Consider the following 163,380-nt stretch of genomic DNA (forward strand, 5'->3'; position numbering starts at 1 on the left):
TGGGCCGGAGAGGTCTAGGCGGGCCGGGGCACGGAAGCGGAGGGGCACGGACCGGCATGGCAGAGCACATGAATACTGACCGCACGGGCACTGTGCGGATCGGGACGTCAGGCTGGAGCTATGACCATTGGGAGGGGGTCCTCTACCCGCCGGGCCTGCCGGCCCGGGACAGGCTGGCGCACTACGCGGCCCGCTTCGACACCGTGGAACTGAACGCCAGCTTCTACCGCTGGCCCAGGGAGGACGCGTTCGCCGGCTGGCGGCGCCGCCTGCCCGATGGCTTCGCCATGTCCGTCAAGGCTCCGCGCGGCCTGACCCACGGCAAGAAGCTCTACGCCCCGGAGGCGTGGGTGGAGCGCATCACCCGGTGCTGGCACGAGCTCGGCGACAAGCGGGCCGTCCTGCTCGTCCAGCTGCCGCCGGACTTCGGGCGGGACGACGCCCGGCTGGACTATTTTCTCGCCGCGCTGCCCGAGTGGATCCGCGTCAGCGTGGAGTTCCGCCACCCAAGCTGGGACGACCCCGGCGTGTATGCCCTGCTGGAGCGGCACGGCGCGGCGTACTGCATCATGAGCGGTGCCGGGCTCCCGTGCGTCCTGCGCGCGACGGCCCCGTTCGTCTACATCCGGCTGCACGGCCCGGACCGCGACGCGCTCTACGCCGGTTCATACCCGGACGAGGACCTGCAGTGGTGGGCAGCGCGCATTGGCGAATGGCGGGCGGACGGCAAGGACGTCTTCGCCTATTTCAACAACGACGGTGGCGGCAACGCCGTGCGCAACGCCGCCGCACTGCGCCGGCTGCTGGGCGAATCGCTTCCCTGGTAGGCCGCGCGTCGCGGGGCGTCCGGCTCCCGGACCGCCGTCGCGGCACTACGGCCTCGGGCTAGTCACACGCACGGCGGGAGTCCGGCGCTGTGGGAGAGTGGGGGCATGGAATTGGCGTCACAACCAGCGCATCAGCAGCCCGTGTCCGGCACCAGGGCCTTTCGGCTCGCCCACTGGGTGTCGGACACCGTCAATGGGCTGCGCCTCAAGACGGCCCGACGCTGGAAGTTCATCCCGCAGACCGTCGCCTATCAGGGCTACGGCTCGACCGAGTGGGTCCGGGTCCTGGGCCGGGTGGTCCTCACCAGCAAGCCCGTGCCAGGCAGCAAGGCAGAGCGACTTGTCCAGAACGGCAACCAGAACTTCCGCGGCTGGCGCGCCTTCACAAGCGTCCCCGTCCAGTTCACCGAGGTGGAGATCCGGCTCGGCGGCGTCACCACCCGCGTCCATGCGGACCGCGGCGGCCTGGTCGACACCGTGGTTCCCGTGGCGTTGACCCCGGGCTGGCATACGGCCACGCTGCGGGCCGAGGGAACGGAACCGGTCGAGGCCAGGATTTTCGTGATCTCAGCCGACACCAGGCTGGGCATTGTCTCGGACATTGACGACACGATCATGGTCACGGCGCTCCCGCGGCCCTTCCTGGCGCTGTGGAATACCTTCGTCCTGAACGAACGCGCCCGGATGGCGACGCCAGGCATGGCTGTTCTGATGGACCGGCTCAAGGTCGAGCACCCCGAGGCCCCGGTGCTGTACCTGTCCACCGGGCCGTGGAACGCGGCGCCCACCCTGGCCCGCTTCATCGCCCGGAACCTCTATCCCTCGGGCGCCCTGCTGCTCACGGACTGGGGCTTGACCCACGACCGCTGGTTCCGCAGCGGCCAGGAACACAAGCGGCGGAACCTTGAACTCCTGGCCCAGGAGTTCCCGAACATGCGCTGGCTGCTGTTCGGCGACAACGGCCAGCACGATGAAGAAATCTACTCCGGCTTCGCCCAGGAGCACCCGGACCGGGTGGCCGCGATCGGGATCCGGCAGCTTTCGGCCAGCGAGGCCGTCTTTGCCGGCGGCCACTCCGATTCCGGCGACCACTCGGGATCCTCCGTTCCTTGGATCTACTCTCCCGATGGCGCCGGACTCGCCAAGGGCCTGCAGGACCTGGACCTGCTCTGAGCTAGGTCTGCGCTGACGTTGATCCGGGTAAGGGCCTCAGCCCGCCGGGTGCGGCGGTTCGGCGTCGGCGTCTGGCTCCTGCTGTCCGACGGCGGCGGCCCCGGGCACGTGCGCCGCGGACGCCGCGCGGCGGGCCGCGATCACCTCCTGCAGCCAATAGTACGAGGCCTTCGGCGTGCGGACCTGGGTGTCGAAGTCGACGTGGACCAGGCCGAATGGCTGCCGGTAGCCGGCGGACCACTCGAAGTTGTCCATGAGGGACCAGACATAGTAGCCGCGAAGGTCCACGGACTCGGCGGCGCCGCCGGGGCGCGTGGCTTCCAGAGCCGTGCCGATGTGGTCGGCCAGATACCTTAAGCGGCGCTCATCCGGAATGATCCGCCGGTCCGCCGCGGCGTCCCGGACCACGACGTCCTCGAAGCTGGCCCCTCCCTCGGTGATGTAGACCGGCGGCAGGTCCGGGTAGCGCTCGGCCATCTCGGCCAGGGCGACGGCCATGTAGTCGGGCTTGACCGGCCAGCCGTAGGCCGTGTGCTCCGTGTCCGGGAACGACGCTATGTGGAACGGCGCCCCGGGCGTCCCGCTGAGGTCGTCCCCCATCGCCTCCGCCATGCCCGGCGGCACGGCCCCTTCTCCCGGGCCCGAGCCGACGCGGGTGGGCATGTAGTAGTTCAGGCCGTAGAAATCCAGGGGCTGGGAGATCAGGTCCATGTCCTCGCTGGAGGGGCTGAAGGAGGAGGAGAAGAACGTGGCTGCGCGGATGACGTCGGGGTACTTGCCAAGCAGCACGGGATCCGCGTAGAGCCGGTTCTGTGCCACGTCCATGAGTCCGGCGCTGAGCTTGTCCAGCGGGTTGGCGCTGGCCGGGACCATCGGCGAGTAGACGTTGGTCATGCCGATTTCGCCCCGTACGTTGGCGGCACGCAGCGCCTGGAGCGCCAGGCCGTGGCCCAGCAGCTGGTGATGCACGCTGGGCAACGCCTTCAGCATGAGAGCTTCGCCGGGCGCGTGCATGCCCAGGGCGTAGCCGTTGGTGGTGACGGTCGCGGGCTCGTTGACCGTCACCCAGCGGTCCACGCGGTCCCCGAAGGCAGCCGCGGCGATGGCGGCGAACTCGCCCAGCCGGTACGCCGTGTCCCGGTTCATCCAGCCGCCGGCCTCCTCCAGCGGCAGCGGGGTGTCCCAATGGTAGACGGTGGCCATGGGGGAAATCCCGTTCTCAAGCAACAGGTCGATCAGCCGGTCATAGAAGCCCAGCCCGGCCGGGTTCACCGGTCCGCTGCCGCCGGGCTGGATCCGCGGCCAGGACAGCGAGAACCGGTAGGAATCGATCCCGAGGTCCTTCATGAGGGCCACGTCCTCGGGCATCCGGTGGTAGTGGTCGCAGGAGACCGCGGGGCTCTGGTCCTCCACGATCGCTCCGGGCTTCGCGGCGAAGACGTCCCACCCGGACGGGCCGCGGCCGTCCTCATCGAGCGCGCCCTCGATCTGGAAGGCGGACGTCGCCACGCCCAAGGTAAAGCCGGGCGGAAGAAGGGCGGCCAACTCCTTGGCGGAAGCGTTCATCGACAGGACCCCTATGTAGTTTCGGTGGTGGTTGACTGATCTTAGGCCTCACCCCGGAGCGGGCGCCACGGCCTCGCCGGTTTGACGGACGCCGGGGCATTGGCCAGTGTTGATCCGTGCACGTGAAAATTGAACACGCCGTCGACCGCCGGCCGTCGGCACGGCCCGGGCCGCGCCGGCAGGGAGCTGTTCTCGTCGCTTTTCTCGCGGTTTCCCACACGGTGGCCTACCTGGCCTCGCAGGTCATCAGCAACGCCGGCGGCTGGTATGCGGCGGCGGACAAGGCTCCGTGGACTCCGCCGGGCTGGGCCTTCGGATCGGTCTGGATGATGCTTTACACGACCATGGCCGTGGCTGCATGGCTGGTGTGGCGGCAGCGCTCCGGAAGGGGCGCCGGGGTGAAATCCGCGCCGGACGCCGGGCAGCACAACGGCGCCATGACGGTCTACGGCATCCTCCTGCTCCTGAACGTGGCCTGGGCGCCGCTGTTCTTCGGCATGTATCCGATGATCGGCACACCAGCCCTCTGGCTTGCTCTTCTGGTCATCGTGGCGCACGCCGTGGCCGCTTCGGCAACCACCGTCCTGTTCGGCGTCGCCAGCCGGGCGGCGGGCCTGCTCATGCTGCCCTATGTCTCGTGGATCGTGTTCTCCTGCAGCCTCAACGTCTACGCGGCCGCCAACAACTGAGCCCGGCCCCCTGGCGGCTCAGAAAACCGACGTCTCCGGCCCGAAGAGGAAGTCCTTGGCGTGAGCCACCGCCTTACGGAAAGCGTCGTTCCGCAGTCCCACGAGCTGCTCAGCCTCGTCCGCCGAAGGTTCCAGGTACTCGGTGAAACCGGGCCTCAGCACCCAGATATCACCCGCGGGCGGCAGGTAGAACACGCCAAAGGAACGGTGCTGGTTGTCCTCGGCGGTCCAAACCGGAACCACCGCCAGCGCCGCGCCGGTATCGACGTTGATCCATTGGGCCCGGGGCAGCGGGGCCTCGTGCGCCTCCGGATCCAGGAACGGTGCCGTGCCTTGGCCCCAGCGCTTCTCGAAGCGTTCGTGGAACACCGGCATCAGGTGTGAATCGTAACGGCGCCAGGCGCTCATGGACGTTCTCCTCCTCCGTGGGAGTGGCTGGTGATTGGGGTCGGCCGCCAGGGCCAATAACCCCTGCTCAGTGACTTCTGCGTGGGGGCTGCTCCCGGCGGTGCTCTGGTTCCCAGCGGACGGGGAACACCCGCAGAAGCGGTTCCCGGCGCCGGATGATGCGCACCGGGATGTCACGGCCGCCGTGTTCGGCCCCGCTCGTCGACGTGCCGGCCGGGCCGGCCGCCCGGCGCCCGCCGGCGTCGTAGTCCGCCCGCATCCTCGGGTCCCGCAACACGGCGAAGGCGTCCAGGATCGCGCTCACCTCGCCGGCACCGGAATCGCCGGTACCGCGACCGGCCCCGGAGCTTCCGGCGTCGGGATGGTGCAGGCGCATCAGCGCCCGAAAGGCGCGGCCGATCTCCTCCCGGCTCGCGTCCGGAGACACGTGCAGGAGTGCGTAGTAGCCGCGGGGGTCGGGGTTGTTCGAGGGCATTATCGGGCTCCGCCGTGTGAAGCCGGAGCCTGCGCCGGGCCTGGTGCCCGGCGCAGGCTCCCGGGACTACTTGCCGATCTCCTGCAGGTTGTCCTGCGAATGGGTGATTTCAATCTTCCGCGGCTTGGCCTGTTCCTTCACGGGGACGCGGAGGGTCAGGACACCGTCGGCGTAATGGGCCTTGACGTTCTCGGTGTCCAGGGTCTCGCCCAGGATCAGCTGGCGGCTGAAAACACCGCGGGGGCGCTCGGAGACCGTCAGTTCCACATTGGGCTGCACGGGGTCCCGCCGTTCCGCCCGGACCGTCAGGACGTTGCGTTCAATATCGAGCCCGATCGAGTCGACGTTGACGCCCGGGAGGTCAAAGGCGACGACGAATTCGCCGTCCTCCTGCCACGCGTCCATGGGCATGGCGGCGGGGCGCGCCGTCGTTCCGAAGACCTGCTGGGCGAACCGGTCAAAGTCACGGAACGGGTCCGTCCGAATTAACATCATTTCCCACTCCTTCAGCGCGAATTGGCTCCATTTTCTCCATCACCCGTCACCGTTTTTCTATGGTGAGGGGTATAGATTTTTTATAGCACCGGTGACACACTGCTGCAAGGGGGAAATCGCAGCAACGGGAGGAAAACCATGGCGGAGAGCGGGTCGGAGGCAGGTCTTTACGCCATCTCGGTGGTGGCACACCTGGTGGGCACGGGACAGCAGAACATCCGGCTCTACGAGCGGCGGGGACTGCTCACCCCGGACCGCACCGCAGGCGGCACACGGCAGTACAGCGATGCTGACCTCGCGGTGCTGCGGCGGATCGGCGAACTCCTGGAAGAGGGCCTGAACCTGGCCGGGGTGGCCAAGGTGATGGAACTCGAGGCCGCCAATGCGCGGCTGCGCGCCGAACTCAAACGGGCGCGCAGCCGCTGACGGGGCGTAGTCCGTGCCCGGGCTTAGTCGGTGCCGGCGTCGGCAGTGGACAGCGTTCCGGTGATCCGCTCCCCCGGAATCCGGGCCGTCCGCCAGGTATCCAGCGCAATGACCCCGCCCAGCACCACGAGCGAGATCGAGAAGGCGCCCAGGGCATCGGTCATCCAGTGGTAGCCGAGGTAGAGGCGGCTGACTGCCGCGAAGAAGATCCCGATCCCCGCCACGATGAAGGCGATGATGGCCGACCGCGGGTTCTTCCGGCGCGAAAAGACCAGGTACGTGGTCACCAGCAGAAAATCGCACGCGCCCAGGACATGGCCGGACGGAAAGGAAAAGGTGGTGTCGGCGCCGAAGAGCATCAGGTCCACGGGAGGGCGGTGGCGCTCCACGATCCGGCCAATGACCTGCGCCAGGATCACGCCAGTCAGCATAGCGCCGGCCAGGAGCATGGGCCGCCATGCATGCTTGGCGGCCAATCCCCAGGCCACGGTGACGATCAGGACGATGATCGGCAGGCCGATGGGGCCGAACACGATCGCCAGGATGATCATGATGGTGGTGGCGGGTTCGCCGCGCAGGGTCACGAGCCAGGACCGCACGGGCTCGTCGGCCGCCGAGATGCCGCCGTGCTGCAGGACACCTGTCAGGATCACGACGAACAGGACGACGCCGAGGATCATCAGCCCGACGGCCGTGCGGTAGAGATTCCGGCGCGCCGACACGCTCATGAACCGTTCCTCGACGACGAACTTCTCGTGGAAGGTCCGCCACCGGCCCTGCGACTTATCCGATTGTGCTTCTGCCATGGTGCCGTGCCGCCTTTGCGCCGTTTGTGGACATTCTCTGCAGAAGATTATCCCGGTTGTCCGGCATTCGATACGCAGAGTACGCGGGCGGGGCCCTGACGGCCGTCCCCTCGGGGGCCCGGGCAGGCGCCCCGGCAGCCATCTGGCCCGTTCGCCTCGCGCGGAATCTGTCCAGTGCCGAAGGTCCCGGGTTGAAAAGGATCCGCAGGTCCACGCCGCGACACTTGCCCGGACCGCATTTTGAGGACCGGAAGTGGCCGTCCGGCGACTTGACGCCCCTATAAATATGACGTTATTGTCCATTCAATTGGGGCCAAGAAAAGAACTCCAAGAAAGACTGTGCTATGACCCAAGTTACCCCGACCATTGAGATCCAGGTCGACAGCCGCAAAGTCCTCGATGACCGCCTCAACGACGCCGTCCTCGGCCTTCAGCGGCTCGCGATGACCGCCGGAACCCACGGCATCCTGCTGACGCGGCACAGGCCGGGCCACTACACGGCGGCTCTGTCCGACCAGGTGCCCTTCGGCATGACCCGCGAGCTCGTTCACTGAGCCGGATTTCACCGGAACACCACAACGCGGGGTCATTTCCCGCCTGTCCACTGCTGGACGGGCGGGAAGTGACCCCGCGTTTGTTCTTTAGCGACCGCCCTCGAGCTTCCGGCTGCGCTGCTCCTGGGCCATCGGCCCGTACGGATAGACGCCGACGCGCGGCCGGCTGACATCGGTCAGCCGCTCAGTTTCCCCCGCGGTGAGCCGGAGCTCCGCCGCCGCCAGGTTGTCCGCGAGCTGCTCGACGGTCCGGGCGCCCAGGATCACCGAGGTGACGGCCGGCCGGTCCGCCAGCCAGGCCAGTGCCACCTGGGACGGGCTCACGCCATGCCGGCCGGCGGTTTCCTCGACTTCGGCAATCACGTCCCAGGTGCGCGGGTCGGCGTTGCGGGCCTCCCACGCTTCCATCCCCCGTTTCGGATTTTCGCCGAGGCGGGTGGCCCCGGCGGGCGGCTGGTCGCGCTTGTATTTGCCGGACAGCCAGCCGCCGCCCAAAGGCGACCACGGCAGCAGCCCGATCCCGGCGTCGAGCGAGGCCGGAACGATTTCCGATTCGATCTCGCGGACCAGCAGGCTGTACTGCGGCTGCAGCGTCACGGGGGCACTCCAGCCCTGGGCTTTCGCTACGTGGACCGCCTTGGTCAGCTGCCAGCCCAGGAAATTGGAGAAGCCGTAGTACGCGATCTTGCCGCTGGTGACGGCGTCGTGCAGGAACCGGAGTGTCTCTTCCAGGGGAGTGATCGGGTCCCACGCATGCAGCTGATAGAGGTCGATCTGCTCCACGCCCAGCCGGCGCAGCGAGTCATCCAGCGCCCGGACCAGGTGGCGGCGGGAGGTCCCGACGTCGTTGGGGGCCTGGCCCATCGGGAAGCGGCCTTTCGTCGCCACGACGGCCCTGTCCCGGGCGTCTGCCCGGTCGGCCAGCCAGCGGCCGATGATTTCCTCCGACACCCCCGAGCTATAAACGTCCGCGGTGTCGATGAAGTTGCCGCCCGCCGCGAAGTAGTCATCCAGGATGGCGCGGGACTGCTCCTCGGTGGCTTCGGCGCCAAAGGTCATGGTGCCCAGCGCATAGGTGGAGACAACGGCGCCGCTGTTGCCCAGGGTGCGGTAGTGCATGGAACTCCTCAGTGGTGGGTGGATTGGTCCCGGTTTCGTCAGCCGCGGGTGTTTCAGTCTTCGGTCGGGGTGGTCCGGTTCGAGTGGTAGGTCCGCCAGGTGTGCTCGGGCGCGTAGCCGAGGAGGCGTTTGGCTTTGTCGATCGAGAGCATGGTTTCGTGCTCGCCAAGCTCCTTGACCACTTTGACGTCGGGGAAGACCTCGGCGGCCAGGCTGGCGCTGGAACGGCTCATCACGGTGTCTTCGTTGGCGATGATGAAGGCCTCGAAGCCGGGCTTGCCGTGGGCCAGGGCGCGGGCCACGGCCTGGGCGCCGTCGCGGCCGTCGATGTAGCCCCAGAGGTTCCATTTGCGCAGGGTTGCGTCGTGGTCAAAGGAGGGGAACTCCTCGTAGTCCTCCGGGTCCATCACATTGGAGAACCGCAGGCCCGTGATGCTCAGTTCCGGGTCCCAGCGGGTCAGCTGGATGGCCATCTGCTCCTCGAGGTGCTTGACCAGGGAGTAGGTGCTTTCCGGCCGGGCCGGGTAGTCCTCGTCCACCGGGATGTAAGGAGGGTCGACGTCGAACGGCAGCCCCAGGACCGTCTCGCTGGAGGCGTAGACAATTTTCTTGATCCCGGCACGGCGGGCGGCCTGGAACACGTTGTAGGTGGACTGCATGTTGTTCTCGAACGTGGCGGCATCGGGGGCATGCCCCGGGGCGGGAATCGCGGCCAGATGCACCACGGCGTCAAAGCCGTTGTGGCGGTCCTCCAGGCCCAGGAACACGTCCACCACCTGGCCGTAGTTGCGCAGGTCCACCTCCGTGAACCCGGGGCTGCGCGTGCCCGTCCGGTCCAGGTTGGTCACATCGTGGCCGTCCTCACTCAGCCGCCGGACGACGCTCCGTCCCAGCTTTCCGCTTCCTCCGGTAACAGCAACTCTCATCAGGAACTCCTCGGGTGGCAGGATCTGCAGACCGTCTTGGTCCGGCACGGGCTCCGGCCCCAGGTCCGGCGCCGGCAGTCACCGTTCCACCCTAAGGGGAGCCAGGTGCTCTGCCCAGCCCCGCGTGACTTTCGGCCCTAGGCAGTCCCGGAGGCAGGGGGCAGGCTGGGGGCCATGAACGGTGATCAGCGCATTGTCGTGGGCGTGGACGGATCCGAGTTTTCGACGACGGCGCTCCGCCTCGCCGGGCGCATGTCCACGAGTCTGAACGTCCCGTTGGAGGTCATCACGTGCCTGGGCACCTCCGACTTCTTTCTGGCGTCCCACCTGCCGGAGGAGAGCACGCCCACCACCGAGCAGCTGGAAGAGACCGCCAAACGCCTCGTGGACCAGGCGCTGGAACGGGCCTTCGGGGACTCCCGCCCGGAAGGACTCACGCGCTCGGTCAAGTTCGGGGCGCCGGCCAAGGCCCTCATCGACGAGAGCAAGAACGCCCAGCTGCTCGTGGTGGGCAGGCGCGGGAAGGGCGGCTTCCTCCATCAGGTCATGGGCTCGGTGAGCGGGGCCTGCGTGGCCCATGCCCATTGCCCGGTGCTGGTGGTCGGCCAGAGCGCGGACGACCTGAGGGACCGGACCACGGGATGAACCGCGCCGGCCCCGCACCGGCACCCCGCAGGACCGCCCGTGCTGCCGCAGCGCCGGCTGAGGTCCCTCGCCTAAGCGGCCCGCACCTTCCGGCCCGGATCCGCGGACCGCTCGCGGCGCTTGCGGCGGCGGCGGCGGGTGCCGCGTACGTCCTGGCCGTCCGGCCGAGGCTCCTCCGCTGGGGAGCCACCACCCAGGAGGCCGCCGGGCCGCTGCCCGGGGACGAGATTGTGCCCGCGCCGCGCATGCAAAGCACCCGGGCCGTCACCATCGCGGCCCCGGTATCAGACGTCTGGCCGTGGCTTGTCCAGTTGGGCGCCGGCCGCGGCGGCATGTACTCCTACGACTGGCTCGAGAACGCCGCGGGCCTGGGCATCCACAGCGCGGACAGGATTCTGCCGGAACTGCAGCATCTGGAGGTCGGTGACATCGTTCCGCTTTCCCGCGACGGCGGCCTGCCGGTCAGGCTTCTCCAGTCCCGGGCAGTGCTGGGCCTTGGCGGAACCATCGATCTGCGGACCGGGCGGGTGTCACCGGCCGGTCCGCCTCCCGACGGGCCCTGGCTGGAGGCGGGGTGGACGTTCGTGCTGCGTCCTGCGGGCCCCCATGCCAGCCGGCTCGTGTCCCGCACCCGGTACGACTATTCGCCCCTGGCCGCGGGACTGGTGCTCCGCCCGTTGCTGGAGCCGGTGCAGTTCGTCATGGAGCGGCGGATGCTCCTCGGCATCCGTGCCAGGGCCGAAAGCCGGGCCAAGGGCCAGGCAAAGGCCCGCGGCGGGGATCACGGCAAGGCGCGCGGCGCCTGATTCTCCAAGCGGCTGTGTTCTTGCAGCGCCTGTGTTAATCAAGCGCCCGTGTTCTTCAAGCATCTGTGTTCATCAAACGCCCGTGTTCATCAAACGCCCGCGGCGCCGTCACGCGGTCCGGTACCGTCCGGGGCCAGCAAGTAGTCGACAAACCAGTCTCGGGCCAGGATGGCCGCCGCGGCCAGCGTGCCCGGTTCTTCAAACAAGTGCGTCGCTCCCTGCACGACGGCGAGCTGGTTGGGGCACCGCATCATGGCCTTGGCCTTGCGGTTGAGCTCCAGGACCTCATGGTCCAGGCTCCCCACAATCAGGAGCGTCGGCGCGGTCACGGCGGAGAGCCGCGGGCCGGCGAGGTCGGGCCGGCCGCCGCGCGACACAACAGCCGCGATCCGTGCCGAGGGCTCCGACGCCGCCCACAGCGCGGCCCCGGCGCCCGTGCTGGCACCGAAGTAACCCACGGCGCAGGAGGCCGTGTCCGCCCGGGTGGCAAGCCAGTCGGTTGCCGAGGAGAGCCGGCGGGCCAGGAGTTCGATGTCAAAGACGTTGGCGCGGTTGCGCTCTTCCGCGGGCGTCAGCAGGTCCAGCAGCAGTGTCCCGAGCCCGGCCTGCTGCAGGACCCCGGCCACGTAACGGTTCCGGGGGCTGTGGCGGCTGCTGCCGCTGCCATGGGCGAACAGCACCACGGCCCGGGCCGGCACCGGAAGGTGGAGCTGGGCCTGAAGCCGCACCCCGCGGGACGGAATCTCCACTTCCTCTTCGACGTCGGCGGCGCTGCCCGCGTGGGTGAAGTACGGAGCACGGGACGGCGGCGGCGCGGATTCCAGGCGTTTGGCCGCAAGATCGAGCAGGCGCACCACCTCGTCGTCGTCGGTGGGAGAGAAGTCCCGGTAGTGGTAGCCGACCGCGGTGAACTGGCGCGGCGTTGCCAGGCAGACCACTTCATCCGGCTCGGTGAGGCTGGCGAGGGTATCCGCCGGGGCAACCGGAACGGCAAGGATCACCCGTGCTGCCCCCTGTTTGCGGGCGATCCGGCAGGCCACACGGGCGGTGGAGCCGGTGGCGATCCCGTCGTCGACGATCACCGCGATGCGTCCGGTCAGGTCCTGCCGGGTCCGGCCCTTCCGGAACAGGACCACCCGGTTTTCCAGCACGGCGCGCTCGCGGTCTTCAACTGCCTGGAGTTCGTGGGCGCTGACCCGCGCATGGGCCAGGACCTGCTCGTCCAGGACCTTGGCTCCGCCTTCACCGATCGCGCCCATGGCGAGCTCCGGCTGGTATGGAAGTCCGAGCTTTCGCACCACGATCACGTCCAGGGGGGCGTCCAATGCGGCGGCAACCTCGAAGGCGACGGGGACGCCGCCGCGGGGTAGTCCCAGGACCACAATGTCCTGGCCACGCAGTTCCGCCAGACGCCGGCCGAGCTGCCTCCCGGCGTCGACCCTGTCTTGAAAAATGCTCATGGGTTATGGCTTTCCAGTCGAAATGTCGGCCATCGGCCCCATCAGTCCTGGACCGCTGAAACTGGTGTCCCTGCGGGCCCGGCGAGCCGGAAATGGGCCAGGTGGCCGCTCCCTCCAACTATCCGCCCGGGGCTGTCACCCGGTGAGGGCCTTTGTGCCCGATTTTGCGCCGGCGGCGCCAGCCCGGGCCACGGTTGACGAGCAGCGGGCGGGCCGCCGGGATGCTGAAGCGTGCGGCCCGGCGGGCGATGCGGTGGGTCCGGCCGCGGAGCCGGACGGGACGGGGCGGGAGAGGCTGCTGCGCGGCCCGGGCATAGAACCAGACTTTGGCCAGTTCAACCAGCACCAGGTACACCGCACCCATCCCGAGCAAGGCGAGGAAGAACGGCGTCGGCAGCGGATCGAAGCCCAGCACCCCGGCCAACGGCGAGAACGGCAGGTACACCCCGAGGGCCACCACGCCCAGGGACGCGCTCACCAGGCCCACCGACGGCCGGCTCCGGAAGAAGGGTACGCGCCGGGTCCGGATGACGAAGATGATCAGCGTCTGCGTGACGATGGATTCGATGAACCATCCGGCGCGGAATTCGCCGGGAACCGCGTCGAAGACGAAGAGCATCAGCGCGAACGTCGCGAAGTCGAAGATGGAGCTGATGGGGCCGAACAAGAACATGAAGCGCCGGATGAAGCCGATGTCCCAGTGCGATGGGGCCAGCAGCTGTTCCTTGTCCACCCGGTCGCCCGGGATGGCCAGCTGGCCGGCGTCGTAGAGCAGGTTGTTCAGCAGGATCTGGCCCGGCAGCATGGGCAGGAAGCTCAGAAGCACCGAGGCCGTGGCCGCGCTGAACATGTTGCCGAAGTTGCTGGAGGTGCCCATCAGGACGTACTTGATGGTGTTGGCGAAGATCCGCCGGCCTTCCATGACGCCTTCGGCCAGGACCCCCAGGTCCTTGTCGAGCAGCACGACGTCGGCGGCGTCCTTGGCCACGTCCGTGGCGCTGTCGACGGAAATACCGATGTCCGCGGCGTGCAGCGCCAGGGCGTCGTTGACGCCGTCGCCCATGAACCCCACGGCGCCGCCGCTCTTGCGCAGCAGCCGGATGATACGGGCCTTCTGCTCGGGCGAAACCCGGGCGAAGATGCTCGCCTCGCGCGCGGCGGCGGCCAGCTCGTCGTCGGTCATGGCCTCCACCGCGGGACCGCTGAGCGTTCCCCCCGAGAGGACGCCGAGTTCATCGCAGACCTTTTCGGCGACCCTGGCGTTGTCACCGGTGGCGATCTTGACCGAGATGCCCAGCGCCTCGAGCTGGTCGAGGGAAGCCCGGGCGTTGGCTTTGGGCCGGTCCAGGAAGATGAGGAACCCGGCCAGGACCAGGTCCTTCTCATCGGCCGGGGTCAGGTCCTCCAGCCCGTCCGCGGGGCGGCTCGCGACGGCCACCACCCGGGATCCGGCGTCGAACTGCTCATTCAGCAACGCCTGTACGTCCGCCGGGATGTCCGCGCACAATGCGAGGACGTCCTCCGGCGAGCCCTTGGTGATGAGGCGGGCGGGGCCGCCGTCGTCGCTGACCAGCACGCTGGTCCGGCGCCTCAGGTGGTCGAAGTCAATCACGTCCAGGCGCTTGTAGCGGGCCGGCTGGAACGCCGCGGCCTCCGGTGACGCCCACAGGGCGGCGTCCAGCGAGTTCAGGCCCACCGGGGAGGTCTGGGATTCTGCGTAGTCGGCTTCGGTCGCCAGCAGCCCCAGCGTGAGCAGGTCAGCGGGGGCGATGTCCGGGCGGGCGGGCAGCGCGGCCGTGAAGCTGATCCGGCCCTCTGTCAGGGTCCCGGTCTTATCCGTGACCAGGATGTCCATGTCCCCGAGGTCCTCGATGCAGACCAGCCGCTTCACCAGCACCTTCCGCCGGGCCAGTTGCCGGGTACCCGTGGCCAGGCTGGTGCTGACCACGGCCGGCAGCAGCTGCGGGGTGATGCCGACCGCGATCGCCAGCGAGAACAGCAGCGATTCGATCACCGGGCGGTGCAGGAGCAGGTTCGCGACAAAGATCAGCGAGGTCAGCCCGATGGCCACCTGCAGCAGCAGGAAGGAGAAGCGTTTGAGGCCGAGCTGGAACTCGGTCTGGGGCTGCCGTTCGCCCAGTCCCAGTGCGATCCGGCCGAATTCTGCCCGTCCCCCGGTGGCGACCACCACCCCGGTGCAGGAGCCGGACTGGATCACGGTCCCCATGAACAGGCACGACGTCAGGTCACCCAGCGCCACTGCGCCGGTGACCGGGGCGGGGTCCTTGCCGACCGGCAGCGATTCGCCGGTCAGGATGCTTTCATCGCACAGCAGGTCTTTCGCGGTCAGCACCCGCATGTCAGCCGGAATGATCGCGCCGATCCCCAGATGGACGACGTCGCCGGGCACCAAGGCGGTGACCTCGACCTCGCGGGCGGTCCCGTCGCGGACGACGACGGCGCGGTGCGTGACGCGCGAATGCAAGGCCTCCGCAGCGCGTTCGGCCCGGAATTCGTTACTAAATCCGAGGCCGACGCTAACCAGCAGGATCACGCCGATCACGATCGCGTTCGTGGCGTCCCCGAGGAACAGCGAAAGCCCCGCGGTGATGAGCAGCAGGATCAGGATGGGGCTGGCCAGCTGCCGGCCCAGCACCGACCACCCGCTGGCCATGTGGGTCCGCACCGCGTTGGGCCCCAGTTCCGCGAGGCGCCTGTCCGCCTCCGCGCCGGTCAGCCCGGTCTCATCCGAGCCCAGCTCTCCCAGCACGGCAGCCACGGGCTGGCCCGCGGCACGGGAAATCGCCAGCGGAAGGGAGTGCGACTCCTTGACGTCGAGCTCTGGCATGCGGCATCCGTTCACGACAATTCACTTAAGGCAAGCCTACGTGCCGCAGCGAAACGGTTCAGCAGTCTGTGACCCCGCGGGCGCCGTCTGGAGCCCCGCGTATCCGGATGTATATAATCTCCCGGTACGGTTTTGCAGCAAGCCGTTGGATTGTTCTTCGATCCGGCCGGCCGCTGCCGTATCCGCCACTTGCCGCGGTGGGAAGCACCGCCGGGTCGTCTTGACCTGAGGGAAACGGCACAACAGAGAAGTGGTCAGCGAGTCAACCGCAAATTCAATAAACCAGCACCTGCATGAACTGGTGCTCAGCAGTTCGGACGTGGAGGAGTTTCTCAGCGAACTCGCCCGTGTGTCCGCGCGCAGCCTCTCAGAGCCCGGGGACGAGATCCTCTGCGGCATCACGCTCCTGCGGCACCGGAAGGCGGCAACCGTCGCCAGCAGCAGCCCCGCCGCGCAGGCCATGGACGAAATCCAGTACGCCTACGGCGACGGTCCCTGCATGACGGCGTCCCGGGAGCAGGAAACCGTCCACATTGCAGACCTTGAACGGGACGGCCGCTGGCCCCATTACGCCGCGACGGTCCACGGGCACGGCTTCCGGTCCATCCTGGCGCTGCCGTTTCTGCTGGAAGGCGAGACCCGCGCCGCCTTGAACCTGTATTCGCACCGGCCGGGCCGGTTCGATCACCGCGCCACGGAACTGGCCCGCGACTTCGTCCACCAGACGTCCATGGCACTGCGCCTCGCGGTGCGGTTCGCTCACAGCAGCGATACCGCGGCCAACCTCAAGGCCACCCTGGAGACGCGGACCGGGATCGACGTCGCGGTCGGCATCATCATGGCGCAGAACCGCTGCAGCCAGGACGAAGCGTTCGAGCTCCTGAAGTCGGCATCCAGCGCCCGGAACATCAAGCTCCACGCCCTCGCGGCCGGCGTCGTCGAGTCACTGGGCCAGGGACCCACCCGGACGCACTTCGAGGTCTAACCGCCGGCGCGGATTTCCAGGGCCGTTCACGCCGGGCCCGGCAGCGTCTCACCTGCCGCCGCGCGCATGCCCGTGAAAGCCAGAATCGCGTCCCGCACCTCGACGGCCCGGTTGTGCTGCACCACGTGCCCCGTGCCCTGGACTTCCAGCAGTTGCCCGAGGCGTGCGAGTCCGGCCAGCCGGCGGCTCCAGTCCGCGTCCGCCACGGGGTCGTTGGCTCCGCGCACCACGAGGACCGGCGCGGTGACACCGGTGATTTTCTGAGCCATGGGGTACTCCATCATGACCCGCAGTGTCTTGAAGTACCAGGAGGGCCCGCACCGCAGGTAATCGGTGAACACGAGGGCGTTGGAGGAGGGGCTTTCGTGGAACAGGCAGTCCCGGCCCAGCGCCAGGGCCTGCTGCGCGACGGTGCGGCGCTCGGGATCCACCACCGGCCCCATCAGCACCAGGTGCGAGACCCGCCCGGGCTCCTGGAGCGCTGCTTCGGTGGCGAACTGTGTTCCCATCGAGTGCCCAACCAGCACAAACTCGGTCACGCCCAGCTGTTCCATGGCGCCCAGGACGTAGCGGGCGTGCTCGGCAATGGAGAGCGTACGTTCCGGTCTGGGCGTGGCGCCGAACCCCGGCAGGTCAATGGAATAGGTGTCCATGGAGCCGGCAAGAAGCCGATGCAGGCGGCGCAGGTAGCGGTGTGAGGCGCCGATCCCGTGGAGGAGCACGACGGCGGGCGCGGCCGCGCCGCCCCGTCTCCGCGACGCGGCTTCCCGCGTCGCGAAAACGTGGCCGGTATGGCCCGCCGCGTGGACTTCCACGCGGACCGGGTCGGTCATGCGGTGCGTGACCGCAGGACGGTGACGGACCGGTCGCGGACGATCAGCGTGCTCACGGGCGATTCGACCTGCTGCTCCGGATCGGTGGACAGCACGAGTTCCCATTCCTGTGCGGGAGCGGCCGGGACGGTGAATTCGACGCCGTTTTCGGCAGCGTTGAGCAGCACGGCGAAGGAATCGGCGCCGTCGTGCTCAAGCACGAAGGCGATGGCGCGGTGATCCGCTGTCCAGTCCTCAGCAGTGAATCCCTCGGCGTCGGCGCGGAGGACCCGGACGGTGTCGGCGCTGCCTGCCTCGGGCGCGTGCCGGAACCAGGCCGGGCGGAGCGCCGGGTTCTCGCGGCGGAGGGCAATCAGCTCCGTGGTGAACCGCAGCAGCCCGTCGTCGACCTTGTTCCAGTCGAACCAGGAGATCTCGTCGTCCTGGCAGTAGGCGTTGTTGTTGCCGCCCTGGCTCCGGCCCATCTCGTCGCCGCCGAGAATCATCGGCACGCCGGTGGACAGGAGCAGCGTCGCGAGGAAGTTCCGGCGTTGCCGGTCACGCAGTTCGTTGACCCCGGCGTCGTCGGTGGGTCCTTCGACGCCGTGGTTGGCCGAACGGTTATCGCTCTCGCCGTCGCTATTGTCTTCTCCGTTGGCTTCGTTGTGTTTCTCGTCGTAGGCCGTCAGGTCCGCCAGGGTGAATCCGTCGTGGGCGGTGATGAAGTTGACGCTGGACACCGGGGCCCGGCGGCTGCCCTCGTAAACGTCGGGGCTGCCGAGGAAGCGCTGGGCGAAGTCGCCCAGGACGTTGTCGCCGCCATGCCAGAATTCACGGGCATCATCGCGGAACTTGCCGTTCCATTCAGACCAGTCGGCAGGGAAACCGCCCACCTGGTAGCCGGCGGTGTCCCACGGTTCGGCGATCATTTTCACCGGGGCGAGTACCGGATCCTGTTGGATCAGGGTGAGGAAGGCGCTGTGGAGTTCGGCGCTGCCGTCCTGGCGGGTCAGCGTGGTGGCGAGGTCGAAGCGGAACCCGTCCACGTGCATCTCCGTCACCCAATAGCGCAGCGAATCCATGATGAGGCCCAGTGCCGCCGGGTGCCCCACATTGAGGCTGTTGCCGGTGCCCGTCGTGTCGAAGTAGGCGGATTCCTCGCCCTCGACCAGCCGGTAATAGGCCTCGTTGTCGATGCCCTTGAAGGACAGCATCGGGCCCATGTGGTTGCCCTCGGCGGTGTGGTTGTAGACCACGTCCAGAATCACCTCGAGGCCGGCGGCGTGGAGGGCCTTGACCATCGCCTTGAACTCGGCGACCTGCCCTCCGCCGTCGCCGGCGGCGCTGTAGTCCCCGTGCGGGGCGAAGAAGCCGATGCTGTTGTAGCCCCAGTAGTTCCGCAGGCCCTTTTCTTCCAGATGGCTGTCCTGGACAAACTGGTGCACCGGCAGCAGTTCGACGGCGGTGACGCCGAGGTCGGTGAGGTGCTTGATGGCGGCCGGGTGCGCCAGGCCGGCATAAGTGCCGCGGATTTCTTCCGGGACCTCGGGGTGCTGCCGGGTGAAGCCCTTGACATGGACTTCATAGACCACCGTGTCGGCCAGCGGAATCCGCGGCGCGACATCGGGGGTGCCCTCGTCCCAGTCGAAAGACGGGTCTGTCACCACGCAGCGCGGAACAGCAGGGGCGGAGTCTGTGGAGTCGAACTCGGCCGGGTTGTTCAGGTCATGGGCGAAAACCGCTTGGCCCCAGTCATAGCCGCCTTCAATTGCGGTGGCGTGCGGATCCAGCAGCAGTTTGTTGACGTTGTGGCGCAGGCCGGCGTCGGGGTTCCAAGCGCCGTCGACCCGCAGGCCGTAGCGGGTACCCACGGTGACGCCGGGGACGACGCCGTGGAAGACGTGCCCCGTCCGCTCCGCAAGCGTTGTCCGGGTCTCGTGGCCGTCGGCGTCGAAGGTGCAGAATTCCACGGAGTCCGCAGTCCGGGAATAGACGGCGACGTTGGCGCCGTCTTGGCGCTGGGTGACCCCAAGGGGGTAAGGGAAGGAACGCGGGGCGGCTGCCGGTGTCATGGGTGCTCGTTTCTCTGCAGAATGGTTACTCCAGTGTAGTAAGCATGCTGACTAGATTGCGGACGCCATGCGAAAGGCCGGACCTGCCGCGGCCGGTTCCGGCTCTTCAGGTCTCCCGCTTGTCCCGCTCTTCGAACTCCTCATCGAGGTCATAATGACGGAATTCAGTCTCCGGATTCGGCTCTCCCTCCGCCACGTACTCGTAGTCGAGCTGGCGCTGGACCTGGCTGTCGAGGACCTGGAGATCCTTGTCCTCGACTTTGCTGAGGTCCTCGGGGAATTCATCGTCCGGGCTGAGGTGCAGCTTCTCGGTCATGGCATGCCTCTCCTGGCCAGGAGGATGGACTCGAATCTGCACTGTCCTGGCCGACTTCAGGATAGCTCTAACTGACGGCCGGGCCGAGGGGCCTTGCGCCGTGAATCGGCACCGTCTTTTGGGGCTGCGCGTTCCCTGGGCCCCGGCGCGGGGCGCCGGTCGGGCTCAGGCGACCTCGGGACCGACGTTCACCAGCCAGTCCACCCCGAATTTGTCCTTGCACATGCCGAAGATGTCACCCCAGGGCGCCCTCTCCAGCGGCATGGCGATGGTGCCGCCGTCGGCCAGCTTCTCGAAGTAGCCGCGGAGCTCGGCTTCGTCGGATCCGCTCAGCGACACGGAGAAGTTGTTGCCCGGGGTGTAGTCCATGCTGTTGGGGGTGTCTGCCCCCATGAGCACCAGGCCGCCGTCGGTCCGGAGCTGGCCGTGCATGATTTTGTCCTGCTCCGCCGGGTCCTCGCTGGCGTGGTACTCGGCGAAGGTACTCATCGTCAGCTCCCCGCCGAACACCGACTGGTAGAACGTCATGGCGTCCTTGGCGTTGTCGCGGAAGCCGAGGTAGGGATTGAGCGTGGTCATGCGGGACTCCTTGCTGCTGGGGCGCAGGCCGGGACGGCCAAATCGGCGGTGCACGTTACACGGCATATCCTGCCTCAAAACCGGCGGGCTGGGTAGGCTCCCGGCAGACAACAAAAGAACAGCGGCCGACGGCGGTGCTCACCGCCGTCGGCCGCTATGGCGGGCCGGAATATGGCCCAGTTCTAGCCGTTGTCCACTAGGCCGTCTGGCCGGCGTGCTCGCCCTCGGCGATTTCTTCCAGCAGTTTGGCGTTGAAGGCCGGGAGGTCGTGCGGGTTGCGGCTCGTCACGAGACCCTGGTCCACCACGACTTCCTGATCGCTCCAGTTCGCTCCGGCGTTCTTCAGGTCCGTCTGCAGCGTGTGGTACGAGGTCACGTTCCTGCCGCTGACCACGCCGGCATCGATCAGCAGCCACGGGCCGTGGCAGATGGAGGCCACCGGCTTGTGCTGTTCGAAGAACGCCCGGGTGAACGCCTGGGCGTCCTTGTCGACGCGGAGGTGATCCGCGTTGACCACGCCGCCGGGGATCACGAGGGCGTCGAAGTCGGCGGCATCGGCCTGCCTGGCGGAGAGGTCCACGGCAAACGTCTGGCCCTTCTCGGTGCCGTCATAGCCCTGCAGCTTTCCGGTCTTGGGCGAGACCAGGGTGGGCACTCCGCCGGCTTCTTTCACGGCATTCCACGGGCTGGTCAGCTCCACCTGCTCCACCCCGTCCGTCAGCAGGAACGCGACCTTCTTGCCCGCAATGTTGTGCTCTGACATGTGTCCTCCTCATACCGGGGCGCGCATCCGGGCGGCCTTGGGCCGCGACCGGCGCCCGCGCAGGAATCATTGGGCTTGCGGTTTCAACTCTAGGAACCGGCAAAGTAATAAGCAAGCTGATCATGCAATGCGGGGGAACCGTCCGGCGGGCGGCGGCAAGCTGACAGAATGGGCCAATGGAAGTCGCTTACGGGCTGCTGGCCCTGGTCGCCATTGTCTGCGCCGGCAGCGCGCTGGGACGCAAGATCAACGTCTCCGTCCCGCTGCTGCTGGTGCTGGCCGGCGTCGTGTGCTCCTTCCTCCCGTTCGTCCCCACGATCGAGCTGAATCCGGAGCTCGTGCTGGTCGGGCTGCTGCCGCCGCTGCTCTATGCGGCAGCCCTGCAGACCTCGCTGTTCGACTTCGGGTCCAACCGCCGCGCCATCGGCCTGCTCTCGGTGGGCTACGTCATCTTCGGCACCGTCTGCATCGGTTTTGTGGTCTTCTGGCTGTTTCCCGAGATCCCGCTGGCGGCGGCGATGGCCCTGGGCGCCGTCGTCGCACCGCCGGACGCCGTGGCAGCGACGGCCATTGCCCGCAAGGTGGGCATGCCCCGCAGGATTGTGACCATCCTGGAGGGCGAATCCCTGGTCAACGACGCCACGGCGCTGGTCTGCCTGCGCGCCGCCATCGCCGCCATCGCGGGAACGGTCTCGGCCGCGGCCATCGCCGGGGGCTTCCTCCTTGCAGCCGGCGGGGGCCTGGTGGTGGGCATTGCCGCGGCCTTCGTGCTCACCGCGCTCCGCAAACGGATCCGCAACGTGGCCATCAACACCTCCACGTCCCTGGTCGCGCCGCTTGTGGCCTATCTTCCGGCCGAAGCGATCCACGCCTCCGGCGTCCTGGCCGTCGTCGTCACGGGGCTGATCATGGGGACGAAGGCCCCGTCCATGCCGAACGGGGCAGCCCGCCTGAGCCAGCGCAGCAACTGGCACACAGTGCAGTTCCTGCTGGAGAATTCCGTGTTCCTCCTGATCGGGCTGCAGGTCCGGACCATCATCGAGGGGGTCCAGGATGACTCGCTGGGGCCGAACCGGATCTGGTTCGGCTGCGCCGTGGTGCTGCTGGCCGTACTGGTCCTGCGCCCGATCTGGGTTTTTCCCGCAACGTACCTGCCCCGGCTCATTCCTGCCGTCCGGCGCAATGATCCCGCGCCGCCCTGGCAATTTGCCGCGATCGTCTCCTGGGCCGGCATGCGCGGCGTGGTGACGCTGGCCGCGGTTCTGGTCCTGCCGGCCGGGCTGGAGCACCGGTCCGTCCTGATCCTGATGGCCCTCGTGGTGGTGGGCGGCACCCTCACCCTGCAAGGCTTCACGCTCCCGGCCCTGGTTCGGGTCCTGCGAGTGAAGGGGCCGGATCCGCGCGAAGACGCGCTCAACCAGGCCTCGCTCATGCAGCTGGCCACGGCGGCGGGCGTGCAGCGGCTGCAGGAACTGCGCTCGGACTCCGATCCCCCGGAAGTCGTGGCGATGCTGAAACGGCGCACGCAGGAGCGCGGGCTGGCCGCGTGGGAGCGGCTGGGCCGTCCGTCCGCGGAATCCGCCACCCCCAGCCAGCGCTACGCCCAGCTGCGGCTTGCGATGCTGGATGCCGAGCGCGCCAAGGTCCTGGAACTGCGGCGCGGGGGCGCCTACGCCCACGAGGTCCTGGCCGACGTCCTGGACCGACTGGACGTCGAAGAGTCCATGCTGGACGCCACCCTCGAGGAGCCGGACAGCACCGGAGGAGGCGGCGGCGAAGGGATCGCGCAGCCCGGCGGAGTATGCCCGCATCTGGAATCCGCCCCGGATCCGGTGGTCCCGCCGGATCCCTTCTGCGCCGCGTGCGAGCGGGACGGCACCACGCCGGTGCACCTGCGGATGTGCGTGCACTGCGGCAACGTGGCCTGCTGCGATTCCTCCCCGGGAACCCATGCGTACAAGCACTTCCAGGCCACCGGCCACCCCGTGATGCGCAGCATTGAGCCGGACGAGGACTGGCGTTGGTGCTACTCCGACGAACTCCTCGGCTAAGCCACCGGCTTGGCGCGCGCACCGGACGCAGGTGCGCGGTGCCGGCCCTGGTGCCGGCGCCGGCGGGAGCCTCTGTTCACGGCCGCTCCGCCTCCGTAGGCTGGAAAGGGATCTGGCCAGGGACCGCGGAGGTCCCGGGGCCCGCCGCCGTCGGACGAGAAGAGGACACTGTGGACAACCAAGACATCCTGGAACGGATCAAGGCACTGGTGGAGGAAGAACACAGCCTCCGCGAAGACGCAGCACCGCCCGGGGCTCCGGACGTCCTCCGGCTGCAGCAGCTGGAGGAACAGCTTGACCAGTGCTGGGACCTGCTGCGCCAGCGGCGGGCAAAAAAGGACTACGGCGAGAACCCGGACGAGGCGGAGGTGCGGCCGGCCAGCGAGGTCGAGGGCTACCAAAGCTAGCCTTCGGGGCATGAGCTGACGGGCCGGATAGCCATGCAGATCGCGCTGCTGGGAGACGTCATGCTGGGCCGGCTGGTCAACCGCCACCTGGCCACGGCCAATCCTGCCTATCCCTGGGGTGACACGCTGGAGCTCCTCCGGGAGGCCGACGTCCGCGTCGCCAACCTCGAATGCGTCCTGGCGTCCGGCGGCGAGCCGGAGCCCGGGAAAATCTTCCACTTCCGCTCCGACCTGAAAAACGTGGACAGCCTGCGCGCCGCCGGGATCGACGTCGTCTCCCTCGCCAACAACCACGTCTTGGATTTCGGCGCGGACGCGTTCCGGGAAATGCTCCCGGCGCTTGACGGCGCCGGAATCCTGCACGCCGGGGCCGGCCCGGACCTGGACGCAGCCCGGCGCCCGGCCGTGCGGCGGGTGGGCGGCACCGCCGTCGGCTTCATCGCCTTCACGGACAACCAGCCCGATTGGGAGGCGGGTCCCTCGGTTCCCGGGGTCTACTACGTTCCCGTGGACGACGCCGGCGAGCGCGGAGCCGCGCTCCTGGACCTGGTCCAGCGGACCAAGGCCCGCGTCCAGCTCCTCATCGTGTCGGCCCACTGGGGAGGCAATTGGGGCTCGGACGCCCCGGCGCGGCATCAGGACCTCGCGCGCGACCTCATAGATGCCGGCGCCGACGTCGTGTTCGGCCACTCTCCGCATGTCTTCCGGGGCGTGGGGATCCACCGGAACCGTCCGATCATCTTCAGCGCCGGGGATTTCGTTGACGACTACGCCGTGGACCCCGTCGAGCGCAATGATCAGTCGTTCCTCTTCGTACTCGGCACCGAAGGCAGCGACCCGCACATGCTGCGGCTTTATCCCACTGTCATCGCCGGATTTCAGGCCCGCCGGGCACGCGGGTCTGCGGCCGGTATTGCCGCCCGGATGCAGCGGCTGAGCCAGCATCTGGGCACGCGAAGCACCTGGAACGCGTCCGCCCGCTGCCTTGAAATCCCGCTGGATCAGCACTGACACAGCGCCGCCGCATAGTCGGCAGACGACGGCAGACGACGGCGGGGTCCCTCCGCCGTCTGCCGCCCGTCAGGCCAGCGTTTCGCCGGGTCGGCTGCCCGCCAGGCCGGCGGAGACCTCCCGGTTGACGGCTGGCATGATCTCCGTGGCGAGCAGTTCAATGGACCGGGCCGTCTCGGCGAACGGGAGGCCGCCCAGCCCGATCTGGGCCAGGTACCGGGTGTTTCCCAGCGTCTGGTGGATCTCCAGAAGCTTCTCGGTGACCTGTTGCGGACTCCCCACCAGGAGTCCGCCGCCCGGCTCGGTCCACGCATCGAAAGTCGAGCGGGGGAAATGGTCTACGGGGCGTGGCATGTTTTGTTCGAAGTAGGCCCGGTAATAGGGGTAGAACGTGTCGCGCGCCTGCTGTGACGTCGGAGCCGTATAGAAGTGGCCGCCGGCCCCCACCGGCAGGGCGCCGGCGTCGTGCCCGGCGGCGGCAGCACTCTCGCGGTACAGCTCAACAAGGTGGCGGAAGCGGGCCGGCCCGGACAGCAGCGCGATGAACAAGGGCAGCCCCAGGCGTCCCGCCCGGGAAAAGCTCGCCGGGGTGCCGCCGACGCCTACCCAGACAGGCAGCTTCTGCTGCATCGGGCGCGGGGCGATGTCCATACCCGGGATGCTCTGCGTCAGTGTTCCGGACCACTGCACTGTGGTGTTGTCCCGGGCGTTGTCCCGCAGTTCCAGCAGCAGGCGCAGCTTCTCGTCGAACAGGGCGTCGTAGTCCTCGAGCTTGTGGCCGAAGAGCGGATAGGACTCTACGAACGCGCCACGGCCTGCAATGATCTCGGCCCGGCCGTCCGAGATCAGGTCCAGGGTGGCGAACTGTTCAAAGAGCCGCACCGGGTCTTGGGTCGAGAGCACGGTGACGGCCGTGCCCAGCCGGAGATGCGATGTTTCCCGGGCAATCGCGGCCAGCACGATTTCCGGGGCCGAAAGGGCGAAGTCGCGTCGGTGGTGCTCCCCCAGCCCCAGGAAGGCGAGGCCCGCCTGATCGGCCAGCTTGGCGAGTTCGATGATCTCCTTCAGCCGCTGCTGCGGGGACAGCGCGGTGCCGGTGCGGGTGTTTCGGGAAAGCTCGCCAAAAGTGAAGATACCAAAGTCCATATTCATTGAACGTTCAATCAATTCATTTCATTCCGGCTCCCCCGCTGCCCTGCAGCGTTGCCGGCGCCGCCCGGCAACCACGCCGGCACAGGCGCCGTCGAACTCTTCAGGTACGCCCCCTTATGCTCTGGCTGAAGGTCCTCATCCGGCGTATTCTGGGCAAAAATCTTGAGCCTGATAGCTGGACCAGAATGGCGCCGAAGAACCGATTACTCGTCCGTTTGGCCTCAACCATGGGCTGGCTCGCCGGCTTCCTGGCGGTGAGCGCACTCTGCGGAGTCCTGGCTGCCGGCCTGGTGATTCCCGGCGTTGCCGCAGCAGGAGCCTCCGTCAGCGGTTCGATCTCGTTCTTCAACAGCCTCCCTTCCGACTTCGCGGTTGAAACGCCGTCGCTCTCCACCAAGGTGCTGACCTCGGACGGGCGCCCCATCGCCACGTTCTACACGGAGAACCGGGTGAAGGTCCCACTCGATCAAATGTCCCCGTTCATCAGGGACGCCATCGTCTCCATCGAGGACAACCGCTTCTACGAGCACTCCGGGGTGGACCTCCGCGGGATCATGCGGGCGCTGGCACACAACCTGACCAGCAACGACGGCCGGCAGGGTGCGTCCACCCTGACCCAGCAGTATGTCTCCAACGTGCTCAATGAAGCGAAGTTGTCCCAGGACAACGGCGATGCGATGTTCCTGAGCGCACAGAAGGACCTGGGCGACAAGCTGCGGGAAATGAAGCTCGCCGTGGAGCTGGAGAAGAGATACACCAAGGACCAGATCCTGGAGGGCTATCTCAACATCGTCTTCTTCAACCGGGACGCCTACGGCATTGAAGCGGCGGCACGGCACTTTTACAGCACCTCGGCCAAGGACCTGACGCTGCCGCAGGCCGCGCTGCTCGCGGGGCTGGTCAACAGCCCCAGCTACTACGATCCCGTTGCGCATCCGGAGGCCTCCCTCGGGCGGCGCAACCAGGTGCTCGACAGCATGCTGCGCCTGGGAAAGATCACCCCCGCGGAGCACGACGCCGCCGCCGCCACCGGCGTGGGACTGTCCGTCACCCCCGGGAAGCAGGGCTGTGCGGCCGCGGACATGGCCCCATACTTCTGCGACTATATTTCGCATCTGATCCTCAACAATCCGGCCTACGGCGTGGACGCCGCCAGCCGGCAGGCCAAGCTCTACCGGGGCGGCCTGACCATCACGACTACACTGGACAGCCGGCTGCAGGCGGCCGCACAGACGCAAGTGGACGCGACCGCCGGGGCCAATCCGGACAAATGGGGCGCTTCGCTGGTCTCCATCCAGCCCGGCACCGGCAAGATCCTGGCCATGGCCCAAAATACGGTGTTCCTTCCCGAGGACGGGAAGTTCGATACCCAGTTGAACTTCAACGTCGATGCAAGGGACGCCAACGGCAACGACCTCAACGGCGCCGGCGGTTTCCAGCCGGGTTCCACGATGAAGCCGTTCACCTTCGCCGAGTGGCTCAATGAGGGCAAGTCCCCCACCGCGGTCGTGGACGCGTCCCGGAGGTCATACCCGGTGGGTTTCCGATGGAGGGACAGCTGCGGCAGGGTTCTCGGCGGCTACAGCACGCCGCAGAGGATCGCCGGGCTCGGCGCGGATGACGACCTCCAGAACAACGATCCCGGCTACTACCGCCCCATGCCCATCAACTACGGGCTATACAACTCCATCAACACAGCGACCTTCGCCGCCGCCGCCCAGTTGGACTTCTGCGGAATCCAGAAGATGGTCAACGCGGCGGGACTTCACAGCGGCCTGGACAACGCTCCGATCAACATGCACCAACTGGGCAACCTGCTCGGCGCCATCGGCGTTTCACCCCTCAACCTGATCACCGGATTCGCCACGTTCGCCAACGACGGCAGATACTGCGCGCCGATCGCCATCCTGGAGGTGAGGGATGCCGCCGGAAAGACGCTCCCGGCCCAGACGAGCGACTGCCGGAACACCATCAAGCCCGAGGTCGCCCGGGGTGTCAACGCCGTGCTGCAGGACGTGCTGAAACGCGGCTCCGGCGTATACATCAATCCCAAGGTCCAGAGCCGGTTCCCCGTGGCGGCCAAAACCGGCACGTCCAACACCAACGGCTCAACCTGGGTTGTCGGCTACACCACCGGACTCGCCACCGCGTCCTACTTCGGCGACACGCTGGAAGGCCAGAAGCGGCCGGGCCGGAACATCACCATCAACGGCAAGTTCTACAAGGCAATCGACGGCTACATGCTGGCCGGTCCGCAGTGGGCGAACTACATGATGGACGCGGCCGGGCTCTACCCGGCTGCCGTTTTCCCTGCCCCGCCTGACTCCAAGCCCAAGCCGCCCAGCGCGTCTCCCAGGCCCTCCCGCTGAGGTCCGGCGCCGCCAAAAATCCGCCGCGGACGGCATCTCACAGCCCGCAGCCACAGGATGTCCCCACAGCCCCGCCGTTCCGCCCCGCCGGCGCCGGCGGAACAGACAGCAGCGACCGGGGCAAGAGGCCGCGTTTACATTCCTGAAACATGGCGGTCACGCGATCTTCACGCCACCGCCATTCCTGTAACCTGCCCGCAACTTTTCGCCCGATTGCCCGAAACATGCCTCCGCGAGGATTAAATCCGGATCGGGGGGCCGGCGGCAACGTGTCCCGGTACGACAGACTTACGAGGAGGGACCCGCCGGTGGAACTCACTGCTGGAAGCGTCTGGATGATTGTGTCGGCAGCGCTCGTTCTGCTGATGACCCCGGCATTGGGCCTCTTCTACGGCGGCATGACCCGGGCCAAGGCCTCGCTCAACATGATGATGATGAGCTTCATTTCCATCGGGATCGTCGGCGTCGTCTGGGTCCTCTGGGGTTACTCGATGAGCACCGGTAAAGGCGTCCTCGGTGTGTTCGGCAACCCGTTCGCCAACTTCGGCCTGAGCAACATCATCGGTTCGCCGGACTTGATCAAGGCCGGATACAGCGCCACCTTCGCCATCATCACCGTGGCCCTCATCAGCGGCGCCATCGCGGACCGCACCAAGTTCACCTCCTGGGCGCTCTTCGTTCCCATCTGGATCACCCTCGTCTACTGCCCGCTGGCCTTCATGGTCTGGGGCGGCGGCCTCATGAGTGCCGGCGGTGCCGTCAGCGCCGTCTTCGGCCAGGTCATCGACTTCGCCGGCGGCACTGTGGTGGAAATCGCGTCCGGAACCGCGGCACTGGTGCTGGTCCTAATCCTGGGCAACCGGCACGGCTTCGGCAAGGACCCCGGCCACCGCCCCCATAACATCCCCTTCATCATGCTGGGCGCTGGCATCCTCTGGTTCGGCTGGTTCGGCTTCAACGCCGGCGCTGCCACCACCGTGCAGCAGGCCGGGCTGATCTGGGTGAACACCCTGGCGGCCCCCGCCGCGGCCATGATCAGCTGGCTGGTCACGGAAAAGATCCGGCATGGCCACCCCACTTCCCTGGGCTCCGCATCCGGCGCCGTCGCCGGCCTGGTGGCCATCACGCCGTCGTGCGCCAACATCAGCCCGCTCGCCGCGCTCGGCCTGGGCTTCGTCGCCGGTGCAGCCTGCGCGGTGTTCGTGGACCTGAAGGTCAAGTTCGGCTTCGATGACTCGCTCGACGTCGTCGGCGTGCACCTCGGCGGCGGCCTCATCGGCACCCTCGCGCTGGGCTTCATCGCCCTCCCTGTGAACGGCGCGGGCGGCGGCCTGTTCTACGGCGGCGGCCTGCACCAGGTGATCGCTCAGATCGTGGCGGTCCTCATCACAGTGGCGGTGTCCGGACTCGGGACCGCGGTAATCGGCCTCGCCATCCACAAAACGCTTGGATTCCGGGTCAGCCACGAGGACGAACTCGCCGGAGTCGACCGGTCCGAGCACGCCGAGACCGCCTACGCCTTTGCCGAACTCGGTTTCAGCCGGTTCAACCCGTTCGGCCACCATGTCCGTGCCGCCCACGCTGTGCACGCCGCGACGGCCGCCCACGCCACCGCCCGCACGACGGAAGATCGGCTGGCCCCTGTGAAGGAAGACAGCCTCGTCTGAGGCGGCCGCTGCTAGTGCGCCGGACGGCGGCACAAGTTTTTCCAAAGGTCCCTGTGTCTCGCAGGGTCCGAGGCCTAAGATGTTGGGCGGGGGGCACTCGAATTAGCGAACTCGCTTAATGGGAGGCCACGATGTTCAGCCAAGCCGGCCGCAAGGCACCAAAATCGAAGCTAACATCGGTGGCGCGCGTCCCGCGCAAACACCGGCGGGGTCCCCTTCCCAGACCGGACACACTCAGGTTCCGGCGCGCCCTCGCCGCTATTGCCGCCTTTGCGCTGGTCACCGCCGGCGGTCTGGCGGCGGCAGTCCCGGCCGCAGCCGAGACCGGGCAAAACTACATTGTGGTGCTCAAGGACGGCGTCGTGGACGCCGGAGCCGCGGCGACCGCCCAGCAAAGCGCCTACGGATTTACGGCGTCAAAGGTCTATCGCAGCGCCGTGAACGGCTACTCGGCCACCATGACGGCGTCCCAGGCGCAACGGGTTCAGGCTGATCCAAGCGTCGACTTCGTCACGATGGGCCGAACGTTCCACAAGCCGAGCGATCCGGCGTCCGCGGGCACCCAGCAGACCCCGTTTTGGCGGCAGCGGATCGCCGGGACGGACTCCGATGTCCGGAAGGCCCTCGACAAAGGGCCGGACCGGATCAATGTCAACGTCGCCGTGATCGACAGCGGCATCGATGCCACCCACCCGGACCTGAACGTCAAAGGCGGCGTTGACTGCCAGTCCGGCTCGCCCATGGACGTGACCCCCGTTGACGTTTTGGGTCACGGGACGTTTGTCGCAGGTGTGATCGGCGCCCGGAACAACCGCTTCGGCGTCGTGGGAACCGCGCCGGGCACCCCGCTGTGGTCCGTCCGGGTGGTTGACGACGCCGGCCTGATCTCCGAGGAAAGCCTGATTTGCGCGATTGACTGGGTGACCTCGACGCACAAGGACGACGACCCGAGCAATGACATCGCCGTGGCCAACATCAGCATCGCCGGCGGCGGCGCCGACACGCCCAACTGCGGGAAGGGCACGGACCCGATGCATTACGCCATCTGCCGCTCGGTCCGGGCCGGCGTCACCTACGCTGTCGCGGCCGGGAACGCCGGGGAGGACTTCGCCAACACCGTGCCGGCCACCTATGACCAGGTGCTGACCGCCACGGCCATGGGCGACTTCGACGGAAAGGCCGGCGGCTTGGCCGCTCCTGACTGCGGCGCAGTGGACTTTGCCAAGTACGGGCAAAAAGATGACCAGCCGGCGTTCTTCTCCAACTTCGCCACCACGAGCGATGACAAGGCCCACACCGTCGCCGCCCCCGGAGTGTGCATCCTCTCCACTGCCCCGGGGGGTTACGCCGTGAACCATGGCACCAGCTTCGCCAGCCCGGCTGTGGCCGGGTCCGTGGCCCTGTGCATCAGCCAGAAGGAGTGCACCGGCTCAGGCAAAGACGTCATGGAGCAGTATCTGCACCTCACGGCGTCGTACACGAAGCGCCACCACGACTACGGCTTCGGCGGCGATCCCGTCCACCCGATCAGCGGGAAGTACTTCGGCTACCTGACCGAGACGGTGAGCTTCTGACAATCCGGCTGTGAGACTGGGCCGAGGCCGGCTGCCGCGGGGCGGCCGGCCTCAGCCCGGAAACCGGCGCCCGCAGACGACGCCTGCACGCCGGTGCGCGTAATATGGCGGCCATGACCAAGGAAGCGGTTGAGGTCACAGCCCCCGCCGGCACGGTGCCGTACTCGCGGCTGGACACCATGTTCTTCGTGGTCGGCGGCGTCTCGGCCGTCTGGCTGACTTCCCTGCTGGTGCAACTGAGCTTCCAATGGGGCTGGGCGCAGGTCTGGTTCCTCTTCATCTTCTGGGGCCTGCTCGCCTATCTGGTGCTCCCCCGGCTCCACCGCATCCTGACCCGCTTGTATGTTCCCGATTACTTCATCGGCCGGGCGCGCACCAGCGACGGGCTGCTGGGCGACCCCGTGAATGTGGCTTTGCTGGGATCGGAACCGCAGGTGCATCGGGTGATGCAGACCGCAGGCTGGACCCTGGCCGACGACGTGACGCTGGCCAGCAGCCGTCGCATCGTCACCTCCACGCTCCTGCGCCGCAGCTACCTCGAAGCCCCGGTGAGTCCCCTGTTCCTGTTCGGCCGCCAGCAGGATTTTGCCTATCAGCAGGAAGTCGACGGCACCCCGGGCAAGCGCCACCACGTCCGCTTCTGGCGGTGTCCACCCGGCTGGCTGCTCCCCGGCGGGCTGGCCGTCGACTGGCTGGCCGCCGGAACGTATGACCGCAGCGTCGGGCTCTCCCTGTTTACCCTGCAGATCACCCACAAGATCGACGAGCACACCGACGTCGAACGCGACCACGTTATCGCAGCGATCACCGGGGCCGACCCGGGGGCCGAGGTCCGCGTGATCCGCGACTTTTCGACCGGGTACCATGCCCGCAACGGCGGAGGCGACACCATCATTACCGACGGCGATCTCCCGATCGTTGATCTGCGGAACACTGCCGGGGCGCCGGCCGAATCCGGCGGATCCGCCACCGACAGCCGGAACAAGCGCCCGGCGCCCACGATCGTCGGTGCTGTCTTGGTCGGGGCCCGCGCAGCCGCAGCCGTCCTGCTGGCCCTCTCCCTGGTGCTCTTCCGGGACGCGCACGTGAGTTCGCTGCTGCAGCCCGGAGCCGGGCCGGGGGTCACGGAGGCCCAGGCCGAGGTGGCCGTCACCATCGCGACGGTGATGGTCCTGCTCTTTGCCTTGGTCGAGGTCCTGCTGGCCTGGTTCGTGTTCCTCGGACAGAACTGGGCCCGGACCGTGGCCATGGCCCTTAGCACGGCGGCCATTGGCCTGCAGGCGTTCGACGTTTTCCACGGCGGTCCGGACATCACCCTGCAGTCCAATCTTCCCGGCCTGGCCCTGGACATTCTGCTGCTCCTGGCGCTGTCCAGCAGGCGGTCCCGGGACTATGCCCTGCGCCCGCGCAAGGAACCAAAAAGGTATTCCAGTCGTGCCGGCGGCCGGACAGGGAACTGAACGGGCCGTCGTCGAACATTGCCGAACATGCCGGCCGGGATGGATCTTGACATCCCGGAAAGCCCGGGCGCTAGATAAAAGTAGCCGGCAGCGGGCCGTTCACCACAGGATTCGCAGCAGAGGAGCGGACATGACCAAGGATGCACAAGCGACGGAGCGCGTCCACAGCGAGAGCCCCGCCGAGGGTGACGCAACAGCCGCACCCTTTGTCGACCGTGCCCATTCCCAGGACGCGGCAGAAGGGCCGGACATCGACGAGGAACCGGGCGCCTAGCCGGTATCCGGCGAAATATCTTCGCCCGCGTTGGTGTTGGGCCGGACATGACAACTATCGGAATCATCGGTGCAGGACACATTGGCAGCCAGCTCGCCCGCAAAGCAGTTGAGCTCGGCTACGACGTCGTGATCAGCAACTCGCGCGGGCCCGAAATCCTCGCGGACCTTGCGGCGGAACTGGGACCGAAGGCCCGGGCCGCAACCCCGGCCGAGGCGGCAGCGGCCGGCGACTTCGCGATCGTCACCGTGCCGCTAAAGGCGATCCCGGACGTGCCCGTGGAACCGCTGGCGGGCAAGATAGTCCTCGACACCAATAACTACTACTGGGAACGCGACGGTCACTTCCCCGCCCTGGATGCCGGCGAGGCCACCACCTCCAGCCTGCTGCAGGAGCATCTGCCGCACTCCAAGGTCGCTAAGGCCTTCAACCACATCCTGTTCTCCCAGATCACCACGGACGGCACCCCGGCCGGCACGCCCGACCGCCGGGCGCTGGCCACGGCAAGCGACTACCCGGACGCTGCCGAACTCGTGGCCAGGCTCTATGACGAGTTCGGCTTCGACACCGTCAACATCGGCCCGCTCGCCGAAAGCTGGCGCGTGGAACGGGACCGCCCGGCCTACGTGGCCCGGCAGAACGCCGCCGAGCTCACCGATAACCTGGCCAGGGCGCCGCGCACCATCTGACCTCCCCGGCGCGGCGCGCGAATTCGCCGGAAACCTGCGAGTTCGCCGGAACTTTCCGGCGAACGGGCAGCTTTCCGGCGAATTCGGCCGGGCACGGCGGGGAGAGAGCGGCTGGGCGGGCTCTAGGGGGCAGCCGCCAGGGCTGCCGCGGCGAGCGTGGCGAGCCCGACCGGTGCGGGGCGCGCGACCGTGCTGCCGATCCGGACCGGTGCACCCGTGTGCGCGGACGCCAGGACGGACTCCATCACCTCCAGAGCGTGGAAAGCCAAGGCACCTCCCGCCCGGGGCTCCTGGCCGGGCGGGGTGCGGATGAGGTCTGCGATGCCGAAGCCCCGCCCCGAGTCCATGTAGCCGGCGGAGACGGGCAGGGTCTCCCAGTGGTCCGCACCGAGGGCGAAGAGCTGCACGTCGCCGTCGAAGTGGTTGGGATCCGGAACCACCAGGGAACCGCGCTCGCCGTGGACCTCAATGTTGGGGCTCTTGGTCTTCACGGCGTCGAAGCTCATCACCAGTGTGGACAGGGCCCCCGAGGCGTGGACCAGGACGCCGGTGACGTGGGTGTCGATCGCTACCGGCACCGTCTGGCCTTCGCGCGGGCCCGAGCCGATGGTCCGCTCGTCGCGGGTGTGGCTGGCTGCGCCGATCACCGAGACCACCGGCCCCAGCAAAGTCACGAGGGCTGAGACGTAGTACGGTCCCATGTCCAGGAGCGGTCCCCCGCCGGGCTGGTAGTAGAAGTCCGGGTTCGGGTGCCAGCGCTCGTGACCGGGGGTGACCATGGTGGCCGTCGCGGAGATGGGCTTGCCGATGAGCCCGTCGTCGATCGCCTTCCGGGCGGTCTGGATCCCGGTGCCGAGCACGGTGTCAGGGGCGCAGCCGACCACGACGCCGGCTGTCCGCGCGGCGTCCAGCACTTGCCGGGCCTCCGCCGTCGTTGCCGCGAGCGGCTTCTCACCGTAGACGGACTTGTCGGCGGCAATCGCGCGCAGGGCGACCTCGGCGTGGGCGGCGGGGATGGTCAGGTTCAGGACAAGTTCGACGTCGTCGTCCGCCAGGAGCGCATCAACGCTGAGCGCCCGGACGCCGTCGTACGAGTCGGCCACGGCCTGCGCCCGCGCGGGGTCCAGGTCCGCGACGGCGACGAGATTGATGTCCTCAAGTCGGCGGAAGTTCGCCAGATACTGGGCGATGATGGCTCCGCAGCCGATGATTCCAACGTTTATTGGCTGGTCTGTGTCAATTGGCTGGTCTGTGTCAATTGGCTGGTTTGGGTCTAACGGCTTGCCCACAGCAGGCCCCTTTCGATGATGGTGCGGACGTTGCTGTCCTGGAGGATTTCGACGCGGTGTCCCGGGGTGCAGACGAAGATCCTGCCCTGTCCCCATTGCCGCGTCCAGATGGCCGGCGACGTGACTTCCCGGTGCCACGGGTCCCATTCCCGGACTTTCTGGGTGGTGGTGGCCAGGACGTCGATGTAGTCATCGGCGAGGACCCAGTACTGTTCGGTGACGAGGTCGAAGTCGCCGACGCCTGCCGTGATCGGATGGTCCGCGGCCGCCGGGAGCATATTGACCGTATACGGGACGTAGTTGTCGGGCTGCCCGCCGGTCCGCTCATCCGGGTGCTTGCCCGGGTGGCAGGCAAACTGGCCGCCGATCAGGTGCAGGTAGTCCGAGGTGTCACGATAGGAATCCGCGATGCCGCCGTGCCAGCCGGCCAGACCCGTGCCGTTTTCGACAGCGGCACGCAGGCCCTCGAACTCGTCCTTCTCGATGGTGGACATGGTCACGCACTGCAGGATGAGGTCGACGCCGGCCATGTAGTCGGCGTCGGCATAGATCTTGGGCGATTCCTCCACCCGGACCTCGTAGCCGTTGGCTTTCAGGTACGGGATGAATTCCTCCGTCGCGGCAACGGGCTGGTGCCCGTCCCAGCCGCCGCGCACCACGAGGGCGGTTTTGTGGTCGTTTGTCATGGGGTTCCTCTGTTGTTGGTGTGTCGTGGCCGGCTCAGCGGGCGGCGAAGGCCGCATCGAACGCGGCCGCGGGCGGTGTGATCGTGGCGAGGTCCTTGACCAGTTCGAGGGCCTGCGGCGCGCCGACCAGGCGGTCCATGCCGGCGTCCTCCCACTCGATGCTGGTGGGACCCTGATAGCCGATGGCGTTCAGTGTCCGGAATATCGGCTCCCAATTGACGTCGCCATGACCGGCGGTGACGAAATCCCATCCGCGGCGCGGGTCGGCCCACGGAAGATGGGAACCGAGCCGGCCGTTGCGGCCGTTGAGCTGTCGGACAGATTCCTTCACGTGAACGTGGAAGATCTTCTCGGCGAAGTCCTGAAGGAACATCACCGGGTCCAGGTCCTGCCCTAGGAAGTGCGAGGGGTCGAAATTCAGGCCGAAGTTCTCCCGGTGCCCGATGGCCTCGAGGGTGCGCCTGGCGGTCCAGTAGTCGTAGGCGATTTCGGACGGGTGGACCTCAAGGGCGAAGCGGACCCCTTCCTCGTCGAAGACGTCGAGGATTGGATTCCAGCGGTCGGCGAAGTCCTGGTACCCGCGTTCAATCATGGCCGCCGACGCCGGCGGGAACATGGCGACGCATTTCCAGATCGAGGACCCGGTGAAGCCGGTGACGGTCTTCACGCCAAGCCTGGCGGCCGCTCGAGCCGTGGTCTTCATGGCCTCGGCGGCGCGGGTGCGGACCCCTTCGGGGTCGCCGTCGCCCCACACCGGGGCGGGAAGAATGCCCTCGTGGCGTTCATCGATCGGGTCGTCGCAGACGGCCTGACCGGTGAGGTGGTTGGCGATCGCATGGACTGTGAGGCGGTGCTTGTCCAGGATGTCGAGCCGGTTCTGGAGGTAGGCGTCGTCCTCGACGATGAGCTGCGGGTCCAGGTGGTCGCCCCAGCAGGCGATCTCCAGGCCGTCGAAGCCCCACTCGCCGGCGAGCCGCGCCACTTCTTCGAAGGGCAGGTCGGCCCACTGGCCGGTGAAGAGCGTGATGGGTCGTGTCATGGCGTTTCCTCTCAGACGTTGTGCCAGTGGCTGTTGGCGCCGGCGCTGGCTTCGACGGCGGCGAGGACTTTTTGGACTTGGAGGGCGTCAGCGAAGGACGGTGCGGGGTGCCGGTTGCCGGCGATGGCGTGGATGAGGTCGACCACCTGGTGGGTGAAGAGGTGCTCGTAGCCCAGGCCGTGGCCGGTGGGCCACCAGTTCCCGGTGTAGGGGTGTTCGGGTTCGGTGACGAGGATCTTACGGAAGCCCGCGTCCGGGCCGTCGGCCGCGTCGTAGAAGGTCAGGGCGTTCATGTCCTCGAAGTCGAAGGCCAGCGAGCCCAGGGTGCCGTTGAGTTCGATGCGCATCGCGTTTTTCCGGCCGAGGGCGAAGCGGGTGGCTTCGAACACGCCGATCGGCCCGGTTCCGGTTCCGTTGTTGGAGGCGGTGCCGTCGCCGTCGCCGGCGAAGCGGGCGGTGAAGATGGCGGCGTCGTCGACGGTCACGGGCCCGCGGACGGTGTCGGCACCGGTGGCGCCGTGCCCGCCCAGGCCCACGAGGTCCCCGGCGATGGGGCGTTCGGTGACAAAGGTCTGCAGCAGGGCCGAGACCCCGGTGATGCTTTGTCCGGTGATCCACTGGGCGGTGTCGATGCTGTGGGCTCCGATGTCCCCGAGGGAGCCGGAGCCGGACTTGGCCTTGTCCAGCCGCCAGGTCAGGGGAGCATCGGCGTCGGAGAGCCAGTCCTGCAGGTACTGCGCCCGGACGTGCCGGATCCGGCCCAGCCGGCCCTCCTGCACCATCCGCCGGGCCAGGGCCAGGGCCGGGGTGCGGCGGTAGCTGAAGCCGCACATCGAGTACACGCCCCGGGCGGCCGCGACGTCGGCCGCCTTGGCCATCCGTTCGGCTTCCGCGACGGAGTTCGCCAGCGGCTTCTCGCACAGGACATGCTTGCCGGCTTCGAGCGCGGCGATCGCGATCTCGGCATGGGTGTTGCCCGGGGTGCAGATGTCGATCAGGTCGATGTCGTCCCGTTCGATCAGCGCCCGCCAGTCCGTCTCGGCGGACGCCCAGCCCATCTTGTCCGCGGCGGCACGCACCCCGGAGGGGTTCCGGCCCGCGATCGCGGTCAGTTCGGGGCGCAGGGGCAGGTCGAAGAACCGCGGCGCGCTCCGCCAGGCCTGGGAATGCGCGGCCCCCATGAACGCGTAGCCCACCATCCCCACACGCAGGGGTTTCAGTTCAGTCACAACAAGTCCTCTCTATTTGCTGAAGCCTGCGGTGAGGCCGCTGAGCAGCTGGCGCCGGGCCATGACGTAGACCACCAGCAGCGGCAGCGTGGCGAGGACGACGGCGGCCAGCACGGCCGGGATGTTGACGCTGAACTCGCCCTGGAACGTCCACAGCGACAGCGGCAGCACCCGGGTGTCCGGGCTCTGCGTCAGGATCAGCGGGAACAGGAAGCCGTTCCACACCCCGAGCGCGTTGTAGATGCCGACCGTCACCACGGCGGGCCGGGTCATCGGCAGCGCCAGGCGCCACATCATGGCCCAGTCCGAGCAGCCGTCCAGCCGCATGGATTCGAAGAGCTCGTTGGGGACGTCCCGCATGAAGTTGGACAGGATCAGCACTGAGATCGGGATGGCGAAGGCGACCGAAGGCAGGATCAGGGCCAGCAGGGTGTCGTACAGATGGGCACGGGTGATCATCCAGTAGATGGGGATGATCGTGGCGTGCAGCGGGATGGCCAGGCCCAGCAGGAAGAGGTTGTTTGTCCAGCCCAGGAACCTGCTTTTGCCGCGGACGATCGCGTAAGCAGCCATGAACGAGACCAGGAGGGCCGGCACGACGCTGCCCACTGTGACGATGAGGCTGTTGGCAAAGTATCTGGCGAAGTCGTTCTCCAGGACCAGCTTGTAGTTGTCCATGGTGGGTTCGGCGGGCGGCATCATCGGGTTGGATGTGAAGAAGCCTGCCTGGTTCTTCAGGCTCGTCACCACCACGTAGTAGACGGGGACGATGATGATGGCCAGCCAGAGCCAGCCGCCGAGGCCGCCAAGGACGTTCGGGCCGAACCGTCCGGATGCCTTGGTCCGCGGACGGGGGCGGGCGGCGGGGCGGACGGGTGTTGGGGACGGGACGGGAATCTGAGTCAGGGAAGCCATCAGGCACCTTCCAATTGGCTTGCATTGCGGTTCTTTCCGCCCAGTCTCTGCAGCAGCAGGGCGAGTGCCACGCCGATCACCACGAGGATGACCCCGAGGGCACTGGCAGCGCCCATGTCATTGGCTTTGAACCCGGTGAGGTACATGTGCAGCGGGAGCAGCCGTGTGGCGTAGCCGGGGCCGCCGCCGGTGAGGACGAAGACGAGGTCAAAGTACGCGAGCGAGCCGACGACCATGAGCGTGGAGGACGTGATGATGGTGTACTTCAACTGGGGCAGGGTGATGTTGAAGAACTGCTGGATCCGTCCGGCACCGTCGATTTGCGCCGCCTCGTACAGTGACCCGGGGATCTGGCGCACGCCGCCCTGGTAGATGAGCGTGTGGAACGGGACAAACTGCCAGGCGATCACGAAGACCACGACGAACAGCACCAGGTCCGAATCGCCGAGCCAGTCCTGGGCCAGGAACGGCAGGCCGAGCCCGGCGCCCAGCCCGAAGTTGGGGTCCAGGAGGGCTTTGAACGCGATGGCCACCGCGGCCGAGGACAGCAGCAGCGGCACGAAGTAGAGGACGGCCAGGGCGGCGCGGTATTTCTGGCCCCCGGCGGTGAAGACGCCCAGCAGAAGACTGATTGGCGCCTGGACGATGAACGAGAAGAACATGATCTTCGCCGTCACCAGCAGTGCGTTCCCGGTGACGGGGTCGGTCAGGACGGTGGTCCAGCTGGACAGACCGTCCAGCTTGATCTCGCCCAGGCCGTCCCAAGAGGTGAAGCTCAGGAACAGGACGCCGATCAGCGGAATGATGGCGAACAGCAGGAAGAAGGCAAGGGCCGGTGCGGCCAGCCACCCCGACGGGCCCTGCTGGAGGGCCCGCCGGGAGGAACCGGATGTGGTGGACACTGGATTACTTTCCGATCGTCGCGTTCATCGTGGCGGCGAACTGCTCCGGGGTGATCTTCTTAAGGAAGATCTGGTCGAGGTTGGCCAGCATGGCGTCCCCCTGGGCCGGGCTGAGTGCCTGGTCCCAGGAGAGGGTGAAATTCGGAGCGTTCTTGGCCATGCCATACACGTAGGTCAGGAAGTCCTTGTCCGGGGACGCGGCGAGCTTGCTTTCGATGCCCTTGACCACCGGCACGGCTCCGGAGTCGATGAGGCCCTGAATGTTGCTGTCCGAGAACATCCCGCTCTTCACGTACTCAAGGGCGGCTTTCTTCTGGCCGTCGGTGGCCTTCGAGGAGACGGACCAGAAGTTCGAGGGGTTGCCCACGACATTGGCCGGATCTCCCTTGCCGCCGGAGACCGCCGGGAAAGTGGTGTAGCCGAGCTTGCCGCTCTTGACGAAGTCGGCGGCGTCCTTCTTCATGCTCTGGTAGATCCAGCCGCCTTGCAGGATCATGGCCGACTTGCCGGTGTAGAGCAGTGCTTGGTCGGCGTTGCTGTCCGCCGCGATGGATGAGAACCCGTTGACGAAGCCGCCGGCGTCGACGAGCTGCTGGATTTTGGTCAGTGCCTCGGTGACCGCGGGGTCGGACCACGCGTTGGGCTTGTTGGCAGCGATGTTGGCGAAGACCTCCGGGCCGCCGATGCGTTCCACGAGGTATTCGAGCCACATCAGGTCCGGCCACCGGGACTGGCCGCCGAGCGAAAACGGGGCAATGCCCGCGGCCTTGAACTTCGGCACCAGCGCCATGAGCTCGTCCCAGGTCTTGGGAGCCTCGGCACCCACCTTGGCGAAGACGTCCTTGTTGAAGTACAGCACCACAGGCTGCACGTTGTTGTTCGGCAGGGCGTAGGTTTTGCCGTCGATGACGCCGTTCTTGAGAACCGCCGGAAGGTAGCGGTCCTGAACGTCGGGGTTGTCCTTGAGGAACCCGGAGAGATCATCCACCTGCCCGGCATCCACGTAGGATTTCAGCACGCCGCCGCCCCAGCCGTAGATGAAGGTCGGGCCCTGGCCGGCGCCGACGGCGGTGCGCACCTTTGTCTTGTAGGCGTCGTTCGCGAAGAAATCCAGTTTGATGGACGAATCCGGGTGGGCGGAGTTCCAGTCCGTGACGGACTTCTGCAGCACTGGCTGGTTGCCGCCTGTCAGCCCCCACATGGTGGCCGAGTCCGCTCCGGCGGCAGTGCCTGCCGGGCCGCTGGAGCCGCAGGCGGCCAGACTGATCGAGATTGCGGCGGCGGAGACGGCCATCGCGGCACTGCGAAACGTACGATTTTTCATCTGGGATTCCATTCGTCTTCCGGGGTCTGCGCTGATGGCCCGGGTGTGAGTGGCGGCAGCCCAACCCTCCGCGAAGAAGGCTGCACTGCCGCTGCTGATCGGGTAAAGCAAAATTTCGAAAAGTTTCGTAAAAGTCTGCGACTTGTGAAACTAAACTAATGGTGACTGCAATCACAGTCAAGGGCGGATTCGGAAACTTCAGGTATTTCAAGCCGCGACGACTTGACGCAATGGACAAACCGGGCGAAACTTCTTCGTATCGAAATATTTCGAAAGTACAGGAGCCATCGTGTCAATAGTCCAGGGTCCCGGCAGGCCAACCCTTGCCGCCGTCGCCCGGGAGGCCGGCGTCTCCTCACCCACGGTCTCCAAGGTCATCAACGGGCGGGAGGACGTTGCCGAGAGTACCCGCACCAGGGTCCTGGCGGCGCTTGAACAGCTGGGCTACCAGTCCACGCACCAGCGCAAACATGCCGAGGGCCAGACCGGGATCGTGGAAGTGGTTTTCGACTCGCTGTACTCCGCCTACTCCGTCGAGGTCCTGAACGGAGTGCTGGAGCAGGCCGCGTCCATTGACATCCAGGTCCTGATCGACGTGACCGGGCACCCGGCGGCCATGACGCTCAGTCCGGAGCGGCGGGCCCAGCGCATCCTGGATGAAGGCCGGCTCGGTCTGATTGTGGTGACGTCCGGCTTCAGTACGGCCCAGCTGAGCGCCTTCCGCCGGCGGCACATCCCGGTGGTGGTGATCGATCCGCTCAACCCGCCGCCGTCGGAGGTTGTCAGCGTGGGGGCCACCAACTGGGCGGGCGGAAAGGAAGCCACGGAGCACCTGCTCGGCCTCGGCCACCGGCGGATCGCCTACGTTGGCGGACCGGAATCGGCCGAATGCAACCAGGCCCGCCTCCATGGCTACATGGCGGCACTCATGGCCGCAGGAGTGCAGGTCCGGCCCGACTACGTCATGCTGGACAAATTCCGCCCCGAACACGGAATCCGCTCGCTCAAGGCGCTCATGGCCCTCCCAGAGCCCCCGACCGCCATCTTCGCGGGGAGCGACAGCATTGGCCTCGGCGTCCTGGCCGAAGCCCGGCGGCACGGGCTGCGGATCCCCGAAGACCTGAGCGTGGTGGGCTTCGACGGTACGTACCAGGCGGAACAGTCCATCCCCGCCCTGACCACCGTGACGCAGCCGCTGCAGGAGATGGGCCGCGCCGCACTGCGCGCCGTCCTCCGGCTGGCCAACAACGAGGAGCTCGACTCGCGGCGGGTCGAACTCGCAACCCACCTTGTGGTCCGGGAATCGACAGCCCCTCCCGCCGCCGGGATCCCGACGCCGGACGCGCCGCGGCCGTAGCCGCCGCGGCGGCTCAGTCGCCGGGGTCAATGTGGCGGCTCGCCCTCAGGTAGTTCTGCTGGATTTCCGGGTGGAAGTCCGGGGCCGGAGCAGCGTCCACCGCAACGGGCCATGCCGGGCGGTTGCCGCAGTGCGTCCAGGCTGCCTGCACGGCCGCCCCCCGGGCCACGTACTCCCCCGGGCTCGGGACCACGACCGGCAGGTCGAAGACCTGGGCCGCGATGGCCTGCACCGCGGGGTTTTGCACGGCACCGCCGATCAGGAGCAGGCGGGTTGCCGGGCTGCCCTGGGCGCGGAGGGAATCCAGGCCGCCGGACAGCCCGCAGAGCATGCCTTCGATGGCGGCCCGGGCAAGGTTGCTCCGGGTGCTGGAGGCAATGCTGAGCCCATGGAAGCTGGCCTTGGCGTGCGGCAGGTTGGGCGTGCGCTCGCCTTCGAAGTACGGCACCAGCACCACGCCGCCAGCGCCGGGCTCGGCCTCAAGGGCAAGGCGCGACAATTCATCGAAGTCCACACCCAGGATGCCAGCCACGGAGCTGAGCACCCGCGCGGCATTCAGTGTGACGGCGATGGGCAGGTATTCGCCGCTGGCGTCCGCGAAGCCTGCCACCGTGCCGCTGGGGTCGGCAACGGCCTGCGACGCCACGGAGAACACCGTGCCGCTGGTGCCCACGGACACCACCACGTCCCCGACTTTGGCACCCAGGCCCAGTGCGGCGGCCGCGTTGTCCCCGGCACCGGCACCCAACAGGATCCGGGGCCCTGACGCTAATGTGCCGGATCCAGCAGCGCCGGGCAGCTCAGCCGGGGATCCGAAGCAAACGGGGTGGATCTCCCCGGCAGCCTCGCCGGGACTCAGAACGCGGGGCAGAATCACGGTCCCGGAGTCCCCCGGCCCGGCATTCCCGGTAGCTTCCCGGGCATCCCGGCCGAAGGCCAGCTTGAACAGCTCGAGATCGTAGTCGCCGGAAGAGGGGCTCCAATAGCCCGTTCCGCTGGCATCCGAGCGGTCCGTCGTGAGCTGGTCCAGGTCCGGGCCCAGCGGGCTGGATGCTGCCGGGCCGTAGCCGCGGAGCCGCCAGGTCAGCCAGTCATGAGGCAGCGCAACGGCCGCCACCCGATCCGCCAGGTCCGGTTCGTGGTCCCGGACCCAGCGGATCTTCGTGATGGTGAAGGAGGCCACCGGGACCAGGCCGGTCCTGCGGGCAAAGTCGTCCGCCCCCACTTCGTCGGTGAGTGCGGCCGCGGCGGCGGCGGAACGGGTGTCATTCCACAGCAACGCCGGCCGCACCACATTGCCGGCGTGATCCAGCAGCACCATGCCGTGCTGCTGGCCCCCCACCGACAGCGCGCTGACGTCCGCCAGCCCGCCGGCGTCGTCGAACGCTTCGGACAAAGCCTGCCACCAGTGGTCCGGGTGGACTTCCGTTCCGTCCGGGTGGCCGGCCCGGCCCCCGCGGACCAGCTTTCCGGTTTCCGCGTCCAGGACCACCACCTTGCAGCTTTGGGTGGAGGAGTCGACGCCGGCAACAAGGGTCATGGGAGCAGCCGTCACGGTATTAGCGGGCGCCGAGCAGGTGCTCGATGAAGAGCTGCTGCAGCTTGACGAAGCCGAAGCCCTTGCCGCCGAAGTAGGCGTCGGCGTCGAAGTCCTCGTAGGAAGCGCGGTCCGCGCGGAGCTGCTCGTAGCCTTCGCCCGGGTTGAGCGTGGGTTCGTTGATCTCGGCAACGCGGGAGGCCTGCAGTGCGGCCTGGACCTCGGGGTCGGCGCGGAAGGCCTTGGCGCGTTCCTTGAGCAGCAGGTAAGTCTGCATGTTGGCGGCGGCGGAGTCCCACACGCCGTCGATGTCCTCGGTGCGGCTGGGCTTGTAGTCGAAGTGGCGCGGGCCGTCGTAGGCGGGGCCGCCGTCGGGGCCGCCGTTTTCGAGCAGGTCCACCAGGGAGAACGCGTTCTGCAGGTCGCCGTGGCCGAACACCAGGTCCTGGTCGAACTTGATGCTGCGCTGGCCGTTGAGGTCGATGTGGAAGAGCTTGCCCTGGTAGAGCGCCTGGGCGATGCCGTGGGTGAAGTTCAGGCCGGCCATCTGCTCGTGCCCGGTTTCGGGGTTGATGCCCACGAGTTCGGGGCGCTCGAGCGTTTCGATAAAGGCCAGGGCGTGGCCCAGCGTGGGCAGGAGGATGTCGCCGCGGGGTTCATTCGGCTTGGGTTCGATGGCGAAGCGGATGTTGTAGCCCTTGTCCGTGACGTAGTCGCCGAGCAGGTTCACGGCTTCGCGGTAGCGTTCCAGTGCGCCGCGGATGTCCTTGGCGGCGTCGTATTCACTGCCTTCGCGGCCGCCCCACATGACGAAGGTTTCGGCACCGAGCTCAGCAGCGAGGTCAATGTTGTCCAGGACCTTGCGCAGGGCGAAGCGCCGGACGCCGCGGTCGTTGCTCGTGAACCCGCCGTCCTTGAAGACGGGGTGGCTAAAGAGGTTGGTGGTGACCATCGGGACGATCATCCCGGTGGCCTTCAGCGCGCCGGTCAGCCGGTCGATTTCGCGCTGGCGGTCAGCGGCCGAGCAGCCGAAGGGAAAGAGGTCGTTGTCGTGGAAGGTGATGCCGTAGGCGCCGAGGTCGCTGAGCCTGTTGACGGCTTCGACCGTGTCCAGCGGCGGGCGGGTGGCGGAGCCGAACTGGTCCTGGGCCTCCCAGCCGACCGTCCAGAGGCCGAAGGAAAACTTGTCTTCACGGGTGGGCTGAATCGCCATTGAATGCTCCAGAGGTGTGTGCGGTTACTGAGAAGGGGTGGTTCAAACGAAATTGTTCTAGAGACAAACATATTATGGATTTTAGTGATGTCAACCACTTGACCGAAGCATGGCCGCCGTACTTGTGCCGCACTCTGGCGGATTACCCGTAGGGCTGTTATGTTGTGAAAAACAGCAAATAAGTGCCAGGCGAGACAGGAACCAGGGCAGCGAGGCCCCCGAGTGAAGGATTCAACCGTGATTGATCAGATGGTGACCGAACGCAACTGGGCGGGGAACTACGGCTACCAGGCACCGCGGATCGCCCGTCCGGCGAGCATGGCGGAACTGCAGGATCTGGTGGCCGGCACCGGGAAGGTCCGCGCGCTGGGGTCCCGCCATTCCTTCAACGACATTGCGGACACGGCCGGGACACTGGTGGTGCTGGACCGGCTCGACGCCGGCATCAGCGTCGATCCGCAGAACATGACCGTCACCGTCAGCGGCGGCACGCGCTACGGGACGCTCGCGGCGGAGCTCCATCGCCAGGGCTTTGCCCTTCACAACCTCGCCTCGCTGCCGCACATATCGGTGGCGGGCGCCGTCGCCACCGCCACGCATGGCTCCGGGGACGGCAACGGCAATCTCGCCACCGCCGTTGCGGAGCTTGAGCTGGTCACCGCCGACGGCACAGTCGTCACGGCCCGGCGCGGCGACCCGGACTTTGACGGCATGGTGGTGGGCCTGGGGGCACTGGGCGTCGTCAGCCGCCTGACCCTGGATATCGAACCGAGCTTCGAGATTGCCCAGAGTGTCTTTGAGGGCCTTGACTGGGAACAAGTCCTGGGCAGCTTCGACGACGTGACGTCAGCGGCCTACAGCGTGAGCCTGTTCACCGACTGGAGCGGGCCCACGGTGGGCCAGGCCTGGCTCAAGAACCGCACGGACCACACGGCGTTGCCCGCCGGACTGCAGGAATTCTTCGCCGGCACGCCGGCCACGCAGGCCCGGCACCCGCTGCCCGGCGTGTCCGGCAGCAACTGCACGCAGCAACTCGGCGTTCCCGGGCCATGGTCGGACAGGCTCGCGCACTTCCGGATGGAATTCACTCCGAGCAAGGGTGACGAGCTCCAAAGCGAGTACCTGATCCCGCGGGAGCACGCCGTCGACGCCCTCCGCACGATGCGGAGCCTCTCGGACATCGTCACTCCCCTGCTCCTGGTCGGGGAAATCCGCACGATCGCGGCCGACCAGCTGTGGCTCAGCCCCAACTACGGCCGAGACGGGATCGGCCTGCACTTCACCTGGCGCCAGGACGAGCCCGCGGTCACGGCAATCCTGCCCCTTCTTGAAGCGGAGCTGGCCCCGTTCGGCGCCCGCCCCCACTGGGGCAAACTGTTCCATGGCGACGCCGCCGCCATCGCCCCGCTGTATCCCCGCTTTGCCGACTTCACCGCGCTGGCCGGCCGGCTGGATCCGGCCGGAAAATTCCGCAACGCCTTCCTGGACCGCACGGTGTTCGGCCGCTGATAGTGTCACGATGATGCCTCCACGTACCCATCCCTCGGCCCCGGCGGGCGAGTCGGATCCGTCGCGCCGAAACAATTTGTCGTTGCTGACCTCCCTCGTCCATCACCACGGCGTCCTCAGCCGCGCCCAGCTGACCCGGCACACGGGGCTGAACCGCTCCACGGTCGGGACACTGATCGGACAGCTCACCTCGCTGGGGCTGGTCTATGAAACGGCGCCCGCCGGCGAGGGGCAGGTGGGCCGGCCGAGTCCCGAGGTCCACCCCAGCCCGTCGATTGCGGCGCTGGCCGTCAATCCGGAAGTCGACGCAGTGACCATCGGCTTGGTCAGCCTCGGAGGGAAGGTCCAGAAGAAGATCCGCTTCGAAACGGAACGGATTCCGAGCGCCCGGGAGGCGGTGAATATCGCAGCGGCCGTCATCGCCGGGATGCGGTCCGAGCTCGATGCCTCCTACCGGATTACCGGCATTGGCATGGCCGTGCCGGGCCTGGTTAATCGCGACGACGGCGTCGTGCGGCACGCGCCGCACCTGGGCTGGCGCAATGAGCCGGTCGCCCGGATGCTGAGCGAGGCCACCGGCTACCGTTGCCAGGCCGCCAACGACGCTTCCCTGGGCGCCGAAGCCGAGCTGATTTTCGGCGCCGGCGCCGGTGTTGGTACCGGTGTTGGTGCCGGTGTTGGTGCCCGGCCGGGCAATCTGATTTACCTCAACGGTGGTGCCAGCGGCATCGGCGGCGGGATCATCGCGGACGGGCAACTGCTCCGGGGGGCCTCCGGCTATGCCGGGGAACTCGGCCACACCTTTGTCCGCTCGGGCGGCACCACCTGCCACTGCGGTGCCGCGGGCTGCCTGGAAACCGAGGTCTCCCAAGGCCGCCTCCTCGAACTGGCCGGCTTGAGCAGCGGCGACACCGCCGACCTCGAAAAAGCCCTCGGGAACAGCAACAGCGCCGGGCTCAGCGACGAAGTCGCACGCCAGCTGACCTATCTGGGCATAGCCCTGCGCAACGCTGTGAACATTTTCAACCCCGACGCAATCGTCCTTGACGGCTTCCTGGGAACCCTGCACGCGCTCGCCCCGGGGTCGCTGCAGGCAATGCTGCTGTCCCAGGCAATGGACGGCCCCGCCGGACAGGCAAAAATCTACCGCGCAGCCCTCGGCTCTGATCTGATGATGATCGGAGCCGCGGAACTGGCCTTCACCCCATTCCTGGCAGATCCCGCCGGCCTCGGCACAACCGCCGGCACCGTGCCCTCACCCACGTCACAGACAGGCTGACCGTGCAGAATCAGGCAGTGCAGAACCAGCCGGGGCCGCACCAGACACGTTCACCGATGGGCGCGCACTTCGAGCTGCAGGCCACGCTGGGAGGCCGCAGCCAAAAAGCCGTCGTGACGGAAATCGCCGCCAGCCTGCGTGCCCTGGAAATCGACGGCGTCGCCCTTGTGCAGGACTATCCCGCCCAGTCCGCTCCGCCGTCGTGCGCCGGCTGGGTCCTGGTGCCGTGGCCCAACCGGGTGGCCGACGGCAAGTGGACCTACGACGGCGTCCCGCAGCAACTGGAGATCACGGAACCGGGCAACGGCAACGCCCTGCACGGCCTGCTGTCCGGCGCCGCGTACAGGGTCGCGCACCGGACGCCGGACAGCATCACGCTTACCGCCGACGTCGCGGCCGAACAGGGCTACCCCTTTGAACTCTCGACGGCGGTCTGCTACCGCCTCACCGACAACGGACTCCTTGTCACCCACAGCCTGGCCAATACCGGCAGCCGGGCCGCCCCGGTCGCCGTCGGGGCACATCCCTTCCTCCGGCTGGGTGCCGTGCCGACCGAGGACCTGACGCTCGTCATCAATGCCGACACCCACATCGAAGTCGACCACCGGCTAAATCCGACCGGCGCCACCACGGCTGTCCACGGAACCCGCCACGACTTCCGGGCGGGGCAATTAGTGGGCGCCGTCGCCCTCGACGATGCGTGGGGCAACGTCCGCAGAGAACCCGACGGCAGCTCGCTGCACTATCTGGAGGCCCCCGACGGCAGCCAGGTGCAATTGTTCATGGATGCGTCCTTCGGCTACATCCAGGCATTCACCACCCGCGTCTTCCCCGGCGCAGACGGCCCGGTCACTGCGGTGGCGGTGGAACCGATGACGGCTCCGGCCGACGCCTTCAACAGCGGTGAGGGGTTGCGCTGGCTGGCCCCCGGCGAGACCTGGGACCTCAGCTGGGGTATCCGCTACCGGCAGCCCTGATCCAGGGAGCCGATGTCCGCTACGCTCCCGGCTCCGATGCGCGAATTCGCCGGAAGCCTGCGGGTTCGCCGGAACTTTCCGGCGAACGGGCAGCTTTCCGGCGACTTCGGCCGTGAGTGGCCCGTTACCCGCGTCACATGTCCAGCGACGGCGCATCGTTGCCAAACCACGCGCTGAGCAGCAACCACACGGTCCACACCAGGATCAGGACAATGCCTGCCAGCGTGGGAATGGTGTTCGCCGGGGAGAAGCCTTCGGCCCCGATGATCCAGCCCTGGGCGAGGTACGCGAGGCCGGAGAGCGCCATGAGGTAGCCGATCAGCCGGGAGACGCGGCGTGCTCTGACAACCATGGCGCCGGTCAGCAGGAGTGCCGCGCCCAGCATGAAGCTCTGGTAGCTGCGCATGCCCCACTCCAGCCACCGGATACCCTCGGCGGTCGCGAACCGGGCAGCTTTCTCCGGTTCGGCCGCGGCAGCCCACGCGTCGACGGCATGCTTGAGGGCAACCCCGTCGACGGCTTGGAGCGAGGCATACAGTGCCAGTGCCGCGACAGCCGCCACCGCGCCGAACCGGGCCGTCCAGGCCATGGCCCCGTCCGGCGCTTTCAGGACCACCAGCAGGACCAGCAGCCCCGAGATGAGAAGCGCCATGCCGACGAACTGGCCGAGATGGACGGCCGTCCAGATGCCGCTGCGGGCGTACTCAGCGAACGTCGCAGGGTGGTCGTTCGCGCTCGCCGAATCGGCGTGGAACAGCCCGGCAACCACGGATACCACGAAACCGGCAAACGCCAAGGTGGCGGCGAGGCGCAACGAACCAGGGTGCGGTGACAGGCGCCCCGGTTCGGCCGGAGCCGCCGGAGGGCTGTGGCTGTCTTCTGTTCCGAACTTCTTCATGGGCACCGCCCGCTTCGTGCCGACGCGCAGGTGCGCGCTGTATTCGCCTAAGCGCAGGCTACGCCGGTCGCGCCCGCGATGCCACGGCTCGTTGCTTCCGCGCACTTTGCCAGCGCACAGGCCCGGAACTTCTCACCGTCGTTACTCTGGCACTCGCAAACTCGATAAGCCCGGCCTGTTAACGGCTTAGTGTGTCCTTCAACGGGATTTCCTGGATCACCCAGCGGTTGCCGTCGGGATCACTGAAATACGCGAAGGCAAACCCGCCCATGTCTTGGGCCTCACTGACGGGCGCGCCTCGTTGGAGCAGCTCGCTCCGCGTGGCAGCCATGTCCGTCACGACCAGTTGGAGACCTTCCAAGCTACCGGGAACCATGCTGGTCATCCCGGTTCCGATGACAATGGAGGCTGCCGAGCCGGGCGGGGTGAGCTGGACGACGCGCATTCCGGGTATGTGTTCGACGTCGTGATCCAGCACGAAGCCGAGCTTGTCAGTGTAAAAGGCCTTGGCCCGGTCCACGTCTGAGACGGGTACCTGGACGACCTCGAGGCGGAGTTCCATGACCGTTACCCTACGGCACAACGGGGCACCGGTGTCCAGGGCTCTTCATCGATCTTGCGGTCCCCGTTGCAGGAGTCGAAGGCTCCCACGTCCATTCCGTGCGGATCGAATCCGACGACGGCGGGGCGGCCCGCCGCCGTCCTCCGCGGGGCGCGGCTAGCCAACGTTCTGCGCGGCAAGCCGTGCTTTGATCCGCTCCGAGGCATCGAGAAGCGATGCCTCGTTGATGGAAGCGGCCGCGCCGGCGTCGTTGCCTCGCGCAGCAGTGATCAAGCCCTGCTGATACCGCCACAGGGAGTCATCCCCGGCAGTATCCAGGGAGCCCTGGGCACCGACGACCTACGCCCTTGATGACTACTCCCGCACCAAGCACGTCATGCACAACCGCGGGCGCTGACTTCAGGAAGCGACGCCTCACGGGACAGCCCAAGTCGTTGAAGACCTCCCCGGTTTCCTGCCGGGCAGGTCTTCAATGGAAAATTTCTTCCCAAAAGAATGGTTAGGCGGAAAATTCCTGCTATGATGATGAGTAGCACCACACCGACCTCACGCTCGGCGGTCAGGAAGTCTCAGGGCTGAAGGCGTCAGGATGATGCGGCCCGGGCAAAGCCTACCCGCTGGAACACCATGGAAGGGAACGACGACATGACTCGCGAAGAAGCCTTCGCACATTGCCCCTCTGACTCCTATGTGGAGTTCTACGGGAACCAATGGCTCATCATTCCGTTTGCGCGCGTCGTACAGCCGGCCTTCTTCGACTGCACCCCAGGACTTCGACTCACCCGCGCCTGAGATGCTCCCGGGAATGAAGCAAACTACTGCGTGACCTACTGCCCCTACGGCCCGATGCTCGGCACAGACGGAACAAACCCGGTGGAATTCGAGAGGCGGGCAACGGCAGGGCCTATCTGGATGCCGTCCCGTCGTGATTGAGTGAAGCATGGCCGCACCGATAGAAGATTATGCGCTGCTATCCGATCTTCACACCGGACCTCTTGTTTCCCTGCAAGGCAGCGTGGATTGGCTGTGTTTCCCTCGCTTCGACTCGCCGTCGGTGTTTGCCGCCCTACTCGGGAGCGAGGAACACGGCCGATGGCTGTTGGCGCCGAGCCCGCCAGAGGCCGTCGTGATTGATCGTCACTATGTGGACTCGACGTTCGTACTCCAGACAACGTGGCAGACCGACACCGGACGGGTGTTGGTGACGGAATTCATGCCCGTTGGTGACCGACGTTCGCGTCTTGTCCGTCGCGTGACCGGACTGAGCGGGACCGTCCTCATGCGCCAGGAGATCAGAATCCGGCCCCAATACGCCACCGTGTTGCCCTGGGTAAGCCGGGTCCTTGATAGCGCGGCGGTTCGGGGTGCGGAGATACTGCTGGCCATGTCGGGTCCGGACGCGCTCGCCTTACGGGGAGATTACCTTCCCATGGCCGAAGGTCACCGGCATGCCGGGGAGTTTACGGTTGCACAGGGGCAGACCGTGGACTTTGAACTGACATGGTTCCCCTCACACGAGGATGTGCCGCCGGCTATCGACGTCGATGCTGCCCTTGAAGTCGCGGTGGACTATTGGACCACCTGGGCCGGCAATTGCCGCGATGACGGCAAATACGGCGGGGCAGTGAAGCGATCACTGCTGGTGCTGCGTGCGCTCACGCACTATGAGACCGGCGGCATTGTCGCCGCGCCCACCACGTCCCTGCCGGAGGATTTTGGGGGTACGCGCAATTGGGACTACCGCTACTGTTGGCTGCGCGACGCGTCCTTGACGTTGGAGGCCATGTTGACGCATGGCTATGAGACAGAGGCCCTGAAGTGGCGTAACTGGCTTTTGCGGGCCCTCGCCGGCGATCCCGAGGACCTGCAAATAATGTACGGCGTGGGGGGTGAACGGGACCTGACGGAAAAGGAGCTGCCCCACCTTCCCGGATACCGGAATGCCAGGCCGGTGCGAATCGGTAACGCTGCCGTGTCCCAGTACCAGGCCGATGTGGTCGGCGAAGTGATGGTGGCTCTTGAAAGACTTCGTCTCGCCGGGGGCAAAGAGGATCATTTCTCATGGGCACTTCAGCGGGCGCTGCTCGGATCCGTGGAAAATCACCTTGAGGACAAAGACTTCGGCCTGTGGGAAGTGCGTGGGGATGCCCAATATTTCACCCACTCCAGAGTCATGATGTGGGCTGCCTTTGACAGCGGGGTGAGAGCCGTTCGCGATCACGGCTTGCCGGGTCCTGTGGAGCAATGGGAGAGACTCCGTGAGAACTTGGCCGCGGAAGTCGTCGATCTCGGATTCAACCGGGACCTCAACTCGTTCACGCAAACCTACGGCGGCCAGCAGACCGACGCCGCCCTGCTGGCCTTGCCGCAGGTTGGCTTCCTGGCCTATGACGATGAGCGCATGCTCAGCACCGTCGCCCAGCTGGAAAGGGAGCTGCTCACCGCGGGGGGACTGCTGCTGCGCTACCGCACTGAGACGGGAGTTGACGGATTGGAACCGGGTGAGCATCCATTCCTCGCGTGTTCCTTCTGGCTGGTGGAACAGTACGCTCGCTCGGGCCGCCGGACCGACGCCGGGAACCTGATGGACATGCTGGTGGGACTCTCCAACGACCTCGGCCTGCTCAGCGAAGAATACTCAATGAAGGACAATCGGATGGCGGGAAACTTTCCCCAAGCCTTCTCCCACCTGACCCTGGTGCGGGCCGCAGACGCCATGCACGGCGTCGACCGTCTAAGCCTCCAACCGAAGCATTGAACCAATGGGCAGCCCGACGCAATGCGGGGTCGTTACTGCAGGTACCTGAAGACGCCGTAACTATAGGAGACGACAGGACAGGCCCACCCGTGAGGCTTCGCGCCGAAGAATGCCCGGCTCCCGTGCCTGGAGGTGTCTCGAAAGAAGGCGCGAGAGCCGCAGCCAAGGCATAGGAGGTGGCTTCTGTGGCGCGTCCTCCAGGCCTTAGGTTTGGCCGCGAAATCCTGGGCGTCCCATTCCTTCCCGTCCAGCAAACACAATGCCCGCTTCACGGTCTTGCCTGCACGCGATTAGTTGGTGAAATGGCCCTCTTGGAACAAAGATCATGCGGCCCGCAAGTCACGACAGGAGCGGGCGTGGAGAGGGCCGGCGCTGTGCCAAGGGTTCCCTCTCCACGCCTCTGTACCTGTCGCCCTCCACAGTTGCGTTGGGCGTTCACTGCGGCTTAGAAGATCGCGCGCCGGGTGCCGCCATCAACGGACACAGCGGCACCCACAGTCGCCGAGGCCTGGGGTGAGCTGAGATAAACGACCAAGTTGGCGACTTCGTCTGTCGTGGCCGCGCGTCGCAGCAACGATGTCGGCCTGTGTTCCCGTACGAAATCATCTGTCTGTTCCTGGGCGGAGAGCTGGGAATCTCCCCCCATCTTCACGACAAATTCGGACACGCCTTCTGAGAATGTCGGTCCGGGCAGGACAGAGTTGACGGTGACGCCGGTCCCGGCAGTCAGTTCCGCCAGACCACGGGAAATGCCCAGCTGCATCGTTTTTGTTGCGCCGTAGTGCATCATCTCGGGCGGAATCTGCAACGCTGATTCGCTCGAGATGAATACAACGCGGCCCCAGCCGTCCTTCATCATTCCGGGGAGATACTGGCGGGCCGTCCGAATTCCGGTGAGGACGTTGACTTCGAAATACCGGATCCATTCGTCGTCATCGATGTCGAAGAACGACTTGGGCTCAAAGATGCCCAGATTGTTGATCAGGATGTCCACGGCAGGGAGCGCACTGAAAAGTTTGGCAGTTCCCTCCTCTGTGCAGAGGTCAACCGCAAGCGGTGTGAGTTGTCCCGGCAGGTTGAGGTTGTTTACGGTCTGGGCCGCCTTCTCCACCCGCTCCTGATTGCGACCCGTGATTGTCACGGTGGCTCCCGCTGCAGCGAGACCTTTGGCGATGGCGAGGCCTATCCCCTGGCTGGACCCTGTTACCAGAGCTTTCTTGCCCGCAAGATTGATGTTCATGTGATTCGCTTTCTCGTTGATGTGGTGGTTTCTTGGGCTTTCATGCCCGGCTTAGGTGGCCTCGCCGCGCAGGAGCCGGGTGGCGGCGACGGCGGCGATGAGGGCAGTACCGGTGAACAATGGTTCAATCCAGAACGGCGCGCCAATGAGGGCCAGTCCCGTGGTGCCCACCTGGAGAGTGATAACAGCAACAATGGTCCCCCAGACATTAAACGTTCCGGGGAGGAATGCGGTGGCGCCGAGGAAGACTGCGGCATAGGCCGGCAGCAACATCGGTGGCCCCACTGTAGGGCTGCCGCTCCCGAGGATTCCTGCCTGGATGACGCCGGCGATGCCGGCCAGGGCGCCTGCGCCGGCGAATGCGCCGATTGTGAGCCGGGGTACCGCGATCCCCGAGAGCCGTGCGGCGTCCCGTGACCCCCCAATGGCGTAAAGAAACCGCCCTGCAGGTGTCTGCGACAGTATGTACCAGAGGATCAGTCCAATGGCTGCCGCGGCGAGCACGGGAAACGGAATGCCAAGAAGGTTGCCTTGTCCCAGCGCTGTGAGCTCCTTGGGGATGTTCTCGTAAAAGACGTTGCCGAGCGTGTAGGCGCCAATCAGCCCCGTGAGGATTGTACTCATGCCGATGGTGACGATGAATGAATTGATCCCGGCCTTGCTGACCAGCAGTCCATTGATGAGGCCGACGGCGGTGCAGGCCGCAACGGCGATGATGATGGCAGGGACCGCCGGTACGCCCTGCTGGGATGTCAGGCCGGTTACGAGAATCAGTCCAAGGCCGAGGTTGGCAGCGACGGAGAGATCAAGTTCACCGACGATGAGCGGCAGGAGGAGTCCAATTGCCAGAATCGTCAGAACCGCCTGAAGATTCAGCACCGTCTTAAGATTGTCGACAGTCGCAAATGTCTCGGGGGCCGCAACGGAGAAAACGAGAATCAACAGCACCAGGAGCAGCGGCAGTGCTATCCGCGCAAAGAACAACGACAGAGGTTCGTTGGGCCGTCTGTTCATCAAACGTTTCCCGGTTTTCCGGGGGTCGCTGGTCGGTGGTGTTGCGGACGTCGGGTCTAGGGTCGAAGTCATTGTGTTGTTTCCTTAGTTCTTTCACCGTCGAAGTACATCGACTGTGTGACCTTGCCGGCGGTCAGGCCTGTGGTTGATTCGTCGGCGACGATCCGTCCGTGCCGGAGAGTGAGGATCCGATGGCTGAGGGCAATCATCTGCTCGATCTCGGAGGAGATCAACAGGACCGCGGCCCCCCGTTCCGCCGCACTGCTAATGAGGTCGAATATTTCCGCCCGCGCACCAATGTCCACTCCTTGGACAGGTTCGTCAAAGATGACAATGTCGGGATTGGTCTCTAACCATTTGGCGATGACGACTTTTTGCTGGTTTCCCCCGGAGAGCACCCGGAACAGCCTGCCGGACGAAGCCGGCCTGACGTCGTAGTCGCGGATCTGTTGCGATATCCATTGCCGTTCCGCGGCTTTGGACAGCCTGACGCCGTGCCAGAACCGGCCGATTGATGGCATTGTGAGGTTCTCTCCGACGCTCATGTCGAGCACCCCGCCGTCCCGACGCCGGTTCTCCGGGATTAGGGCAATTTTCCGCGCCACCGCATCCCGGGGCGTCCTGAACCGACACTCTTTGCCCTGGACACTGATAGTGCCGCTCACGGGTTCCTGCGCACCAAAGAGAATCCGGGCCAGTTCGCTCCGGCCTGATCCCAGCATTCCTGCGATCCCGATGATTTCTCCCGCCCCGACTTTGAACGAGACGTCCCGGAGCCGTTTTCCGGATATGCCGCGGACGTCCATGAGCTCTCGTCCGGTGGACTGTGGCCCATGTGCGCGGGTGACGGCCTCCACCTCTCGTCCAACGATCAGCCGAACGAGGCTGTCCCGGTCGGTATCGGCTATGTCGACCGTTTCCACGTTCCGGCCATCGCGCAGGATGGTCGCCCTGTCGGCAAATGCGGACAACTCTTCGAGTTTGTGGGTGACGTAGAGGACGGCCACGCCCCTGTCCACGACTCGTCGGACTGCTTTGAAGAGCAACGCGGCTTCCGAGTCGGGCAGAGCAGCCGTAGGTTCGTCGAGGACGAGGATCTTGGCCCCTTCACCGGCCGAGCTCAGCGCGCGCGCTATGGCGACAATGGTCTGTTGGGCGATCGGGAGACGGCCGACCGGCCTGTCGGGGTCAAGATCCGGGTGCCCGAGAAGCGCCAGCTCTGCGGTGGTGTTTTCTCTCATCCGGGACCACGGAATCCTTGAGAAGAGCCCAGTCCCGTATCGTCTTGAGGCTTCGAAATTCTCGGTGATGGAAAGATTCGGAATAAGGCCCAGGTCCTGGTGAACGAACACCAAACCCATGGCCGCGGCCTGGGCGGGTTCGAACGGAAGGGTGACAGGCACACCGTCCAGAGTCATTTCGGCGCCTTCGTCCGGGTGATGGAAACCGGCAAGGCACTTGATGAGCGTGGACTTTCCGCAGCCGTTCTGGCCGAGGAGTGCGTGTACTTCACCCGAGCGCAGCTCGAGGTTCACGCCGTCGAGGGCCTTTTGCCCAACGAACGTCTTGGACAGCCCCCGCACCGTGAGCACAGTGCGGGGCGAATCGGCAGTCGTCATGTCAGCTGACCTTCCACAGTCCCTTGTAAAGGCCCACCGCGTTGAAGTCTCCATCCCAGCCGCCGGAGGCCGGGGCATTCTCGGCGGTGACGAGTTTGCCAGTGACGCCCTGGTCCTGGGGCTTCTGGCCGCTGAAGATCCTGTTCAGATTGTCCACCTGGCCATAGCCGGCACGGCCGAAGGCAAATCCGATGGAGGCCGCCTGGAACCCGCCTTTGCGGATCATCTCTGTGTTGGCGACGTCCGCGTCCACGGAAATCCCGAACGCCTTCTTGGAGTCAGCCAGTCCGGCCTGCTGCAGACCCTGGGAGAAGAACAGCATGGCCGCATCGAATCCTGCAAACAGCACGTTGTATCGGGGGTTGCTGCGCGCCAACTGGGCCACCCGTCCGGGGGCCACGGTGCTGATTTCACCGGCCAGGAAAGAACTTTCCGCGACCTGCTCGCAGCCCGCTCCGGCGGCCCTGCAGTCATCGATGAACTGCTTAAGCCCGCTCACCCGGGCCTTGACGGTGTCGAATTCCGGATCCGTCAGGACGATGAATTTGGGGGCCGAGTTGAAGCGCTTACGGGCTTCGAGGAAAGCGAACTCACCGAGCAGATAGCCCGCCTTGTTGTTAGCGTCCAGGGCGGGAATCAACGACTCGTACAAATCATCCTTGTTACCGCACATGTTGCAGGTGACTGCGATGCCTGCGTCTCGCGCGGACTTGATATCTCCTTGGACTGCAGCGGCGTCGATGGACGTCAGCGCGATGGCATCGACTTTCCGCGAAACTGCACGCTGGATAGCGGCGGAGATCTTGGTGCTGTCGCTTGCGGGGTCGTCAATGGTCGCATCCCAGCCAAGGAGCCGTGAGGCTTCCTGCGTTGAACGGGCAGGTCGGGCGCACCCTTCCACGGCCATGGAACAGGGGATGATCACGATCTTCTTGGCCCCGGCGGAGAGCGATGCGCTGGCCGGGACGGGGTTGGTCGTAGGGGTCTGCGGCGCGGTTGCTGCCGCGACATCAGCGGTGACCTTGGTTGTAAACGCTGCCGAAGCGGCGGAATTCGTCTGTGATGTCTGACTGGATTGCGCGGACCCGCAGGCGGTGGTCAGCAGCATGAGACAGGCAAGCAAGGCCACGGCCGCGCTCCCCCGTTTGTGGTTTCTCCGTTGAAACATGTTGGGCCTCTCTGAATGCCATTGCAGTGGCTGGCGGCAGTATTTCGGTGGCCGGGACCAGTTGGGGACGCAATGGGTCTTGCCCTCATTGGCAATAGCATCAAGGTAGCAGGAATTTCCCACCATAACTAGATATTTGGTAGGAATTTCTACACCTTGGCCATGCGTGTCATTCCACAGTGACGGACTTCGCGAGATTTCGGGGCTGATCAATGTCCAGCCCCTTGGCGCCGGCCAGGCTGGCTGCAAAGAGCTGCAGCGGGATGGCGGTCAGCAGGGGCGCCAGCAGGGGGCTGGACGCCGGCACGGTCAGCAACGCATCCGCCGTTGTCGCGGCATCACCCTCTTCTGCTATGGCGATGACTCGCCCCCCGCGAGCCTTGATTTCTTGGATTGTGGACATCATCTTCGCGTGCAAGACCGGGCTCGCGGCCGGCGAAGGCACGATGACCATGACAGCCTGGCCCGGCTCGATGAGGGCAATCGGGCCATGCTTGAGCTCGCCGGCGGCGAAGCCTTCGGCGTGGATGTAGGCCAGCTCCTTGAGCTTCAGAGCCCCTTCCATGGCAACCGGGTGCCCGACATGCCTACCGATGAAGAGTACTGCTGTCACGTCGGCCATTGATGCGGCGAGAGCCTCGATTTGGCCTGCGCCTTCCAGCACACTCTGGACCTTCCCCGGCATGCCGGCCAGTTCCCGTGCCGCGGCTGAGATTTCCGTCGGGTCGCCGGAGCCCCGCATCTGGGCGAGATATAAGGCGAGCAGCAGTGTAGCTGTCACTTGGGTCAGGAACGCCTTTGTCGAGGCTACAGCCACCTCGGGTCCTGCGTGCGTGTAGAGCACCCCGTCGGCTTCACGGGGAATAGTGGCGCCGACGGTGTTGCAGATCGCGAGGACCGTCGCACCCTGTTCCCGCGCGTATCGAACGGCCATCAGGGTGTCCATCGTTTCGCCTGATTGCGAGATGGCAATCACGAGCGTGCGGTCGTCAACCAGTGGGCTCCGGTAGCGGAACTCGTGCGCCAGATCGACTTCAACGGGTATGCGGCACCAGCGTTCGATCGCGTATTTGGCAATTTGGCCCCCGTAGGAGGCGGTGCCGCAGGCCACGATGACGATCTTTTGAATCCCCGCCAGTGCTTTGTCGCTGATTCCAAGCTCCCCCAGCGAAACTGCTCCGTCCGAGCCAAGCCTGCCACTGAGGGTGCGGCGGACGGCCTCGGGTTGCTCGTGGATCTCCTTGGCCATGAACGAAGAGTGGCCATCTTTGGTGGCTGCGGCGGCCTCCCATTCGACGGTGAATTCGGTCCCCGCAGCGGGTCGGCCGCTGAAGTCGGTGATGGCTACCGCATCCGCCGTGAGGCTGACAACCTGGTCCTGCCCGAGTTCGACGGCGCGGCGCGTGAAATCGATGAATCCAGAGACGTCCGATCCCAGGAAATTCTCACCGTCACCAAGGCCTACCACGAGAGGGGAATCCCGGCGGGCAGCCACGATGAGGCCCGGGTGGTCGGCATGCACCGCAAGGATAGTGAAGGACCCCTCCAGCTCCTGGCATGTCCGGCGCATCGCAGCGGCAAGAGTGTCGCCGCCGGCCCGATCCCCATCCAGGCTGCGGTAGTTATCCGCCAGAAGGGCCGCCGCAACCTCGGAATCGGTCTCCGAACGGAACACGAGGCCCCGGGCTACCAGCCGGCTCCGCAAAAGTGAATCGTTCTCGATGATCCCGTTATGTATGACGGCGAGCCGGCCATCGTCAGCCAGATGCGGGTGGGCGTTTACATCGGTCGGGGCCCCGTGCGTCGCCCAACGGGTGTGCCCGATGCCTACCGTTGCTGCCGGCAGGGGCTCCGTTTCCACGAGTGCCGCGAGGTTCGCCAGCTTTCCGGCCTTCTTGCGCACATGAACGCTCCCCCCGGCCAGGACCGCGACTCCTGCGGAGTCGTACCCCCTGTATTCCAGGCGTCGAAGGCCCTCGAGGACCACACTTACCGCCAAGCTCGTCACCCCGGCCTCAGCCGATCCCACCCTGCCTGCATATCCCACAATTCCACACATGAGAACGACCCTACGCGAGGTTGGAACTTTCTGCCAAAAACTATTGCGCGGTTGAAAATTACTGCTAATGTAGTGACCAACAGCACCCCGAAGTTCAGAGCGGCGACGCTCGTGGACGCGAGAAAGGCTCTTGAAGAATGTTGACCCGTACACAAAGGCGTGCATCGAAGATCAAAACCGCGACGGCCATCTTGATCGCGGCCGGACTCGCCATCGGAGCTTCAGGATGTTCCGGAGCCTCAGGCAGTTCCAAACCGCTCGTCGGGCTCATCACCAAAACCGACGACAACCCGTACTACGTCAAGATGCGCGAAGGCGCCCAGCAGAAGGCAGCGGAACTCGGCTTCGAGCTGCAGGCGCTGTCCGGCCAGGGCCAGAGTGACAATGACTCCCAGGTCAAAGCGGTTGAAAATCTGATCGCCCGGGGAGCGAAGGGCATCATGATCGCCCCCTCCGACTCTGAAGCCATCCTTCCCGCCATCAAGAAGGCACGCGACGCCGGCGTCTTTGTCGCCGTGCTGGATTCCCCCACCAATCCGGCCTCGGCGGCCGACGCAACCTACGCCACGGACAATTTCCAGGCCGGAGTACTCATCGGGAAGTGGGCCGCCACCCAGTTCAGCGGCAAACAGGCCCGCATCGCCATGCTGGACCTGAGCCCCGCCCAGGTCGCCGTCGACGTCCAAAGAGACCAGGGATTCCTCCAGGGGTTCGGCATCGACGTCGCCGACAAGTCCAAAATCGGCGACGAGTCAGACTCCCGCATCGTCGGCCACGAAGTCACCAACGCCAACGAAGCTGGCGGCCGGACCGCCATGGAGAAGCTCCTCCAGCGCGACCGGAGCATCAACCTCGTCTACACCATCAACGAGCCGGCCGCGGCTGGCGCGTTCGAATCCATCAAGGCCGCCGGCCTCGAGAACAAAGTGACAGTGGTCTCCATCGACGGCGGCTGTCCCGGAGTCAAGGATGTCAAAGCCGGAGCCATCGGAGCCACGTCAATGCAGTTTCCCCTGAAGATGGCCGGTGACGCACTTCAGGCCATCAGCGCCTACATCAAGGACGGCACCAGGCCTGCAACCAGCCAGGGCCTGGACTTCACCAACACGGGCGTGACGCTCATCAGCGACAAGCCCGCCGCCGGAGTCGACTCCAAGGACACAGCCTGGGGTCTGGCGAACTGCTGGGGATGAGCCCCGCTCCCCCGGGACACCACCTCTTTGAACAGCGAAGGTACACACAATGAAGTCCGTATCATCACCGCCAACCGCGCCGGCACCCCCGCGCCGGGTCGGGGAACGCCTCGTCGACCAGCCGCAAGTCCCGCTCCTGGGCCGCATCCAGCGGGCCATGCACGCCCACCCACTGCTCGGGCCGACTGCCGTGCTGATCCTCGCCTGCATCTTCTTCACCATCGCGGTCGGACCCCGCTTCATCGAACCCCTGAACATCTCCCTGATCCTGCAACAGGTCCAGATCATCGGCATGGTCGGCATCGCACAGACCCTGATCATCCTGACCGGAGGCATTGACCTGTCCGTGGCAGCAGCCATGGTCTTCAGCACCGTGATCGCCGGCAAGCTGGCCGCCGAAGCGGGCACTCCCCCGCTGCTGGCGCTGCTCGTTGCCCTGCTGACCGGTGCAGTGTGCGGATCCCTCAACGGCGCCCTGGTCACCCGGTTCCGGGTACCGCCCTTCATCGCGACCCTCGGCACCCTCAGCATCTTTACCGCCCTTAACCTCTATGTCTCCGGCAGCCAGACGATCAAGGCAAATGCACTGCCTGACCTGCTCCTGTGGCCCGGCCAGACGTTTCGTGTTCTGGGGGCACCGGTAACGTTTGGCTCGATCCTCGTCCTGGCAGCCTTCATCGTCGTCAGCTACATCCTCCGGCGCACCGCCTGGGGCGAACACATCTACGCCGTCGGAGACAACGCCGAAGGGGCGCGCCTGAGCGGTATCCGCACCAGCAGGGTGCTCATGAGCGTCTACATCGTCGCCGGCGTCATCTGCGCCATTGCCGGATGGCTTCTCATCGGGCGCGTCGGCTCCGTCAGCCCGTTCTCCGGAGAAGGCGTAAACCTTGCCAGCATCACAGCCGTCGTCATCGGAGGCACCAGTCTCTTCGGCGGCCGCGGACACGTGCTCGGCACACTGCTAGGCGCCCTGATCATCGGGGTGTTCAGCAACGGTCTGACACTCACAGGCGTGGACGTGCTCTGGCAGGTCTTCACCACAGGCGTCCTGGTCATCGTGGCCGTCGGCCTGGACCAGTGGACACGAAAGGTCGCAGGATGACAACGACAAGCAACCCGGCCCGGACCCGGCAGATCACGCCAATCCTCTCCGCCCGGAACCTGGTCAAACGCTACGGGCACGTCACCGCACTTGCCGGAGCGGACCTGACCCTGTACCCCGGAGAAGTCCTCGCCGTGATCGGAGACAACGGCGCCGGGAAATCATCCCTCATCAAATGCCTGTCCGGCGCAGTGGTGCCCGACGAAGGAGAAATCAGGGTCAAAGGAAAACCCGAACGGTTCCGCACCCCGCTTGATGCCAGGTCAGCAGGAATCGAAACCGTCTACCAGCACCTTGCTTTGGCCCCAGCCCGGGACATAGCGGCCAATGTCTTCCTGGGCCGGGAGCTCCGCAAGCCGGGACCCCTTGGATGGGGACTGCGGATGCTGGACCGCAAGGCCATGCGCCAGGAAACGGCGAAGATCCTCGGCGACCTCGGTCTGTTGACGATCCAGAACATCGGCCAGGCCGTGGAAACACTATCGGGCGGTCAACGCCAGGGCGTCGCCGTCGCTCGCGCAGCAGCGTTCGGAAGCCGCGTCATCATCATGGATGAACCCACAGCCGCGCTGGGCGTGAAGGAATCAGCCAAAGTCCTCAACCTCATAGCCGAGATCAGAGACCGGGGAATTCCAGTCATCCTCATCAGCCACGACATGCCGCACGTCTTCGAAGTAGCCGACAGAATCCACATCCAGAGGCTCGGCCGGCGGATCGCTTGCGTGCAGAAGACCGAGATCACGATGAACGACGCCGTCTCCCTCATGACCGGAGCCCAGACACCCCCGGAAGACCATGATCCCGAAACCATCCCCGAGCGGCTGGTGAGGCAATGAATTCCCAGCCCATCATTCGCACCCTGGCAGACGGACCCGGTCTGGGCTACCTCACCAAGGCAGCCACACCATCCGAGGACATCAAATTCTGGTGGCTGGGCCAGGCGGGATTTGCACTCGAACATGTCGGACGCAGGGTACTTCTGGACCCCTACCTCTCGGACAGCCTCGCCACCAAGTACGCCGGCACCATATTCCCCCACACCCGTCTCCACCCAGTGCCCGTGGACCCCTCAGAAATCCAAGGGGTCAGCGCAGTACTTCACAGCCACGCCCACACGGACCACCTGGACCCGGCTACCGTGCAGGCGCTCCAGACGCGGAACAGCCCCCGGTTCATTGCCCCGAGGGCGCGTGCCCAGATCGCCCTGGACCGCCACGTCCCGGCCAGCTCATTCACACCGGTCACGGCCGGTGACCGGGTCGAACTGGCCCCGGACATCACGGTCACCGCAGTTCCCGCCGCACACGAAACACTCGAAACCGACGAGCACGGGGACTCGGTGTTCCTGGGCTACGTCATCGACATCGCCGGATTCCGGATCTACCACTCAGGCGACTGCGTCCCCTACGAAGGCCAGTCCCAACTGCTCCGTCAGCACGGCGTGGATCTGGCATTGCTGCCCATCAACGGCCGCGACAGCCACCGGCTGACAAACGGCGTACCCGGAAACTTCACGGTTGAAGAAGCCATCGGGCTGTGTTCGGCAGCGCGCATACCCGCCATGGTGGGGCACCACTTCGGACTCTTCGACTTCAACACCATCAACCCCGACGATGCCGCCGCCGAATTTGCCCGCACTGCGGGAGATCTTCAGTGGACGGTCCCGACCGTCGGACGACCCTACAGCGTCACCGTACCCAGGACAGACGCTGTCCTGCAGGAAGAGAGCATCAGTCATGAACGCTGAGGATCTGGAAGATACGCTTCGCCGGCTCGCCATTGTCCCCGTCATTGAGATCGAATATGCCGACGACGCTATCCCGCTCGGCCGGACGCTGGTCGAAGCCGGTCTTCCCATCGCGGAAGTCACCTTCAGAACGGATGCGGCCGCCGAAGCAATTGCCCGCATGGTCGAGAACGTCCCCGGGCTTCTGGTGGGAGCCGGCACCGTACTGTCCGAAGAGGACGTGGACGCCGCCGCAGACGCCGGCGCGCACTTCATCGTCTCTCCCGGCCTCAACGCCGCCGTCGTCCGGCGCGCCCGGGAACGTTTCGTGCCGATCATTCCCGGCGTCACATCGCCGACGGAAATTGAGGCAGCCAGGTCCCTTGGGCTGCGACTGCTGAAACTCTTCCCGGCCGAGGCCATAGGAGGCATCCGGCTGGTCCGGGCGCTCAGCGCACCATACCCGGACGTGTCCTTCATGCCGACCGGAGGAATCACGCCCGAGACGGTCACAGCCTGGCTGGGACAGCCTTCCGTCGTCGCGTGTGGCGGCTCCTGGATCGCGACCCGCGACGCCGTCGCAGGCCGTCGCTGGGAAGAAATACGCACCAACGCCGCGCAGGCTGCCGAACTCGCCGCCGACGCGATCCGATCCCACGCGGCATCATCGTAACGGCCGCCGCGTCCCGCCGGGTCACGGCCCTACCCCAACACTTTTCTGCAAGTTCCATCATCCAAGAGGAGAAAACAAAATGAGCGAAACATACGTCCCCCAGCCCGGAGTTGCCTTGGCCGGCAAAGTCGCCGTCATCAGCGGAGCAGCGTCCGGAATCGGCGAGGCCGTTGCCCGGATCTTCGCCGCCAACGAAAGCAAAGTCCTGCTCGTGGACATCGACGAAGAACGACTGGAAAAGGTTACCGCCAGCATCCGCGGCTACGGCCGGGGAGAAGTGCACTCCATCCTCGCCGACGTCACCGACGAGCAGTCCGTCATCGACCTCTTTGCCTGGGCCAAGAACACGTGGGGCAGCGTTGACCTCATCGTCAACAGCGCCGGACGCGACTCCCTGGCCCCACCGGTAGTGGACGTCACCCTTGACGAGTGGAACAAGACGATGACCCCGAACCTGACGGCCGTGTTCCTGATGTGCCGGGAGGCCTTCAGGATCATGGAAAAGCAGGAAAACGGCGGACGCATCATCAACATGGGTTCGTCGTCTGCGCGCGTCGCGTCGGGACCCGGGCACAGCCCGTACCGCGCCTCCAAGCACGGCCTGATGGGCTTCAGCAAGAACATCTTGCTCGAAGGCAAGGACAAGAAGATCGGCGTCACCGTCATCAACCCGTCCCACGTCAAGACCCCGATGACCGAAATCATCGACAAGGGCCTCTACGACGGCGACGTCCCCGCCTACATCGACGGCTGGCTTGACGAGAAGGAACTCAATGAAGGCATCCACGCCAGCTGCATCGAGGTGGACAACGTCGCCGAAATCACCCTGTTCGTGGCAACGCGGACCCCCGACGTCACCATCCCGCAGATCGCGCTCTACCCGACGCATAAGGCCCACCGCTACGGCATGGAGGTCTAAGACACCATGAAAGCTGCCATCCTTAACGGACTCAACGATCTGGAATACGCGGACATCCCGGATCCAGACCCGGTCGGGGACAACCCCGTGCTGGTGCGTGTCGGCGCCGTCGGAGTCTGCGGATCCGATGTGCTCCGTTACGGGCACGGCAAGGCGTATCGCTACCCCCTGGTGCTCGGACATGAGTTTTCGGCCATCGTCGAGGAAGCCCCGCACAGCCCCGGCCTTACGCCGGGGGACCGCGCGGCGGTCTTTCCGCTGCTGCACAGGCACGATGACCCGATGTCCGAGATCGGCGAATATGCGCTGGGCACCGGATACGACTACTTCGGCTCCCGCAGGCACGGTGCCATGTCCGAGAGGATGTGGGTGCCAGAGCGCAGCATCTTCCGCGTTCCAAACGACATGCCCCTCACCCACGCGGCCATGGTGGAACCTGCCGGAGTTGCCCTGCACGCCATGCTGAAGGTGCAGATCCCCACCCATGCCACGGCCCTGGTGATTGGAGCCGGCCCCATCGGCGCCCTCGCCGCGCAGTGGCTGCGGATTCTGGGCTGTTCCCGTGTCCTGGTGGCCGATATCGACGACCGTAAGCTGGAGATCATGACCGGCCTCGGCTTCGAGACTCTCGATGCCAAAGCGGGTGACACGGCCGAACTTGCCAAGACAGCCACCGGCGGGTGGGGTCCGCAGATCGCCGTCGAGGCGACTGGAAATCCGAACGCGCTGGTCCAGGCGATCGACGCAGCGTCAGTCCAGGGGCAGGTGGTCCTTCTCGGGGACCTGAGCGGGGACCTGCATCTGGCCAAGGCCGCCGTCTCCTCGCTCCTGCGGCGGGAATTGCGGCTCTACGGGACGTGGAACGCCAAAGTTGCGCCCAAGGGCCGCAGCGAATGGGACATGGTCATCGCCCATCTGGGCCGCGATCTCCACGTGGACGAACTGATCAGCCATGTCCTGCCCCTCGAGGCGGCGCCCGCAACATTCAGGAAGCTCACCGATCGGGCGATCTGGTACAACAAAGTGCTCTTCGCTGTTTCGGACGAGGCGCAGGCGGAGGTGCGGACCCAGTGAAAGCAGCACGCCTCCATTCCCCGGGCAACATCACAGTCGACGAAATCCCGACGCCAATTGCGGGAGCCGGCGACATCGTCATCAAAGTCCGGGCTGCGTCAATTTGCGGAACTGACCGGCGGATCGCCGCCAACGGGCACTTCAAACTGCAGGACGGCACCCCACGCGTGCTCGGCCACGAATTTGCCGGGGAAATCATCGAGGCAGGCAGTGAAGTGGTGGGCTACGCCGTGGGTGACCGGGTCAGCGTCACGCCGAACGTCGGCTGCGGGCGATGCGCGAACTGCCTCGTGGGCTTGAACAACATGTGTCCCTCCTACGAAGCCTTCGGCATCACCATGGACGGCGGCTTCCAGGAATACGTGCGCATACCCGGCTTCGCCATCAACCGGGGCAACGTGTTCCACTTGCCCGGGAGCGTGACGTACGCAGAAGCGGCCCTGGTGGAACCACTTTCGTGCTGCTACAACGCTGTCAGCAAGCTGGGCGTGGGGCCGAGCACCACGGTGTTGATCATGGGCGCCGGACCCATCGGCGCCTGCCACGTCATGCTGAGCAAACTCTACGGTGCCCGGAAAATCATCGTCTCAAACAACAGGCAGCCGCGTCTGGACTTCGCTGCATCCGTCGGGGCCGATGTGCTGGTCAACCTCACCGAACGCGACCTTGCCACCGTGGTGGATGAAGAGACCGGAGGCCGTGGCATAGACGTTGCCCTGACGTGCGTGTCCAAAGCCGAAGTGCAGGCCCAGGCGGTCCAGCTGCTGGCCACCCACGGACGCGTGAACTTCTTTGCCGGACTCGGTAAGGCACAGGCCGTGCCGCTGGACACCAACAGGGTCCACTACCAGGGCCTGACACTCACGGGGACGACAGGGTCAAGCAACTCCGACTATGCCGAATCCCTTCGGCTGGTCGGAGAACGCCGCCTGGACCTCTCGCCACTGGTCAGCCAGACATTCACACTGGATGACATCGAGAAGGCCATGGCCTACGCAGGATCGGGCCAAGGGATGAAAGCCATGATCCTTTTCGAATCGAATTAACGCGTTGCACCAACCCGCAACGCGCACAGAAATGGATCGGCGATGACGACGAAGTACATCATGGCGCTGGATGCCGGGACGACCGGCATCCGGGCAATAATTTACAACTCAGACGTGGAGATCGTAGGCGAAGCCAGCCAGGAATTCACCCAGATATACCCTAAGCCGGGGTGGGTGGAACACGACCCCATGGAAATCTGGAACACGCAACTCGCCGTGGCCCGCCGCGCGCTGCTGGGGGCCAACATCGACCCGCACGACATCGGTGCCATCGGCGTGACCAACCAACGCGAAACAACAGTCATCTGGGACCGCGGCACCGGCAAACCCATCATGAACGCCATCGTCTGGCAGGACCGGCGAACAGCAGGCGCGTGTGACGGCCTAAAGGAGAAGGGCTTGGAGGACCATGTCCGCTCCACAACGGGCCTGGTCATAGACGCCTACTTCTCCGGCACCAAGATTGCGTGGATGCTGGACAATGTGCCTGGTGCACGTGTCCGGGCAGAGGCCGGCGAACTGTGCTTCGGCACCATCGATAGCTGGCTCATCTGGAACCTGACCGCCGGGGCAGCGCACGTCACGGACTACTCCAATGCTGCCCGGACGATGCTGTTCAACATCAACACGCTGGACTGGGACGACAAACTGCTCACCGAGATCGGCGTACCCCGGCTCATCCTTCCCGAAGTGCGTCCCAGCAGCGAGATCTACGGATACACCTGCGACGGAATCTTCGCCGGCGCCCACATCCCGGTCGCCGCGGCCATCGGCGACCAACAGGCAGCGTTGTTCGGCCAGGCGTGTTTCGACCGCGGAATGGTCAAGGCCACCTACGGCACGGGCGCCAGCCTGGTCATGAATACCGGAGACAAGCCCGTCAGCTCGGCAAACGGCATGCTGACCACGATTGCCTGGGGTATCGGCGGCAAGGTCGAGTATGCGCTCGAAGGACTGATCTTCGTGGCGGCGGCGTCAATCCAATGGCTGCGGGATGAGCTGCGGGTCATCTACGACGCGGCCGACAGCGAATACGCTGCGATGCGGGTCGAGGATTCCGGCGGGGTGTACGTTGTACCCGCGTTCACCGGCCTGGCTGCACCCTACTGGGATCCGTATGCCCGCGGGGCGATCCTCGGACTGACGAGGGGATCGAGCCGGAACCACATTATCCGGGCCACCCTGGAATCCATCGCGTTCCAGATCAAGGACGTGATTAATTGCATGGAAGCCGACGCCGGTCTCCCCGTCTCGGAAATCCGGGTCGACGGTGGGGCTGTGCGCAACAACTTCCTCATGCAGTTCCAGGCCGACATGGTGAACGTCCCGGTCCTTCGTCCACGCCAGGTGGAATCGACCGCGCGGGGTGCTGCGCTTCTCGCGGGCCTGGCCTGCGGATTCTGGAACAGCCAGGACGAACTGCGGGACACGTTTGCGCTCGACCGGGCCTTTGTTCCGGACATGTCAGAAGAAAAGCGCTCCTCCCTGTACGCCGGCTGGCAGAAGGCCGTCGCCCGCGCCTGCGACTGGGAAGAACACGAATCCACCACCCCACCGACCACCAAACTCTAGGAGCGCCCTGTGACGCTACTGCCCGCCGTCGAACCGACGATGTACTTCATCGGTGTCACGACGAACAAATCCTCCATCATGAAAGTCTTCCCGGCCTGGGCCAAAGAGCTCGGCCTGAATGCGACCCTCAAAGGCATTGATCTGCCGTTGGGCGCGCCACGGGAGGCCTACCGGGACGTCGTCGGTTTCCTGAAATCCGACCCGATGTCGCTCGGGGCACTGGTAACGACCCACAAATTGGACATTGTCAGCGCTGCCCGCGATCTCTTCGACGACTTTGGCCCCGATGCGCAACTCTTGCACGAGATCAGCAGCATCAGCAAACGGTCCCCGCGCCTCTGGGGCAACGCCATGGACGCCGTCACCAGCGGCCTGTCTCTGGAAGCCATCCTTCCCGAAAACTACTGGGAAGACTCGCCGGCAGACTTGGTATTGCTCGGCGCCGGCGGGTCCTCCCTGGCACTCACCCTGTACCTGCACCAGCGCGCCGCCGCTGGCCTCCCCGGTCCCAAGAAAATCATTGTCACCAACCGCCGGAGTCTGCGGCTCGAGGAAATGCGGGAAATGCACGTCAGGATCAGCAGCACGCTGCCGATCACGTACGTCCAGGCAACGGACGAATCGACCAACGACGACGTCGTTGCCAACGCGTCTCCCGGATCCCTGATCATCAACGCCACCGGACTGGGCAAAGACCGTCCTGGTTCGCCGCTGACCGACAGTGTCACCTTCCCCCAGGGAGCCATCGCCTGGGATTTCAACTACCGCGGCGATCTGGTCTTCCTGGACCAGGCCCGGTCGCAACAGGCGGAGCAACAGGTCCGGGTGGAGGACGGCTGGGTGTACTTCATCCACGGCTGGACCCGCGTGATCGCCGACGTATTCAACATCGATATTCCCACCCGGGGAGCGGACTTTGACCGCCTTTCCGACATTGCCCACACCGTATCCCAGAAGGAGAACCTCTCATGAACACCACCCCCGCAACGACTGTCGAAGCAGTCGTCACCGACTTCAACGTCGTCACCGGACTGTCAAAAAGCAAAGCCCCCCTGCAGCGCCGCCTCTCTGCCATGGCCGAGATGTACGCCGACCAGGAGGCCGCCACTGCTCAGCTCGCCAAGGAGGACGTGCTGGTGTACGAGTTCTTCGACATGGGGGTCCCCTCCACCAGCGGCGACGTGGCATACGGAACAAGCATCACGTATCCGGGAAAGGTGGGCAATGAGTACCACATGACCAAAGGACACTTTCATGAGGTCCTGGACACGGCGGAAATCTACTACTGCCTGAGCGGACGCGGTTACATGCTCATGGAGAACCCCGAAGGTGACTGGCAGGCGGCCGAATTCACTCCGGGACAGGCGGTATACGTTCCGCGCCGCTACGCCCACCGCAGCATCAATGTCTCCGATACCGAGCCGCTAGTGACGTTCTTCGCGTTTCCCGGGCACGCCGGCCATGACTACGGGACCATCGAGACCAAGGGATTCCGCAAGCTGTGCGTCGAAAGCGACGGCAAGCCGGAGTTCATTGACAATCCCCGTTGGCAGGCCTGAGCTCCATGCCGCCAACTGGAACATCAGCCACCGGCCGGAAGGGCCGCATTGCAGTGACCCCCCGCTCGCTTTCGGGCGGGGGGCACCCGGCCCTCAGGCTGCTGGAAGACGCCGGATACGAACTCATCTATCCGGCTCCGGGAGCCGTGCCCAGTGAGGAACAGATCCGGTCCTCCCTGAGTGGCTGTGTCGGTTATCTGGCCGGGACCGAAGTCCTTTCCGGCGCGTTGCTGGAAGAACTTCCGAACCTTCGGGCCATCTCCCGCAACGGCGTGGGCGTTGACTCCATCGACCAGGGGGCAGCTGCTCGTCTTGGCATAAGTGTCGTCACGGCACCGGGAGCAAATTCCCAGGGAGTCGCGGAACTGACGATCGCACTCATGCTGGCCAGCTGTCGCAGTATCCCTTGGCATGACGCACAACTGAAATCAGGGGATTGGAATCGCCGACCAGGCCGCGAAATCGCCGGCCAGGTCCTGGGTGTCATCGGGTGCGGCCAAATCGGCCGCCGCGTGGCCTCCCTGGCTTTGGGACTGGGGATGAAAGTGCTGGCGTTCGATGAATACCCCCTGGCATCCTTCAATCCGTCTCCCGATTTCTCCTGGGCGCCATTGGAGACTGTCCTGTCAGCAAGCCAGATCGTATCGCTTCACATGCCGCCGGCAGGCCTCCCGGTCCTTGGCGCCGAGGCGATAGGACTGCTCCGGGACGGCGCCATCGTTATCAATACGGCCAGGGCGTCGCTCATAGACGACGCAGCAATGCTTCAGGCTCTGGACTCCGGACGGGTGGACACCCTCGCCACCGACGTCTTTAGCTCGGAACCGCCTGCACCGAGCAAATTGATTTCGCATCCGAGGGTCATCACCACCCCGCACATCGGTGGATACACTAAGGAAAGCGTGGATCGAGCTACCGAAGCCGCGGTGGAAAACCTGCTGAACGCGCTGGCCACATAGCCCTAGACCGGAGATTGCACAATGACGGAGACCTCTACAGGAGGCGGACTGCTGCACCGAATATCGGGGCGGTTGCCGTACCTGCCACCCTCGCTTCGTCTGGTAGCCGAGGCAGTGCTGAAGTCCCCCGAGCAGGCCCAGGCCATGACCATCACCGAACTCGCCCTCGCTGCCGGCGTCGGAGAATCGACTGTGTCCAGGTTCGTGAAAGAACTGGGCATCGATGGTTACAAATCCATGATGCTCGGTCTGGCCGAAGCTACCTTCATCTCCAAAGCTGCAAGCGGCGCACAGTCAACGAATTCGGAGGTCGTTTACGAAGGCGTCAACCGCGGAGACTCGACAGAAGATATCGCCGGGAAGGTCGAACGAAGCAGCATTCAGTCCCTCAGACGGACCGCGAACCGACAAGATATTAAGTCCATCGAGCGCGCGGTCGACATCATCGACGCCTCCAACACCGTGATCTTCTGCTGCATGGGATCATCCAGCATCGCGGCTGAGGAAGCTGTCATGCGCTTCACCCGGGCCGGTAAGAAGTGCATGTTGTACCGGGACACGACGATCCAGGTCATGCTGGCGGCCATCATCGAGCCGGGAGATTTGCTGATCGGAATCAGCGACTCCGGCCAAAGTACCCCCATCATCGACGCGATGCACTTGGCCCAAAAACGCGGGGCGGCGACGATTGCCATCACCGGCACCGAGGGTTCCCCGCTGCACGAATACGCGGATGTTCTCTTGTACACCGCCACTGTTCCCAGCGGCGGGGAACTCTACGGAGAATCCGTGACGAGCAAATGGGGCCAGCTGCTGGTAATCGATATTCTGTACGCCGCCTACGCGAGCCGGCACTACGATGCCACCGTCGAACACCTCAGGCAGACGTACCAAGGCGCAATTCGCCAATCACGAAGCAGCCCCCCGATATCTCCCCATTAGTTCCTTTGAACGCCTCGGACGACGGAAATGGATCGCAGATGGGAATCTGCACTCATGCATTGTCGGCGTCTCGCAACTCGGGTGCGATGCCGGCACCAGGCCGGATCCTGAAGATCCGGCAGGACCTTCTCTCAGGCCCAGCCCTCCACCCAGTTCAGAAGGTCGGATGCTTCCAAGGAGTCGCGCGTCAGGTCAGCCATTGGTTTCTGGTCCGGCGAAGCGGGTATTGCGATGACTTTCATTCCCGCGGAGCGCGCGGCGGAGGCCCCGGCCTCGGAGTCTTCGAAAGCCAAGCAATCCTCCGGATACAAATTCAGGGCGTCCACGGCGGCAAGATACACGTCCGGTTCCGGTTTCGGATTGGCGACTTCGTCTGCGGAAATCGTGACGCTGAACCCCCCGTCGAACGCGCCACGAAGCAGCGTCTGATCCAAGATGCGCCGGGCGGAATTACTGGCCACTGCCACCGGGACTCGCGAGGAGACTGCCGCGACGAAGGATCGCGCGCCCGGCATCGGCACGGCAGATTCAGCCACCATGGCCATATTGACCTGGAGTAATTGTTCAACAAGTAACTGGGGGTCCTCTCCCGCACGAGAGGCAATCAACGGCCCTATGCGGCTGGCGGGGAGGCCAACGAGGCGGTGCTGCAAGTCGGCGTCGAAGAGGACGCCATGGCTTTCGCTGACAAGACGCTGGGTTTGAATCCACAGGGATTCGGTATCCATCAGTAGCCCATCGCAGTCGAAAACCACGGCGCGGGGCTGCCAGTCGCCAAAAGTCCGTGGAAAATCTGAACGACCTGCCCGGCCGTACAGTGCGCGACGCGCGGCACTGACCGCCCCGTCGGGACGACGGCCGAACGCATCATCTAGCACCTAGCGATACTAACAAAATGCACCGCCATGGGCCCATGACGGCTTCACAATTGCTCTACTTGCTCCGGCGTTTCGCCTCGCCGGAATGTCTCTTACCGTTGTTTCATCCGTGCCTGAACCCTGCGAATAGTGTCCGGGTCGGATTTCGAACGCCGACCATATATTGCATGGCCCATATTGCGTATGCCCGGGCCACATCTAACGACGGCATCGTTCTCTGGGAGGTCAGCGTACGGACGGGTACCCGCCTGAGACAGTTACTCTTGAGCCCCCGCGGGACCGGGGCTTTGATTGCGGCCAGATCGTGCAACGCTAGGTGCATGGACCTCGAGGTGTCGCCTGCGCTCACGATTCCCTCGGCGGAACTCGGCTGGCGGTTCTCGCGGTCGTCCGGGCCGGGCGGTCAACACGTCAATACCTCGGACAGCCGCGTCGAACTCTCATGGAACCTCGCCGCCTCGGCGGCACTGTCGGAGGGCCAACGGCTGCGGCTGGTCACGCGTCTCGGACCGCGGCTCATCGCCGGGGTGATCACCGTGACCGCCTCCGAACGGCGCTCCCAGCTGCGCAATCGCGAGATTGCATTGGCTAAGCTCGCAGCCCTCGTGGCAGAGGGCCTTGCCCCCGATGCTGCCCGACGCCGGGCGACCAAACCCACGCGGGGCTCGAACCGTCGGCGCCTGGCCGCCAAGGAACAGCGGGCCGCGACGAAACAGCAGCGAAGGCGGCCGTCCGCCGAATAACGCCCGCAACGCCCGACGGCGTCCGGCTCCCGCTTGGAGGGCTCGCCGAATGGAGGCCCCTCGCCGGGCAACCTATCCAGCAAGAATGTCAGTCACGGCGCCCCGATGCCGAGCTTTCGCCGGGGAACACGATTCCGAGCTGGTTCCTGATGGCGTCGGCGACGGCCATGGTCCGGATGGATTCGGCGAGCGGCCGTTGCGGAACCTCGAGTTGCCCTGCCGCGATGGCACGCGCGACGGCGGCGGCCTCGTAGTGCAGGCCTTCAAAGTGCGCTCCGGCCGGCTCCTCGTAGGCCAGCCGGGTGCCGTCGGGGAAGCGGACGGCGAAGCCGCCGGGCATGTTGAAGGGCCCGTCGATGGTCAGGGAGGCCTCCGTGCCCACGATGGTGGCAGAGGTCGGCGTGAAATTGTGCAATTGGGTGTTCATCATGGCCTGGCGTCCGCCGGCGAAGGACATGACGGCGGAAAGCTGGGCGTTGACTCCGGATTCGTGCGGTTCGCCGAGTGCCAGGAGATGGTCCGGTTCGCCCAGGACGGACGTGATGAGCGAGAGCGGATAGGTCCCGAGGTCCAGCAGCGGCCCGCCTGCCAGGGCCGGGTCGAAGATCCGGTGGCTGCGGTCAAAGTGCTCACCGTATTCGGCGAAGACCGTCGTAAGGTCCCCGAGCATTCCGGAGTCGAGCACCTGACGGATGACGTCGAACTTGGGCAGGAAGAATGTCCACATGGCTTCGGCGGCAAACAGTCCGGCCTCGGCGGCCCGGTCGGCGATGCCGGCCGCCTGTTCGCGGTTGATGCCGATCGGCTTCTCGATCAGGACGTGCTTGCCGGCGTCGAGCGCCAGCAGGGCGGCCTTGTAGTGGAAGTTGTGCGGCGTGGCCACGTAGATGATGTCGACGTCGGAGGCCGCCAGCTCTTTATAGCTGCCGAAGGCCGCTGGGATGCCGTGGCGTGCGGCAAACAGTTCGGAGCGGTCCAGCGAGCGGGACCCGATGGCGGCAATCACCTGTGAGGTGTGTGCCTGGACGGATTCCGTGAAGCGTTCCGCAATCCAGCCCGGCCCCATGATCGCCCAGCGCAGCGGGGGTGCGTCGCGGGAGTCCGGGACCCGGGACACGGGGAGCGAGCGGTTCCCGGTCATGAACGGACCGCCGTGGTGCGGGCGCCGTTGCCATACCCGGAGGCAGTCGTCGCCGTGTATTCGATCCGCTCCGAGCGGCCAGTGTGCAGGGAGCGCGTGGCGGCCTCCGCGATGGCCTGGGCCTTCAGCCCGTCATCGAGCGAGGGCGTCAGGGGCGTCCCGCTCTCCACCGCGGCAACGAAGTGGGCCAGGGCGGCGGCATAGGTGGGCTGGACGCGTTCGAACCACCCGGGGTGCAGCCCGTCGTCCACCACCTGGCCGGCGCGGTACCGCGACACGGCTCCGGTGCGGCGGCGTCCGGCCTCGACCAAACCGGCGGAGCCCATGACCTCGATCCGCTCGTCGTAGCCGTAGCCCGTCCGCCGGACGCTGTCGATCTGCACCAGCGCACCGGTGGGCAGCCGGAGGGTGACCGCGGAGGTGTCGACGTCGTCGTACTCGGCCAGGCGGGGATCTGACAGGGCGGAGCCGGCGGCGAAAACTTCCACCGGGTCCAGCCCGGTGAGCCAGCGGGCGAGGTCGAAAAAGTGCACGGTCTGGTCCCGCATCTGGCCGCCCGAGGTGGCGATGTAGGACAGCGGCGGGAGGGCCGGGCCCCGGGTGGTGAGCTGGAGGAGTTCGACGTCGCCGATCTCACCGGCGTCGATGGTCCGCTTGAGTTCCGCGTAGTCGCGGTCGAAGCGGCGGTTGAAGTCGATCATGACCGGGACGGCGCGCCCCGCCGCGTGGGCGGCGGCTTCCCGGGCCCGGTCAAGGTCCAGGTCGATCGGCTTTTCGCACAGTACGGCCAGGCCGGCGTCGGCGGCGCGGACCAGATGCCGGGCGTGGGTGTCGGTGGAGGAAGCGATGAAAACGGCGTCAATGTTTTCCGGATCGAACACCTCGTCCAAGTCCGCGGCGGCGCTGGCCCCGTGTGTCTCGGCCAGGGCCTGTGCCCGGCTCCGGTCGATGTCATAGATGCGGGAAAATTCGACGCCGGGGTGGGCGGCGAGGTTGGCGGCGTGAACGGAGCCGATGAAACCGGCGCCTAAGAGAGCAAAGCGCAGCACGTCAGTGTCCTGTCTCGTGGCGGGCGGGCTTTGGCGACTGTGGTGCACTCATAACAATTCCTCACTGCTGGGCAAACCCCATTGACGAACTACTTGGACAAATACTTGGACCGGTCCATAATGGACTTTGTCGGGATCACCCGTCAACCCCTTATGCTGGGACGGCATCCAGAGGAGGAGCGCCATGAACCAGCCGCCGGCTCCCGGCCATCCGCCCCGCCGGCCCACCATCCGCGACGTCGCCGAGCGCGCCGGGGTGTCCAAATCCCTCGTGTCGCTGGTGCTGGGCGGATCGTCCAACGTGGGTGCAGACCGCCGTCGGGCCGTCCTGGACGCTATGGCCGAACTCGGCTACAGGCCCAACCAGTTGGCCCGCGGGCTCTCCAGCGCGCACAGCGGCACTATCGGCGTCCTGCTCAACGATCTCCGGAATCCCTGGTTTGTCGAACTCCTCGAGGGCCTGAGCGCGACGCTGCACGCAGCCGGGGTCTCCCCCGTGCTGGTTGATTCCTACACCGACAACAGGGTGGGCCGACGGTCCGTGGAGACTCTGCTGGAGCAGCGAATCGACGGTCTTGTGGTGGTCGGCACCACCTCAGAGGAGGCCGCCCTGGAGGCCGCCATCGCGACCGTGCCGGTGGTCCTCGCCGGCACCCGGGAGCCGGCGCTGCCCGGGGCGGACATCGTGGTCGACGACGATGAATCCGGGGCCCGTCAGGCGGCCGAGCACCTCATTGCCCTGGGCCACCGGCGGATCGCCCACCTGCAGGGCCCCGGCGAGATCGGCCGGCTGAGGCGGGCAGGCTACGAGGCCGCGATGCGGGATTCCGGGCTTGATCCTTGGGTGGTGGCTGGCGGCATGAGCGAGGAAAGCGGGTACGAGGCCGCGCGCCGCCTGCTGGCCGGACTGCAGCGGCCCACCGCGATTTTTGCGTTCAACGACCTCGCCTGCATTGGCGCGCTCTCGGCCGCCGCGGACCAGGGCCTCACGGTGCCGGGCGACCTCTCGCTGGTCGGCTACGACAACACGTACCTCGCCCGCATCCGTCACCTGTCCCTGACCTCGGTGGACAACGGCAACTTCGCCGTGGGCCTGCAGGCAGGCCGGTACATCCTTGAACGGCGGGAAACCCGGGATCTTCCGCAGCGGCTGCATCTCGTTCCGACGCAGCTGGTGGTGCGGGGTTCCACCGGGCATCCCCCGGGCAGCGCCTAGGCAGCGCCTAAGCGGAGCCGTTCCAGAGCCGCCGCCACCAGGACTGGGCCGGTTCCGGCTCGGGCGGAGCAGCGGCTGCCGCGGCAGCCCGGCGCCCCCGCCAGCGGTCCAGTTCGACGTCGACGTCGCGCGTCTTGGTGATCACCGGCGGGCCGCCCTGAAGCTGCCGCCGGGCATCGATGACCCGGGCGTTGAAGTCCTCCACCATCTCGCGCACCTGCTTCTCGCCGAACTGGGCATCGAGCCGGGCATCGAGTTCGGCGTCCTCGGTGCGGAGCAGGATCGCCTTCGGGCCCAGGCCGGAGATATTCTCCCGCTGGATCAGGCCCTTGACCCACCAGTCGGGGTCGTACACCTCCCCCAGGCCCGGGATGGGCTTGCCGGCGTACTTGAGGTTGTCGAACTTGCCCTGCGCCATGGCATCGCGGATCAGGTACTCGGCCTTGGCGGCGTCGTCAATCTTGGCCCGCTTCTGCCGGAGTTCCTCCTCCGCCGCGTTGAGCGCATCATTTTCCTGGGCGGTGCTGCCGGAGGCCCGCACGCCACGAAGTTCCGCCGCGCGCTCCACCCGGCGCCGGAACGCACTGCTGGAACCGCTCACCCCGCTGCTCATCAGCCACCACCGTCCTCGCCTGCCCGGATCGCGGATCTGCCTTTCCAGTATGAGGAACGGCCTGGCCCCGGCGAAAGGTTTGGCAGGCGATTGGATTGCCGAACTCCCTGCGCCCCGGGCCCGCCCGCAGTCCACAGCCGAGACGGGACCCTAACGCCCCCGTAACCCGGTGTTAACCCAACCGTGCAAGGCTGGGGACTTCGGAAACTAAGCATCCTTCCCATCTTTCCTGCAGAACAGATCCCGAGGAGTTGCAGCCGTGAACAGCCAAGAGCGCCGTCCGTCCGGAAGCCCCCAGCCCGCCAGCAGTGAGGAAGGAACCCGGGATCTGAGCAGCACGCACGTCACGCATGTCCGGGAAGATGTGGCCCTGGCAGGACGGTGCGCCAATGTCCACTTGCCCACCGGGCGCACCTGCACGCTGCCCGTGCGCCATCCGGGCTCGTGCAATTTCGTCGGGCCCGGGGACGCGGACAACGTCGCAGTGCACTAAGCCAGTGCACTAAGTCGGTGCACCAAACCGCAGCGCACTGGGCGCCTGCGCAGCGGGTTCCGGCGCATTAACATGCGGTGACGGCTCCTGGCGCCTCCCAAACAGCACTCCGGGCGCAGTTTTGTGCAAGTATTACGCCGGCCCCGGCGACAGGGGGTACTCCGCGGCTACGATGATCGGACTTGAGCACCGGATCTAGCTGAGGGAGATCACGTGTCTCGTGAGGATCTACGGCAGCGCGCCGAAAGCGCATCGGCTGGGGGACTGTCGGCCGACAAGACTTCTGCGGCGCCGCGGCCCGCACAACTTGATGCCACGGCGCTGACCCGCGCGGGCATTGCCGGCTGGGCTGCCCGTCTGGGACCTCCCGGGCCGGAGGCGCCCCGGTCCCGGCGGCTCGCCCATCTTGGCGGCCTTGCGGCCATCGCGGCCTTGGTCCTGTACCTGACGTGGCGTGTGCTGTTCACGATGCCGTCCGGTCAATGGAACCTGACCATCGCCTGGATCCTGGTGACCTTCGAGGCCCTGCCGCTGGCCGGCCTCATCCTGAAGGCGTGGTCCGTGTGGAACATCGACAGCCATCCGCCGGCGCCGGTGACCGAGGCACCCAACGGCATGCGGGTCGCAGTCCTGATCCCCACGTACAACGAGCCCATCGAGGTGCTGACGCCCACGGTGGCCGCGGCCTGCGAACTCGCCCCGGACCATGAGACCTGGGTCCTCGACGACGGCGACCGGCCCTGGGTTGAGGAAATGTGCGCCGCCTACGGCGCCCGCTACGTCCGCCGGGACGTCCACGACCACGCCAAGGCCGGCAACATGAACCACGCGCTGGGCCTGATGGCCGCGGAAAAGGCCGTAGGCGGCCCGGGCATCGACATCATCGCCGTGCTGGACTGCGACCACGTGCCGTTGCCCACCTTCCTCACCGCCACATTGGGCTGGTTCGAGGACCCGGAGATCGCGCTGATCCAGGGTCCGCAGTCCTTCTACAACGGCGGCGCGTTCGACGACGACGGCATCACCGGCGAGCAGGGCACCTTCTTCAACGTCCTCATGGCCTCCCGCAACGTTCCCGGCGCCGGGCCCTTCTGGTGCGGGTCGACGTCGTTGTTGCGGATGAGCGCCCTGGAAGAGGTGGGCGGCGTGGCCACCGAAACCATCACCGAGGACATGCACACCACGCTCAAGCTCATCCGGCGCGGCTGGCGGACCGTGTACCACCACCAGACCCTCGCTGTCGGGCTGGCGCCGGCGACGCCGGACCAGTACCTGCTGCAGCGGCGGCGCTGGGGCATGGGCGCGATGCAGATCCTGGTCCACGAGAAACTGTGGGCGGCCAAGGGCTGGATGTCGTGGCGGAACTACCACGAGTACCTCAACGGCACGCTGTGGTGGCTGGAGGGCATCGCCACACTGGTGGCCTTCCTGATTCCGGTGCTGATCATGCTGTCCGGGGCCCAGACCTCCACCGCCGGTCCACTGCTGTTCACCGGGGTCTTCCTGGTCATGTTCACCGTACGGCTGTGGGGTTCGAAACAGCTCATGCGCAACGAAATCCACTGGCCCACGGCCTTCGCCCTGCGGATCTTCCGCGTCCCGGTGGGCCTGGCGTGCCTCTGGTGGCTCATCTCCCGCAACGTCCTGGAGTTCCAGGTCACGCCCAAGGGCGCCGCCGATTCGCGGCTCCGCGGCCGGACGCCGCGGATTCTGATCGTGATGGTGGTCCTCATCACCGCGGTCATTCTGTACGCGGCGGCCGGGCTGGCCGGGCTGGTTCCCTGGCGGACGACGGCCGGTTCCACGGTGGCCTCGGGCGCCTGGCTCGTGCTTGCCGGCGTGGTCCTGGTCCTGGGCACCCGGCGGATCCGGGCCGCCGAATTCGCCACGTCACGCCGCAACGCGCACCGGATTGAAGTGAAGGCGCCCGTGGAGGCCGAGGGTGTCCGCGGCGAGCTGCTGGACATCTCCGTCGGCGGCGCGGCCGTACGGTTCCCGCATGGAACGCTGCCGGCCTCGGGCCTGGTCACACTCCGGCTCCCGGAGGCCGCGCCGGTCCAGTTGCAGGTCATCCGGACCACCGAACAGCCGGACGGATCCCAGACCGCGTCCCTGCGGGCGGCCGACGACGACTGGGCCGTCTACCGTGCCCTCTCGTTGTGGATCTTCCACACTCCCGCAGGGGCGCTGCCCGAATTCCCGCCGGGTGTTCCGGCCGCGGCGTCGCTGCGGGGCCGCTGAGGATCGCGGCTTCTCGGCGGGGCGGCTGCCGCCTCAGTCCCCCTCGACGGAGAGGATGAAACGGGGAGACACGTGCCGGCCGGGGCGTCCGCCGGCCTGGTCAATGGCCCGGCGGATCTCCCGGAGGTGGTCCACCGTCATCTGCAGCGGCGGTTCGTCCGGCTGGTAGGTGGTGAAGATGGGGTAGTCGACGCCGGGCTCCCGCGACATTTCGATGTGGCAGCCCAGGATGTGGGTGACGGGGCGCGTGCGGCAGAATACGATCAGCCGGTCAATGGTGCGGACAAACGCGGGCCAGTCCTGGATATACAGCCGGCCGGGATAGACCGTGTCTCCGGTGAGCAGGAAGCCGGTGTACGAATCGTAGAACGTGACGGCCGCGTTGTGGTGCCCCGGGCTCGGCCAGCATTCCAGGACGCGTCCGCCCAGATCCACCTGCGCCGGCTCCACGGAGCCGCCGCCGCCAACGGTACCGCCGTCGTCGTCCGAGTGGCCCTCAGCCTCCGAGTCGTCGGCGGCGACGCCGTCGTCGTCAGGGTTGTCAGTGAACCCGAAGAATTCCCACGCGCTGTCCCGGGCCGCGTCCACCAGAACGGTGTCGGGGCGCCCTGCGAACTGGGCATCTCCGGCAACATGATCGCCGTGCGGATGGGTGTGGAGGACCAGTAGCCGGTAACCGACGCGGGGATGCGCGGCAAGCCAGGCGTCCATGAGCCCGTCGATAACGCGGCGCAGGGGGAAGAAGTCCGCGGACGCGGTGGCGCCGGTATCGATGAGCACGGCGCGGGCGTTGCCGAACAGCAGGAACATGAACGGCGCCTCGTAATTGACCGCCATGTTCTGACGCAGGATGAACGTGTGGTCGTCGTAGGCGTGGACCTGGATGTCCGGGTCCGTGTTGTGCTTCGCGGACTCGGATCCGTGGATCCAGGCCACCTCCAGATCGCCGGGGCGCGGGACGCCTGCGGTGAAGTCGATTTCAGTGTGCATTCGGCTTCCTCACAGCTCCGGCAGAACTTGCTCGCGCACCTGCTTGCGGAGGATCTTCCCCAGCATCGAACGGGGCATGTCGCCGATCGCCACGATCCGTTTGGGGACCTTGTAACCGGCGAGGTGCTCGCGGCAGTACGCGCGCAGGGCCTCCTCGTCGAGGTCGGCACCCGGGGCGAGTTCGACGGCGGCGACCACCATCTCACCGCCGCGCTCCAGCGGCTTGCCAATCACGGCGGCGTCGGCGACGTCCGGGTGCAGCCGCAGCGCGGCCTCCACTTCGGTGGGCGAGACGTTGAAGCCGCCGGTGATGATGAGTTCCTTTGCCCGGTCCACGATCTTGGTGAAGCCGTCCGCGTCCACGGTGACGACGTCGCCGGTGCGCAGCCAGCCGTCGGGCGTGAGGGCTTTCGCGGTTTCCTCCGGGTTGTTCCAGTAGCCCTGGAAGACCTGCGGGCCCTTGATCAGCAACTCCCCCGGCTGGCCCTGCGGCACCTCAACGGCCGGGTCGTCGATGTCCACCACCTTCATGAGCGTGGACGGGAACGGCACGCCGATGGTTCCGGTGCGCCGGGTGGGGAAGAACGGGTTGCCCATGGCCACCGGCGAGGACTCGGTCATCCCGTAGCCCTCCACGAGCAACCCGCCGGACACCGATTCCCATAGCTCCACGACGTGGTCGGGCAGGTTCATGGCGCCGGAAATGCAGTATTTGCAGGACCGCAGCGAGATGCCCTTTTCCTTCGCGGCCATCGCCGTGCGCTCGTAGATCGGCGGGACGGCGCAGTAGACGGTGGCGGGCGACTTCTTCATGGCGGCAAGGATCAGATCCGGGTCAAACTTCGGGAAGAGGACCAGCAGGCCCTGCTTGCGGATGCCGTAGGTGAGGTAGAGCGTCATGCCGAACGCGTGGAACATCGGCAGGATCGCGTAGAACACCTCTTTGCGGTACTCCGCGCCATGCATCCAGGCCTCGCCCTGCAGCGCGTTGGAGTACAGGTTGAAATGGGTCAGCATGGCACCCTTGGGCCGGCCGGTGGTGCCCGAGGTGTACTGGATCGCCGCGAGGTCGCCCACTGAGGGCCGCGGGTGCGCGGGGTCAATCCGGCCGTGGGCGAGGAGCTCCTTCCACGGCGTGGTGCCGGGCGCCGGCGCGGTCAGCGAGGCACGCGTTTCGCGCAGTTTCTTCACCGGCAGGTGCAAGGCGAGGCGCTTGACGGCGGGGAACGCCTCCAGCAGGTTGACGGAGACGATGTGGTCGATTTCGACGTCGTCCGGGAGGTCCCGGACCGCCGCCGCGGCCTTGTCCCATGCGATCACGATCCGCGCCTGGTGGTCCTCAAACTGGTGGCGCAGTTCCCCGGGGGTGTACAGGGGGTTGTGTTCGACGACGACCGCGCCCAGGCGAAGCACCGCGTAGAACGCGACGACGTGCTGCGGGCAGTTCGGCAGGATCAGGGCCACCCGGTCACCAGAGCGGACGCCGAGGCGGCGCAGGCCCTCGGCGGCCCGGTCCACCTGTTCGCCGAGATCGGAGTAGCTGGTGCGGCGGCCGAAGAACTCCAGCGCCGGCGCGCTCCCCGCCTCGGCCACGGACCGCTCCAGCATGTCCACGAGCGACTCCGTGGGCAGTTCGATCTCCGCCGGGACGCCCGGCTGGTAATTCTTCACCCAGGGCTGCTGGTCTGTTTTCGCCATGGCCCCATCATTTCCTGAAGTTCCGGCCGGGGCGAATTCGGGCGCGGGGGCCGACGGCAGGTGCCGGGCGGCTGATGCTCACGCCGGTACGCTATGGACGGCCTCCGGGTCCGGTACGGCGGCCTTCGCCGTCCGGGTCAGCGCGATGGCTGCAAGTGCCACGACGGCGAGCGCGGCGCAGGCCGCGAAGACTCCCTGGTATCCGAGCGCGGTCATGGATCCGAGGGCGATGATCGGGCCGGAGACGATCGCGCCGACGCGCCTGGTGTTCATGTAGAGGCCCGAGGCCAGCCCCGGACGCGGAATGATCTGCTGAAACAGGGTCAGGCCCACTCCGGCCACAATCGCAAAGAACCAGGCATTGAGGATCTGGAGCGCGATGAGGCCCACGGGGTCCGCGATGAAGGCCATCGCGGCGTAGTAGGCAATCCCGGCGAGGCAGCCTGAGGTGATGAGGGCACGGCTGGAGAACCGCGCGCTCAGCCGCCCGATGACAAGCAGCGCGGGGATCTCAAGCGCGGCGGAAACGCCCAGCGCGATACCCGCCCAGAGGACGTCCAGGCCAAGCCGGCCGGTCACGAAGAGCCCCATGATGGACACCGCGGCACTGTTGGTGGCCTGCAAAGCGATGAACGCGAGGACGACGGCGGCGAGGCCTGCCCTGGACAGCCGCGGCCCGTCGTCGTCCGGGGTTGACGGGCCTGTCGGGTGGCTGACCGTCTGCGGTTTCCGGCGGATCATGGCCGCGGTGGTGGCAATGTTGAGCACGGCCACCGCTGCGAGGGCCAGCAGGATGGCCCGGTTGCCCAGCGTACCCATGATCAGCGTTGCCAGCGGAGGCCCGGCCACCCAGGCGACGGAGACGACGGCCCGGGTCTTCATGACGTCCGCCCGCGGCGCCCCCGAATGCTTGAGGTGCGCGAAGAGTAGCGAGACGCCGACTCCGGCCGGGCCGCCGAGGGCGATCAGGCCGACGACGGCGACCGGGAGCGAGGTAGTGCCGGCCAGCACGCCTGCGAGCACAAGGGTCAGGCCGGCGCAGACCAGGAGGGGCCGCAGATAGTTGTTCATGCGGTCGGCATAGGCGGGCACCAGCAGGGCAGCGACAAACCCGCCGGCGTTGTAGACGGCAAGGACCCACCCCACGTCGGCGCGGGTGGCGTCATACAGCGCGACCAGCAGGAGCGCCAGCGCGGGGTTCAGGAAGGCGAACTGCAACCCCCAGAGCAGTGCCGCCGAGGACACCAGCAGGCGCGGGGGCGGCGGTGAGGCCCGTGTCGTTTCCTCGAGTCTGGGGCCGCCGCTCTGACGCATGCGCATGTCGGTTGTCTCCTGTCAGGTCGCGGGTGCCGCAGGCCCCGGGCGTTTTCGCCCGCCGTCGCTCGGCCGGGCGTGGGTTGCTCCGCCGAACGACGGCCGCACCCACGTCCCCAAGGCTAAGCGCGTCAGTTATGGCCCGGGAGTCACTGCCAGTACCCCCATCGGCTGGGCCGCAGAAGGGCCAACCCCCGTCGATTGCTCCGTAGACGCCCTTTTGAGGAGTCATAACGGCAGTTCTGGAGCAATGGATGGAGTTGCCAGGAGACGCGCAACAGCCGGGCGCCGCTCCCCTTGGTCCGCGGACCTAAAACGGACCGCGTAACTTAGGATATTTTCCATATTTTCGGGGATAACCGCTCGATAGCATGAGGTGTCCGGACAGAGCCGTCCGGGAGGGTGCCAATGTCAGAAGGAAGCCCATGGCCGCAGCTACAGTGGACGACATCCTCGCGGATCTCCCGCTGGGCTCCGCGACCCTGATGCTTCGGCCCGCCCGCACGGATGCGACGATCGAGCGCTTTCTGATCGTGGACGCCGACGACGAAAGCTCCGACGGCGGGGCCGCGTTTGTCCTGTTGGTCGGCGTTCGCGGACGCTCCGCGTTGCCGGCAGTTCGGCGCCTGCTGAAGAACCCTCCCCTGGTCCTGGCCGTCAAGGGCAGCCCGGAGGAACTGGCGGAAGCCGAAGAACTGCTGCGCGCCGCCGGAACCGGCCTGCTGCTGGTGGACCCGTCCGCGGACTGGGACCGCCTCCTGTCCATCGCCAAGGACCGGATCCAGCCGCCCAGCTACCAGCGCGAAGTGCTGACCCTGCTTGAAGAGGACCTCTTCGCCATCGCCCAGACGACTGCCCGGCTGACCTCCAGCCACGTCGTGATCGAGGACGCCGCCAACAAGGTCCTGGCATATTCCACCGTCACCAACGCCATTGACGAGCTCCGCAAGGCCTCCATCCTGGCCCGGCGCGGCCCGCGCAAATACGAACTCCTGCTCAAAGACCTTGGCGCCTACCGCGAGCTGCACCGGACCCGCCTCCCGGTCCGGGTACCCGCCCGGCCCCAGGACGGCCTGCGGGAACGCGTCGCCATCACCTTGTTCGCCGGCAACCGCATCATGGGCTACATCTGGCTCCAGGAAACCGGCGCCGGCTTCGGCGACGACGTTGATTACGTGCTCACCGGCTCTGCCGCGCGTGCCTCCGCCGAGCTCATCCGGTACCGCAACCAGCAGTCCGTGCACATGCGCGAGGACCGGATCGCGCGCCTCCTTTCGGGTCCGGCGGAGGCTGCGGCGAGCGCGCACAGTGAAAAGATCCCGGCGGACCGCCCCTCGGCGCTGATCCTGCTTGGCCTCTCAGCGTCTGAAGCCCGGGAGGACGACGCGGCGCTCAAGCACGGGGAGCTGGCCAATCTCGCGTCGATCCACGCGGCCGCCTACAAATCGTCAGCCATCGTGGGACAGTTTCACGGCGACACCGCCGTCGTCATTCCCGGTCTCCAGTCCGCCAACGCCGACGCCGGACTGCGGAGCCTGGCCGAGGCAATCGTCAAGGACGCCGCCAAGCACCTCGGCATCAGCCCCTTTGCCGCCGTCGGACCCGTCGTCCCCGATCTGCTCTCGATTCATTCCGCGATCGGAATAGCCGAAGCCCTGCTCGGCTGCATGCGACGGTCCGGCGAAGTTCCGGTAGCCACCGTGGACGACTTCGAGGCGGAAATCCTCTTCCACGACGCCGTCGAAAACTTCACGACGGCGGCCTTCCGGCACCGCAGCCTCTGGGCCCTCCTCCGACACGACGCGGAACTGGCCGAAACCCTGCGTGCATTCTTCGACGCCTCCCTGGACGTGGCCGAGTGCGCCAAGCGGATGCAGCTGCATAAGAACACCGTCTACTACCGGATCAACAAAGTCAGCCGGGTCACCGGGCTGAACTTCGGCAATCCCCGCGATTCATTGGTCGCCCTGCTTCATGTTCAGGAGTGGGCCGGCACACAGAAGGAGCACCTGGGCAAGAAATGATGACAGCACTTGATTCGCCGCCGCTTGGCCCGGTCCTGGAGGACCTTGTCCGCAGCCACCGGCCCCGGACGGAAGCGGGGTCAGTCCCAGCCAATATTCCCCACCTGCAGGTCCCGCCGTTCGACCGGTTCGGCATCGCGGTTGCCACGACGTCCGGAGAAGTCTTCAGTTCCGGCGACGCCGATCTTCCGTTCTCGATCCAGAGCATTTCCAAGGTCTTCACCCTGGCGATGGCGCTCAGCGCCGACGACTCCGGCTCGTTGTGGTCCAGGGTCCTTCGCGAGCCGTCAGGGACGTCCTTCAACTCGCTGGTCCAGCTTGAAGTCGAGCACGGGATCCCGCGGAACCCCTTCATCAATTCGGGCGCACTGGTGGTCACCGACCACCTGATGGAAAGATCACCCGACGCCGCCGCTCAGGTCCTGCGCTTCCTCACCGACCAGGTGGGTCACCAGAATGGAAGACAGGGTCCCTTCATCGATGAGGTGGCCGCAAGGAGTGAGCTGTCCAGCAGTAGCCGCAACCTGGCCCTCGCCCACTTCTTGAAGGAATTCGGCAACCTGCGGCGGCCCGCACAGGCCGTGGTGGAGAACTACGTCAGGCAGTGCTCAATAATGATGACCTGCGTGGAGGTGGCCAAGGCGGGCCTGTTCCTCGCGCAGGATGGCCGCGGGGCGCAAGGCGCGGTGGTCTCCCGGAGCGAGGCAAAGCGCATCGGCTCCATCATGCTGACCTGCGGCATGTATGACGCCGCCGGCGAGTTCGCCTACCGCGTGGGACTTCCGGGGAAAAGCGGTGTGGGCGGCGGCATTCTGGCGATCGTCCCCGGCGAGTGCGCCATCTGCGTCTGGAGCCCGCGGCTGGATTCCAAAGGAAATTCCCTGGCAGGCTCGGCGGCTCTCGCCGACCTGTCCGACCGGACCGGGTGGTCGATCTTCTGATCTGACGCCTCGCTGTCCCCACAATCTCTCTCCAAACCCCATTTAGATCTCCGACAGATCGAAAGGAACACCCATGCCCAACAACCCCAATGACGAGGTTGGCTTGTACGAGGCCGATGGTGGCCACGCCCATGCTTCGGATGCCCTGATCCATGCGGAGGACTCTGGCTACCACAAGAGCCTGAAGCCCCGGCAGATCCAGATGATCGCGATCGGCGGCGCCATCGGAACCGGCCTGTTCCTGGGCGCCGGCGGCCGGCTCAACGCCGCCGGCCCGTCACTGGTCATCGCCTACGCCGTCTGCGGCTTCTTCGCGTTCCTGATCCTGCGCGCCCTGGGAGAACTGGTCCTGCACCGGCCCTCTTCAGGATCGTTCGTGTCCTACGCCCGCGAATTCTACGGAGAGAAGGCCGCATTCATCTCCGGCTGGTTCTATTGGATCAACTGGGCCACCACCACCATCGTGGACATCACCGCCGCGGCCCTCTACATGAACTTCTTCGGCAAATACGTCCCCTGGATGGGGACCGTTCCACAGTGGGCGTGGGCGCTGATCGCCCTCATCGTGGTCCTCTGCCTGAACCTTGCCTCCGTCAAGGTCTTCGGCGAACTCGAGTTCTGGTTCGCCCTGATCAAGGTCGCCGCCCTCGTCGCGTTCCTGCTGATCGGCAGCTACTTCGTCATGTTCGGCACCCCCTTGGAAGGCCAGGAAGTCGGCTTCAGCCTCATCACCGACAACGGCGGCATCTTCCCCAACGGCCTGCTGCCCATGATCATCCTCATGCAGGGCGTGCTGTTCGCCTACGCCTCGATCGAACTGATCGGCACGGCCGCCGGCGAAACCGAAAACCCCGAAAAGATCATGCCCAAGGCCATCAACTCCGTGGTCTTCCGCATCGCCGTGTTCTACGTCGGCTCGGTCATCCTGCTAGCCCTGCTGCTGCCCTACACCTCCTACCAAAAAGGCGTCAGCCCGTTCGTGACGTTCTTCGGATCCATCGGCATCCAGGGCGTGGACGTCATCATGAACCTCGTGGTCCTGACGGCCGCCCTGTCCTCGCTGAACGCCGGCCTTTACTCCACCGGCCGCATCCTGCGCTCCATGTCAGTAGCCGGATCGGCCCCGAAGTTCGCCCAGCGGATGAACAAAGCCGGCGTCCCCTACGGCGGCATCGCCATCACCGCAGGCGTCTCCCTCCTCGGTGTCCCGCTGAACTACCTGGTCCCCGGTCAGGCCTTCGAGATCGTCCTGAACGTCGCCTCGGTAGGCATCGTCGTCACCTGGGCCACCATCGTGCTCTGCCAGATCCAGCTCAAACGGTGGGCAGACAAGGGCTGGCTCGAACGCCCCTCGTTCCGGATGTTCGGCGCCCCCTACACCGGATACCTCTCCCTCGTCTTCCTGCTCGGCGTGCTCGTCATGGTCTTCATCGATTCCCCGCTCACGCTGCTGGTGACCCTGGTGGCCTGCGCGCTGATGGTCGGCGGCTGGTACGCCTGCCGGAAGCAGATCCACGACATCGCCGAAACCCGCGACGGCTTCACGGGCGCCGCGCCCGTGCTGGCCAACCGGACTCCGATCCACTAATCGAACCTGGCTAATCGAACATTCGTCTGCTGACCGGTCCCACCATCCGACCTACAACCTGAAAGCCTCCATGAAGCCACGAAACCCGCTGAATCCCGGCCGCACCAGCACCCTGCAGGAGCGCCACCCGCCAGCCGTGCGCACCAGCAACCCGCCGGCGTCGAACGACAGCTGCGAGGACGGCTGCTTCTTCTGCACCGGACCGGAAACCGACTAGGCGCCACCATCCGTTCCGCTGGATTCAGTGGACATGCCTTGCCCGCCAAACCAACCCAAGAAGACAACCAAGTGATGAAAACGGAGTCTGCATCCACCATGACCGCAACCGACACGTACCCAGTCGACGGCGACACCCTCCCACCCCTCCAGACGGTCCCGGCGGCTATCCCGGACAGCTTCAACGGCAGCGGCACCCTGAAATCCGCCGGCCACGTCATCGTCGATTCCCTCGTGGCGCACGGGGTTGAACGCACCTTTGTTGTGCCGGGCGAAAGCTTTCTGGACGTCCTCGACGGGCTGCACGGCTCGGACATCGAGACCGTGGTCTGCCGGCACGAGGGCGGCGCCGCGTACATGGCCGAGGCCGACGGCAAGATGAACCAGCGTCCCGGCGTCGCAATGGTCACCCGCGGGCCCGGGGCGGCGAACGCCCACGTCGGCCTGCACACCGCGTGGCAGGACTCCACCCCGATGCTGCTCTTTGTCGGTCTCATTCCGTTCGCGCACCGGGACCGCGAGGCGTTTCAGGAGTTCGACATCAAGGCGTGGTTCGACACCGGTGCCAAACGCGTGATGGTCCTGGACCACCCCGAACGGGCCTCCGAGATTGTCGCCGAGGCCATGTTCGCGGCCATGAGCGGCCGCCCCGGCCCCGTGGTGGTAGGCCTGCCGGAGGACATCATCCGCGTGCAGATCGATCCGGCCCTGCACCCGGCCATCCCGGTGGCCGCGGGCGGTATGAGCAGCACGGATGCCGGCGTCCTTGCCGAGGCCCTGGCACAGGCCAAGAAGCCGCTCTTTGTCACCGGCGGGAACGACTGGACCCAGGACGCGGCCACGGAGCTCACCGAATGGCTCGAAAAGCATCACATCCCGGCCGCGGCGGAATGGCGCACGCAGGGAACCGTCTCCTTTGACTCCCCCAGCTATGTGGGACCGATCGGCTATGGCCGACCCCGCCCCACCTACGACCTCCTGGAGGAAACCGACTTGCTCGTGTTCGTCGGGACGGTCCCGGGCGACGTGATCACGGACGGCTTCGTCTGCAGGCAGGACTGGAACAAGAAGAACTTCCTGGTCACCATCGATCCCTCGCTGCGCGGCCGCTCCGGCCCCGTCTCCCGCCAGATCCTGGCCAAGCCGGAGGCCTTCGTCCGGGACCTCGTTAACATCGACCTCCCGGTCAAGGAGGAGTGGAAGGCGTGGACGGCCCGGATGCGTGCCGAGCAGCAGTCCTTCGCCAGCCTGCCGCCGTCCACCCCGGACGAGGGGCCTGCCAAGATGGACACCCTCATGGCCAACCTCGTGCCGCTGCTGCCCGAGGACGCGATGGTCACGTTCGGGGCCGGCGAGCACACCAACTGGGCGCACCGGTACTTCCCCACCCGGCGCTACGCCTCCATGATCAGCGCCCGGAACGGCTCCATGGGGTACTCGATTCCATCGGCCATCGCGGCCTCGCTGGCCAGCCCGGAGCGGCGCGTGGTCACCATCGCCGGCGACGGGGAATTCCTGATGAACGGCCAGGAGCTCGCCACGGCCGCCCAGTACGGAGCCACGCCGCTCATCATCGTGATGGACAACCAGGAGTACGGCACCATCCGCACCCACCAGGAACGCCACTACCCGTCCCGGGTATCGGGCACGCAGCTGAAGAATCCCGACTTCGGCATGATGGCCCGGGCCTTCGGCGGTTTCGGCGTCACGGTCACCGAGGACCAGGACATCCCGGCCGCCCTCGAGGCCGCGCTGGCCGCCATCGACCGCGACGGCGTGTTCGCCCTGGTCCACCTCGTCGTCGAACAGCGGGTCAAGGCCTACTAGATTGCGGTCCGGACAGTAAACAGACGGACGACGACGGCGGGAGCCTCCCGCCGTCGTCGTGTCCTCCTGGTTGCGCTATCAGGTCTGGTTGTCATTCGGCGCCGATAGCCGCCATATCTGAAAGTGCAACGGGTGGTGGGGTGTCCCCTTGACCGGTGGTCTCTTGTCCGGTGATCTCTTGTACGGGCGGGCGCCCCGGACCACACTGGTTGCTGGAGGCAACGTCATGGAACCAGTCACCATCAGCGATCTGCCGATGACGCAGGAGGAATTGGTCGCCGTAGCCGAGGGCGCGCCGGTGGCACTCGGCGAGCCCGCCAGGGCACGGATCGCGGCGAGCCGGGCCCTGTTGGAGGAGGCCATGTCCGGCGGCGACCCGATCTACGGGCTCAGCACCCGGGTCGGCCACGGCAAGGACACCAGGGTGCCGCGCGAAGAACTCGAACGGCAGCAGCAATTCCTCGTGGCAAGCCATGGCGGCGCGTTCGGACCCCTGCTGGATCGGAGAGTGGTCCGGGCCGCGATGGCTGTTCGCCTCAACGGCATGGCCCGGGGCGGCTCCGGCGCCAGCCCGGCCGCGGCAGACACCCTGCTGGCCATGTTGAACGCCGGCGTCCACCCGGTCCTGCACAGCACGGGCTCGGTCGGAGCGGCCGATATCAGTCCGATGGCCGGCATCGCCCAGGTGGCTGTCGGCACCGGCATAGCGGAATTCAGGGGCGAGACCCTCCCCGGAGCCGAAGCCCTGCGCCGTGCGGGCATCGCGCCGCTCCGGCTCGAGGGCCGCGACGGACTGGCCATAATCTCGGCCAACGGCGTCTCGATCGGCCACGGGGCCCTGGTGCTGGCCCGCGCGGCGCGGACGGCCGGCGCCGCGGACCAGGCCGCAGTCCTGTCCATCGAAGCCACCCGGGGCAACCCTTCGGTCTTTTCGGCCTCCGCGGCCGCGGCCAAGCCGTATCCGGGGCAAGTAGCGGCAGCGGCCCATCTGCGCGAACTGCTGGAAGGCAGCCTGCTCCTGATCCCGGGCGGGCCGCGGTCGGTGCAGGATGCCCTTTCCTTCCGGGTGATCCCGCAGGTCCACGGCGCGTTCCGTGAGTTCCTCGCCACGGCCGTGGGTGCCGTGGACACGGAGCTGAACTCCGCGAGCGATAACCCGCTGGTCGACGTCGCAACCGGCTCGGTGCTGAGCAACGGCAACTTCCATCCGATGGTGCTGGCGATCGCCTTCGACGCCCTGCGCGTGGCTCTGGTCCACGTGGGTCAGCTCAGCGAACGCCGCATGAGCCACTTGTGGACTGCCGTCATGGCGGCGATGAAGTCGGGGCCCCCGCCCGGGAACCGCGGGCCCGCCGCGGCGCCGGGCGTGCAGCTCCGCTACGCCGGCTCCGCCTGCTACACCGAGCTCCGGCTCCTGGCAGCTCCCGCCACCCTGGACTCGACCATCCTGGATGTCGGCGTCGAAGACCATGCCACGGGAGCCATGCTGAGCGTCCGCAAGACTGAGGAAGCGCTGAGACTTCTTGAGGACCTGCTGGCGATCGAGGTTCTGCTGGCCGCCGACCTGCTGCGCATCTCGCCGCAGGGAACGCTCGGCGTTGGGGCCGCGGCCGTTCTCGGGCTCACCGAAGAGGCGGCGGCTGGCGCAGGATCGGCCGCCGACGTCCACCGCAATCTGCGGGAACGCTTCCCCGGAGCCTAGCCCTCCCCCTGGATGCGCTATCAGTCCTGGTCGTCATTCGGCTCGGATAACCGCCAAGACTGATAGCGCAACGGGTCGGTGGGCACGGGTGGTTGGGCCCGGGGTGGACGGACCCTCAGACCGCCGACCAGCCGCCGTCGGACGCGAGGACCGCACCGTTGACGTTCGTGCCGTCGTCGCTGAGCAGGAAGGTGATCGAGGCTGCCAGCTGCGCCGCGGTGGCGGGGGCCGGGATGTTCGCGCCCATGAGCGGCTGGAGGCGCGCGGCACCGAGCTCAGATCCCCACGGGGCCTCGATGTTCGTGATGGTGGCACCTGGGGCCACTGCGTTGAACCGCAGGCCCTTCGGCCCGTACATCACGGCGGAGTTCTTGGTCAGGCCGATGACGGCGTGCTTGGACGCCGTGTAGGTGGCGCCGGCGGCGGACCCGCGCAGCCCGGCTTCGGAGGCGATGTTGACTACGGAACCGGTGCCGGCCTTGAGCATGAGCGGCACGACGGCGCGGGTCAGGCGCATGAGGGCCGTGACGTTGATCCGGAAAACCCGCTCCCAGGTTTCGTCGTCCACCTCGTGGATCGGCGTGAAGTTGTCCATGATCCCGGCGACGTTCGCCAGCGCATCAACGCGCCCGCCCGCCGCGGCCACGACGGCGGCAACGGTTTCCTCGGTGGAGATGTCGCCGGGCACGGGAACCAGGTCCATGCCGGCGTTGTCCTGCACGAGGGCGTCCAGGCGTTCCTTGCTGATGTCGGCCGCGATCACCCGGCCGCCCTCCCGCGCGACGCGGAGGGCCGTGGCCTGTCCAATGCCCGATCCCGCACCCGTGACGATGACGGTCTTGCCCGCAAAGCGGCCCGCGGTGACGGTTTCCTGCCATGAAGCTTCGTTGCCCATGATGTCCTTCCAGACGTTGAGGATGCTGACAGGCTCACCTTATGACACTCTGTGTCATTATGTAAGGGTGAATACCGGCCAGCCCTCCGAGGACCACCAGCCCGCCGCCGCGCGCGCCACCGGGCGGCCGGCGACGATCGACCCCGACGCCGTCGCCCGCATCGCCCTGCGCCTGTTCGCCGAGCGCGGCTACGAACAGACGTCCATGGAGGACATCGCGGGCGCGGCCGGGATCGGGCGCAAAAGCCTTTACCGCTACTTCGCCAGCAAGGCCGACCTCGTCTGGGGCGGCATCGAGCCGGTCACGGAGGCCGCCGGCCGGGCACTGGACCGGGCTCTGGGAAGAGAACTGGACAGCGCGGACGACGGCGGCGGCCCCGTTAGCAAGTCCGACGGCGGGCTCCGGCCAGGGACGGGTGCGGCGCAGATCCGGGCGGGACTGAGCGCGGCGGCCGTCGCCGGGGCAGCCGCGCTTCCGGACCTCGCCCTTACCCGCGGGCGCCTGCGGCTCATCGCCGAACACCCGGAACTGGCCAGCCGGAGCTACGCCGCCCTCGCTCCCCAGCGCGAGCGGGGCCGCCGGTATTTGATTACGCTCGGCGTCCGCGAGGACATGGCCGGCTACCTCTGCGCGGCCTATCTCGGGGCAACGTTCGAGGCCTGGATGCAGTGGGCCGCCGGCAGCGATCCCGATCCCGCGCCATACCTGCTGGCCGCCATGACCGTGCTGCAGATGCCCGACGCGTAGGAGTCTTCGAAAGACGCGCAGGTCTCCCTGAAGACGCCGGCGGCGGGCGAGTGGCGCCGTCGGACTCCCCGCCGGAAACGCCCGGGGAACGCCTTGGCCGCCGCGGCTACTCCCCGGTCTGCCCGTCCACCGCTTCGCGGAGAAGGTCGGCGTGGCCGTTGTGCCGGGCATACTCCTCGATCATGTGGCACAGGATCCAGCGTAGGCTCGGCGCCGAGCCATCCGGCCACGAGCGCCGGGCCAGTTGGTCCAGGCCGCCGCTGGCCAGGGCCTCCGCGAGGCGTTCCCGGGAGCGGTCGACGGCGCCCTGCCACAGGTTGCGCAACTGGTCCGGGGTGTCCTCGGCGGCGGAATGCCAGTCCCAGTCCGGGTCGGCCTTCCAGTCCACGGTGCCGAACGGAGCCTCCCGGTCCCGCCCGCGCAGGGAACGGGAGAACCATTCGCCCTCCACGTAGGCCATGTGCTTCAGCAGTCCGCCCAGGGTCATCGATGAGGCAGCGGTCGTCGCCCCGAGGCCGGCAGCGTCCAGTCCGGCACACTTCCACGCCAGCGTGGCCCGCTGAAAGTTCAGGAAACCCAGGAGGGTCGCGGTTTCATCGGCGGCAAGGGGAGGCTCCGAGCGCCCCTGATCGTCCACAATCGTCATGCGCGTGAGTCTAGCGGCCTGCCATCCGGCGTCCGTGGGGCGCGCCGCCGACGCCTCGCCAGCCTCGAACTCGCCGGAAACTCTCCGAGTCGCCGGGAAATTAAGGCGAACCGGCACGCTTCCGGCTACCTCGACGACGGCGGGCGCCTCACGCCGTCGTCCGCCTCGCCGGTTCAAGACGTGTGACTTTCCGCCCGGAAGGCCGCGGCACCCTCGTGGCCCGTTGCGCGCGGCGGCGGATGACGAACTCGGCCACCGCAACATTGATCACCCAGGCCGATCCCAGCAGCGCCGCCCGGGTCGGCTCGTCGGGCGGCCCGACCAGCAGTATCCACGGCAGGCTCACCAGCGCCTGCGTTCCCGCGGCGACACCGATCGCGTAGCCGCGGGTCATCCATGCTCCATGCCGCACAAAGTCCCGGCGCACAATGGCTACGACTCCCAGGACAATGCTCGCCGCCATGGCCGAGCCGAAGACGAGCCGCAGGACGAAGAGCGCCGGGCCGTCGCCGGCCGGCAGCGGATAGAAGGCGGCCATCCACAAACCGGACAGGGCGGCCAGCAGGCCCGCCGGCGCCAGGATGCGGCCGGCGATCCGGTGCCAGCCGCGGCGGCCCCGCAGCGAGGGCAGGAACTGGAATGACCCGAGCAGGCTGTAGGTCGTGACGCAAACAATGTGCGTCACCACGGGAACGGGAGAGGCGAAGAACCGGGCGTTCTGCGGCGTGATGGCCGCACCTCCGGTCAATTCCGTCAGCCGTGTTGCCCCCGCAATGACCGGGATGAGGCTGAGCAGGATCAATCCGGCGGCCACCGGCCACTGGGGGCGACGGCGGACGCGGGGCACGGGAGCGCTGCTGGCTTGAATTGTCATGGCTTGGTCCTTCGCTGAGCGGCCCACGGCCTGTTTCACACGGCTCGTGGTGTACGGCGTACACCTGATGCGCACAACGCTAGGTGTACGCCGTACACTTGTCAAGAGGAGACCGCTAGGGAAAGGTGGCCGGATGACCCAGCAAGCGGAGCGCACGCGCCGGATCCCCCTGAGCCGGGACCGGGTACTTACGGCCGCCGTCGTACTGGCCGACGAGGTGGGGATCGAGGCGCTGAGCATGCGCCGGCTGGCCCAGGAACTCGGCTTCGTGCCGATGGCGCTGTACAAGCACGTGGCCAACAAGGAGGAACTCCTCGACGGCATGGTGGACACGCTCGTCAGCGAGATCGATCCTCCCGCCCGCGATGCCGGCTGGAAGGATGCCGTGCGACTGAGGGTGCTCTCGGCCCGGCGGGCGCTCCTGCGTCACCCGTGGGCCCGGCAGGTCCTGGAGTCGCGCACCAACAAGACGCCGGCGGTCCTTGGGTACATGGATTCGTTCATCGGGATGTTCCTGGCCGGCGGCTTCTCAGTCGATCTGACCCACCACGTCATGCATGCCCTGGGCAGCCGCATGTGGGGGTTCACCCAGGAGCTGTTCCCTGACTCCGCCGTCGGGACGGCGGAGGGGACGGCGGATCTGCCGCCGGGGGCCCAGGCCGCCATGTTCCGCGAGATGGCCGAGCGGTATCCGAACATCCTGAAGGTCGCCACCTCGTCCGCGCACGAGGACTCCGTGGTGGGGCAGGGCTGCGACGACCAGTTTGAGTTTGAGTTCGCGCTGGATCTGCTCCTGGAGGGCTTTGAACGCCTGCACCGGCAGCACTGGACTTCCATGCCGAAAAAGACCTCGACCCCGACAAAGCCCTGACCGCGCCCTACTCCTCCAGGAACCGCAGCAGGTAGGGGACGATGGTCCGCATGGCCGTCAGGTCGCCGCCGCTCGCAGACTGTTCGCCGAGGTAATCGCCATGGCCACCCGGCACGATCATCAGGCGCGCCCCGGGAATGACACGGGACATCCGCACGGTGTGTTCCGGGCTCATGACATCGCGGTCGCCGCCCAGGACCAGGGTGCGGGCCGTGATGCGGCGCAGGTCATCGTCCGGCCAGCCGGCGAAGGTCAGGATGCGCTGACGGTCCAGCTCGAACAGCCGCTCGAGGTGTCCGGGCTCCGGATTCAGCCGGCGGTCCGCATCCTTAAGCGCCTCCGGCATTTCGGCAAGGGTGCCCTTCGCCATGCCGTCCCAGAACTCGTCGCTGACCGCGTCCCGGCTGACGAAGGTGGAGGCGGCAATCAGGCACCGCACGGAGGCCGGATACCGCATCGCCAGTGCCAGCGCGGTATGGCCGCCGGCGCTGAAACCGAGCACGTCCACGGAGTCCACCCTGAGCTCGTCGAGCACGGCTTTGATGTCGTCGGCGGAGTTTTCAGCGGTGAGCGGGCGGCCGGTCGCCGCGGTCCGGCCGTGCCCTTCTTCATCGACGGCGATTACCTGGAGACTCTCGGCCAGCAGCGCCGGGATGAGGCCGGCGAAGTTCGTCTCGATGGTCGACCCTCCGCCGGGGATGAGCAGCAGCGGGGGCTTGTCGGCCCGCGGGTGACCGTGGACCTCGTAGTACATGCGGAGATCGCCATTGGCCGCGTAACCGTGGGTGAAAGTCACAAGGCATCCTAACGCCGCACGCGGCGGGCTGAATAGGGCCAAAGCGGACGACGGCGGGAGGGTTCCCGCCGTCGTCCGCTGTCGTTGCAGCTCAGGCGTTGACGGATTCGGCGAGGATCGCGTCCACCTGGCCCAGGGCCTGGTTCATGCCCTCCTCCATGCCCATGGCGACGATCTGCTCCATCTGTTCCTCGGCCTCGAAGGTGGACAGGACGGTCATCCGGGTGCGGCTGCCGATCGGTTCCAGAGTCACGACCCCGTGGATGCTGCCCATGTCGGCCACGGGGTCGCCGTTGTCGTCCGAGAAGCCGTCATCGAACTCCAGACGGTTCGGGGCGTCGATGGCGACGAACCGCCACCAGCCACGGGCCTTCTCCCCCTCGGGGCCCGTCATGAAATAGGTGGCCTCGCCGCCGGGGACGAAGTCGTGCTTCTCGAACGTGGCCGGCCACGTGGGCGGGCCCCACCAGCGCTCGAGCTGGCGCGGGTCTTCCCAGATCTGCCAGACGCGCTCCACGCCGGCGTCGAATTCGGCGACCACGGTGAGGCTCAGCGCCTCGAGATTCTTGACTGAACTGACAACGGTCATGACAAACCCTTCCCATCCTTCAGCGTTGCTGCGTGTTCCCTGCGTTTTTCTTGCCTGCTTCGGTCCTGTCTGATTTTGACCTGGCTGGTTCCGTCTGGCCTGGTTGCGGGTCGGCTGTTTCGGCGAGCAGGTCAGCAATCCGGTCGGTCCGCTGCCGCCAGATGACCTCGTACTCATCGAGCAGGCGGCGGGCCTTCTGTAGCCCGTCATGGTTGGCCCGCACAATCTGTTCCCTTCCCCGCTTGTCCTTCGAGACCAGCGAAGCCCGTTCGAGCACCGCCACGTGCTTCTGGACGGCCGCGAAACTCATGGCGTAGAGGGCAGCCAGTCCGGAGACCGAGTACTCCCCCACCGTCACCCGGCGCACAATGTCCCGTCGGGTCGTATCGGCGAATGCCTGGAACAGACGGTCAAGTTCTTCGTCGCTGAGCGGTTCGGCGAGCTGATTCCTGCGCTGATCTACAACCATTTGGTTGTAGGATAGTCCGGCCCTGCGACAGGAGTCAATGGGGCGGCGGGTGGCCCGGGACGCCGAGTTCGCCGGAGGCCTGCCAATTCGCCGGAAGCTTGCGGCGACCTCACACGGGTCCGGCGAATTCGCGTGCCTGTTGCCGGAGACGTCTGTGCCGGATGGACCCGGTGTGCCGGCCGCGCGCCGGGCGTAGAGTGAGCCCATGAAGCGTGTGGTGATCGACCGCTTCGGCGGCCCCGAGGTCTTGAATGTGGTGGAGGTCGCGGATCCCCGGCCGGGCCCGGGCGAAGTCCGTGTCACGGTCCTCGCCTCCGGCGTTTCGTTCACCGACGCACAACTGCGGGCCGGTACCTATCTCGGCGGGCCGAAGCCGCCGTTCACGCCCGGCTACGAGCTCGTCGGCGTCGTCGATGAACTCGGACCCGGCTGCTCGCGGATACGCGTGGGAGACCGCATCGGCGCGCTGACAGTGTGGGGCGCCAACGCCGAGAAGGTCTGCGTGCCGGAAGTGTATGCGGTGGAGGTGCCCGAGGACCTCGACCCGGCCGAGGTCGTGAGCCTCGTCTTCCCCTACATGACCGCCTACCAGTTGCTGCACCGCACGGCCAAGGCGAAGCCCGGGGAGAGCGTTCTGGTGCACGGCGCGGCTGGCCGGGTAGGCACAGCGATCCTCGAGCTCGGAGCGCTGGCCGGCCTCCGCCTCTACGGGACTGCTGCCGGCCGGGACCGTGCTGCCGTGGAGCGGCTCGGCGCGGTGGCAATCGACTACAAGAACGAGGACTTCCTGGCCCGGCTCCGCGGGCTCACCGGCGACGGCGTGGACATAGCCCTCGACGGGATCGGCGGCGCGTTGTCGCTACGTTCCTTCCGCGCACTCCGGCCCGGCGGACGGCTCGTGGTGTTCGGCCGCTATGCCACCATCGCTAAGGGGCGCAAGAACTGGCCCGGGGTGGTCGCCTGGTACGCGGCAACCGGGAGCGTCGCCCTCTGGGGCTGGCTTTCACCCCGCCGAAAGGTGCTGTCCTACCGAATCCAGAAGTTGCGCATCCATCACCAGGACTGGTTCCAGGCGGATTTCCTGGTGCTCCTCGGGATGCTCCGCCGTGGCGAGATCCACCCTGTGGTGGCCGAGCGGCTGCCGCTTTCGGAGGCCCGGCGCGCCCACGAACTACTGGGAAGCACGGCGGCAACAGGGAAGATCGTGCTCGTTCCCTAATCCGGCACGGTCACCGCCGGGTCACCGCGCGAACTCCGGCCGCGCCTAGCCCAGGAACGTGCGGTGGATGTCGCTCCCGTAGCGACGGATGATGTCCCGTTTGGCGGCCTGGAAGGCCTTAAGGTCGCCCGCATGCCCGTGCTGTTCCACGCGGCGCCTGGCCAGCTCGTCCGAGATCACGTCCAGGAAGAGCTCGGCCAGTAACAGCCGGGCGGAATCCCGGAAACGGCCGCGGCCGTCGACATACAGCTGGACCGTCGGGGCGCCGGTGTTGATGATGACCTTGCGCTCCGCGGGGCTGTAGACGGCACGGTCCGCGCTGTTGTGCAGGGTGCGGAAGTCGTAGCCGGTGAAGAGGTCGACGCCGTGGTCCCGGCTCGGGCGGTGGACCTCGCGGTGCGCCGCCTGTTGCGCCGAGGCGTCGGTGGCGATGGCGTGGTGCGGCGGCTGGTCGGTGCTGCGGCGGGAGGCGTGTTCAGCGATAACGATCTCGCACAATGCCCAGTAGTCGCCAGCCCGGACAGTGATCTCGCCGTGTTCCCCCGCTCGGTCCCCCGCCATGGTCCACTCGATCCTCCGCGTGTCCCTGAGCGCGCTGACCGGGACCGGGGCGGGTGTGGGGTCAATCCGCAGTGAACCGGGCAACGCGAGCTCAAAGGTGAGCGTCCCGGCATCGGGCAGCTGGCCCGGATCCAGCAGCAGCGCGACATGGAACGGATGCCCCGGCGGGCGGTAGTAGAAGGGCGTTGTGAACCGCAGGGCCGCGGGCGGCGCCCCGGCCGACGGCGAGCCGTCCCCGTTCCGGAGCGGCGGCGCCGTCTCCAGCCCCAAATCGATGACGGCTGCCTCGCTCATGTGCTGCAGCAGGTGCTCGATCATCTCCGCGGTCCGCCCCGACGTCGTGGCGCGTTCCAGGTGGGTGAGCTTTTCTTTCTCAGCCTGCACGGGGCCGGCGATCATCCGGCTGACGGCGCGGGAGAAGGCTGCAACGAAGGGGTCCTTGAGATTCAGCCCCTCCCGCTCGTCGCTGATGATCGCCTTGCCCCGGCCCAGCATCTCGGTCAGTGCCGGGCAGCGCACGGTGCCGAAGAGGTATTCCGTGCCCACCTGGTTCTCGTACTCGAACAGTTGGCAGTCGAGCACGGCCATGCCGGATTCGACCACCAGGCCGGCAGTGCGTTCGTCGCCCTTGAGCGTCAGTTCCACGTCCCGTGCCCGCTTGAGCGTGACGGTGAACGGGAACTCCTCACCATCAAGGCTGAAGCTTCCCGGCTGGTCGGGGCCGAGGAGCACGGTGGCCGGCGGTTCGTGGAAACGGATGTTCTCGCTGCCGTAGTCCTCGGCGCCGGGGCGTCCGTGCACCAGCTCCACCTCGCGCCGGTCCAGGACGTCCCGCAGGTAGATGTTGTCCGAGAGCGACTGAAGCAAGGTGGCGTGCTGGGTGATGGTGACGTGCGGATTGTCGACGACGATGGTCACGCGGGTTCCGTTGCCGGCGGGGATGTCCGTACCGTCGGCGCCGGCGTCGATGTCCCCGGCGGGGATGCCCAGCCGGGCGTAGTCTGCGGGGAAGGCGCGGCGGTCTGCGCCGTCGTCGTCGTAGAGGTAGCCGCCGTTCTCGCCGCGGAAGACGTCGATGCGGGTGAACCGGCCGTTCTGGATGGTCTCGATCCAGCCGTGGCCCAGGCCGAAGATGGCCTGCTTGAGCCCGCGGCCGAAGTACCCGCGGCCGGCGCCTTCGCCGCGGGCGAGCGGGCTGTGTGCACCGCCGTAGCTGAGGATGCGTCCGGCCTGCTCGAAGGACATGCCCTCCGCCTGGTCGCTGACCATCAGCACGGCCCCGGCGTGGTGGCGCTCGTAGCCGACGTGGATCCGGCCGGTCACGGACGCCCCGGCCTTCTCCAGCCGGGCGTAGCTGTCGTCGCTGTTGGTGATCAGTTCCACCAGGGCCTTCTCCACCGAGGCGAAGCGCCGGGAGTCGATCCCGATCACCCGCTGGTCCACTTGGATTTCGGCAACCGTCATGCTTTTTACCTCGCTCACAACTTCGCTGTTGCTGCGCCGTCGGCACCGGACCGGGCCGATACGTGGAGCGTAGCAGTTTGGGCGCCAACACCGTTCCCCACGGCCGAGTTCGCCGGAAAGCTGCCGATTCGCGGGAAGCTTCCGGCGAGCACGCAGGTTTCCGGCGAATCCGGCGCGCAGCTTCGGCGTGGGGCCGCCGAGCCGTTGCATGGTGCCGAGTCTGTGCGACGGAGGATAGTTTGGTGGCATGACGGCAAGCTACAGGTACGACGTCGAGATCCTCCATCTTCTCGTCTCTCCGGCGCACGCCTACTTCGGACGCGCACGGGACGGCGCGGCGGAGGTCCCCACCACGGACGCGGACCGGGTCGAGGTGGCGGCCGGCAAGGGCATCGTCGGCGACCGGTTCTTCGGCAAGGCCGCGCACATGGACGCCGCCGTCACCCTCCTCGCGGTCGAAGCCCTCGAGGCGATGGCCGCGGAGCTGGGGGCCGGGCCCTTTGACCCGCTCCTGACCCGGCGCAATGTGGTCCTCCGGGGCGCCCACTTGGCTCCCCTGCTGGGTCAAGACTTCGCGCTCGAATCGCAAGGGGATGTGGTCCGGTTCCGGGCCGGACGGCCCGCCCACCCCTGCGCGTGGATGGACCGGATGCTCGCGCCCGGAGCCCACGCCGCCATGCGGGGTCGGGGTGGCGTGCGTTGCCAGCCGCTCTCGGACGGCTTCCTGAGCCGCGGGCCGGCCGTGCTGGTCAGCCCTGTCCCGCTCGAGCCCGAGAAAGCCGGCCAGGCTGTGGTGCTCCGGCCGACACGCCTGCCGTAGCAGTCACCGGCTTGCGCGGGGTCCGGTGCTCGCAGCCCGCCGTCGTCGTTCTCCTCCTGCTGCGTACGGCGGCGCTACGGCTGGGCTGCGACGACGGGCGCGGCCGTACGGCCAATAACAATGCCCCGTTTGACGCATGTTGCGCATCAAACGGGGCATTGGCCGAGCGATCATTCCTCAGCGGAGTTCCCGGAGACAGCTAGGGAATGGCGGCGACGACGTCGATCTCGACCAGGAAGTCGCCCAGGAACGATCCCACGGTGGTTCGGGCCGGGTAGGGGGCTTCGACGAACTCTGCGTAGGCTGCGTTGAACCCGGCAAAGTCGCGGCCCGGGTGGTGCAGATGGACGGTTGCCTTGACCACGTGGGAGAAGTTCAGGCCGTGCGCGCCGAGGACGGCGGCCAGGTTCTTCATCGTCTGCGCGGTCTGCTCTTCAATGGTGGTGCCGATTGTGTCGCCGGTGGCCGGGTCGTGCGGTGTCTGACCGGCGGTGTAGAGGAAGCCGTTGGCGGCGATGGCTTGGGAATAGGGACCCGCCGGGCTGGGCGCGAGATCGGTGCTGATCTGCTGTCGAGGCATGGAACTGTGTCCTTTCATTCGGCCGGCCGGATGGCGGCCGGGGCTGCTGCGGTTCTGGCTGTTGATGTTTAGAGGACCTTTGACAGAAAGGCCTGTGTGCGTTCGTGTTGCGGGTTGCCCAGTACATCGGCCGGGGCTCCGCTTTCGACGACGACTCCCTGATCCATGAAGACCACCTGGTCGCTGACCTGGCGGGCGAAGCCGAGCTCGTGCGTCACTACGACCATGGTCATCCCAGCCTCGGCCAAGGACTTCATGACGTCTAGCACTTCGCCGACGAGTTCCGGATCGAGCGCCGATGTTGGTTCGTCGAAGAGCATGAGCTTGGGCTTCATGGCCAGTGCACGCGCAATAGCAATCCGCTGTTGCTGCCCGCCGGAGAGCTCCTGGGGGTATGACTGTCCCCTATTGCCGAGCCCAACACGGTCCAGCAGGGTCTGCGCCTCGGCGGTGACTTCGGGCCGGGGACGGCCAAGAACATGAACGGGCGCTTCCACGATATTCTCCAGCACGGTCATGTGCGGGAACAGATTGAAGCGCTGGAAGACCATTCCTGCGGTCAGTCGTGAGCGTGCTGTCTGCCGCTCTTTCATTTCGTACAGCCGTCCGTTGCGCTCGGTGTAGCCGACCATCTGTTCGTCCACGTACAGGCGTCCGGCGTCGACCTTTTCCAGGTGGTTGATGCACCGCAGGAAGGTCGTCTTTCCGGAACCGGACGGGCCGATCAGGCAGGTCACCGAGCCGCGTTCGACTCGCAAATCAATGCCCTTGAGGATTTCTGTTGAGCCGAAACTCTTGCGGACCCCCTGGGCTTCCACCATGGCGGTGTTCATCGTATTGTCCTTGTCTTTGCAGGGCTCTTCGCACGGCGTGCCCGTCGCGGGGATACATCGAAGCCGCGTCCATAGCGCCGTTCAAGTTTGGCTTGGAAGAAGCTCAGGATGGTTGTCATCAGTAGGTACCAAAGGCTGGCGACAATTAGCAGCGGAATCGTTTGGTAGTTGTTGGAGTAGATAATCTGCGCCGAGTACAGCAGGTCCGAAATCGCCAGCACGCTGACCAGGGCCGTGCCCTTGAGCATGGAAATGACCTGGTTGCCGGTCGGCGGAAGGACCACGCGCATCGCCTGGGGAAGGATGACCCGGCGCATGAGCTGGCTGCCGTTCATCCCCAGGGCCCGGGCGGCGTCGTACTGTCCCTTGTCCACAGATCCGATGCCGCCGCGGATGATCTCGGCCATGTAGGCGGCCTCATTCAGCGACAGCCCCAGCAACGCGGCGCCCAGGGGCGTGATGAGCACATTGGCCGATCCCAGGACCAGGGAGGGGCCGCCGAGAGGAAGACCGAAAGCGATCACCGGATACAGGGCGGCAATGTTGTACCAAAAGATCAGCTGCACGAGCAGCGGTGTGCCCCGGAAAAACCAGATGTAGCCCCGACTGATGGTGCTCACGATCGGGTTGGCCGAGAGCCGCATGACCGCCAGAACCGTGCCCAGCGCGATGCCGACGCTCATGGAGACCACGGTCAGGAGGATGGTCAGCCCGGCCCCGGCGATGATCTGCGGGGAGAAGAGATAGGAGACGACGACGTCCCAGTGGTAGCGCTTGTTCACCGCCACGTCCCAGGTGGCGCTGAGTGCGATCAGGATGAGAACGACGGCGGTTGCCAGCCTGAGCGGGTGTTTGAGCGGCACCACCGGGATGGATTCGCCCTGTTCCGCCGGCGTGTTCTGACGGGTGTCCGGGAAGGACTGTTGTTGCTGCACGGTTGCCACCTCCTATTGGGCGAAATTGACGCGGGCGTCGGTGATGGCGCTGGACTCAAGCCCGTACTTCCCGAGCACCTTGAGGTAGGAGTCACTCTTGATGACGCCGGAGAGCGCAGCGGAGACGGCTTTGATCAGGCCGGAGTCCTTGGGCATGCCCACACCGACCGGAGTGAAGTCATATTTTGCGGCGATCTCGATCTGGGGGTTCTGCGTGGCAGCGAAGTTCAGAATCGGTGAATCCGCTAGCACTGCGTCCAGCCGTCCGCTGCTCAGGGCGGAGATTGCCTGCCGCGTGTCCTGGAACTCGCTTCTCTGGATGGTGTCCTTGCCGGCCGCTGTGCAGGCCTTGTCGTACTCGGGAACGTTGACCGTGAGCTGGTAGGACCCTGTCAGGAGGCCCACCTTTCGACCGCACAGGACGTGTTGATCGGTGATCCCCTGCGGGTTGCCCTTGGCCACCGCGATGGAATTGCCCATTTGCATATAGTCAACGAAATCCAGGACCTCCATACGCTTCTCCGTGGGGGTCATCGAGGAGACAGTCATGTCGTACCTGCCCGCGGCGATGCCGGGGATGATGGAGTCGAAGTTGGCCACTTGGATCTCCACCTTCACGCCCAGGGCCTCCCCAAGGAGGCGCGCGATGTCCGGGTTGGTCCCCGTCATCTCCTGGGTTCCTTCACGGTAGAACTGCGTCGGCGGCTCGTTGGTGGGGATGGCAACGCGCAGGACCTTCGTTGATTTGATCGATTCCGGGAGCAACTGTGCGGCGGCATCGTTGACCGCGAGGGCAGGGACCCCGGTGCCGGACCCGCCGGAATCTCCCGACGGCGTCGACGGTGTCGATTGTGAAGTGGCGGTGCCTGGCGCGCAGGCGGTGGCCGCGAGCAGGAGCGCGGCCGTGGCGATGACGGCAGGGATGCCGCGTTGAATGCGCTTCACGGGAGAGTGTGCCGTGGGGGTTTTCATCAGGGGGTCCTCAGATCGGAGTAGGCCAACTCGGCAGCGGGAAATTTGGCAGAGGGGAATTCGGTGGGAAGGGTGCGGGTGAAGGCGTCGCTGCGGTGCCGGATCAGCTCACGGCCCTCGTCGCGCAGCTCCTGGATCGTCGACACTCCGAGCAGCATCATGGTGCGCGTCATTTCCGCTGCCAGCAGCTTCAGGACGTGGGCAACTCCTGTCTGGCCGGCGGCGGCTAGTCCGTAGAGGTAGGGGCGGCCGATGGAGCAGGCGTCGGCGCCCAGGGCCAGGGCCTTGACGACGTCCGAGCCGCGGCGGATTCCGCCGTCGACGATGATTTCAACCCGGCCTGCCGTCGTCTCGACGATTTCGGGCAGTACGTCCAGGGCCGAGGCCATGTGGTCCAACTGCCTGCCGCCGTGGTTGCTGACCTGGATGGCGTCGATGCCGATATCGGCTGCTATGACGGCGTCCCTGGGGTTGACGACGCCTTTGAGAATGATGGGACCGTTCCACCGCGCCCTGAGGTCCCGGATGTCGTCCCAGTCCGTCGGTTCGTACTGCCCCGCCAGCAGCGTCCGCCACATGTCGGGGGTGCTGGAGAGCGGGCCTTCAGGAATTTCGGCGTCCAGGTTCGGGAAGGCAATCGCATCGTTGGCCAGGAAACCAAGAGCCCACCGGGGATGCAGTGCCCCTTCGATGACGGTCTTGGGCTTGATGGACGGCGGCGCGGTGAATCCGTTGCGGTAGTCGCGTTCCCTGTGACCAATGGCCCGGCAGTCGACGTTGACCACAAGCGCTTCGTAGCCTGCGTTCGAGACCCGGTCCAGGGCAGCCTGAAGAAGGCCTTTGTCCGCCGTGGGCTCGAGGTTGAACCATCGCCGCAGCCCAGGGGTGGCGGCACTGACGTGCTCCATGGTTGTCGTGCTCAGGTGTGCCAGCCCGTAGGGAACGCCGGCTTCAAGTGCCGCGCGGGCTACGGCGGTCTCGCCGTCAGGGTGGAACAACCTGGTGCCGCCGGTTGGGGACAGGGTCAGTGGCATCGCAACCCGGCCGCCCAGAAGGGTGGAGCTGAGGTCCAGGTGCTCGACCGACCCCCACTTCGGGAGGAAGGCCCAGTCGTCAAATGACGACTGGTTGCGCCGCAAGGAGACCTCGTCCTCGCCGCCGCCCTCGATGTAGTCAAACACGCTCCCGGGGAGGCGCTTGGCGGCCATTTTCCTCATGTCCTCAACGCTGTAGCAACACCGCGACAGCCGCTCCGCCACTGACCGGGCAGGCCCTTGCACCGCGGCCAGCGACTTGATGTCTTTGATTCTCATTACGTGGGTCCTCTATTTCCTGGGTGGAACCTCGATCAACTTCGTCCCTCAATGGTGACGAAGATCTCACCCCGTCCATATGTAGATTCCTCCAAAAGAATGGATTTTCACATGTGATATCGTCCACGTATGGATATCGGGAAACAGCCTGTTGCTGAGCTCGACCAGAACGTCACGGTGGTGCGGCTGTCGGACTGCATCCAACTCATGCAGGCCGATCTCGTGCACGCCAATCCCGCTCCGGACAACCTCGGGCATCCCGTCTCTGACGTCCTCATGTATGACCCGATGGACGCATGGACGAGCATCGAGGACCGGATCATCCTGGCCGTCGGGCTGAGCTGCGGCTCGCCGGATTTTGACCAGCTGCTGCACCGCGCGTCCAACAGCAACGCGGCCGCAGTGATCGTCAAGGCCCACGGGGCGTCCCTGGACGAGCTGCGCTCCGCCGCGGTCAGCCACAGCCTCGCGGTCCTCGTCGCACCAGACAACGCGGATTGGACGCGGCTCGTGGCGCTGGCCAGGGCGTCTGTCATGGGTGCGGCGGTGGATTCCGTCTCAGGGGTCCGGCTCGGGGATCTCTACGCCTTCGCCAACGCTGCCGCGTCCATCACAAATGGCGCAGCCAGCATCGTGGACCCGCTCGGACGGGTGCTGGGCTATTCGACCCTGCCGGGCCAGCCCATCGACGAATTGCGCCGCGTCACCACCCTCTCCCTGCAAGAGACCACGCCGCCGGCCTTCGATGCAGACTTCAAGATCGTCTATGCGTCCGCGGGTGCGGTGCTGATCCCCGCCGTCGATGATGAGATGGCCAGACTGGCCCTTGCTGTGAGGGCCGGCGGTGAACTGCTTGGCTCGATCTGGATTATCGACCCGGGCGAAGACAAGCGAGGGGCGGCCCTGGACGCGCTCAACAGGATGGCGTCACTGGCCGGGCTGCACATGCTCCATGCCCGTTCGGCGTCTGATTTTGGGGAACGCCGGAACGGGGACTTGATCCGCACGCTCATGGACGACACCGTCCACGCTTCCTTTGCCGCTGCCCAGCTGGGGCTCGATGCGGACCACGGGCTCGCTGTCGCGGCTTTTTCAATTGTCCGTCCCGAAACCGGGAGCCTGGAGTCGGTGCGTGAAATTCATCGGCTGCTGCACCTTGTCACGACCGTCTGCAATATCCAGTTCAAAACGAGCCACAGCGCCCTCATTGGTTCGGTTGTCTATGCCCTTCTGCCCTGCCAGGGAATCATCCCCAGGGCAGTGCATCGACGCGTAGCCCAGGAAATCGGGGCGTACGCCCACACGATCAGCTCCTACCCGATCATCGCCGCCGTCGGAGGCATCGCGCCCCGGGTAGAAGACCTGCCCCGATCCAGATCTGAAGCGCTGCAAACGCTGCAATATCTGCTCCACCAAAAATCGGCAATGCCGGGCAAGAATGACGGGCCGGTCTCCGCAACCGGGCTTTTCGAGGACCACCGGATCCCGCTGAACCTCTTGAAAATCGGGGCATTCATCGACGACAACGGACTTGCTGATCTCGACGACATCGCCAGGATCCAGGCCTACGACGTCGAACAGCAAACCGACTATCTGGAAACACTGCGGGCATATCTGGCGTCGAACGGAAATATCTCCGCGATGGCCGCACGACTACACGTGCACAACAACACCGTCCGCTATCGGGTGGGGCGCTTGGCCACGGACTTCGACCTCGATCTGGACGACCCGCAGAAGCGGCTCTGGCTCTGGCTGCGCCTGACAACCATGGATCTCACTCCCAGGGCAACACCGACGGTGCCGTAGCAGGAACAGAATGCCGCCGTTGACGTGCCTGGGCCGTAGGCGGGGCTACGGCCGGGCTGCGGCGACGGGCGCGTTTGCCCGCTGCCAGGCCCGGTCGAGCCCTTTGATCCGCCGGTACGCGACCCGCACGAACCGCACGCCGTTCGAGGCGATGCTCACCACCCCGAAGAACGCGAAGCCGAACACCGGGTCCCCCGCCTCGGCGATCTTCAGCACGGCGATTCCGGCCAGGAAGTAGATGCTGCCTTCCAGGGTGTTCACGCCCAGGGAGAGCAGGCTCAGGCCGCGGGTGGAGGCGCTGACCAGGCCCTCGTACGCGGCGGGGACGGCGTAGAAAAGGGTCGATACGCCCAGCGCTAGTCCGAGGGCGTCCTGCACGGGCATGAAGAACTGGGCGCCGATCGTAGCGACGGCAAGGGCCGCCGCCGAGCCGGCCCCGGCCAGGACAATTTCGCGCCTCTTCCGGGTATCGGTCCTGGCTACTTGCCGGCACAGGAAGGCATGGATCACGATCCACAGGAGGTTGGCCGCCAGCACCCACCAGCTCTGGACCAACAACGCGAGGGCCAGCCAGCCCAGTCCGGTACCGGCGAGCACGCCCAGGCTCATGCCGCTGACGCCGTCGCTGGTCCCGGTGCGCCGCACCCGCAGGAGCGCGGGAACTGACCGGATGAGTTCGACGGCGATCAGGGCCAGCCCGGCAAGCGCGGCAGACGTCTCGGCGAACAAGTTGCTCCTTCAGGTTCCTGCGACCATTGCGCAGTTGAAGCCACCATAGCCGAGCCGTGACGGGCACGGCTCGGCCTCTGATGGCAGTGCCTAGGAGAAGCGTCCCGGCCGGAACGTGGCGAGCATGGGGTGCTTCTTGCCTGTCATGATCTCGCCCGCGAGCAGTTCGCCGGCGATGAGGCCCAGCGTGGCGCCCGAGTGGGTGAAAGCCACGAAGCAGCCGGACACCTGGCCGAGTTCGCCGAGGACCGGCTCGCCGTCGCCCGGGATGGGCTTGTGACCGATCTTCCAGGAGGCAGGCTTGAGTTCGGGGTTGCCGGCGATGAGCTTGGAGGCTTCGTCGGCGAGTTCCTGGACGACGTCATCGGGGATGCTGAAGGAGCCGTCGGCGTGTTCGGTGATGTGCCCTTCGTACCAGTCGTGGTCCAGGGCGAGCGTGTTGCCGGGGTTGGGCCGGACGGCGGCCCGCGGGGTGTTCAGCACGGCCTGCAGTCCGTGCTCCACGGGTTTGGTCACCACCAGCATGGAGACCGGGGAACCGTTCGGGATCTCGACGCCGAGGGGGGCGACGACCGCAGGCGTTGCGGCACCGCACGCCACGAGCACCGCGTCCGCCTCAAAGGTTTCGCCTGCGGCCGTCTCGACGCCGGTGGCCCGGCCGTCGTCGACCGTGACGGAGACTTTTCCGGCGTTGAGGACGAGTTCGCCGCCCCGGGCGTGGAATTCCTCCATCAGGAACTCCACGAGTTCGGGCAGGCTGACCCAGCCCTCGCCGGGGTTGAAGATGGCGTTCTCCGGCACGGCGTCCGGATCGATGCCGGGGGTGGCCGCGGGAATCTGTTCGGGGGCAAGGAGCTGGGAGTTGTAGCCGATGGATTCTTCGTAGTCGTGGCGGGCTTCCGTGGCGGCCGCCTGTCCGGCGGCGTTCCACATGAGACCTCCGCCGAACTGCAGCCAGTCCCGGTCCGGGTCCGCGGCGAAGAGGGTGCGGTAGCGGTCCACGCCGGCGACCCGGAGCTGGTGGTACGGGGTGGACCGTTCTCCGGCCGAGTTCAGCCACGACAGCGAGCGGCCCGTGGCCTCGCTGGCCAGGCCGCGTTCGCTCAGGAGGATGACGGAGGCGCCTGCGCGGAGCAGGTGGACGGCGGTGGAGACGCCGAGGATGCCGCCGCCGATGACGGCGACGCGTTTGGTTGAGGGCGTGGAGGACATGGGTCTCCCTTTCGTTGCGTAGTGGGTTTGGGGTGCGCCCGGGCCTTGGCCGGGGGCAGTGTGGCTAGGCGAAGGCGCGGATCGTGTCGATGACCTTCAGGACTTCGAGGGACTCTGCGGGGTCCACGGGTAGCGGGCCGTCGCCCCGGAGGGCTCCTGCCAGCCGGGTGTAGAAGTCGGGATAGGCGCCCGTCTGGGCAGGGACGGGTTGGGTGGCGCCATCGACGCCGACGCGCCCCCAGGATTCCTCGGGGTCGACGCCGTACGCGGGATCCGAGGGCGTCATGCCGGCTGCGAGGGCCGGCTCCTGGCCGTCCAGGCCCCACTTCGTGTAGCCGGCCTCGGAGCCCAGGACATGAAACCGCGGGCCCACCTGGGCCGCCATGCCGTTCATCCACAGCCGCGATCGGACCCCGGATTCATGGAGCAGGGACACGAAGGCCTCGGTGTCGGCGCCGTCCGGGTCCGGGCCGCGGTTCGCGGTCTCCCCATAGCTCTCCGTCACGGCACCAAAGAGCTGGATGGCCTGGTCGATCAGGTGGGCGCCGAGGTCGTTGAGGATGCCGCCGCCGTCGGACACTGCGGCGGTGTCCCGCCAGTTCCCGAAGCCTTCCGGCCGCCACCACTCAAAGCGCGACTCGAAGGTGCGGACCTCCCCCAGCGCGCCTTCCCGGAGAAGCTTGCGGAGCGTCAGGAAGTCGGCGTCCCACCGCCGGTTCTGAAATACCGTGAGCTGCACGCCGGCGTCGGACGCCCGGGCGATGAGCGCCTCGCCCTCGGCCGCCGTCGTCACGAACGGCTTGTCCACCACCACGTGGAGGCCACGGGCCATCGCGGTTGCAGCGAGGTCGAAGTGGGTCAGCGGGGGCGTGCCGAGGACCACGAGGTCAAGGTCGCCGGCGAGGTCGAACAGGGCCTCCGGCGTCGGGACGATCCGGGTGTCAGGGTAGAGCCGTGCCGCTTCCGCAGCACGGACCGGATCCGCCGTGACGATCACGTCCAGCGAGTAGCCGGGATGCGCCGAGATCAGCGGCGCATGGAAGACTTTGCCCGAGATTCCGAAGCCGACGACGGCGGTGCGGACGGGTGCCGCTCCTGCGTTTCCCTTCAGGGTCTCCATCAGAGCACTTCCGAGAGGAAGCGCTGGAGGCGTTCGCTTCGGGGGTTGTCGAAGAGGTCGGCGGGGGTTCCGGACTCGACGACTTCGCCTTCGTCCATGAAGACGACCTGGTCGGCGACTTTGCGGGCGAATCCCATCTCGTGCGTGACCACGAGCATGGTCATGCCGCGGCGGCCGAGGCCTGCCATGAGGTTCAGCACCCCTTTGACCAGTTCCGGGTCCAGGGCGCTGGTGGCCTCGTCGAAGAGCATGACTTCCGGTTCCATGGCCAGGGCGCGGGCGATCGCGACGCGCTGCTGTTGTCCGCCGGAGAGGTCGCGGGGGCGGTGGTCGGCGCGTTCGGCGAGGCCGACCTCGGCGAGGCGGCGGTGGGCGCGTTCCCTGGCTTCGGCCTTGGGCATGCCTTTGACGCTCCAGAGGGCCAGGGCCACGTTCTCGAGAGCGGTGTGGTCCGGAAAGAGGTTAAAGTGCTGGAACACCATGCCGATGCGGGCGCGCAGGAGGTCCGGCTTGACGGCCAGGGCGCTTTCGCCGGCCAGGAGCACGTCCCCGCTTTTGGGTTCGTGCAGCCGGTTGACGCCGCGCAGGAGGGTGGACTTGCCGGAGCCGGAGGGCCCGATGATGCACGTGGTGGTGCCCGGGGCGACGGTGAGGCTGACGTTGCGGAGCACCTCGATGTCGCCGTAGGCCATGGTGAGGTTCTTCAGTTCCAGGCTGGAGCCGTGGAAGGTCTCGATGTCTGGGGCGGTGTTCTTTGTGGTGTTGCTGGCGAGGCTCATGTGTTGCTCCCGGTGGTCAGCGGCGAGGCCGCGGCGAGTTCCTTGACTTCCTTGAGACCGCTGCTGGGTGCGGCGGGGCGGCGCCGGCCGGTGCGGAAGCGGTTGTCGAAGTGGTTGACCAGGTGGGTCAGGGGCACCGTGATCAGCAGGTAGAAGATTCCGGCCATGACCAGGGGCGAGAGGTTGCCGGAGAGGACGGCGGCGTCCTGGCCGACGCGGAAGAGCTCCCGTTCGGTGACCAGCAGGCCCAGGAAGTAGACCAGCGAGGAATCCTTGACGATCGCGATGAACTGGTTCACCAGCGCCGGGAGGACCCGGCGGACGCCTTGCGGAACCACCACGAGGGCCATGGATTTTGCGTAGCTCATGCCCAGGGCACGGCAGGCCTCTCCCTGGCCTTTGTCCACGCTCTGGATGCCGGCGCGGAAGATTTCGCCGATGTAGGCGCTGGCAATCAGGCTCAACGCGATGATGCCCAGGGGGTACGGCGAGGGGCCGAAGATCGACTGGCTGAAGCGGGCGAATCCCTGGCCGATCAGCAGGATGGTCAGGATGGCCGGGAGGCCGCGGAAAAGGTCCGTGTAGATCCGCGCCGGGACCCGCAGCCACTTGGAGGGGGATATTCCCATCACCGCAACGATCATGCCGAGGGCAACTCCGATGATCGTTGCCGCGATGGAGATGATGAGGGTGTTGAGGAGACCGACTCCCAGAAGCTGGGGCAGGACTTCGGCCATTGCGTCGAAGTCGAAGAAGGTGCGGGTGATGGTGCTTAACCAGTCCATGGTTGCTCTCAGACGTAGGTAGCTTGTGGATCCCGGACGGGCCGCGCTGCGCGGCCCGCCCGGTCAGGTGGCCGCCGGGCTAGGTCCCGGACGTGCCTCGTTGTGGGGACGCTTATTTGCTGGGGGTCGGGCTGGCCGTCTGTTCGGCCTTCGGCAGGTACTGCTCGGGCATCGGGGAGCCCGGGAACCACTTCTGGTAGAGCTTCTTCCAGGTGCCGTCCTCCATGGCTGCGGCCAGGCCCTTGTTGAGGGCGTCCTTGAAGGCGGTCTTGCCCTTGGCCACGGCGAACCCGGCGGGGGCATCGAAGGACGGGATGTCCGCTGCGCTGACCAGGCCGTATTGCGTTTCATAGGCCTTGGCGGCCTCGTAGTCCAGGAAGTGCGCATCGACGGATCCGCTGTTGACGGCGGCGATTGCCGTGTTGTTGTCCGGGAAGCGCACCAGGCTCGCGGAAGTGAAGTTCTTGACGGCGTAGGCCTCCTGCAGCGTTCCCTGCACGACGCCGAGTCGCTTGCCGGCGAGCCCGTCAGCGCCGGTAATGCCCGAGGTCTTCGTAGTGATGACCGTCAGATATCCGGCGAGGTACCCATCGGAGAAGTCGACGGTCTGCTTGCGCTTGTCCGTGATTCCAATGGCCGCAACGCCGGCGTCGAACTGGCCGTTGGAGACGGCGGCGAGCAGCCCGGAGAAGTCCTGTCCGGTGAAGACGACCTTGTCGATTCCGGCGCGGTGGGCGACGTCTTTGAACAGTTCGACGTCGAAGCCGGTGAAGTTCCCCTGGGCGTCGGTGAAGGTGTAGGGCTTCGAATCGCCCAGGCTGGCCACGCGAATGGTGCCGGCCTCAATCAGGCCATAGGGGTTGTCCGCCGGCGAGGACGCGGCGGAGGAGGTTCCTCCGCAGCCGGACAAGGCCAGGACCGCGGCAACAGCGGCGGCGATGAGCGCCACCGGGCGGCGCATTTTGTTTCCTGTGTTCACAGCGTTTTCCAATCGTGGGAGTGAGGGGCGAGGTGGGCGGGCAATTGGCCCCCGGGTTGCGGACTGTCGATGCGAGCCTTGCTGAGTCCGGTCTCAGTCCCTAAGATTGAGACCGGACTCACATCGATTGCTAGAAATGTAATCGAAGCCACATGGGGCGTCAAGAGTCCGCTACGAAAGGCCGTAATGAATAGTGATGCTTCCCGGCGCCGCGATGTCACTGTCGCCGACGTCGCCAGAGCCGCCCAGGTTTCCAAGGCCCAGGCTGCCCGCGCCCTGGGCAACTACGGTGCCGTGAGCGACGACGTCCGTGAGCGGGTGCTGGCCGCTGCCGAGGAGTTGGAGTACCGGCCCAACGAGCTCGCCCGCAGCATGAACACGGGGAAATCGCACACCATCGGGGTGGTGGTCGGCGACATTGAAAACCCCCATTTCGGCCTCGCCACGCGGGGCATTACCGACACCGCCAAGCGCAGTGGTTTCAACGTCATCCTGATCAACACGGATGAGGATACCGAGGCGGAAATCGATGCCGTCCGGGTGCTCCTGGACAAGCGCGTGGACGGCCTGATCGTGGCACCGGCGTCATCCGTGGAAACGCAACATTTACGCCGCGTTCACGAATCCGGCCGCCCGCTGGTCCTGCTGGACCGCAAGGCGTCGGGCCTCGACGTCGACACCGTGGCGGTGGACATGGAGGGCATCTCGCACGACTCCACGAGCTACCTGATCGGGGCAGGACACCGGAGAATCGCCTTCGTCTCCACCCTCAAGACGGGCGAGCCGTACCGCGACGGCATGGTCCTGGACTCGTCCCAGATCTCGGACCGGCGCGACGGCATGAAACGGGCGTTCGATGAGGCGGGTCTGGACCTGCCGGACGATCTGATCCGCCTCAACGCCGGCGACAACGAGTCGATCAGAAAGATCACCCGCGAGCTGCTGCAGCGCCCGGACCCGGCGACGGCGATCATCGCCTCCGACGGCCTGATCGGCCTCAGCGTCGTTGAAGCCATCCAGGAGCTGGGCCTGCGGATTCCGGACGACGTCTCCTTCCTCATGTACGACGACTTCGCCTGGACCCGCCTCACCACCCCGCCGCTCACGGTCATCGCGCAGCCCGTCTATGACATGGGTGTTGCGGCCGCGGCGGCCCTGATCCGGCAGATCGAAGGCCGGAAGGTGCCCGCGGCCGTGCCGGAGTTCACGGCCGAACTGATCCGCCGTGGCTCGGTTGCAGCCCCGCGGGTGACCGGCGCCGGCAACTAATCTGCGGCCGGCCAGGGCCCCTAGGGACTTTGGACACGGGCATCGGCAGCCCCGCCGCGCCTAAAGTTGAACATGGCCTGTTCCGACACGTCTCATGACGACTCCGGGGGCACGGAGGCGGGCACCGATCCGTCATGGAACTGACGGTCATAGTCCTGATCACCGCCGCACTGTTCGCGTGGGCGCTGGTATCGGCGCGGCTGCAGCAGGCGGACCTGACCGCTCCTATAGTGTTCACTTCTGTCGGCCTGGCCCTGGCCTGGGCCGGGCTGGTCGATGCCGCGTCGCCCCCGGCGGCCATCACCCCGGTTGTCGAGGTCACCCTGGTGTGGGTGCTGTTCTCCGACGCCGCCCGTCTGCCCCTTCAGGAGTTGCGCCGGGACGTGGGCCGCTATGTGCGGTTGCTGGGAATCGGCCTGCCTCTGACGATTGTGTTCGGGTGGGTCCTGGCCGCCTGGTTCTTTCCCCAGTTCGGACTGTGGCTGGCCCTGCTCGTCGGTGCGGCGCTGGCCCCTACTGACGCCGCGCTCGGAATCCCCGTGGTGACGAATCCGGCGGTGCCGTCGCGGATCCGCCAGCTGATCACCGTCGAGAGCGGCCTCAACGACGGCATCGCCACCCCGGTCGTCATGGTCGCGATCGCCGGCGCGGCCGCCGCCGCAGGTCTGGAGAGTGCAGCCGGTCCCGGCAGTGCCGCCGTCGAGCTGCTTATCGGCGCCGGCGTGGGCGCGGCAACCGGCGCCGTGGGCGGGTGGCTGCTGCAGCTGGCCCGCCGGCGCGGGACGAGCGCCGAGGACTTTGCCGGTGTCGGAGTCCTTGCCCTGAGCCTGCTCGCCTACACTGCCGCCCTCGCTGTGGGCGGCAACGGATTCGTCGCCGCCTTTTGCGGCGGGCTGGCGTTCGGCACGTGCGCCGGCCAACGGGCGCCGGCCGAACTGGTCTTCGTCGAGCAGATGGGCGGCTTGGTGTCGCTGCTGGTGTGGCTGGCCTTTGGAGCCATCACCATTCCGACCATGCTGGCGCACTTCGTCCCCCTGACCATCGTGTATGCCGTGCTCAGCCTCACTGTGGTGCGCATGCTGCCGGTGGCACTGGCCTCGATTGGCGCCGGACTGGACCGGCGCACCGTCCTGTTCGTGGGCTGGTTTGGTCCGCGCGGTTTGGCATCCCTCGTGTTCGCGCTGCTGGCGATGGAAGCCCTCGGACCAGTGTCCGATCAGGCGGTGGCCGTCATCGCGGCCACCGTGCTGCTCAGCGTCCTGGCCCATGGCTTCAGCGCCGCACCGCTGGCCGCCCGCTACGGCAGAGCGGCTGCCGCAGCGGGGCCGGAGCCGGGAGGGCCGGTGCCGGTCACCCGTGCTCCGGCCCGGGGCCTGAGCCGCCAGCACACGCCCACGGCACTTTTCCCGCGGAAGCGCCCCCGTCGGTAGTCCGAACGGACCCTGCGCGACGCCGTCGCAGTTCGCGCCACGCCGGTGCCTGTGATGAGTCTCACGCGCTATTTTCGCCATCTGGCTTGAGACGTCCGCGCGGCGCTGTGCACTATGGAAAGGCAGGGCGGGGAGCATGGCTCCCGGTCACGCAGCCCCGATGTTCCCTCCGACGCCACGCGTCCGCAGTGAACCAGGGGCACCCATCCTGGTGGACGCAATGAGGCCAAACCGGTGAGCTCGCAGAGCTGCCCGAGGTCTCAGGCGTTCCTGGTTTGGCCCCACGGCGGCTCCGCATCGGTGCGGCAGCCGGACATCCGGATTCATGAAATGGAAGCACTGAACAATGACGTTTGAAACTGCCACCTCTGTAACCCACAAGCTCTGGGACCGCTCCACGATGCACCACGAGCTGGACGCCCTGATTCACGACCTCTCGGAGCGCCACAACACCGCCAAGAGCAACATCGCGGTCCACGCCAGCGGACCGGGCACCTTCACGCTCAGCCTGAACCACGGTGCAGCAAACCTTGAGGCAGTTTCCGCCTAGCAAACACACGGAGGACGACGGCGGGAGGTGACTCCCGCCGTCGTCCTCTGGCATTTAAGGCAGGACGTCGCACGTGGTGAAGCCGGAGTTGCGCAGGAAAGTGGCGCCGGCTTGTGTGACCGCGGTGTCTCCGTCCAGCACGGCCGTCCAGATCAGGAAGTTGGCTGCCTCACTAACCAAGGCGATCAGCTTCGCCCCCTGGGGCAGGGGTCCGTCCGCCCCGAATCCCTCCAATGCCAGCGGCCCGGAGGGCTCATCCCCCACACTGACCAGACTCCACTCGTCGTCGAGCGTCTCGGTGCCGCGCACCAGATGGACAGCAAATCTGGGCGACAAGCCAATCCTTGCCGCAGTGCCGTGAAACTGCGCATCCGGCCCGTCCTTCACAACGCCCCAGCGCACGTTGAATTGATGCAGGGACAAAAAGGGATTGGCAATGCCCTGGATATCCTCCAGGCCGGTGGCGACTTGGAGCGGATTGTCGTGTGTCTCCACGCTCCAGACTCCGAATTCGGTCTTTGCCATCAGATGTCCGACCGGTTTGGTGTCAGGCCAGATTGTGAACTTGACGTCGGTCAGGCACAAGGTCTTCAGGTTCTTCGCCGCTGCCAGCGGGGAAATATCGGCGATCCGATTGCCGCCTACATTCAACGACTCGAGATTGGGACAGCGCCCGAGCGGCGCGACGTCGCTTACGTCATTGTCCGAAACGTCGAGTCCGCGCAGAAAGGTAAGTCCCGCGACCGGTTCCAGCTGGCCTATGCGGTTCCCCGAAACATTTACGTGCTGAAGCTTTCCCAGCTGTTCCATGCCCTGCAAACTCATCAGGGCGCCGTCGTTGTTTCTGCCGGTGATTGATAGTTCGGCGAGCCGGTCCCTTGCGATCATCGTCGGAAGATGGGCGATCGAGGTAATTCCCATATTTTCCGGGTACCACTCGATCGTGAACTTATCCAGCTCGCTGACGACTTGCGCAAGCGCCTCGCCACGCAGGTGCTCCGTCTTCAGTTCGTCGCCGCCAGGATCCACGATCCCTTCGAGATTGTCGATCCGGCCGGCAACAGCGAAAGCGATCTGGTTCACCAGCTTCCGGTCGTCGGAAAGTATCCCCGGCTGATTCCGTTTCTCATACCAGTCGGCGTAGCTGCCCTCCACGCCGCCGATCCGCCGATGCAGTTCGAGAGTGGGAAATTGCAGCGGGGGGTCAGCCGTGGCCGGGTCAAAGAGTTGAGGTGGATCAATTTCACCCCTCGACAGGCGAACGGCATGACGAGTAGCGGCGTCCGTCGCACGCGCATAGGCCTGTGCCGCGGCCTGGAGCTCGGCGCTGGGAGCAGGATTTTCAAAGAACTCCGGATGTTCCGCCGCAAAGGTGAAGTCGTTGTACTTCTGGAGATAAGCGAGCCTTTGGCGGTCAGCGTCAGCCGTCGCTACGAGGAAGGCTTCCTGCTGAACCTTCGTAGGAATCGGAATCGGCACGGTGTCATAAGTGGCAACTTCAATTTCGTACGGGAAGGGGTGATTGGCTACAGCTGTCGGGAGTGATTTGAGGCGGTCTTTCACCTCGTCAACGGTCATGGTTGTCCCGATTTCCTCTTCGCCCTCGCCGCCCTTCTGATAGAACACCACATGCAGTTCTGCCCGCGACTGGGACTGATCCTTGTGCGCGTTGAATTTGCCGCTGAAGGAGCCGCCAGCGATCACCCCGTTGATCTCCGCCTGCAATGTCACCGCAAGATCGGTCTGCACGGCCGTATCCAGTGACGTGATTCGGAGTACCGCGAAAAATTCCCCGCCGCGAAATTGTCCACGTACGAACGAGTCACCGTAGGCCCTCGAAAACGCTTCAAACTGACTGGCTGTCAGCAGATCTTTCGCGTCTTGCTTGATGCGAAAGTTTCGTCCGCGCACGATCTGGTTATTGACGACCATTTTCGCCACGACGAACGTTGAAACGGAGTTGTAGGAGGTACTCTTCGAAAAGTCGACCTTGAGGCTTGCAGATGCAAATCCGTAGCGCCCCTGCGCTTCCGCGGATACGCCCAACGACTCCATCAGCGACTCATGTGTTGTGATGATTTCGGCGGTTGCCTTGGCCTCCTGCCCGGACAGGCGCGACGGTTCGTCAAAGTCCAATGCGGTGCCTATGGCCAGGCCGCTGTCACTGTTGAACCCCATCCCGATGTCTTCCCCGTTGTAAGTCAGGACGCGCACTTGGGGTAGTGGTGTGCTCATAACCCAGACCTTCCTCCGTGCCGGCCGCATGCCATAACAGGCCCCACGCAACGACGTGCTGGCCTCAACAATCCACGCCTGTTCCGGCGTTCGGCTGCCGGTGTCCGCGGCTGAGCTAATTATGGACGACGCCGCCTGCCCCGTCACGATGTCCAGGAATCACCGGCGGCAGAAGAACTCCGGCTTCCAGCGCGGCCAGAGCTTGGTCTGATTCCGCCCTGGCGGGCTCTTGGCCGCGTCGCCGCCCCTAGAGCCGGGCGCGCAGTCCCGCGATGATCACTTCGAGCCCGAAGTTAAAGGCGTCTTCTCCCCGCTGCCGGGGTGGTCCGGCATGTTCGAGCGCGCGTGTGAGCGCCGGGAACCCCTCGCCCGACGGCGCCCACACGACGTCGGGCGCGGCCAGATCAAGGGCCGCGCCGAGGGCGAAGCTGTCGATGGTCGTGATGGCCGAGACGACGTCCTTTCCCTCAAAGCCAGCGCCCTCCAGCGCCAGGGCCAGATCCTCATACAGGCCGATGACCTTGGCGTCCTGCACAGTCTGCAGGACCATCAGCGGGGCCAGCCTGGGATGCCGGGCGAACGCGTCACGGTAGGCGCGGATCACTACACGGAGGGTGTCTTCCCAGCTCAGCCCCTGAAGTGCGGGATATGGGGTCTCGCTGATGATACGCCGGCGCATCAGCTCAAGGATCTCCTCCCGTCCGCTGACGTGGTTGTAGATCGATGACTGGCTGACTCCGATGCGCCGCGCCAACTTCGGCAGGCTGAAGTCGCCGGTCTCATCGACCAGTTCGAGGCTGGCGGTTACGAGTCCGTCGATGGATATCAGCGGAGCGAGCGGGCGGCCCATGGGGATTCTCCAATCAGTGGCTCCTAAGAACCTACACAATTCTTGGGACTCAGTATTGTGCGCCGGGTCACAGGGACCCATAATAAACGAAAGGCTATCGTTTATGAGAGCTCCTGACCCCTCCAAAGGAACCCCCACATGTCCGACACCCAAACACAGCCGTCCAAGACGGCGGCCGAGAACGGCCTCAAACGCAATGCCATTGGCACAGGCGGCATCGCCTTCCTGGTCATTTCCGCGGCCGCCCCGCTAACCGTGATGGCCGGCGTCGCGCCGGTTGCCATTGCGACCGGCGGTATAGGTGCCCCCGCCGGCTATCTGATCGCCGGCGCGGTCCTCACGATCTTTGCCATCGGCTTCATGGCGATGACCCGGCACGTCAAGGCTGCCGGAGGCTTTTACACCTACATTTCACTGGCCATGGGCAAGACGGTAGGTCTGGCCTCCGCCGTGCTGGCGATTGTCTCGTACAACTGCCTTCAGATCGGCGTTTACGGGCTCTTTGCGGTGCAGACCCAGTCCATGCTTCATTTCATCTTCGGTCTCGACGTCCCTTGGCCGGTCGTGGCGCTCAGCGCCGTGGCCGCCGTGTGGTTCCTCGGTTACCGCGGCATTGATGTCGGCGCCAAGGTGCTCGGGGTCCTACTGGTCGCCGAAACCGCCATCCTCGCAGTGATGGGCGCGGGCATCCTCTCGCACGGGGGTGCCCACGGGATCAGCGGCTCCTCCTTCACCCCGGAGAATGCCTTCAACCCTGGAGTACTGGCAATTCTGGGCATCTGCTTCGCCGCGTTCATGGGGTTCGAGTCCACCGTTCTGTACCGGCGGGAGGCGCGGAATCCGGACAAATCCGTCCCCCGGGCGACCTTCATCGCTGTGGGCTTCATGTCCGTCTTCTACGCCTTCATTGTGTGGACCGTGGTCCAGGCGTACGGTGACGGCGACGTGGTCCAGGCGGCGGGACAGCTTTCCAACGGAATGTTCTTCGCGACCATCAACCAGTACGTCGGCCCATGGGCCGAGGTGGTCATGTACGTCCTGATTGTCACCAGCGTCTATGCCTCCCAGCTGGCGTTCCACAACGCCATCAACCGCTACGTCTACATGCTGGCCCGCGACGGCGTCCTGCCGGCGTTCCTGGGCAGGACGCACTCCAAATACAAGTCCCCGCACCGTGCCGGCCAACTGCAGTCCCTGCTCGCCGCCGTCGTGATCATTGTCTGTGCAGTCCTCGGCGCAGACCCATACCAGCAGCTGTTGATCTGGGTAAACACGCCCGGCATCTTTGGCATCGTCGGGCTGCAGGGCCTGGTCTCGGTGGCCGCCTTCATCTACCTTCGCCGGAACCCCGCGGCGGTAACGAACCGCCTGGTCGTTCCGCTGAGTATCGCCTCCGCCGTGCTGCTCTTCGCCGTCGTCGCCATGATCGCGGTCAACATCGAGCTGCTAACCTTCGCCGACACCCTGACCAACACCATTATTTTGCTGGTCACTCCTGCCGTCTTCCTGGCGGGACTCCTCACCGCCCGCAGGCTGCGCACCCGGCGGCCCGCGACCTTCGAACGCATAGGAAGTTTTGAAATCCATGAATCCTGATCTGATCCTGCTCGCCGACACCGTCCACACGCTGGACGGCACGCCGGAACCGGTGCAGGCGGTGGCCGTAGAGGACGGCCTGATTGCCGCCGTCGGCAGCCGCACCGACGCCACGGACTGGCGGACGGCCGGGACCCATGTGCTTGACCTGGGTGCTGCCACGCTGACGCCAGGGCTGGTGGACAGCCATATCCATCCGGTCCTTGGCCTCGATATGACCGGCGGCCGGGATCTCTCCGGCGCCCGGACCCTCACCGAGGTGCGCCAACTATTGCACGCTGAGGCCGCCGCCGCCGCACCGGGCGGATGGGTGCGGGGTTGGGGGCTAGACCCCAACGTCTTCGGCTCATCGCGCGTGCACCGGGAGGCTGTCGACGACGTCGTCGCCGGACGCCCCACCCTGATTCGACTCTTCGACGGGCACTCGGCGCTGGCCAGCGTCCGCGCCCTGGAGCTTGCCGGCGTCACCGGCCCGCGAGTCTTTGAACAGGCCTCCGAAGTAGTCTGCGACGACGACGGGGTGCCGACGGGACTGCTACTGGAGGCGGCGGCCGTAGACCTTGTGGAGCGACACGCGCCAACGGAGCCGTTCGCAACCCGGAAATCCCGGCTGGCGGAACTGCTCCGCCGCTTTGCCCGCTCGGGGCTCACCGGCGGACACGTCATGGACCTCGGTGCGGGATCGCTCGAACTCTACCGCGCGCTGGAGAACGACGGCGACCTGCCGCTGCGGCTGCGCTGCGCCGCCTGGTGCATGCCCGGAAGCGGAGAGACGGAGTGGGCGGAACTTGCGATGATGCTCCGGGAGGGCGGCCGCCGCTGGTCGGTGGATGCCATCAAGCTCTTCGTGGACGGAACCATTGACAACGGCACGGCCTGGCTCTTCGAACCCGACTCCTACGGCCAATCCACCGCACCCTTCTGGCCGCGCCCGCAGGAGTATGCCGAAGCAGTCCGATACTTCGCCGGTCGCGGCATTCCGACTGCGACCCATGCGATCGGGGATGCCGGCGTGGCACATGTGCTCGACGCCCTGGAATCGCTGCGTTCCTCGACTCCCGCGACGGTCCACCGGGTGGAGCACATTGAATCCATCCCGGACAACCTGATCAAGCGGTTCGCCCGACTGGACGTCGTGGCGAGCATGCAGCCGACCCACTGCACCCACTACTCACGGGCGGACCACAGCGACAACTGGTCCACGCGGCTGGGCAGGGAGCGGGCCGACCGAGCCTGGCGCTGCCAGGACCTGCGCAAGGAGGGAGTGACGCTGGCCCTGGGGTCGGACTGGCCCATCGCACCGTTCGAGCCGTTGCCGATCATGGCCGACGCCCGTTTGCGACGGCGTGCCGGCCAGCCGGACGAGTCGCCCATCGGGCCAGGCCAGGCGCTCACAGCCCTCCAGGCCCTGGAGGGCTACACCTCGCACGCCGCGCGCGCGGCGGGCCTATTCCACAGCACCGGATCGATATCGGTCGGCAAACGCGCAGACTTCACTGCCTTTGAATGCGATCCGCTCACGGCAGACCCCGATGACCTGGCCGGCAGCAACATCCTGGGCACAGTCGTGGACGGAGAGATCCAATTCATGCTCGACCGGGTGGAATAGCACAGCGGCTGTAAGCACTACGGCGGGTGGAATGCTCAACCATGGGCTTTTCCACCCGCCCTATCGAGTCGCGCGGCATATTTGTTCACACTCCCCTCACCCGGTTGACAGCCTCACAGCATTGAACCAATAATGAACGTCATTCATTTATTTGCACGCTCCTCTTCCGCCTGCACCGGCAAGCGGCGTCGCGGGCCCGCCGTCAGTGCGTTAGCCCCACTGGGGACGGTGCGCTGGCCGCAAGAAACACGTCCGGGCCCGGAAGCGGACGTCATCGCGCGTGGACTTGCACCGCACCAACACATTCCTCGAAGAAAGGCGACATCATGAGCGACGATCACGACTGGAGCAACCTGGTCGGCCGGCCGGTGGAGGTATGGAAGGACGGGCATCTCATCCGAACCGGCTATGTGGACGACGTCGCCCAGGCTGCAGGCGCCCTATGGCTCGCAGGCCACGGCGCGGACAGGCGGGCCCTCTATCAAAAGGCAGACGGCTATTCCGCCAAGCCGGTATGCGAGGCGGCGCCGTGAATCTCTTGGCCGGTACCGAAACCGTGCAGAGCATTGAGGTCCTCGCCCAGGACCGGGAGTCGATGGACCGCGGCCTCAATGCCGCGGTGGAACTGATGACGGAAGTCGCTGTCGGGCTCGCCACCCATGGCATCCTTGTGAGCCGCCTTGACGACAGGCTCTTCCGCGTCGGGTTGAGCGAGCTTGTCCCCTTCGGCTACACGGAACAGCGCGACTGCCGACCGTGATTCCCTGCCGTCCGCACCGCCTCGAAGGCGGTGGCGTGCGGTCCCTAATCAGGCGGCCGCCGCGGCTGAGACAGAAAAGCATCAGCCCTGGGAAGAACCCAGCTGCTGCAGCGAACCGCGCGCCGCACCCACCATCCCTTCGACCGCGCGGGCCAGGTGGGTGCCGCGGTCATTGACGCCGTCCCAGCGCACCAACGCCTGGGCGTTCAGCCCGTCGATCATCCCCAGAATCTGCCAGGCGACGGATGCGGCGTCGGAGGTCTCGAACTCACCGGCCGCAATACCGGCCTCCACCACGCCTTGCAGCATGGCCTGCCAAGCGTCCATCTGATCGCGGACGCATACCGCCAAAGCCTCGTTGCGCCGGCCCATGGTCCAGGCATCCACCCAGACCGCCGTGACGTCCAGGCGGCTGCTGTCCAGCAGCGTGTCCAAAAGGTAGGCAAGCTGCCCGCGGGCTGACGGCATCCCGTCCAGGGTTGCCTGCAATTCCGCTGCTTCCGCCGAGACGATGCCGGTGAAAGTGGACGCCACAAGGGCCTCAACATTGGGCTGGTAATGCGCCACCAGGCCGGAAGCCACCCCCACGCGGGCCGCCACATTGCGCAGGGTGATCGACCCGAGCCCCTGCTCGAGGGCGATAGTCCGGGCCGCCTCTGAAATCTCGCTGGCCCGTTCCCCTGGCGCCTTTCGGACGGCGCGTTTCCTCTGTGTGCTTGACATCACCTAACAGTCTAGAGTAATTTTCAATCTTATTGATCGATTGATCAATAACGGCTTGGCGTCGTTCCTATGCGCGCCCCTCATTGGGGAGGAGGCGTGCAGTGCCGGCGCAAAAAGGACTAAGGAGCCCTTCTCATGGCGTGGAGAATGCCCGCTGAAACCGCACCTCACGATCGAACCTGGATGGCGTTCCCCCGCACCGGCCTGACCTTGGGCGACGACGCCGCTTCAGCCGAGGAGGCCTATGCGGCCTGGACGGCCGTCGCCCACGCGGTTGCCGAATTTGAGCCGGTCACCATGGTGGTGGATCCCAGCGAGCGGCAGCGGGCTGCCGACATGCTCGGCAGCGGCATAGAACAGCTTGAAGCCCCGCTGGATGAGTTCTGGATGCGCGACGTCGGACCGACCTTCGTCGTCGACGACGAACGTCCCGGTGTCCTCGGCGCGGTGGACTGGGTCTTCAACGGCTGGGGTGCACCCAAGTGGTCCGAATGGGAGAAGAGCGCCGGGATGGCGCGCTTCGTGGCCGAAAAGTCCGGTGCTGAGCTCGTCAGCTCGCTGCTGGTCAACGAGGGCGGCGCCATGCACGTCGACGGCGAAGGCACCGTGCTCGTGACCGAAACCGTGCAGCTGGACCCGGGCCGGAACCCGTACGCGGACAAAGCCCGCGTCGAAGCAGAGCTGGCACGCACCATCGGCGCCCGCAAGACCGTCTGGGTGCCGCGCGGCCTGACCCGCGACTACGAGGATCTGGGCACCCGCGGCCACATCGACATGGTGGCCACCATGCCCTCCCCCGGCCGGGTCCTGCTCCACACCCAGATGAATCCGGAGCATCCTGACTACGAGGTCAGCCGCACCTTGCAAGCGTTTTTCGAAACCCAGACGGACGCCGCAGGCGGGCCGTTCCGGATCCTCCCGCTGCCGGCCCCGCAGACACTGCGCGACGAGGAAGGCTACGTGGACTGGAGCTATGTCAACCACCTTGTGGTCAACGGCGGCGTGATCGCCTGCGGCTATGGCGAAGACAGGGCGGACGCGATGGCCGCGGAAATCCTTGCGGAGGCATACCCGGGGCGCCGCGTGGTGACCGTGGACGCCCGCCCGATCCTGGCCCGCGGCGGGGGCATCCACTGCATCACCCAGCAGCAGCCCACGCTCGACGGGCCGGTGGCGTGATGGCGGGCTTCGACGTCGTCGAGGCGTCCATCGCCCAGTTGCGTGACGCCTTGGAGTCCGGCCGGGCCAGCAGTGAGGAACTTACCCGTTCCTACCTTGAGCGCATCGCAACCTACGACCACAACGGCATCACGCTGAACTCGCTCGTCGTCATGAACCCTGACGCCCTGGCGGACGCCCGGGCCTCTGACGAGCGCCGGGCCGGGGGCACGACGCTCGGGCCGCTGGACGGCATCGCGTACACGGCCAAGGACAGCTATCTGGTGAAGGGCCTTACCGCCGCGGCCGGTTCGCCTGCTTTCGAGCATCTCGTCGCACAGCGGGATGCGTTCACCATCGAACGCCTGCGGGCGGCAGGCGCGGTGCTGATCGGCCTCACAAACATGCCGCCCATGGCCAACGGCGGCATGCAACGCGGCGTCTACGGTCGCGCCGAGAGCCCTTACAACGCCGATTTCCTCACGGCGGCATTCGGCTCCGGCTCCTCCAACGGTTCTGGCACCGCGACGGCGGCAAGCTTCGCGGCGTTCGGCCTTGGGGAAGAGACGTGGTCCAGCGGGCGCGCGCCGGCGTCGAACAACGCGCTGTGCGCGTACACGCCCTCGCGAGGGGTCATTTCCGTCCGTGGCAACTGGCCTCTGGTGCCCACCATGGATGTGGTGGTGCCGCACACGCGCTCCATGGCAGACCTGCTCGAGGTGCTCGACGTGATCGTGGCCGACGACGCACAGACCCGCGGCGACTTCTGGCGGGTCCAGCCGTGGGTGGACATCCCGGCCCCCTCGGCGCTCCGCCCGTCCTCCTACCCTGCGCTGGCGCCGGCAGATGCCGACGACGCACGCTCGGTGTTGAAGGGCAGGCGGCTGGGCGTGCCGCGGATGTACGTCAACGCCGACCCCGACGCCGGCAGCAGCGAGAAGCCTGGCATCGGCGGGCCGACCGGCCAGCGCATCCACACCCGCGGCTCGGTGATGGAACTGTGGGAAGCGGCACGGCGCGATCTTGAGGCGGCCGGCGCCGAGGTTGTGCTGGTCGACTTTCCGGTGGTGTCCAACTATGAAGGAGACCGCCCCGGGGCACCCACGATCGCCACGCGCGGCCTGGTGAGCCCGGAATACCTGCAGCGGGAAATCCTGGATCTCTCGGCCTGGGCCTGGGAAGACTTCCTCGCAGCGAACGGCGACCCTGCCCTGAACACCTTGGCCGCGGTGGACGGCGCAACGATTTTCCCCCATCCGGACGGGGCGCTCCCGGACCGCTATGCCGGCTTTGATGACGACATCGCCAACTACCCGGGATACATCCGCGAGCACGGCGCCGCATCGTTGACGGACATCCCGCATCTCGAAGGTGGCCTGCGTGGCTTGGAGGAGACGCGCCGCGTGGACCTGGAGGAATGGATGGACAGACTCGGACTGGACGCCGTGCTGTTCCCCGCCGCCGCGGACGTCGGGCCCGCGGACATGGACGTCAATGAGGCCTCGGCAGATCTCGGCTGGCGCAACGGCGTCTGGGTCGCCAACGGCAACCTCGTGCCGCGCCACCTGGGCATCCCGACCGTCACGGTGCCCATGGGCACGATGGCCGACACCGGCATGCCCGTTGGCCTGACCCTCGCGGGCCGGGCCTACGATGACACCTCACTGCTGAGCCTGGCCGCCGCGTTTGAGGCAACGGGTTCCCGCCGGACAACTCCCCCACGGACGCCCCGGCTGACGTGAGCAAGACGGACATATCCGGATTGAGTACTTGGCTGGCGGTCTATTCCGTCATGTGCGGCGCACCCAAAGCGTTGTAGCCGTGCGGGTTGTTCTTCTGCCAGCGCCAGTGGTCCGCGCACATCTCATCCACAGTTCTCGTGGTGGACCAGCTCAGGTCCGCCAGGGCCGAGGCCGCGTCGGCCCAGAAGGCGGGGAGGTCGCCGGCGCGGCGTCCGGTGAGCTCGTAAGGGATCGGACGGCCCGCGGCCTTCTCGAAGGAGTGCAGGACCTCGAGCACGGAGGAGCCCTTGCCCGAGCCGAGGTTCCAGCGGAAGACGCCGGCCCGGCCCGCCACGTGGTCGAGCGCGGCGACGTGTCCTTCGGCCAGGTCCACCACGTGGATGTAGTCGCGCAGACAGGTGCCGTCCGGGGTGTCGTAGTCGCCGCCGAACACCATCAGTTTCTCGCGCCGGCCCACCGCCACTTGGGCGATGAACGGTACAAGGTTGTTGGGAATGCCCTGCGGGTCCTCGCCGATCCGGCCGGAGGGGTGGGCGCCGACGGGGTTGAAGTACCTCAGGAGGGCGATGTGCCAGCGGCCGTCCGCTGCTCCGAGGTCGGCAAGGATGTCCTCGATCTGTTCCTTGGTCCGGCCGTAGGGGTTGTTGGCGCCGATCTCCATCTTCTCCACGTAGGGGATCGGGTTGTGTTCGCCGTATACCGTCGCCGAGGAGCTGAAGACGATTGAGCGGACGCCGTGCCGGTCCATCGCCCGGAGCAGGTTCAGGGTGCCCACGAGGTTGTTGTGGTAATACATCAGGGGCTCCCGGACGGACTCCCCGACGGCCTTGAGGCCGGCGAAGTGGATGACGGCGTCGACCGGGTATTCGGTGAAGACGGCATCCACCGCCGCCTCATCAACCAGGTCCACAAGGCGGAAGGTCACGGGCGTGCCGCTGAGCTCGGCAACCCGGCGCAGCGATTCCTCGCTGGAGTTGACGAGGTTGTCGATCACCACCACCTCATGGCCGGCTTCCTGCAGGGACAGAACGGTGTGGGAACCGATGTAACCGGCGCCCCCGGCGACCAGAATTCTCATTGGATGCGCTCCGCGCCGGCTGAGGGGGTGACAGTGAAGATATCCGGCCGGGTGAATCCCGCCTCCGCGAAGGCGCGGACGACGGCGTCGCGGACGTCCTGCTCATGCTCCACGGGAGTCAGGGCGATCGCCGAGCCGCCGAACCCGCCGCCGGTCATGCGGGCACCGATGGCGCCGTGGGTCCGGGCCGTGTCCACGGCGAGGTCGAGCTCGGGGCAGGAAATCTCAAAATCGTCGCGCATTGAGGCGTGGCTGGCATCGAGAAGGTGACCGATATGGGCCGGGTCCTGGGAGCGGAGGGTGTCCACCGTCTGCAGGACGCGGTCGTTTTCGGTGACGATGTGGCGGACCCGCCGGAAGGTGGTCGGATCGAGCACCTCGCTGGCGTTCTGAAGGTCGGCGACGGCGACATCCCGCAGGGCACGCACGCCCAGGACCTCGGCGCCGAGCTCGCAGGAGGCGCGGCGGGATGCGTAACCGCCGTCGGCGTGGGAGTGCGAGACTTTCGTGTCGATGACGAGCAGGACCAGTCCCGACTCCTGCGCCTCGAACGGCACGAGTTGAACGGATTGGTCCCGGCAGTCGAGGAAGACGGCGTGGCCGCTGGTGCCGCGCAGTGATGCCGACTGGTCCATGATGCCGGTCGGCGCGCCGACGAACGCGTTTTCGGCGTGCTGGGTCAGCAAGACCATCTCCTGGGCCGAAAGCCCTGCACCGGTGAGTTCGTTGAGGGCCGTCACGACGGCGCATTCGATCGCGTGGGAGGATGACAGGCCCGCGCCCAGCGGGACATCGGAGTCCAGCAGCAGATCGAAGCCCGGAACCTCGACGCCGCGCTGCTGCAACGCCCACACGACGCCCAGGGGGTACTTGGCCCAGCCGGGCGCCCGGCCGGGCGCCAGGGCCGCGACGTTGGCCTCCACAATGCCGTCGTCGCCGGAGGTGGACAGCAGCCGGACGGTGGAGTCGTCCCGGAGCCGGACCGCCGTCGTCGCGCGCTTGTCGATGGCGAAGGGCAGCACGAAGCCTTCGTTGTAGTCGGTGTGTTCACCGATCAGGTTCACCCGCCCGGGGGCGGCCCAGACGCCGTCCGGGGCGGCCCCGAAGGTGGCCTCAAAGCGGCTGATCAGGCTGTCCGGATGGGCGTCGGTGCGAGTGGTCGTGTTCATACAGGGGCGCCTTCCGGGGTCGGGGTGGTGCGGGTTGCGGTGCCGGCCGTTGTGCCGGCGACGTCACTGGCCACCGCACTGGCCACTTCCCGTAGCCGGGCGGCGACCGATTCGGGCGTGGTGTCGTTGATGTAGGCCCCCATCGCCGCTTCGGAGCCCGCCAGGTACTTGAGCTTGTCGGCGGCGCGCCGGGGCGAGGTCAGCTGCAGATGCAGTTGGCCGGCCCGGCGCATCTCCGTCTCCAGAGGGGCCTGGTGCCAGGCCGCAATGTAGGGGGTCGGCGTCGGGTATAGGGCGTCGAAGCGCCGCAGAAGATCCGGGTAGAGGTGCGCCAGCTCATCGCGTTCGGCCCCGCTCAGCGCGGCCAGATCCGGAACCTGACGGTGCGGGACGAGGTGGACTTCCAGCGGCCAGCGCGCGGCAAACGGCACATAAGCGCTGAAGTGTTCGCCCTCCAGGACCATGCGGCTGCCGTCACTGCGCTCGGCCTGCAGCACGGACGCGGCGAGCGTCGCCGTGCCGTCCGAAGCATCGAAGTACGCGCCGGCCGCGGCGGCCAGAACGGCGGCACGCGGCGTCACGTAGGGGTAGGCGTAGATCTGCCCGTGCGGGTGGTGCAGGGTGACGCCGATCTCGGCGCCCCGGTTTTCAAACGGGAAGACCTGCCGGATGCCGGGCAGGGCGCTGAGGGCCTCGGTCCGGTGGGCCCAGGCGTCAATCACGGTCCGTGTGCGGCGCCAGCCCAGTTCGGCGAAGGACCCGGTGTGCTCCGGGGTGAACGCCACCACCTCGCAGCGGCCCACGGCCGGCGTCGAGGTTCCCCAGGCAAGTGCCGCCGGGAGCTCGCTCGTGGCGGGCCCAAGCGAGGGGAAACGGTTTTCAAAGACAGCGACGTCGTAGCCCGGAGCCGGAATCTCGGTCAGGTTGGCCGGCGTCGTCGGGCAGATCGGGCACTGGTCCGCCGGCGGCAGGTGCGTCCGGGACTGCCGGTGGGCGGCGACGGCGACCCATTCCCGGCTGAGCGCGTCGAAGCGCAGCTGGCCCGGGTCGGGGCGGACAGGCAGTTCGCGGTGGTCCGTCAGGGATTCGGGGGCCCGTTCCGCTGTGCCGGCATCGTCAAAGTAGAGGATCTCCCGGCCGTCGGCCAGGAAGGTCGTAGTGATGCATGTCATGTTCACATTTGTACACTAACGTTCGAATTAAAACAATATCGAACAAAGTGAAACATTGCCGGCGCTGCGAAGACGGATCGTTCGTTCAGCTGCCTGCGTCTCAGGGATAGGTGGGTATCGCGATGTACTGGTTGATGTTCGTGGACCGGAAGGTGTCAAACGACAGCGTCTCCTGGCCGCCCTCCGGATTTCCCACCACAACGGTTTGGTCGGAGGCGTTCACGTCCAGCACTGCGTAGGAGTGGTCGGATACCAGCCTGCCGTCGGAGTTTGAGGTCCCCAGCGTGACGAGGCCGTTCGCGAAATCCTGCTGCACCTGCTCAAAGCTCACTTGCGTCATGGGGCCGCCGGGGTTGCGGTCGACGCCCGCCTTGCCGGTGATGGCATAGAGGCCATTGTGCACATCGTGATCCTGGGCGTTGCTGAGGTCCGTGCCTTCGATGCCTTTATAGCTGTTGCCGTTCGCGGCCGCCCAGCCCTTCTCGATAATCGCCGCCCATGAAACGTTCTTGCCGCCGATATTTTCGATGCCATTTTCGACGGTTTTGCCGCGGCGATACGGGAGGTCACCGTTGACCGTTACCTGCACCGGATTGGGCACCCCGTCATACTTGCTGTGAAATGAAATGGTGTAAGTGCCGTCACCATTGTCGTGAACCATGTTTTGAATGGTGTCAGGCTCCCGCGCGGCCACCGTCAGCAGAGCCGCCAGGAAATAGCAATCTCCGACGTCGCCCTGCTTGATATTCGTCAGGTCGCCGGAAATATTCGGCTTACCGTCAGCGTCGAGCGCAAACAGCACCTGGTTCGGTACTCTCTGGTAGGTCCCGCGGCTCACCGAGGGATTGGTGCCCGCCGGCGCCGATGCCTCCGGAGGCGCCGACGCTCCCGGACCCGACGCAGGGTTCGGCATAACGGTCGCCCGGTAAATGAAAACAAGCGAGATTCCAAGAATGACCACCACGGCAATCAGTGAATAAATGCCGATGGCGCGAAATTTAGCTGATCCGAATGCTGCACGTTTCATGCCACGTGCCCTCCCGTTCTGCGGGCTCCTGCCTGGGCGGCGACATCGCCGCGTCAAGATCCACGGCATCCTCGCCGCCGGACCCTGGTTATTGATCAAGTCGCCAACTAATAAACAGCTTGCCGCAGGCAACCAGACCCGCGCAAGGACCGGCGGAGGATCCACAGGCAAAACACATGGAAGTCACAGCGAGGGAACCGGCCTGGCCCGCAATGAGTCCGTGACGTGCCGGGGACGGCGGCGAGAGCCCTTGCGTTCGCCGCCGGCAAGCGGCACCAACTGGAACAACACATCTGGCACGTCCCGTCTCCTGCTGGCACACTGAGCCGATGAGTGATCCTCTCCCCCAGTCCCGGCGGCCTGGCATCCGCGCCGCGATGTTCGTGGACTTCGACAACGTCTATACGGGCCTGATGGCTTTGGACCCCGCCGCGGCCAAGAGGTTCGCCGAGGATCCCAAGCACTGGACGGAAGCGCTGGCCGACGGCGGCACAGGTGCGGAATCCCGGCGTTTCCTGATCCGCAACTGCTACCTCAACCCGGTGATCTACTCCAAGTACCGGCCCTATTGGACCCGGGCGGGCTTCCGCGTGATCGACTGCCCCTCCCTCACGCAGCGCGGCAAGTCCAGCACCGACATCAACCTGGTCCTGGACGCGATGGATGCGCTGTCCGGCGCGGCGCATGTTGAGGAATTCTTCGTTGCCTCGGCGGATGCGGACTTCACCTCGCTGGTTCAGAGGTTCCGGGCGGCCGACCGGATGACGACGGTCATCGCCGCCGGGGCTGTGGCGTTCGCGTACCGGGAGATGGCCGACAGCGTGGTGGAGTCCCACGACTTCGTGGCAATCCTCAACGGCACCTCGGCCGAGATCCCCCGCATGGTGCCCTCCGCCGGACTTGCCGCCCCGCTCCGCACCGCACCGGGTGTTTCCGTGGCCGCGACGACGGCCGCCGACGAGGTCCGCGCCCTGGTGCAGGCCGCGCCCGGTCCGGTCACCGGGGCCGTGGCAGCGCACAGGGCCCTAACCGCTGACCCGTCGCTGAAGACCGATTGGGGCGGTCACGGAAAGTTCGGGGCCTGGATCGCGCAGATCGGCCAGGGCGTCCAATACTCATCCACGCCGTCCCCCGGCTGGGTATGGGACGCGAAAAGGTTCTCGCCGGAGCTGTCCTCGCTGGCCTCGGAAGGCAGGCCGGCGATCGAGGAGCAGGTCACCCGGGTCACCGACGTGCCGGCCCTCTCCGCCGATCAGTTCCGGCAGGTCTTCGTCTCGCTGGAGGCGAAGCTCCGCGAGCACCCCGGCAACCGCAGCGAACTCGCCCGATCCGTCCGGGACGACTGTGTGGCGGCCGGGCAGCCGGTGTCCCGCTCGGCCGTCAACTTCGTGATCCAGGGCGTGGTGTACGCCGGAGGCTCCCTCTCCGACGACATGACCGCCAGGGACCTCGCCGCCGCGTGGGCCAGGAACGTTGAAGAGCTCTGCCGGCTCGCCCTCATGGAGTTCGACGACGCCGAGAAGGTTGCGCTCAAGCGCTGGGCCGGCGGCGGCCTGCTGGAGTCCACCGGCGGCAGTTCCCGGGCCTAAGGCTGCGCCCCACACGGACGGCGGCGGGCCTCCCGCCGCCGTCCGTTCGCGCTTAGCGGGTGTTGTGCAGTTCCCTTCGCCTGCCCGACCCTCGACGAGTCCGCGCGTCCCCTCGACCCCGGCGCCTGCAGACCGATAGAGTTCCCGCATCTGTTCCGGACAATTCTTAGGAGCCCTCGTGCTTAAAGGAATCAGTAGGATGACAGGTGCCGTGGCGGGGCTGGTGCTTTCGCTCGGCATGATCGCACCGTCGGTGGCGGCAGTGGCCGCGGCGGGCTACGACATCCGTTCCGCCTCCAGCCTGCAGGTGGTGGTCAACAAACACCGGCAACTGAACCCTGCCACATACGTGCCGGCGCAGCTGGTCAGGGTCCAGGGGGAACGGTTGCGGGCGGAGGCTGCGGACGCCTACAAGCAGTTGACCAGGGCCGCCAAGGCGGCCGGCGTGAACATCATTCCCATCCCATCAGCGGTTACCGGTCTTTCAGCCAGCAGGCCAGCCTCTATAACAGCTACGTGAGCCAGTACGGACAGGCGACGGCGGATACCTTGGCCGCGAGAGCCGGCTACAGTGAGCACCAGACCGGTCTGGCGATGGACATCGGCAATGCCAGCGGAACCTGCGCCCTGCAAGCCTGCTTCGCGAATACCCCGGCGGGGCAGTGGGCGGCTAAGAACTGCCGGGACTACGGATTCATCATCCGCTATCCGGCCGGCGCCGAGGCCACTACCGGCTACACCTACGAGCCATGGCATCTGCGTTATGTGGGAAAGAACGTCGCCCTCGATATGAGCAGCACGGAGACCCTTGAGGATTACTTCGGCCTGGAAGCGGCCCCGGATTATCTCCAATAAGGCGGCGACGCGCAGACCCGTCTACGTAGCCCAGTCGGCGTCGTCGTAGGGGCGTCCGCGGAAGTGGGCGCGGAGATACTCTCCTACCACCGCAGCTCCCAGATCCCCGGCGTCGGGCGCCACCACCCGGCCGTCGATCCGGCGGGCCATCCGCTGGACGAACCGTTCCAGGCCTGGGTCGTCGCCGAGCCGGAAGAACGTGGCCTGCGTGCCGGCACGCCCAAGGCGGTCCAGCTCGGCGATGGTGACACGGATGGTCTCCTGGTCCGGCGGCCAATTGAACCACGAGTCGCCGTCGGCCAGCAGGTGCGCGGTGGGTTCGCCGTCGGTGACCACCAGGAGAACCGGCTGCATGGACGGGTGCTGGCGGAAGAATCTGCCGGCGAGCAGCAATCCGTGGTGCAGGTTGGTTCCTTGCTCGCGCAGGGCCGGCAGGGACGTGAGCTCGCCGATATCCATGGACTGCGCGTACCGGCCGAACGTGATCAGCTGCAGCCGGTCGCCGCGGAACCGGGTTGTGACCAGGTGGTGCAGGGCGAGTGCGGTGCGTTTCATGGGCACCCACCGTCCCTCGGCGGCCATGGAGAAGGACACGTCCGCGAGCAGGACGACGGCGGCCTGCGTGCGCGCTTCCGTCTCGGTCACTTCGATGTCACCCACGGCGAGGCGCAATCCGCGCCCCGGGTCACCTCCGTCGGCAATCGTGCGGCGGATCGCGTTGGTGATGGTTCGGGTGACGTCCCACGGTTCGGCGTCGCCGAACTCCCACTGGCGGCTGGAGCCGGTCTGTTCCCCGGCCGCCCCGGCAACGCGCGTGTCCCGGCGCCCCTGCCGCCCGGAAAGCTGCTTGGCGGTGTCCCGCAACAGCGACCTGCCGAGCCGTCGCATGGCCTGCGGTGACAACCGGAGATCGCCGTCGACCCCGCGCCGGCGGAAGCCGCCGTCGTGCATGGCCTTTTCGATCTCCGCGAGCGTCCGGGCGGACACGGCAGCGTCCTGTCCCAGCTGCCGGGCGAGCGCGTCCAGGTCCAGGTCGTCCAGGCGGGAGCCGTTGTAGGACTGGGAGAGCTGTTCGGCGAGTTCGTCGAGCTCGGCGAGGTCCTGCAGCACGCCGGTGCCGTCGCCGAGGCCCAGCCCCTCCTCGCCCTCAAAGCGTTCGGAGCCGGACCAGTCCTCGCCGGGGCGCAGCGCCTGCAGGTTGGCATCGAGTTGGCCCAGCTGTGCCATAAGCTCCGGGGAGCCGAACGCCTGGGCGGAGAGCCGCATCAGCTCCTCGCGCTGCTCGGCGGACATGGACCGAAGCATCCGCTGGGCGGCGGCCGCGCGCTGGGCGAGCGCGTCGATCAGCTCCTCGACGGACTGCGGGTTCTCCGGGAAGAACTGGCCGTGTTTGGCCATAAACTCCTGGAAATCCGCGTCGGCGTCCTCCCCGCGCCGGTGTTTGTCGAGGAGTTCGTTGAGGTCCTGCAGCATCTCGGCCACGGCCGCGCGGTCCTCCTCCGTGGCGCCCTCGAGCGCCTGCTTCATCCCGGCGAACCGCTGGTCCAGGATCTCGCGGCCCAGCAGGTCCTTGATCCGCTCGTAGGCCTCCCGGGCGGTGCTGGACTGCCAGTCATAGGACGCGAGTTCGTTGACCGCTGCCGCCGTGGATTTGGGCAGGTTCTGCAGCTGCATCTCCCGTAAGGCGCGGTCCGTGTCGTCCATCATGGCGTCGCGGGCGAGCTGTTTCCGCTCCTCCAGCACCGCAGTGTCGAGCAGCTTCTGGACCTCACTGAGGGTGCCGTCCAGCCGGTGCCGGCTTAGCAGGTCACTGCGCCGCTGCTGTACGCGACCGGCGAGGTCATCGAGCCCTTCCCGGCTGCGGCCGCCGCGCCGCAGGAACTCCTGCAGGGCGTGCCGGGGCGAGTAGCCTGCCATCACGTCCTCGGCGACGGCCTCAAGTGCCTCTGCGAGGTCGACCGGCGGGGCGAGCGGATCGGGTCCTCCCGTATACCGGCCGTATCGGGACCGGTTGTGAACGCTCATGGGCTCTCCTGTAGTCAGCCGTAGATCGTCGCCTCGTCGTCGGACTCCTTGGAGATCCGCCGGGCGAGGTAGAGCCCTTCCAGTGCAAGTTCGACGGCGGCGGCTCGCTGCCCGTCGTTTGTCGCGCCCAGGCGCTCAGTGATTTCGTCGTAGAGGCTGGATCCGTTGAGGGGCGGAAGATTTTGGAGGAACTCCCGCGCTGTGACCAGTTCCCCGGTGGTCACCGTGGAATGACCGTCGAGGGCGGCCACGAGCGGACCCATGTCGATGCCGTGGAAGTGCGCCCGCACCGCTTCCGCGGTAGCCATGCGCAAAAGGTGGTCCAGGATGTCCTGTTCCCGCCCTTCCTCGCCCGACTCGAACTCAATCTTCCCTCCGAGGACCTCCACCGCCGCGTCCAGGTCGATGATCCGGGCGACGGCTTCGTCTTCTCCGCGGACGCTGGCGCGGCGCAGGGCGGCCGCGGCGACGGTTTCGGCACCGGCAATGGCGAACCGCGCGGAAACCCCGGAGGTCTGGTTGATCGCCGGGGACTGCCGCAGCGCCCGGGTGTAGCGGGCCAGGATCTCGAGGATGACTGGCGGGACGCCGGCCACCAGGTGCCCCTCCTGCCGGATAACGGCGACCTCGTCGTCGAGCTCGATCGGGTAATGGGTGCGGATCTCGGCACCGAAGCGGTCCCGCAGCGGCGTAATGATCCGGCCGCGGTTCGTATAGTCCTCCGGGTTGGCGGACGCGACGACCAGGACATCCAACGGCAGCCGCAGCACGTAGCCGCGGATCTGGATGTCGCGCTCCTCCATCACGTTGAGCATCGACACCTGGATCCGCTCGGCGAGGTCGGGCAGTTCGTTGATGGCGATGATTCCGCGGTTGGAGCGTGGGACCAGGCCGTAGTGGATGGTTTCCGGGTCGCCGAGACGGCGGCCCTCGGCCACCCGCATGGGGTCGACGTCGCCGATCAGGTCGGCGACGGAGGTGTCCGGCGTCGCAAGCTTCTCAACGTACCGTTCCGAGCGGTGGCGCCACGACACCCGCAACCGGTCCCCCTCGGTGAGGGCACGGGCGCGGGAGTGCTCGGTGATGGGTTCGTACGGGTGTTCGTTCAGTTCCGAGTCCTCGATCACCGGCGACCACTCGTCCAGCAGCCCGGCCAGTGTGCGGAGGAGCCGCGTCTTGCCCTGTCCCCGTTCGCCCAGCAGGACGACGTCGTGGCCGGCGAGCAGTGCCCGCTCGAGCTGGGGCAGGACGGTCCGGCTGAAGCCGTACATCCCGGGCCAGGGATCCCGGCCGGCGGCGAGCGCGGCGAGCAGGTTGTCGCGGATTTCGCGGCGCAGGTCCTTGTGAACGTGGCCGGAGGCACGCAGTTCACCAACAGTGAAGATATCGGGGCGATCACTCACTCCTCCACCGTAGACCTGTACCCGGCGGGGAATCGAGGGATTCTTTGAGATTCCTGAGCTTTGGGCCCGAGTGCGGCATACCGCTCTGCGCCTCCCCCTTCCCTCGCAAGCTCGGGCGGGGCCCCTGGCGCTACGCTTAGATCCTGATGACTGCAGCAACTCCGCCGGCATCGCCGGCACCCGTCACGTCACCTGAGCGGCAGGGTACGCTCCTGCTTCTGGTGCGCCATGGGGAGACGCCGACGACAGGCACGGTCCTCCCGGGGCGCGCGCCCGGACTGCACCTGTCCGACCGGGGCTTGGCCCAGGCCGAACGGGTCGCGGACCGGCTCTTTGGTCTACCGGTGGACGCCCTATATTCGTCCCCGCTGGAGCGCGCCTGCGAGACGGCGGAGCCGACGGTGACACGCACGGGACTGGAAGTAAACCACGACGACGGGCTGCTCGAATGCGACTTCGGCGACTGGACCGGATCTGCGATCGCCGACTTGGCGGCCCTGCCGGAATGGCAGACCGTCCAGCACAGCCCGTCCGCCTTCCGCTTCCCCAACGGCGAGAGCTTTCCGGAGATGCAGGCGCGGATCGTCGGCGCGATGGAGGCACTGCGTGCAGCCCACGCCGGGGGTGTCGTCGTGTGCTTTTCCCACGCCGATCCGATCAAGGCCGCGGTCGCCCATGCCCTGGGCACGCCCTTGGACCTCTTCCAGCGCATTGTCATCAGCCCGGGCTCGGTGTCGGCCATCTCGTTTGTGGAGGGTCAGGACCCGGCGGTGCTGATGGTGAATTCGACGGCGGAGCCGCTCAGTGGGTTGAGGGCACAGTGAATTCGGGGCAGCGTGCATTGGGACCTTCGGTGAAGCGGGGCGGCCGGTGTCCGGCCGGAAGCTGACACTGCTCCGCGAGGGCCGCGTCGAGCTGCTCGGGCGCATCCCGCGCAGCAGCAACGAGACGTTCCTGGTCCAGGTCTCCGGTGGGGACGACGCCGCGTATGCGGTCTATAAGCCGGAGGCCGGGGAACGGCCGCTGTCCGATTTCGAGCCCGGGCTTTACAAACGGGAACGCGCGGCCTACCTGCTCAGCGAGTCCCTGAATTGGGGACTCGTGCCGGCGACGGTGATCCGCGAGGACGCCCCCTTGGGGATCGGGTCGCTGCAGTGGTTCATCGAGTGCGACTTTCAGGAGCATTACTTCACCCTCTACGCTGACGCCCCTGAGACACACCGCGAGCTGGCGCGGATCGCCGTGTTCGATTACGTCGCCAACAACACGGACCGCAAGAGCGGCCACGTGCTGCGCGGCGACGACGGGCGGATCTGGGGCATTGATCACGGGCTGTGCTTCTCGGCAGCATTCAAACTCCGCACCGTGATCTGGGACTTCGCCGGCGACCCCATCCCCGGTGCCCTGCTCGAGGACATCTCCTCTTTCGCGGAGGCCGCGCCTCCCGAGCTGGCCGAACTACTCGACGATGACGAGGTCACCGCCCTGCAGCGCCGCGTGCAGCGACTGCTGCGCGCAGGGGTGCTGCCGGTTGATCGCACCGGCATGCGTTACCCGTGGCCGCTCGTTTAGGAGGGCAATACGTGGCGTAGGCGGAGCGACTTTGGATTTCTTAGAGACCTCACGTCACACAACGCGACAGCATCCGGATCCGGACAAGCAACGCCCTACCCTTGACGGGTGACATTGACTAAAATCCGTACCGCCGCCGCGAGCTCCCTCGCCGCCGCAGGTCTCCTGTTTGCCCTCGCCGCCTGTTCGACGCCGGCCGCCACCCAGCCCACCTCCTCTGCACCGGCTTCCCCGGCAGCAACTTCCTCCAGCGCCGCCTCCGAGCCCTGCGCCGGCGTGAAGGTCATCACCGATTCGGGCGCCCTGAAGCAGGCCGCCGCTGACACGTCCGTTTGCGTTCCCGTGGACGCACCGACTCTCGCTTCCAAGGTGCTCGAAGACGCAAAGGTGAAGACCGAGGGCACTGCCGCATATCCCAAGGAACTGGTGTGCCGTGTGAACGGTGTACCCGCCGCAGACTTCGACATCGCCCACAAGGGCGGCACGTACCGGGAAGATTGCAGCAAGATGCCCGCCGCCTTTGCCTACTGGGCTCTCTGGGTCAAGCCGGCCTCCGGCGCCTGGGCATACGCGCAGGAAGGCCTCGGCACCCTGAAGGTTAACCCGGGAGAGAGCCTGGAACTGCTCTTCACGGTCGACGACGCACCGGCCGCACCCGCGGCATGACCTTTCGACCCGCGCCGTTACGCGCAGCGGCGGCTCTCGCCGCCGTCTTCATTGCGGCGCGGGTCCTCTACCGCATTCTCTTCAACGGGGCGGGCACCGGTGAACCCGTTCTGCTGAACATGCCGCCGGTGCCGCTGCCTGCCCCGTACGCCCATGTGGTCCTCCTCGGCCCGGTAACGGCGCCTGGCCTGTGGGCGGCGGTCCTGTCCGCCCTGCCGATCGCCGGAATGATCCTCGGCTTCGGCATGCTCAACGCCTGGGTGGACGTGGCCCGCGGCTTCCGGCACCTGGCCCGCGGCGGCCCCCTGCAGGGCACGGCCCGGGCGCTCGTGGTGGCTTGGGCGGCACTCCCGGCACTCTCCGACGCCGTGACCTCCGTCCGCCTGGCTTTTCGATTGCGGGGCGAACGCTTCGGACCCCGCGCCCTTGTTCCGGTGCTCGAGCGCACCCTCGAGCACGCCGGCCGGGTGGCCGCGGCCCTGGAGTTGCGCGGCTTCGGCAGCCGGACAGCACACGAACCGGCCCCCGGCGCCGAAGCACCGGTTCTCATCCCAGACGCACAATTCCGCATTGGCGACACGCAGGTGCGCGTCACCGGGTTCACGCCGTCGAGCGGGTCAATGGCGGTCATTACCGGGCCGACGGGCTCCGGCAAGTCCACGATCCTGCGAGGCATCGCGGGCCTCCTCTCCCACGTTGACGGTGGAGATATTTCCGGCACGGTGCGCGTCGCCGGAACGGACCGTGCAGCCACGCCGCCGCGCGATACCGCCCGCTTCATCGGCGTCGTATTGCAGAATCCCCGCGCCGCATTCGCCACCACCAGGGTCCGGGACGAAATCTCCCTCGCACTTGAGCTGCGCGGCGTGGCATCCGGTACCGCCAAGGCCCGAGTGCTGGAGGTCGCGGAGCGCATCGGAGTGTCGGCGCTGCTGGACCGGAAAGTCAGCACCCTCTCGGCAGGTGAGGCAACGCTCGTAGCCATCGCCGCCGCGGTGGTGGACCATCCGGTCCTGCTCCTGGTTGACGAGCCCCTGGCCGACCTTGACACCGCAGCACGAGGACGCGTCATCGCCGTCCTCGACGCCCTCGCCCGCGACGGGGGTGTCTGCGTCATCGTGGCGGAGCACCGGGCAGACTCGCTCGTACCCGTTGCCGACTCGTGGTGGACCATTTACGACGGCACGTTGGTGCCCGGTGTCGCGCCGTCCGCTTCGGCCCCGGCTGCTGCCTACCCAATGCCCGTTCCGGCAACGGAGCACGCACCCGTACTTACTGCGACAAACCTCGCGGTGCACCGCGAGGGCAAGCCGCTCGTGCGCGACGCATCCCTGGCACTGCACCGCGGGGAAGTGGTCGCTCTGGTGGGGCCGAACGGGGCCGGGAAGTCGTCCCTCCTTGTGGCGCTCGCCCTGGGGGAAGGCATGCCCGGTGAAATCACAGTCGGCGGCGGCCGCGTGGCCCTCGTGCCGGACGCCTCCGACGACCTCTTCACGCGGGACACCGTCGCGGCAGAGCTCAGAGCAGCGGAGCGACGGCGGGAACGTGCCTCGCGTCGTTCAAACCGGCGCCGCCCGGGTAGTGACCAGCTTCCGCCGGGGTCTGCGGAATCGCGCCTTGCACGCCTGCGGGGAGACGTCCGTATGCCCATTGGACACGAGCATCCGCGGGACCTCTCTGCCGGGGAGCGCAGGATCCTTGCCATCGCGCTGCAGATCACGGACGACCCGCAGGTACTCCTGATCGACGAGCCGACCCGCGGGCTCGATTACGAGGCACGCACAGCGGTCGCGGCGGCGCTGCGGGCCGCCGCGGACGACGGCGCGGCGGTCCTGATCGCCACCCACGACCTCGACTTTGCCCGCGGCCTCGGCGCCCGGATCCTCCCGATGCGCGACGGCGTCGCCCCCTCATCCCTGGCAGAAGCCGCCCCGGCCAGTGCCGTCACAGCACAAAGCATGACAGCACCACGCACCGCAGCGCCGCGGTTCATCGACCGACGGCCGGACAATCCGGGTGCGGCAGCAAAAGCGCGCCACATCCGGATGCCGCGGGGCGTGGAGTTCGCAGTTCTCGCGGCCGCAAACCTTCTGGCCCTGGCAGCGTTCTGCTGGCCGTTGCTCGCGGCAGCCCTCCCGGAGGATGCCGCCGCGGCCCTCCCCTACGCGGCGCTGGCCATCGCGCCGCTCGCCGCGGTCGCCGTCGCGGTGTCGCTCGACGGCTCGGTCCGCTCCGCGCACACGGTGGCGTTGCTCGGCGTGCTGGCCGCCATTGGCTCGGCGGTGCGGGTGGCGAGCACCGGCGTCGGCGGTGTGGAGGCGGTCTTTATCCTGCTGATTCTGGCCGGCCGAGCCTTCGGTGCCCGTTTCGGTCTGCTCCTCGGCGCCGCCACCATCGCCGTGTCGAGTGTCCTGTGGGGTGGCATCGGGCCCTGGTCACCGTTCCAGATCTTCGCCTGCGCATGGGTGGGCGCCGGGGCAGGCCTGCTCCCCCGCAGGGTGCGGGGCAAAGCCGAACTATGGATGCTGTGCGGCTACGGGGCCCTGGCGTCCTACGCGTTCGGTCTGCTGACCAATCTGTGGTTCTGGCCCTTCGCGGTGGGTGCCGGCACCGGCATTTCCTACGTGCCTGGCGCGCCGCTGGCCACCAACCTCAGCAGCTTCCTGCTCTACACGCTCCTGACCTCGACCGCCGGATGGGACACCTTGCGTGCCATCACGACGATCATCGGAATCACCCTGGTGGGGCGGGCCATTCTCGCCGCACTCCGGCGGGTGAAGCCGGTCTCGAGCGCGGGCGGGCAGGCCGCGCCGGCCCAATCCAGCCAGGCCGGGGACCGGCTTCAACTCACACCTTGAAGTACTTCGCCTCCGGGTGGTGGAACACGAACGCGTCGGTGGACTGTTCGGGGTGCAGCATCAGTTCATCGCTCAGGACCACGCCCATCCGCTCTGGACGCAGCAGTTCCGTTACCTTGCGGCGGTCCTCCATGTCCGGGCACGCTGGGTAGCCGAGCGAGAACCGCGCACCGCGGTAGTCGAGCTTGAACAGCCCTGCCTTGTCCTTCGGCTCCTCGGAAGCGAAGCCCAGCTCCGAGCGGATACGTGCATGCCAGAATTCCGCGAGCGCCTCGGTAAGCTGCATAACCAGGCCGTTAAGTTCGTAGTAGTCGCGGTAGTGGTTCCCCTTGAACAGCTCGGAAGTCACCTCATCGATCTTCGAGCCGGCGGTGACCAGCTGCACAGGCAGCACGTCCACCTGTCCCGATTCGCGCGAGCGGACGAAGTCGGCGAGGCACAGGTGCCGGTCGCGGCGCTGGCGCGGGAAGTCGAAGCGCAGCCGCTCGGTGCCGATCGGGCCGCCTGAGCCGCCGTCGGGGGCGAGCAGTCCCGCGGTGCCGAGGACGCCGTCGCGGTCCTCCCCGTGGTGCAGCACCACCACCTGTTCCCCCTCGGAGACCACCGGGAAATAGCCGTACGCGACGGACGCGTCAAGCATTCCCTCGCCGAGGATGCGGTCCAGCCAGTACCGCAGGCGCGGCCGGCCCTCGCGTTCCACCAGTTCCTCATAGGAGGCGCCGTCCTCGCCGCGGCCGGGCTTGAGCCCCCACTGCCCCATGAAGGTGGCGCGTTCGTCGAGGAAGGTAGCGTAGTCGTGGAGTGCGACGCCGCGCACAATGCGCGTGCCCCAGAACGGCGGCGAAGGCACGTGATTGTCCGAGGCGACGTCGGACCGGCCGGGCATCGCCTCCGGCTCGGTCACCGTGAACTTCGGGCCGCCTTTATGGATCCGCTTCTTCAGCGGCGGAAGGCCGACGGCGGCCGGGTCGGCGCCGCGGGCCACCTGCACCAGGGGCTCCATGAGTGCCAGGCCCTCAAAGGCGTCCTTGGCGTACCGGACGGTTCCTTCAAACTGCTCCGCGAGGTCCTGCTCCACGTAGGCGCGGGTCAGGGCTGCGCCGCCGAGGATGATTGGCCATTTCTTCGCGAGCCCCCGGGACTGCAGCTCGGCGAGGTTTTCCTTCATCACCACGGTGGACTTCACCAGCAGGCCGGACATGCCGATCACGTCGGCGTTGTGCTCCTCGGCTGCGGCCATGATCTCGGCGATCCCCTGCTTGATGCCGATGTTGATCACTTTGTAGCCGTTGTTGGTGAGGATGATGTCCACCAGGTTCTTGCCGATGTCGTGCACGTCGCCCCGCACGGTGGCGATCACCATGGTGCCCTTGCCGGAGGAATCGGACTTCTCCATGTGCGGCTCGAGCAGGGCAACCGCATTCTTCATCACCTCGGCGGACTGCAGCACGAAGGGCAGCTGCATCTCGCCGGCGCCGAAGCGCTCACCCACAACCTTCATGCCCTCGAGCAGCTGGTCGTTGATGATGCCCAGCGGGGTCATGCCTTCGCTGCGCGCCAGGTCGAGGTCCTCTTCGAGGCCCTTGCCTTCGCCGTCGATGATGCGCCGCTGCAGGCGTTCGCCGGTGGGCAGCGCGGCGAGTTCAGCGGCGCGCTGGTCCTTGAGCGCTGCGGTGTCGACGCCGGCGAACAGGTCCAGCATGCTGTTCAGGGGGTCGTACGTGACATTGCCGTCGGCGTCGTATTCGCGGCGGTCCCAGATGAGGTCCAGCGCCACCTTGCGCTGCTCTTCCGGCAGCGACGCGAGCGGCACAATCTTGGCGGCGTCAATGATGCCGCTCGTCAGGCCCGCCTGCACGGCCTCGTGCAGGAACACCGAGTTCAGGGCCATGCGCGCTGCCGGGTTCAGGCCAAAGGACACGTTGGAGACGCCGAGAGTGGTCTGGATGCCGGGGTATTTCGTGGTGATCTGGCGGATGGCCTCGATCGTTTCGATGCCGTCCCGGCGGGTTTCTTCCTGGCCGGTGGCGATAGGGAAGGTCAGGCAGTCGACGATGATGTCCTCGACGCGCATGCCCCATTCGCCCACCAGGGCGTCGACGAGGCGCGAGGCGATGGCCACCTTGCCTTCGGTGGTGCGTGCCTGGCCGTGCTCGTCGATGGTCAGGGCGATCACGGCGGTGCCGTGTTCCTTCACGAGCGGCATGATGCGCGCGAAGCGGCTGTCCGGGCCGTCGCCGTCCTCGTAGTTGACGGAGTTGACCACCGGGCGTCCGCCGATAAGTTCGAGCCCGGCCTGCAGGACGGGTGGTTCGGTGGAGTCGATGACCAACGGGAGGGTGGAGGCCGACGCGAAACGTGAGACGACCTCCTTGATGTCGGCCACGCCATCGCGCCCCACGTAGTCAATGCACACATCGAGCAGGTGGGCGCCGACGCGGACCTGCTCGCGGGCGATATCGACGCAATCGTCCCAACGCTCGTCGAGCATCGCCTGGCGGAACGCCTTCGAACCGTTCGCGTTGGTGCGCTCGCCAATCGCGAGGTACGCAGACTCCTGGTCGAAATTCACATGATGGTAGAGGGAGGCGATGCCGGCTTCACGCTCGGTGGGAACGCGGCTGCCGTCGGCGCCCCTCCCGCCGCTGGTGACAGCGACGCTGGCGCGCAAGGGCGCAAGACGCTCGACGACGGCGGCCATGTGCTCCGGCGTCGTACCGCAACATCCGCCCACGAGGCCCAGGCCGAATTCGCGCACGAACTGCTCGTGCGCCGTGGCGAGTTCGGTGGGTGAGAGCGGGTAGTGCGCACCGTTGGCACCAAGGACGGGCAGGCCGGCGTTGGGCATGCAGGCGATGGCTACGGTGGACTGCTTGGAGAGGTGGCGCAGGTGCTCGCTCATCTCATCCGGCCCGGTGGCGCAGTTGAGGCCGATGGCGTCGACGCCGAGCGGCTCGAGGGCGGTAAGCGCGGCGCCGATCTCGGAGCCCATCAACATGGTTCCGGTGGTTTCGACGGTCACCTCGACGAAGATCGGGAGCCGGATGCCGCGGGTGACGATCGCCTGCTTGCAGCCGTTGACCGCGGCTTTGGTCTGCAGGAGGTCCTGGCTGGTCTCGATGAGGAAGGCGTCCGCTCCCCCGTCGATGAGGCCCTCGGCCTGCAGCGCGAAGGTCTGTTTGAGGTAGTCGTAGCTGGTGTGGCCGAGGCTGGGGAGCTTAGTGCCCGGCCCCATCGAGCCCAGGACCCACCGCATCCGCCCGTCTGTTTTTTCTGCCGCTTCGGCACGGTCCCGAGCGATCTCCGCGCCCTTCCGGGCGAGCTCTTCGATCCGGTCGTCGATGCCGTAGTCGGAGAGGTTGGACCAGTTCGCGCCGAAGGTGTTGGTTTCGACCGCATCGATACCCACGGCGAAGTACGCGTCATGAATGTCCGCGAGGACATCCGGACGCGTGGCATTGAGGATCTCGTTGCAGCCTTCAAGGCCCAGGAAGTCGTCCTCGAGCGACAGCTCACGCCCCTGCAGCATGGTGCCCATCGCCCCATCGGCAATGACGACCCGGTGGTTCACTGCATCCAGCAGCTCCTGCGAACGGACGGGGCGGGGGACGGACTCAATATCAAGCGCAAAACGAGGCATCTAAACAGACTACGGGCGGGGCAGTATGCAGTGCGCTGTATTTCCATGTACTACGACGGCGGGGGTCGCCTTCCTGAGACCTTCGAGTCACGACACGGGCCCGATCAGTCAGGAGGGGCCCAGCTTTCGTAGACTCGATGGAGATCCGACCCGTCTCCTCTGTAGAGACAAGCCCGCCACAGGAAGAGCCATCGATGAAGATTGTCGTTCTAGTAAAGGAGGTCCCCGATACCTACGGGGACCGAAAGCTGAACCTGGAAACAGGCCTCGCCGATCGGGAAGCCAGCGAGGCAGTCATTGATGAGATTGGTGAGCGGGCCTTGGAGCTGGCGCTGACGTACGCCGACGCGCACGAGGGCACCGAGGTCGCAGTCCTCTCCCTCGCTCCCGAGGGTGCGACGGCAACGATCCGCAAGGGGCTTGCGATGGGCGCGGGGAGCGCTATCCACGTCTCTGACGAGGCGCTCCGGGGTGCGGATCTGGGACTTACCGCCGAAACTCTCGCAGCAGCGATCCGTCGCGCCGGGTTTGACCTCGTGATCACCGGCAACGTCTCCACCGACGGATCCGGCGGGATGATTCCCGCGATGCTCGCAGAATTGCTCGACGTGCCGCACGCTACCGGCCTCAGCTCCGTGGAAATCAGCGACGGCGCGGTGTCCGGCACCAGGCCCGTTGAATCCGGCGTGCAGAAGGTGTCAGCGGACCTGCCCGCGGTGATTTCCATTACCGAGGCGCTTCCCGGGGCGCGCTTCCCGAACTTCAAAGGAATCATGGCCGCGAAGAAGAAACCCCTTGAGGTGCTTACCCTCGCAGACCTCGGGATCACGGCCGACAACCCGGAGGCGGCGCGTTCGATCATGCTGACCATTGCAGAGAAGCCCCCGCACGCGGCGGGCGTAAAGATCATTGACGAGGGTGACGCCGGCGAGAAGCTCGCTGACTTCCTTGTCGAAAACCGACTGGCTTAGGGAGAAACGACATGACTGAATTCCCTCCTGACGCTATCCTCGTCGTCGTCGAAACCCAGGCGACCGGTGAACTCGAGAAGGCAGCACCCGGGCTGTTCGGCGCTGCCGCTGCGGTCGGCACGCCCATCGCCTTGGTTCTTGCCGCACCCGGCGCCGGCAGCGCCGCCGCCGCGGAGGCCGCCGTCCTGGGTGCCACGCACGTACTGATCGCCGAGACCCCGGATCCTTCCGTGCTCGGGCTGCCGGGCGTTGACGCCCTTGCCGCCGCCGCGGAGCAGGTGCAGCCGGACGCGATCCTGATTTCGCATTCTCTGAACGGGCGCGACCTCGCCGGCCGTTATGCTGCCCGCACGCGTGCAGCGGTTTCCGCCGATGCGGTCGGTGTGTCCCGTGACAACGAGGGCGTCGTCGCCCACCACTCCGTCTACGGCGGTGCCTACAACGTAACGTCGACGTCCACGTTCGGGGCGCCGGTAATCACGGTTCGCCAGGGCTCCATCGATGCGCGGGCTGCGGCTCAGCCGGAAGCCTCGGAGGCCTTGGCCGTGACGCGCTCCGAGAAGCCGGGCGCGCGGATCGACTCGTTCGAGGAGGCGGTTGCCGCCACCTCGCGGCCGGAGCTGCGTGGTGCCGCGAAGGTTGTCGCGGGTGGTCGCGGCCTCGGGTCGAAGGAACAGTTCGCACTGGTCGAACAGCTCGCCGATGCGCTCGGTGCTGCCGTTGGTGCTTCGCGTGCCGCAGTGGATGCGGGCTACATCCCGCAGTCGCAGCAGGTCGGCCAGACCGGGGTTTCGGTGTCATCGCAGTTGTATATCGCGCTGGGCATTTCCGGCGCGATTCAGCACCGGGCCGGCATGCAGACCGCGAAGACGATCGTCGCCATCAACAAGGATTCAGACGCGCCGATCTTCGAGATCGCCGACTTTGGTGTGGTCGGCGACCTCTTCAAGGTCGTGCCGCAGCTCATCAGCGCGCTTGAGGCTCGGAAGAAGTAGTCATGGCAACTTTTTCTCGGTCTGTTCGGCGGGGCCTGCCGCGCGTCGAAGGTGGTGAGCCCTGGCCTGCAGCCGGCCAGGCGCCTTCACGCATTGTGACGGCAGGAGCGGCAGCCCTGTCCGCGCCTGTTTCCGGGGAGGGATCGGTCACCGCCGCGCCCTCCGCCCCCGCTGCTGCCGCTGCCCGGGAAACGGCACCGGGTGCGACGGCGGTGTCCACTCCGGTCCCGGCCGCGAACTCCGGCGCCGCTGTGGCGCGGCCGCTTCGCCGCGGCCTGCCGCGCGTGCCGGGCGGCGAGCCGTGGCCGCCCGCGGGCGAGGCTCCGGTGTCAGCGGGGGCTCGGTCCGGGGCTCCCGCCGCAGGCGCCACGCCCGCGCCGGTCACAGATGTTGCTGCGGCTGCGGCTGCAATAGCGGCAGAGGCGGCGACGGCGGCTGCAATAGCGACGGCGCCGACGTCGACGGCGCTTCCAGCTGTTCCGGCCACCGCACCCGCCGCACCCGCGGCAGTGACGCTGGGAACCACTTCGCTGCGTCGCGGGCTTCCCCGCGTCCCCGGTGGCGAACCGTGGCCGCCGGCTGGACTCGCTCCGGCGGTCGCTGCCGCCCCTGCGGCGCAGGCAGATTCCGGACACGTTGCCCAGGCCCCGGCCCCGGCCCCGGCCGCCAGGGTGGTGGAGGCCGTTGCCGAGGCGGAGCCCTCGGCAACGGCGAGTGCGCCCGCGGCCACAACCCCGCCGGAAGCGGCGGCACGGCCCGTCGTCGCCCCGGCGGCACAGCCCGTCGTCGCCGCTGAAAAGCCGGTGAGACCAAAACCCGAGGCAAGGCTCTACGGTTCGCGTACCCGCGGGCAGTGGATCAAGCTCGTCGTGCTCCTCGCGGTCGGCGCCGTGGCCGCCGCAGGGATTCTTGTGCTCGCCGCGCGCGGCGTGACGACGCTGCCGGGCGTGCCGGAGTTCCTCAAGAGGTACCCGGGCGCATATCTCCTGCCCGACACGGTGGAGCCCGGCTTCCCCTGGTGGGCGCAGTGGGCGCACTTCCTGAACATCTTCCTGATGGTGCTCATCATTCGTTCCGGCTATCAGGTGCGCACTCAGCAGAAACCGCCAGCATTCTGGACGCCGAAGCGCGGTGGCAAGAAGATCAGCATCAACCTGTGGCTGCACCAGTCGCTCGACATCTTGTGGCTGGCCAACGGACTCATCTTTGTGGTGCTGCTGTTTGCCTCGGGACGCTGGATGCGAATCGTGCCGACCAGCTGGGAAGCGGTCCCGAACGCGCTCTCCGCGCTGCTGCAGTACATGACACTGGACTGGCCCGTTGAGAGCGGCTGGGTGAACTACAACAGCCTGCAGCAGATCATGTATTTCATCGTGGTGTTCATCGCGGCCCCGCTCGCGGCGATCACGGGTGTGCGCATGAGCGAGTTCTGGCCGAAGGACGCGAAGAGGCTGAACAAGATCTACCCGGTGGAAGTTGCGCGCGCCATTCACTTCCCGACGATGCTGTTCTTCGTGCTGTTCATTCTCATCCACGTGTTCCTGGTGTTCGCGACGGGTGCGCTGCGCAATCTGAACCACATGTTCGGCGGCACCGACGTGGTGAACTGGGTCGGGTTTTGGCTCTTCGCGGCCGCAATCGCCATAACCGCGGCCGGGTGGTACGCCGCCCGACCGCTCATCATCGCGCCAATCGCGAGGCTGTTCGGTCAGGTGAGCAGCCGCTAGGTTTCACCGGGCCGAATTGCCCGTTCAGGTGCCCAGCAGACGGCGTTCGTGGGCGAAGGCGACCAGCTGCAGCCGGGTTCGGAGCTCCAGTTTGTCCAGCACGCTGCGCAGGTGGGTTTTGATGGTTGCTTCGGAGACGAACAGGCTCTCCGCCATTTCGCCATTGCTGAGGCCTTTGGCCGCGAGCAGGAAGACGTCCCGCTCCCGCGCGGACAGGACGTTGAGGACCGACAGGTCCGGGCCCGCCGCGGGAGTACTGCGGGCCGCATGTTCAAACAGAGAGTGGATGGATCCTGGCGCGATGACCGAATACCCGGAGTGAACAGTGCGGATGGCTGCCAGGAGGAACTCCGGTTCCGCGCTCTTGAGGAGATATCCGCTGGCTCCGGCCTGCACCGCCTGGACCACGGCCTGATCCCGGTTGAAGGTGGTCAGGGCGATGATTCTTGGCTTGTCGGTGCCCGCAGCATCGGCGCGCTGCACAATCCGCCGGGTCGCCTCGACGCCATCCATGACCGGCATACGCAGGTCCATCAGCATGACGTCCGGACGACGTTCGCTTGCCAGGGCTACCGCCTGTTCCCCATCGTTCGCCTCTCCGGAGAGTTCCATGTCCTCCTGGCTCTCTATGAGCATGCGGATTCCTGCACGGAACAGAGGCTGGTCATCCACCAGGGCGACGGCGATGAGCGCCCCGGCATCAGCCACGGTCGTGCACTTCCCGGGCAATCGCTGCTTGCTGCAGTCCGATTGCGGCGAGCAGCGGCTGGGCTTCCGCATCCGCGATTTCCGTGAGGGAGCCCCCGGCTTCAGCGCAGGCTGTATCGTCCGCTTCTCTCGCTTCCCGGGTTCCGTATGGGACGAAGACCGTCACACGGAAGTGTTCGCCGTCCGGGCCGGCCGTGAGCCAGCCGCCGGCCAGATGGGCGCGTTCGCGCATGCCGGGAAGTCCCCGCCCGACCCGGGAGGAGGACGGATCGCCGGCGCCTGCTTGGCCGGGGTCTAGCGCCGAGGCCACGTGCAGGGTCAGGCCCGGGCCGCTCCAGTCAAAGTGGAGCCGCACGTCCGTGCCGCGCCCGCCATGTTTAAGCGCATTGGTCAGGCATTCCTGGACGATCCGGTAGACCGCCATCTGCTGGCCAGTTGAAAGTTCCACGGATGTCCCGGACTCGCTGCGGTGGACCTTCAAACTGCCGCGCTGCATCCCTTCGATGAGAGCCGGAATGTCGCTAAGTCGCGGCTGGGGCGTCACCATGCCGTCATCACGGACTCCCTCGATGACGCGTTGGGCGTCCACCAGTGCGCTGCGGGCTGACCGGGCGATGGTGTCCAGGGCGTTGAGGACAGCTTTGGGCTGGTCCTTGCTCAGGTATCGGGTTCCGTCGGCTTGGGCGGCGATGACTGCCAGGGAATGGGCGAGGACGTCGTGCAGGTCCCGGGCGATGCGCGTCCGTTCCTGCTCCACAATCAGGTCGATCTCGGTTTCCTTCAGGCTGCTCTGCGCCAGCTCCCGTGCCCGGAACAGGCTGCCCCGTTCCTGGTACAGCGCCAACAGAAGTCCGACGGCGGCGCAGGATCCGGCTATCAACAGGAGGAGTGCAAATAGCTGCCAGCCGTAGTCCTGAAGCATCCAGCGGTCGCCGGCGTACGCAGGAGGGTACCAGCCTACGCCGTTGCCGTACCTCCACGAGAGCATCAGGAACGCCATGATGGCAGCAGCGACCACGTTGGCGCCCGCAGCGATATAGCGCAGCCGCCGCGGTGCGGTCCACAAGATGAAGCCAAGAGCGACAAAGGAGCCCAGATAGATGGCCCAGTGATTGGAAGCCATCGGCGGCAGTGCATGACTTAGCTGTCCGGCAAGGAGTGCAACCGTGAACCCGAGGGACACCAGCGGCTTCCAGGAAGCTGTCGCAATGGCCAAGGTCATCAGCACCAGGGGCCAAGTTCCAGGCCAGCTGTCCAGACCCGTGTTGCTCACCCCGTACCCACCGGCCGGGCCCATTCGGCCGGCCTCGGCCACACACCACAGGGAGAAGAAGATCACGGCCGCCACGAGGGCGCCCCAACGCCGGACATATTTCAGAACTGGTTCCATGCCAGTCACCATATCCACGGCAATCACGCGCTTCTCTCCATTTGGCTGAGATCTCAACCTAAAAGCCAGAGGATTCATTCTTTGAGCCAGAAACTAGTGGCCACTGGCCACACGATACTTCCGTTCGGCGGTGAAAGGGGAGGAGCATTCGGGCCAGTGCTGAGAGAACTCCGGGCTGATGGCGTATCCACGGCAGAAGAACTCGAGCGCCTGATTGCCCTCGGCGCGCGGCGCAGAGAGATGTCGACCAAGAATCAGGGGTTCAGAAGTTTCAAGGCCCGCATCACGAGGTTTCCACCGGTGACTCGGGCATCCGTCCCCATTCAGCCCAGGAACCTTCGTAGACCCGGACTTCTTCACGACCCAGCAGATAGGTCAGCGCGAACCACGCCGTGCAGGCTCGGATACCGATAGTGCAGTACGGGATCACCTCGCGAGCGCCCGCGGTGTCGATCGGCGCAAATATCTCCTGCAATTCTTCGACGTTTCGGAACGCCCCGCCGTCGTCGCGCAAGGCGTCGATCGACAAGTGAACGGCCGAGGGAATGTGGCCGGCGCGACCTCCTGGTTCGAGTCCACCCGACGGCCAGAACCGCTCGCCCCGGAATTCAAGATCACTGCGCACATCCAGAATCGTGACCGAGGGGTCATCAATCGCGCTCTGCACCCGCGTCCGGTCGGCGCGGAGCCGTTCATCCTGGTCGGGCAGGCGATAGTCGGTCGTAGCCGGTGCGGGCACCTCCGTGGTCCACGGACGTCCGGCCTCTTGCCACGTGTCTCGAGAGCAGTCGAGAACGCGAACATCGGTATGGCCGTAGAGCTTCATGAGCCAGAAGCCCATTGCCGGTCCATAGCCATAGAAGACCACGGTTGAGTCCGGGGCAATCCCGGAACCGGCGATCAGCTTTTGGACAGCGGCCGTATCGACGAGCTGGTAGTTGCCGTCCTTCAGGTCCCGGTAGACGTTCCACAGCACAGCACCCTCAACGTGCCCGCGGTCATAAGCCGTCGCATTCACGTCGATCTCAATCAGGCGAAGCCCTGGATCGTGCAGATGCTCCTGAAGCCATGGCGCATCGACGAGGACATCACCCCGTGCATCGCCGGTGTCGTACATCTCCGGACCTCCTGAAGTGCGTCAGGGAACGGGACGGAGCCCGCTCTTCGCTGAGAATCCGCACATTACTCCGCTTCCGTTCGATCCGGTACGGGCAGCGGCAATGACGGTGGCTGCCGGGCTGCAACTATGTGACCAGCGGGACCGGCGGCGGGCTCTCCCGCCCCGTCAAGGGCTCATCTGGCTCTGAATTACTCTCGCGATTACTCTCGCGCGGCGGCGTGGACCTGCTTGACGGGTTTTGTGGCGGGCATGCCGATGACGGCGACGACGGTAAGCACGGCGGCGATCAAGACGGCCAGGAAGACGGCGGAGGAGGCCGCGACGACTGTTTGGGGGTCCGTCTCGCCGTGCAGAGTGCCGGCGTAGACAGCGTTCGCTATCGCCCCGAAAACGGCGACGCCGATGGAGCTGCCGATCGACCGCGCGAACAGGTTGGTGCCGGTGACCACACCGCGTTCGTTCCATTCGACGCTCGATTGGGCGGCGATCAGTGTCGGGGTCGCGACGAGCCCGAGACCCAGCCCGACGATGAAGCAACTGCCCGCGACCAGCGCAACGCTGGGGACGGAGGCGGTGAGGGCAAGGACTGCTGTGCCGATGACGGTGACCGTGATGCCGATCAGGGCCGTGTTCCGGAACCCGATCCGAAGATACAGGCGTCCCGATTGGGACGCACTGATCGGCCAGCCGATCGTCAGCGCTGCGAGGGCGAGCCCGGCCAGGATCGGGGAGGTGGAGAGTGCTCCTTCGAGGAACGTGGGAACGTAAGAGGTGAGGCCAAGCATGACCGCTCCGACGCCGAAGGCGATCATCGCCGTCGTCGCCAGCAGCCGCCGGGACACCACCCACGGCGGCAGGACCGGCTCCGCCGCCCTCCGTTCAACCAGGAGGAACGCGGCGAACAAGAGGGCGCCACCCGCGAACACTGCAATGCTGATGGCGGAATCCCAGGCCCAGGCCTGGCCGCCCTCGAGGGCCCCGAGAATGAGCAGGGTGAGAGAAACGGTGAGCAGCCCCGCCCCCAGATAGTCGACCCGGTGCTTCACGCTCTCAATGTTCTCGTGGAACGACCGGACCAGCATCCACCCTGCCACCAGGCACAGCGGGATGTTCACGAGGAAGATGCCCCGCCAGATGCCCAGCGCGGCAAACACTCCGCCGAGCGTCGGGCCAACCACCGAGGAAACTGCCCACACGCTCGCAAGGTAGCCTTGCACTTTTGCCCGCTCTGCCAGCGTGTAGATATCGCCGGCGATGGTGATGGCCATCGGCTGGACCGCTCCGGCACCGAGGCCCTGCACCACGCGGAAGGCGATGAGGACCGGCATGCTCCAGGCAACGCCGCACAGGATCGAGCCGAGCAGGAACAGGCCAATTCCGATGAGCATGATCGGCTTGCGGCCGATGGTGTCGGAGAGCTTCGCGTAGACAGGTACTGACACGGCCTGCGCCAGCAGGTAGGCGGAGAAGAGCCACGGGAACGACGCGAACCCGCCGATGTCTTGCACGATCGACGGCACGGCCGTCGCCACCACGGTCGCATCGATCGCCACCAGACCCGTGGAGAGCATCAGGGCAATGAGGACAGGTCCGCGTTTGGAGCGGAAGCCGACTCCGTCGGCAGTCGATGTCGTCATGTGATCTCGTTCCCATCCGCGTGCAGGGCGCTTTGCGCGCAGAACCGGTTCCGGCCCCGACTGCATAACCGCACCCTTCACCGAATTAGTCCCCGACGCCCCTCATAACGCTCCCGCCCGGACCGCTCAAGAAGCTCGCAGACGTCGAGAAAGCGGCGGTGATCAAGCGAACGACGGCGGGACTTTGAGTTCTAGCGGTAGTTTGCAACACTCCGTGCGGCTGGCCTCACGTTCCGAAGCGACATCGTCAAAGGCCCAGGCGGTCAGCAGATCCTGCTGGAGGACCCGTCCGGAAATGTGGTCGAGTTATTCCAACCCGCTGGCACGTAGACACCGCGGGCCGGGTTACCTCTGCTGCCAAGCAGACGACGGCGGGACATCCTGCCTCTGCCCTCGGCGCGTCACCGGAAAATGCCAACGGCACAGGCGCACAGTAAGAATATGAAATCACTACAAAGCGATGAAGTCGTCGCCGTACGTGGCGTCCTCACCGATACACACCCGGTCGATTTCCATGCCCTTGGACTGACCGGCGCAATTGACCGTCTGACCCTCCCCCTCCGCAAACGCGGCATCGTGGTGCATCTGGAGACTCCGCGCCACCGGATGGAAGTGGACCGACAGTCCGCAACTCTTCTGTACCGGGCGGCGCAGGAGCTCCTCAGCAATGTCTATAAGTTCGCTCAGGCATCAGTTGTCACGGTCCGGCTCAGCTGCGTCTCCCACGGCATGACCCACGGCGTTCAGCTCAAAGTGACCGACAACGGCGGTGGTTTCGACGCACCGGCAGCCATGATTGGCCGGCACACCGGCATGGGACTGCGCCTTATGCGCCTGGCGGTGGACCTTGCTGGCGGAGAGGTGATGATCGATTCGTCCGCCGCCGCAGGAACATGTGTGACCATAACGCTGCCCCTGGACTAGCGCCGGCCCGGAGGCCGCAGTGGCAAGAACCTTGACCCTCCTCTTGTCCGTGAGAAGCGTCACAAATAAATACGGCCGCAGCCGGGAGTGAGCCGCAGACAGGTAAAGTTATCTGTTCGTAACATTACCTGACTGAAATGTGTTTGAAGATGCCTGCAGACTCCGCTAATGAAGACAAGCCGAAACAGCTCCTCGGGCTAAGCGGCACCCAGACTATTGGCTCGGCGTTGGCCGCGGTGACCTCTGCCTTCGTGGGGTCCTTCCTCGGCGTCGCCGGGACCCTTATCGGCGCCGCACTCGGCTCTATCGTTGCCACGGTGGGCGCCGCTCTCTATGCCCGAACACTCAGCTCGGCCGCCGCCGTGGCATTGAGGAAAATGCCCCAGCGACGCGTGGGGGGACTGCCCGCTGACGACGGCGACGTGCTGGCCGCCAGCGCTCCGGCCGAGAGACCTCGAGCCAAACGGCTGAGGAGGCAGTTCACCCCCAAGACCTGGATCAAGGTCGGGGCGGTCAGTGCTGCCGCATTCGTTATCGCGATGGTCGGTGTCACGGCAGTCGAATTCGGAACCAATAAGCCCCTCTCAAGCCTTGTCTCGTCGACGTCGAGCATCGAGGGCGGTGCGGCCGGGCCCACGACGACGCTGGGCACGGCATTGAGCGGCACTCCGACCGTCCCGGACAAAACGGACGCATCCACCAAGGACGTGAAGGACGTGCCTGGGCAAGTCGCGCAAGTGCCGGGGCAAGTCCAGGAAGGCGCCAACAAAAAAGATGGCCTGACCACGGACGGTAGCCCCAGTGGCGCGGACAGCGGCTCGGCCGGAACCGCAGTGCCGGGAGCCGGCCAACCAAGCGTCACCATGCCGGCGGACGTCGCCCCCGAAACCGGCCAGAGCCCGAACCCCGCCCCCACGACCGAACCGACCCCGCAGCCCGAGGTGTCCTCGGGTTCGAAAGCGGCCGCGCAGCCCGCACCGTGATGGCGAAGTGATGGCGGGGCCGACAGGAACCTGATCCTTCGGGGCCGTGCTTAGGTTTGAACAGCCACCCGGCACCGGTCCACCTCGCCGGGGCACCTAACCTGTCTTGGATCTTCTGCGGCCCCCCGAAGTCCGGGACATCCCCTCATGCTGTTCCACTGCTATCCATTGGAGCGCGAAGCCGGCTGGCTGGCACACGCCCTTCGAAAACGTCAACATCGACGTGGGCCTTGCCGTGAACTTCACCGGGGCACGGCGCGGGATCTGGTGGCCCGCTCATTCGGACTGGCTCCCTTCACGAAAATCCTTACTCCTCCGACGCCTACGGCCCGGCCGAACTTCACTACCTCGGCGCGAGATTGTGGCGCACCGCAATCACCAAGGTACTGAGCGGATGGGTCGACGACGACGACTGTTCCGACGCAGACGCCCGCAAGATCGTGCAACTCGTCGCACACGAGAACGCCCGCCGCGTGCACTCGCTCCCCTGGGCATCGGAGCATGGAGCACCGGAACATGGAGGGCCGATCCTATGCCGCGATGAACAGTGCCCAGCCGGGAAAGGGATCCACCGGTAATGGCGGCTCGGTCTCGCCGGGTCCGAGGGCGCCGCCGGGTCCGAGGGCGCCGCCGGGTCCGACGGCACCGGCAAGTACGTCCGGCCAATCGGGCGGATCCGTTTCCCAATCGGGCGGTTCCAATTCCCAGTCGGGCGGTTCCGACGCCGGGCCTTCACCGGCGTCCCCGAGGGACTGCGGCCAGTGTGGCGGTTCCCAGTCTTGTTGTTCGCTGGGATACGAGCGTCCCGCGGGTGAGATCCAGCCGGGTGGCTGGTCCCGGGTGGCGTCAACCGGCCTCCATGCTGTGATGTGTCTGAGACGGTGGTGCCGCCGGCATGGCTGGCCCAGGTTGGTGACGCCGGTGCCGCCTCCCTCGGACCAGGCCAACACGTGATCCGCTTCGTTATCCAGAGAATGGTTATTGCAGCCTGGAAAAGGGCACCGGCCATCCCGAAGCCGCAACCATTGGCGCATCGCCTTCGGAACCCGGTAACTGGTCCGCCCGATCTCCAGCGGCGCTCCATTGCGCGGATCGGTCAGCACCCGCAGGAACGATCCGGCCCCATCCCCCACAAGCCGACGGGCCATGGTCGGAGGAATGGGACCATACCCGTCCAGCGTGGCCGGTTCCGACGCGACGCCTAAAAGAGACAGCGCCGGCACGGTCACCAGGACCTGCGCCTTGGGTGACGGAGTTCCTTCCGCCACCCCCGCCAGCAGCCAGTCAGCGGCGACGTCCGCACGGAGCTGGGTAAGGGTCCGGGATTCATTCGGCCCCTGCAGGGCACGCGCCGCCTCCGTGGCACGGGACCATACACCCACCGCCACATCAGCAGTCAGATAGGCGGAGAGCCACGCCATGCCGTCCCGATCGGGCATATATTCCAGCCGACGGTCCTCCACACCCTTGCGGTGGCGCGCTTCGATGCTTACAGGATGATGCACCTCACGCCATCTGCGCGCCTTGGCCCGGAACCTGCCCGGAACTAGCTCCCCTGCCGGGCAGCCGCGCGCCGCAAAGTCAGCTTCGGGGTCCAGGAAATGAGCCTCCAAAGCAGCCGCCGCGGCGGGGTCCAGCCCGGACGTTTCATCACACATCACCCGCGCGTGTTGCCAGGAAATGCTTCCTGCCTGCAGCGCAGACAGCGTGAGGGGCAACCGGGTGGTCAATTTGGCTGACTCGGCCAGGAGCGCCGCCGCGGATCTTTCACTCACGGTCAGGACACAGGCCACCTCTGCTGTCACCGCCATTTCCTGGGCGGTGCGCTCCTGCGGGGAAACGGATGGGGCCTCCATGGCGGCGGCGGCGCGTGCATATCCGTCGGCGAAGTGCACTTTCAGCGCGGCAAGCCTGGCCTCCATGCGGCCCACCTCAGCCATGCCGTCCAGGCACGCGTCCGCTTCATCACGGAGAAGATCAGCGCCGGTCGAGGCCACGTTCCCGGCACCGCGACTGGCAAATACAGCCATCGCAGCGAGGGAGGCCTCCATGGCCTCCAACGTCTTCGCAGCTGCTCTGCCTTCCACACTCACAGCATATGAGGAGGCACTGACAATATCCCCGGAGTCAGACTTGCAGGCTAAGTCCGTCATCCAGGATCTGCCTGATCCCGAACTTTCCTACCCTGAACATCCGAGGATTATCGTCAGAGTTGCTCAGCATGGCGGTGGACAGGATGAGGGCCCAACCGCGGGCCCTTATCCAGGTGTCCCCATCTACTGCGGAGCCAAAGGCGCCCATGAAGCGGTGGCGAGTGCCGGCGTCGAACATCAGCCACCCCACCGCAAGATCGACAGCCAGGTCCCCTGCCCCGACATCGCCGAAATCGATGACGCCGGCCAGGGAGCCGTCGTCCGACAGCAGGATGTTGCCGGGGTGGAGGTCCCCGTGGAGCATCATCGCCGGACCATCCCAGACTTTGGCGGCACAGGCCTGCGCCCACACTGCCCTCAGCGCTGCCGTCTGCGGGTAGCGTTCGTGGTCCCCGAGCCGTTCCATCAGCACAGCGTTCCGGTCTGCCAGCGGCACGCCCCGGAAAGGATTCACCGGGACGCCGGTTTCGGCGGGCACGTGAAGGGACAGCAGGAATTCGGCCAGGCCTTGAGCCGCCGGCGCGCGACCTGCCCGGCCGACGTCGGCCGCGGAGGCACCCGGGACCCACCGCACGATGCTCCACGGCCACGGAAAGTCCGACGTCGGCCTGCCGGCATGGACGGGGACAGGAACCGCAACCGGGGAGCGGCGAGCAATGTCGGGAAGGTAGCGCTGCTCATGCAGTATCAGCGGAACGGCCTCCGCCCGGCGCGGCAGCCGGGCGGCCAAGCGGTCACCGAGCCGGAAGGTCGCGTTGTCCCAGCCGTTCGCAACCCGCGCTACAGGACAATCGCCGAGGTCGGGCCGCTGGTCCCGGACGAGGCGCTGGACCACCGCGTTACTCACTTCCACCGTGGCCCGCGGCATTTCCGCCATCCAGAAATCCGCCTTCCTTTGCCGGCAATGCAGTCCGGTCCATTCCCTTGTCCGAATATAGTTCACGACCCCGGGAGCGGACGGGGCGCGGAGCGAGGTCAGCGTCGAAGGGTGGACGCTCCAACCGCAAGTATGCTCCGACCCTCGGTCGCCGCAGCCGCGCTCACCGCCGACATGGAAGTATTCACTTATGACTATCGATAATGATGACGCCAACCTCCCGGCGCAATTGGACTCCCACGGCGTAGACGACTCCGCCGAAGTCAGCCGCAGTTGGGACCACATCGGGGCCATCATTGTCGATGCCGCCTTGCAGCGACGACAGAACTACCACGCGACCGTCAGGCCACGCGTTGTCGCCCTGATCGAGGCATGGCCGGATGCCGCCACGACCAGTGGATTCCGGCGGCACCTCGATACCGGGACGCTTTCCGACGTCATCGACTGGCCGTCCCCTGGCCGTCTCGCCCAGGTAGAGGACATGACGCGCGTGTTCGAGAGCCAGGGAATCGAGACGGTGGCCGAACTCCGAGGAGCGCTTGGTGACCACGCCAGCAGAGCCGTTCTCCGGGAGGCTCTTGGCGCCGTGCGGCATGTCAGTCCCAAGACGCTGGATTACATTGACACCCTGAGCGGAGTGTCAACGGGCGGGGCTGTCGAAGAGTAAACCCGGGGTGGTCCAGCCTGCCGGCTTCGAGGACTCCCCTTGATCTGACGTAGGGCCTCAGGTTTACGTTGCAGATCGAGATGAGGCGCACGAGGGCGGGGACGTTGCCCAATGAGACGCTGCCCCGCTCGCGTTACCGCCTGTTCTTAACGCTGCTGAGCTTGAACTGTATGCTCCTGTCCGGGCTGTCCTCGCTGAACTTCAGGACTCGAACTTCTACGTCGTAACCGTCAATTACGGCAGAGGCAGAACACGCCTCATACATGCCCGTGACGTTTGACGGCAGCGGAGACGTCTCGCAGTCGCCCTTCACTTTCGCACCGTTCATGGCTTCGTCACTGATGCGCTGCACGTCCGCGGGCGTCACTTTCTGTTCCGTCCGGTAACTGCGCCACATGCTGTCACAGTCCACGTCGTAGCGGATGCAGAACGGTCCGCCCGTAATGTTCTCCCCCTCCGCGTTCCATCCCGGAGCCGGGTGCATCCGGTCTGCGATCGCAACCATCGGCGCCGTCCAAATAACGTGGGTCACCTGAAGGATTGTCGGAATGCCAAAAATGACTGCGAGCACGATGAGGACCACCTTCAGCCAGGTCGGAAACCATCGCCTCTTAGGCTGAGGTGAACCGTCATAACGAGTCTGCATGCCTCATTGTCGCCTCTGTTTGTGATTCGCAGGATTTTCCATTCCCGTGTCCGTTTTGGCGAGAGACTCCGAATCACCCCCGAACGGACTGCGAATCCCGACACCTGGGAAAGCGACAGGATCATGGCCGGCTACTTCTGACCCCTCACGCTCCTCGCCAGCGGGCGACGGCGGGAGGTCCCGCCGTCGCC

General features: G+C 66.5%; 146 protein-coding genes (1 of these 146 cut by a window edge). 73 read left to right on the top strand and 73 right to left on the bottom strand.

Annotated elements, in window-relative coordinates; all coding sequences use genetic code 11:
- From C9424_RS06960 to C9424_RS06970, 3 genes are all read left to right on the top strand, one after another.
- Positions 1-18, top strand: the 3' portion of a protein-coding gene (locus C9424_RS06960) for an aldo/keto reductase (RefSeq protein WP_116766169.1). The gene continues 864 nt to the left of window position 1, outside the view; only the last 18 of its 882 coding nucleotides appear in the window; its start codon lies off the left edge, out of view; it ends in the stop codon at positions 16-18.
- A 50-nt stretch (positions 19-68) separates the two neighbouring features.
- Positions 69-827, top strand: coding sequence for a DUF72 domain-containing protein (locus C9424_RS06965; RefSeq protein WP_116766295.1), 759 nt, complete (start codon positions 69-71; stop codon positions 825-827).
- Positions 828-932: 105 nt separating this feature from the next.
- Positions 933-2,000: an App1 family protein gene (locus C9424_RS06970; protein ID WP_116766170.1), complete on the top strand. Its 1,068-nt coding sequence runs from the start codon at positions 933-935 to the stop codon at positions 1,998-2,000.
- 36 nt (positions 2,001-2,036) lie between these two features.
- On the opposite strand, the gene C9424_RS06975 is transcribed toward C9424_RS06970, so the two are convergent.
- On the bottom strand, positions 2,037-3,566 hold the full coding sequence (locus tag C9424_RS06975) for a GH1 family beta-glucosidase (RefSeq protein WP_116766171.1): 1,530 nt from the start codon (positions 3,564-3,566) through the stop codon (positions 2,037-2,039).
- A 116-nt stretch (positions 3,567-3,682) separates the two neighbouring features.
- Here C9424_RS06975 and C9424_RS06980 point away from each other — a divergent pair, with 116 nt between their 5' ends.
- Positions 3,683-4,255, top strand: a complete 573-nt coding sequence (locus C9424_RS06980; RefSeq protein ID WP_337189812.1) for a TspO/MBR family protein — start codon at positions 3,683-3,685, stop codon at positions 4,253-4,255.
- An 18-nt stretch (positions 4,256-4,273) separates the two neighbouring features.
- Here the strand turns inward: C9424_RS06980 and C9424_RS06985 are convergent, their stop codons facing one another.
- The 3 genes from C9424_RS06985 to C9424_RS06995 form a co-directional block, all read right to left on the bottom strand.
- Complete coding sequence (locus C9424_RS06985; protein WP_116766173.1) at positions 4,274-4,663, bottom strand: hypothetical protein; 390 nt, start codon at positions 4,661-4,663, stop codon at positions 4,274-4,276.
- A 67-nt stretch (positions 4,664-4,730) separates the two neighbouring features.
- On the bottom strand, positions 4,731-5,138 hold the full coding sequence (locus C9424_RS06990; protein ID WP_116766174.1) for a J domain-containing protein: 408 nt from the start codon (positions 5,136-5,138) through the stop codon (positions 4,731-4,733).
- A gap of 66 nt (positions 5,139-5,204) precedes the next feature.
- Positions 5,205-5,633, bottom strand: coding sequence for an Hsp20/alpha crystallin family protein (locus C9424_RS06995; RefSeq protein ID WP_272914140.1), 429 nt, complete (start codon positions 5,631-5,633; stop codon positions 5,205-5,207).
- Positions 5,634-5,771: 138 nt separating this feature from the next.
- On the opposite strand from C9424_RS06995, the gene C9424_RS07000 reads away from it, so the two are divergent.
- Positions 5,772-6,059 (top strand): MerR family transcriptional regulator, encoded by a 288-nt coding sequence (locus tag C9424_RS07000; RefSeq protein ID WP_091256005.1) that lies wholly within the window; start codon positions 5,772-5,774, stop codon positions 6,057-6,059.
- Positions 6,060-6,082: 23 nt separating this feature from the next.
- Here the strand turns inward: C9424_RS07000 and C9424_RS07005 are convergent, their stop codons facing one another.
- Entirely contained in the window at positions 6,083-6,865 is a 783-nt protein-coding gene (locus C9424_RS07005; protein WP_116766175.1) for a phosphatase PAP2 family protein, read from the bottom strand.
- Between the two features lie 344 nt (positions 6,866-7,209).
- Between C9424_RS07005 and C9424_RS07010 the strand changes: the two genes are divergently transcribed.
- Complete coding sequence (locus C9424_RS07010) at positions 7,210-7,419, top strand: hypothetical protein (protein ID WP_091256002.1); 210 nt, start codon at positions 7,210-7,212, stop codon at positions 7,417-7,419.
- A gap of 87 nt (positions 7,420-7,506) precedes the next feature.
- Here the strand turns inward: C9424_RS07010 and C9424_RS07015 are convergent, their stop codons facing one another.
- Together C9424_RS07015 and C9424_RS07020 are read right to left on the bottom strand one after the other, a co-directional pair.
- A complete protein-coding gene (locus C9424_RS07015; RefSeq protein ID WP_116766176.1) occupies positions 7,507-8,538 on the bottom strand; it encodes an aldo/keto reductase in 1,032 nt (343 codons plus the stop codon).
- A gap of 53 nt (positions 8,539-8,591) precedes the next feature.
- Entirely contained in the window at positions 8,592-9,464 is an 873-nt protein-coding gene (locus C9424_RS07020) for an NAD-dependent epimerase/dehydratase family protein (protein WP_116766296.1), read from the bottom strand.
- Between the two features lie 174 nt (positions 9,465-9,638).
- Between C9424_RS07020 and C9424_RS07025 the strand changes: the two genes are divergently transcribed.
- Together C9424_RS07025 and C9424_RS07030 are read left to right on the top strand one after the other, a co-directional pair.
- Entirely contained in the window at positions 9,639-10,109 is a 471-nt protein-coding gene (locus C9424_RS07025; RefSeq protein WP_116766177.1) for a universal stress protein, read from the top strand.
- Positions 10,106-10,915 (top strand): SRPBCC family protein, encoded by an 810-nt coding sequence (locus C9424_RS07030; RefSeq protein WP_202615799.1) that lies wholly within the window; start codon positions 10,106-10,108, stop codon positions 10,913-10,915. The genes C9424_RS07025 and C9424_RS07030 overlap by 4 nt, the downstream gene beginning before the upstream one ends.
- Before the next feature lie 89 nt (positions 10,916-11,004).
- Here C9424_RS07030 and C9424_RS07035 read toward each other — a convergent pair whose 3' ends face one another.
- Positions 11,005-12,375, bottom strand: coding sequence for a phosphoribosyltransferase (locus tag C9424_RS07035; protein ID WP_116766178.1), 1,371 nt, complete (start codon positions 12,373-12,375; stop codon positions 11,005-11,007).
- A 118-nt stretch (positions 12,376-12,493) separates the two neighbouring features.
- Entirely contained in the window at positions 12,494-15,223 is a 2,730-nt protein-coding gene (gene mgtA, locus C9424_RS07040; RefSeq protein WP_116766179.1) for a magnesium-translocating P-type ATPase, read from the bottom strand.
- A gap of 250 nt (positions 15,224-15,473) precedes the next feature.
- Here mgtA and C9424_RS07045 point away from each other — a divergent pair, with 250 nt between their 5' ends.
- Positions 15,474-16,208, top strand: a complete 735-nt coding sequence (locus C9424_RS07045; protein WP_116766180.1) for a GAF and ANTAR domain-containing protein — start codon at positions 15,474-15,476, stop codon at positions 16,206-16,208.
- A 26-nt stretch (positions 16,209-16,234) separates the two neighbouring features.
- Here the strand turns inward: C9424_RS07045 and C9424_RS07050 are convergent, their stop codons facing one another.
- The 5 genes from C9424_RS07050 to C9424_RS07070 form a co-directional block, all read right to left on the bottom strand.
- Positions 16,235-17,041 carry an alpha/beta fold hydrolase gene (locus tag C9424_RS07050; protein ID WP_116766181.1) on the bottom strand — a complete coding sequence of 269 codons (807 nt, stop codon included), beginning with the start codon at positions 17,039-17,041 and terminating at the stop codon, positions 16,235-16,237.
- Positions 17,038-19,092, bottom strand: a complete 2,055-nt coding sequence (glgX, locus tag C9424_RS07055; protein ID WP_116766182.1) for a glycogen debranching protein GlgX — start codon at positions 19,090-19,092, stop codon at positions 17,038-17,040. Before glgX ends, C9424_RS07050 begins: the two co-directional genes overlap by 4 nt.
- 106 nt (positions 19,093-19,198) lie before the next feature.
- Entirely contained in the window at positions 19,199-19,408 is a 210-nt protein-coding gene (locus C9424_RS07060; protein WP_091253059.1) for a hypothetical protein, read from the bottom strand.
- Positions 19,409-19,573: 165 nt separating this feature from the next.
- On the bottom strand, positions 19,574-19,987 hold the full coding sequence (locus C9424_RS07065; RefSeq protein WP_116766183.1) for a VOC family protein: 414 nt from the start codon (positions 19,985-19,987) through the stop codon (positions 19,574-19,576).
- A gap of 196 nt (positions 19,988-20,183) precedes the next feature.
- On the bottom strand, positions 20,184-20,750 hold the full coding sequence (locus tag C9424_RS07070; RefSeq protein WP_116766184.1) for a type 1 glutamine amidotransferase domain-containing protein: 567 nt from the start codon (positions 20,748-20,750) through the stop codon (positions 20,184-20,186).
- A gap of 176 nt (positions 20,751-20,926) precedes the next feature.
- Between C9424_RS07070 and C9424_RS07075 the strand changes: the two genes are divergently transcribed.
- The 3 genes from C9424_RS07075 to C9424_RS07085 all read left to right on the top strand — a co-directional run bounded on the left by C9424_RS07075 (position 20,927) and on the right by C9424_RS07085 (position 24,219).
- The gene (locus tag C9424_RS07075; RefSeq protein ID WP_116766185.1) at positions 20,927-22,801 is read left to right on the top strand and encodes a Na+/H+ antiporter; all 1,875 of its coding nucleotides are present in this window, start codon (positions 20,927-20,929) and stop codon (positions 22,799-22,801) included.
- A 170-nt stretch (positions 22,802-22,971) separates the two neighbouring features.
- The gene (locus tag C9424_RS07080) at positions 22,972-23,208 is read left to right on the top strand and encodes a DUF2630 family protein (RefSeq protein WP_116766186.1); all 237 of its coding nucleotides are present in this window, start codon (positions 22,972-22,974) and stop codon (positions 23,206-23,208) included.
- Between the two features lie 33 nt (positions 23,209-23,241).
- Positions 23,242-24,219 carry a CapA family protein gene (locus C9424_RS07085; RefSeq protein ID WP_116766187.1) on the top strand — a complete coding sequence of 326 codons (978 nt, stop codon included), beginning with the start codon at positions 23,242-23,244 and terminating at the stop codon, positions 24,217-24,219.
- A gap of 69 nt (positions 24,220-24,288) precedes the next feature.
- Here C9424_RS07085 and C9424_RS07090 read toward each other — a convergent pair whose 3' ends face one another.
- A complete protein-coding gene (locus tag C9424_RS07090; RefSeq protein WP_237563338.1) occupies positions 24,289-25,386 on the bottom strand; it encodes an LLM class flavin-dependent oxidoreductase in 1,098 nt (365 codons plus the stop codon).
- 170 nt (positions 25,387-25,556) lie between these two features.
- On the opposite strand from C9424_RS07090, the gene C9424_RS07095 reads away from it, so the two are divergent.
- The 6 genes from C9424_RS07095 (at position 25,557) to C9424_RS07115 (ending at position 33,404) form a co-directional block, all read left to right on the top strand.
- On the top strand, positions 25,557-27,740 hold the full coding sequence (locus C9424_RS07095; RefSeq protein ID WP_116766298.1) for a transglycosylase domain-containing protein: 2,184 nt from the start codon (positions 25,557-25,559) through the stop codon (positions 27,738-27,740).
- A 308-nt stretch (positions 27,741-28,048) separates the two neighbouring features.
- Positions 28,049-29,407 carry an ammonium transporter gene (locus C9424_RS07100; protein WP_237563339.1) on the top strand — a complete coding sequence of 453 codons (1,359 nt, stop codon included), beginning with the start codon at positions 28,049-28,051 and terminating at the stop codon, positions 29,405-29,407.
- A gap of 131 nt (positions 29,408-29,538) precedes the next feature.
- Complete coding sequence (locus tag C9424_RS07105) at positions 29,539-30,981, top strand: S8 family serine peptidase (RefSeq protein WP_116766190.1); 1,443 nt, start codon at positions 29,539-29,541, stop codon at positions 30,979-30,981.
- A 104-nt stretch (positions 30,982-31,085) separates the two neighbouring features.
- Complete coding sequence (locus C9424_RS07110; RefSeq protein ID WP_116766191.1) at positions 31,086-32,441, top strand: LssY C-terminal domain-containing protein; 1,356 nt, start codon at positions 31,086-31,088, stop codon at positions 32,439-32,441.
- 130 nt (positions 32,442-32,571) lie between these two features.
- The gene (locus C9424_RS21640; RefSeq protein WP_175460527.1) at positions 32,572-32,715 is read left to right on the top strand and encodes a hypothetical protein; all 144 of its coding nucleotides are present in this window, start codon (positions 32,572-32,574) and stop codon (positions 32,713-32,715) included.
- Between the two features lie 47 nt (positions 32,716-32,762).
- Positions 32,763-33,404 carry an NADPH-dependent F420 reductase gene (locus C9424_RS07115; protein WP_116766192.1) on the top strand — a complete coding sequence of 214 codons (642 nt, stop codon included), beginning with the start codon at positions 32,763-32,765 and terminating at the stop codon, positions 33,402-33,404.
- A gap of 122 nt (positions 33,405-33,526) precedes the next feature.
- Here the strand turns inward: C9424_RS07115 and C9424_RS07120 are convergent, their stop codons facing one another.
- From C9424_RS07120 to C9424_RS07150, 7 genes are read right to left on the bottom strand one after another with little or no spacing between them, the layout of a single operon-like run.
- Complete coding sequence (locus tag C9424_RS07120; protein WP_442862018.1) at positions 33,527-34,645, bottom strand: Gfo/Idh/MocA family protein; 1,119 nt, start codon at positions 34,643-34,645, stop codon at positions 33,527-33,529.
- Positions 34,646-34,677: 32 nt separating this feature from the next.
- Positions 34,678-35,379: a ThuA domain-containing protein gene (locus C9424_RS07125; RefSeq protein WP_091253076.1), complete on the bottom strand. Its 702-nt coding sequence runs from the start codon at positions 35,377-35,379 to the stop codon at positions 34,678-34,680.
- A gap of 34 nt (positions 35,380-35,413) precedes the next feature.
- Positions 35,414-36,418, bottom strand: coding sequence for a sugar phosphate isomerase/epimerase family protein (locus C9424_RS07130; RefSeq protein WP_116766194.1), 1,005 nt, complete (start codon positions 36,416-36,418; stop codon positions 35,414-35,416).
- Positions 36,419-36,429: 11 nt separating this feature from the next.
- Positions 36,430-37,647 carry a Gfo/Idh/MocA family protein gene (locus C9424_RS07135; protein ID WP_116766195.1) on the bottom strand — a complete coding sequence of 406 codons (1,218 nt, stop codon included), beginning with the start codon at positions 37,645-37,647 and terminating at the stop codon, positions 36,430-36,432.
- A gap of 12 nt (positions 37,648-37,659) precedes the next feature.
- Positions 37,660-38,562 (bottom strand): carbohydrate ABC transporter permease, encoded by a 903-nt coding sequence (locus C9424_RS07140; protein WP_116766196.1) that lies wholly within the window; start codon positions 38,560-38,562, stop codon positions 37,660-37,662.
- Positions 38,562-39,464 (bottom strand): carbohydrate ABC transporter permease, encoded by a 903-nt coding sequence (locus C9424_RS07145; RefSeq protein WP_116766197.1) that lies wholly within the window; start codon positions 39,462-39,464, stop codon positions 38,562-38,564. The genes C9424_RS07140 and C9424_RS07145 overlap by 1 nt, the downstream gene beginning before the upstream one ends.
- Positions 39,465-39,468: 4 nt before the next feature.
- Positions 39,469-40,788: an extracellular solute-binding protein gene (locus C9424_RS07150; RefSeq protein WP_116766299.1), complete on the bottom strand. Its 1,320-nt coding sequence runs from the start codon at positions 40,786-40,788 to the stop codon at positions 39,469-39,471.
- A 286-nt stretch (positions 40,789-41,074) separates the two neighbouring features.
- On the opposite strand from C9424_RS07150, the gene C9424_RS07155 reads away from it, so the two are divergent.
- Positions 41,075-42,145, top strand: a complete 1,071-nt coding sequence (locus C9424_RS07155; protein WP_442862019.1) for a LacI family DNA-binding transcriptional regulator — start codon at positions 41,075-41,077, stop codon at positions 42,143-42,145.
- Between the two features lie 13 nt (positions 42,146-42,158).
- Here the strand turns inward: C9424_RS07155 and C9424_RS07160 are convergent, their stop codons facing one another.
- Positions 42,159-43,685, bottom strand: coding sequence for a xylulokinase (locus tag C9424_RS07160; RefSeq protein ID WP_116766198.1), 1,527 nt, complete (start codon positions 43,683-43,685; stop codon positions 42,159-42,161).
- A 19-nt stretch (positions 43,686-43,704) separates the two neighbouring features.
- Positions 43,705-44,895 (bottom strand): xylose isomerase, encoded by a 1,191-nt coding sequence (gene xylA, locus C9424_RS07165; RefSeq protein WP_116766199.1) that lies wholly within the window; start codon positions 44,893-44,895, stop codon positions 43,705-43,707.
- A gap of 249 nt (positions 44,896-45,144) precedes the next feature.
- Between xylA and C9424_RS07170 the strand changes: the two genes are divergently transcribed.
- The 3 genes from C9424_RS07170 (at position 45,145) to C9424_RS07180 (ending at position 48,660) form a co-directional block, all read left to right on the top strand.
- Positions 45,145-46,404 carry an FAD-binding protein gene (locus tag C9424_RS07170; RefSeq protein ID WP_161958208.1) on the top strand — a complete coding sequence of 420 codons (1,260 nt, stop codon included), beginning with the start codon at positions 45,145-45,147 and terminating at the stop codon, positions 46,402-46,404.
- Between the two features lie 82 nt (positions 46,405-46,486).
- Positions 46,487-47,683, top strand: a complete 1,197-nt coding sequence (locus tag C9424_RS07175; RefSeq protein WP_237563342.1) for an ROK family protein — start codon at positions 46,487-46,489, stop codon at positions 47,681-47,683.
- Positions 47,684-47,700: 17 nt separating this feature from the next.
- A complete protein-coding gene (locus C9424_RS07180) occupies positions 47,701-48,660 on the top strand; it encodes an aldose 1-epimerase family protein (protein ID WP_237563343.1) in 960 nt (319 codons plus the stop codon).
- A gap of 133 nt (positions 48,661-48,793) precedes the next feature.
- On the opposite strand, the gene C9424_RS07185 is transcribed toward C9424_RS07180, so the two are convergent.
- The gene (locus C9424_RS07185) at positions 48,794-49,558 is read right to left on the bottom strand and encodes a DUF4386 family protein (protein WP_116766201.1); all 765 of its coding nucleotides are present in this window, start codon (positions 49,556-49,558) and stop codon (positions 48,794-48,796) included.
- A 178-nt stretch (positions 49,559-49,736) separates the two neighbouring features.
- Positions 49,737-50,120, bottom strand: a complete 384-nt coding sequence (locus C9424_RS07190; RefSeq protein WP_116766202.1) for a VOC family protein — start codon at positions 50,118-50,120, stop codon at positions 49,737-49,739.
- Positions 50,121-50,765: 645 nt separating this feature from the next.
- Between C9424_RS07190 and C9424_RS21405 the strand changes: the two genes are divergently transcribed.
- Both C9424_RS21405 and C9424_RS07200 read left to right on the top strand, forming a co-directional pair.
- A complete protein-coding gene (locus C9424_RS21405) occupies positions 50,766-50,912 on the top strand; it encodes a hypothetical protein (protein ID WP_161958203.1) in 147 nt (48 codons plus the stop codon).
- A 148-nt stretch (positions 50,913-51,060) separates the two neighbouring features.
- Positions 51,061-52,878, top strand: a complete 1,818-nt coding sequence (locus C9424_RS07200) for a glycoside hydrolase family 15 protein (RefSeq protein ID WP_116766203.1) — start codon at positions 51,061-51,063, stop codon at positions 52,876-52,878.
- A 445-nt stretch (positions 52,879-53,323) separates the two neighbouring features.
- Here the strand turns inward: C9424_RS07200 and C9424_RS07205 are convergent, their stop codons facing one another.
- From C9424_RS07205 to glmS, 5 genes are all read right to left on the bottom strand, one after another.
- On the bottom strand, positions 53,324-54,118 hold the full coding sequence (locus tag C9424_RS07205) for an SDR family NAD(P)-dependent oxidoreductase (protein ID WP_116766204.1): 795 nt from the start codon (positions 54,116-54,118) through the stop codon (positions 53,324-53,326).
- 51 nt (positions 54,119-54,169) lie between these two features.
- Positions 54,170-55,132, bottom strand: coding sequence for an ABC transporter permease (locus tag C9424_RS07210; RefSeq protein WP_161958204.1), 963 nt, complete (start codon positions 55,130-55,132; stop codon positions 54,170-54,172).
- Between the two features lie 68 nt (positions 55,133-55,200).
- Positions 55,201-56,751 carry a sugar ABC transporter ATP-binding protein gene (locus C9424_RS07215; protein WP_161958205.1) on the bottom strand — a complete coding sequence of 517 codons (1,551 nt, stop codon included), beginning with the start codon at positions 56,749-56,751 and terminating at the stop codon, positions 55,201-55,203.
- 1 nt (position 56,752) lies between these two features.
- Positions 56,753-58,132: a substrate-binding domain-containing protein gene (locus C9424_RS07220; RefSeq protein WP_133247489.1), complete on the bottom strand. Its 1,380-nt coding sequence runs from the start codon at positions 58,130-58,132 to the stop codon at positions 56,753-56,755.
- Positions 58,089-59,978 carry a glutamine--fructose-6-phosphate transaminase (isomerizing) gene (glmS, locus tag C9424_RS07225; RefSeq protein WP_116766208.1) on the bottom strand — a complete coding sequence of 630 codons (1,890 nt, stop codon included), beginning with the start codon at positions 59,976-59,978 and terminating at the stop codon, positions 58,089-58,091. Before glmS ends, C9424_RS07220 begins: the two co-directional genes overlap by 44 nt.
- A 137-nt stretch (positions 59,979-60,115) precedes the next feature.
- Here glmS and C9424_RS07230 point away from each other — a divergent pair, with 137 nt between their 5' ends.
- From C9424_RS07230 to C9424_RS07290, 13 genes are all read left to right on the top strand, one after another.
- Complete coding sequence (locus C9424_RS07230; protein WP_116766209.1) at positions 60,116-61,171, top strand: substrate-binding domain-containing protein; 1,056 nt, start codon at positions 60,116-60,118, stop codon at positions 61,169-61,171.
- Positions 61,172-61,220: 49 nt separating this feature from the next.
- Positions 61,221-62,276, top strand: a complete 1,056-nt coding sequence (locus C9424_RS07235; RefSeq protein WP_116766210.1) for an ABC transporter permease — start codon at positions 61,221-61,223, stop codon at positions 62,274-62,276.
- Positions 62,273-63,112 (top strand): ATP-binding cassette domain-containing protein, encoded by an 840-nt coding sequence (locus C9424_RS07240; protein ID WP_116766211.1) that lies wholly within the window; start codon positions 62,273-62,275, stop codon positions 63,110-63,112. Before C9424_RS07235 ends, C9424_RS07240 begins: the two co-directional genes overlap by 4 nt.
- Entirely contained in the window at positions 63,109-64,023 is a 915-nt protein-coding gene (locus C9424_RS07245) for an MBL fold metallo-hydrolase (protein ID WP_116766212.1), read from the top strand. Before C9424_RS07240 ends, C9424_RS07245 begins: the two co-directional genes overlap by 4 nt.
- Positions 64,013-64,675: a bifunctional 4-hydroxy-2-oxoglutarate aldolase/2-dehydro-3-deoxy-phosphogluconate aldolase gene (eda, locus tag C9424_RS07250; RefSeq protein ID WP_116766213.1), complete on the top strand. Its 663-nt coding sequence runs from the start codon at positions 64,013-64,015 to the stop codon at positions 64,673-64,675. Before C9424_RS07245 ends, eda begins: the two co-directional genes overlap by 11 nt.
- A 79-nt stretch (positions 64,676-64,754) precedes the next feature.
- Positions 64,755-65,594 carry an SDR family oxidoreductase gene (locus C9424_RS07255; protein WP_091253117.1) on the top strand — a complete coding sequence of 280 codons (840 nt, stop codon included), beginning with the start codon at positions 64,755-64,757 and terminating at the stop codon, positions 65,592-65,594.
- Positions 65,595-65,600: 6 nt separating this feature from the next.
- Positions 65,601-66,668, top strand: coding sequence for a galactitol-1-phosphate 5-dehydrogenase (locus tag C9424_RS07260; RefSeq protein ID WP_116766214.1), 1,068 nt, complete (start codon positions 65,601-65,603; stop codon positions 66,666-66,668).
- On the top strand, positions 66,665-67,714 hold the full coding sequence (locus C9424_RS07265; protein ID WP_116766215.1) for a zinc-dependent dehydrogenase: 1,050 nt from the start codon (positions 66,665-66,667) through the stop codon (positions 67,712-67,714). The genes C9424_RS07260 and C9424_RS07265 overlap by 4 nt, the downstream gene beginning before the upstream one ends.
- A gap of 42 nt (positions 67,715-67,756) precedes the next feature.
- A complete protein-coding gene (gene glpK / locus C9424_RS07270; RefSeq protein ID WP_116766216.1) occupies positions 67,757-69,286 on the top strand; it encodes a glycerol kinase GlpK in 1,530 nt (509 codons plus the stop codon).
- 9 nt (positions 69,287-69,295) lie between these two features.
- Positions 69,296-70,258 (top strand): shikimate dehydrogenase family protein, encoded by a 963-nt coding sequence (locus tag C9424_RS07275; protein WP_116766217.1) that lies wholly within the window; start codon positions 69,296-69,298, stop codon positions 70,256-70,258.
- Positions 70,255-70,845 carry a glucose-6-phosphate isomerase gene (locus tag C9424_RS07280; protein WP_116766218.1) on the top strand — a complete coding sequence of 197 codons (591 nt, stop codon included), beginning with the start codon at positions 70,255-70,257 and terminating at the stop codon, positions 70,843-70,845. Before C9424_RS07275 ends, C9424_RS07280 begins: the two co-directional genes overlap by 4 nt.
- Positions 70,846-70,898: 53 nt before the next feature.
- Positions 70,899-71,804, top strand: coding sequence for a phosphoglycerate dehydrogenase (locus tag C9424_RS07285; RefSeq protein WP_237563344.1), 906 nt, complete (start codon positions 70,899-70,901; stop codon positions 71,802-71,804).
- Between the two features lie 21 nt (positions 71,805-71,825).
- Positions 71,826-72,746, top strand: coding sequence for a MurR/RpiR family transcriptional regulator (locus C9424_RS07290; protein WP_091253128.1), 921 nt, complete (start codon positions 71,826-71,828; stop codon positions 72,744-72,746).
- A gap of 131 nt (positions 72,747-72,877) precedes the next feature.
- Here C9424_RS07290 and C9424_RS07295 read toward each other — a convergent pair whose 3' ends face one another.
- On the bottom strand, positions 72,878-73,564 hold the full coding sequence (locus C9424_RS07295) for an HAD family hydrolase (RefSeq protein WP_272914141.1): 687 nt from the start codon (positions 73,562-73,564) through the stop codon (positions 72,878-72,880).
- A 380-nt stretch (positions 73,565-73,944) separates the two neighbouring features.
- On the opposite strand from C9424_RS07295, the gene arfB reads away from it, so the two are divergent.
- A complete protein-coding gene (gene arfB, locus C9424_RS07300) occupies positions 73,945-74,367 on the top strand; it encodes an alternative ribosome rescue aminoacyl-tRNA hydrolase ArfB (RefSeq protein WP_116766219.1) in 423 nt (140 codons plus the stop codon).
- An 88-nt stretch (positions 74,368-74,455) separates the two neighbouring features.
- On the opposite strand, the gene C9424_RS07305 is transcribed toward arfB, so the two are convergent.
- Positions 74,456-75,508, bottom strand: coding sequence for a Gfo/Idh/MocA family protein (locus C9424_RS07305; RefSeq protein WP_116766220.1), 1,053 nt, complete (start codon positions 75,506-75,508; stop codon positions 74,456-74,458).
- Complete coding sequence (locus C9424_RS07310; RefSeq protein ID WP_116766221.1) at positions 75,505-76,557, bottom strand: Gfo/Idh/MocA family oxidoreductase; 1,053 nt, start codon at positions 76,555-76,557, stop codon at positions 75,505-75,507. Before C9424_RS07310 ends, C9424_RS07305 begins: the two co-directional genes overlap by 4 nt.
- A 184-nt stretch (positions 76,558-76,741) precedes the next feature.
- On the opposite strand from C9424_RS07310, the gene C9424_RS07315 reads away from it, so the two are divergent.
- A complete protein-coding gene (locus C9424_RS07315) occupies positions 76,742-77,773 on the top strand; it encodes a LacI family DNA-binding transcriptional regulator (protein WP_116766222.1) in 1,032 nt (343 codons plus the stop codon).
- Positions 77,774-77,780: 7 nt separating this feature from the next.
- On the opposite strand, the gene C9424_RS07320 is transcribed toward C9424_RS07315, so the two are convergent.
- Positions 77,781-78,386 (bottom strand): J-domain-containing protein, encoded by a 606-nt coding sequence (locus C9424_RS07320; protein WP_202615802.1) that lies wholly within the window; start codon positions 78,384-78,386, stop codon positions 77,781-77,783.
- Positions 78,387-79,092: 706 nt separating this feature from the next.
- Between C9424_RS07320 and C9424_RS07330 the strand changes: the two genes are divergently transcribed.
- Positions 79,093-81,120 carry a glycosyltransferase family 2 protein gene (locus C9424_RS07330; protein ID WP_133247490.1) on the top strand — a complete coding sequence of 676 codons (2,028 nt, stop codon included), beginning with the start codon at positions 79,093-79,095 and terminating at the stop codon, positions 81,118-81,120.
- A gap of 33 nt (positions 81,121-81,153) precedes the next feature.
- Here the strand turns inward: C9424_RS07330 and C9424_RS07335 are convergent, their stop codons facing one another.
- The 3 genes from C9424_RS07335 to C9424_RS07345 all read right to left on the bottom strand — a co-directional run bounded on the left by C9424_RS07335 (position 81,154) and on the right by C9424_RS07345 (position 85,128).
- Positions 81,154-82,110, bottom strand: a complete 957-nt coding sequence (locus C9424_RS07335) for an MBL fold metallo-hydrolase (RefSeq protein WP_116766225.1) — start codon at positions 82,108-82,110, stop codon at positions 81,154-81,156.
- 9 nt (positions 82,111-82,119) lie between these two features.
- Positions 82,120-83,808 carry a long-chain-fatty-acid--CoA ligase gene (locus tag C9424_RS07340; protein WP_116766226.1) on the bottom strand — a complete coding sequence of 563 codons (1,689 nt, stop codon included), beginning with the start codon at positions 83,806-83,808 and terminating at the stop codon, positions 82,120-82,122.
- A 78-nt stretch (positions 83,809-83,886) separates the two neighbouring features.
- The gene (locus C9424_RS07345; RefSeq protein WP_237563345.1) at positions 83,887-85,128 is read right to left on the bottom strand and encodes an MFS transporter; all 1,242 of its coding nucleotides are present in this window, start codon (positions 85,126-85,128) and stop codon (positions 83,887-83,889) included.
- Between the two features lie 419 nt (positions 85,129-85,547).
- On the opposite strand from C9424_RS07345, the gene C9424_RS07350 reads away from it, so the two are divergent.
- From C9424_RS07350 to C9424_RS07370, 6 genes are all read left to right on the top strand, one after another.
- The gene (locus C9424_RS07350) at positions 85,548-87,146 is read left to right on the top strand and encodes a PucR family transcriptional regulator (RefSeq protein ID WP_116766227.1); all 1,599 of its coding nucleotides are present in this window, start codon (positions 85,548-85,550) and stop codon (positions 87,144-87,146) included.
- Positions 87,143-88,087 (top strand): glutaminase, encoded by a 945-nt coding sequence (locus tag C9424_RS07355; RefSeq protein WP_116766228.1) that lies wholly within the window; start codon positions 87,143-87,145, stop codon positions 88,085-88,087. Before C9424_RS07350 ends, C9424_RS07355 begins: the two co-directional genes overlap by 4 nt.
- A gap of 73 nt (positions 88,088-88,160) precedes the next feature.
- Entirely contained in the window at positions 88,161-89,675 is a 1,515-nt protein-coding gene (locus C9424_RS07360; protein ID WP_116766229.1) for an amino acid permease, read from the top strand.
- A gap of 70 nt (positions 89,676-89,745) precedes the next feature.
- Positions 89,746-89,892 (top strand): hypothetical protein, encoded by a 147-nt coding sequence (locus C9424_RS21410; RefSeq protein ID WP_161958206.1) that lies wholly within the window; start codon positions 89,746-89,748, stop codon positions 89,890-89,892.
- 98 nt (positions 89,893-89,990) lie between these two features.
- Positions 89,991-91,718, top strand: coding sequence for a thiamine pyrophosphate-dependent enzyme (locus C9424_RS07365; RefSeq protein ID WP_237563346.1), 1,728 nt, complete (start codon positions 89,991-89,993; stop codon positions 91,716-91,718).
- A gap of 226 nt (positions 91,719-91,944) precedes the next feature.
- On the top strand, positions 91,945-93,420 hold the full coding sequence (locus C9424_RS07370; RefSeq protein ID WP_116766231.1) for an aromatic amino acid ammonia-lyase: 1,476 nt from the start codon (positions 91,945-91,947) through the stop codon (positions 93,418-93,420).
- Between the two features lie 115 nt (positions 93,421-93,535).
- Here the strand turns inward: C9424_RS07370 and C9424_RS07375 are convergent, their stop codons facing one another.
- Positions 93,536-94,315 carry an SDR family NAD(P)-dependent oxidoreductase gene (locus C9424_RS07375; protein ID WP_116766232.1) on the bottom strand — a complete coding sequence of 260 codons (780 nt, stop codon included), beginning with the start codon at positions 94,313-94,315 and terminating at the stop codon, positions 93,536-93,538.
- 67 nt (positions 94,316-94,382) lie between these two features.
- Between C9424_RS07375 and C9424_RS07380 the strand changes: the two genes are divergently transcribed.
- Positions 94,383-95,063, top strand: a complete 681-nt coding sequence (locus tag C9424_RS07380) for a TetR family transcriptional regulator (protein WP_237563347.1) — start codon at positions 94,383-94,385, stop codon at positions 95,061-95,063.
- 106 nt (positions 95,064-95,169) lie between these two features.
- Here the strand turns inward: C9424_RS07380 and C9424_RS07385 are convergent, their stop codons facing one another.
- Together C9424_RS07385 and C9424_RS07390 are read right to left on the bottom strand one after the other, a co-directional pair.
- Positions 95,170-95,709, bottom strand: a complete 540-nt coding sequence (locus C9424_RS07385; RefSeq protein WP_116766233.1) for a DinB family protein — start codon at positions 95,707-95,709, stop codon at positions 95,170-95,172.
- Positions 95,710-95,857: 148 nt separating this feature from the next.
- Positions 95,858-96,583 carry a DUF2306 domain-containing protein gene (locus C9424_RS07390; protein ID WP_116766234.1) on the bottom strand — a complete coding sequence of 242 codons (726 nt, stop codon included), beginning with the start codon at positions 96,581-96,583 and terminating at the stop codon, positions 95,858-95,860.
- 133 nt (positions 96,584-96,716) lie between these two features.
- Here C9424_RS07390 and C9424_RS07395 point away from each other — a divergent pair, with 133 nt between their 5' ends.
- Entirely contained in the window at positions 96,717-97,454 is a 738-nt protein-coding gene (locus C9424_RS07395; protein WP_116766235.1) for a TetR/AcrR family transcriptional regulator, read from the top strand.
- A gap of 7 nt (positions 97,455-97,461) precedes the next feature.
- On the opposite strand, the gene C9424_RS07400 is transcribed toward C9424_RS07395, so the two are convergent.
- From C9424_RS07400 to C9424_RS07410, 3 genes are all read right to left on the bottom strand, one after another.
- Positions 97,462-98,250, bottom strand: coding sequence for an alpha/beta fold hydrolase (locus C9424_RS07400; RefSeq protein WP_202615803.1), 789 nt, complete (start codon positions 98,248-98,250; stop codon positions 97,462-97,464).
- Positions 98,251-98,341: 91 nt separating this feature from the next.
- Positions 98,342-98,839 carry an SRPBCC family protein gene (locus tag C9424_RS07405; protein WP_116766236.1) on the bottom strand — a complete coding sequence of 166 codons (498 nt, stop codon included), beginning with the start codon at positions 98,837-98,839 and terminating at the stop codon, positions 98,342-98,344.
- Between the two features lie 19 nt (positions 98,840-98,858).
- Positions 98,859-99,308, bottom strand: coding sequence for an ArsR/SmtB family transcription factor (locus C9424_RS07410; protein ID WP_116766237.1), 450 nt, complete (start codon positions 99,306-99,308; stop codon positions 98,859-98,861).
- A gap of 205 nt (positions 99,309-99,513) precedes the next feature.
- Here C9424_RS07410 and C9424_RS07415 point away from each other — a divergent pair, with 205 nt between their 5' ends.
- A complete protein-coding gene (locus C9424_RS07415; protein WP_237563348.1) occupies positions 99,514-100,527 on the top strand; it encodes a medium chain dehydrogenase/reductase family protein in 1,014 nt (337 codons plus the stop codon).
- Between the two features lie 45 nt (positions 100,528-100,572).
- Here the strand turns inward: C9424_RS07415 and C9424_RS07420 are convergent, their stop codons facing one another.
- Entirely contained in the window at positions 100,573-102,552 is a 1,980-nt protein-coding gene (locus tag C9424_RS07420) for an ATP-binding protein (RefSeq protein ID WP_116766239.1), read from the bottom strand.
- A gap of 247 nt (positions 102,553-102,799) precedes the next feature.
- Here C9424_RS07420 and C9424_RS07425 point away from each other — a divergent pair, with 247 nt between their 5' ends.
- Positions 102,800-103,372: an MOSC domain-containing protein gene (locus C9424_RS07425; RefSeq protein ID WP_116766240.1), complete on the top strand. Its 573-nt coding sequence runs from the start codon at positions 102,800-102,802 to the stop codon at positions 103,370-103,372.
- 199 nt (positions 103,373-103,571) lie between these two features.
- On the opposite strand, the gene C9424_RS07430 is transcribed toward C9424_RS07425, so the two are convergent.
- From C9424_RS07430 to C9424_RS07450, 5 genes are all read right to left on the bottom strand, one after another.
- Positions 103,572-103,952, bottom strand: a complete 381-nt coding sequence (locus C9424_RS07430) for a RidA family protein (RefSeq protein WP_116766241.1) — start codon at positions 103,950-103,952, stop codon at positions 103,572-103,574.
- Between the two features lie 68 nt (positions 103,953-104,020).
- Positions 104,021-104,785, bottom strand: coding sequence for an amino acid ABC transporter ATP-binding protein (locus C9424_RS07435; RefSeq protein ID WP_116766242.1), 765 nt, complete (start codon positions 104,783-104,785; stop codon positions 104,021-104,023).
- The gene (locus tag C9424_RS07440; RefSeq protein ID WP_237563349.1) at positions 104,782-105,720 is read right to left on the bottom strand and encodes an amino acid ABC transporter permease; all 939 of its coding nucleotides are present in this window, start codon (positions 105,718-105,720) and stop codon (positions 104,782-104,784) included. Before C9424_RS07440 ends, C9424_RS07435 begins: the two co-directional genes overlap by 4 nt.
- 12 nt (positions 105,721-105,732) lie before the next feature.
- Positions 105,733-106,692 carry an ABC transporter substrate-binding protein gene (locus tag C9424_RS07445; protein WP_116766244.1) on the bottom strand — a complete coding sequence of 320 codons (960 nt, stop codon included), beginning with the start codon at positions 106,690-106,692 and terminating at the stop codon, positions 105,733-105,735.
- Positions 106,692-108,005 (bottom strand): alpha-hydroxy acid oxidase, encoded by a 1,314-nt coding sequence (locus C9424_RS07450; RefSeq protein WP_116766245.1) that lies wholly within the window; start codon positions 108,003-108,005, stop codon positions 106,692-106,694. Before C9424_RS07450 ends, C9424_RS07445 begins: the two co-directional genes overlap by 1 nt.
- Before the next feature lie 129 nt (positions 108,006-108,134).
- Between C9424_RS07450 and C9424_RS07455 the strand changes: the two genes are divergently transcribed.
- Entirely contained in the window at positions 108,135-109,811 is a 1,677-nt protein-coding gene (locus C9424_RS07455; protein WP_116766246.1) for a PucR family transcriptional regulator, read from the top strand.
- A gap of 45 nt (positions 109,812-109,856) precedes the next feature.
- On the opposite strand, the gene C9424_RS07460 is transcribed toward C9424_RS07455, so the two are convergent.
- From C9424_RS07460 to C9424_RS07485, 6 genes are all read right to left on the bottom strand, one after another.
- On the bottom strand, positions 109,857-110,540 hold the full coding sequence (locus C9424_RS07460; RefSeq protein WP_116766247.1) for a hypothetical protein: 684 nt from the start codon (positions 110,538-110,540) through the stop codon (positions 109,857-109,859).
- 90 nt (positions 110,541-110,630) lie between these two features.
- A complete protein-coding gene (locus C9424_RS07465; RefSeq protein WP_116766248.1) occupies positions 110,631-111,752 on the bottom strand; it encodes an NAD(P)/FAD-dependent oxidoreductase in 1,122 nt (373 codons plus the stop codon).
- A gap of 64 nt (positions 111,753-111,816) precedes the next feature.
- Positions 111,817-112,872: a Gfo/Idh/MocA family protein gene (locus C9424_RS07470; protein ID WP_116766249.1), complete on the bottom strand. Its 1,056-nt coding sequence runs from the start codon at positions 112,870-112,872 to the stop codon at positions 111,817-111,819.
- Positions 112,872-113,651 carry an amino acid ABC transporter ATP-binding protein gene (locus tag C9424_RS07475; protein WP_116766250.1) on the bottom strand — a complete coding sequence of 260 codons (780 nt, stop codon included), beginning with the start codon at positions 113,649-113,651 and terminating at the stop codon, positions 112,872-112,874. The genes C9424_RS07470 and C9424_RS07475 overlap by 1 nt, the downstream gene beginning before the upstream one ends.
- Entirely contained in the window at positions 113,648-114,436 is a 789-nt protein-coding gene (locus tag C9424_RS07480) for an amino acid ABC transporter permease (protein ID WP_116766251.1), read from the bottom strand. Before C9424_RS07480 ends, C9424_RS07475 begins: the two co-directional genes overlap by 4 nt.
- A 112-nt stretch (positions 114,437-114,548) precedes the next feature.
- Positions 114,549-115,397: an ABC transporter substrate-binding protein gene (locus C9424_RS07485; protein ID WP_116766252.1), complete on the bottom strand. Its 849-nt coding sequence runs from the start codon at positions 115,395-115,397 to the stop codon at positions 114,549-114,551.
- 204 nt (positions 115,398-115,601) lie between these two features.
- Here C9424_RS07485 and C9424_RS07490 point away from each other — a divergent pair, with 204 nt between their 5' ends.
- The 3 genes from C9424_RS07490 (at position 115,602) to C9424_RS07500 (ending at position 118,664) form a co-directional block, all read left to right on the top strand.
- Positions 115,602-116,684 (top strand): LacI family DNA-binding transcriptional regulator, encoded by a 1,083-nt coding sequence (locus C9424_RS07490; RefSeq protein WP_116766253.1) that lies wholly within the window; start codon positions 115,602-115,604, stop codon positions 116,682-116,684.
- 134 nt (positions 116,685-116,818) lie between these two features.
- Positions 116,819-118,114 carry a cation:proton antiporter domain-containing protein gene (locus C9424_RS07495; protein WP_116766254.1) on the top strand — a complete coding sequence of 432 codons (1,296 nt, stop codon included), beginning with the start codon at positions 116,819-116,821 and terminating at the stop codon, positions 118,112-118,114.
- A 346-nt stretch (positions 118,115-118,460) separates the two neighbouring features.
- On the top strand, positions 118,461-118,664 hold the full coding sequence (locus C9424_RS07500; RefSeq protein WP_116766255.1) for a hypothetical protein: 204 nt from the start codon (positions 118,461-118,463) through the stop codon (positions 118,662-118,664).
- A gap of 54 nt (positions 118,665-118,718) precedes the next feature.
- On the opposite strand, the gene C9424_RS07505 is transcribed toward C9424_RS07500, so the two are convergent.
- Together C9424_RS07505 and C9424_RS07510 are read right to left on the bottom strand one after the other, a co-directional pair.
- Positions 118,719-120,899: a leucine-rich repeat domain-containing protein gene (locus C9424_RS07505; protein ID WP_133247491.1), complete on the bottom strand. Its 2,181-nt coding sequence runs from the start codon at positions 120,897-120,899 to the stop codon at positions 118,719-118,721.
- Positions 120,900-121,146: 247 nt separating this feature from the next.
- Positions 121,147-121,749: a TetR/AcrR family transcriptional regulator C-terminal domain-containing protein gene (locus C9424_RS07510; protein ID WP_116766257.1), complete on the bottom strand. Its 603-nt coding sequence runs from the start codon at positions 121,747-121,749 to the stop codon at positions 121,147-121,149.
- Between the two features lie 138 nt (positions 121,750-121,887).
- Between C9424_RS07510 and C9424_RS07515 the strand changes: the two genes are divergently transcribed.
- The 4 genes from C9424_RS07515 (at position 121,888) to C9424_RS07530 (ending at position 125,714) form a co-directional block, all read left to right on the top strand.
- Entirely contained in the window at positions 121,888-123,345 is a 1,458-nt protein-coding gene (locus C9424_RS07515; RefSeq protein WP_116766258.1) for an APC family permease, read from the top strand.
- Complete coding sequence (locus C9424_RS07520; RefSeq protein WP_116766259.1) at positions 123,335-124,954, top strand: amidohydrolase; 1,620 nt, start codon at positions 123,335-123,337, stop codon at positions 124,952-124,954. Before C9424_RS07515 ends, C9424_RS07520 begins: the two co-directional genes overlap by 11 nt.
- A 326-nt stretch (positions 124,955-125,280) precedes the next feature.
- Positions 125,281-125,487: a hypothetical protein gene (locus C9424_RS07525; protein ID WP_116766260.1), complete on the top strand. Its 207-nt coding sequence runs from the start codon at positions 125,281-125,283 to the stop codon at positions 125,485-125,487.
- Positions 125,484-125,714, top strand: a complete 231-nt coding sequence (locus C9424_RS07530) for a hypothetical protein (protein WP_133247492.1) — start codon at positions 125,484-125,486, stop codon at positions 125,712-125,714. The genes C9424_RS07525 and C9424_RS07530 overlap by 4 nt, the downstream gene beginning before the upstream one ends.
- Positions 125,715-125,795: 81 nt before the next feature.
- Here C9424_RS07530 and C9424_RS07535 read toward each other — a convergent pair whose 3' ends face one another.
- A complete protein-coding gene (locus tag C9424_RS07535) occupies positions 125,796-126,437 on the bottom strand; it encodes a TetR/AcrR family transcriptional regulator (protein ID WP_116766262.1) in 642 nt (213 codons plus the stop codon).
- A 135-nt stretch (positions 126,438-126,572) separates the two neighbouring features.
- Between C9424_RS07535 and C9424_RS07540 the strand changes: the two genes are divergently transcribed.
- Both C9424_RS07540 and C9424_RS07545 read left to right on the top strand, forming a co-directional pair.
- Complete coding sequence (locus C9424_RS07540) at positions 126,573-127,616, top strand: agmatine deiminase family protein (protein ID WP_116766263.1); 1,044 nt, start codon at positions 126,573-126,575, stop codon at positions 127,614-127,616.
- Entirely contained in the window at positions 127,616-129,337 is a 1,722-nt protein-coding gene (locus tag C9424_RS07545) for an amidase (protein ID WP_116766264.1), read from the top strand. The genes C9424_RS07540 and C9424_RS07545 overlap by 1 nt, the downstream gene beginning before the upstream one ends.
- A gap of 40 nt (positions 129,338-129,377) precedes the next feature.
- Here the strand turns inward: C9424_RS07545 and galE are convergent, their stop codons facing one another.
- From galE to C9424_RS07565, 4 genes are all read right to left on the bottom strand, one after another.
- Complete coding sequence (galE, locus tag C9424_RS07550; protein WP_116766265.1) at positions 129,378-130,415, bottom strand: UDP-glucose 4-epimerase GalE; 1,038 nt, start codon at positions 130,413-130,415, stop codon at positions 129,378-129,380.
- Positions 130,412-131,584 carry a galactokinase gene (gene galK, locus C9424_RS07555; protein ID WP_116766266.1) on the bottom strand — a complete coding sequence of 391 codons (1,173 nt, stop codon included), beginning with the start codon at positions 131,582-131,584 and terminating at the stop codon, positions 130,412-130,414. The genes galE and galK overlap by 4 nt, the downstream gene beginning before the upstream one ends.
- Positions 131,581-132,756, bottom strand: a complete 1,176-nt coding sequence (gene galT, locus C9424_RS07560) for a galactose-1-phosphate uridylyltransferase (RefSeq protein ID WP_116766267.1) — start codon at positions 132,754-132,756, stop codon at positions 131,581-131,583. The genes galK and galT overlap by 4 nt, the downstream gene beginning before the upstream one ends.
- A gap of 100 nt (positions 132,757-132,856) precedes the next feature.
- Positions 132,857-133,783: a C2 family cysteine protease gene (locus C9424_RS07565; RefSeq protein WP_161958207.1), complete on the bottom strand. Its 927-nt coding sequence runs from the start codon at positions 133,781-133,783 to the stop codon at positions 132,857-132,859.
- 329 nt (positions 133,784-134,112) lie between these two features.
- Between C9424_RS07565 and C9424_RS07570 the strand changes: the two genes are divergently transcribed.
- The 3 genes from C9424_RS07570 (at position 134,113) to C9424_RS07575 (ending at position 136,227) form a co-directional block, all read left to right on the top strand.
- Positions 134,113-135,372, top strand: a complete 1,260-nt coding sequence (locus tag C9424_RS07570; protein ID WP_116766269.1) for an NYN domain-containing protein — start codon at positions 134,113-134,115, stop codon at positions 135,370-135,372.
- A 199-nt stretch (positions 135,373-135,571) separates the two neighbouring features.
- Positions 135,572-135,892 (top strand): hypothetical protein, encoded by a 321-nt coding sequence (locus C9424_RS21875; RefSeq protein WP_237563350.1) that lies wholly within the window; start codon positions 135,572-135,574, stop codon positions 135,890-135,892.
- Positions 135,838-136,227, top strand: coding sequence for a M15 family metallopeptidase (locus C9424_RS07575; protein ID WP_237563352.1), 390 nt, complete (start codon positions 135,838-135,840; stop codon positions 136,225-136,227). Before C9424_RS21875 ends, C9424_RS07575 begins: the two co-directional genes overlap by 55 nt.
- A 21-nt stretch (positions 136,228-136,248) precedes the next feature.
- Here C9424_RS07575 and C9424_RS07580 read toward each other — a convergent pair whose 3' ends face one another.
- Together C9424_RS07580 and C9424_RS07585 are read right to left on the bottom strand one after the other, a co-directional pair.
- Positions 136,249-138,252, bottom strand: coding sequence for a vWA domain-containing protein (locus tag C9424_RS07580; protein WP_116766271.1), 2,004 nt, complete (start codon positions 138,250-138,252; stop codon positions 136,249-136,251).
- A 14-nt stretch (positions 138,253-138,266) separates the two neighbouring features.
- Positions 138,267-139,655: a sigma 54-interacting transcriptional regulator gene (locus tag C9424_RS07585; RefSeq protein ID WP_116766272.1), complete on the bottom strand. Its 1,389-nt coding sequence runs from the start codon at positions 139,653-139,655 to the stop codon at positions 138,267-138,269.
- A gap of 146 nt (positions 139,656-139,801) precedes the next feature.
- On the opposite strand from C9424_RS07585, the gene C9424_RS07590 reads away from it, so the two are divergent.
- The 4 genes from C9424_RS07590 to C9424_RS07605 all read left to right on the top strand — a co-directional run bounded on the left by C9424_RS07590 (position 139,802) and on the right by C9424_RS07605 (position 144,751).
- On the top strand, positions 139,802-140,479 hold the full coding sequence (locus C9424_RS07590; protein WP_116766273.1) for an MSMEG_4193 family putative phosphomutase: 678 nt from the start codon (positions 139,802-139,804) through the stop codon (positions 140,477-140,479).
- A 46-nt stretch (positions 140,480-140,525) separates the two neighbouring features.
- Positions 140,526-141,227, top strand: coding sequence for an SCO1664 family protein (locus C9424_RS07595; RefSeq protein WP_116766274.1), 702 nt, complete (start codon positions 140,526-140,528; stop codon positions 141,225-141,227).
- Between the two features lie 108 nt (positions 141,228-141,335).
- The gene (locus C9424_RS07600; protein ID WP_116766275.1) at positions 141,336-141,893 is read left to right on the top strand and encodes a hypothetical protein; all 558 of its coding nucleotides are present in this window, start codon (positions 141,336-141,338) and stop codon (positions 141,891-141,893) included.
- Positions 141,890-144,751 carry an ATP-binding cassette domain-containing protein gene (locus tag C9424_RS07605; RefSeq protein ID WP_116766276.1) on the top strand — a complete coding sequence of 954 codons (2,862 nt, stop codon included), beginning with the start codon at positions 141,890-141,892 and terminating at the stop codon, positions 144,749-144,751. Before C9424_RS07600 ends, C9424_RS07605 begins: the two co-directional genes overlap by 4 nt.
- On the opposite strand, the gene metH is transcribed toward C9424_RS07605, so the two are convergent.
- Positions 144,741-148,391 (bottom strand): methionine synthase, encoded by a 3,651-nt coding sequence (gene metH, locus C9424_RS07610; protein ID WP_116766277.1) that lies wholly within the window; start codon positions 148,389-148,391, stop codon positions 144,741-144,743. The genes C9424_RS07605 and metH overlap by 11 nt on opposite strands.
- Before the next feature lie 194 nt (positions 148,392-148,585).
- Here metH and C9424_RS07615 point away from each other — a divergent pair, with 194 nt between their 5' ends.
- The 3 genes from C9424_RS07615 to C9424_RS22135 all read left to right on the top strand — a co-directional run bounded on the left by C9424_RS07615 (position 148,586) and on the right by C9424_RS22135 (position 152,084).
- The gene (locus C9424_RS07615) at positions 148,586-149,362 is read left to right on the top strand and encodes an electron transfer flavoprotein subunit beta/FixA family protein (protein ID WP_116766278.1); all 777 of its coding nucleotides are present in this window, start codon (positions 148,586-148,588) and stop codon (positions 149,360-149,362) included.
- An 11-nt stretch (positions 149,363-149,373) separates the two neighbouring features.
- Positions 149,374-150,357 carry an electron transfer flavoprotein subunit alpha/FixB family protein gene (locus tag C9424_RS07620; protein WP_116766279.1) on the top strand — a complete coding sequence of 328 codons (984 nt, stop codon included), beginning with the start codon at positions 149,374-149,376 and terminating at the stop codon, positions 150,355-150,357.
- 674 nt (positions 150,358-151,031) lie between these two features.
- Complete coding sequence (locus C9424_RS22135; RefSeq protein ID WP_337189813.1) at positions 151,032-152,084, top strand: cytochrome b/b6 domain-containing protein; 1,053 nt, start codon at positions 151,032-151,034, stop codon at positions 152,082-152,084.
- Positions 152,085-152,108: 24 nt separating this feature from the next.
- Here C9424_RS22135 and C9424_RS07630 read toward each other — a convergent pair whose 3' ends face one another.
- The 4 genes from C9424_RS07630 to C9424_RS07650 all read right to left on the bottom strand — a co-directional run bounded on the left by C9424_RS07630 (position 152,109) and on the right by C9424_RS07650 (position 156,939).
- The gene (locus C9424_RS07630; RefSeq protein ID WP_237563351.1) at positions 152,109-152,792 is read right to left on the bottom strand and encodes a response regulator; all 684 of its coding nucleotides are present in this window, start codon (positions 152,790-152,792) and stop codon (positions 152,109-152,111) included.
- Positions 152,785-154,182: a sensor histidine kinase gene (locus C9424_RS07635; protein WP_116766309.1), complete on the bottom strand. Its 1,398-nt coding sequence runs from the start codon at positions 154,180-154,182 to the stop codon at positions 152,785-152,787. The genes C9424_RS07630 and C9424_RS07635 overlap by 8 nt, the downstream gene beginning before the upstream one ends.
- Before the next feature lie 283 nt (positions 154,183-154,465).
- Entirely contained in the window at positions 154,466-155,299 is an 834-nt protein-coding gene (locus C9424_RS07645) for a sulfurtransferase (protein ID WP_116766282.1), read from the bottom strand.
- A 203-nt stretch (positions 155,300-155,502) separates the two neighbouring features.
- Positions 155,503-156,939, bottom strand: coding sequence for an MFS transporter (locus C9424_RS07650; protein ID WP_116766283.1), 1,437 nt, complete (start codon positions 156,937-156,939; stop codon positions 155,503-155,505).
- Positions 156,940-157,380: 441 nt separating this feature from the next.
- Here C9424_RS07650 and C9424_RS07660 point away from each other — a divergent pair, with 441 nt between their 5' ends.
- Both C9424_RS07660 and C9424_RS07665 read left to right on the top strand, forming a co-directional pair.
- A complete protein-coding gene (locus tag C9424_RS07660) occupies positions 157,381-157,863 on the top strand; it encodes a sensor histidine kinase (protein WP_116766284.1) in 483 nt (160 codons plus the stop codon).
- A gap of 149 nt (positions 157,864-158,012) precedes the next feature.
- Entirely contained in the window at positions 158,013-158,846 is an 834-nt protein-coding gene (locus tag C9424_RS07665) for a hypothetical protein (protein WP_116766285.1), read from the top strand.
- Positions 158,847-159,376: 530 nt separating this feature from the next.
- Here C9424_RS07665 and C9424_RS07675 read toward each other — a convergent pair.
- Together C9424_RS07675 and C9424_RS07680 are read right to left on the bottom strand one after the other, a co-directional pair.
- Positions 159,377-160,897 carry an HNH endonuclease signature motif containing protein gene (locus tag C9424_RS07675; protein ID WP_116766286.1) on the bottom strand — a complete coding sequence of 507 codons (1,521 nt, stop codon included), beginning with the start codon at positions 160,895-160,897 and terminating at the stop codon, positions 159,377-159,379.
- Positions 160,898-160,973: 76 nt separating this feature from the next.
- Positions 160,974-161,876, bottom strand: coding sequence for an aminoglycoside phosphotransferase family protein (locus tag C9424_RS07680; protein WP_116766287.1), 903 nt, complete (start codon positions 161,874-161,876; stop codon positions 160,974-160,976).
- A gap of 190 nt (positions 161,877-162,066) precedes the next feature.
- Here C9424_RS07680 and C9424_RS07685 point away from each other — a divergent pair, with 190 nt between their 5' ends.
- Complete coding sequence (locus C9424_RS07685) at positions 162,067-162,543, top strand: hypothetical protein (protein ID WP_116766288.1); 477 nt, start codon at positions 162,067-162,069, stop codon at positions 162,541-162,543.
- 133 nt (positions 162,544-162,676) lie between these two features.
- Here the strand turns inward: C9424_RS07685 and C9424_RS07690 are convergent, their stop codons facing one another.
- Positions 162,677-163,114, bottom strand: a complete 438-nt coding sequence (locus C9424_RS07690) for a hypothetical protein (protein ID WP_133247494.1) — start codon at positions 163,112-163,114, stop codon at positions 162,677-162,679.
- Between the last annotated feature and the right edge of the window lie 266 nt (positions 163,115-163,380).

The sequence above is a fragment of the Arthrobacter sp. H-02-3 genome (assembly GCF_003097355.1).
Lineage (GTDB): Bacteria > Actinomycetota > Actinomycetes > Actinomycetales > Micrococcaceae > Arthrobacter > Arthrobacter humicola.

What these genes read in the sequence shown, in the direction of transcription:
- C9424_RS07485 (WP_116766252.1), bottom strand. Translation starts at nt 115,397, where the DNA reads ATGCGCCGCCCGGTGGCGCTCATCGCCGCCGCTGTTGCCGCGGTCCTG.
- C9424_RS07490 (WP_116766253.1), top strand. Translation starts at nt 115,602, where the DNA reads ATGAATAGTGATGCTTCCCGGCGCCGCGATGTCACTGTCGCCGACGTC.
- C9424_RS07620 (WP_116766279.1), top strand. Translation starts at nt 149,374, where the DNA reads ATGACTGAATTCCCTCCTGACGCTATCCTCGTCGTCGTCGAAACCCAG.
- C9424_RS07635 (WP_116766309.1), bottom strand. Translation starts at nt 154,182, where the DNA reads ATGGAACCAGTTCTGAAATATGTCCGGCGTTGGGGCGCCCTCGTGGCG.
- C9424_RS07185 (WP_116766201.1), bottom strand. Translation starts at nt 49,558, where the DNA reads ATGAAGAAGTTCGGAACAGAAGACAGCCACAGCCCTCCGGCGGCTCCG.
- C9424_RS07110 (WP_116766191.1), top strand. Translation starts at nt 31,086, where the DNA reads ATGGCGGCCATGACCAAGGAAGCGGTTGAGGTCACAGCCCCCGCCGGC.
- C9424_RS07545 (WP_116766264.1), top strand. Translation starts at nt 127,616, where the DNA reads ATGGCGGGCTTCGACGTCGTCGAGGCGTCCATCGCCCAGTTGCGTGAC.
- C9424_RS07515 (WP_116766258.1), top strand. Translation starts at nt 121,888, where the DNA reads ATGTCCGACACCCAAACACAGCCGTCCAAGACGGCGGCCGAGAACGGC.
- C9424_RS07290 (WP_091253128.1), top strand. Translation starts at nt 71,826, where the DNA reads ATGACGGAGACCTCTACAGGAGGCGGACTGCTGCACCGAATATCGGGG.
- C9424_RS07580 (WP_116766271.1), bottom strand. Translation starts at nt 138,252, where the DNA reads ATGAGCGTTCACAACCGGTCCCGATACGGCCGGTATACGGGAGGACCC.
- C9424_RS07375 (WP_116766232.1), bottom strand. Translation starts at nt 94,315, where the DNA reads ATGGGCAACGAAGCTTCATGGCAGGAAACCGTCACCGCGGGCCGCTTT.
- eda (WP_116766213.1), top strand. Translation starts at nt 64,013, where the DNA reads ATGAACGCTGAGGATCTGGAAGATACGCTTCGCCGGCTCGCCATTGTC.
- C9424_RS07415 (WP_237563348.1), top strand. Translation starts at nt 99,514, where the DNA reads ATGAAGCGTGTGGTGATCGACCGCTTCGGCGGCCCCGAGGTCTTGAAT.
- C9424_RS07505 (WP_133247491.1), bottom strand. Translation starts at nt 120,899, where the DNA reads ATGAGCACACCACTACCCCAAGTGCGCGTCCTGACTTACAACGGGGAA.
- C9424_RS07260 (WP_116766214.1), top strand. Translation starts at nt 65,601, where the DNA reads ATGAAAGCTGCCATCCTTAACGGACTCAACGATCTGGAATACGCGGAC.
- C9424_RS07095 (WP_116766298.1), top strand. Translation starts at nt 25,557, where the DNA reads ATGGCGCCGAAGAACCGATTACTCGTCCGTTTGGCCTCAACCATGGGC.
- metH (WP_116766277.1), bottom strand. Translation starts at nt 148,391, where the DNA reads ATGCCTCGTTTTGCGCTTGATATTGAGTCCGTCCCCCGCCCCGTCCGT.
- C9424_RS07680 (WP_116766287.1), bottom strand. Translation starts at nt 161,876, where the DNA reads ATGGCGGAAATGCCGCGGGCCACGGTGGAAGTGAGTAACGCGGTGGTC.
- galE (WP_116766265.1), bottom strand. Translation starts at nt 130,415, where the DNA reads ATGAGAATTCTGGTCGCCGGGGGCGCCGGTTACATCGGTTCCCACACC.
- C9424_RS07405 (WP_116766236.1), bottom strand. Translation starts at nt 98,839, where the DNA reads ATGACCGTTGTCAGTTCAGTCAAGAATCTCGAGGCGCTGAGCCTCACC.
- C9424_RS07025 (WP_116766177.1), top strand. Translation starts at nt 9,639, where the DNA reads ATGAACGGTGATCAGCGCATTGTCGTGGGCGTGGACGGATCCGAGTTT.
- C9424_RS07435 (WP_116766242.1), bottom strand. Translation starts at nt 104,785, where the DNA reads ATGAACACCGCCATGGTGGAAGCCCAGGGGGTCCGCAAGAGTTTCGGC.
- C9424_RS07425 (WP_116766240.1), top strand. Translation starts at nt 102,800, where the DNA reads ATGACGGCAAGCTACAGGTACGACGTCGAGATCCTCCATCTTCTCGTC.
- C9424_RS07605 (WP_116766276.1), top strand. Translation starts at nt 141,890, where the DNA reads ATGACCTTTCGACCCGCGCCGTTACGCGCAGCGGCGGCTCTCGCCGCC.
- C9424_RS07305 (WP_116766220.1), bottom strand. Translation starts at nt 75,508, where the DNA reads ATGACCGGGAACCGCTCGCTCCCCGTGTCCCGGGTCCCGGACTCCCGC.
- C9424_RS07430 (WP_116766241.1), bottom strand. Translation starts at nt 103,952, where the DNA reads ATGCCTCGACAGCAGATCAGCACCGATCTCGCGCCCAGCCCGGCGGGT.
- C9424_RS07675 (WP_116766286.1), bottom strand. Translation starts at nt 160,897, where the DNA reads ATGGAGGCCTCCCTCGCTGCGATGGCTGTATTTGCCAGTCGCGGTGCC.
- C9424_RS07495 (WP_116766254.1), top strand. Translation starts at nt 116,819, where the DNA reads ATGGAACTGACGGTCATAGTCCTGATCACCGCCGCACTGTTCGCGTGG.
- C9424_RS07140 (WP_116766196.1), bottom strand. Translation starts at nt 38,562, where the DNA reads ATGGCTTCCCTGACTCAGATTCCCGTCCCGTCCCCAACACCCGTCCGC.
- C9424_RS07280 (WP_116766218.1), top strand. Translation starts at nt 70,255, where the DNA reads ATGAACACCACCCCCGCAACGACTGTCGAAGCAGTCGTCACCGACTTC.
- C9424_RS07005 (WP_116766175.1), bottom strand. Translation starts at nt 6,865, where the DNA reads ATGGCAGAAGCACAATCGGATAAGTCGCAGGGCCGGTGGCGGACCTTC.
- C9424_RS07125 (WP_091253076.1), bottom strand. Translation starts at nt 35,379, where the DNA reads ATGACAAACGACCACAAAACCGCCCTCGTGGTGCGCGGCGGCTGGGAC.
- C9424_RS07070 (WP_116766184.1), bottom strand. Translation starts at nt 20,750, where the DNA reads ATGTCAGAGCACAACATTGCGGGCAAGAAGGTCGCGTTCCTGCTGACG.
- C9424_RS07170 (WP_161958208.1), top strand. Translation starts at nt 45,145, where the DNA reads ATGGTGACCGAACGCAACTGGGCGGGGAACTACGGCTACCAGGCACCG.
- C9424_RS07650 (WP_116766283.1), bottom strand. Translation starts at nt 156,939, where the DNA reads ATGACGACATCGACTGCCGACGGAGTCGGCTTCCGCTCCAAACGCGGA.
- C9424_RS07255 (WP_091253117.1), top strand. Translation starts at nt 64,755, where the DNA reads ATGAGCGAAACATACGTCCCCCAGCCCGGAGTTGCCTTGGCCGGCAAA.
- C9424_RS21875 (WP_237563350.1), top strand. Translation starts at nt 135,572, where the DNA reads ATGACAGGTGCCGTGGCGGGGCTGGTGCTTTCGCTCGGCATGATCGCA.
- C9424_RS07475 (WP_116766250.1), bottom strand. Translation starts at nt 113,651, where the DNA reads ATGAGCCTCGCCAGCAACACCACAAAGAACACCGCCCCAGACATCGAG.
- galK (WP_116766266.1), bottom strand. Translation starts at nt 131,584, where the DNA reads ATGAACACGACCACTCGCACCGACGCCCATCCGGACAGCCTGATCAGC.
- C9424_RS07235 (WP_116766210.1), top strand. Translation starts at nt 61,221, where the DNA reads ATGAAGTCCGTATCATCACCGCCAACCGCGCCGGCACCCCCGCGCCGG.
- C9424_RS07665 (WP_116766285.1), top strand. Translation starts at nt 158,013, where the DNA reads ATGCCTGCAGACTCCGCTAATGAAGACAAGCCGAAACAGCTCCTCGGG.
- C9424_RS07410 (WP_116766237.1), bottom strand. Translation starts at nt 99,308, where the DNA reads ATGGTTGTAGATCAGCGCAGGAATCAGCTCGCCGAACCGCTCAGCGAC.
- C9424_RS07190 (WP_116766202.1), bottom strand. Translation starts at nt 50,120, where the DNA reads ATGGAACTCCGCCTCGAGGTCGTCCAGGTACCCGTCTCAGACGTGGAC.
- C9424_RS07075 (WP_116766185.1), top strand. Translation starts at nt 20,927, where the DNA reads ATGGAAGTCGCTTACGGGCTGCTGGCCCTGGTCGCCATTGTCTGCGCC.
- glgX (WP_116766182.1), bottom strand. Translation starts at nt 19,092, where the DNA reads ATGACACCGGCAGCCGCCCCGCGTTCCTTCCCTTACCCCCTTGGGGTC.
- C9424_RS07455 (WP_116766246.1), top strand. Translation starts at nt 108,135, where the DNA reads ATGGATATCGGGAAACAGCCTGTTGCTGAGCTCGACCAGAACGTCACG.
- C9424_RS07510 (WP_116766257.1), bottom strand. Translation starts at nt 121,749, where the DNA reads ATGGGCCGCCCGCTCGCTCCGCTGATATCCATCGACGGACTCGTAACC.
- C9424_RS07215 (WP_161958205.1), bottom strand. Translation starts at nt 56,751, where the DNA reads ATGACGACTGCCGATTCGCCCCGCACTGTGCTCACGGTGCGGGGGCTG.
- C9424_RS07445 (WP_116766244.1), bottom strand. Translation starts at nt 106,692, where the DNA reads ATGAAAACCCCCACGGCACACTCTCCCGTGAAGCGCATTCAACGCGGC.
- C9424_RS07645 (WP_116766282.1), bottom strand. Translation starts at nt 155,299, where the DNA reads ATGTACGACACCGGCGATGCACGGGGTGATGTCCTCGTCGATGCGCCA.
- C9424_RS07315 (WP_116766222.1), top strand. Translation starts at nt 76,742, where the DNA reads ATGAACCAGCCGCCGGCTCCCGGCCATCCGCCCCGCCGGCCCACCATC.
- C9424_RS07565 (WP_161958207.1), bottom strand. Translation starts at nt 133,783, where the DNA reads ATGAAACGTGCAGCATTCGGATCAGCTAAATTTCGCGCCATCGGCATT.
- C9424_RS07205 (WP_116766204.1), bottom strand. Translation starts at nt 54,118, where the DNA reads ATGAACATCAATCTTGCGGGCAAGAAAGCTCTGGTAACAGGGTCCAGC.
- C9424_RS07350 (WP_116766227.1), top strand. Translation starts at nt 85,548, where the DNA reads ATGGCCGCAGCTACAGTGGACGACATCCTCGCGGATCTCCCGCTGGGC.
- C9424_RS07365 (WP_237563346.1), top strand. Translation starts at nt 89,991, where the DNA reads ATGACCGCAACCGACACGTACCCAGTCGACGGCGACACCCTCCCACCC.
- C9424_RS07465 (WP_116766248.1), bottom strand. Translation starts at nt 111,752, where the DNA reads ATGTCCTCCACGCCCTCAACCAAACGCGTCGCCGTCATCGGCGGCGGC.
- C9424_RS07615 (WP_116766278.1), top strand. Translation starts at nt 148,586, where the DNA reads ATGAAGATTGTCGTTCTAGTAAAGGAGGTCCCCGATACCTACGGGGAC.
- C9424_RS07150 (WP_116766299.1), bottom strand. Translation starts at nt 40,788, where the DNA reads ATGAAAAATCGTACGTTTCGCAGTGCCGCGATGGCCGTCTCCGCCGCC.
- C9424_RS07420 (WP_116766239.1), bottom strand. Translation starts at nt 102,552, where the DNA reads ATGACGGTTGCCGAAATCCAAGTGGACCAGCGGGTGATCGGGATCGAC.
- C9424_RS07085 (WP_116766187.1), top strand. Translation starts at nt 23,242, where the DNA reads ATGCAGATCGCGCTGCTGGGAGACGTCATGCTGGGCCGGCTGGTCAAC.
- C9424_RS07115 (WP_116766192.1), top strand. Translation starts at nt 32,763, where the DNA reads ATGACAACTATCGGAATCATCGGTGCAGGACACATTGGCAGCCAGCTC.
- C9424_RS07355 (WP_116766228.1), top strand. Translation starts at nt 87,143, where the DNA reads ATGATGACAGCACTTGATTCGCCGCCGCTTGGCCCGGTCCTGGAGGAC.
- C9424_RS07520 (WP_116766259.1), top strand. Translation starts at nt 123,335, where the DNA reads ATGAATCCTGATCTGATCCTGCTCGCCGACACCGTCCACACGCTGGAC.
- C9424_RS07335 (WP_116766225.1), bottom strand. Translation starts at nt 82,110, where the DNA reads ATGCACACTGAAATCGACTTCACCGCAGGCGTCCCGCGCCCCGGCGAT.
- C9424_RS07525 (WP_116766260.1), top strand. Translation starts at nt 125,281, where the DNA reads ATGAGCGACGATCACGACTGGAGCAACCTGGTCGGCCGGCCGGTGGAG.
- C9424_RS07210 (WP_161958204.1), bottom strand. Translation starts at nt 55,132, where the DNA reads ATGAACAGACGGCCCAACGAACCTCTGTCGTTGTTCTTTGCGCGGATA.
- C9424_RS07200 (WP_116766203.1), top strand. Translation starts at nt 51,061, where the DNA reads ATGGCCGCACCGATAGAAGATTATGCGCTGCTATCCGATCTTCACACC.
- C9424_RS07450 (WP_116766245.1), bottom strand. Translation starts at nt 108,005, where the DNA reads ATGAGAATCAAAGACATCAAGTCGCTGGCCGCGGTGCAAGGGCCTGCC.
- C9424_RS07395 (WP_116766235.1), top strand. Translation starts at nt 96,717, where the DNA reads ATGACCCAGCAAGCGGAGCGCACGCGCCGGATCCCCCTGAGCCGGGAC.
- glmS (WP_116766208.1), bottom strand. Translation starts at nt 59,978, where the DNA reads ATGTGTGGAATTGTGGGATATGCAGGCAGGGTGGGATCGGCTGAGGCC.
- mgtA (WP_116766179.1), bottom strand. Translation starts at nt 15,223, where the DNA reads ATGCCAGAGCTCGACGTCAAGGAGTCGCACTCCCTTCCGCTGGCGATT.
- C9424_RS07020 (WP_116766296.1), bottom strand. Translation starts at nt 9,464, where the DNA reads ATGAGAGTTGCTGTTACCGGAGGAAGCGGAAAGCTGGGACGGAGCGTC.
- C9424_RS07685 (WP_116766288.1), top strand. Translation starts at nt 162,067, where the DNA reads ATGACTATCGATAATGATGACGCCAACCTCCCGGCGCAATTGGACTCC.
- C9424_RS06970 (WP_116766170.1), top strand. Translation starts at nt 933, where the DNA reads ATGGAATTGGCGTCACAACCAGCGCATCAGCAGCCCGTGTCCGGCACC.
- C9424_RS07390 (WP_116766234.1), bottom strand. Translation starts at nt 96,583, where the DNA reads ATGACAATTCAAGCCAGCAGCGCTCCCGTGCCCCGCGTCCGCCGTCGC.
- glpK (WP_116766216.1), top strand. Translation starts at nt 67,757, where the DNA reads ATGACGACGAAGTACATCATGGCGCTGGATGCCGGGACGACCGGCATC.
- C9424_RS07105 (WP_116766190.1), top strand. Translation starts at nt 29,539, where the DNA reads ATGTTCAGCCAAGCCGGCCGCAAGGCACCAAAATCGAAGCTAACATCG.
- galT (WP_116766267.1), bottom strand. Translation starts at nt 132,756, where the DNA reads ATGACATGCATCACTACGACCTTCCTGGCCGACGGCCGGGAGATCCTC.
- xylA (WP_116766199.1), bottom strand. Translation starts at nt 44,895, where the DNA reads ATGGCGATTCAGCCCACCCGTGAAGACAAGTTTTCCTTCGGCCTCTGG.
- C9424_RS07590 (WP_116766273.1), top strand. Translation starts at nt 139,802, where the DNA reads ATGACTGCAGCAACTCCGCCGGCATCGCCGGCACCCGTCACGTCACCT.
- C9424_RS07240 (WP_116766211.1), top strand. Translation starts at nt 62,273, where the DNA reads ATGACAACGACAAGCAACCCGGCCCGGACCCGGCAGATCACGCCAATC.
- C9424_RS07035 (WP_116766178.1), bottom strand. Translation starts at nt 12,375, where the DNA reads ATGAGCATTTTTCAAGACAGGGTCGACGCCGGGAGGCAGCTCGGCCGG.
- C9424_RS07660 (WP_116766284.1), top strand. Translation starts at nt 157,381, where the DNA reads ATGAAATCACTACAAAGCGATGAAGTCGTCGCCGTACGTGGCGTCCTC.
- C9424_RS06990 (WP_116766174.1), bottom strand. Translation starts at nt 5,138, where the DNA reads ATGCCCTCGAACAACCCCGACCCCCGCGGCTACTACGCACTCCTGCAC.
- C9424_RS07385 (WP_116766233.1), bottom strand. Translation starts at nt 95,709, where the DNA reads ATGACGATTGTGGACGATCAGGGGCGCTCGGAGCCTCCCCTTGCCGCC.
- C9424_RS07010 (WP_091256002.1), top strand. Translation starts at nt 7,210, where the DNA reads ATGACCCAAGTTACCCCGACCATTGAGATCCAGGTCGACAGCCGCAAA.
- C9424_RS07320 (WP_202615802.1), bottom strand. Translation starts at nt 78,386, where the DNA reads ATGAGCAGCGGGGTGAGCGGTTCCAGCAGTGCGTTCCGGCGCCGGGTG.
- C9424_RS07470 (WP_116766249.1), bottom strand. Translation starts at nt 112,872, where the DNA reads ATGGAGACCCTGAAGGGAAACGCAGGAGCGGCACCCGTCCGCACCGCC.
- C9424_RS06985 (WP_116766173.1), bottom strand. Translation starts at nt 4,663, where the DNA reads ATGAGCGCCTGGCGCCGTTACGATTCACACCTGATGCCGGTGTTCCAC.
- C9424_RS07130 (WP_116766194.1), bottom strand. Translation starts at nt 36,418, where the DNA reads ATGACACGACCCATCACGCTCTTCACCGGCCAGTGGGCCGACCTGCCC.
- C9424_RS07160 (WP_116766198.1), bottom strand. Translation starts at nt 43,685, where the DNA reads ATGACCCTTGTTGCCGGCGTCGACTCCTCCACCCAAAGCTGCAAGGTG.
- C9424_RS21640 (WP_175460527.1), top strand. Translation starts at nt 32,572, where the DNA reads ATGACCAAGGATGCACAAGCGACGGAGCGCGTCCACAGCGAGAGCCCC.
- C9424_RS07535 (WP_116766262.1), bottom strand. Translation starts at nt 126,437, where the DNA reads ATGTCAAGCACACAGAGGAAACGCGCCGTCCGAAAGGCGCCAGGGGAA.
- C9424_RS07030 (WP_202615799.1), top strand. Translation starts at nt 10,106, where the DNA reads ATGAACCGCGCCGGCCCCGCACCGGCACCCCGCAGGACCGCCCGTGCT.
- C9424_RS07500 (WP_116766255.1), top strand. Translation starts at nt 118,461, where the DNA reads ATGACGTTTGAAACTGCCACCTCTGTAACCCACAAGCTCTGGGACCGC.
- C9424_RS07480 (WP_116766251.1), bottom strand. Translation starts at nt 114,436, where the DNA reads ATGGACTGGTTAAGCACCATCACCCGCACCTTCTTCGACTTCGACGCA.
- C9424_RS06995 (WP_272914140.1), bottom strand. Translation starts at nt 5,633, where the DNA reads ATGATGTTAATTCGGACGGACCCGTTCCGTGACTTTGACCGGTTCGCC.
- C9424_RS07000 (WP_091256005.1), top strand. Translation starts at nt 5,772, where the DNA reads ATGGCGGAGAGCGGGTCGGAGGCAGGTCTTTACGCCATCTCGGTGGTG.
- C9424_RS07015 (WP_116766176.1), bottom strand. Translation starts at nt 8,538, where the DNA reads ATGCACTACCGCACCCTGGGCAACAGCGGCGCCGTTGTCTCCACCTAT.
- C9424_RS07230 (WP_116766209.1), top strand. Translation starts at nt 60,116, where the DNA reads ATGTTGACCCGTACACAAAGGCGTGCATCGAAGATCAAAACCGCGACG.
- C9424_RS21405 (WP_161958203.1), top strand. Translation starts at nt 50,766, where the DNA reads ATGACTCGCGAAGAAGCCTTCGCACATTGCCCCTCTGACTCCTATGTG.
- C9424_RS07050 (WP_116766181.1), bottom strand. Translation starts at nt 17,041, where the DNA reads ATGACCGACCCGGTCCGCGTGGAAGTCCACGCGGCGGGCCATACCGGC.
- C9424_RS07570 (WP_116766269.1), top strand. Translation starts at nt 134,113, where the DNA reads ATGAGTGATCCTCTCCCCCAGTCCCGGCGGCCTGGCATCCGCGCCGCG.
- C9424_RS07360 (WP_116766229.1), top strand. Translation starts at nt 88,161, where the DNA reads ATGCCCAACAACCCCAATGACGAGGTTGGCTTGTACGAGGCCGATGGT.
- C9424_RS07345 (WP_237563345.1), bottom strand. Translation starts at nt 85,128, where the DNA reads ATGCGCATGCGTCAGAGCGGCGGCCCCAGACTCGAGGAAACGACACGG.
- C9424_RS06975 (WP_116766171.1), bottom strand. Translation starts at nt 3,566, where the DNA reads ATGAACGCTTCCGCCAAGGAGTTGGCCGCCCTTCTTCCGCCCGGCTTT.
- C9424_RS07540 (WP_116766263.1), top strand. Translation starts at nt 126,573, where the DNA reads ATGGCGTGGAGAATGCCCGCTGAAACCGCACCTCACGATCGAACCTGG.
- C9424_RS21410 (WP_161958206.1), top strand. Translation starts at nt 89,746, where the DNA reads ATGAAGCCACGAAACCCGCTGAATCCCGGCCGCACCAGCACCCTGCAG.
- C9424_RS07060 (WP_091253059.1), bottom strand. Translation starts at nt 19,408, where the DNA reads ATGACCGAGAAGCTGCACCTCAGCCCGGACGATGAATTCCCCGAGGAC.
- C9424_RS07340 (WP_116766226.1), bottom strand. Translation starts at nt 83,808, where the DNA reads ATGGCGAAAACAGACCAGCAGCCCTGGGTGAAGAATTACCAGCCGGGC.
- C9424_RS07065 (WP_116766183.1), bottom strand. Translation starts at nt 19,987, where the DNA reads ATGACCACGCTCAATCCCTACCTCGGCTTCCGCGACAACGCCAAGGAC.
- C9424_RS06965 (WP_116766295.1), top strand. Translation starts at nt 69, where the DNA reads ATGAATACTGACCGCACGGGCACTGTGCGGATCGGGACGTCAGGCTGG.
- arfB (WP_116766219.1), top strand. Translation starts at nt 73,945, where the DNA reads ATGGACCTCGAGGTGTCGCCTGCGCTCACGATTCCCTCGGCGGAACTC.
- C9424_RS07370 (WP_116766231.1), top strand. Translation starts at nt 91,945, where the DNA reads ATGGAACCAGTCACCATCAGCGATCTGCCGATGACGCAGGAGGAATTG.
- C9424_RS07245 (WP_116766212.1), top strand. Translation starts at nt 63,109, where the DNA reads ATGAATTCCCAGCCCATCATTCGCACCCTGGCAGACGGACCCGGTCTG.